The organism is Rhodococcus sp. ARC_M5 (assembly GCF_022810405.1).
GTDB lineage: Bacteria > Actinomycetota > Actinomycetes > Mycobacteriales > Mycobacteriaceae > Rhodococcoides > Rhodococcoides navarretei.
On record NZ_JALGQE010000009.1, the window covers coordinates 1 to 230155 of the forward strand.

Genomic DNA, 230155 nt, shown 5'->3' on the forward strand with positions numbered 1-230155 from the left:
CTCGACGAGGTCGCCGCGCTACTGAACAACCGCCCCAGAAAAACCCTGGGATGGGATACTCCCCTCGAGGAGTACAACAAACGACTGCTCGTTGCGACGACCACGTGAACCCGTCACGAAGTTCCGCGCACATGCGTCAGCTCTTTTTCGGGGGTCAGCTGTTCTCGGGGCTCAGCTGTTTTCAGGGAAGCCGAGGTTGATGCCGCCGTGGCTGGGGTCGAGCCAGCGACTGGTGACTGCTTTGCCACGGGTGAAGAAGTGGACGCCCTCGGTGCCGTGGGCGTGGCTGTCGCCGAAGAGGGAGTTCTTCCACCCACCGAAGCTGTAGTACGCCATGGGAACCGGGATGGGGACGTTGATGCCGACCATGCCGACTTCGACCTCGTTCTGGAAGCGTCGGGCAGCCCCGCCGTCGTTGGTGAAGATGGCGGTGCCGTTGCCGTACGGGTTCTCGTTGATCAGCCGCAGGGCATCGTCATAGGTGTCGACGCGCACGACCGAGAGGACGGGGCCGAAGATCTCGTCGGTGTAGATGCTCATGTCGGGAGTCACGTTGTCGATAAGGGTGGGGCCGAGCCAGAATCCGTCGGTCCCACCGTCGGGCCGGACGGTGCGGCCGTCGACGACGAGGGTGGCCCCGGCCGCTTCGCCTGCGTCGACGTACGAGGCGACCTTGTCACGGTGCGCCTTGGTGACCAGCGGTCCCATGTCTGCCCCGCGGGTTCCGTCGCCGGTGACCAGCGGGGTGGTGCGCTCGGCGATCTTGGCGACGAGTTCGTCGGCGATGTTCCCCACGGCGACGAGGGCCGAGATGGCCATGCACCGTTCGCCTGCGGATCCGAAGCCGGCGTTGACCATGGCGTCGGCGGCGAGGTCGAGATCTGCATCGGGGAGTACGACGGCGTGGTTCTTGGCCCCGCCGAGGGCCTGGACGCGTTTTCCGTTGGCGGTGCCGGTGGAGTAGACGTACTGGGCGATGGGGGTGGAGCCGACAAAGGATATCGACTTGATCTTCTTGTTCTCGAGGAGTTCGTCGACTGCAACCTTGTCGCCCTGCAGGACGTTGAACACGCCGTCGGGCAGGCCCGCCTCGGCCCAGAGCCGGGCGAGCCAGATGCTCGCGCTCGGGTCCTTTTCGGAGGGCTTGAGTACGACGGTGTTGCCGGCGGCGATGGCGATGGGGAAGAACCACATCGGGACCATGGCGGGAAAGTTGAAGGGAGAGATGATGCCGACCGGTCCGAGCGGCTGACGGATGGAGTAGACGTCGACCCCGGTCGACGCATTCTCGGTGTATCCGCCCTTGAGTAGATGTGCCATGCCGCAAGCGAATTCGACGACTTCCTGGCCACGTGAGATCTCACCGAGTGCATCGGAGAGGACCTTCCCGTGTTCGGCGGTGATGATCTCGGCGAGCTCGTTCTTCCTCGCGTTCAACAGCTCTCGGAACGAGAACAGGATGGAGGTTCGCTTGGCGAGGGAGGTATCGCGCCACGCCGGGAATGCGGCCGCGGCGGCGTCGATGACCGCGCGGGCGTCGCCGGTGTCGGCCAACGCGAGTGTGCCGGTGACCTCGCCGGTCGCGGGGTTGGTGACGGGGGAAGTCCGGTCGGAGGTGCCGGAGTAGGTCTTGCCATCGATCCAGTGCGCAATGACGTCGGTCAACGTTCGATCCTTCCATCGGTGTGTCCCGAGTCTCACTGGTACGGATGCACATGTCAAAGGCCAAAACCGCAGATCGCTGTGCAGAAATGCACACCGCAGATAGTCTCGGTGGGTGTTCAACGCAGACCATCTCCGATACTTCCTCGAAGTGTCGAGGACCGGGCGTCTGACCGACGCCTCGCACACTCTCGGCGTGGACCACACCACCGTCGGTCGGCGCATCACGGCGCTCGAGAAATCGGCCGGGCAGCGCCTGTTCGACAGAACCCCGTCGGGTTGGCGACTCACCGAGGCGGGTCGACGCCTCGTCGGATATGCAGAGACCGTCGAATCGACACTCATCGCCGCCTTCGAGGATCAGACCTCCGACACCGGCTCCCTACGAGGGACCGTGCGCATCGCGGCCCCGGACGGTTTCGGAGCGTTCGTTCTGACAGCGAAACTCGGTGTACTCAGAGACAAGCACCCGGATCTCGACATCGAACTGGTCACCGCCACCGAGCACAACTCGTTGGCCACCAGGGAATTCGATATCGCAATCACATTGGAGCGGCCGTCCCCGAGATTCGTGGAGACCCGCAGGCTGGCGACGTACTCACTCGAGCTCTACGCCACCGAAACGTATCTTGCCACTGGGCCGCCGATCCGTACTGTTGACGACCTGCGAGAGCACACGCTGATCTCGTACGTCGATGCGCTGCTCGATGTCGCACCGCTGCGAATTCTGGACTCGATCCTGCCCGAGGGCCGAGCGCAGATACAGACCAACAACATCACCGGGCAATGGATCGCGGCGAGGTCCGGGGTGGGAATTGCTCCTTTGCCCAGCTACATCGGTGAGCCGGATGAGGCCCTCGTGTCCGTGTTGCCCGGCGTCTTCTCGGTCGAGCGGACGTATTGGACGGTGGTGCCGCGAGAGCTGACCGGTCTGGCGCGGGTGAAGGCCGTGGACGAGTTTCTCCGGTCGGTTGTGATCGACGAGCAGCATCTCTTTCCTGTGCCGCAGTAACTACGGGAGAAGCGCACAGCCCGAGAGTGTCGGTGGCCGTTGATATTTGGACGTTCCGATGAGACGCGCGTCTCGTGATGACGGACACACGTGACGCCGACCTCAAAGAGGTGGAAACCACGAACTTAGGGGTAACAATCTGTTACAGACACATCCGCGCAGCGGATCCACACGAGATTCTGGGGGAATCATGACAATGTTCGTAATGGCAGCCGTCGGCTTCGTGGGAATGGCAATTGCACTGCTCAACGACGGAAGCGACATCGACTTTCGCAACCGTCAGTTGGCTGGTGCCTACCGTCACCGTTGGGCCTGACACTCCGGTGTCCTGATCCGGGTGTGCGCTTGACTAGATTCGAGCGATGCGGACACACCCCCGAGCGATAGGTTTGCTCGTCGGCTACGGCCTCGATCGAGTGTTCGCAGATCCACGACGCTGGCACCCGGTTGCAGGATTCGGCACCACGGCATTGCGCGTCGAACACATCCTCTACCGCGACAACCGCGCCGTCGGCGTCGTCCATTCGGTCGCGCTGATCGGCTCGGCGACTGCGCTCGGCGTTGGGTCGAGTCGAGTGGCCGGACGCCTGGGTGGACCTGCTGAGGCCGCACTGATCGCGGTTGCTACCTGGGCCGCCCTGGGTGGCACGTCCCTGTCCAGGGTCGGCCGACGGATGGCGGATCACCTCGACAACGAAGACCTGGACAGTGCGCGCGCACTGCTGCCGTCGCTGTGTGGACGCGATCCGGATCTGCTCGACTCCGACGGCCTGGCACGCGCCGCGCTCGAATCCATCGCGGAGAACACCTCCGACGCGACGGTCGGTGTTTTGGTGTGGGGGGCTCTGGCCGGTGCTCCGGGGATCTTGGCCTACCGCGCAAGCAACACGCTCGACGCCATGATCGGCTACCGGTCTCCGAAGTATCTGCGCTTCGGTTGGGCCGCAGCGCGAATCGACGACGTTCTGAACTTGCTGCCGGCCCGCGTCACCGGCGTCGCGACGGTAGCGGCAGCGCACTCGGTGCATGGTTCGCCCGCCCGAGCCCTGAAGATGTGGCGACGCGACGCGGCGAAGCACCCCAGCCCCAACGCAGGTGTCGCGGAGGCATCGGCTGCCGGTGCCCTGGGGCTGCAGCTCGGCGGCAGAACGCAGTACCGACACGGCGTCGAGAACAGACCGACCCTCGGTGACGGACCGTCGCCGACAGCACCGGATCTTCGTCGGGCGGTCGCACTGTCGACCCGAGTGCAGGAACTGTCGGCGGTCGCGTCAGCGATTCTTGCCGTAGCGATCGGCCAAGCGAGGATCCGACGGCGTCGTCGGGCGTGATGCCGCGCGCGCCCTGGCTCGCTTTTCGCGGCGGGTGGGCAGCGTGAATTCTTCTTCCTCGTCGGGACCGGCATCGTCTTCGGGATCGGCGTCCGGCTCGCCGGACATCGCGTCCGCGAGTTCGGCCCGTGAATTGCGGCGTTCCCGTATCTCCGCCCGAGCGAAGTACGCCAGGCCCAGCGGTGCCATGATGCCGAACGCCAACCACTGCAGACCGTAGGAGAGGTAGGGGCCTGCGTCGGTCTGCGGTAGTTCGATCAAGCCGAGACCGCCTGGCTGAGCGTCGTCGAGCTGGAGATATCCATCGATGGCGTCGACTCCGACCGCCGCGCCGATCTGTTCCGGGTTGATGTTGTAGACCTGCAGCCGACCGTCGTCCTCGACGGGCTCGCGGGAGGTGCCCTCGGCTTGGCGTACCCGTGCGTTCAGAGTCACTTCACCGGCGGGTGCCGCCTCGAACTCGGGCGCTCTGGTTCCCTCCACCGGCAACACGTACCCGCGATTGACGAGCACGGTGGGACCGCCGTCGATCACGAACGGGGTGATGACCTCGTAGGCGGGCTGATCACGGATGCTGCGCAGCCGCACCAGCACGTCGGAATCGGCGACGTAGGACCCTGGGGCGATGACCCGACGCCACTCGTCCTCGGCCGGGAATCCGTCCGCGGTGAGAATGTCGGAGATCGGCACCGGATCCACATCGACGGATCGGGTGATCAGATCGTTGCGCTCGGACGTCGAGGTGTTTTTTCCCAACTGCCACGGAGCGAGCACGCTGAAGCACAGGAACGCGAAGGCCAGCACCACCGCAGCCAGCACCAACCATTTGGGTCGCAGCAAGAACGCTAACTTTCGCACTCCACCACGGTAGCCGGGTCAGCGAGAGAGGCGAGACCGTGCCCAGTCCAGCATGCCGGGAACGGCGCTTTCGATCTGTTGACGCACCTCGGCGAACGCCGAATCGGACGAGTAGTACGGATCGGCCACCGAGGAGTCGTCGGCGTCGGGATCGAACGACCGCAGCAACGCGACACGATCTGCCGGTGCACCGAGCTGCAGCAGGGCGCGCGCGTGGCCGGTATCGAGCGCGACGATCAGATCTGCCGCCAGATGATCCGGCCCGACCTGCGCCGCCGCATGCTCGCTGTCGTATCCGTGGGCATCGAGCTCGGCGACGGTTCGCGGATCTGCGCCGTCGCCCACGTGCCAACCACCGGTCCCGGCGCTCGAAACACGTACCGCCTCGCCCAGACCGGCGTCGCGCAGATGCCCCGCGAAGACCTTCTCTGCCATCGGCGACCGGCAGATGTTGCCGGTGCACACGAATGTCACATGCAGCGGCTCGTTCATTGCACGGCCGCCGTGTTCTGCTCCAGCACGGTGGCCAGTTCGTCCATGCTCGATGCGGTGAACGCGGCGTCGTCGCTCTCGCCGTCGATGCCGTAGCCCCACTCCACGTACACCGTGGGGATGCCGAACCGAGCGGCACCGTGCACGTCGTGGTCGCGATCACCGATCATGATCACCCCGGCGGTGCCGCCGTCCGCGGACTCCACCGGGTCGATGCCGAGGTTGGTCAGCGAGTGCGCGATCACATCGGACTTCGCCCGTCGGGTGCCGTCGTTGCTGGCACCGCCGATGAACTCGAAGTACCGCGACAGGCCGAAGTGGTCCAGAATCCGTACGGCGAATCGCTCCGACTTCGACGTCGCAACGCCGAGGCGCACACCGCGATCCTGCAAACGTGTCAACACCGTCTCGATGCCGTCGAACGCGGTGTTCTCGGCCCAGCCCCGCTCGTCGTAGCGCTGGAAGTACGCCGCCAATGCGCGCTGCGCCGCATCCTCGTCCAGGCCGAGCCCGCGCAACGTGTCGATCAGGGGTGGTCCGACGACCAGCGACAGCTGTTCCTCGGTCGGTTCGGGAGCCTCCACCGACGCCAATGCATGACGAAAACCGGCGTGAATTCCCGGTGCGGAATCGGTCAACGTCCCATCGAGATCGAACAGGACAACGGACGCGGGCACATCGACAGACATGGTCGAATCCTATCGGTGCGAGCTGTTCGCCGAAGGCGCGGCTACGCTCGTCGCGATGTCCGACTCAGCTGCCGATCCCGATGCGCTACTCCGTCACCACGGAGACGTGGAGGTCGATTCCGGATTCGTCGACTTCGCCGTCAACGTGCGGGGCGACGGTCCGCCGGCATGGCTTCGCGAGCGGCTTGCTGTGGCACTGAGTTCGTTGGGTTCGTACCCGAGCGTGGCCGCCGACACGGCCGCACGAGAGCAGGTGGCCGAACACCACGGCCGCGCACCGGACGAGGTGCTGCTGCTCAGCGGTGGGGCCGAGGGCTTCTCGATGCTGCCGCGGCTGGGGCCCCAGCTCGTTGCGACGATTCACCCGTCGTTCACCGAGCCCGACTGGGTACTGGAGCAGGCTCGCGTCCCGGTCCACCGAATGATCCTGCCGCCGCCTTTCGAACTCGATCCGACGCTCGTGCCCGACGCCGCCGACATGGTGATCATCGGAAACCCGACCAACCCCACGTCGGTCCTGCATCCCCGTGAGGCGGTCCTGAGTCTGCGTGAGTCGGGACGCACGCTGGTGGTCGACGAGGCCTTCGCCGACGCCGTTCTCGGGGCGGGGGAGTCCCTGGCGTCACAAAGCCTGGACGACGTGCTGGTTCTGCGCAGCCTGACGAAGACATGGGCGCTCGCGGGGTTGCGATGCGGATACGCATTGGGCCACCCCGACGTCCTCGCGAGGCTGCAGCACGGCCGCGCCCACTGGCCACTGGGGAGTCTGCAGCTCGAAGCGATCCGCGCCTGCACCGAACCGTTCGCCGTCGAACAGGCACGCGCCGAGTCCGAGCGCATCGACCGCGAACGCACCGCGATGATCCCGCGACTCGAAGCTCTTGGTCTCGACATCACCGGCCCGGCCCGCGCGCCGTTTCTGCTGATGCGCGTCGACGGTGCCGATCTCGTTCGAGAACGACTGCGCACGATGGGTATCGCGGTGCGACGGGCAGATACGTTCCCAGGGCTCGACCGTCACCACCTGCGCGTCGCGGTACGGGACTCGAAGCAGGTCGACATACTGGTGGACGCGTTGAACACCGTTCTGTGAGGAGAGCAGCGAACATGGCAGTGACACTGGCGGACGTCATCGAGGTACTCGACGCCGCGTACCCACCCCGTCTGGCGGAGAGTTGGGACTCGGTGGGCCTGGTGTGCGGAGATCCCGAAGCTGTTGTGCAGCAGGTTGTCTACACGGTCGACGTCACCGATGCAGTGGTCGACGAGGCCATTGCCCGGGGTGCCGATCTCATCGTGGCCCACCATCCCTTACTGCTCAAAGGGGTCGACACCGTCGCGGCCGACACCCCGAAGGGCTCGGTGATCCACCGCCTGATCAAGGCCGACTGCGCGCTGTTCACCGCCCACACCAACGCCGACTCCGCCGATCCCGGGGTGTCGGATGCACTCGCGTCCGCGCTCGGGGTGATCGACACCCGGCCACTCGATCCCATTCCTTCCCCCTCGCACGACAAGTGGGTGGTCTTCGTGCCGACCTCCGACTCGGCCGCGGTGCGACAGGCCATGTTCGACGCCGGAGCCGGGCAGATCGGCGATTACAGCGAAGCGAGCTGGCAGAGTGCGGGTCTCGGCCAATTCCGTCCTGGGCCGAACGCGCACCCGACGCTCGGTGTTCTGGGAGAGGTGCACACCGAGGCGGAGGATCGCATCGAAGTTGTTGCCCCCAAAGGGGCACGTGCTCAATTGCTTTCGGCGATGCGTCGGGCACACCCCTACGAGGAGCCCGCGTTCGACATCTTCGAGTCCGTGGCTCTCCCGTCGTGCACCGGCCTGGGGCGCATCGGAAAGTTGCCGAATCCCATGACACTCGCCGAATTCACCGACGTCGTGCGCGACGCGTTGCCCACCACGACGTGGGGAGTACGCGCCGCCGGAAATCCGGAGGCCACGGTCTCTGTGGTTGCGATGTGCGGGGGAGCGGGTGACTCGTTCCTTTCCGCGGTGGCGGGGACCGATGCCGATGTGTACGTCACCTCGGATCTGCGCCACCACCCTGTCGACGAGCATCTGCGCGCGGGTGGGCCTGCGGTGATCGACACCGCGCACTGGGCGTCGGAGTTCCCGTGGTGTGAGCAGGCACGAGGCATCGTCGACGCCGCATTCGGTGACACCGACGGGTGGAGCAGCCGGGTCACTGACGTGCGTACGGACCCTTGGACGCTGTGACCGGTGAACCCGCGACAGGCGGTCGGAGCCGATCCGGCTTTCTCGGTTTCGAGCAGCCGGTAGGGTTATCCATTACCAACTTCCATAGTCGCAGGAGTCATCAAGCGTGAACGTCGATCCCAAAGTCCAGGCCTCGCTGCTCGAATTGGCCGGTGTGGATACCGAACTCTCGCAGATCGCCCACCGCCGTAAGAGCCTCCCCGAGCAGCAGGAGGTGGACAAGCTCGAGACCGAGCGCATTACCCGCAAGGATGCCGCGGTGACGGTGCAGATCTCGATGGACGACCTCGATCGGGACATTCGCAAACTCGAGGGCGAGGTCGACGCCGTTCGCCAGCGCGAGGCCCGCGACAAGAAGATGCTCGAGAGTGGCACCATCGCCCCGAAGCAGATGACCGAACTCCAGCACGAACTCGGCAGCCTCGAACGGCGCCAGGGGATCCTCGAAGAAGAACTGCTCGAGGTCATGGAACAGCGTGAGGCCAGTGAGCGGGACTACGAGCACGCCGGTGCGCAGCTGACGCAGATCGAAGACGAATTGGTCGACGCGGGCCGTCGCCGCGACGACGCCGTCGCGGACCTCGATGTCGCGGAGAAGCGTAGCGCCGAGCGCCGCGAGTCGTTGGCCTCGGGATTGCCCGCGGATCTGCTTGCGCTCTACGAGAAGCAGCGAGCGCTCACCGGCCGTGGTGCGGCGCTGCTGCAGGCTCGCCGCTGTGGAGCGTGCCGAATCGAACTCGATCGCAACGAGATCGCGAGCATCGCCAACAAGCCCGCGGATGCTTTGATTCGTTGCTCCGAGTGCAACGCAATTCTGGTGCGCACCAAGGAATCCGGAATTTGAGCCCGGTATCGAGGGTCGTCGCCGAGGCCGACGGAGGGTCGCGCGGTAACCCCGGCCCGGCCGGGTACGGCGCTGTGGTGTTCAGCGCCGATCGCTCGCAGGTGCTCGCCGAGCGTCGGGCATCGCTCGGCGTGGCCACCAACAACGTCGCCGAGTACAACGGACTGATCGCGGCATTGACTGCGGCTCGTGATGTCGGAGCTCGCGAGGTTGCCGTCCGTATGGACTCCAAGCTCGTCGTCGAACAGATGTGTGGGCGCTGGAAAGTGAAGCACCCGGACATGATTCCGCTTCAGCGCGCAGCTGCCGAACTGGCTCGCCACTTCGACTCCGTCACCTACGAATGGATTCCGCGCTCGCAGAATTCACACGCCGATGCGCTGGCCAACGAGGCGATGGACGCAGCTGCCGAAGGTGTGGACCTGTCGGAATTGCCCGACGCCGAGCCGGTTGCGAAGAAGACCGAGTCGCCCGGGTGGACCGGCGCGATGGGGGAGCCGACTCGCCTGCTGTTGCTGCGTCACGGCCAGACCCCCATGTCGGTCGACCGGCGATACTCCGGTCGCGGAAATCCGGATCTGACCGAGCTGGGTCGACGTCAAGCCGATTCTGCAGCAACGGTTCTCGGTTCACGTACCGATATCGACGCCATCGTTGCCTCGCCGCTCGCGCGCGCTCAGCAGACCGCCGCAGCGACGGCCGACCGCCTGGGATTGCCCGTCACCACCGTCGACGGTCTCATCGAGACCGACTTCGGCGACTGGGAAGGGCTCACGTTCACCGAGGCCATGGAACGCCACCCCGAGGGCCACAAGGCGTGGCGAGGTGATACCTCCGTCGCACCGCCGAACGGGGAGAGCTTCGACGCGGTGCGCGTGCGCATCGAAGCGACCCGCGACCGGTTGCTCACCGAGTACGCCGGAAAAACCCTGCTGGTGGTCACCCACGTCACCCCGATCAAGATGCTGCTGCAACTCGCACTCGACGTCGGCCCGTCGCTGCTGTATCGACTGCACCTCGACCTCGCGTCGCTGAGCATCGCCGAGTTCTACCCCGACGGCGGGGCTTCGGTGCGATTGGTGAACGACACCTCGCACTTGGCGCGACTGGCCTGATTCTTTCGGAGCATCGAAGGAGGACTCGGTTCGCATGTCCGAGAACGGTGCCCGCGAGCCTGCGGCGGCCCGCTGGATTGTCTTGGCGGCGTTCGCATCGGCCGTTGCCGGTCTGGCAGTCGCATTCGGGTGGCGGTACGGGGTGACGCGGACGTGGATCGATGCGGATTCACCACCGCCTGTGGCTTCGGGTGACACCGGGTACTTCCGCGTGTACGACTACATGCAGTACGTGTCGGGTCCGCCGTGGTGGCCGGTTACGTGGGCCGCTCCGGTTGCCGCTCTTGTGGTCGGCACCGTCGTGTCGGTAGCAATCGGATGGTTCCGTCTCGGCCGAAAGACCGGTCGGCTGACGCTTGTGGTGGCCCCACTCGCGGCGGGAAGCATCGTCGGCGCGGGGGCAGCATGGTGGGCACGAAGCCAACCTCCCGAAATCCGCGTCAGGATGGTCGCGGACCCCAATTTCGACGACCTCGGGCCGACCGGCGCTGCGCGTCTGGACATCTACGGCGGTCCGCCCTTGTTCGACACCATGCATGCGGGTCTGCTGTTGCCGGTGATGGGAGCGGTGATCGGTGCCGCGGTGTTCGGTGTGGGGCTGGCGGTCTTTACGTTCCGCGCACGGCGTGAATGAGACCCGCACCGATCGCGTCGGACCGCACCACGGCCATTGTCGGTGGTGCCAGCGGTGACCACGGATAGACTCCACGAGTGACCGCCGCCAGAGCGCATCCCACACTGCTGTCTGTCGAGCAGTGGCGTGCGCTGGGTGAAGACGATTTTCACGCCGAAATGCAGGAGGGCGTGCCTGTCGTTTCACCGCGTCCGTCGAAAGCCCACGCCCGAATTCTGTTCCGTCTGTGTACACAGCTCGACGGACAACTACCAGAAGGGTTGGAAGCGTTACCGGAGGTCGAGGTTGTCGTCGATTCGGTGACGCCAGCGACGGTGCGGGTACCCGACGTGGTGGTGTGCGCAACCGACTCACCCGAGGCGCTGCACGCCGAAGACGTCGTGCTGGTCGTCGAGGTAATTTCGCCTGGGTCTCGTCGTACCGATGTGGTGACCAAACGCAGCGAGTATGCCGACGCGGGGATTCCCCATTACTGGATTGTCGATCCGGATGCTGCCACGCTCACAACGCTGGATCTGAGTCCTCACGGATACGTCGAGCAGGTTCGTCGAGGGCGGTGCGTCATCGAGGCTCCGGTACCACTGACAATCGATCTCGACGCTGCGCTGAGCTGACGCGACGGTCTGGCCACGAGCCGCGTATCGAGGGTCAAATCTGCAGCGCGAGCCACAAGCCCGCCACGGCACCGACGATGGTCAGCGGTGTGGTGATGACGCCCAGCACGGTGAAGGTTCGCAGATCTGCCGGCTCGTCGTTGGCCGATGCGACGCGTCGCCACAGCATGATTGCCAGCGACCCGACGTAGGTGAGGTTGGGGCCGAGGTTCACCCCGATCACCATGGCCAACAACAACGCCGGGGGAGCGTCGGCCCCGAACGCGGCCAGCAGCAGCAATGTCGCGGGCAGGTTGTTGACGATGTTCGACGCGACCGCCGCGATGGCCGCCGCGGCCAAGAGCGACATGAAGGTGGTGTCGGACGGCAGGATTCGCGCGAGCCAGTCACCGATCGGGCCTGTGGTGACGCCGAGCACGACGATGCCGAGCAAGAAGACGAAGCCGCAGAACGGCAGATCGGCACCGCGCAGAATGGCGCGAGGCGTGGTGCGCTGACCTCGCAGTGCCGGGATTGCGAGTGCCACCGACCCCACTGCCGCCACCCAGAACGGTTCGATGTCGAACAGGCCTGCCACTGCGAAGCCGATGAGTGTCGCGGCGAGGATGACCAGAGTGGTCCGCGGTGCGGGTACGTCGTCGGTCCTGTGTCCGATAGAGGCGTCCGGCGGCGTTGCGGTGCGGCTCAGGTCCTTGCGGAAGAAGATCAGGAACACAGCCAACTCGATGACCACCGCGAATATCCAGGGCAGGGCCATCAGCGCGGTGAAGTGCAGGAAGGTCAGTCCGGTCGCTGCGAAGGCGAGCAGGTTGGTCAAGTTCGACACGGGCAGCAGCGTCGACGCCGAATTGGACAGGTGCGCAGTGGCGTAACTGTGGGGGCGAGCAGACATTCCGAGTAATCGAGCAGCGCCGATGATGGCCGGCGTCAGCAGAACCACGGTGGCGTCGAGACTGAGGACTGCCGTGGTCGATGCGGCTGCTGCGAACACCAGGGTCAGCAGTCTGCGTGGGCTGCCCTTCGCGCCTCGTCGTAGCTTCGCCGCGATCCAGGTGAATACGCCGAGCGCGTCCGAGAGATGCGCCAGGATCAGGATGAACGCCAGGAACACGACGGTGGGAGCGAGTTCGAGTACTTGCTCGCGCGCAGCGTCGAGGCTGACGAGCCCGACGAGCAGAACGATCGCCGCGGCGGGCAGTGCGGCGACGATCTCGGGGAGACCGCGGGGGCGAACGATGGCGAAGGCGAGCACAGCAGCGACCAATGCCGCGGCGAGAACGGTCACGCGAGAATCTTCACGAGCGTGCGAACGTTTCGCGTCGTGGTCGTGGCCTTGTACTTCGCTTTGGCCGTGGCTTTCCCGAACGTGCTGTCGGTGGTGTTGCCCTTGCGCACCTCCCAGTAGAGCACGCTGTTCCCCTCGGCGATCCTTTCGAGCTCGGGGTCGAGTTCGTCTGCAAGAGCGGACAATTCGGTCACATGGCTGTCATCGCTACCGAACACGACATAAGGATGCCAGCCATCCCGTTCGGCGTCGAACGGGTAGGACGCCACTATGGCCCGAAGTGTCGGCACGTCCAGCACGACAACCCAGGCCTGGTAGCCGAACGTCTCGGCCAGCGCGCTCTCCACCTGCGCCTTCACCTCGGCGGTGGTCAGCGGGGAGCCGAGCAGGACATTGCCGGTCGCCAGAACGGTGCGGACATTCGTGAAGCCGGCCGATGTGAGTGCGGTACGGAGATCGGCCATCTTGATGTTGATGCCGCCGACGTTGATGCCGCGCAGCAACACGACCCATTCACTCATGGGAGGAACTGTAGTTCGGTTCCAGGCGGTCGCGGCGAGCCGAGTAGAGTACGCAACTGCGAACGAGTTGGCCGGACGGCTGCGGCTCGGAGGACCGGCGACCGAGTGTCGTCGCGCTTCGAGCCGAGGAAAGTCCGGACTCCACAGAGCAGGGCGGTTGTTAACGGCAACCCGAGGTGACTCGCGGGACAGTGCCACAGAAAACAGACCGCCTGCGGGACGGTTCTTCGGAATCGAACTGCAGGTCAGGGTGAAACGGTGCGGTAAGAGCGCACCAGCATCCCAGGTGACTGGGATGGCTAGGTAAACCCCGCCCGGAGCAAGGTCGAAGGCTGCACCCCGAAAGTGGTGCAGCTGCGCAGGTGCTCGAGGGCTGCTCGCCCGAGCCTGCGGGTGGACTGCTCGAGGTACCCGGCAACGGTGTGCCCAGATGGATGGTCGTCCAGCCGAACCTGCGAAAGCAGGAACGGCAGACAGGATCCGGCTTACAGGCCGACTCGTTCGCACCCACTATTTCTCCCGCAGTCCTCCTGCGGCGTCGCTGCATGGGGCACACTGGAAGTCATGACCGACGACGACACCTCCTGGTACTACGACATCAGCACCAAGCAGGTCGTGCAGGGCAAGCAGACCAACGCCCTCGACCGCATGGGCCCGTATCCGGACAAGGCCACCGCTGAACAGGCGCTGAAGATCGCCGCGGCGCGCAACAAGGCTGCCGATTCCGACGACGACTGGAACAACTGACGGTGCTGCTCACCCGGCTGAGGGCCCCGGGCTTCGACTTCGAGGCCATCAGATCCGAGTTCGCACTCACCGAAGCATTCGACGCAGACGCGATGCGCGAGGCGGTCGAAGCCCGAGACCTGCACGCCGACAGCAGAATCGACCGCACCGACATCCCGTTCGTGACCATCGACCCACCCGGCGCGAAGGACCTCGACCAAGCCGTACACATCGAGAAGACGTCCAACGGCTTGGTGGTGCACTATGCGATCGCCGACGTGGGCGCACTGGTGACGCCCGGGGGAGCGCTCGACACCGAGACCCGTCGACGCGGCCAGACGTTCTACCTTCCCGACGGGTCCGTGCCGCTGCATCCGCGAGAGCTGTCGGAGGGTTCGGGCAGTTTGCTGGAGGGGCAGACTCGCTGCGCCGCGCTGTGGACCATCGAACTCGACGACGTCGGCGAGGCGGCCGCGTGGACGGTCTCCCGCGCGCTCGTTCGGTCGACCGCCCGGCTCGACTACGCCGCAGTGCAAGCCGATGTCGACGCGGGGACACCGCATCCGTCCATCGCAGCGCTGGCCGAGTTCGGGGCCCAGCGCGCAGCTGCAGCCAGACGGCGCGGAGCCGTCGACATCACGCTTCCCGAACAGGAAGTGGTTCCCGACGGGCGGGGTTGGCGCACCGTCCTGCAGCCACGCACTGCAGTGGACGGGTGGAACGCCGAGGTGTCGCTGCTGACGGGAATGTGCGCCGCCAGAATCATGCTCGACGCCGGAATCGGCATCGTGCGCACCCTGCCGCCCGCCTCGTCCGAATCGGTGGACGCACTGAAGAATACTGCCGAAACGCTCGGAATCGAGTGGCCTGCAGGCGCATCCGCCGGTGCCGTACTGGCAGGCCTTCCCACCGACGAGCCGTCGACGCTGGCGATGATGACTCGGGCGACGGGATTGCTGCGAGGTGCGGACTATCTCGCGTTCGACCGTACGACCGACCCCGTCGACGGCGATGCGTCGGTGGAACATTCGGGGATCGGCGCGCCCTATGCCCATGTGACGGCACCGCTGCGGAGGCTGTCCGACCGCTTCGCCACCGAGGTGTGCCTGGCCGTGGTCGCCGGCGCATCGGTGCCGGACTGGGCGGCGCAGGCTCTACCGGAGCTGCCCGCGATCATGCGCGGATCGGATTCTGCGGCATCGAAAGTGGACCGCGCCTGCATCGATCTCACCGAAGCACACGTGCTGAAGAATCGAGTGGGCGACAGTTTCTCTGCTGTCGTTCTGCGCGGTGCCGAGGGCAAACGTGACGCCGAGGTGTTGGTGTCGGAACCCATCGTCCTCGGAAAGTGCGACGGCGAACCACCTGCGGGGGAGTCGGTGACGGTCCGGTTGGCCCGGGCCGACACCGACTCACGCACAGTTGCCTTCGATTACGTACCCGTCACGGCCTGAGACGGTCTGTGGCCTCCACGAGGTGATGCACGATGCCCGGTTCGGCGGCAGAGTGCCCTGCGTCGTCGACGATCACGAGATCCGCTGAGGGCCAAGCCTTGTGCAGTGCCCAGGCGCTCGTTGCCGGGCACACGACGTCGTAACGGCCCTGCACGATGACTCCGGGAATGCCGTCGAGCAGGTGGGCGTCGCGGAGCAGTTGGTTCTCTTCGAGAAAGCAGTTGTTGCGGAAGTAGTGGTTCTCGATACCGGCGAATGCCAGGGCGAACCGTGGATCCGAGTTGTCCTGCACTGCATCCGATTTCGGCAGGAGGTAACTCGTCGCCGCCTCCCAGGTGGACCACGCCACCGCAGCGCGAGTTGCGGCCTCGCGGTCCTCGGACATCAACTGCCGGTGATACGCCTCGACGAGATCGCCGTCGCGTTCGTCCTGCGGAATCGGTTCGAGGAATTTCTCCCACAGATCGGGGAAGAGGTGGCCTGCCCCGCCGCCGTAGTACCAGTCGATTTCGGACGGCCGCACCAGAAATATCCCTCGCAGTACCAGCCCTCGCACGCGATCTCGGTGCGACTGCGCGTAGGCCAGCGACAACGTCGATCCCCATGATCCGCCGAACACCAACCACGTGTCGATGTTCAAGTGCTCCCGGATCTTCTCCATGTCCGAGATCAACCGGTCGGTGGTGTTGACCGACAGATCGGCACCGTCGGCGATGTGGGGTGTCGACTGCCCGCAACCACGCTGATCGAACAACACGATTCGATAGGCCTCCGGGTCGAAGTACCGGCGCTGCAACGGATTGGTGGCACCGCCCGGACCGCCGTGCACGAACACCACCGGTGCACCGTCGGGGTTGCCCGAGACTTCCCAGTAGATCTGTTGGCCGTCACCCACATCGAGGTGTCCGGTCTCGAGAGGCGCGATCTCGGGGTAGAGGGTCCGCATACTAGAAGCCCACCAAACCGGATGCGAGGTCCGGAATGTCGAGGGATCGGATGGCCTCGTCCCGCACCTCCGAGCACGTCTCCGTCGTGATCTCGTCGACGATCGCTCGGTTCTGCACCACCTGCAGGTTGATGACACCGCTCTGCGCCGCCCAGGTCTGCACCAGGATGTTCAGCCCGCCGCGGCCCAGGGTGGGCCCCTGGACACGCCAATTGGACAGCTGCGCCTCGAGATCGGTGCACAGCTGTTGCTTCTGCGCATCGGTGATCACTGCGTCCGCAGGCGGTGCCGTGACCGTGGTGGTCGGTGCGACCGTCGTGGTCGATGACGAACCGGTGTTGGTGGTGTCGGTGCTGCATGCAGTCGCTACGACGAGAAGCGCAGCCGCGCCTGCCACTGCGACTGCGCCTCTTCCTGCGATGGACGTCGTACCCCGTCTGAGTTTCATGGCACCGAGTGTGCCACCCGAACATGGACGAGGCGAGGACGATCAGTAGCTGTGTTCGGGCCCGGGGAAGACTCCCGATCGCACCTCGGACAGGTACGTGGTGGCAGCGGTGCGCAGTGAATCGCCGACGTCGGCGAACTTCTTCACGAACTTCGCGGTCTTGCCGTTGGTGTAGCCGGCCATGTCCTGCCACACCAGAACCTGCGCGTCGCATTCGTTGCCCGCGCCGATACCGACCGTCGGAATGGTCAGCTTGCGGGTGACCTGGCCGGCGATGTCGGCGGGAACCATCTCCATGACGACCGCGAACGCACCGGCCTCCTGGACTGCGATGGCGTCGGCGACAAGCTGCTCGGACGCGTCACCGCGTCCTTGGACGCGGAATCCGCCCAAGGTGTTGACGCTCTGCGGGGTGAAGCCGACGTGGGCCATCACGGGGATGCCCGCGGCAGTGATCGCGGCGATCTGAGCGGCCACGCGCTCGCCGCCCTCGAGCTTGACCGCGCCCGCGAGCCCTTCCTTCATGAACCGCACTGCGGTTTCGAGAGCCTGCTGCGGCGAGGCCTCGTAGGTGCCGAAGGGCAGATCTGCGACGACGAGAGCATGCGGTGCGCCGCGGACGACTCCACGGACCAGCGGAAGAAGTTCGTCGACGGTGATCGGCACGGTGGTGTCGTAGCCGTAGACGACGTTTGCCGCCGAGTCGCCGACGAGGAGAACAGGAACTCCGGCCTCTTCGAAGATGCGGGCGCTGGAGTAGTCGTATGCGGTGAGCATTCCCCAGCGCTCGCCGTCCGCCTTCATCTGGAGAAGGTGGTGCGTGCGGGTCTTACGGGTCAGTGCGGTGGAGGGTGCTTCCTGAGCAGATCCGCCGTACACAGCAGTGTCGGACATCTTTGTCCCTTTCTGGTCCTCGAGGCCCGCTCGGCGGGTCCCCGGGATGGGGTGTGATGACGTGCACGAGTCTGCCACTGCACGCGACCTGCCGGAGCGCTACCGGCAGTGCAATTCGTCACACCTCGTCGAGGGCCGCGTAGTCGCGCCAACCGTTGGTGATCGGCATGCGGCGGTCGCGCCCGAACGCGCGAGAGGTGACCTTGGTGCCGATCGGATACTGACGCCGCTTGTACTCGGACGCGTCGACCTTGCGCAGGATGTCCGCGACCACCGCCGCGTCGAAACCGGCCGCCACGATGTCCGCAAAGCCTTGGTCGTGGTCCACGTACCGGAACAGTATGGCGTCGAGTTCGTCGTAGTCGGGCAACGAGTCGGTGTCGAGTTGTCCGGGACGGAGCTCGGCGGACGGTGGTTTGTCGATGCTCGACTCGGGAATCGGTGGGATGTCCCCACGGTCGGCAGCGGACTTGTTCCGCCAGCGCGCCAGATCCCATACGAGCGACTTCGGTACATCCTTGATCGGTGCGAAGCCGCCGACGGCATCACCGTAGATCGTCGAATAGCCAACGGCCAGTTCGGATTTGTTTCCGGTCGCCAGCACCAGATGGCCGGAGGTGTTCGACAGTGCCATCAACACCATGCCCCGGCACCGTGCCTGAATGTTCTCCTCGGCCAGGCCGGTCAGGTGCAGCTGGTCGACGTAGCAGGCGACCATGTCTGCAATCGGCTCGACGCGGAAATGGATGCCGGTGCGCGACGCGAATTCCTCTGCGTCGGTGCGAGAGTGATCCGACGAGTAGGTCGAGGGCATCGACACTGCGTGTACCCCATCGCTACCGAGTGCGTCGACGGCGATGGCCGCGACCACCGCCGAGTCGATGCCGCCGGACAATCCGAGGGCGACCGACCGAAAGCCGTTCTTGTGCACGTAGTCTCGTAGACCGGTGACCAGCGCGCCCCATACCTGTTCCTCGGTGCTCGCGATCTCTGTGAGATACGGTTCGGCTCGCTGCCAGCCGGTGACGGCCGCGTCGGGGAGCGTCACCCGATCGATGGTCCAGCCGGGTACCTCGGCCGCGTCGGGATGTGGTGCAGCCGGGGCGTCGACGTCGACGATCAGGAGATGCTCGACGAATTGGGGGGAGCGGCCCCAGGTGGAACCGTCCGGCCCGACGACGAAGCTCGCCCCGTCGAACACCAGCTCGTCCTGTCCGCCGACGACGTTGACGTAGGCGATCGGCGCTCCGGTCTCTGTTGCTCGGCGCCGGGCGATGGAGCGCCGCACCTCGTCCTTGCCCTGTTCGAAGGGGCTGGCATTGAGGCAGAGCAGCATGTCCACCCCGGCCGCGGCATAGGCAGGCACGGAGCCGCCCGGTTGCCAGATGTCTTCGCAGACAACGACACCCAGTCTCACTCCGTTGACCGCGACGATGCTCAAGCACGATCCGGGAGCGAAGTAGCGGGCCTCGTCGAACACTCGGTAGGTGGGGAGCGAATGCTTGTCGTATCGAGTCGTCACCCGCCCGTCGACGATCACCGCCGCGCTGTTCCGCGAGCCCTCGGCGTCGCGATCGAGGTAGCCGACCACCACGATGCGGTCGCCGCATCCGGCCTTGTCCAGGGCTGTCGCCAACTCGGTGAGGGCACGAACCGATGCGGCGGCGAACGACGGTCGCAGTGCCAGATCCTCGACGGGGTATCCCGTGAGCGCCATTTCGGGAAACACCACCACGTTGGCCCCGTCGTGGGCCGCGCGGACCGTCCACTCGACGATCGCCGCGGAGTTCGCGGCGAGATCACCGACGACGGAATTGATCTGGGCGAGGGCGAGTCGGAGTGCCTGCACGGCGTCCACGCTAGTGCTCCGACGGCGTCCTCGCCGGGCAGCGAGAACGAGGCGCGCTCGCAGGACCTGGCACGATCGTGGCATGAGAACGCGCACCAGGAGCACGGTCGTGGCGCTGTCCGCGGTCGCCGTGGTCCTCGCGGGCTGCTCCGGCCCCGAGCCCACAGCCACACCGGAGAACTCCGAGGCGTCGTCGCCGGCATCCGTCGCCGGTCCCATCCCTGCGGGGCTCGAGAGTTTCTACACCCAGACCCTGCAGTGGGAATCCTGCGACCGGTACAACACCGACGGCAGCGAACTGGGCGGCTCCGTCGAGTGCGCGATGGTGACCGTGCCGCTCGACTACGCCGATCCCACCGGCACGACCATCGAGGTCGCCATCTCGCGGACGAAGGCGACCGGCGAGAAGATCGGCTCGATATTGATGAATCCAGGCGGGCCCGGCTCCTCGGGGCTCTACCTGGCCGAGCAGGCCGCGGGCACCACCGTGACCGATCGCTTCGACCGGATCGGCTTCGACCCACGCGGAATCGGCGCATCCGAGCCGGAAGTGCGGTGCCTGACGTCCGAGGAGGTCGACCAGGAACGTCGCGAACCGGATGTGGACGTCAGCCCCGAAGGCATCGCAGCGACCGAGGCCGAACACCGTGACTACGCCGAGAACTGCGTCGAGCGGACGGGGACGGATGTGCTCGAGCACGTCGGTACCCGGGAAGTGGTGCGCGACATGGACGTCATTCGAGCGGTTCTGGGCGACGAGAAGCTGACCTACATCGGCTACTCCTACGGGACCCGGATCGGGACCGCGTACGCGGAGGAGTTCCCGTCGAACGTGCGCGCGATGGTGCTCGACGGCGCGCTCGATCCCGACCAGTCACCCGTCGACGAGGCCGTCGCCCAGGGTGCGGCGTTCCAGACCGCGTTCGACGAGTTCGCCACGGACTGCGCACAGACCGAGACCTGCCCGCTCGGCACCGACCCGGCGCAGGCAGTCGAGCAGTTCCGATCGCTGGTCGACCCCCTGATCGACCGGCCGGCCGAGACGACCGACCCCCGCGGGCTCAGCTACGACGATGCGATCACCGGTGCTCAGCAGGCGCTGTACTCGCAGCAGCTGTGGCGTCTGCTGCGGGCCGGCTTGAACGAATTGGGCGACGGTCGGGGCGACACCCTGCTCCGACTCGCCGACACCTACTCCGGACGGCTGGAGGACGGCAGCTACACCAACATCGACGACGCGTTCAACGCCGTTCGATGCGTCGACGGCCCGCCGACCACCGATCGCGCAGAGGCCGACGAGGCGGACGCCAGGTTCCGTGCGGCCGCGCCGTATCTCGACGACGGCCGGGCGACGGGCAACGCGCCGCTCGACCTGTGTGCCTTCTGGCCGGTGCCGAACACGAGTGATCCGCATATCGTCGACGTGGAGGGACTGCCGACGCTGGTGGTCGTCTCGACGACCAACGATCCGGCCACGCCCTATCAGGCGGGGGTGGAGTTGGCTGCGCAGCTGCGCGCAGATCTGGTGACCTACGAGGGCACCCAGCACACGGTCGCCTTCTCGGGCGTCGAGTGCGTCGACGATCCGTTGGTGAACTATCTCGTCGATCTGGTTCCGCCGGAGGACGGATTACGGTGCTGACGTGCTACCTCACGCCCTGAAAAGTAGGCAGAGAGTTTCACGAAGTGAGACCGAATTCACGATGTAACACAGATTTAACTCCGTTTGCTTACTCTCGCGTTCATGGATCGTCAAAAGGAATTCGTGCTCCGGACCCTCGAAGAGCGCGACATTCGTTTCGTCCGCCTCTGGTTCACCGACGTTCTCGGGTACCTCAAGTCGGTGGCCATCGCCCCCGCCGAGCTCGAAGGGGCATTCGACGAGGGAATCGGTTTCGACGGTAGCGCCATCGAAGGATTCGCCCGTGTCTCCGAGGCCGACACCGTGGCCAAGCCCGATCCGTCGACGTTCCAGATTCTGCCCTGGTCCACCAGCAAGGGTCACCAGCACTCCGCGCGGATGTTCTGCGACATCGCCATGCCCGACGGCTCGCCGTCCTGGGCCGACTCGCGCCACGTGCTGCGGCGCCAGTTGAGTAAGGCCGCAGACCTCGGGTTCAGCTGCTACGTGCACCCCGAGATCGAATTCTTCCTGCTCAAGGACGTCCCGCAGGACGGCTCACCGCCGACCCCCGCAGACAACGGCGGCTACTTCGATCAGGCCGTGCACGACTCGGCCCCGAACTTCCGCAGGCACGCCATCGACGCGCTGGAGTCGATGGGAATCTCGGTCGAGTTCAGCCACCACGAGGCCGCACCGGGCCAGCAGGAGATCGATCTCCGCTACGCCGATGCACTGTCGATGGCCGACAACATCATGACCTTCCGCTACGTGGTCAAGGAAGTTGCCATCGAGGAGGGTGTGCGCGCGACGTTCATGCCCAAGCCGTTCAGCGACCAGGCCGGCTCGGCGATGCACACCCACATGAGCTTGTTCGAGGGCGACGCCAACGCCTTCCACAACCCGGACGATCCGATGCAGCTGTCCGAGACCGGCAAGTCCTTCATCGCCGGCATCCTCGAGCACGCCAACGAGATCAGCGCCGTGACCAACCAGTGGGTCAACTCCTACAAGCGGCTGGTGCGCGGCGGCGAGGCACCGACCGCCGCGTCGTGGGGACCGGCGAATCGCTCGGCCCTGATCCGCGTGCCGATGTACACCCCGAACAAGGCATCCTCGCGTCGCGTCGAGATCCGGAGCCCCGACTCCGCCTGCAACCCGTACCTGGCGTTCGCGGTGCTGCTCGCGGCCGGCCTTCGCGGAATCGAGAAGGGCTACACCCTTCCGCCCGAGGCCGAGGAAGACGTCTGGGCGTTGACCTCCGCCGAGCGTCGCGCCATGGGCTACAAGGAGCTGCCGGGCAACCTCGATCAGGCACTGAACGCGATGGAAGGCTCCGAACTGGTCGCCGAAGCATTGGGCGAGCACGTCTTCGACTTCTTCCTCCGCAACAAGCGTCGCGAGTGGGAGGAATACCGCAGCCACGTCACGCCGTACGAGCTGAAGGCCTACCTGGGTCTTTAACGGCACGGCGTCGTCATGGGCTACGTTCTAGTCGATCCTTCAATGGTAGTTCCGATGCCGACGCGAGCGCCTTCGCGTCGCTGTGCACTGACGACGAGGTAAACCTGTGGCACCCCGAGGTGGATTCTGATGGTGCGTCCTCCGACCTCCAGATCCGTCGTTCCCGGACCGGGCCGTCTCGGCCTCGTCGAAGAAACTGCGCCGTCCGACCTGCGCACCCTCGGCTGGACGGGGGAAGAAAGCCTCGAGCTGCTGTGGTCGCTCTCGCGCGCGCCGAACGCGGACCTCGCTCTACGCACCCTGGTGCGGATGTACGAGTTGCTCGGTGCCGCGTGGACGGAATTCGATACTGCACTGCGCACCGACAAGGGATTCCGTGGCCGCATCCTCGGTCTCGTCGGCGCTTCGAGTGCGCTCGCCGATCATCTCGTGGCCGACGACAGCACCTGGCGTCTGCTGTTGACCAAGGAAGGTCAGAGCAGCGGGGTGTCGGCGAAGATCGAGCTCCCCACCAAGGCCACCCTGGTCGCGGAACTGCTCGAGGCAGTGGGGGCCGAGCCCGAGACCGGGCCCAATGCCGCACCGGACCTGTACCGCGCGTCGCTCACCGGACCGCCCGCCGTGATCGCGCTGCGCAAGAAGTACCGCGACCAGATCATGGTGTTGGCCGCCTACGACCTCGCCGCGACGGTAGAGAACGAGCCCGTCCTGCCGTACACGGTGGTCGGGTCGCAGCTGTCCGATATGGCCGACGCCGCGCTCACCGCAGCACTGGCAGTCGCCGTGGCCACCGTGTGCCCGGACGCCCCGTGTCCGACGCGTCTGGCCGTTGTCGCGATGGGCAAATGCGGTGCGCGCGAACTCAATTACGTTTCCGACGTCGATGTCGTGTTCGTCGCCGAGCCCGCCGACGCGCAGGCCAGCCGCATCGCCGGTGAGATGATGCGCATCGGATCCTCGGCATTCTTCGAAGTGGACGCGGCACTGCGTCCCGAGGGCAAGCGCGGCGAACTGGTCCGCACCCTGGATTCGCACGTCGCGTACTACAAGCGCTGGGCCAAGACCTGGGAGTTCCAGGCATTGCTCAAGGCCCGTCCCATGACGGGCGACATCGCGCTGGGCGACGACTACGTCGCTGCGGTCAACCCGATGGTGTGGTTGGCCAGCCAGCGCGAGGACTTCGTGCCCGAAGTGCGAGCGATGCGGCGTCGCGTCGAGGAGATGGTGCCGCCCGAACTCCGCGAGCGCGAGATCAAACTCGGACGCGGCAGCCTGCGGGACGTGGAATTCGCCGTTCAGCTCCTGCAATTGGTACACGGTCGAACCGATGAGTCGCTGCGCGTTCTCGGCACCGTCGACGCGTTGTCGGCACTGACCGACGGTGGTTACATCGGCCGCGACGACGCTGCGAATCTGACGGCGTCCTACGAGTTTCTTCGGCTGATCGAGCACCGGCTGCAGATGCAGCGGATGCGTCGCACACACACCCTGCCTCCGCAGGACGACGAGGAAGCGCTGCGGTGGCTGGCTCGTTCGGCGCACATGCGACCGGACGGCAACCGCGATGCGCTCGGTGTGCTGAACGCCGAGATCAAGCGGAACGCGCAACGCATCAGACGGTTGCACGCGAAGCTCTTCTACCGGCCTCTGCTGGATTCGGTGGTCAAGTTCGACTCGGAGACAGTGCGATTGACTCCGGATGCCGCGACGCGTCAGCTCGCCGCACTCGGATACGCGACCCCGCAGAACGCGTTGGGCCACCTTCGTGCGCTCGTCGGCTCGGGCACCCGTCGCGGTCAGATTCAAGCCGTGTTGCTTCCGACGCTGCTGGAATGGCTCGCCGACACACCCGATCCCGACGCCGGGCTGCTCAACTACCGCCGATTGTCGGAATCGGCGGGGGAGCAGACGTGGTTCCTGCGAGTGCTGCGCGACGAAGGAGCTGTGGCCCAGCGACTGATGATCGTGCTCGGCTCCTCGGCCTACGTACCGGACCTGCTGATCAAGGCCCCCGAGGTCATTCGGTTGTTCGCCGACGGCCCCACCGGCCCGCGTCTGCTCGACGTCGAGCCGGAAGAGACCTACCGCGCCATCCTGTCGTCCTCGGCTCGCTACGAGGATCCGGTACGAGCGATCAATGCTGCCAGGGCGCTGCGGCGTCACGAATTGGCACGGGTGGCCTCGGCAGACATTCTGGGCATGCTCGATGTACCTCAGGTGTGCCGTGCGTTGTCCTCGGTATGGGCAGCGGTCATCAACGCCGCGCTTGCGGCTGCTGTCCGCGCCAGCGAGAAGGAGCGCGGTGAACCTGCTCCCGCAACTCTCGCCGTCATCGGCATGGGTCGCCTCGGCGGCGGGGAGCTCGGCTACGGCAGCGACGCGGACGTGCTGTTCGTCTGCGAACCGGTGGACGGCGTCGACGAGACCGTTGCGGTCAAGTGGGCCAACACCATTGCCGACCGCATCCGGAAGTTGCTCGGCGCGCCCAGCACCGACCCACCCCTCGAGGTCGACACCGGCCTTCGGCCCGAAGGCCGCAACGGGCCGGTGGTGCGAACCCTCGCGTCGTACGCCGCGTACTACGCGCAGTGGGCGCAGGCCTGGGAAGTCCAGGCTCTACTGCGGGCACACCAGGTGGCCGGCGATCAGGATCTCGGCATCCGGTTCTTGCTGATGGCCGACAAGGTGCGATACCCCGAAGGCGGAGTGTCTTCCGACGCGGTTCGCGAGATTCGACGCATCAAGGCGCGCATCGATTCCGAACGCCTGCCCAAGGGGGCCGATCCCGCCACCCACACCAAGCTGGGACGCGGGGGACTGGCCGATATCGAGTGGACCGTTCAGCTCATCCAGCTCAGGTACGCACACAAGGTTCTGACGCTGCACAACACCTCGACCCTGCAGTCACTCGACGCCATCGGCGCAGCCGAGCTCATGAGCGAAACCGACGTCGAATTGCTCAGGGAAGCATGGATTCTGGCGACGAAGGCACGCAACGCGCTGGTGCTGGTGCGCGGCAAGCCCACCGATCAGCTGCCGCGGCCGGGAGCTGTGCTCTCCGCAGTCGCGCAGGTGGCGGGCTGGGAGAACGGCGACGCCGGAGCGTTCCTCGACAACTACCTGCGTGTGACCCGTCGGGCAAAGGCAGTGGTGGAGAGGACCTTCGGCGGGAACTAGTCGCTCCCGACGGTGACGAATCCCTGCTGGACCATCCAGTCTCGTGCGACGTCTGCCGGCTCGCGGCCATCGATGTCCACCTGCCGGTTGAGCTCGGTGATCTCGGCGTTGGTCAACGCCGCGGAGATCGGAGCGGTGACCTCGGCGATCTCCGGGTACTGCTCGGCAATGGGCGTGCGCAGCACGACCGTGGCGTTGTAGCGGGGAAAGAAGCTCTTGTCGTCTTCGATCACTACCAGATCGAGACCCTTGATCCGGCCGTCGGTGGTGAACACCTCACCGAATGTGCACTGCGAGCCGTCGGCGGTCGCTTGATAGATGATGCCGCCCTGCAACACCTGCCGCGGAACGACATCGGGGTCGAAGCCGTAGGCAGCGGCCATGCCCGGAAACCCGTCCTGTCGTGAATTGAACTCCGTCTCCACGCAGGTCTGTGCCGCGGCGGGATCGGTCTCGGCGAGCGCGGCGTAATCCGAGAGCGTCTCGATGCCCGTCGCGTCCGCTGTTGCCCGATTCATGGCGAGCGCGTACGTGTTGTCCATAGGTGCAGGGTTGACCCACGTGAGGCCGTTGCCTGCGTCCTGGTCGCGCAAGGCCTCGAACTGCCCGGTGGCATCCGGGATAGCGGTCTCGTTCCCCAAGAAGTTGATCCACGCTGTACCCGTGTATTCGTAGGTGACGTCCACCTGCCCGGAGACCATGGCTTGGCGGGTGCTGTTGGACCCCGAAATGTTGGTGAGGTCTCGGACGTCGGCTCCGGCCGCCACCAGACCGAATTCGAGTATGTAACCCAGGATCACCTGCTCGGTGAATTCCTTCGAGCCGACTATCAATTTTGCGCCGTCGAGCCCCGGCACGGGTTGGATACTGCCGGGTTCGACGGGCAGCGGCACTGCACTACCCGACTGCAGACCGCAACTCGTCAGTACCGTCATCACAACGCTGCACAGGGCTATCGAGCCGCGTGTCGATTGCCGCGTCAGAGGATTCGTCACGGGTCGGTGCACGTAACGGCTAGTCCGCGCCGGCGGTGACGAAACCTTTGTCGACCATCCAATCCCGCGCGACATCGGCCGGTTCACGGCCGTCGACGTCTACCTGCTTGTTCAGCTCGGTTATCTCGGCATTGGTCAGTGCGGCGGAGATCGGAGCGGTGATCTCGGCGATCTGCGGGTACTGCTCGGCGATCGACGAACGAATGACGACGGTGGCGTTGTACCGCGGGAAGAAGCTCTTGTCGTCTTCGAGGACAACAAGATTCAGGCCCTTGATGCGGCCGTCGGTGGTGAACACTTCACCGAACTTGCACTGCGAACCGTCGGCAGTTGCCTGGTAGATGATTCCGGTCTGCAGAATCTGACGGGGTACGGCATCGGGATCGAAACCGTACGTTGCGGCCAGGCCGGGAAATCCGTCCTGTCGGGAGTTGAATTCCGTCTCCACGCACAACGCCGACGCGGCCGGATCACGCGCGACGAGTGCTGCGTAATCCGAGAGTGTTTTCACCCCGGTCTGTTCGGCAGTCGTCTGGTTCATCGCGAGCGCGTACGTGTTGTCCATCGGCGCAGGATTGACCCACGTCAATCCGTTGGCGACGTCCGCGTCGCGTACCGCGTCGAACTGCTCGGCTGCGTCCGTGATGGGACTTTCGTTACCCAGATAGTTGATCCAGCCGGTTCCGGTGTACTCGTAGGTGACGTCGACCTGCCCGGCGACCATGGCTTGGCGGGTGCTGTTCGAACCCGAGATATTCGTCAGGTCGCGAACGTCGGCACCGGCAGCGGAGAGCGCGAACTCGAGGATGTAACCCAACACGATCTGCTCGGTGAAGTCTTTGGATCCGACGGTCAGTTCGGCACCCTCGAGACCCGGCATTACTTCTATGCTCCCAGGTTCGACGGACAGTGGCACGGCACCACCCGACTGCAGACCGCACCCCGTCAATGCGATCGTGGTGATCGCGCAGAGTGCCACGAGTTGTCTTGTCGAGCGCCGCATCAGCGGAGTCCTTTCGGTCCGAGATAGGCCTCGGCGAGTGCTCCGAGCCAGTCGACGAACAACGCGAGAGCGACGGCGAGGACGCCTCCCACGACGAGAATCAGTGGCTGGTAGAGCTTGTAGCCGGTGTCGATCAGAACCCCGAGGCCGCCCGCTCCGACGAGAAAGCTCAGTGTGGCCGTACCGACGGCGAGCACCAGCGACGTGCGCAGACCGGCCAACATGTACGGCACCGCCAGCGGAAACTCGATGCGCCACAGAATGCCGCTGCTGGACATGCCCTGTCCACGTGCAGCATCGATGTAACTCGGATCGACCTGTTGGAAACCGAGCATCGTGTTTCGGAGAACGGGAAGGAGTGAGTAGAACGCGATGGGCAGTACACCGATCCAGAAACCGGTTTTGCCTGTTGCGAGGAAGAGCAACACCAACAGGCCGACCGCCGGGGCAGCTTGACCGATGTTGGCGATACCGATGAATACCGGTGCCAATCTCCGGTAGCCGTTACGGGTCAACAGTATTCCCAGAGGAACAGCGATCGCGAGCACGAGCGCGGTGACGACGATCGTGATGACGACGTGCTCGGACAGCCGCTGGAACAGAGTGCTCGCGTTCAGCGTCTCCTTCTGCGTCGCACTCAAGTCGCGGGTGAACGTGTAGGCAAGAAGAACCACAACGACCAACACGATGATCGCGGGTTGCACCAGCAAGCGAATACGCTCCGCGCGCTTGGCCGCCTGCTGTGCCGTCCGCGCCGTACCGTCGTCCGCTGACGCGTCGACGGCGGAGGTCTCCGCGGCGGAAGTCACGACGCGCTTCCCGTGGCCACGTCGTCGCGAACAACGTTCGAGTCATGACCTTCAACACTGTCGTCGTCATGGTCGTGAGCATGCTGCGAACGAATGGTTTTGATGGTGTCGATCAGTTGCTCGATGGTGATGGTTCCGGCGTACTCGCCACGTTTACCGGTGACCGTGGCGGTCGCGTTACCCTCCGCGAGCAGCGCTTCCAGAGCATCTTGCAGAGTCGACTGAGTGGAGACCATTTCGCCCATCGGCACGCCGACGTCGCGCAAGCTCTTCGCGTCGGTGAGGTGGCGACGATCGGTCCACCTAATCGGTCGCCGACGAGCGTCGAGAATGATTCCCCACGCTTCTGGGTCTCTTCCGAGCGCCGTGTTCATCGACTCGACCGACTCGTCCTCGCCCATGACCGGTACATCGGACAATTCGATGTCTCGTACACGCATCAGCGTCAACTGCTTCAACGCTGCACCTGAGCCGACGAATCCGGCGACGGTCTCGTCGGCCGGATTTGCCAGAACTGCTTCGGGTGTATCGAATTGCAGAATCCGAGATTGGTTGCCCAGCACGGCAATCCGATCACCGAGCTTGACGGCTTCGTCGAAGTCGTGCGTGACGAATACGATCGTCTTGCCCAATTCGGCCTGTAGGCGCATCAATTCGTCCTGGAGCAAACCGCGGGTGATCGGATCGACGGCACCGAAAGGCTCGTCCATGAGCAGTACCGGGGGGTCGGCAGCGAGCGCGCGTGCGACACCGACGCGTTGCTGCTGGCCACCGGACAGCTGGCGCGGATAGCGCTCGCGGTACAACGATGGATCGAGACCGACGAGGTCCAGCATTTCGTCGGTGCGATCCGATATCCTCGGCTTCTTCCAGCCGATCAGACCCGGAACCATGCCGACGTTCTCGGCAATCGTCATGTGTGGGAACAGACCTGCCTGCTGGATCGAGTAGCCGATGGTGCGGCGCAGCTCGTTCGGGTTGATCGACAGTGCATCTTCACCGCCGATGGTGATGCGGCCCGACGTCGGCTCTATCAGCCGGTTGATCATGCGCATGGTTGTCGTTTTGCCGCAGCCCGAAGGCCCGACCAGCACGACGACTTCGCCCGCGGGGATGGTCATGGACACGTTGTCCACGGCGGCGTCCTTTTGGCCCGGGTAGCTCTTGGTCACGTTCTCCAAGACGATTTCTACGCCGGATACGGTGGTTTTCTCACTCACGGATACCCCTCGAGGTGGTCAGTTTGCCGATCACGACGTAGATCCCATCGAGGATCAACGCCAGCAGGACGATGAGGATGGTGCCGGTCAGTGCCTGTGGGACGGCGGTCGGGCTGCCCACTCGGGCCAGCCCGGAGAACAGCAGGTTGCCCAGGCCAGGGCCTTTGGCGTACGCAGCGATGGCCAGGATGCCCATGGCCAACTGCGTGCTGACGCGCATCCCGGTCAGAATCGAGGGCCATGCGAGAGGAATCTCGATGCGCCGCAACACAAGAATGCGGCTCATCCCGATTCCGCGGGCGGCATCGGTGACCGCCGGATTCACGGAATCGAGGCCGACCACCGTGTTTCGGATGATCGGGAGCAGTGAGTACAGGACCAGGGCGGTCACCGTCGGTCGAACGCCCAGTCCCAGTATGGGAATGAGCAGACCCAACAGAGCGAACGACGGAATCGTCAGCACGGTACTCGCCAGGGCTGTCGCGACGGCAGATCCGGCGGGACTGCGGTAGACGAGGATTCCGATGGCGACGCCGATAACGGTCGCGATGATCACGCATTGCACGACGGCCGAGACATGCAGATAAGAGTCGATCGCCAACTGCCTTCGTCGTCCGACGATGAATTCCCACAGTGCGTCCATGAAGTTCGTTGTCCTCTGTTCGCCCTCAGCAGATACAGGTCTTTACCCCACGTACCGACTATCAAACGCCGACCGGGTCGAATTCTGTTGCAATTTGCCGGAATCGGCACGGAACAGAAACAATCCAAAACACGAAAACGCCCGGCCGAAAGAATCGGCCGGGCGTTTTCAGTGTGAAGTCAGGTCGATCACACGTCGTAGTACAGGGAGAACTCGTACGGGTGCGGACGCAGGTTGACGGGAGCGATTTCCTGCTCACGCTTGAGCGAAATCCAGGTCTCGATCAGGTCGGTCGTGAACACGCCACCCTCGGTGAGGTAGTCGTGGTCGGCCTCGAGCCGGTCGATGACCGCGTTCAGCGAGGTCGGTGCCTGAGGAATGTTCTTGGCCTCCTCGGGCGGCAACTCGTAGAGATCCTTGTCGACCGGAGCCATCGGCTCGATCTTGTTCTTGATTCCGTCCAGACCGGCCATCATCTGAGCAGCGAAGTTCAGGTAAGGGTTGCCCGAGGAGTCCGGCGCACGGAACTCGAGGCGCTTTGCCTTCGGGTTGTTGCCGGTGATCGGGATACGGACCGCAGCGGAGCGGTTGCGCTGGCTGTAGACCAGGTTGATGGGGGCTTCGTAGCCCGGCACCAGACGGTGGTACGAGTTGATCGTGGGGTTGGTGAATGCCAACAGCGACGGCGCATGGTGCAGGATGCCGCCGATGTAGTGACGGGCGAGATCCGACAGCCCGGCGTATCCGGCCTCGTCGTGGAAGAGTGGCTTGCCGTCCTTCCACAGCGACTGGTGCACGTGCATGCCCGAGCCGTTGTCTCCGAACAGCGGCTTCGGCATGAATGTCGCCGACTTGCCGTTCTGCCATGCGGTGTTCTTGACGATGTACTTGAACAGCTGCAGATCGTCTGCCGCGCGGAGCAGCGTGTTGAACTTGTAGTTGATCTCCTGCTGTCCACCGGTGCCGACCTCGTGGTGCGCACGCTCGAGCTCGAAGCCTGCGTTCTGCAGGTTCGTCGAGATCTGATCGCGCAGGTCCACGTAGTGGTCGTACGGAGCGACGGGGAAGTAGCCACCCTTGAAGCGAACCTTGTAACCGAGGTTCGGGCTGCCGTCGGCCTCGGTCTCGGCCCCGGTGTTCCACCAACCCGAGGACGAATCGACCTCGTAGAAAGCGCCGTTCGCCTGCGAATCGAAGCGCACGGAATCGAAGATGTAGAACTCGGCCTCGGCACCGAAGTACGCGGTGTCGGCGATGCCGGTGCTGGCCAAGTACTCCTCGGCCTTGCGTGCGACGTTGCGCGGGTCGCGGCTGTAGGCCTCACGCGTGAACGGATCGTGGACGAAGAAGTCGATGTTCAGCGTCTTCGCGTTGCGGAAGGGATCGACCTGAGCGGTGGCGTAGTCCGGAAGCAGAATCATGTCGGACTCGTGGATGGACTGGAATCCGCGGACGGACGAACCGTCGAACGCGAGGCCGTCTTCCAGTGTGTCCGCCGTGAACGCCTTCGCGGCGATAGAGAAGTGCTGCTGTGCGCCCGGCAGATCCGTGAACCGGATGTCGACGTATTCGATTCCTTCATCCGCGATGAACTTGATGACCTCTTGGGCCGTGGAAAACGCCACGCTTTTGCTCCTTTGTTGAGTCCGTCAACCTGACGTTATGGACATGGTGTTGCCCGCCCGTCAAGCTCGTGTTTCGCCCGTGTTACGCGTCCTGGTTCACGAGTGGCACGAACAACAGTACGTCCGTGTGTTTTCCCGTGTACCCGACCGCGCCTATCCTGGAAATCATGGCACGAATGACAGGGTCCTGGTTGTCCGGACCGGCGGCTGCGAACCCGCGAGAACCCCAGAACTTCCGTGGTGAGGAGTTGGGCCTACCGAAGCAGGGGGTCGGCTCTCTGGCCGGTACCGGGCGCCGAGTTCTCGCGCTGGTGCTCGACTGGACGATGGCAACCGGCGTTGCGTCGTTGATTCTCGGTGGCTACACCACGAGCGGACTGATCTCGACGATCGTGTTGGCCGTGTGGTTCGGCGTCGGTCTGGTGACCGTCTCGCTGTTCTCGTTCACCCCGGGGCAGTTCATCGTCGGTATTCAGGTGGGCCGCATCGACGCACACGCACGAGTCGGCTTCGTCCGTGCACTGGTTCGGCAGTTGATCCTGCTGTTCGTCGTTCCGGCCGTGATCACCGACATGGATGGCCGCGGCATGCACGACCGGGCAACGGGAACAGCCCTGCTGCGGACCCGCTGAGGGGTCTTCGCACCAGGGCTGTCGGAGTGGTCGTGAGTGGCTAGCGGCGCTTCATGGTTCGCTGGACGCCCTTCATCTTGGCTCCGCCGGGAACGGGGCCCTTCGGCATGGCCGGGCCACCCTTGGTGCCCAGAGCGGAGAGCCGCGATTCGATGGTGTCCATGCGCTTGCCGTCGATGTTCTTCGGCAACTTCGCAAGATATTTCTGCAGACCCGAGAGCGGGATCTGGTTCTCTTCGTTTCCGACGATGATGTCGTAGATCGGGGTGTCGCCCACCAGGCGGGCGGTCTTCTTCTTCTCCTGGGCCAGCAGTGACTTCACGCGATGAGGTGCACCCTCGGCCACGAGAATGACACCCGGCTTACCGATGACGCGATGCACGGCGTCGAGATGGGTGGTTCCGGCGATCGCATTGGTCACCCGCCACGAGCCCTGCAGATTGTCGAGCGCCCAAGCGGCCGCGCCGGCCTGGCCGTCGGCCTTCTTGTACACAGATTTCTGTACCCGGCGGCCGAAGATGATGAAAGCGACGAGCACACCGAGAAGCAAGCCGATGGGGAGCAGGAACCACTGGAATCCGAACGCGAGACCGATCAGAAATCCGACGAGTCCCAGCCCGACGACCGCCCCGATCATCAGCGGAAGGAGAACCTTGTCGTCCTTGCGCTGCATCTGAAACGCCTGCCAGAGCTGCTTGCGTCGTTCCCTCGATGCCTGCTTGCGCGCCGCCTTGGCAGCTGCTTTTACTTCCTTGCTGGGCTTCGCTGCTTTGCCAGCCTTACTGCCGTTCGCCATGCTTCACAGGATACGTCCTGTGCCGGCGCTCACGTGCACCGCGCCGGGTTGGCCGACGACGATCAGCGAGCCGCCAGACGTGCCATCAGCGAACTGGCCTCCTGAGAAGCTTCGCCACCATCGGTGAGGTGACTCATGCTCTCGGGCAGTTCTCGTCCGTGATGGGCCATCGCCTGTGCGTACAGGCGACCCGCGCGGTACGAGGAGCGGACCAACGGTCCGGCCAGCACACCGGCGAACCCGATCTCGGTGGCGTAATCGGAGTGCTCGACGAACTCCTCCGGCTTGACCCAACGCTCCACCGGGTGGTGGCGCGGTGACGGACGCAGGTACTGGGTGATGGTCAGAATGTCGCACCCGGCCTCGTGCAGGTCGCGAATGGCTTCCTGAACTTCTTCGGGGGTTTCACCCATGCCGAGGATCAGATTGGACTTGGTGACCAGGCCGTCGTCGCGGGCCGCGGTGATGACGTCCATCGACCGCTGGTACCGGAAGGCCGGGCGGATGCGCTTGAAGATCCGCGGCACCGTCTCGACGTTGTGAGCCAGCACCTCGGGGCGCGACGAGAAGACCTCGGCCAATTGATCGGGCTTGGCGTTGAAGTCGGGGATGAGCAGCTCGACGCCGGTGTTCGGATTCAGCTTCTTGATGTACCGAACCGTCTCGGCGTACAGCCACGCGCCGCCGTCCTCCAGATCGTCCCGAGCGACGCCGGTGATCGTGGAGTAGCGCAGACCCATGGCCTGCACGGACTCCGCCACCCGGCGCGGCTCGTCCCGATCGAGATCCTCCGGCTTGCCGGTGTCGATCTGGCAGAAATCGCAACGGCGGGTGCATTGCTCACCGCCGATGAGGAAGGTCGCTTCGCGATCTTCCCAGCATTCGTAGATATTGGGGCAGCCGGCTTCCTCGCACACCGTGTGCAGACCTTCGCGCTTCACAAGACCTTTGAGCTCGGTGTACTCCGGGCCCATCTTGGCTTTGGTCTTGATCCAGTTGGGTTTGCGTTCGATGGGGGTCTCCGCGTTTCGGATCTCGAGGCGGAGCAGCTTGCGTCCTTCTGGGGCCACAGTCACAGGATCGATGCTACGCGCCGAAGCGGACCGTCGTGAACTGCGGGTTGATCGACGCCTCCGTGACCGGCGGATGCTCGATCTCGTGGTCCTGCACGGGCATCGACCCGTCCAAGGCGGCCAGTACGGCGCGGGTGACCGCCGGGGTGACATCGCCGATCGAGACGTCTCGGCCCAGCTCCAGCGACAGCGACGTCACACCGGCATCGGCGATGCCACACGGCACGATGGCGTCGAACCCCGTCATGGCCGCATTGCAGTTCAGAGAGAAACCGTGCAGCGTCACTCCGCGCTGAACACGGACCCCGATCGCAGCGATCTTGCGTTCGGGCAGCCACACGCCGTCTCGCATCTGCGCCGCGAGCCACACCCCGGATCTACCGTCGACGCGCCCGCAGCCGATGCCGTAGGCGGACACGACCGAGATCAGCGCTTCTTCGATACGGCGCACGTACCTGACGACGTCGATGGGGTGCGCGAGTTCGACGATGGGGTAGCCCACCAGTTGGCCCGGACCGTGCCAGGTGATCTTGCCGCCACGATCGACCTCGACGACGGGGGTGCCGTCCCGCGGCATGTCCTCCTCGGAGGTACGCCGCCCCGCGGTGTAGACGGACGGATGCTCGAGCAGCAGCAGCGTGTCGGAGCCGACGCCGTCCGCCCGGGCACCGGCCAGCTCGCGCTGTAGTGCCCAGGCCTCGGTGTACTCGACGGTGCCCAACTCTCGCACCACGACCGGCTCGGAGCTCGCTCGTGCCGACACTGCGACCGACGGAGAGTTCGCATCACTCATGAGTCGGAACGGTACGCCGCGTCATGAGCCGACGGCCACCCGCAGTGCTTCCCCGATCGTGTTGTGCTCGAAGGCGTAGCCCGCGTCTTCGAGAGCCTTCGGAATTGCCCGGGGCCCGGTCAGGATGGCCTCCTCGGCGAACTCGCCGATCACGGCTTTCAATGCGAAGCCGGGCACCACCCACGGCGCAGGTCGATGTACCGCCCGTGACATCGCACTGTTGAACTGCGCATTGGTCACGGGAGTCGGGCCCACCATGTTCACCGGCCCTCGCAGTGAGTCGTTCTCGATGCCGTGCACGATGGCACCGATCTCGTCCTCCAGAGAGATCCACGGGAAGTACTGACGGCCGCTGCCCAACCGTCCGCCGAGTGCGAACAGGTACAGCGGACGGAGCTTGCCCAGCATGCCGCCGCGTTGCGACAGCACCACACCGCTGCGCAGAAGTATCGTTCGGACACCGGCTTCCGACGCCCTCGAGGTGGCGTTCTCCCAGTCTCGACAGACCTCGGCGAGAAATCCCTCACCGACGGGGGCGCTCTCGTCGACCACTCGGTCGCCGGTGTCGCCGTAGAAGTTGACGCCGCTGGCATTGATCAAGGTGGGTACTCCAGCGTCGGCGGCAGCCGCCGCGAGCACCTCGGTCGGCGCGATGCGACTGTCTCGTACCAACTGCTTGTAGGCCCCGGACCATCTCTTGTCGCCGATACCGACGCCGCAGAGGTTGACGATGGCGTCGGCACCGGCGAGCGTGGCGGTGTCGATGCTCCCGCGCGACGGATCCCACTGGGATTCGTCCGGCCCCGCCGGCGCGCGCCGAACGAGACGGGTGACGTCGTGGCTCCGGCCCCGCAGTGCTGCGACCAGAGCTGTGCCGATCAAACCTGATGAACCTGCAATGACTACGCGCATGTGAACGAAAGCCTCCTTGACGCAAACGGGGCATCATTCGCGAACGAATGATGCCCCGGATGCACGGTTCGTGCCCCTCTTTTCGAGACTCCGATGCGAATGTTTCGCGCTCTCACGAGAATACGTGAGAGACGCGATTCGCTGGTTGCCTACAGGCCGAGATCGGCCTCGAACGACGCTACTTCGAGACGCTGCTTGATCGTCGTGAGGAAGCGTCCCGCGTCGGCTCCGTCCACCAGGCGGTGGTCGTAGGTGAGCGGCAGGTAGCACATCGAGCGAACACCGATCGACTCGTTGCCCGAGTCGTCCTTGACGACGACCGGACGCTTGACGATCGCACCCGTGCCCAGCATGGCCGCCTGCGGCGGAACCAGGATCGGGGTGTCGAACAGCGCGCCCTGGCTGCCGATGTTGGTGATCGTGAACGTGCCACCGGACAGCTCGTCGGGCTTGAGTCCGCCCGAGCGTGCACGGGTGGCGATGTCGTTGATCGCCCGAGCGATTCCGGCGAGCGACAGATCGCCTGCATTGTGGATGACGGGGGAGAGCAGACCCTGCTCGGTGTCCACGGCGATACCGAGGTGGACATCGGCGTGGTACGTGATCTCCTTGGCGTCCTCGTTGATGCTCGCGTTGACGTTGGGGTGCGCCTTGAGAGCCTCGACGACGGCCTTCGCGAAGAACGGCAGGTACGTCAAGTTGACGCCCTCGCTCTCGGCGAACTTCGCCTTCGCCTTGGTGCGCAGGCCCGCGATCTTGGTGACGTCGACCTCGAAGGTCTGCGTGAGCTGTGCAGAGGTCTGCAGCGACTCACGCGTCTTCTTCGCGGTGATCTGTCGAATCCGGTTGATCTTCTGCGTGGTTCCGCGAAGGTGCGCGAGCTCCGGGCGAACACCAGCGGTGGCCGGGGCAGCGGGCTTCGATGCGGCGGCAGGCGCAGCATCGGCAGCCGGAGCGGCCGGAGCCTTCTTGGCCTCGGCTGCGGCGAGCACATCCTGCTTGCGGATGCGTCCACCGACGCCGGTGCCCTTCACCGTCGACAGGTCGACGTCGTTGTCCGACGCCAGCTTGCGCACCAGGGGAGTGACGTACGGGCTGGAATCACCCGACGGTGCCGATTCCTTGGCGGGAGCGGCCTTGGGAGCCTCCTGCTTGGGCTCGGGCTTCGGCTCGGCCTTGGGGGCTTCCTGCTTCGGAGCCTCCTTCTTCGGCTCTTCCTTCTTCGGCTCTTCGGCCTTCGGGGCCTCGGGCTCCGGCGTGGCCTCGGGCTCGGGAGCCTTCTCGGCCGGCGATCCCGAGCCGATGACGGCGAGCTGGCCTCCGACGGCGACCGTGTCGTCTTCCTCGGCGGAGATCTCGAGCAGAGTTCCGGCGACCGGAGACGGGATCTCGGTGTCGACCTTGTCGGTGGACACTTCGAGCAGCGGCTCGTCGACAGCGACCTCGTCGCCGACGGCCTTGAGCCACCGGGTCACTGTGCCTTCGGTGACGGACTCACCCAGCTCGGGCATCGTGACCGGCGTGCCGGATCCGGACGAGCTGGACGAGTCGGACGATGCACTCGCTGCGGGTGCCTCCTCCTCGGCCTGCGGCTCGGGCTCGGCCGCGGGAGTGGGCTCCTCGGCAGCCTCCTCGGGTGCCGACTCCTCGGCGGGCGCGGCGTCCTCGGACGGTGCGTCGGACGAGGATTCCTCGCCCGCGTCACCGATCTGGGCGAGCTCACCACCGATCTCGACGGTGTCGTCTTCCTGAGCGACGATCTTGGTGAGAACACCGGCAGCAGGCGACGGGATCTCGGTATCGACCTTGTCCGTGGAGACTTCGAGCAATGGCTCGTCGACTTCGACGGTGTCGCCTTCTTGTTTGAGCCACCTCGTGACAGTTCCCTCGGTGACGCTCTCACCAAGAGCTGGCATCTGGACGGAGAAGGCCATGTCTGTTGACTCCTCGACAGTTGTATGCGGGTGATGTAGTTCTTACGACTTGTGGTCGCAGACCATTGTGCTGGCGGAACAGGGTTCATGGACGAGAGTTGCGTGATTCGATTCGACGGAGGCACCGGTGCACACGGCACCGATCGAGCAGGTTCCGCTCGATACAGCGCCCACGTCGACACTCCCTCTCGGCAATTCACTAACTCACTTCACGAGCCTTGGTTCACTATCAAGAGAGCTGAACCCTCTAATGTCATCCTTCCATTGTTATCGCCTCGCCGTTCCCCTAGGGCGTGCAACACGCCTGGCAAACTGGCGGGTAACAACATTCCGGCACCAGAACCGGTGATCCATCGGCCGTACGAAAAGGATGTTCTCGTGGGATTGTTCGATCGACTCAAGCGAAGCGGCGGGGGCGCGAAACGAGCCCCGGAGGGGTCGGTCGCCCAGTACCTGGCCGATTGGAGCGCCGCGCGAATCGGTGTCGAGGCCTACGTCGAGCCGAAGACGACGGTCACCCCGCTGACCGTCGTGCTGATCGCGAACGACGGCGAATGGACTCGTCGGCCGTTGGATGAAAAATATGCACGAAAGATCGGACCCGACCTGAAGATCCCGGTGTACGACGTCCGCAAGACCGGCTATCCCCAGCGAATGCGCGACCACGACGCTCGCCAGAAGGTCATCAAGAGGCGCGAACAGCAGCAGCGCGACCTGTGACCGAAGTCCGTGCGTGCGGACACCGATCCGCACGCACGGACTTTCGCGATCAGCCGTTCTCTGCGATGTCCTCGAGTACCGCGAACATCGTCCGGACGGGTACTCCGGTGCCACCCTTGCCGGTGTACCCGAACGGTCCACCGGTGTTGTATGCCGGACCAGCCACGTCGATGTGAGCCCATTCGACGCCGTCCGCGACGAATTCCTTCAAGAACAGAGCGGCAGCGAGCATTCCACCGGCCCGGCCGTTGGTGACGTTCGCCAGATCGGCCACCTTGGAGTCGAGTTCGCGCCGAATCTCTTTCGGCAGCGGCATCGCCCAGGCGTTCTCGCCGATGGCCTGAGAGATCTCGGCGACGCGGTCGCGGAAGGCTTCGGTACCCATGACCCCCGGCGTTCGATTGCCGAGCGCAACCACCTGAGCTCCGGTCAGTGTCGCGGTGTCGATGAGGTAATCCGGATCGTCCTCGCAGGCACGCACGATCGCGTCGGCCAACACCAAGCGACCCTCGGCGTCGGTGTTGATGACCTCGACGGTGATGCCGCCGTACTGGGTCAGCACATCGCCCGGACGCTGCGCGGTGCCCGACGGCATGTTCTCGGCCATCGGCACCGTCGCGACGACATCGAGTGGCAGACCGACCTTCGCGGCCAGGATCACCGTCGCGATGACGGCAGCCGCACCGCCCATGTCCGAGGTCATGTTCTCCATGCCCGCAGCGGGTTTGATGGAGATGCCGCCGGTGTCGAACGTGATTCCCTTGCCGACCAGGGCGACCTTCTTCGCGCCCCGCTTACCGCCCGAGTGCGTCAGGCGAACCAGTCGCGGCAACCGCGAAGAACCCTTGCCGACGCCGTGAATGCCGCCGTAGCCGTCCTTCTCCAGGGTCTTGTCGTCGAGGATCTCGACCTTCAACCCGGCCGCGGTACCCAGGGCCTTGGCCTGCGCGGCGAACTCCTCCGGGTACAGGTGGCTCGGTGGGGTGTTGACGAAATCACGCGCCACAGCGACGGATTCGGCAATGGCGACCGATCGAGCCAGCTCGCTCTTGGCCTCCTTGGAGCGAGTGTCGGGAACGAGCAACTCGACGCGGGCGAGGGGAAGACCGTCGGCCTTCGGTGCCGACAGTGCGGACTTGAACTCGGTGAACTGATACGCGCCGAGGAAGAACCCCTCCGCGGCCGCGCCGAGGTCGAGTGCCGACAACGTCGTCGCGGCCGTATCCACGCCCTTCAGTGCGCGAGCCGCAGTTCCGGCCGACTGGCGGATGCGCTCGCTGTCGATGTCGGCTGCGCTGCCGAGGCCGACGGCCAACACGCTGTCCACGGACAGGCCCGACGGTGCGGGAATGCGTACCAGCTCGTCGGCCTTGCCGGTGGCTCCGACGGACTCGAAAGCGTCGAGTAGCGCTGCTGCGATGGCGTCGTCGGAAATGTCGTCGGTGATGGCGAGTTCGAGGCCGTCGTCACTCGTACTCAGCGCGACGACGAGAACGTCGACTTTCTTACCGAGCTTGCCCGCCAGGACCAGGTCGGGTCCGAGAGTGCGGGAAGGCGTCGAAGGGGAAGGCACGTGGCTGCTCCTGTAGGGGTTGACGTGTACGTACCTCGATCCTAGTGACGGACGATCGGCGAACGCAGTCGGTCTGCCGGGCCCGTGACCGCCACGAAGTGAGCTAGCGTGACCGCCATGACGGACACCGCGCTGATCGAGGGACCACTTCACGCCGCGCACACCGAATTGGGCGCGACATTCGCACCTTTCGGCGGCTGGACCATGCCGGTGTCCTATGCCGGGGTCGTTCTCGAGCACGCGGCGGTACGAGAGACCGTGGGACTCTTCGACGTCGGACACCTCGGTAAAGCGTCGGTCACCGGTCCCGGAGCGGCCGCGTTCGTGAACTCCGTATTGACCAACGATCTGAACCGAATCGAACCCGGCAAGGCGCAGTACACCCTGTGCTGCACGGACACCGGCGGTGTCGTCGACGACCTGATCGCGTACTACGTCTCCGACGACGATGTCTTTCTGGTGCCGAACGCAGCCAATACCGCCGCCGTCGTCGCGGCGATGGCCGAGCAGGCACCCGAGGGTGTGTCGGTGGTGAACCAGCACCGCGAGTTCGGAGTGCTGGCGGTGCAGGGGCCGCAATCGGCAGGGGTGCTGCAGGAACTGGGCCTGCCGACCGACATGGACTACATGGCGTTCGAGGACGCCACGTGGAATTCGAGAGCGGTGCGCGTGTGCCGAACCGGATACACCGGCGAACACGGGTACGAGCTCGTTCCCGCGGCAGCAGATGTGGAACCGCTCTTCCGTGCCCTCCTGGCTGCGGTGAGAGCGCGCGGAGGGCAGGTGTGCGGGCTCGGCGCGCGTGACACGCTGCGCACCGAAATGGGGTACCCGCTGCACGGACACGAACTGGCACTGGATATCTCGCCCCTCGAGGCCCGTTGCGGCTGGGCGATCGGGTGGAAGAAGGACGCGTTCTGGGGCAAGGAGGCCCTGACCGCCGAGAAGGCGAGCGGACCGGCGCGAGTGCTGCGCGGACTGAAGGCACTCGATCGTGGTGTCCTTCGTCCCGGCCTCGCCGTCAGGTCTTCGGGACAGCAGATCGGCACGACGACGTCCGGCACCTTCTCGCCGTCGCTCAAGATCGGAATCGCCCTCGCCCTGCTCGACGCGGGAGCCGCTCCGGAGGTGGGCACCGAGGTCGAGGTCGATGTCCGTGGGCGTGCGTTGCGCTGCGAGGTTGTCGCGCCGCCGTTCGTCGCAGCGAAGACCAGGTGACCGCGCGAGAGCGCAACGGCCTTGACGATAGGATCTCCGGCATGACAGGTGTTTCCGAGTTCGCGTACGTGCAGCATCCCTCTCCCGCCACTCCCGTGGAGCGCGACGCTGTACTCGCTGCACCCGGTTTCGGAAAGCACTTCACCGATCACATGGTGTACATCGACTACACCCGTGACGGCGGATGGCACGATGCGACGATCGCGCCCTACGGGCCGATCGAACTCGACCCGGCCGCGATGGTGCTGCACTACGGCCAGGCCATCTTCGAAGGCCTGAAGATCTACCGTCAGCCCAACGGCGACCTCTCGACCTTCCGGGTGCACTCCAATGCCGAGCGTTTCCGCTCCTCGGCCCGCCGTCTGGCGATGCCGGAGTTGCCGGACGAGCTGTTCATCGGATCGATCGAGAAGCTTCTCGAACTCGACCACGACTGGGTCCCCGCAGCAGGCGGCGAAGACGCTCTGTACGTCCGGCCGTACATGTTCTCCACCGAGGCCGGGCTCGGCGTGCGTCCCGCCGACTCGTACCGCTACATGCTGATCGCCTCGCCCGCGGGCGCGTACTTCCCCCGAGGCGTCAAGCCGGTGAGCGTCTGGCTGTCCACCGAATACGTCCGGGCGGCACCGGGCGGCACGGGTGCCGCGAAGTTCGCGGGCAACTACGCTGCATCGCTGCTGGCGCAGGCGCAGGCCAGCGACGAGGGATGCGACCAGGTGGTGTGGCTCGACGCCACCGAGCGCCGCTACGTCGAGGAAATGGGCGGGATGAACCTGTTCTTCGTCTTCGGTTCGGGCTCCGACGCCCGCCTGGTGACGCCGTCGCTGTCCGGATCGCTTCTCCCCGGCATCACCCGCGACTCGCTGCTGGCCCTGGCGACGGATGCAGGCATCCCCGTCGAAGAGCGGCGGATCTCCACCGAGGAATGGCGCAAGGGTGCGGACTCCGGCGAAATCACCGAGGTGTTCGCCTGTGGCACAGCAGCCGTCATCACTCCGGTGGGCAGCGTCAAGTCCACCGAGGGAACGTTCGAGATCGCGGGCGGGGAGCCGGGCGAGATCACGCTCGCACTGCGTGACACGCTCACCGGCATTCAGCGCGGCACGTTCGCCGACACCCACGGTTGGATGACCACGCTCCGCTAACTTCCGAGAAGCAGGCCGATCGCGGCCAGGGCAGTGGTGGTCTCGATTCCTGCTCCGAGCACGTCTCCGGAGAGTCCACCGAAGCGTCGGACACAGTGCCGAGTGACCACTGTTCCGAGCGCCAGGACGGCAATGACCACCAGCGGTCCCTGCCACGGGTGATCGCCGCGTGCGAACACGGAGATCGCCACTGCGACAACCACCCACAGCACCGGAGTCACGTTCGACTGCGTGCCAGCGACGAGCGCACCGAAACCGTTCGGCGACGACGCGTCGGTTCCGCGGCGGCACGCGAGCACCACCGACACTCGGCCGATCACCGGCAGGGCAGCGATGGCCCACCACAGCTGCTGCTCCGCGAGCTGGCCGACACTCGCGGCCTGAATCGCCAGGATCAGGGCGATGGCCGCCACCCCGAAGGGCCCAGCACTGCCGGACTTCATGACTTCTCGCGCTCGTTCGGGTGGGCCGTAACAGCCCAATCCGTCTGCGGTGTCGGCCAAGCCGTCGAGATGCATGCCCCGAGTCAGCAGTGCCGCGGCAGCAACGGTGAGCAGGCCGCCGAGCAATGGCGACAGCCCCGCCGTGACCGACACCCACAGGACTGCCGCCCAGATGCCGCCGAGGGCAAGACCGACGAGCGGAGCCAACGCTATCGCCCGGCCGGCGGAGTGCCTGTCGACCTCGTCCGGGCCGCGCACGGGCAACACCGTCAACCAGGAGAACGCGAGCACCAGTGCGTCGGCTCGCCTGCGCACCGTCAGTGGTCTTCGATACTGCTGTGGGCCTCGCTGTCGCCGGAACTGACACCGGAGTCGGCAAAGGTGGCCATCGAATTCAACGTACCGACGCCCGCACGAACCAGAGGCAGTGCTGCCAGTGCACCCGAACCTTCTCCGAGACGCATCTCCAACTCCACGATCGGTTCCAGACGCAAGTGCCGCAACGCAAGTGAATGCGCAGGCTCGGCCGATCGATGCCCGGCAACCCACCAGTCCCGTGCCCCGGCTGCCGCGTCCTCGGCCACCACCGCGGCCGCTGTCACCACGAGGCCGTCGAGGATCACCGGTGTTCGCCGATGCGCGGCCTGGGCGAGAAAGCCGGCAAGTGCGGCGATGTCGGCACCGCCGGCAACTCGCAGCAGGTCGGTGGAGTTCTTGGCGACCGGCCGTGCTCTACGCATGGCATCCCGGATGGCTGCGGTCTTCCTGATCCACCCGGCATCGTCGATTCCAGTGCCGCGACCGACGGCGGCAACCGGTTCGGTGTCGGTCAGGGTGGCGATCAATACCGTTGCAGGAGTAGTGTTTCCGATGCCCATGTCGCCTGCGATGAGAAGATCCGCGCCGGCGTCCACTTCTTCGTCGGCGATGGCGGCTCCGGCAGCAATCGCGGCCCGAACCTCGTCCTCGGTGAGTGCATCCTCGCGGTCGATGGACCCGCTGGACCGTCGAATCTTGAACGCGGACACCGACGTATCGGTATCGGCGTCGACCGCGACATCGACAACCCTCACCGTGGCATCGGCGATGTGCGCGAGCACGTTGACCGCTGCGCCGCCGGCCCGGATGTTCTCGACCATCTGGGCCGTCACCTCGGGAGGATAGGCCGAGACCCCGTGCGCAGCGACGCCGTGATCGCCCGCGAAGACGACCACCCGCACTCGCTCGAAGGACCGCGGCGGGCAGGCGTCCTGGCAGGACGCGATCCACTCACCGAGCGCCTCGAGGCGGCCGAGGCTTCCGGCCGGTTTGGTCAATTCCCGTTGCCGGTCCGCGGCGGCCGATCGAGCCGAGTGGGACGGAGCGGACACCGGTCGAAACGGCGACGACGCCGATTCTTCTTCCGAAGGAGTTGTCACACTGTGCCTTTCGCGGTGATGAAGTCCGCCGGTGGTTCCTTGAGGGGCAGCGCGAGCCCTGCGACGACCAGCAGAACCCTGTCACACACTGCCGCGAGCCGAGAATTGAGCAGTCCCAGCTCGTCGCGGAAGAGGCGACCGGAACGGGATTCGGGCACCACGGACAGTCCTACTTCTGGGCTGACGAGTACAAGGGCGGAGGTGGACTCGGCGACAGCATCGACCAGAGCGTCGACGGCCGGTGTGATGGTGCCACGGGGTAGCCCCCATGCTGCCGCGTCGTCGAGCATTCCCGTCAGCCACGTTCCGAGATCGTCGACGAGGGTGGTGCCGTTCCACGGCTGCGAGACGACATCCGACAGGGATGCGACGGTTTCGACGGTGGACCACTGTTGCGGTCTCGACGCGCGATGCCGCTCGATACGGCACTGCCAATCCTCGTCGGTGGCGTCGCGCCTGCCGGTGGCGACATAGCGAACCGGCTCGAGCACGGCAAGCGATTCCGCGTGCCCGGACTTGCCGGATCTGGCTCCACCGAGCACGAGGGTTCGAGTCGGTACGTCCACAGACGTCAGACGGCCTCGCCGGTGCTGACTCGCGGCTTGGGAGCGCGCATCTTGCGGATCTGGGACGCGCGAACGAAGGCGTACCACCCGATCTTGAAACCGCCGTCGGTGGTCTCGGGGAACCGCACCCGGATCTTGTTGTTGATCATCTTGCCGAGGTAGATGCCTTCACCGACCATGAAGAGCATCATTACGAACATGCCGAGCGTGACGTACTGCTGCACCTGAGGCTGCAGGAACAACGCGAAGATCAGGATCAACGCGAGCGGCATGAACAGGCCCACGAGATTGCGTCGCGCGTCGACGATGTCGCGCACGTATGCGCGAACCGGACCCTTGTCGCGGGGGAGTAGGTACTTGTCGTCGCCCGCGAGCATGCGTGAGCGTCGCTCGGCTGCGGCGGCGCGTCGCTCGTTGGAGGCGGCCTTGCGCTCTTCCTTGCTGCCCTTGTTCGCCTTGCGACGCTCGCGTGCCTCTTTGCTCGTCAGGGGAGCAGGCGCAACCGGCCCACGACGCCGCGACTCGGCGTCACGGCGCTTGGGGGTCGGCCGGCCCTTCCCGAGAGACACCGAAGGGTTCGCGTCGCTCCCGGCCGTCGTCGACTCGGATTCGTTCGAGTCGTTTCCGTCCGAATTGTCAGAGTTTCCACGGCGTAGCAGCTTCACGCACTCAGAGTATGGGATGGCTCCTCGGTATCGAACACCGGCCAGGTCAGCGGCGAAACAGCGGATGGAAGTCCCGGCGCTGCAGCCCTAGACTTCCGACGATGCGAGTGATGATTGCGCCGGATTCGTTCGGAGACACCCTGACTGCTGCAGGCGCGGCCGAGGCCATCGCCAAGGGATGGGCCTCGGTTCGTGAGACCGACGAACTCGAGCTCGCGCCCCAATCCGACGGCGGCCCGGGCTTCGTCGAGGTCTTGGCCTCGCGTATCGGGACCGTTCGGTTCGCGGACGTGGACGGGCCCCTCGGCAACCCGGTCCGAGCCCGCTGGCTGCTCGACGGTACGGCGGCATACATCGAATCGGCTCAGGCGTGTGGACTGCATTTGCTCGACGGCCCGCCCACCGCGCTCTCTGCGCTGAAGGCGAGCAGCTACGGCGTCGGTCAGCTACTCGACGCCGCCCTGGACGCCGGGGCTCGAACGGTGTTCGTCGGTCTCGGCGGAAGCAGCTGCACCGACGGCGGGCGCGCGATGATCCGTGCGCTGGGCGGTCTCGGATCGGCAGTCGCGAGGTTGTCGGACATCGACCTCGTTGCCGCCTCGGACGTGGAGAACCCGCTGCTGGGCGACGCCGGTGCGGCACGAGTGTTCGGCCCCCAGAAAGGTGCCGACGCAGACACCGTCGCTCGGCTGGAGGAGTTGAACACCGATTGGGCCGCAGTGCTCGCCGCCGCCGGCCACGAGGTGGCAGGACTGTCCGGTGCCGGAGCGGCAGGTGGTCTCGGTGCGGCTCTGTTCGCTCTCGGTGGCAGGCAACTCCCCGGTGCCGTCGTGGTGGCCGAACGAACCGGGCAGCAGGAACTGCTGAACTCCGTCGACCTTGTGCTGACCGGCGAGGGAAAATTCGACTCGCAGTCGCTGCGGGGGAAGCTGGTGACCAGAATTGCTGCCGCGGGAGGGGCAACGGGCATCGAGACGATCGTTCTGGCAGGCCAGGTCACGTTGTCCGCTGACGAGTTGGACTCGGCGGGTATCTCGGCAGCGCACTCCATCACCGAGTTCGCGGGATCGGTGGAGCTGGCGATGTCCGACGCGGCGAACCAGCTCGAACAGCTGGCCGCGCGCGTCGCGGCCGACGTTGCCGAAACTGCGGTCGACCGAGGCGGCGAGCGTGAGGAATAGAGCTACCGGGAGTACGGTTGAGTAATTCACGGGTTGTACGACTGATAGGGAGAACCCATGACCGTTTCGAATGAGACCGCAACGACCGAAACCACGGCGCACAAGGTCACCATGACGGAGACCGCATCGACCAAGGCCAAGGCGTTGCTGGATCAAGAAGGCCGCGACGACCTCGCTCTGCGTATCGCCGTCCAGCCGGGTGGTTGCGCAGGACTGCGCTACCAGCTCTTCTTCGACGACCGAAGCCTCGACGGCGACCTCGCGGTCGACTTCAACGGCGTCACCCTCGCAGTGGACCGGATGAGCGCTCCGTACGTGGAGGGTGCATCCATCGACTTCGTGGACACGATCGAGAAGCAGGGCTTCACGATCGACAACCCGAACGCCACGGGATCGTGCGCGTGCGGCGACTCGTTCAACTGAGCTGACTCGTATTCGACTGTGACCGATACACGCAAGCGTGTATCGGTCACAGTCGTGTCTGCCTGTCACTTCCCCAGCATTTACCAACCGAAAGGCCCTCCTTCGTGACTCTCGCGGTATCCGGCTCGATAGCGACCGACCATTTGATGCGATTCTCCGGACGGTTCGCCGAGCAGATCGTCGCCGATCAGCTCTCGAACATATCGCTGAGCTTTCTGGTGGACGATCTGGTCATCCGCAAGGGCGGCGTCGGCGGAAACATTGCATACGCACTGGGAGTTCTCGGCGGTGCGCCACTGCTCGTCGGAGCTGTGGGACCGGACTTCGCCGAATACCGAACCTGGCTCGAAGAGCACGGAGTGGACTGCAGTGGCGTGAGCGTCTCCGCCACCGCGCACACCGCCCGCTTCGTCTGCACCACGGACGAGGACATGGCGCAGATCGCGTCGTTCTACCCCGGGGCGATGAGCGAGGCCCGTGATATTTCCATCGAGGCATTGGCGGCGGAGAACAAGATGGACCTGGTTCTCATCGGTGCCAACGACCCCGACGCCATGACCGCGCACACGGCACAGTGTCGCGCTGCCGGCATCCCGTTCGCGGCCGACCCGTCACAGCAGCTCGCCCGGCTCGACGCCGCGCAGGCAACCGACTTGATCGACGGTGCCGCGTACCTGTTCACCAACGAGTACGAGTGGGCGCTCCTCAAGCAGAAGACGGGCATGTCCGACGCAGACATCGCCGCCAAGGTGGATCTGCGTGTCACGACGCTGGGTAAGCGCGGCGTCGACATCGTCGCCAAAGGCGGCGAACACACTCACATCGGTGTCGTACCCGAGACGAGCAAGGTCGACCCGACCGGTGTCGGCGACGGCTTCCGGGCCGGTTTTCTCACTGCGCACATGGGCGGAGCCAGCATCGAACGTGCAGCGCAACTCGGTTCGCTGGTGGCCGTGCTGGTGCTCGAGACCACCGGCACTCAGGAATGGGAACTCAACCGCGACGACGCGATCAAGCGTCTGACCGCGGCGTACGGTGCCGAGGCGGGCGAGGAGATCGGCGCACTGCTGCCGGCCTGACGCTGTTCTCGCCGCCCCGACGAAACAGGGGCGGCGAGGCCGCGATCATCGGATCTGCGGCAATCAGATGTTGACCGGGTACTCCGGTTCGGCGATCTGCGGCACGATGCGCTTCTCGACGAAGATGCCGTGCCACACCATGAAGATGAGCAGTGTCCACAGCCGACGGCTGTGATCGGACTTGCCGGCGCGGTGATCGTCGAGCATCGCGACGATGGCGGCCTTGTTCAGCAGATGATCGGTCTGCGATTCGGCGATCTGCTGATGCGCCCAGTCGAAGAGTTCCGGGCCGCGCAGCCAATGGCGCAGCGGCACCGGGAATCCCAACTTGGCGCGGTGCAGCACATGACCGGGAACGATTCCCTCGAGCGCCTGCCGCAGTGCGTACTTGGTGGTGGTCTTGGTGATCTTTTGCTCGAGCGGCAGCTTCTCGGCGACCTTGTAGACCTCGGAATCGAGGAACGGAACTCGGAGCTCGAGCGAGTTCGCCATGGTGATCTTGTCGGCCTTGACCAGAATGTCGCCGCGTAGCCACGTGAACAGATCCAGATGTTGCATGCGAGCCACCGGATCCCAGCCCTGCGATTGCGCGTAGATCGGAGCGGTCACGTCCTGGTGCGTCCACTCGGATCTGAATTCGCGCAACACCGATCGCAACTGCGCATCGTTGAAACTACGAGCGTTGCCGTAGTACCGCTCTTCGAGGGTCATGGAGCCTCGGTTGAGCAGGCTCTTTCCGCGAGTGCCTTCCGGGATCCGCTCGCTCAGCGAGCCCGCTGCGCGTCGCAGGAAGGCAGGAAGCGACTCGAACGGCTTCAACGACAGTGGTTCGCGGTAGATGGTGTAGCCGCCGAACAACTCGTCTGCACCTTCACCGGAGAGCACCACCTTCACATGCTTGCGGGCTTCCTTGGCGACGAAGTACAACGGTACGAGCGCTGGGTCGGCGACCGGGTCGTCGAGGTACCAGACGATTTCGGGAATGGACGCCGCGAACTCCTCCGGTCCGACGACCTTCACGATGTGGCGGGCACCGATGGCGGCCGCCGACTCCGCTGCGACATCGACCTCGGAGTAGCCATCGCGCTCGAATCCTGTGGTGAACGTGATCAGGTCGGGATTGTGGCGGATTGCCAGGGCCGCGATCGCCGTCGAATCGATGCCGCCCGAGAGGAACGAGCCGACGGTGACGTCGGCGCGCATGTGCTTGGCCACCGAGTCCTCCAGGGCCTCGGCGATTTCCTGGTATCGAGCCTTCTCGCTGCCGGGTGCGAAGGGCTGAACCGGAAACTTCGGCGTGAAGTAGCGAGTGACCTTCGGCGGCGTACCGGGGGAGAGGGTGGCGTAGCAGCCCGATTCGAGCCGCCGAACGCCGGCGTGCAGGGTCTCGGGCTCGGGGACGTACTGCAGCACGGTGTAGTGCTCGATGGCGCGCGGATCGAGATCGGTGCCGACGCCGACCGTGTCCAACAGTTCGAGCACGCTCTTCTTCTCGCTGCCGAAGGCCGTGCCTCCCGGCCCGGTGGCGAGAAACAGCGGTTTGATGCCGAACGGATCCCGGGCGATGAACATCTCGCGGGTCTCGGTGTCCCAGATGGCGAACGCGAACATGCCCCTCAGCCGCTGCACTGCGGCGGCACCCCAGTAGTGGAACGCTGCGACGATCGATTCGCTGTCACCCTCGGTGACGAATTCCGCACCGTGGTCGCGGGCCAGTTCGGCCCGCAGTTCCAGGTAGTTGTAGATCTCTCCGTTGAACACGAGTGCGTACCGGTTCGGTGACTCGGGCGGACCCCATCGCATCGGCTGATGGGAGTGCTCGATGTCGATGAAGGACAACCTGTTGAACCCGTAGACGACATCGTCGTCGTGCCAGGTGCCACCGGGCTCGTCCGGCCCGCGGTGTCGCATGCAATGGGTCGCCGAACTCACCAGTTCGACACCGGCGGCGGTCGTTCCGTGAGATGTCAGTACTCCGAGCAGTCCACACACAGCGTCTGCTACCTCTTCTCGCAGTTGGGGACAATGCAGGGATGGGTCTCCGCGAGGTCGTCAGCGGGACCGTGGATCAGGATCCGAGTATGCCGCAGACACGCTGGGTCGTCGGTAACGACCCGAGAGTGGTTCGCCGCCGGCTTTGGTCTACGCTGCGTAGTACTCGGGCATCTCCATGTGGAAGCCCTTATTCTTCAGTGGTGGGCAATCAGGAAGGCGTGAACGTGGCGCAGAGTCGGATCCTTCGTCGAGCGGGGCTGACAGCATTTCTCGGTGTAGCCGCGTTGATGCTGTCGGGCTGTTCCATCAGCAGCGACAACGTACTCAATTTCGGTTTCGCCTCGGGCGTCACCCCTCAGGGGCGACGCATCGGCGATCTGTGGACGTGGTCGGTCATTGCTGCCCTGGTCATGGGCATCATCGTGTGGGTTCTGATCTTCTGGGTGGTGTTGTTCCACCGTAAGAAGAAGAGCTCACCGGAGTTCCCCCGCCAGACGGCATACAACGTTCCACTGGAGCTGTTCTACACAGCGGTCCCGTTCGTGATCATCGCCGTTCTCTTCTACTTCACCGTGGTGGTTCAGAACTACGTGGACGAGAAGCAGGCCGATCCGGACGTTCAGGTCGATGTCACGGCGTACCAGTGGAACTGGAAGTTCGGATACCGGACCATCGACCTCAAGGACGGTGCCGCCAAGTACGAGGGCACCGACGAGGAAGAGCAGGCTGCCGCCGAGGCTGCCGCGACGCCGGGCGAAGGTGCCGAGGGCAGCGAGGACGGCGAGTTCGTTCCAGGGCCGATCAACGGAGCATCCACGCAGGATCTGTCGTACCTGCACTACAACAAGATCGAAACGGTCGGGTCCAGCGACGAGATCCCGGTGCTGGTTCTGCCGACCGGCAAGCGCATCGAATTCGTGCTCGCGTCCTCGGACGTCATTCACGGATTCTGGGTTCCGGAGTTCCTGTTCAAGCGTGACGTTCTCCCGAACCCCGAGGAGAACCACTCCGACAACGTCTTCCAGATCAGCGAGATCGAACGTGAGGGCTCTTTCGTCGGGCGGTGCACCGAAATGTGCGGCACCTTCCACTCGATGATGAACTTCGAGGTTCGCGCTGTCTCTCCGGAGCGGTTCGAGCAGTACATCGAACTGCGCAAGCCCACGTCCGAGGGCGGAGAAGCGCTGACCAACGCACAGGCGCTCGAGGCCATCGGCGAAAGCCCCATCGCAACGAGCACCTCGCCGTTCGAGACCGACCGCACCGTCCGTACCGCCGCCACTGTCGCCGAAGGCAACTGACCAAGGAAGCATGCTGATATGAAAATCGAAGCCAAGATCTTCGAGATCCTCACGGTCTTCTTTCTGCTGGTCGGCATCGTGTACGCGTTGTTCACGGGCCTGAGCCGTACCGGTGTGGAGTGGGCCGGAGTCACCGCGATCTTCCTGTCGGTGGGTCTCACGCTCATCGTCGGTACCTACTTCCGCTTCGTCGCGCGCCGCCTCGATACCCGTCCCGAGGACTTCGACGATGCCGAGGTGAGCGACGGTGCAGGCGATCTGGGCTTCTTCAGCCCCGGGAGCTTCTGGCCGATCGTGCTCGCAGGTGCTGCATCCATCACTGCTCTCGGTTTCGCGTTCTTCCAGCCGTGGTTGATCGCCCTCGGCGTCGTCTGCGTCATCGCGTCTGCTGCAGGCCTGGTCTTCGAGTACCACGTGGGTGCCGAGAAGCACTGACATCACCAGCTTCACCCGAAAAGGGCCCTGGTCGTTCTCACGAACGACCAGGGCCCTTTTCTGATTTTCTTGTATGGGCACGAGGATAGAGCCGAAATACGGCACCCTCAGGGGGATGTGTCAGGAGGCGTCGGCCTCGGTACGCGGGCGGACGGGAGTGCAGGTCGAGTCGGCAAGCGAGTCGAGCGAGACGTTCAACGCACTGCACAGAGCAGCAACGGTGAAGAACGCCGGAGTCGGGATGCGGCCGGTCTCGATCTTCCGCAGGGTCTCCACCGAGATGCCGGCTGCACCGGCTACGTCGGTCATGGTTCGGCCGCCACGGGCCTGACGGAGGGCGGTGCCGAGCCTGGCGCCGCGAGCGAGTTCGCCGGGGCTGAGGGGAATGCGGACCATGCACCGATAGTAATACCGGTGGAGTGAACGCCGGAGCTGCCGGGGACGTGACAGGTCGGTGACGTCCGGGTGCGGGTCCGGGTGCGGGGGAGGGGAGTGGTCCGTTCGTATCGACCGAATGTACGTCCGGTTCGAGCGCGGGTGAGCGTTCTCGGACAAAGCAAAGAGGGCGACACCGTTGCCGGTGCCGCCCTCTTTGCTTTGTCGTGTGTCAGCGCTCGCTGTCGGTGTCCTGTCGACCCGAAGTGATAGCAGTGTCCTCGGCCGAGTGGAGTCCGTGGCCGTTGCCGTTCGAGTGGCCATTGCCGTTCGAGTGACCGTTGCCGTTGGCGTGGCCGTTCGAGTTCCCGTTGCCGTTGCCGTTCGAGTGACCGTTGCCGTGAATGCCCGCCTGGTAGTTGCGGAGCATCGTGAGCTGATCGTGTTCACCCTTGTGCAGGGCGTCTTCGAGAGCCTTGCTCTGGGACACCGGATCCGGAGTGAACAGCGATCCCGATCCTGGCTTTCCTGCCGAACCCAGCTTGTTCATTTTCTTGGGTACGGCTGCGCCCTGGTAATCGAGGGGAATCGGGTGTCCGTGATCGTCGACCGGCCCCAGCGGCTGGTGGATTTCCACGTACTGACCGTGCGGGAGCCTCTTGATGATTCCCGTCTCGATACCGTGCTCGAGCACTGTCCGGTCACTGCGCTGCAGGCCGATGCAGAAGCGGTAGGCAATGAAGTAGGCCAGCGGAGGCATGGTGAGAATTCCGATGCGACCGATCCACGTCATCGCGTTGAGCGAGATATCGAACTTGTATGCGATGAGGTCGTTGATGCACGAGAGCGTGAGGATCACGTAGAACGTGAGGGCCATCGCGCCGATCGCGGTACGCACCGGAACGTCGCGGGGACGCTGCAACAGGTTGTGATGCGCAGTGTCTCCGGTGAGACGCTTCTCGATCCATGGGTAAGCAATCATCACGGAGAAGACGAGACCCATGATCACTGCCACCCAGAACACCGCTGGGATGGTGTATCGGCCCGCGATGTAGATCTCCCACGCAGGCCACAATCTGGCCATGCCGTCGGTCCACATCAAGTAGAAGTCGGGCTGAACGCCTGCGGACACTTGCGATGGGTTGTACGGCCCGAGGTTCCAGATCGGGTTGATCTGAAGCAGACCACCCATTGCTGCCAGCACACCGAACGTCACGGCGAAGAACGCACCGGACTTGACTGCGAAGACCGGAAGGATACGAACACCGACGACGTTCTGCTCGGTGCGGCCGGGTCCGGGGAACTGGGTGTGCTTCTGGTACCACACAAGAGCCAGGTGGGCTGCGATCAGCGCCAGGATGATGGCCGGAAGCAACAGAACGTGGGCGACGTACAGGCGCGGAATGATGATCGTGCCGGGGAAGTCGCCGTCGAAGACGAGCCAGTGCATCCACGTACCGATGATCGGGATGCTCATGGTGATGCCACCGAGCGCGGCGCGAAGGCCGGTGCCGGAGAGCAGATCGTCGGGGAGCGAGTAGCCGAAGAAGCCCTCGAACATCGCGAGGATCAGCAGCAGGCAGCCGATGACCCAGTTGGCCTCACGCGGGCGACGGAACGCGCCGGTGAAGAAGATGCGCATCATGTGCACGATGATCGAGGCGGCGAACATCAGTGCCGCCCAGTGGTGAATCTGCCGCATGAACAGACCACCACGGACCTCGAACGTGATGTCGAGCGCGGTCGCGTATGCCCTGGACATCGTCACACCGTTGAGCGGGGTGTACGCACCTTCGTACACGACCTCGCTGAGCGACGGATCGAAGAACAGGGTGAGGAACACGCCCGAGATCAGCAGAATGACGAAGCTGTAGAGGGCGATCTCACCGAGCAGGAAGGACCAGTGAGTGGGGAATACCTTGTTGATCTGGCGACGCAATCCCGGCGCCAGATGATAACGACTGTCGACGCCGTCGGCCTGCTTGGCGGCGAGGGTTTGCAATGTACTCATGAGTCACGCTCCGGACGACGTTCCCAGAAGGCGGGCCCGAGTGCTTCGGTGAAGTCTCCCGAAGCGACGAGGAATCCCTCTTCGTTGACAGTGATGGGAAGTTGGGGCAGCGCACGCGCAGCCGGTCCGAAGATCGGCTTGCCGTACTCGAGCGCGTTGAACTGCGACTGATGGCAAGGGCACAGAATTCGGTTGGTCTGCTGCTCGTACAACGATGTCGGGCAACCCAGGTGCGTGCAGATCTTGGAGTAGGCGAAGTAATCGCCGTAGTTGAAGCTTTCCTGACCCTTGCGCTTGACGACGGTGCTGGCATCGTCGGGGCGCAGGCGAATGAGCATGACCGAGTTGCGAATTCCGCGCAACGACACGAGCAGGTCGTGTTCGCTCTCGCGGTCCGCTTCGCGGAACGGGAAGACGGTTTCCATGGCACCAGCGTCCAAGTCCTCGGGCCGAACGAGAACGACATCTTCCGGTCGCCCGGTGTCTCGTCGGAGGTAGATGGTCTCTCCATCGTAGCGAGGAGTCCAGCCGGATACCCACAACGGAGAATCTTCGCCCTTGGCCCAGGGATTCTTGATCAGTCCACCGAGGGGCAGCAGCGCCATGACACCGAGCGCACCGCCGCCGAAGAGCAGCGACCTCTTGATCACCTTGCGCCGACCGATGGTGGACGTGTCGAGGGAGTCGCCCAGTTCGGCTACCAGCGTCTTCCGGTCGATCTCCGACGAACCGCCGTCGTGACGGTCCTGGATGGAGACCTCTTCGGGGATGAACTTCTTCGTGAACTGCACCGCGCCGACGCCGACCGCGAGGATCGCCAGGCCCATCGTGGCGCCGATCAGCGGGGTGTACAGCGAATACGCGATGTAGTTCTCGTCGCCGATCCCGGCATACTGCCACGGCCAGAACAGGTAGATGCCGATGAACGCCACTGCGGCCAGGCCGGCGATCGCGAACCAGATCGCGACACTGCGCTCCGCTCGCTTCTCCGCGCGGGTACCTTCCACAGCCCAACGGTTGCGGCGGAAGGCGACATCGACACCGTCGAGGTTGGTGCCCAGTGCGACCAGGTCGTCGCGGCTCATCGCGGCGAGTTCCTCGTCGGTGTACTTCTTGTCCGCGTTCACGCCCTCGGCACCGGGTGCATCCTTGCGTCCGGATTCGTCGTCGTTGTTCGCGTCCTTACGGCCGGAATCGCCGTCGGTCATGATCTAGCTCCGATCCACAAAGTTGCTCCGACGACGGCGATGATGCCGACCGTCCAGATAGCGATCATCTCGGTACCGGGACCGAAACTTCCGATGCTCCAACCGCCTGCGGGAAGCGTTTCCTGAGCCGACTTGACGTACGCGATGATGTCGGACTTCTCCTCGATCGTCAGCTGACGATCGGAGAACTTCGGCATGTTCTGCGGGCCGGTGACCATGGCGGTGTAGATCTCCTGCTCGTTGGCAGGGCCGAGAGACGGTGCGAACTTGCCCGAGGACAACGCGCCGCCCTCACCGGTGAAGTTGTGGCAGGACGCGCAGTTGAGCCGGAACAGCTCGCTGCCGCGTCCGATGTCGTTGCCACGCAGAGACTCCTGGGCGATCTCGCCGTTGTCGTCGAGGATGACCGTCGGTCCTCCGCCGTTCGCCTGAACATAGGCACCGAGGGCGTCGATCTGCTTGTCGTTGAACTTCGGCGGCTTGCGCAACGCCTGTGCTTCGTTGCGAACGGCGGGCATACGTCCACTCGACACCTGGAAGTAGACAGCTGCTTCGCCGACGCCGATGAGGCTCGGTCCACGATCTTGAACGCCCTGCAGATTGACACCGTGGCAGGTGACACAAGACGTGTCATAGAGCTGCTTGCCCTCACGGATGAGCGCTGCCGAATCGGTATCGGCGGTCGCGACCTGCGGGGCGGGTGTGAGGGCCGAAGCGAGGAATCCCGCGCTCAGAAGGCCCATCATCAGAACGAGAGCACCGGTGATGCGTCGACGCGTCTTACGCTGCCGTCTCGTCTTGGAGGCGGCTTTGTCGACGGATGCTGCTGGGGGAGATGTACTCATCTTCTATCCCTTGTCGTGTCGGGACGGACCGAACGTCGGGGGCTGAATCCGTTCGCTCGCTATCTGGGGCCTGCTGAATATCACTAGCGGATGAAGTAGATCGTTGCGAAGAGGGCAATCCAGACGATGTCGACGAAGTGCCAGTAGTACGAAACTACGATGGCGGCAGTGGCTTGAGCGGGCGTGAACTTACTGACCAACGTTCTGGTGATCAGGAAGACGAAGGCGATGAGCCCGCCGATCACGTGCAGTCCGTGGAAGCCGGTCGTGATGTAGAAGACCGAGCCGTACACGCTGCTCGAGAGCGTCGTGCCCTCGTGGATCATGTGGTAGTACTCGTACGCCTGGCCGGCGACGAAGAACGCACCCATCACCAGCGTGATGATGTACCAGCGGCGGAGCCCGAACACGTCACCGCGCTCGGCGGCGAACACACCGAGCTGGCAAGTGAACGACGATGCGATCAGCACCGCGGTCACCGGCACGGCGAGAGCGAGGTTCAGCTCCGTCGGCTCGGGCGGCCAGATTCCATTCGCCTGAGCGCGTGCGACGAAATACATCGCAAACAGCCCGGCGAAGAACATGAGTTCACTCGACAGCCACACGATCGTGCCGACGCTGACCATATTGGGACGGTTCAGCGAGTGCACGCGTTGGGTGATTGCCGATCCTTGAGTCCCTACAGCGCTCGTCACAAAGAGAAGTATGACCCGTCGTAGTACGGAAGGCATATCCGGGTCCACTCTTGGCGCGTCGCGCGTCAACGAATCCAATCGGGTCCTTGTTCCCGTGCAGGTCAAGAACCCTGTACGGGCCGGTAGGGTCCAGTCGTGCAAGGCTGGCCTCATGGCAAAGAGCACCGGTGGTGGATGGCTTCGGAGACTGTTCTCGCGATCGACGGCAGAACGTCTGGACCCCACTCGAGACGATCTGGTGATAGTGGCGAGTTGCTTCGACGACGCACAGGCGTGTTCGGCCGTACTCGACGAAGCGGCGCGAACTCGGCCGGAGTGGACGGACTCGGCGGACGTGGTGCTTCGACATCACTTACTGCTGCCGTCCCATCACGTCGAGGACGCCGCAGCGGTCGCAGCTCAGGACGGCTACGAAGTGGGGCCCAGCGCCGACTTACCGGATACCGCCGGTTATCGCCCACAGGTCGACGACGGTGTCGCTCTGGTTCTGCAACGTGTGCAGGTGCTCGACGCCTTGCACTGCTCGCAGGAACGCTCCCGGATGGCGGGCCTCGCTCAGCGGCGCGGGGGAGTCGTGCTCGGCTGGGACGCGCTGCAGCCCGCGCAGTCCGACGCAGCGACTGGCTAAGCTTCCACGGCACCACGTCCGCCGCCATGGATCGACGAACGGAACAGTCTTGAACGCACCGACCACTGACGACCAGCCGCGAACGTGGCGTCGAATCCTCGGCGCGTTGACGACGCACATCGACCTGTCCAGTGCCGACACCGCCTGGGCTATGGACGAGATCATGGCCGACAACGCCACGGCCGCTCAGATCGCTGCGTTCGGAGTTGCCCTCAGGATGAAGGGGCCCACTCCGGCGGAAGTGAGCGGACTCGCCGAATCGATGCTGGCGCACGCCGTGCTCGTCGATACGGATCCCGATGCCGTCGACGTCGTGGGCACCGGAGGTGACGGGGCCGATACTGTCAACATCTCGACCATGGCCGCGATCGTCGTTGCCGCCAGCGGCACGAGAGTGGTCAAGCACGGCAACCGCGCAGCGTCGTCCAAGAGCGGCACCACCGACGTGCTCGAGGCGCTGGGGGTCCGCGTGACACTGGGAGCCGACGCGGTCGCGTCCAGTGTCGAGCAGGTCGGCATCGGGTTCTGCTTCGCGCCGATACACCACCCGGCACTGCGCTTCGCTGCCGCACCGCGCAAGGAAATCGGAATCCCGACGGTCTTCAATGTTCTTGGGCCACTGACGAATCCGGGGCGTCCGCGGGCCGGCCTGATCGGCTGCGCCTTCGAGAATCTCGCTCCGGTGGTCGCCGACGTGTTCGCCGCCCGTGGCAGCTCGGTGCTCGTCGTACGCGGCGACGACGGACTGGACGAGATCACCCTGTCCACCACCACCACCGTGCACGTGGTGTCCGGTGGCTCGGTCACGGTCGAGTCGATCGATCCGCTCGCCTACGGCATAGCCCGGGCACCGATCGAAGCACTCAGGGGCGGTGACGCAGAATTCAACGCAGCCGTGGCTCGCCGAGTGCTCGCCGGTGAGCGCGGGCCGATCCGCGACGCCGTCCTGCTCAATGCGGCCGCAGCATTGGCGGCGCACCATGGAGTGTCCGGCGACCTCTCCGCCCGCATCGAGGCCGGATTGGCCGCAGCCGCAGCCACTGTCGATTCCGGCGCAGCAGCGCGTCTCCTCGCCGACTGGGCTCGGTGCACCACCGAGCTCGCGGACTGACGTCGATCGGCGACTACTCGCCGATCGAGAACCCCGCATCCACGTCGGCACTCGAATACGACTGGAACGCAATGTGAGTGGTGGTACTGCGCACACCTCGCACGCGATTGATGTGCTTGGTGATGACCTCTGCGATCGAGGCATGATCGCGAACCTTGACGATGGCGATCAAATCGACATCCCCGGCACACGAGTAGACCTCCGACACACCGTCGACATCGGCAACGGCTTGCGCCGCCTCCGGAATCAAGTCGGCCTCGGCGTCGATCAAGACGATGGCATTGATCATCTGCGCTCCTCAAGAATCTCGAGCCCAACACATCGCGAGCTTCGAGCAAACCCTAGTTGCTGACGGTCCTCACCGGTCGTTCCGCAGGCTCCACTCCCGCCTTATGGGTCGTTCCGCGGGCTCCACTCCTGCTTCACGGGTCGTTCCGCGGGCTCCACTCCTGCTTCACCGGTCGTTCCGCAGGCTCCACTCCTGCCTCACAAGTCGTTCCGCAGGCTCCACTCCTGCCTGCCTGGCTGCTTCCTTCGCCGTCCGACACCACGACTCCCACGAACCCGCCGATCTCGCGGGGCTGCAGTAGCCACTGCTCGTCCGCACGATCCGAACCCCGTCGGTGCGCAGCCAGGACGCGATCAGGGCCACTTCCTCCGGCGGTGCGCCTCTCAGGGGCGTCGTATCGGGAATCACCGTCTCGGCCGACGCGGTGATGGCATCGACCACCGGCATCGGGTGCACTCCGCGCGGCGCGACGGCAGCGCCGGCGAGGCGTCCGAATCGCACCACGATCAACTCCCACCCACCGTCGGGAGTGCGGCGCGCCGCAACGAGTTCGGCAATGGCGGCCACAGCTGCCGACCGATGCATCCTGCGTAGTGCGTCCACGGTGATCGCGATGCGGTCGCGCAGCCGAGCAGCCGTCTCGTACAGCTCCTTGTCCGCGAGTTCGTCGACGCGGCGCCGCATGGAATACAGAACGGCGTCGTCCTGACCGCACACGAGCGCGAGAAACTGCGTCGGAGCCTCCGAGTACTCGTCGGCCGTCAGCGGTCCGGACAGCGCCGCAGGGCAGCCGCCCACGTCGGTTGCCGGGCAGTTGTCACCGTGACGGACCGAGCGAGACAGACGGCGAGTGCACGTTCGTAGACGACAGAACTCCGCGACGAGGGCGGCGGCCTCCGCGGCATCACCGCGAACCGAGAACGGTCCGAGACCGTTCGGTGCCGGTGTGCGAACGATCGACAGGCGAGGGAAGGCCTCGTCGGTCAGGGTGATCCACCACCCCTTCTTGGGAAACTTCGAACGACGGTTGTACGGCGGGATGTGCGCCGAGAGCAGACGCAGTTCCCGGACTCCTGCTTCGAGGGCGTGCGCGCACTCGACGTGGTCGACGCGAGTGGCCAGCGCGACCATCTCCTTCATCCGGCCTCTCGTCTCCGAGCCGGTGAAGTAGTTGCGCACGCGCCGCTTGAGGTTGTTCGACGTACCGACGTACAGCACCTCGTCGGACGGACCGCGGAACAGATAGATACCGGGCGTGCCGGGAAGATGGGCGGCCAGCCCGCGTTTGGCTCGCTGGCCGGCCGACACCGCTGGTAGGTAGTCGACCAACTCGGCGTAGCTGTGGACCCCCTGATTGCCCACACGCTCGATGAGGCCGTGCAGAACGTCGACTGTCGCTCGGGCGTCGTCGAGCGCGCGGTGCGTCGGTCGGGTGCCGGATCTGAACAGAGTGGACAGCGCAGACAGCTTCACCGACGGTGCCTCGTCGCGCGTGAGAACTCGACGAGCAAGCTTGACGGTGCAGAGCACCTGGAACCGCGGCCATGCGATGTCGAGGCGACTGGCGGCTGCTTTGAGGAATCCGGTGTCGAACCCGGCGTTGTGAGCAACGAGCACCGAACCCCGCGCGAATTCGAGGAAACCGGGCAGTACTCGCTCGATCCGAGGCGCACCGATGAGCATCGCCGACGTGATGCCGGTCAACTCCACGATGTACGGCGGAATCGATCTGCCAGGGTCGATGAGGGTGGCGAACTCGCCCAGGATCTCGCCCCCGCGAACCTTCACAGCCCCGATTTCGGTGATGGCTTCGGTGTCCGCGCTGCCGCCGGTGGTTTCGAGGTCGACGACGACGAACGTGGTCTCGTGCAGCGGAGTGTCGAGTTCGTCGAACGTCAGCTGGATGGGCAGGCTCACCGGGACGAGATTAGGTCCGACCTCCGACAGGAATGCGCACCGTGTCGTCGAACGCGGTCGTGTCACGAAACCTGTCGGTGGCCGGCGCTATCTTTCGTTCGATCGGCTGATTCGACCGCCGGAAACCGAAAAGAGACAAGGATCACATGATCATCGACTGCAGTGACTGCCTGGTCCGTGACATCGCGTGTGCGGATTGCGTCGTGACGGTCCTTCTCGGGGCACCCGGGATGCCGGCGAGATCGGATGGGCGGTGGGTCGGACCACCCTCTCGTATCACCCTCGAGCAGGAGGAATTGGGCGCTATGGGGGTGCTTGCCGATGTCGGTCTCGTGCCCACGCTCAAGCTCGTGGTGGACGACGACGACACTTCCGAGATTCCGTTGTTATCGACTCGTGACACACCGGGCGACCAACGCGCTGGATAGCCGGTTTCGGGCCGATTTCGCTCGCTTCGGCGAGTTGGGGTCGACACGGAGGTATGCCATTTCGTAACCTTCCTGAGACCTTGCGGAGTCTCGCCAGTCCAAACCGGAGTGGCGTCGCAAGTCACCGCCTAATCGTTCACTCGCGAGAGTGTTCGTACCGGGAACCCGATATCTACTGGGGTGAATCCCGCTGAGCCACTGCACAGTGGCCGGTGGGTAGGGCTGCTCTTCCCAGCCCGAACCCGTCAGCTAACTCGGTCGGCGGACGATAGGAAGAAACGGAGCACCATCTTTCGTGGCGTCACAACTTTCCAACCGATCATTGCGGCGAGTCCTCGTAGCCGGAGCGCTCACGGCAGGCGTGGTCATCCTTCCCGCCGCGCCCGCAATGGCGGCCCCCCTCACCATTCCCGGCGTCGGAACCTTCGAGATTCCTGACATCCCGGGCCTTCCTCCTCTCAACGTTCCGGGTATGCCTGCACCGGGAGCGCCCTTGGCTCCCCAGGTCACTCCGGCAGCGAAGGCCGTTCAGGCCGCAGAGTCCAAGATCGGCGCACCGTACGTGTACGGCGCTTCGGGTCCGGACTCGTTCGACTGCTCCGGCCTCGTCCAGTGGGCGTACAAGCAGGCCGGCGTCAGCCTGCCCCGCACGAGCTACGACCAGGCAGCCGCAGGCACTCCGGTGTCGCGAGACGGCCTGGCCCCCGGCGACGTCGTCTCGTTCTACGACGGCTCGCACTCGGGCATCTACGTCGGCAACGGCAATGTGGTGCACGCATCCACGTCCGGTGTGCCGGTCAAGGTTGCTCCGCTTGCCTCGATGCCGTTCGACGGCGCTCGCCGTTACTGATTCGAGCGAGCGACGTTCGCTGTGAACGACCGACAGGGTCGAACCGACTACCGGTTCGACCCTGTTGTCGTATCCCGGGCGGGACGTCCGCGACACGCCGGTCCGGTGGACAGCGGGACGTCAAGTTCGTAATCTGATCGAGACCTGGTCGACGTTTACTTTGTGACCTGTCACCTGAAACCCCCATCGATTTCGGACCGTGATCGCGTCCGCGCCCGTAAGAGCATGGGTAGGGTTCGTTTTCGGTCTATTTTCCAACCGTTGTCTCGATCGAGACAGCATGTGTGAGGACGGAGAGTCGCTTTCCGTGGCGATATGGAGATCTACCCGAGTGGTGCGGCTGGTCCGTAACTCGGTGATTGCTGTCGCGTTGGCCGCAAGCATCACCGTGGTGCCGACGACAACGGCGATCGCGCAGCCGGGATTCGACTCGGCGTCCGACGCACAGACCGAGCTTGCCGAGCTGTCTCGCGAATCCGAGCAGACCACCGAATCCCTGCACAACGCTCAGATCGATCTCGATGCCAAGAATCAGCAGCAACTCGACGCGCAGGCCGTCGTCGAACAGAGCCGTGCTGCCGTCGACGCAGCGCAGGCACAATTGGCGCAGCTCAAGCCGGCCATGGACAAGGTTGCCAACGTCAACTACCAGGGTGCGCGGACCAATCGACTGTTCGCCGTCATGGTCAGCGACTCGCCACAGCAGTTGCTCGATCAGATGTCGGCACTCGATGTGATCTCGGCGGAGACCGCCGATCAGGTCGCTCGCTTCAAGCAGGCGAGTTCGGACGCCGTGACCGCCGAGCAGGCCGCGAATGCGGCTGCGGATCAGGCACGCGTCGCGGCCGAACAGGCCAAGGTCGTCAGCGACGACCTCCAGGCCAAGCAGAGCGAGTTGCAAGGTCAGATCGGCGAGGTGATGGCCGCCTACAGTGCACTCACGTCCTCCGAGCAGCTGGCTCTGGCCGGATCGGCACTGCCCGACGGCTTCGATCCCACGACGATTCTGCAGGGCCTGACGCCCGGATCCGGTGCGAGCGCGCTGCAGGCGGGGCTGACACAGATCGGCAAGCCCTACGTCTGGGGCGGAACCGGCCCGGATGGCTTCGACTGTTCCGGGTTGGTCGTATGGGCATACAAGCAGGTGGGTAAGACGCTGCCGCGGTCGAGTCAAGCGCAGGCAGCAGGCGGAACCCCGGTGGATCAGAAAGATCTGCAGCCGGGAGATGTGGTGCTGTTCTATCCGGACATCTCACACGTGGGTATCTACGCCGGAAACGGCAACGTGCTCCATGCCTCCACCTTCGGTGTTCCCGTGAAGGTGCAGTCGATGGCATCGTTCCCGTACTACGGGGCGCGTCGATACTGACAGTGTGCCTCGACGATCGCCGAACGCCTGCATGAGTGGCTCCAGCGGGCACTCCGGAGTGCATGCTCTCGTGCGATCGGCACGGTTGCGCTGGTTGGCGGTCGTCCTCGTTGCGGCGGTGGCGGTCTCGGCCTTCCTGATTCATCGAGCCGGCACCTCCGACGGCATATCCGACACATCCTCGACCGTCACCGATCCCCAGGCCTCACCGACCTACGATCAACAGCGCCGCGCCGACGTGACCGTTCTCCTGGATCGGTGGGCTCGCGCGGTTCGTTCCGGCGATGTCGATGCGCTGCGGGAGCTGATGGATCCGCGGGCCGATCCGGGTTTCGTGGAAGCGGAGGTGCGTCGGGCAGCAGTGGTGTCGGCCGTCCCGTTCGCCGATTTCGGCTACGACCTGGGGGATGAGCCGGAGACCCCGGTTCCGCCGTCGATCGCAGAGGCGCTCGATGCCACCGACGTCTGGGCGCCCTCGGTGTATCTGCGATACGCGGTCACCGGTCCGGACGCATCGCCGACGCGTCGGCCGGTCTCACTCGTCGTGGCCGAGCGAGACGGTCGGTGGCGGCTGGTCGACGACGCGGACCTGTCCGAGTATCGACGCCAGACCTGGCGCGGGCCATGGGATTTCGGACCACTGACCGTGCGTTCGGTGCCCACTGCAGCCGGGACCTCGGTGGTCGTGGGGCATCCGGATCGCGAGCAGTTCGTCGACAGCCTTGCCACCGAACTCCCATCGGCGACGGCGGCGGTCACCGATTTCTGGGGAGACGACTGGGCGCGCGACGGGCTGGTTTTCGTTGCCTCCTCCCCGGAGGAGTTCGCCGAGCTGACGGGGTCCGATCCGTCCACCGATGTGGCCGCGGTGACGGTGTCCGACGCGGTGGCGGGCGACGGCTCGCGTCCGACGGGTCAGCGGGTGGTGTTCGGCCCTGATGCCGCGTCGCGGTTGACGCCGTTCACCCTTCGCTCGGTTCTGCGACACGAATTGACCCATGTGGCGGCGCGGGCGCAGACGTCGGACGGTACGCCGCTGTGGGTGTCCGAGGGGTTCGCCGACTATTCCGGGTCTCGCAATTCCGGTGCCGACTTCGCTCAATTGGCTCCCACTCTGGCTGCCATCGTGGCGGCTGGGGGGCCGCCGACGGTCTTGCCGAAGAACGAGGATTTCGGTGCCGGTGGCACCCGGTCGAGCGTGGCATACGAGTCGGCGTGGTCGGTGTTCGCGTTCGTGGCCGATCGGTTCGGCGAGTCCACGTTGCGCAGACTGTACGAGGAGCTGGCGTCCGAACCCACGAATGAGGGCCGTGCCGATGCTCCTTTCGAGTCGGTACTGGGGTTGGACCGTGCCCAGTTCGTTGCTTCCTGGGGCGACTGGGTGGCTGCTCGGTCACGCTGAGTCGGGGCGCTACGGTTGTCGCCATGCGTCGAACTCTGCTCGTGACGAACGACTTTCCACCTCGCCCCGGTGGTATCCAGTCCTATCTGCACAGCTTTGCCACGCAGCTGCCTGCGGACGAGCTCGTGGTCTACGCACCTCGGTGGCGCGGCGACTCGCACGAGAAGTTCGATGCCCAGCAGCCGTTCGAGGTGGTCAGACATCCGACGACGCTGATGTTGCCGACTCCTCTCGTCGCCCGGCGCGCGGCTCGAATTCTGAAGTCGCGAAGGTGCGATTCGGTGTGGTTCGGTGCGTCGGCTCCGTTGGCGGTGATGTCGTCGCATCTGCGCAAGGCCGGTGCGGATCGCATCGTGGCGAGTACTCACGGCCACGAGGTCGGCTGGTCGATGGTGCCCGGTGGCCGAGCGACGTTGCGCACGATCGGTGAGAACACCGACGTGGTGACCTATGTCAGCAAGTACACCAGGGGCCGCGTGAGCTCGGCCTTCGGCAGGACCGCCGCGCTCGAGCATCTACCGCCCGGTGTCGATACCGATCGTTTCGTGCCCGACGACGCCGCGCGCGCGGAACTGCGCTCGCGGTACGGCCTCGGAGATCGCCCCACCGTTCTGTGCCTGTCTCGGCTCGTTCCGCGTAAGGGGCAGGATTTCCTGATTCGAGCGCTCCCGGGAATCCGTCGGGCTGTCGACGGAGCGGTTCTGGTGATCGTCGGCGGCGGGCCCTACGAGAAGACGCTGCGCGAGCTCGTGCGATCCACCGGCATGGAGGAACACGTGGTGTTCACCGGTACCGTGCCGTCCGCGGAGCTTGCCGCCCACCACACCATCGCGGACGTGTTCGCGATGCCGAGCCGGACCCGGGGTGCCGGTCTCGATGTCGAAGGACTCGGAATCGTCTATCTCGAGGCGTCCTCCTGTGGCGTCCCCGTCGTCGCCGGCATGTCCGGAGGTGCACCGGAAGCAGTGCAGCACAACAAGACCGGGCTCGTTGTCGACGGTACGTCGGTCTCGGACATCACCGACGCGATCGTGCGAATCCTGTCCGATCGCACGCTCGCCACGCAGATGGGCAACGCCGGCCGCGCATGGGTGGACGAGGAATGGCGCTGGGACGTTCTGACCGAGAAGCTCCGGTCACTGATCTGATACTCGTTGCCGCGAGTCGATGCGGCTACCGCGCGTAGATCGACTCGATGTCGTCGGCGTACGTCGACGTGATGACGTTGCGCTTGAGCTTCATCGTGGGCGTCAACTCGCCGTTCTCCTCCGAGAAGTCATGGGGGAGCAGTCGATACTTCTTGATGGATTCCGCATGCGAGACGGACCTGTTCGCGTCGGCTACGGCAGCGTCTATCTCCGCGATGAGATCGGGGTCGGTCCGTAGATCCGCGGCGGTGGCTTCGGAGTCCTTGCCGTGGGCGGACTTCCAGCGATCGAACGCCTCCGGGTCGAGGGTGATGAGTGCGCCGATGAAGGGCTTCTGATCGCCCACGACGACTGCTTGACTGATCAGTGCACCCGCCCGAAGCTGGTCTTCGAGGCCGGCCGGGGATACGTTCTTACCTCCTGCGGTGACGATCAGTTCCTTCTTGCGACCGGAGATCGTGATGTAGCCGTCGTCGTCGACGGAACCGAGATCGCCGGTGCGGAACCAACCGTCGTCGAGCGACTCTGCGGTCGCGGACTCGTTGCGCCAGTAGCCGTCGAACACCACCGGTCCGCGGAGTTGGATCTCACCGTCCTCGGCAATGCGCACGGTGTTGCCGGGCAGTGGACGTCCGACGCTGCCGACTCGTTGGAATCCGATGGTGTTGACCGCAAAAGCCGCGGTGGTTTCGGTCAGGCCGTAACCCTCGTAGATCGTCACGCCGATACCCCGATAGAAGTGGCCGAGACGGGCACCGAGCGGGGCTCCGCCGGAGATCGCCAGCTCGCACTTGCCACCGAGCGCTGCCCGAAGCTTGCCGTACACCAACTTGTCGAACACGGTGTGCTTGGCGCGCAACACGATTCCCGGTCCACCGGTGTCCTGGGCTTCACTCCATGCCACCGCACATTCGGTGGCGAGGTCGAAGATCTTTCCCTTGCCGTCGGCGTGCGCCTTCTGCTTGGCGGTGTTGAAGACCTTCTCGAACACTCGCGGCACCGAAAGGATGAAGTCCGGTTGGAACGTGCCGAACGTCGCGACGAGGTTCGGAATGTCGTTGGTGTGGCCAAGGGTGACTCCCGCATCGAACGACGCGATGGACACCGCGCGTGCCAGGACGTGTGCGAGGGGTAGGAACATCAGGGTGCTTCGCCCCTGCGTCATCAGCGATTTCAGCGACGTTTCGCGAATGCCGAGTGATTCGGCGAGCAGATTGGCATGGGTCAGTTGAACGCCCTTGGGGCGACCGGTGGTGCCGGAGGTGTAGATCAACGTGGCCGGGTCCGACGAGCGGAGTGCCGAAACCCGCTGGTGCACGACCTCTTCGGAGATCGAGGCACCGCCGTCGGTCAAAGCCTGGACAGCGTCGGCACCGGCGGAGTTCTCGATCACGAACGTCTGTCGTACCGACGGCGCAGCTGCCACAACGGATGTGGTCTCCTGCACGTGTGCGTCGTTCTCGAGTACGAGCAGCACCGGCTCGGCGTCTTCGAGGATCCACTCCACCTGCCCGGCCGAGGACGTCTCGTAGATCGGGACCGTCACGCCGCCCGCCGCCCAGATCGCGTAGTCGATCACCGACCACTCGAATCGCGTCGAGGACATCAGTGCCACTCGGTCGCCTTGCTCGATGCCTGCGGCGATCAGCCCCTGGGCCACTCCGACCACCAGTCGCTCGAACTCGTTGGCAGTGACGTCGACCCACTGCCGATCGACCGAGCGGCGGAACACGACCGCGTCCGGTGCAGTGCGGGCACGATCGAAGACGGTATCGACAGCCGAGTCGGTGTCCGCGATGGCGTACTTTGCGGCGGCGGTGAACTCGCGCACGGAAATTACCTCCGGATAGAACGGGGAGAACGAAAGTCGATAGCTCGGCTTCACAGATACTGTAGACCCGGGTTCGGGGCGCTCGAATACACCTCGACCCTCACAGCGTCGGACCCGATATGTGAAGCTCTGACGATGAGCAGTATTCAAGTTGCGGATCAGACATTCGTGGCCGCCCCAGGGGAGCAGGTGGCGCTGGCATTCGCCTCGCCCGAGCGGTGGCGTCGGTGGTGGCCGGATCTGAACCTGACCGTCACCGAGGACCGCGGTGCGAAAGGAATTCGCTGGGCGGTGCGCGGCGGCGTCGTCGGAACCATGGAGCTGTGGCTCGAGCCCGCACTCGACGGTGTGATCGTGCATTACTTCCTGCATGCCGAGTCGACGGGAGACATCGAGTCGGCGGTGCTGCAGCACCGCCGTCGGGTTGCCGGCCGTGCGATGACGTTCGAGCTCAAGGGAGAGCTGGAGGCCGGCCGGTCTGCAGGTGAGGCCCCCCAACACACAGTGTCGAGTTCAGCTGGCGATTGAACCGCGCGGTACGGTCGGCGGGTTCGCATTGTGCGTCGGCGGATCGATCGTGTGAGATGGATCTGCCGCGAGTTCCAACGGCACCGAAGCGAACGAAGCGGATCGAAATACCCGAGAGGAAGCGGACGAGTAGTCATGGCGGAGAAAACCCAGAGGTCGATCGTCGTCGAAGCCCCACCGAGCCGGGTCATGGACGTCATCGCCGACTTCGACGCGTACCCCACGTGGGTGTCGGCCGCGAAATCCGTCGAGGTCCTCGAAGTGGGCAAGGACGGCCGCGGCAAGCGTGTCAAGTTCGTGCTGGACGCGGGCATGGTGAAGGACACCTACGAACTCGAATACGACTGGGCAGCCGACGGCACTGCGGTCTCGTGGAACCTCGTGTCGGGTGAAATGCAGAAGTCCCAGAACGGCTCGTACACGTTGCGCGAGACCGGCAGCGGCACCGACGTCACGTACGAGCTCACCGTCGACCTGAACATTCCGATGATCGGTCTGTTCAAGCGCAAAGCAGAGAAGGTCATCACCGATACTGCACTCAAGGAATTGAAGAAGCGGGTCGAAGGCTGAGCGACGCTCGCACCGAGCCCCGCACCACGGTGTTGCTGTTTCTCGGCAAAGGTGGTGCGGGCAAGACGACGTTGGCGGCAGCGTCGGGGCTTCGCCTCGCGCAGGCCGGTGAACGGGTGCTGATCGCCTCCATCGATCAGGCGCACTCCCTGGTCGACGTCTTCGCGGGGGACGCGGGTACCGAAGATCCGTCCGGGATTCGTTCGATCGCACCCGGCCTCGACATTGTCGAGATCGACACACTGGCTCTGCTCGAGGCGCGATACCGCGGACTTGGTGCGTTGATGGCCGTGGCGTCCACGGGGCACGAGCACGGGGTGAGTTTCGGGGCGATCGAGCCGGAGGAGCTGCTCGGCCTGGCCGGAGTCGAAGAGTTGTTGGGGATGCACGAGATTCTCCGTCTGGCCGACGAGAATCGCTGGGACACAGTGATAGTCGATCTTCCTGCATCGGCGGATGCCCTACGCACGCTGCACTTGCCCGACACCGTTGCCGCGTACGTCGAGCGAATCTGGCCGCTGCACGCTCGGATGGTCGCGGGCACCGGTTCCGATGTGCGCCTCACTCTCGTGGTGGCGATGATCGAGCGGATCCTCGCTCAGGTCGACTCCGTCCGGTCCCTGATCACCGACTCCGATCGCACCGGGGCGACCGTGGTCGTCACCGCCGAACAGCTCTCGGTCGCCGATGCGGAAAGAACGCTGTCGGCCGCCGCTCTGCTCGGAATCGGAGTCGACCGCGTGCTGATCAACAAAGTGCTGCCGAGGCTCAACTCGACGTCGATCGGTCTGGTGGGCGCGCATCCGGCTGTGTTCTGGTTCGAGCGGTGGCGAGCCGCCCAGCTGGACGCGGTCGCCGAACTGCGCCGACGCATCGGCACGGTGCCCATAGTGGAGGTGGAGCACGCCGCCGGTGAACCGGTAGGGTTGCAGTCCTTGCAGGATGTGGCCGATCGCCTCGAACCGGACTCCCTCGAACGGCACGCGCCGGGCCGGGGTGAGCAGCCTTCGGTGGTGCTCGAGTCGGGTCGTGGACTCGAATCCGTCTATGCGATGAGAATGTTGCTGCCGGTTGCGGATTCGACGACCTTGGGCTTGGGGCGAGTGGAGGACGACTTGATAGTGAGTGCCGACGGGAGGCGACGGCGCATCAAATTGGCGTCGGTGCTGCGTCGGTGCGTCGCGGACTCCGCCGAACTCGACGGACCGTGCCTGGTGGTGCGTTTTCGTCCGAACCCCGACGTGTGGCCGCTGTGACCCGTCCTGCCCTGACAGTCGGGGGGTATCGATGACCTCGGACCATTCCGAGCTGGGGGCGGACCTGCTCGCCCTGGCCGACACCGTACTGACCCGGCTCGAACCCATCCTCAGTCGCGTCGCCGAGACACAGCAGGATCGTGACCAACAGGGATGCAGTTGGTGCCCGGTCTGCGCACTCGCGGCGATGTTGCGTGGGGAGCGCCACGATCTCGTCGAGCTCGTGGCCTCCGAAGGGGCCGTGGTGATTGCGCTCCTGCGTCAACTGCTCGCCGATCACACCACCTCCGGGGCGACGAACTCGGGAGCACACACTCCTCCCACCCCGCCGTCGACGGACCCCGAGCCCGGCGCTCCCGGTACCACCGCCACCGATCCGGCCGAGGTCGCAGACGTGTCGATCGACACGAAATTGCAGGATGACCGCCAGGCCTCGTTCGTTCCGATTACCGTTCGAGTGAACAATTCGCGCTCGGACGAACAGGACCGTCCGTGATCGGCGCGGCGACTCGGGTGCAGGCCGCGTGAGGGACGGCCGAGGAAGGCATGAACGAATGAAGCGGCACCACCAGCGGCTGACGGTCGGTATCGACGTGGGCGGGACGAGCCTGCGCGCGTCTGTCGTCGACGAGGACGGCCAAGTGCTCGACTCGACGGCCGCACCCACGCCGCACACGGCTCGCGCGCTCGAACGCGGTCTCGACCGGGCCGTGCAGGAGCTGGCCGGGCGACACGACATCACGGCCGTCGGGCTCGCCGTCGCAGGGTTCATCGACTCCGACCGCACGACGGTTCTCTTCGCCCCGCATCTGCCCTGGGTGAACACCCCGGTGGCGACCGAGATGAGTATGCGCATCGGTCTACCGGTGTTGCTCGAGCACGACGCCAATTCTGCTGCCTGGGCCGAGTATCGCTTCGGTGCCGCATCCGGTGGCCGCAACGTGGTGATGGTGGCCATCGGCACCGGAATCGGTGCGGCGCTGTTGATCGACGGCAGGATCTATCGGGGTAGCCATGGCGTGGCACCGGAACTCGGTCACATCCAGGTCGTGCCGGACGGCCGGGCATGCCCCTGCGGCAAGCGCGGTTGTTGGGAGCGTTATTGCAGCGGCACCGCGCTGGTGGACACCGCAGTCGAGCTGCTCGCAGCGGACCCGTCGTCCTCGACGACCCTGGCACGTGAGGTGTTCCTCGATCCGGGTTCTCTGACCGGCCGCCGGATTGCCAGTGCAGCGCACGACGGTGACGAGATAGCCCGCCGCACCATGGAGGACTTCGCGCAGTGGCTCGGTGTCGGGCTCTCGATGGTCAGCGACGTGTACGACCCCGATCTGATCGTGTTGGCCGGTGGAGTGGCGACGTCGTCGAGCCAGTTCCTGGCCCGAGCGACCGACAAGTACGCGGAGTTGGTGACCGGTGCGGGGCATCGACCGCTGGCTCGTATTCGCAGCACTCAACTCGGCGAGGCGGCGGGCATGATCGGGGCCGCGGAGTTGGCCCGAGCGCAGTTCGTCACCGGGGTTCGCTGACTGCTCGGACGTGCTACCTGTGACGTCTGTCCCGGAGTCGGCGATGATGTGGCTGGTGTCATAAACCGTGGGTACAGTTCACTACGCGGCACGGTTCGAGGATGCACGGCCGCAGTCGATTCGCTGAGGAGCGAGGCGGCACCAAACGATTTCCCGACCATCATCAGGGAGCATGTCAATGTGGTACTGGCTGGTTAAGTACATTTTCGTCGGCCCCCTTCTCATCGCCCTGGGTCGGCCGACGATCGAGGGCGCGGAGAACATCCCGACGGAGGGTCCGGTCATTCTGGCCAGCAACCACAAGGCCGTTCTCGATTCGTTCTACCTCCCGCTCAAGACGCCTCGCCGCATCACTTTCCTCGCCAAGAGCGAGTACTTCACCGGACCGGGACTCAAGGGTGCGTTCCAGAAATGGTTCTTCACCGCCGTCGGGCAGGTGCCGATCGATCGCACCGGAGCCGACGCTGCGCAGGATGCGCTCAACGCAGGCGTGCGGGTGATCGAAGCGGGCAAGGTTCTCGGTATCTACCCCGAGGGCACGCGATCACCCGATGCGCGGCTGTACAAGGGCAAGACCGGGATGGCGCGTCTGGCACTGCAGACCGGCGTCCAGGTGATTCCGGTAGCGATGATCGGTACCGAGAAGATGAACCCGATCGGTTCGCGAGTCTGGCGTCCGGCAAAGGTCACCATCCGGATCGGGAAGCCCATCGATTTCTCGCGCTTCGAGGGCATGGCCGGAAACCGTTTCGTCGAGCGTGCCGTCACCGACGAGGTGATGTACGACCTGATGTTGCTTTCCGGTCAGGAGTACGTGGACGTGTATGCCGCATCGCTGAAGAAGGCTGTACCCGAAGAGGAGTCCGCTCCGGCCGCGAGGCGTATCCCGGATTCCAAGGCCAGCTAGCCCTACCGGGTAAGCGCGATCAGCGGGTGGCGTTCTCGCCGACGATCGCAGTCGCTCGATCGGACCAGCTGAACGAGGCGAGTGCGACGATCGAGGCCAGGGCCCACCACACGTAGCCCGATGCGGCGAACTGGTCGAGCAGAGGCCAACCGAGCCCGCTCCATCGGCCCTCGCCGAGCTTCCAGTGCGGCGGGTAGAGCATCAACGCCAGCCCGACGGCCACGAGAGTGCCCAGCAGCGCACTGCGGCGGCGGTAGCCGAGGACGGCGAGCACCACGGTGAACGGAATGGCCCACACCCAGTGGTGTGACCAGGAGACCGGCGACACCAGCAGGCCGAACATGGCGTTGATCGTCAGCGCGAGCGCAGTCTCGCCTGCGGCGAACGCCTTGCGCATCGCCACCGCCGCGATGGCGAGCACCACCACCGACAACGCTATCCACAGGATCGAACGGGGCACTTCGTCCAACCCGAGCCGCGCGAGCACTCCGGTGATCGACTGGTTGGGCGGGTAGGCCGGGCCGCCGATCCGGTCGGAATCGACGATCGTCTCGGTCCAGTACTTCACCGAGTCCGACCACGTCAGTGCGAAACCTATCGCGGTGAACACTGCAAAACTCACCACCGACACCACCGCAGCTCGAAAGTCCTTGCGCAGCAGGAAGTACAGCACGAACACCGCGGGCGTGAGCTTGACGGCGGCCACGAGACCGATCAGCACGCCTCGGGGCCACGGCGTCTTCTTCGGCAGGCAGTCGAGTGCGACGAACGCCATCAACACGATGTTGATCTGCCCGTAGTTCAGCGTCGAGGTGACCGGTTCTAGGAGCAGCACGGCCCCGGCGAACACCGCTCCGGCGGACCACCACACGAGCGTGCGGGGACGAACCCCGAGCGAGGTGAGGGTCACCACGACGGTCATCAGCAGCAAGAGCATGGACAGCGTGGTCACCACGATCGAGGCGGCGTACAGCGACACCGACGACAGCGGGCTGAAGATCGCCGCGGAGATCGGGGGATAGGTGAAGGGCAGCGTCGTACCGGTCGCGATCGGTGGCAGTTGACCGTAGAGATCTCCACCCTCGGCGAACACCTGACCGCCGAGTCGATACACGTCCAGATCGAGTCGGTAGTGCTCACCGATCGTGCGCAGCCCCGGAAAGCCGTTGAGATGGAACGCAACGCCGACGGCAGCGGCGATCAGGACGAGGAGCCTGCTCGACGCGACCGCCCAACTCGGCCACCGGCGTCGCGTCGGCCCAGCCGGTTCCGAGGCCTCGGCGACCGGACGGTTGGTGTCGGGCGAAGTCACTGGCTTTCCCTTTCAGGGCTGTTCGGATCGGGGCTACCGGTACGTGGGGGACGTGTCGGGGACGCGCTAGGGTGAGCCGCGTGCGCTACTTCTACGACACAGAGTTCATCGAGGATGGTCGCACAATCGAGTTGGTCTCGATCGGTGTGGTGTCGGAGGACGGTCGCGAGTTCTATGCGGTGTCCTCCGAGTTCGACCCCGAGCGAGCGGGCCGATGGGTTCGACGCAACGTGCTACCCAAGCTGCCACCGTACTCGTCGCCGCTGTGGATGAGCCGGTCCAGAATCCGAGACGAGCTGCTCGAATTCCTCGTTCCGCATTACGGTGCCGAGGTCGAACTGTGGGCGTGGGTGGCGGCGTACGACCACGTGGCGCTCTGCCAGCTGTGGGGCTCGATGACCGAGTTGCCGCGCTCGTTGCCGCGGTTCACCCGTGAGCTGCGCCAGCACTGGGAGGATCGCGGTAGTCCCGAGCTGCCGTCGGTGCCCGACGACGCTCACGACGCCCTGGCCGACGCGCGGCACAATCTGGCGAAGTTCCAGGCGATCGAGGAGTACTCGTACCGCGGGTGAACACCCGTTGTCCTGCGGCTTCGGCGGTACGAATATCCTGTAGCGGTGAACTGGACTGTCGACGTACCCATCGATCGCTTGCCCGACCTGCCGCCGTTGTCACCGACGCTGCGCACTCGATTGGACGATGCGTTGGCCAAGCCGGCTGCGCAGCAACCTCAGTGGGATCCGGAGCACGCTGCCGACATGCGCAAGGTGCTCGAGAGCGTTCCTCCGATAACCGTTGCCGGTGAGGTGGAGGCGTTGTCGGACAAGCTCGCTGCTGTCGCACGCGGCGAAGCGTTCCTGCTCCAGGGCGGCGACTGCGCAGAGACGTTCGTCGACAACACCGAACCGCACATCAAGGGCAACATCCGCACGCTGCTGCAGATGGCCGTGGTGCTCACCTACGGCGCGAGCATGCCGGTGGTCAAGGTCGCCCGTATCGCCGGGCAGTACGCCAAGCCGCGTTCGTCGAACATCGACGCCCTCGGTCTGCAGTCCTACCGCGGCGACATGATCAACTCGCTCGTCGCCGACGAGAGCGTCCGCGGCCACGATCCGTCGCGACTGGTGCGCGCCTACGCCAATGCAAGCGCAGCGATGAATCTGGTCCGTGCACTGACCGGTGCCGGCATGGCGGATCTGCACAAGGTGCACGACTGGAACCGCGAGTTCGTCGCCCAGTCGCCCGCCGGTGCCCGCTACGAGGCGCTCGCGGGGGAGATCGATCGCGGACTGCGCTTCATGGATGCCTGCGGCGTCTCGGACCCCAACCTGCACACCGCGCAGATCTTCGCCAGCCACGAAGCACTCGTTCTCGACTACGAGCGGGCGATGCTGCGCCTGGACAACACCGACGATCACCCCAAGCTGTACGACCTGTCCGCGCACTTCCTGTGGATCGGCGACCGCACCCGCCAGCTCGACGGGGCGCACATCGCGCTGGCCGAGCTGATCTCCAACCCGATCGGCCTCAAGATCGGGCCCACGACCACGCCCGAGATGGCCGTCGAGTACGTCGAGCGGCTCGACCCGACCAACAAGCCGGGACGTCTGACCCTGATCTCACGCATGGGCAACGGCAAGGTGCGCGACATCCTGCCCGCCATCATCGAGAAGGTGCAGGCCACCGGCCACCAGGTCATCTGGCAGTGCGATCCGATGCACGGCAACACCCACGAGGCCTCGACCGGCTACAAGACGCGGCACTTCGACCGCATCGTGGACGAGGTACAGGGCTTCTTCGAGGTGCACAACGGCCTCGGAACGCATCCGGGCGGAATTCACGTCGAACTGACCGGCGACGACGTCACCGAGTGCCTCGGCGGCGCCCAGGACATCTCGGATCTCGACCTCGCCGGTCGCTACGAGACCGCCTGCGACCCGCGTCTGAACACACAGCAGAGCATCGAACTGGCGTTCCTCGTCGCCGAGATGCTCCGCGACTGATCAGGGCAGCGAGACGACCATGACCTCGGAGCCCGGTTCCACCCGAGAACCGGCTCCGGGGCTCTGGGTGATGACAAGAGACCCGTCGGTGTCCACCACCTGACGGACGTCGATGGGCAGACCCAACGCCTCGAGCGTGGTCCGGGCCGAGCCGACCGACCGACCCAGTAGCGAGGGCACGGTGACGGCGTTGGACACCTCGAGCACCGCGGTGGACCCGGATCGCACCGTCTCACCGGCTTCCGGCGTGGTTGCGATCGCCTTGCCGCCATCGGTGTCCTCGTCGAACGTCTCCTGTACCTCGCCGACGGTGATGCCCACCGATTCCAGCGTCGTTCGGGCCTGGTCGACGCTCTGCCCGCGTACGTCGGGCACCTCGACCGGCGGCGCTCCCTTGCTGCGCAACACCGTGACCGCGGTTCCGGTGGACAGCACGGTGCCGGGCGCTGGGTCCAGTGCTGCGACCCCGCCGATCGGAGCGGACGTGCTGAAGGCCTCGCCGCCGTCGACGGGTGTGAACGTTCGGTCTCTCAGTTGCTGTTCCATGTCTGCGACGGATGCGTCCGCGTCGATGGAGGGAACGGTGGGGCGACCCAGAGACACCAGCAGATACACCGTGTCGCCCTTGGCGATTCGTGATCCGCCGGTGGGATCGGTGCCGATGAGAAGGTCGGTGTCCACCGAGTCGGAATAGGTACCGCGCACCGCGGCCTCGAGTCCGGCGGCCTCGACGGCGCTGGTGGCACCGGTGGTGTCGAGCCCGTCGACCAACGGGACGGCGGTGTAACGACCGGACCCCATCCACCATCCGCCCAAGCCGACGAGTACCGCAAGCAGTGCGACGACGAGCAACCAGACGACGATCGCCCGGCGCGAGCGTCGGCGATCCGCGTCGAAGTCGGGGAACTCGTACTGCCGTCTGCCGGTCGGGGGAGGCCCGGCGGGCGGCGCATCGGAGTTGTCCGAGCCGTGGTCGACGTCTCGGGATGTGGGCGAGGTGACGACACGAGTGTGCTGCACCCCGTGTTGTGGGGGCGGCGGGGAATCCTGGGCCACTGGGGTGTGTGCGGTCGGCGGACGGTTGCCTGCGACCGTCGTCGGCGCTCCGGCCGCTGCCGAGCTGAGGTGTTCGGCCGAGCGCTTGGGTGCGGGCACTCGGTACTCGGGTAGCGCGAGCGCCGACGCGGCGGCGCGGACTGCACGGGCCATGTCGTCGGCGTTGCGGTATCGGTGTTCGGGGGCGCGGACGGTGGCGCGCTGGACCACCTCGTCGAACTGTGGGGGAACGCCGGCGATGAGGGTGGAGGGGAGCGGTACGTCGTTGTCGATGCGCTGGTAGGCGATCGACAGCGAGGTGTCGCCGGTGAACGGTGTGCGTCCGGTCAGCAGCTCGAACAACACGACGCCGACGCCGTAGACGTCGCTGCTCGCGGACGCGGAGCCGGTGGTGACCTGCTCGGGAGACAGATACGCGGCGGTGCCCAGAATCACACTGCTCGACGTCACGGTGGAGGCCGCGATGGCTCGGACGAGTCCGAAGTCGGCGATCTTCACGTCGCCGTCGTCGCTGATCAGGATGTTCTCGGGCTTGATGTCGCGGTGCACCAGACCGGCTCGGTGGGCGACTGCGAGCGCGTCGAGAACCGGCCGGATGACGGCCGCTGCAGCGTGCGGCGGCATCGGTCCCCGCTCGCGCAGCAGCTCACGCAGAGTTCCGCCCTCGACGAGTTCCATGACCAGGAAGGCGTGTTCACCGTCGCGGCCGTGATCGTGGACGGCGACGAGGCCGGGGTGGCTGAGCCTGGCCACGGCCCGAGCCTCGAACTCGAAGCGCTGGACGAACTGCGGGTCCTCGGCGAACTTCGGGTCCATGATCTTCACTGCGACGGGGCGGTCGAGCCTGGTGTCGAGTCCGCGGTAGACCGTCGACATACCACCGCGCGCGATCGGTGCGTCTATTCGGTATCGACGATCGAGCATCGAACCCGGTATCACCGAACCTCCCCTCGTCGTCCACTCGTGTTCCGGCTTTCGGTGCCGGATGCCGAAGTCGATCGTATCGGTGCCGGGGATGCCGACCGACGATCGTGGCTCGTGTCCACGGTCCTGCCGAGCCGGACCTGACGTTTTTGAAGTCTGGACGCCGGACCCGTTAACGTTACCTGCGTGAGTGCCATTCCCTACGCCGACGACGTGCTCGATCCGTCGGTGTCTTTGCTGCAGTTCGCCGATGTCGCGAAGATCCTCGACGTTCCCAAGACCCGCGTCGAACAGCTCATCCGCGACCGCCAGTTGCTCGCTCTCAAGCGTTCGCGCGTGCCCGGTGTGCCGGAGCAGTTCCTCGACACGACCAAGGGCACCATCGTCAAGGGTCTGCCCGGTCTGCTGGCCGTGCTGCACGACGGCGGGTACGAGGACGAGGAAATCCTGCGGTGGCTGTTCACCGAGGACGAGAGCCTGCCCGGTGCGCCCGTCGCCGCTCTGCACGGTGACCTGATGCGCGAAGTGATCAGGCGCGCACAGGCGATGGCCTTCTAGCGAACCGTCGCGCGCTTGAAGCCGGTGACGGCGAACTGCGGAAGCGCGACGCGCGCTCGGGTCCACTGCGGCACCGTCGCACGCTGGGAGAGCACGCGGTAGCCCTGCGACTCGACCTCGGTGAGTATGCGGCCGTACAGGATCGACGCGGTGCGCATCGACGGTCGCACGCGCGGATCCAGCATCTCGATACCCGCGTCGGACGTCCGATAGATCGAGCGGGTGACGGCGATCAGGTGCGCGAGCGCTCTGGTGACCCTGGCGTCGACATTCCCGGTGGTGCGGCACCACCGCAGGAGTTCTTCGTCGACGCCGAACGCCGCCAGTTCATCGGTGGGTAGGTAGATGCGGTCGCGATCGAGGTCCTCGCCCATGTCGCGGATGAAGTTGGTCAGCTGGAATGCCTCGCCCAACGCTGCGGCGGGGGGCTCGGCCTCCGCCCGCTCGACGACGGTTCCCAGGATCGGCAACATCTGCAGCCCGATGACCGCAGCGGAGCCGTACATGTATTCGCGCAACTGCTCCATCGTGCGGTAACGCGAGACGAACATCGGACTACCCGGAATGTCCATGCGCATCGAGTGCATGAACGCGAAGAAGTAGTCGTGTGGAATGTCGTAGCGCTTCACGGTGTCGCATAGTGCGCTCAATACCTGATCGGACACGCTGTCGGACAACGGCTTTCCGGCCAAGGCGTCGCGCACCCGGGATTCGATCACGTCGAGTTCGACGATGCGACGGGCATTGAGTTCGTCGGAGCCGACGGCGATGTCGGTGCCCTCGAGGTCGACGATGTCGTCGACCATCCTGGCGAACCCGTAGAGCGCGTGGACACCCGCGCGCTTGTCGGTAGGGAGCAGCCGAGTGGCGAGGAAGTACGTCTTGCCGTGTTGGGCGTTGAGTTCGCGACAGACTCGATACGCCTCGTGCAGCGTCGGATCTATGCCGTCCAGTTCTCTCATCAGCGGGCCCTCATGACGTGGATTCGTCTCCGGTCGGTTCCGTAGCGGGTGTCTTGGGAGCGTTCGGCACGGCTCGGTGTTCCCTGGACCGGTCCGATCGTAAACGCAGCGGATCCACCCGCGTCAGGGCAAGTGCGGCCACGACTGCCGCGAAGACCGCCAGCGCGACGTGTCCGAATGTGTAGAGGCCGATCGAACCGTCGGGTTGAAAGACGAGCATGAGCCACGTCGACAGACCCGTCAGGATCATCAGGGTCGTGCGCGAGAGCGCAAATCCGGCAGCGATCGCGAGCGGCCACGAGTAGTACCAGGGCAGGGCCGCGGGGGAGAGGACGACGGTGGCGACCAGAGCGATGAGGATGCCCTTGACGGCATCGCGTTCGGACCTGCGGCCCAACCACCAGGCCGCGGCGAGAATGACCACCAGCGCGATGGCGCACAGCAGGCGGGTGACATCGAGAACCGGTCCGAGGCGCAGGTCGAGGAACCACGATGTGCTCACGGTCACCAGGTGCGCCAGAATCGTAGGAAGCGAGAGCCAGTTGATGATCTTGGCCGAACCGGAAAGCGCGGTCAGCCAACCGATTCCTACCCCGGCGATGACCGATGCGACAGCGAACACAGCGACGAAGACGGCGGCTCCGATTCCCGCGGTCTTGGTGAACGCCAGGATCGGCGACATCGGTGTTCGGTTCTCCGCCCGCGCCTTCTCGCGCAGATGGAGCATCCAGATCCACACCAGGAAGGGCAGAGCCAGGCCTGCGGTGGCCTTGATCGCAACCGCGATCGCCACCAGTGCGATGCCGCCTACGTGGTGACGTTCGAGGGTCAGCACGATGCCCGCAGTCATCAGACCCACCATGAGCAACTCGTTGTGCACGCCGCCGATCAGGTGAATCAACACCAGGGGGTTGAGGACGGCGAGCCAGACCGCGGTGGTTGCGCGACCGCCGAGGTGCTTCGCGAGCCGTGGGACCGCCCACATCATCAGCGCCAGACCGGGCAGCATGGTCAGGCGCAGCAACATCGTTCCGGCAATGACGTTGTCGTCGGTCAGGCTGGTGATGCCGCGAGCGAGCAACAGGAACAGCGGTCCGTACGGCGCTGTCGTGGTGGTCCACACGTTACTGACGTTGTCGAGCAGAACCCCCGGATTGGCAACGGGCCCAACGGCGTACGGATCGAATCCGTCTCGGAGCAGCGCGCCCTGCGCCAGGTAGGAGTAGGCATCGCGGCTGAACATCGGCACCGACAGCAGCAGCGGCGCGGTCCATGCCGGAACGATCCAGCGCAGTTCTCCGACGGTGGTGCGACCGTGCAGAGTCGCTCGCCCCAACCGGACCCATGCGGTGATCATGAGCAGTACGCCGACCCAGACGATGATGGTCGAGAGCACGAACCCGTGACCGAATCGCAGCCACGACAGGTGCATGTCCTCGAGGAGTGGATCGCGTCGGCGCACGCTGCCCGCACCGAAACCGCCGAACACGATGCAGACGGCCCCGACGACACCGAGGATTGCCGCTTTGCCTTCGGGGCTGCGCAGGAAGTTTCCTGTTGCGGTCAGTCTCGACTGTCTCCGCGGAGGCGAGGATGCACTGCCGCCGTCCGACGATCGATCCTCGGAGGTGGAGTGCGACGAGATCGAAGACATTGCCGCCTGCTCCTCCTCTGCAACGAGTTGTGGTTCGAGATGTACGCGCCGGCCGATGCGTTCTCGCCGGTCACCGAACGATCATGGTCGCAGCAATGAGCGCGACCGGCAAACGGTCGCGCTCAGCTTAGTTGGTCGACGCAGTGAATCGAGCGAACCTACCGCCCGCGGCGTCCCGTAACCCGCTCGGCGGCGAGTTTTCCCGACACCAGAACCGTGGGAACGCCCACACCCGGCGTCGTGCCCGAGCCGGCGAGAACCACGTTGTCGAGCCCGGCGACCATGTTCTTGCGTCGGAACGGCCCGGTCTGCCGAAACACGTGCGCCGACGAGAACGGCGAACCCGAGAGCATGCCCTTCTGCGCCCATGTCTCGGGAGTGTCGATGTGGTCGAGCGTGAAACCGTCGAGGAGGCCCTTGTACCCCCGGCCTTCCATGGTCGTCAGGATCTCGCGGAGGTACGGCTGCGCCAACTCGCCCCATTTCAGCGGCGCGCTGTCGAGGTTGGGGCACGGTGCGAGGATCGACACCGGCTCGCAGCGGACACCGTCGCGCTCCACCTCGAGATTCGGATCGCTCACCGACGGCCGGGTGACGAGCAGGGACGGATCGGCCATCAAGGATCCCTTGCCCGATCGTGCGGTGATCCGACGGAAGGTCTCGGCCCATTCGTCGCCGAAGTCGATGGTGTGGTGCGCGCGGGCGGGCCAGGTGGCCGTCTGCTCGACGGGGACGGTTCCGTGCGCGACGACCGCCGACGGCGATACCACGCCGTACCCGTTCCGTCGGCCCTTCTTCGACACCGAGGCCCGATCCAGGAGCCGATCGACCACGGGCAGGTCGGCGGTGAGGACGAGTGCGTCGCAGGCGATTCGCTTGCCTGCAGCGGTCACCACCGAGTCGGCCCGGCCCCGGTCGACGGTGATGTCGACGATCTCGGTACCGAGTTCGAGCGTTCCGCCCGCGGTGACGAACGCGTCGGCCATGGCCCGTGCGATGGCCGCCATGCCGCCTTCGGGAAAGAACACCCCGAGTGAGGTGTCCATGTGCGCGATGGCCCCGTAGACCGCCAGAGCTTTCTGCGGTGCCATGCCAGCATAGAGCGCCTGGAAAGTGAACACGCGTCGTAGACGGGTGTCCTTCAGAAACTTGTCGACTCGTGGGCCGAGGCGGCCGAAGCCGCCCAGCTTCGTCAGCGTCGCCGTGTCGGAGATCGCGGCTTTCGATCCCACGAGATCGAGCGGCGAATCGAAGTTCGAGTCGATGAACCGGTCGAACTCGGCGTCGAAGATATCGGCGAGCCAACGCCGCAGATCGCGGTACCCCTGCGCCTCGGCGGGCCCGCAGGTGCGTTCGACCTCGGCTGCCATCGCCTCGGGATCGGCGTAGACGTCGATCGACGTGCCGTCGGCGTACCGCGTGTGGTACGACGGCGACAGTGGAGACAGCCGAATCGGCGGAGTCGTCGACTCGAAGTCGGCCCCGACGGCAGCCAAAGCCTCGAGCACCAGATTCGGCATCGTCAACACGCTCGCGCCGTTGTCGATGTCGTACAGGTGCGATCCGTCGCTGTCCGATACCGGGTATACCCCGACGCGGCCGCCCACGGTCTCGTCCCGCTCGACGATGGTGACTTTCTTTCCTGCGCCCAGCAGATGCAGGCCGGCTGCCAGGCCGGCCAATCCGGAGCCCACCACGACGACGATGTCGGTGGGGCCTGAGACCGTGCGAATGGATGACATGGCGCTCTCTTTCAGTACTGCCGCTGGATCGCGGCGGTTGCCATGGCGCGCAGATGCGCGGCCGCTACCGGTTCGATCGAACTGTTGTCGAGGGCCGCGACGGCCCGGGTGCCGAGCTCGTCTATCTGCTTCTCGACCGCCTCCACGGCGCCGAGTTCGACGAGAATCGAACGAATGTCGGCGACTTCGTCCGAGTCGAGTTCGGTACCGAGGCTGGCTCTGATCGTGGCCGCACGGTCGGGCCGAGTCTCGTCGGCCTTCTGCAGCGCCAGCGCGATGAGCACGGTGCGCTTGCCCTCGGTGATGTCGTCGCCGGACGGTTTACCGGTCACCTCGGGATCGCCGAACACCCCGAGCAGGTCGTCGCGTAGCTGGAACGCGATACCGACATCTGCACCGAAGCTGCGGTAGGCAGCGATGAGGTTCTCGTCGGCGTCCGCGAGAGCTGCCCCGAGGTGCAGTGGTCGCTCCACGGTGTACGCGGCCGTCTTGTAGCGGTTGACGCGCATCGCCGCTGCCACACTCTCGTCGGTGCCTGCTTCGGCCTCGATATCGAGAAGCTGGCCGCCGAGCACCTCTGTGCGCATCGCCGACCACACCGGCTGAACTCGCCGAGCCGCGTCCGCGTCGACGCCCGACTCGCGCAGCAGATCGTCGGCCCAGCACAGGGCCAGATCGCCGACCAGTATCGCGGCCGATTCACCGAAGTGGTCCGAGGAGCCGGACCAGCCGGCATCGCGGTGTCGCCGAGCGAAATCGACATGCACGGTCGGGAACCCGCGACGAGTGCTGGACGAGTCGATGATGTCGTCGTGGATCAGGGCGCAGGCCTGGATCAGTTCGAGGGCCGAACATGCCCGCAGTACCGCGTCCGCGCGTGGACCGGTGCTGTCGCCGCCGGCACCGAGCCACGCGGTCCACGCGAATGCAGGCCGCATGCGTTTTCCGCCGCGCAGCACGAACGCCTCGAGATCGGCCACCGCAGCGGGGTAACCACCGCCGACAGCGTCGACGACGGGTCGGCGAGTGGCGAAGAACTCGGCGAGCGTCGCGTCGACGGCCGTGCGCAGTCCTTTCGGATCCGTCGCGGCGGCGGGGGTGTCGACGATGGGCGAGGACAAGTCTCCGGACAGGACGATCCTCCAAGGGTTGCTGTGGGTTACGTCGGTATCGATCCCCACAGTAATGGGCCTCGAAACCCGGCACCGATGTCCGGCGTGAGATCGACGTCGGGGAGGCCCGACGGGGCTCCGGCGGCGGCCACCTATGATCTTCGGGTGAGCGAAGAATCCGTCAGGGGGCGGTCGAGTCGAGGATTCGTGACGAGAACGCCGTCCATCGTCGATCGACTGCGAACGGAACCCGACGCCAGGATCCCGTTCTCGGTGGAGTTCTCGCCGCCGCGCGATGCCGACGCCGAGGCCAGATTGTGGCGAGCGGTTCGCGAGTTCGAACAACTCCAGCCCGCATTCGTGTCGATGACCTATGGCGCAGGTGGTTCCACTCGCGATCGGACGGTGCGAGTCACCGGTCAGATAGCCGAGGAGACCACTCTGCTTCCTGTGGCGCATCTCACCGCGGTGTCGCACAGTATCGACGAGCTGCGGTCGATGGTCGGGTCCTACGCGGACCGTGGCATCACCAACATCCTCGTCCTGCGCGGAGACCCGCCGGGAGACCCGCTCGGCGACTGGGAGAAGCATCCCGACGGAGTCGAGTACGCGGAGGAACTCGTCCGGATGGTGCGCGATCTCGGCGACTTCCACGTCGGGGTCGCGTCGTTCCCCGAAGGACACCACCGCGCCGACGACCTGGAGCAGGACACCCGGTGCCTGGTCGGCAAGCTACGGGCGGGTGCGGAGTACTCCATCACACAGATGTTCTTCGATGTGGACGACTATCTGCGACTGCGCGACCGAGTGTGCGCGTACGACGCCGAGCAGGGTGCCAAGCCGATCATTCCCGAGATCATGCCCATCACCTCGCTTCGGTCGGTTCGCCGGATGCTCGAGCTCTCGGGGACGACGCTGCCGACGTACCTGGACGAGAAGTTCACCCGCGCTGCCGGATCCGGTCCGGAGGAGGACCGTGCCGCCGTTCGTGAGGTGGGTATCGAACTGGCCACGAACATCGGTGAGCGCCTGATCGCCGAGGGTGCGCCCGGACTGCACTTCATCACGCTGAACTTCGCACGCGCGACGCGTGAGGTGTTGAGCAACCTGGGGCTCGCGGCCGCACGAGTCTGAGACGGGTCAGGGTTGCCGTGCGGGCATCGGACGCGACTTCCACGTGAGGGAGCCGCGACGCCTGCGCACGTGGGACTCCGCGACGAGTCCGACGAACGCCAGGATCGAGACCGGATGCACCGCAGCGTCGAGTGCGTCGCGGACCCCGAATCGCGATCCCACCTCGCGACGCCGCGCGGCCATCCGAGACACAGCGCCCGCGAGGTAGCCGGCCGAACCGAGTCGACGCGTCGAACCCGAGGCCGTGATCGCCGCGATCGGCGGCAGCACGTACACGACGGACAGCGCCAGAGCCGCCGCAGTCGAACCCACCGGTCCACCGAACTCGTTCCACAACCACCTGCTGTAGCCGGACCGCAACTCCGCACCCGAGCGATACATCCGACACCGCACGAATTCCGCGCCCGACGCCACGGCCGTCGAGAATCCTCGCCGCCGGAGAGCACGTGCCAGGTCCAGGTCCTCGGTTGCGCTGGCCGCGACGCAACCGTGGCCTCCGATGGAGCGATACGCGGCGGCGTCGAACGCCATGAACTGGCCGCAGGCGACCGCCATCGACGGGGCGAGCGTGGCGTTGCCCAGTAGCACGGGAAGTGTGGACATCCACGACCATGAGAGCAACGGCTGGACGAGTCGCTCGGCCGCACTCTCTGCGAGCTGCTCGGGCCATGGGCACAGCAGGGCAGCACCGCGCCGCCGTAGCAGCCTGGTGGAGGCGGCGACGGCCTCCGGCTCCAGTCGAACATCGGCGTCGACGAACACGATCATCGACGCCAGCGGGTGGTCCTCGGCAGCCAGTCGCGCGAGCTCGGCGCACGCTGCAGCCTTGCCGGTCCAGCCGTTCGGGGGAGCCGCCGTCGAGGTCACGATGCGAACCCGTGGATCACCGTTCGCGGCCGCGCGAGCAGCGGATGCCGTTCCGTCGGTCGAGTCGTCGTCGAGGACGATGATCCGCAGATCGGTGCACGATCGCTGACGCCTGAGGTCGCCTATCAGCGCAGGCAGAGTCTCGACTTCGTTGCGGGCGGGAATGCAGACGACGACGCGTTCGGTGACACGGTGATGCGGAGCGCGCAGACTCGGCATCGACCACGAGTTGAGCAGCGACAGCGCAGCCGACGCCGTGGCGAGCACGGTTGCGGTCGCCGTGGTTCGCGCGAGCAGGCGTTCTTTCACACAGACGTTCTGTCGGTCGAGTTCCCGGATTCGGTGCGCCGCGTTGCGCGGTTGCGGAGCGGCGGGTTGCGAGACACCCACGCCATGGCACCCACGATGGCTGCAACGCCGACGGTGACTCCGCCCACGATACCGGCCCAACCGGCGAAGCTCCGAGTGTTGGGGTCGGGGTAGTTGACCTCGGCACGCAGCGACGTGACCTCACCTGCCGGCAACTTCCACGAGATCGAATTGTCGCTCTCGCGGGTGCCGTTGGTGGTGCCGATTCGAGCAGGAAACGCAATGGTGAACTGCACGTCCGAACCCTGCACCGGCACTGAGGACAGATCGGCGTTGCCTGCCAGGGTGACTGTGTCACCGGAACGCTGCAGCGTCAGCTCGAACGATCCGGCCGCGTTCTGGAATATCGAGCCGAGCGTCTGCACATCGCCGAACGAGAGATCGTCGAACATGGCCTGTGATCCGACATACCCGTCCTGGTTGTACGGCTCGACGCGCACCTTGTCCTCGAGCGAGGAGGGAACCACCAGCTCCGGTCCGGTGTCGGAGTCCGACGTCGGCACGCCGGCCGCCACGATCTGACCTGCCACCCGGTCGTTCGCGGACACACCCATCGTGACCTGCACCCGCAGGCAACCGGCCAGCATCGGCGCGACGAGCAGCGCCAAGGCGACCACCGAGAGAACTCGGCGGCGGTGGGTTCGATGAGAGGTTCGCGATGTCGACTGCACAGCGACATCGTGCCAGGGCATCGAGCCGATGTCAGTCGGCAGGGGTTGTCAGCGAGGCGTGTCGGTACCGGAGCGATCGACGGCTGCGTTCGATCGGGGCGCACGCCATCTGTCACGACGGGCCATCCAGATCAGCGGAATGCCGACGACGCCCATGACGACGAACCCGTACACCGCGGAGAATCGAAGTTCCGGACCGTCCAGGAACACTGCGTGCGCGAGTGCCGACCCCAGCCAGGTCCACAGGAACAGCCCGATGGGCACCGTGTCGTCGGACGACCGAGGGCGGCCGAGGACACGATCGAACAATTCGATGACCGCAGCCATCAACGTGGCCACCACCAGCCAGCCGAGGTAGTTGGTCAGCGGAATCGACGGCACTCCTGGCAGCCCCACGGAACCGGCGGTCCAGGTCCACTGTCCATCGGTGACCATCTGTGGATCGAGGTAGAGGTCCCAGCCGACCATCCCCACGGCCACCGCCACGATCCGTAGCGTCGTGGCGCGCGCGTGCGTCGTGTCGAGACGGCGAACGACGAAGGTCACTGCGCACCAGATCGGGTAGAACCCGGCGGTCCAGGCCAGCGGAACGACGACGGGAACATCGAACAGACTCGGGCCGAGGCGATTCTGCGCGTAGTAGTACTCGCCGAACGGGATCCCGGTAGCCGTGCCGACGAGTTCGGACGCGAATCCCGTTCCTGCGGTCACGACGACGAGCAGGGCGGCCCACAGAGCACCCCGATGAAGTGCGGCGTGCGCGATGGAGGCGAGGGCAAGACACGCGACCACTGCCACGGTCACGGCGTCGCGCGTCGACCCGGACACCAGCGGGTAGACGATCTGAGCTCCGACCGCAACGACTGCGAAGACGACTGGAACTGTCCTCATTCCTGCCTCCTCCCGAAGAATGCACGACGGCGTCCTGCGCGCGCGTCGGCGATCGCGATCCTCGCCGCGGACCGACCGCTGGCCGCTGTGACACCGCCGCCCGGATGAGTCGATGCGCCGGTGAGATACAGCCCGTCGGCACCGGGGACCCGATGACCGGCCAGTTGAGGGTGTGGGCGCCACATCATCATCTGGTCCAGCGACATGTCCAGGTGCATGATGTTGCCTCCGATCAGACCGAGCTCACGCTCGATGTCCGGCGGCGACTGAACATACCGATCCAACACCGATCCGGCGAAACCAGGTGCGTAGCGGTCCATCTCGGCCACGATTCGGTCTGCTTCGTATTCGGCCAACGAACGCTCGCCCGGCACGTCCGATCGCCATCGTCGGCCGTCGGCGAGTGTGTGGGGATGCCATTGCGACCACAGGGAGATCTGGTGCTGGCCTGGCGGCGCGATGGTGGGGTCCAGGGCGCTGAACGACATGCCGAGGACAGCAGGTGTGGGCGGTAGATCACCGGCAAGGGCGTGACCGTGGGCCAGACGCAGTTGTGCGCGGTCGCGGACGAGCAGGGCGAGACCGTGGGTACCGTCCTCGATGCAGTCGGCGCTCGGATACTCCGGCAGCGCGTCCGTGGCCAACCGAACCGCTGTGCCGATCCCCGGACCCACTCGTATCGTGCTGCGCCATCGAGCGATCTGTGCCGAGTCGTGTCCACCTGCTGCGAGCAGGTCGAGGGTGGTCACGATGTGGCAGCCGGCCACGACGATGCGACTGTCGATCTCCCGTCCCGACGCAGTCCTTGTGGTCCAGCCGTGCGGGCGACGCACGAGGGTCGTGACGGCGTCTCCGAGTGTCAGTGCAGCACCGTCGCGCTGCAGGCGAGCGATCATCGCCTCGGTGAGCGCGCCGCTTCCGCCGACGGCGCGGCCGGGCGGAAGGGTGTGCATGAGAGCAGCGAAGCCGACCATCGGTGCAGTACCCGGCTCGGACATCGGCGGACCCGACTGCGCGCCGAACCACGCGAGCGCGGCCTTGAGTCGCTCGCTCGAGAACATCTCGTCCAGCAGGGAATCGCCGGTGGCGAGAAACTCACGCGAGAGCATGCTGCCGCCGTCGGGCGCGCCGAGGCCCCAGAAGGATCGGAGCAGTTTCGGGCCGGTGGGTGGCCCACCGAACGCACGCATGGTGCGTTCGCTGCGGGGACCCCAGACGGAGACGAAGGTGCGGTAGGCGCGCGCGTCTGCTGCGCCGCAGGCAGCGGCGATCGAGTCGCAGGTTCGGTCGAGGTCGCGGTGGAAGACGATGCCGCGTTCGTCGGAGCCCACGGCTCCCGGCGCGAACGCCCAGGGATCGCAGTCGAGGTAGCGCAGTCCGAACTCGGCGAGTCCGAGCTCCTCGACGATGCCGGTGTGACGAATCATGATGTGCGCCGACGAACCGCGGTCGACACGGTGGCCGGGAAAGCGTTCCACCGTCGACACCGCGCCACCCGCGACGGAGTCGCGCTCGAGAACCTCGACCGACATGCCGGCATCGGTCAGGTAACAGGCAGAGGTCAGGGCATTGTGGCCGGAACCCACCACCACAGCATCGATCACATCTTCAGGCTACTGGCCCGTCGAGCGGCAACCGGCGGCCCAGGACTGCGAAGGGGCGTCGGTCCCCGGCGAACGTGAAGTCCCGCAGCACGTCCTGGAAGCCGAGCCGCCGGTACAGCCGCCAGGCCCGGTTGTCCTCCTGCGCGACTTCCGGTGTGGACAACATCACGTTGGCGGCGGAGACGCCGTCGAGCAGTCGAGTGCACAGTCGGCCACCGAGGCCGTGTCCCTGAGCGCTCGGACGCACGTGCAACTCGGTGAGCTCGAAGTAGTCCTCGAGGGTGGCCTCGACGCTGCGGGGAGAGTGCCCCGTGCGCCTCAATCCGTCGCGTACCTGCTGATGCCACCACTGATGCGCCGCGCCGTGGTAGCCGTATGCGAGGGCGACCAGCGAGTCCGGCTGCATCGGGTCGGCGTTCGGAAGCAGTGCACCTACTGCACGCCAACCCGGCCGATGCAGATGTTCGCTCCACATGGGGGCCCTGCTCTGCTCGGTTCCACGTGGATAGCCCATGGCCTCGACGTAGATGGACAGTGCCTCGAACAGCCGCTGGCGGAATTCCGGGGGCGTCAGATCGACCAGGTACGGCGTTGTCTGCGCGTCGGTGGCGACTGTTCTCAACCTTTCTTCGGAAACTTGTCGGTGGGCACAGCTATATTGAATGTGTCGAACGGGTGTTCGACGATCGGGGCCGAGTGCGCCGGTGGCTTCGGCTCGATCGTCGAGTCGGATTCTCCGGAGTTCGACTGTAAGGCTTCGTCACGGTTCCGGCCGCGTCAGGTACGCGTCGGAGATTCGAACTGGAGGTGTTCGAGTATGACGATCACGAAGGCATTCGATGCCGAAGTGCGGTCGCCGGTGTCGCGTCAGGCGCGAGTCCTGCTCGGTCGAGCCGATGCACTGCTGTCCGAGTCCATCGGGGAGAGCGACGCCGGAGATCGGTTTCTGGGGAGCTATGCCGCGGCGCTGAAGGGTGCGGCAGCTGTGCTGGCGTCGCTGCCCAACTCGATCGGAGCGCGTCCGCGCTCGCGCAGCGCATGGGTGCTGATGGCAAAGGCGGCACCGGATCTCGCCGTCTGGGCCGATTATTTCGCGTCCTTCTCTGCCACCCGCGCTGCTGTGGAGGCCGGTGCGTCGAGCACGATCGCCGAGCTCGATGCCGACGATTTCTATCGACATGTCAGTCGTTTTCTGAACTCGGTCGAGGATCGACTCGGCGGGCAGCCGCGATTCGCGTCCGTCGACCCGATGACGGCACCCTTGTCTGCATAGCTGAAGAAGCAGGTCTTCGGTCGACAAATGCCACGTCATACGGTGTTCACGCGAAGTTTTCGGGACGTGCGTCTCGAAAACTTCGTTGTTTCTCAGGAACACATCGACCGACTAGGTGGTAAGCGGCCGATTCAGCTCGTATCATCGACAACAGGTAGCCGCCAAGGTCAGCTTCCCGTCGTTTCGCAACCGAAATGACCTTCAATATCTGTGCAGGGGGAGGTACCGTGCCACTCTCCGAGCACGAGCAGCGCATGCTCGATCAGATCGAGAGCGCTCTCTACGCCGAGGATCCCAAATTCGCCTCTCATGTGAGGGGCGGTCGCGTTCGCGCGGCGTCGAGCAGGAGGCGCTTTCAGGCTGCCGCACTGTTCGCTGTGGGACTCGTGTTGCTCGTCGCCGGTGTTGCATTGTCGACGAACAGTCTGGCTTTTCTCGTCGTCAGCCTCATCGGCTTTTTGTTCATGTTCGGTGCCGGGGCACTGTTCCTGTTCGGCGGCTCCAACAAGGGAGCCGCAGCGTCGCAGGACGATGGCAGCTCGGTCAACGATGCTGCCGAAACGTCCGGGCGTAGTTCCGGGCAGAAGTCGAAGGGTGGCCGCAAAGGCGGCAGCTTCAGCTCTCGGATGGAAGATCGGTTCCGCAAGAGGTTCGAGCAGGACTGAGTCGACCAGGTTCCAGGCAACCGGCCTGTACCGGCTCGTCTGCGCAGCTTCCCGCGCTCACCAAGAACAGCACCTCACCTTCGGGTGAGGTGCTGTTGTCGTTTCTGCCCTCCCATGGACTCCGTGGATCCGGCCCACTGCTGAACCGCCCGCGCTACTCGAAGTCGCGTGGAGCGCTGTTCGGGTAGCTCTGCCCGCCGGTGGCGCGGGCTGCCCTGCCTCCCCATCGCTCCCCACTGTCGGCCACCCTCCCCACTTCTCCCCACCGGTGTGCCCTTTTCTGGTGCTGATTCGTCTTCGCTCACCACTGTCAGTGTTGAATGCCTGGTCGGACCGCCATTGTGCTGAAATTCTGCGCCATCGCTCTCGTGCATCGCTCTCCTCTTCGGCCGGCGCATCACTGTCGCCATCATCGATCTTGTGTACATCGACCTGCGGATTTGCGTGTGTTCCCAAAGTTTTCCGGCGGTGAATGGTTCGAAGTGGGGGAGAGTGGGGTAAAGTGGTCCGCAGCGGAGAGTCGAGGCTGGAGGTGGCGAGTGTTTCTCGGTACCTACACGCCGAAGCTCGACGACAAAGGTCGACTCACGTTGCCGGCCAAGTTTCGGGACGCGCTTGCAGGAGGTGTCATGGTGAGCAAGGGGCAGGATTTCAGCCTTGCTGTCTACACCGCGGCAGACTTCGCCGAGCGCTCACGGAAGTTGACGGCAGCTTCGCGTGCCAACCCCAAAGCCCGTGCCTACGTTCGCCAGTTCTTCTCGGGAACCGACGAACAGCGACCGGACGGACAGGGTCGGATCACCATCAGTGCCGAGCATCGCCGTTACGCGGGGCTCGAACGCAACTGTGTGGTGATCGGTTCGATGGATTTCATCGAGATCTGGAACGACGAAGCGTGGGCCCGCTACTCCGCTGAGAACGAGCAGGATTTCTCCGACGCTTTCGACGAGTCCCTCGGAGGGATCTTGTAGCCCGCCCAGGTCGCCTGCGAGTGCAGCGAGGCCTCTGCCCGATCAGAACCCTGACGTTCTTCCCCAACGCCAGGTTTCGCAGATCAGGACCCTGACGTTCTTCCCCAACGCCAGGTTCCCTATCGGACAGGGACCTCGATGCATTCGCATCGGCTTCCGTGGGCGACCCGCACGGCCCGGACCCGGGCGAGAAGTACGTACGCACGACCGGGAGGAACCATGACGGAGGGCGCCGGACCGGACGAGAGCGAATCGTCCGCAGACCGAACCCACCGTCGATCCGCAGGCCCGGTTCACGTTCCGGTTCGTCTCGAGCGAGCCGACGAACTGCTCGGACCCGCACTCGATTCCGCCGACGGTCGACGCGTCATGATCGATGCCACCCTCGGACTCGGTGGTCATGCCGAGCACTTTCTTCGGACCTATCCGCACCTGCATCTCATCGGACTCGACCGGGATCCCGACGCCCTGACGCTCGCGGGCACCCGGTTGGCTCCCTTCCGCGACCGAATCACGTTGGTGCACACCACCTACGACGGAATCGCAGAAGCGCTCGACGAGGCGGGCCTGCCGCCGGTCGACTCCGTTCACGCCATTCTCTTCGATCTCGGCGTGTCGTCCATGCAGTTGGACGAGTCCGATCGCGGATTCGCGTACTCCGTCGATGCCCCACTGGACATGCGAATGAATCCGACGGTGGGAATCACTGCCGCCGATGTCCTCAACACGTACTCGCACGGTGAGATAGCCCGGGTACTCAGCACCTACGGCGAGGAACGATTCGCAGGCAAGATCGCCTCCGCTGTGCTGCGTCGACGTGAGCACACACCCTTCACCACGAGCGGCCCGCTCGTCGAATTGCTCTATGCCGCAATACCGGCTGCGACGCGGCGTACCGGTGGACACCCTGCCAAGCGCACCTTTCAGGCCCTGCGCATCGAGGTCAACGGTGAACTGGACTCCCTGAAGGCAGCAGTACCTGCCGGGCTCGACGCCTTGGCGGTCGGCGGTCGGGTGGTCTTCATGTCGTATCAATCGCTCGAAGACCGAGTTGTCAAGCAAGAGTTGGCACCTCGGATCAAGTCGCGCAGTCCCGAGGGGCTGCCGGTCGAGCTTCCCGGAATGGGTCCGGAGTTCCGACTCCTGACCAGAGGTGCCGAGCGTGCCTCGGATGCAGAAATCGACGTCAACCCACGTTCGGCTCCGGTGAGATTGCGCGCCGCCGAACGGATTGCAAGGAGAGCGGAATGACGGTTCCAGGCACAACCGTTGGAACACAACGCAATCGGGTTCCGGTGCCGCGGCACGAACGTACCAGCAAGGGCAGTGGACGGTCCGGTGCCGCACTACGCGCGTACGAGCGCAGGCAACAGCGAGTGTCGGTCCACACCTCGGATTCTGCGCGTGGGTCCGGAACCGGTGCGCGGCCGACGCTGAACGGAAGCGCTATTGCTGCGCGAATTCCGTTCGTCGCGTTGATCATCGGTCTGCTCGCCATCGGTCTCGGTCTGACCTTGCTGCTGACCACTCGGTCGGCGGGCGACTCCTATGATCTCAGTGCCGCCAAGGCCGTCAACACCGAACTGGCTCAGCAGCGGGCGTCGCTGCAGAAGGATGTCGAATTGGCGGAATCCGCCCCCGAGTTGGCGCGCAAGGCCGCCGAGCTCGGAATGGTCCCGGCGAAGAACCCCGCGCGTCTGATCGTCGCGCCGGACGGCGGCGTCCAGGTCGTCGGTACCCCGGCTCCGGCCGACGGTACGCCGGTGGCACCGCTGGATCCGGTCTCGTCCGCAGCCTCAGGCGAGGGCACCGTCGCGAATCCGAGCACGCAGTCATCGCAGCAGCAGACGCCGAGAAGCGCATCGCAGCCCAACCGGCCGTCGGGGACGATCGACACCCGCGCCGCCACGCCGAACTCGAGCAATGGAGCTGGAAACACCGCGCTTGCTGAACAATTGGTTCCCATGAGCATCCCCTCGCTCGAAACACCTGCGGTAGAGGCACCCGAGTCCACCGGCGAAGCATCGGGTGACGGGCAGTGACCAGGCCTACGCCTGCTCCACGCCGTCGGCCACCGAGCCGAAAGCGTCTCGACTCGTCCACCTTTCGGTTCCGTCACGGCACCGGCCGCGTTCTGATGTACCTGGCGCTCGCCGTCGCGGCGGCCCAGTTGCTGTGGATTCAGGGATTCGATGCACCGAGGTTGTCGGCCGAGTCGGCGTCCCAACGCACCACCACGCTCGTGGATCCGGCGATGCGTGGATCCATCCTGGACCGGAACGGCAATCCGATCGCCTTCACGATGGAGGCCAAAGCGCTGACGTTCCAACCGGTTCGGGTTCGCAAGGAACTCGACGAGGCCCGGGCGAAGGACCCGACCGAGCCGGAGACGGAGCAGTACCTCGAGGACATCGCCGCACGCATCCACAGCGACCTCGGCGATGTGATCAGCGAGAAGGATCTGCTCGCGAAGCTGAAGAGCAACGACGAATTCACCTACCTCGCCCGCGGGGTGGACGCCACCGTGGCGTCGAAGATCAGCAAGGATTTCAAGCAGGTCGGACTCGAGCGTCAGGACATCCGTGAGTACCCGGGCGGATCGCTGGCCGGGAACATCGTCGGTGCCACCGGATGGGACGGACACGGCCTGCTCGGTCTGGAGGATTCGCTCGACGCGACCCTGGCCGGAACCGACGGTTCGCAGACCTATGACCGAGGATCCGACGGTGCCGTCATTCCCGGAAGCTGGCGAGACAAGCAGCCGGCCGTCAACGGTTCCAACGTCGAACTGACCATCGATGCAGATCTGCAGTACTACGTGCAGCAGCAGGTGCAGTTGGCGAAGGATCTGTCGGGAGCGAAGAACGCCTCGGCGTACGTGCAGGATTCGCACACCGGCGAGGTGCTCGCCATGTCGAACGACAACACCTTCAACCCCGGTATCGGAGTCGGCAACAACGAGCGCACCAAGGAAATGGGCAATCTGCCCGTCACCACGCCGTTCGAGCCCGGCTCGGTGAACAAGATCATCACCGCGGCCGCAGCCATCGAGTACGGACTCACCACACCCGACGAGGTGCTGCAGGTGCCGGGCAGCATCTTCATGTCCGGCGTGTCGGTCAAGGATGCGTGGGACCACGGCGTCGCGCCGTACACGTCGACCGGCGTGTTCGGTAAGTCGTCCAACGTCGGCACCCTCATGCTGGCGCAGCGCGTCGGTGAGGATCGCTACGCCGACATGCTCACCCGATTCGGTCTCGGTCAACGCAGCGACGTCGGTCTGCCCGGCGAGAGCGCGGGAAACGTGCCGAGCCGCGATCAGTGGTCGGGCGGTACGTTCGCCAACCTTCCCATCGGGCAGGGACTGTCCATGACGCTGCTGCAGATGACCGGGATGTACCAGGCCATCGCCAACGACGGGGTCCGCATCCCGCCGCGAATCGTCGAAGCGACGGTGGACGCCAACGGTCAGCGAACCGAGACACAGCAGCCCGACGGGGTGTACGTGGTCAGTCCCGATACCGCGAAGACCGTCCGGAACATGTTCCGATCCGTCACCCAGGACGACACCGGAAACCAGCGCGGTACCGGAGTTGCCGCGGGGGTCGAGGGTTACCAGATCAGTGGCAAGACAGGTACGGCTCAGCAGGTCGACCCCGAGTGCAAGTGCTACTCGAACTCGAACTACTGGATCACGTTCGCCGGTATCGCGCCCGCGGACGACCCCCGCTACGTGATCGGGATCATGCTCGACGCCCCGACTCGCAGCGCCGACGGTTCGGGCGGCCAGTCGGCCGCGCCGCTGTTCCACAACATCGCCAGCTGGATGCTCCAACGGGACAGCGTGCCGATGTCTGCCGACCCCGGACCCAAGCTGGTTCTGCAGGCGGACTGAGATCCCGACCCGCCGGTCGAGAGTCGGGGTGGCGACACCACCATCCCGGACGCCGGTAATCTGACACATCGGCTCGGACGTGTTCGTTCGGCTGTCGCCGCGGCGTGATCGAGCCGCGGCAGGCGCGCGGCCGGCAGTAGAGAGGAAGGGAGCAGGAGTGACTGTGTCATCGGATTCACACCCGGCTCCGGGTTCACGTCCGGCGCATCCACCACACACCGAAGTTCGGGAGGTGGCGTCCGCGGTCGGTGCAACGATCGGCGAGGGCGACCCCGCCGGTGTGAGTGTGACCGGTATCGATCTGAGAGCACAGTCCGTTGTTCCCGGCGATCTCTTCGCAGCACTGCCCGGATCTTCTCGACACGGTGCCGAGTTCGTCGCCGACGCGGTCGACCGTGGTGCGGTGGCGGTGCTCACCGATCCGGCCGGACTGGAGATCGTGCGGGGAGCGCTCGCAGGCACGGATCGACAGGTTCCGGTACTCGTCCACGATCATCCGCGCCAGGTACTGGGGGCGGTCTCCGCGCTGGTGTACGGCAACCCGTCGACGAAGATGACCGTCATCGGTATCACCGGTACGTCGGGAAAGACGACGACGTCCTATCTACTCGAAGCCGGCCTGACCGCGGCCGGTCGTCGGTGCGGTCTGATCGGCACCATCGAGACACGTGTTCTGGGCCGGCATGTACCGAGCGCGCTCACCACGCCCGAGGCTCCGCAACTCCATGCTCTCTTCGCGGTCATGGTCGAGGAGGGTGTCGACACGGTGGTCATGGAAGTGTCCTCGCACGCATTGTCGCTCGGCCGGGTCGACGGCACCCGCTTCGCGATCGGTGCATTCACCAATCTTTCGCAGGATCACCTCGACTTTCACAATTCTCTCGAGGACTACTTCTCGGCCAAGAGCCGATTGTTCGCGGCCGACTCGGCGGTTCGTGCCGACACCGCCGTGGTCTGTGTCGACGACGCGTGGGGCGTTCGGATGGCAGAGATCGCTCGATCGGCCGGGTCGACCGTGGTGACCGCGTCGACCGGTGCCGATTCGCAGTGGACGGTGTCGGACTGGGCCAAGCACGACGACGGCACGCAGTCGTTCACCGTCGCCGATCCGCAGGGTGCGTCGCTGCCGGTCTCGGTCCGGTTGCCGGGGCGCTACAACGTCGCCAACACCGTCCTCGCGTTGGCGACCTGCGCGACGGCCGGGGCCGATGTGCGCAGCGCCCTGGCCGGGGTCGCGACGGTCGACGTACCCGGTCGCGTGCAGCGGATCGATCGTGGGCAGAACTTCCTGGCGGTGGTCGACTACGCGCACAAGCCTGCTGCCGTCGAGGCCGTGCTGGCGACGCTGCGCGAATCCTCGCGCGGACGGATCGCGGTGGTGCTCGGAGCAGGTGGCGACCGCGACACCGCAAAGCGTCCGCTGATGGGTGCAGCCGGAACGCGCGGTGCCGAGCTGCTGGTGGTGACCGACGACAACCCGCGCAGCGAGGACCCGGCCGCCATTCGGCAGGCCGTCGAGGACGGTGCTCTGTCGGTGCCCGAAGAGGCCCGCGGTGAAATAAGGAACGTGGCAGGCCGCGCAGCGGCGATCGAACAGGCCGTGGCGTGGGCACGCGAAGGGGATGTTGTGTTGATCGCAGGTAAAGGGCACGAGACCGGCCAAGAGGTAGCGGGCGTGAAGCATCCGTTCGACGATCGAGTGGTCCTGGCCTCGGCCATCGATGCGCGTCGGGTCGGCACGAGCGCGGGCGTACGGTGATCCCACTCTCGATCGACCGCATCGCCGAGATCGTCGGAGGCACGGTGCACGACGTGCCGGATCCGACGGTCGTTGTGCCTGGGCCGGTGGAGTTCGACTCCCGCAAGGTGACCCCCGGCAGTGTCTTCCTCGCCCTTCCCGGCGCGAAGGTGGACGGTCACGACCACGCCGCCGACGCGGTGGCCGCAGGTGCGGCACTGGTGCTGGCCGCGCGTCCGGTGGGCGTACCGGCCGTGGTCGTCCGTCCGGTTCCGCACGACAGTCGCGCAATGGCGCTCGAGAACGACCCGGACGGCTCCGGTTCGGCGGTGTTGACTGCACTCGGCGCTCTGGCCCGGGCCTCGGTGCTCGAGTTGAGCGCCGAGCACGGCCTGACCGTCGTCGGCGTGACGGGATCCTCGGGGAAGACCTCCACCAAGGATCTGATCTCTGCAGTTCTCGAGCCCCTGGGCTCGGTGGTGGCACCGCCCGGATCGTTCAACAACGAACTGGGACATCCGTGGACGGCGCTGCGGGCCGATGCCGAGACCGATTTCCTGTGTCTGGAGTTGTCCGCCCGCGGAATCGGCCACATCGCCGAACTCGCCACGCTCGCACCGCCCCGGATCGGGGTGGTGCTCAACGTCGGAACCGCGCACCTGGGCGAGTTCGGCTCGCGCGCAGCCATCGCACTGGCGAAAGGCGAACTGGTCGAAGCTCTGCCGAGTGCTGCCGACGGGGGAGTGGCGATTCTCAACATCGATGACCGTCTCGTCGCCGAGATGGCGACGCGCACAACGGCATCCGTCGTCACGGTGGGACGCAACGCAGATGCCGACATCAGAGCGACCGACGTGCAGGTCGACACCGACGCCCGGGCGTCGTTCACGCTCGAGTGCGCAGCGGGCACGGCAGCGATCACCCTGGCCGTGCACGGTGAGCATCAGGTCGGCAACGCTCTCGCAGCAGCGGCCGTCGCACTCGAGTGCGGGGCAACGCTGGCGCAGGTCGCCGAGGCGCTCGGGGCAGCCGCGCCGACGTCGATCAGGCGGATGGATGTGCGCACCCGTGCCGACGGCGTCACTGTCGTCAACGATTCGTACAACGCCAACCCCGATTCGATGCGCGCTGCGCTCAAGGCACTGGTGTCGATGTCGCGTCGCGACGACGGACCGAAACGCCGCAGCTGGGCGGTGCTGGGGGAGATGGGCGAACTGGGTGCCGACTCTGTGGTCGAGCACGACGCGATCGGCCGCCTCGCGGTGCGCCTGGACGTCGACCGTCTGATCATCGTCGACAGCGGTCGTCCCACTCGGGCGCTGCACCAGGGTGCCGTCATGGAGGGTTCGTGGGGCGAGGAGTCGATGCTGGTCCCCGATCGTGAGTCGGCGATAGAGGTACTGCTCGACGAGGTGCGTCCCGGCGACATCGTGCTGGTGAAGGCCTCTCAGTCCGGTGCCATGTGGACCGTCGCAGACGCTTTGTTGGCCGATGCATCGAGCGCCGCTGCGGAGGGTGAGCAGTGAGGCAGATCCTGTTCGCCGGCGGCATCGCGCTCGCGGTCGCGATTCTGCTGACCCCGGTGCTGATCAAGGCGTTCTCGAACCAGGGTTTCGGCCAGGAGATTCGCGTCGAAGGCCCGGCGAGTCACCAGTCCAAGCGCGGCACTCCCACGATGGGCGGCGTCGCGATTCTGGTCGGTATCTGGGCCGGTTACTGGGGCTCGCATCTGATCGGTATCGGGTACGACGCCGACGGTCCGTCGGCCTCGGCCCTGCTGGTTCTCGGCCTGACCACGGTGCTCGGCCTGGTCGGCTTTCTCGACGACTTCATCAAGATCCGCAAGCAGCGCAACCTGGGTCTGAACGCGACCGGGAAGTACGTCGGTCAGATAACGGCTGCCGTGCTGTTCGCAATCCTGGTGTTGCAGTTTCGCAGCGACAGTGGTCTCACCCCGGGCAGCACCCAACTGTCGTACGTTCGCGACATCGCCACCTGGTCGATGTCCGCGGTCGTCTTCGTGTTCTTCGTCTGTCTGCTCGTGATCGCGTGGTCCAACTCGGTCAACCTCACCGACGGACTCGACGGCCTCGCCGCCGGGTCGATGACCCTGGTGCTCGGCGCATACACCGTCATCACCTTCTGGCAGTACCGCCAGGCGTGCGCAGGCCCCTCCGGGCCCGCCCCCGGTTGCTACGACGTTCGAGATCCCCTCGACCTGGCCCTGGTCTGTGCGTCCGCTGCCGGTGCGTGCATCGGCTTCCTGTGGTGGAACGCCGCGCCGGCGAAGATCTTCATGGGTGACACCGGCTCTCTTGCCCTCGGCGGTCTGATCGCCGGTCTGTCGGTGGTGACGAAGACGGAGCTGATCATGGTGGTCATCGGTGCGCTGTTCGTCGCGGAGGCCGCGTCGGTCGTCATCCAGGTGGCGGTGTTCCGATCCAGTCGCCGACGCGTGTTCCGGATGGCCCCGTTCCATCATCACTTCGAGCTGGCCGGTTGGGCCGAGACAACGGTGATCATCCGATTCTGGCTGCTGGCCGCCATTGCGTCGGCCGTCGGACTCGCCCTGTTCTACAGCGAATATCTCGCTGCTGTCGGCGGATAGCGCATGGACGAATCCTCGACCGAGCTGACCTGGTTGCGCGGCAGTTCGGTGCTGGTGACCGGTGCCCGTGTGTCCGGACTCGCCGTCGTCCGACCGTTGCTCGATCTCGGTGCCGTCGTCACGGTTGCCGATTCGAGTCGTGCCGCGCTGGACGATGCGTCGAAACTGGGTGCGGCGGTGGTGCTGCAGGACGACCTGCTCGGCGATCCTGCGGCGCTCGCTGCGTTTTCGCTCGTCGTCACCAGCCCCGGCTTCCGGCCCGATTCGCCGGTGCTGGCGGCCGCAACGAACCGAGGCATTCCGGTGTGGGGCGATGTCGAGTTGTCCTGGCACGTGGACCGGGCGGAGCTGTACGGCCCCAGAACTCGCTGGCTGGTGGTCACCGGAACCAACGGAAAGACGACCACCACCTCGATGCTCGCCTCGATCCTCGACGCCGCCGGTATCGAGTCGGTGGCCTGCGGCAACATCGGACTCCCCATCGCCGACGCGTTGCGCGGTACCCCGCATCCGAGTGTGCTCGCCGTCGAGTTGTCGTCGTTCCAGTTGTTCTGGGCCCCGTCGGTGCGTCCGGCGGCGGGGGTGGTGCTCAACATCGCCGAGGATCATCTGGATTGGCACGGCGGGATGGACGGATACGTCCAGGCCAAGGCTCGTGCGTTGACCGGCGAAGTGGCGGTGGTCGGTCTCGACGACTCTCGGGCGGCGAGTTTGTCGATCGGGTCTCCGGCGTCGACCGTTGTCGGTTTCCGTTTGGGTGAGCCGGCCTCGGGTGAGCTGGGGGTTCGGGCAGGGACGCTCGTGGACGACGCCTTCGGCGAGAACGTCGATCTCCTCCCCGCCGACGAAGTCGAGCCGAGTGGACCGTCCGGCATTCTCGATGCGCTCGCGGCAGGCGCGCTGGCTCGGTCGATCGGCGTGGAGCCCGGCGCTGTTCGGGTGGGATTGCAGACGTATCGGGTCGGGCCGCATCGGGCGGCGGTGGTACGCGAGGTCGGCGGGGTGACGTTCATCGACGATTCGAAGGCGACGAATCCGCATGCTGCTCGCTCGTCGATCGCTGCGCACGATCGTGTCGTGTGGATCGCGGGCGGGTTGCTGAAGGGTGCGGTGATCGACGATCTGGTGGTCGACATCGCCGATCGACTGGTTGCCGCAGTCGTCCTCGGGCGCGATGGGATGCAGATCGCAGAGGCTTTGGCGCGACACGCGCCCGATGTTCCGGTCGTCAGGCTCCCTTCGGGAGACGATGCTGGTGTGACTCATGGTGCTGAAGATGCTGATGCGGTGATGCGGGCCGTCGTGGCCCACGCGGCCGAACTTGCCGCGTCGGGGGACACCGTCCTGCTGGCCCCGGCCGCCGCGTCACTGGACATGTTCGCCGACTACGGTCACCGCGGCCGCAGCTTCGCCGAATCCGTCCAGCTTCTCGACGCCACCGACATCGGATCGCAGCGATCGTGACCGCGGCAGTACAGGCACCGCGCCCACCTCGTCGTACCACCGCTCCACGCACCCGAATCGGCCTGTGGTTCGGCCGGCCGCTCGCGTCCTTCCATCTCGTCGTCACGATCGCCGTCCTGCTCACGGTGTTGGGACTGGTGATGGTGCTGTCGGCGTCGTCCGCCGAGTCCTTCGCAGCCGATGAATCCGGTTACGCGCTCTTCACCCAGCAGCTGATCGGTGTCGCGCTGGGAGTCGTCGCGTTCTACGTCGCTCTCCGGCTGCCGGTTCGGTACCTCAGGAAGCTGTCGTTCCCGCTGTTCCTGGTCTCGATCACCATGCTGATGCTGGTGCTGATTCCGGGCATCGGTGCCGAACGCCAGGGTGCACGCCGCTGGTTCGATTTCGGCGTCGTGTCCTTCCAGCCGTCCGAGCTGGCCAAGGTCGCACTGGTTCTGTGGGGTGCGCACCTGCTGGCTTCGCGTCGCAGCGAACACGGCAACATCAAGTCGCTGCTGGTGCCGCTCTTGCCTGCGGGTCTGCTGATGTGTCTGCTCGTCGTACTGCAGCCGAACCTGAGTACCGCCATCGCCCTCGGCATCATCCTGGTGGCGCTGCTGTGGTTCGCGGGCCTCAATGCCCGGCTGTTCGGTGCGGTGCTGATGACCGGTTTGGCATTGGCAACCGTTCTCGCGTTCACAGCCGGCTATCGATCCAATCGCGTCAAGGCCTGGCTCAACCCGGGTGAGGACACCCAGGGTCTGTCATATCAGTCGACTCAGGCCAAGTATTCGCTCGCCGACGGCGGAATGTTCGGTCGTGGGCTCGGTCAGAGCCGCGCGAAGTGGAGTTACCTACCCAACGCCCACAACGACTTCATCTTCGCCATCATCGGCGAGGAACTCGGAATGATCGGCTGCCTCGCAGTCATCGGACTGTTCGGCCTCTTCGTCTACACCGGGCTGCGGATCGCCATGCGTTCGGTCGATCCGTTCCTGCGCCTACTGACCGCGGGTGCCACGTGCTGGGTGTTCGGTCAGGCCATGATCAACATCGGCTACGTCGTCGGGCTGCTGCCGGTGACCGGTCTGCAGCTGCCGCTGGTGTCCTACGGCGGTACCTCCACCGCGATCACGCTGCTGATGTTCGGAATCATCGCAAGCGCCGCCCGACACGAACCGGAGGCGATCGCAGCCCTGCACGCGGGGCAGGAGGGCCGTATTGCGCGGGCGCTGAAACTGCCGCTGCCCGCCGTGTTCTCGCCCAAGCGAGCCGCGATGGCGCGGTCGAAGTCCACTCGCCCCACGTTGGCGGCGCAGGATCGCAAGCGGCTCGAGTCCCGTAAGGGCCAGGGCAAGGACGGCCGTGCAGCGAGGGCAGCCGAGCCGGGCCGTACTCGCACACGAGCCTCCAGTTCCAGGACGAACACGATGTCTCCGAAATCGACCGGCTATCGGGGCGAGTCGTCCCGCGGGAATCCCCGGCGCAGTGAGCCAGTCCGGCGAGAGCCCGCTGCGGGGTCGCGATCGGCCCAGCGTCCTCGGCCGGAACCACAACCCGGTCGCCCACCCGTTCGCTCGGGTGAGCGAGGATATCGACGGTGAAGCAGACATCTCGACCTATTTCCGTAGTGGTGGCCGGCGGCGGAACGGCCGGGCATATCGAGCCTGCGCTCGCTGTGGCCGACGCGCTGCGTGTCCTCGACCCCACCGTCACCGTCACCGCTCTCGGCAGCAGCCGCGGGTTGGAGACGACGCTCGTCCCGGCTCGCGGGTACGCACTGGAACTCATCCCGCCTGTTCCGCTGCCCCGTAAGCCCACCGTCGACCTGCTCAAGCTGCCGCTGCGCGTCGTGCGATCGGTGCGCCGTACTCGGGAGATCTTCGCGGCCGTGGAGGCCGACGTACTCGTCGGATTCGGCGGCTATGTCGCGTTGCCTGCCTATCTCGCTGCCCGCGGTCGACTGTTCGGCCGTGGCGGCCGAATTCCTGTGGTCATCCACGAGGCCAACGCGCGAGCGGGCATCGCCAACAAGGTCGGTGCCCGGTCCGCCCAGCGGGTGCTCGCAGCCGTCGCCGGGTCGGGTATCGCCGCGCACGGAGCTGCCGATGCGGACGTGATCGGAATTCCCGTGCGTCCCACCATCACCGGACTCGACCGGGCTGCCGTCCGGGCGGAGGCCCGCGCCCACTTCGGCCTGCCGGAGAACGGCCCTGTTCTCCTGGTGTTCGGCGGCTCGCAGGGGGCCCGGTCACTCAACGACGCGGTGTCCGGAGCCTCGGCAGCCCTCGCCGGTGCCGGTATCTCGGTTCTACATGCGCACGGTCCGAAGAACTCGCTCGACGTCGAGCAGAGCAATCCGGACGCGCCGTATGTCGCGTTGCCGTACATCGACCGGATGGATCTCGCGTATGCGGCCGCGGACCTGGCGATATGCCGGTCCGGTGCCATGACCGTCGCCGAGGTCTCCGCGACCGGGCTGCCTGCGATCTACGTACCTCTCCCGCACGGGAACGGCGAACAGGAGCTCAATGCCCGTCCCGTGGTCGACGCCGGAGGTGGCATCCTGGTATCCGATGCGACACTGACCGAGCAGTACGTGCGCGAGACGGTGGTGGCGCTGTTGGCCGATACCGACCGAATTGCCACCATGTCCCGTGCCGCGGCCGGTGCCGGGCACAAGGGCGCAGCAGCTGCCGTCGCGCAGATCGTGCTCGATACCGCGCACGCGGCGCGGCGCTGAGCTGGGCGGCGTCGAGCATGCGAAGAGAACGAGGGAGACGTCCGCGTGACAACTGAGGGTGCGATGTCGGATCTGCCGGCGGAGCTCGAACGAGTACACATGGTGGGCATCGGTGGTGCCGGAATGTCCGGCATCGCGAGGATCCTGCTGGCTCGCGGGGGACAGGTGTCGGGTTCGGATGCCAAGGAATCGCGCGGCGTGCTCGCACTGCGTGCACGCGGTGCGCAGGTCCGCATCGGTCACGACGCCAGCGCCCTGGACATGATCGACGGTGGACCCACCGTGGTGGTGACGACCCACGCCGCGATTCCCAAGACCAATCCCGAACTCGTCGAAGCGCGGGAGCGTGGAATCCCGGTGGTGCTGCGTCCGGCAGTGCTGTCCTCGCTCATGCAGGGGTACCGCACGTTGTTGGTCTCCGGTACGCATGGAAAGACGTCGACCACATCGATGCTGGTCGTCGCCCTCCAGCATTGCGGGTTCGACCCGTCCTTCGCCGTCGGGGGAGAGCTCAACGAAGCAGGAACCAACGCCCATCACGGCAGCGGAGACGTGTTCGTGGCCGAGGCGGACGAGAGTGACGGCTCGCTGCTGCAGTACGCCGCCAACGTCATCATCGTGACCAACATCGAGGCCGATCACCTGGACCACTTCGGCACCACCGAGGCCTACGTGCAGGTGTTCGACGACTTCGCCGCGCTTCTCGGTCCAGGTGGTGTGCTCGTGGCGTGCATGGACGACCCCGGTTCGGCGGCGCTGGCCCGACGCGTGGTGGACAGGAACATGCCAGGAGTGACAGTGCTCGGCTACGGGTCCTCGGACGTCGACGCGGGGCCGGTCGAGATGGCCGTGCGTCTGTTGGCGTGGGAGCCCGAGGACATCGGTGGCGTCGCGCAGTTGCAGATCGCGGGTGAGGATGCGGCGCGCACGGTGCGGCTCGGCGTCCCCGGGCGGCACACTGCCCTCAATGCGTTGGCGGCGTTCGTCGCGGCGCGTCAGGTCGGTGCCGGTATCGAGGAACTGCTGGCCGGGCTCACCGGTTTCGGCGGCGTCCACCGGCGTTTCCAGTTCACCGGACGCGAGCACGGTGTCCGCGTGTTCGACGATTACGCCCATCATCCGACCGAGGTACGCGCGGTGTTGACCGCAGCACGGGCGCTCGTCGACGGTCAGGACCACGGGCGGGTGGTCGTGGTGTTCCAGCCGCACCTGTACTCGCGGACAGCGACGTTCGCCGAGGAATTCGGTGCCGCGTTGTCCTTGGCCGACGAGATCGTCGTGCTCGACGTGTACGGCGCGCGCGAGGAACCACTGCCGGGTGTGACGGGGGCGCTGGTTGCCGCCTCGGTCACCAAGCCGGTCAACTACCAGCCGGATCTGTCGTTGGTGGCCAAGCAGGTGGCCCATCTCAGCGTCCCGGGCGACGTCGTCATCACCATGGGTGCGGGAGACGTGACGATGCTCGGCGGACCGATTCTGGATGCACTTCGCTCGAAGACCGATTTCGGTGCTGCGACCGGCCGCGGTGTACCGAAGGATCGGCCGTCGACGTGACTCGTCGCTCCGACCGAGTTCGTTCGTCGAGGTCGGGAAACGCTGCAGGAGAAGACGATTCACCGCCCGTACTCACCGACAAGCAGGCGCGCGCGCTGGCCAGAGAAGAAGAGCGCGCCCGGGTGAAGCGGTCGAGGCGCAAGGCGCTGCTCATCGCGGCGGCCGTTGTGGCTCTCGTGGTGGGATCGGCTGCGCTGGTGTATTTCACGCCGCTGTTGTCGGTCCGGACCATTTCGGTCGCGGGGCAGTCGTCGGTATCCGAGCAGGAGATTCTCGAGCGGCTCGACGTTCCCGCCGGGCTTCCGCTCGTTCGGGTCGATACTGCAGCGGCGGCGCAGCGGGTGGCGACGATCCCGGCCCTGGCGACCGTGCGTGTGCAACGGAAGTACCCGTCGACCGTGCAGGTGACGGTCGAGGAACGAGTTCCGGTGGCGTTCTTCGATTCTCCCGACGGCACCCATCTGCTCGATTCCACCGGGGTCGATTTCGCGATTGCACCGCCTCCGCCGGGGGTGGTGCGCCTGGTGACCGACAATCCGGTGTTCGGTGATCCGGTGACGAAAGACGCACTGGCGGTGCTCGATACGTTGCCACCGCTGCTGCGCGATCAGGCCGCAGAGCTGCGCGCGAGCACCTTGTCCGACATCTCGATTCTGCTGCTCGACGGTCGCACTGTCGTGTGGGGCAGCAAGGAGGACTCGGAACGCAAGGCTGCGGTGGCGATCGCGCTGCTGTCGCAACCCGGTCAGATCTTCGATGTCTCGAGTCCGGATCTGCCCACCACGAAATAGTTTCGTCCGAGACGGGAATTTCGGCGCGGCGTCGGCGCGCCTAATGGCGATAGTCGTCGGCGATGAATAGCGTTTCGACCAGTTCAGTACTTGACATAACTCTAAGCCTGTGGTTTAGGTTGAGGGTTTCCATTTTTCACGCAACACTCCACGGAAGGCGAGAGCCCATGACGCCCCCGCACAACTACCTCGCCGTAATCAAGGTCGTCGGCATCGGCGGCGGCGGCGTGAACGCGGTCAACCGCATGATCGAACAGGGACTCAAGGGAGTCGAGTTCATCGCGGTCAACACCGACGCTCAGGCCTTGCTGATGAGTGACGCAGACGTCAAGCTCGACGTCGGCCGCGAACTGACCCGAGGACTCGGTGCCGGAGCCGACCCCGAGGTCGGTCGGCGTGCCGCGGACGATCACAAAGACGAGATCGAAGAGGTACTCAAGGGTGCCGACATGGTCTTCGTCACTGCGGGCGAGGGTGGCGGCACCGGTACCGGCGGTGCCCCCGTCGTCGCCAACATCGCGCGCAAGCTCGGTGCGTTGACCGTCGGTGTCGTCACCCGTCCGTTCTCGTTCGAGGGCAAGCGGCGCGGCGGCCAGGCCGACACCGGCATCCAGCAGCTCCGTGAGTCGTGCGACACGCTCATCGTCATTCCCAATGATCGACTGCTCCAGCTCGGCGACGCCGCCGTCAGCCTGATGGACGCATTCCGCAGCGCCGACGAGGTGTTGCTCAACGGCGTCCAGGGCATCACCGACCTGATCACCACCCCGGGTTTGATCAACGTCGACTTCGCCGACGTCAAGGGCGTCATGTCCGGCGCAGGCAGCGCATTGATGGGCATCGGTTCCTCCCGCGGTGAGGGACGCGCGATCAAGGCCGCCGAATCGGCGATCAATTCGCCGCTTCTCGAAGCCTCGATGGAAGGTGCACGCGGTGTGCTGCTGTCCATCGCCGGTGGATCCGACCTCGGTCTGTTCGAGATCAACGAGGCGGCGTCGCTGGTGCAGGAAGCCGCCCACATCGACGCCAACATCATCTTCGGAACCGTCATCGACGACTCGCTCGGCGACGAGGTGCGCGTCACCGTCATCGCCGCAGGCTTCGACGGCGGCACCCCGACGCGTCGCCCGGTCGAAGCGGCCGCCTCGACGCGCAGCCCGATCGGATCGGCTCGCTCGGGCGAGGTGTCGTCGCGGTCGAGCGAGGGGTCCGACGGTGCCGTGTTCCGCGACCCGGTCGGTGCACCGAGCGGCAGCAGCCTGCCGCCGTTGAATTCCTCGAGCTCGTCCAACCGTGAATCGTCCAGTCGTGAATCGGCAGCCGGCCAGGGCCGTGACTCGGGTGGACGCGAGTCGGTCGGATCGGGACGTCGCGTGCCGATCGCCGAGGACGAGGGCGAAGACGATGTCGATGTGCCGTCCTTCATGCGGCGGTGAACGAGGCCGCATCCGCCGGTCCGTTTCGTGTCCGACGCGTCTCGACGACGCGAGCGGGCGGAGTGTCGGCACCGCCGTTCGATACGTTCAACCTCGGTGATCACGTCGGTGACGACCCGGCAGCGGTAGAGGCGAACCGTCGACGCCTCGGCGATCGGTTGGGTATGGGACTCGACCGGCTCGTGTTCATGGAGCAGGTCCACGGACGCACCGTCACGGTGGTCGACGGTCCGGTCGCAGAGCCGGTGCCGATGACCGACGCGTTGGTGACGACGCAGCGCGATCTGGGTCTGGTGGTGTTGACTGCCGACTGTGTGCCGATTCTGCTGTCCGACGAAGAAGCCGGAGTGATAGCCGCTGTGCATGCGGGCCGGGTCGGGGCCCGTATCGGCATCGTTCCGCGAGTGCTGTCTGTCATGGTCGAACTCGGCGCGGTTCCGGAGCGGATCGGTGCGTTTCTCGGTCCGGCCGCGAGTGGTCGCCAGTACGAGGTGCCCGCGCAGATGAGAGCGGACGTCGACAAGCACCTTCCCGGCAGCGCGACGACAACCGTCCGCCACACGCCGGGCCTGGACATTCCCGCCGGTATCCGCGCGCAGCTGCTCACAGCGGGAGTGTCCGGGGTGGCGCAGGATCCGCGATGCACCATCGAGGACAGAACTCTGTTCAGTCATCGCCGCGAAGGGTCGACCGGCCGAATTGCCAGTGTCGTGTGGATGGACAGCACATCCCCGAACGATCGTCCCGAAGCGGCCCATCGGTGAACCGGCAGGGAAGGTTGTCATGAGCGAACCCACCGACGGTGCCTCGGGCACAGAGCGGGCGCGAGAGATCGAGACGGCGTTGACATCGGTGCGGGAGCGGTTGCACCGCGCCTGTGTCGACGCGGGCCGGTCGCCCGCCGAGGTGGCTCTGCTGCCGGTGACCAAGTTCTTTCCCGCCTCCGACGTGCGCATCCTGTATGCCCTCGGTTGCCGCGACTTCGGCGAGTCCCGGGAGCAGGACGCGTCGCCCAAGGTCGCCGAGACGGCCGAGGAGTTCGGCGGCGATCCGCCCCGGTGGCACATGATCGGTCATCTGCAACGAAACAAGGCGAAGTCGGTCGCCGCGTGGGCGCACTCCATTCATTCCGTGGACAGTGCGCGGTTGGTGGCTGCACTGTCCAAGGCGACGACGAAGGCCTTGGACGAGGGACTTCGGTCGGCCGAGCTGGATGTGATCGTTCAGGTCAGTCTCGACGGAGATGTGCACCGCGGCGGCGTCGAACGCGGCGAATTGCACGAGCTTGCGGACGTCGTGTCGAACGCAACCGGTGTGCGTCTCGCAGGGTTGATGGCGGTGCCACCTCTCGAGGCCGATCCGGACGCCGCGTTCGCGGACCTGGAGGGTCTGCACAGCGAGCTTCTGGCGACTCATCCCGGAGCGCTCGAGCTGTCCGCGGGCATGACCGGAGACCTGGAAGCTGCTGTGCGGCACGGATCGACGTGCGTGCGTGTCGGTACCGCAATACTCGGCGCGCGGCCGATAGCCTCGCAATAGCAATCCACGGATCACATCAGTCACAACAGACACTTGCGAACCTGGGGATCGACAGTAGACACACCGCCACGGAAGGCAGAACGATGAGCACCCTGCACAAGTTCAAGGCGTACTTCGGCATGGTTCCGCTCGCCGACTACGAGGACGACTACCTCGACGAGCCGGACGCGCGGCGCAGCTCCCGTGGCGGTCGTGACAGCTACGACGACATCGACGACCGTGACTTCGTCAAGCCGTCGTTCGGTGGATCCAGGCATGCACAGGTCGAGGACGACTACGACGACTACGAGGCACCGCGTCCGGCGGCCACATTGGCCCCGATCGGTGGACGTGGACGCGGAGCCGCCCCGACCACGCGCGGAGCGGCAACCAGAGGAGCGTTGGCGATGGACACTCGCATGGATGTGCGTGCGGAGACCCGGCGCAGCCCGATCGTCGACGACGGCGGTCCCCTGTCGAAGATCACCACGCTGCGCCCGCGGGACTACAGCGAGGCCCGCACGATCGGCGAGCGCTTCCGAGACGGCACTCCGGTCATCATGGATCTGGTCGAGATGAGCAACGCCGACGCCAAGCGCCTGGTCGATTTTGCTGCCGGTCTGGCGTTCGCGCTTCGCGGTTCCTTCGACAAGGTGGCGACGAAGGTCTTCCTGCTGTCGCCCGCCGACGTCGACGTCTCGCCACAGGAGCGCAGGCGTATCGCCGAGACCGGCTTCTACAGTCAGCAGTGAAAGATTCACTGTTCGGGGTGGTAGTTCAGGGCTGTGACCAGGGCGCTTTGCTCAGCCCGCCGAAGTCAGGCAGAGTATAGCCGTGATCGTGTTCACGGTGATCAACATCGTATTGTTTCTTTTTTGGCTCCTTCTCATCGGTCGAATCATCGTCGAGTTCATCAGGACTTTCGCGAGAGATTGGCAACCGACCGGGTTGGTCGTCATCCTGCTCGAGGCGATCTTCACGGTCACCGACCCGCCGGTCAAGTTCCTCCGCAAGATAATTCCGCCGCTCAACCTCGGTGGAGTTCGACTGGACCTGTCCATCATGGTCCTGCTGTTCGTCGTCTTCATCGCGTGGAACATAACCAGTGGTCTCGCGGCCTGAGATCGAAGATAGATGTTAGAACGCGGGACGCGCGCAAGCTGCGTGTCCCGTGTGACAGAATGGACGCCAGTTACAGTTTGATTGTTCTGCACTCGCGCGGAATGGCATATAACTGAATGCTTGCTCTACCGCCCCAAGACGCGTGAAGGGATCCTTCCATGCCGCTGACTCCAGCTGATGTGCACAATGTCGCGTTCAGCAAGCCGCCCATCGGTAAGCGCGGTTACAACGAAGACGAGGTCGACGCTTTTCTCGACCTCGTCGAGCAAGAGTTGTCGCGACTGATCGAAGAGAACGCCGACCTCCGCCAGCGGGTCGGTGAGCTCGATCAGGAGCTCGCGGATGCCAAGAGCGCCGGACGGCAGAGCCCGCAACCGGCTCAGACCGCCGCACCGAAAGCGGAGCCACAGCGCCCCGTGGATCCCCCCAAGCCGCAGCCGGTCGTGCAGCAGCCGGCCCCGGTCGCGCCCGTTGCAGCAGCTCCGCAGCAGTCCGGCGACTCCAACATGCAGGCCGCGAAGATTCTCGGTCTCGCGCAGGAGATGGCCGACCGCCTCACCGGTGATGCCAAGTCGGAGTCCGAGCAGCTGCTCGGCAACGCTCGGACCAACGCCGAGCGTCTGGTGTCGGACGCACGTACGCGTTCGGAATCGATGATGTCCGAGGCTCGGCAGAAGTCCGAGTCGCTGTTGTCCGACGCGCAGACACGGTCCGAGACCCAGCTGCGTCAGGCCAAGGAGAAGGCCGATGCGCTGCAGGCCGACGCCGAGCGCAAGCACACCGAGATCATGGCGACGATCAACCAGCAGCGTTCCGTGCTGGAAGGCCGCATCGAGCAGCTCAAGACGTTCGAGCGCGAGTACCGAGTGCGGCTCAAGTCGTACCTCGAGTCTCAGCTCGAAGAGCTGGAGAACCGTTCCTCGGCTCTCCCGGTGGACAACGGTCAGGACAATTTCAACCAGGACACCCAGTCGTCCGGTTACAGCCAGTCGTACGCCAAGGGCAACTGACGCACTACCGGTCTCCGACGCTGCCGTGTGCGGCAGGGTCGGATCGGTTGTGGCGTCGAGTGGTGAGCGAGGAAACCAGTGTTGGTCCTGACTCTCGGCGCAGCAGCGATCGGCTTCGGCCTTCTTGTCATCGCCTTGATGACAGGGTCCGTCGTCTGGGCGTGGGCCTGCATCGTGGTGTGCATCGTGGGTGCAGGTCTGCTGTTGGTCGGAGCGCTCACGGGCCGACGGCCACCGCCCGAGCTCGACAGGTAGCATGACCATGTTCCATTCGATCGATTTTCACGCGTAGATCCGGCCATCACCGGGGAGCTTTCGGAAGAACGACGTTCGGTGCGACACCCTCGGGTGTTTCGGATCGACGTTCAGTAGAACCGAACGGGTGAGCCCGTCACAGCTCACGTGGAGTGGCTCACCTCGACGACACTGTCGTCGAAGGCAGAGCAAGCGGGGTGGTACCGCGGTATCGGGCGTGAGATTCGCCCGATGATCGTCCCCGTGCCAACTGACGTTGCGTCTCGTACGCGACCGGCACGGAGGAGAGAACCATGACAGAGTCGAGCGCCCGTCCGAACTCGGGGTCGTACCCGCTGGTGGACCGGGCCGAGGGCCGATCGGGCAGCGTTCCGTTTCCCGACCTCGAACGCATCGTTCTGCACGAGTGGGCCGAGGACGGCACTTTCCGTGCCAGCATCGACAATCGAGCCGATGCCGAGGAGTTCGTCTTCTACGACGGCCCACCCTTCGCCAACGGTCTGCCCCATTACGGGCACCTGCTCACCGGGTACGTCAAGGACCTCGTCCCGCGATTCCAGACCATGCGCGGCAAGAAGGTCGAGCGACGCTTCGGGTGGGATTGTCACGGTCTGCCCGCCGAGTTGGAAGCGGAGAAGCAGCTCGGCATCAAGGACAAGTCCGAGATCGACGAGATGGGCCTGGCGAAGTTCAACGCCTACTGCAAGCAGTCGGTGCTGCAGTACACCGACGAGTGGCGTGACTACGTCACTCGGCAGGCGCGGTGGGTCGACTTCGACAACGACTACAAGACGCTCGACGTGGACTTCATGGAGTCGGTCATGTGGGCGTTCAAGACACTGCACGACAAGGGCCTGATCTATCAGGGCTACCGGGTGTTGCCCTACAGCTGGTACGAGCAGACGCCGTTGTCCAATCAGGAAACACGGCTCGACGACGCGTACAAGATGCGTCAGGATCCGGCGGTCACCGTCACGATGCCGTTGACGGCTCCCGGTTCGCCGCTGGACGGGGCGAACGCGCTGATCTGGACCACCACCCCGTGGACCCTGCCGTCGAACCTGGCGATCGCGGTGCACCCCGAGGTGCACTACGTGCAGGTACGCGGAACCGACGGTGAACGGTATGTGCTTGCGGCACTGCGACTCTCGCATTATGCGAAGGAACTGGGAGAGGACCCGGAGGTGCTCTCGGAGCACACCGGTGCCGAGTTGGTCGGACTCTCCTACGCACCGCCCTACGACTTCTTCCTCGGCCACGAGAATGCACACCGTGTATTGCAGGCCGACTACGTCACCACCGATTCGGGTACCGGAATCGTGCACCTCGCACCGGCTTTCGGTGAAGAGGACATGGACGTCGCCACGGCGAACGGAATCGAGGTCGTGCAGCCGCTCGATGCCGGCGGCAAATTCACGTCGCTGGTGCCGCCGTACGAGGGTCTGATGGTGTTCGACGCCAACCCGGTGATCATCAAGGACCTCAAGGCCTCCGGTCGGTTGCTGCGGCACGAGACCATCGAGCACTCGTACCCGCACAGCTGGCGCAGTGGTCAGCCGCTGATCTACATGGCAGTGCCGTCGTGGTTCGTCGCAGTCACCAAGTTCCGCGATCGAATGGTCGAGCTGAACCAGGAGATCACCTGGGTGCCCGAGCACATCAAGGACGGCCAGTTCGGCAAGTGGCTCGAAGGCGCACGCGACTGGAACATCAGCCGAAACCGATACTGGGGCAGCCCGATTCCGGCGTGGACGTCCGACGATCCGGCCTACCCGCGACTGGACGTCTACGGCAGCCTGGACGAGCTCGAGCGTGACTTCGGCGTGCGACCGACCGATCTGCATCGCCCCTACATCGACGATCTGACGCGACCCAACCCGGACGACCCGACCGGCAAGTCGACGATGCGTCGGGTGCCCGAGGTGCTGGACTGCTGGTTCGAGTCCGGCTCGATGCCGTACGCGCAGGTGCATTTCCCGTTCGAGAACGAGGAGTGGTTCCAGACACACAACCCGGGCGACTTCATCGTCGAGTACAACGGGCAGACGCGCGGCTGGTTCTACACCCTGCACGTGCTGGCCACTGCGTTGTTCGATCGACCGGCCTTCAAAACTGTTGCCGCCCATGGCATCGTGCTCGGCGAAGACGGCCTGAAGATGAGCAAGTCCAAGGGTAACTACCCGGATGTCAAGGAGGTCTTCGACCGCGACGGCTCCGATGCCATGCGGTGGTTCCTGATGTCCTCGCCGATCCTGCGCGGCGGCAACCTCATCGTCACCGAGCAGGGCATCCGTGAGGGTGTCCGCCAGGCGTTGTTGCCGATCTGGAACGCGTGGAGCTTCCTGCAGCTCTACGCGTCGACGCCGGGGCAGTGGCGTACCGACTCGCCGCACGTACTCGATCGCTATGTGCTGGCCAAGCTGTCGGCCACCCGGGACGCCATCACCGATGCGCTCGAGGGAAACGACATCGCCGGAGCGTGCGACGAGCTACGCACGTTCTGTGACGCACTCACCAATTGGTATGTCCGACGGTCTCGTTCGCGGTTCTGGAGCGAGGACGCCGACGCGATCGACACCCTGCACACCGTGCTGGAGGTGCTCACTCGCATCGCCGCTCCGCTGTTGCCGCTGATCAGTGAAGTGGTGTGGCGCGGATTGACCGGTGGCCGTTCGGTGCACCTGACCGACTGGCCCGAGGCAGGCGAACTGCCCTCGGATCCGGAACTGGTCGAGAGCATGGACGAGGTGCGCACCGTGTGCTCGACGGTTCTCGGTCTGCGGAAGGCGCAGAATCTGCGAGTGCGGCTGCCGCTGCCCGAGGTGACGGTCGCGGCCGCCGATGCGGAGCGGCTGCGTCCGTTCGTCGACATCATCTCCGACGAGGTCAACGTCAAGAAGGTCGATCTGACCGACGACGTTGCGGCGCACGGAAAGTTCGAGCTCGTCGTCAATGCCCGGGCTGCGGGTCCTCGGATCGGTAAGGACGTCCAGACGGTCATCAAGGCCGTCAAGGCAGGGGATTGGTCCGAGGATGCCGACGGAGTCGTGAGCGCCGCCGGTATCGCGTTGCTGCCGGAGGAATTCACCAGCAGACTCGTTGCAGCCGAGCCCGAGTCGACGGCACCGCTGCCCGGAAACGCCGGCCTGGTGGTGCTCGATTCGGCCGTCACCGAGGAACTGGAGGCCGAGGGTTGGGCCAAGGACCGCATCCGCGAGTTGCAGGATGCCCGTCGCAGTCACGGATTCGACGTCTCGGACCGAATCGATATCGTCATGGAGGTCCCCGAGCACAGGCAGGGCTGGCTCGACACCCATCGTGATCTGATCGCCGGCGAGGTGCTCGCACTCTCGCTGGTCGACGGCCGCGTCGGCGACGACGGCAGCGATCTCGGTGAGGGAGTGCGGGCAGCGATCACCAAGTCGTCATGATCGGCGGCGACGTATCGGTGGACGCCGTCCGTGAGCTTCTCGCCGACGCTCACGGCGGTGTCGTGCCGATCGTCGCCCCGTACGCCGGGCAGCTCGACGCCGAGACGTTCGGCGAGTTGATCGAGGTGATGCGCGCGACGATGCACGACGCGCCCGGTGTCGGTCTGGCTGCGCCGCAGATCGGCATCCCGCTCCGGATCGCGGTGATCGAGGATCGCTGCGACGTAGGAGCGGATGTCGCCCGAGTCCGCGAGCGGACGCGGCTTCCGTTCCGCGTGTTGGTCAATCCCCGGTACACCCCGGTCGGGTCGCGGACGGCCGGATTCTACGAGGGGTGCCTCAGTGTCCCCGGCTATCAGGCCGTCGTCACGCGCGCGGCCGAGGTCCGACTCCAGTGCGCCGATGAGACCGGCCGCGCTGTCGACGAGGTGGTTCTGGGTTGGCCGGCCAGGATCGTGGCGCACGAGACCGACCATCTCGATGGCACCCTGTACATCGACACCGCGCACACCAGATCGCTGACGACGAGTGGGATGTACGGCGAAATGTGGTCGGACCCGACCCCCGAACGCGCCGCGCAGGCGCTCGGATTCGCTACCGACGACCATCGTTGACGACCGTGCCCGACATCGTCGACAACACCCTGCGCAGTCGTCGGTGGGTGCTGCACCTGGACATGGACGCGTTCTTCGCCTCCGCCGAACAACTCACCAGACCCACGTTGCGGGGCCGCCCGGTTCTCGTGGGCGGGGCAGGCGGGCGGGGAGTGGTGGCCGGTTGCAGCTACCAGGCCCGCGCGTTCGGAGCGCGTTCGGCCATGCCGATGCACCAGGCCCGGCGACTCGTCGGCGCAGGTGCCGTGGTGTTGCCGCCGCGGTTCGTTCTGTACTCGGAACTCAGCCGTCGGGCCTTCGAGGCACTACGCGGCCCCATGCCGGTCCTCGAACAACTGTCGATCGACGAGGCGTTCGGCGAGCCGCTCGAACTCGCCGGAGCGACGGTACGTGAGGTCGAGCTGTTCTGCGCGGACCTGCGCGCGCTCATACTCGCCGAGACCGGTCTGGTCGCCTCGATCGGTGCCGGATCGGGAAAACAGATCGCCAAGATCGCGTCGGGACTGGCCAAGCCCGACGGCATCACCGTCGTGGCTCCGGGCGTTCAGGCCGAGTTGATGGCGACACTGCCGGTGCGAAAACTGTGGGGGATCGGACCCGTGGCGGGGGAGCGGTTGCGGCGCTTGGGAATCGACACCATCGGCAAGTTCGTGGCCACCCCCGAGTCCGAGGTGGCGTCGATCCTCGGGGCCACGATGGGGCCGAGTCTGCATCAGCTGGCACGCGGAATCGACAATCGAGTGGTGGCCGAGCGGGCCGAGGCCAAGCAGGTCAGCGCCGAGACGACGTTCGCCCAGGATCTGATTTCCCTCGCTCAGCTGCGGCCGGCCATCGAGTCCATCGTCGAGTCGACGCACCGCAGACTGCTGAAGGACGGTCGGGGTGCGAGGACGGTGGTGCTGAAACTCCGCAAGTCCGACATGAGCATCATCACCAGGTCGGCAACGCTGCAGTATGCGACGGTGGACAAGCAGACCATCGTGGCCACGGCGCAGCGCCTTGCCGTCGATCCGGTCGACGTCGGTCCGATCCGTCTGGTCGGGGTCGGATTGGCCGGCCTGTCGGCGGTCAGACAGGGATCGCTCTTCCCCGAACTGGAACACGAACCGGTCCCGGGTGCGACAGATGCGACGGAGGAGTCGGCAGACCCGGTAGAAGCGGCCTCCGACCCTGTCCCGGACGGCCCGCGGTGGCAGCCGGGCATGGACGTTCGGCATCCCGACTACGGTCACGGTTGGGTGCAGGGTGCCGGACATGCGGTGGTGACCGTAAGGTTCGAGACCCGGACCACCGGGCCGGGAATCGCGCGTACCTTCGCCGAATCGGACGAGAACCTGGTAGTCGCCGATGTTCTCGACAGCCTGAAGTGAGTTGTGGCAGAGCTGAGGAAACTCTGTGAGGTTTCACAGGGAGGGCTTGCGGGTTGTGACTCGACCGATCCGAGCTGACATAGTGGACCCCGGTCCGAGACGACCCATCCCCGCAACGACCGACGAGTCACAGAACGATCGAGACGTGACTCAGAGTGAAAAGGACAAGCACTTGAAGCTTCGCAACACCCGACGGGCAATGGTTGCCGGCATCGCCATCTCCGCAGCGCTCACCATGACCGCCTGCAGCTCCGGCGGCGAGGAAGAGCCCACCACGACGACGACGGCTGTCACCACCTCTGCGGTTGCCGATCCCTCCGCCGGTGCGTACCCGCCGGCACCCACGGTCGAGGAGCTCAACACGCAGCTCATGCGTGGACTCGACCCCAACGTTCCGGTCGAGGAGAAGGCGGCTCTGATCCAGGGCGCGTCCGAGGACCCGGATCTGATCAACCAGGTCGCTGCCGCTGCCGTGGCAAACAACGCTCAGATCGAGATCACCAGCATCGACGACCTCGGCACCGGGGTTCTCAATGCCGGCATCACGATCACGCTCAACGGCCAGGCCAACCCCGGCACGTTCCAGTTCGTCCCCGAGGACGGTGTGTGGAAGCTCTCCAAGGAGAACGCCTGCGGCATCGTCTCGCTCGCGCAGCTGACCAGCCCGGCGTGCCCCGCACCCTGAGTCCTGCCGATCGTCTCTGACCCATCCGGAACTGCCGGTGACATCTCCCCTCGGGGATATGTCACCGGCAGTTCTTCGTCGGTGGATCGGTTCTGTTCAGGCGCTCGGTGCGGCCGTTCCGATGCGGTCCGCGGCGGCCTCGGCGACGGCGGTCACGGTGTCGGGTTCGAGTCCGCTCTGATCCGAGACGACGATCTGCACGACAGTCGAATCGACCACCGCCACCACCACGTCGGAGATCAACTTGAAGCCTTCGCTGCTGGTGGTCAGACGCATCGAGGCGGAGGCGTCACCGATCTGCGATTGCTCGCGGCCCGTCAGCGCGTACTGCACGCCCACGCCGTCCGCGTCCGTGCCGCTGAATTCGGTGCACCCGGCCCAGGCCTGCTGCACCGAAGAGAACGCCTCCGCGGCCCCGCTGTCCGCGTAGCTTGCCGCGTCCTCGTCGATCGACGAGAAGTTCGGCCCCGAGAAGCGAGCCACCGCGGACGCCGCCGCGCCGCCGCGTTGATCCGAGATCGGTGCGAGAACCGCCGCACACGCCGCCGGGTCGGTACCGGACTTGTCGGGTGAGTCGTATTCGGGAGCCGGGTCGAGCCCCAGATCCTGGACCGGGTCGGGGATCGAGGAGAACCCGTCAGGCAGGTCGTCCAGCCCCAACATCGACGCACTCAGAACGCCGGAGTCGGTGATGGGGGTTCCGAGGAGGGGATCGGGAGCGGCGACGACGGTGGGTGCGGGTGCCGGGGTGCCGGCCGGTTCGTCCGCGCTGCATCCGGCCGCGGCGACGCCGACGAGTGACAGTGCGGCCAGCACCCGCGTCGTGGAGCGCGCGGTCATCGGGAACTCCAGGTGATCGAATCTCCGACGGTCTGGCGTAACACGGTCGTGCTGTCCGGGTCGGTGTACATCTGCTCGCCTCCTGCGGTGATCGATCCGCCGACGGGAAGCGGCTGTGTCAGATCGATCTCGAGGGTGCCCGCGCCGGTGAAGGTGTACGTCGCGATGTTCAGCGTGCCGGCATCGTCGGGCAGATTCCATGTCGTGGATTCGGGTGTCTGCGCGAGCGCGACGTCCAGGGTTGCCCGGTCGCCGTCGAGTGCCCGGAGTGTGACCGTGGCGCGTTGATTCAGCGTGATTCCGCTGAGCACCTGCTGATCGACGGTCCAGACGGCTCCCACTCCCACTTCGGCCTCGGGTAGGTCGATGGATCGGTACACCGCGGCGTTCAACGAGCGTTCGATCGCCGCGCGAGCGGTATCGAGCGCGGCCTCGGCGGGCGTGATGTGCAGTGCGGTGATCGCTCCCGAGTCGGTGGTCGCCAGCCGCGCCGCGGAGCCCTCGGAGGCCGAGAGCGCGTCGGTCAGTCCTTCGTCGGGTGATGTCGCTGCTCCGATGGTCAACTCGACCGAGCGAGTGGCACCGGTCGCGGCGTCGTCGTCCGTGACGGTGTCGGAGGTCGATGCGGACAGAGGCACCGTCAGTTCGGGACTGGAGAAATCCTGCGACGCATCGTTGTTGATCTGCTGCGAGACGGTGGAGGTGGTGGTGAGGTCGACGTTCTGCTCGTCCGAATCGGCGGTGTCGAAGGTCAGGATGCGGCGCGGCTCCGTGCCGGCGTCGACGACGGTCGTGGTCGTCGGCGTCACGGGGATCGTCACCTCGTTCGAGGACGTGGCCTGTTCGGGCGCGGGATCGGTGTCGGTGTCGGCGCTCGAACATCCCGCGACGAGAGCCACTGCAGAGCAGGCAGCGAGAAAACCGGAGCGGACGGTGCGGGAGCGGACGGTGCGGGAGCGATCGGTCGACTTCACGGGCACCAGGCTACTGACACCGCCCGCAGTGATCGGTCGGTGCGCGGCACGGATGCGGACCCGCCGCCGTCCATACGCCATGATGGACGGGTGAGTGAAGACCGCGCCGATGATCCGCCAGCCGAGACGAGTAGCGTTCCGGCACCGAACGAGACCGCGGACTCGCAGGTGACCGATAACGACAACGCCGAGAGTCGACTGCCGAAGCCGCTCAAGACCCGGCTGCTGATCGTGATCGCGGCCGTGATTCTGGTGTTCGATCTCGTGACCAAGATCGTGGTCGTGCATTACGTCAAGCCCGGCAACCCCATCGAGGTGTTCGGGGACGTCGTGACGTTGCGGCTGGTACGCAACCCCGGCGCGGCGTTCTCGATGGCCACCGGGATGACGTGGCTGCTCACCGTCGTCGCCGTGGCCGTGGTCATCGGAGTGATCAAGATCGGTCGGACGCTGCGCTCGCCGTGGTGGGCGCTGGGGTTGGGCCTGGTACTCGGCGGAGCCCTCGGCAACCTGATCGACCGCTTCTTCCGTGCGCCGGGGCCGTTCCAGGGACACGTTGTCGACTTCGTATCGGTGGGCTGGTGGCCGGTGTTCAACGTGGCCGACTCGTCCATCGTCTGTGGTGCGATTCTGCTCGTGGTCCTGAGCCTGTTCGGGTTCGAGCCGAACGGTGAACGAGTGACCAAGTCGAGTTCCGACGCCGCCGGCGAGGCCGACAAGTGAGGGAATCGCGCTCGATGCCGGTGCCCGACGGTCTGGACGGGATGCGGGTCGACGCCGGTCTCGCTCGGCTGCTCGGACTCTCGCGTACCGTCGCCGCGACTCTGGCCGAGGAAGGCTCGGTTCTGGTCGATCACGGTGCCGTCGGCAAGTCGGATCGGCTGGCCGCAGGGTCATGGCTCGAAGTGACGCTGCCCGAGCCCGCCCGCGAGTTGACGATCGAGGCGGAGCCGGTCGAGGGGATGGAGATCCTCTACGCCGACGACGACATCGTGGCCGTGGACAAGCCCGTCGGTGTCGCCGCGCACGCCAGTGTGGGCTGGACCGGCCCGACGGTCATCGGCGGCCTCGCGGCCGCCGGATTCCGCATCTCCACCTCCGGCGCGCACGAGCGTCAGGGCATCGTGCACCGACTCGACGTCGGCACGTCCGGGGTCATGGTGGTCGCGACGTCGGAGCGGGCGTACACCGTGCTCAAGCGAGCGTTCAAGGCGCGGACCATCGACAAGCGATACCACGCACTGGTTCAGGGCCACCCGGATCCGAGCAGTGGAACCATCGATGCTCCCATCGGTCGACACGGCAGCAACGACTGGAAGTTCGCCGTCCGTGCCGACGGTAAGCCCAGCGTGACCCACTACGACACGGTCGAGGCGTTCCAGGCCGCGAGTCTGCTGGACGTGCACTTGGAAACCGGTCGCACGCACCAGATCCGGGTGCACTTCTCGGCCCTGCGGCATCCGTGCTGCGGTGATCTGACCTACGGCGCCGATCCGCGGCTGGCCGAACGGCTCGGCCTGGAGCGACAGTGGCTCCATGCACGGTCACTCGGTTTCGCGCATCCGTCCGACGGCCGTTGGGTGGAGATCGAGAGCAAGTATCCGGCCGACCTCGAGCACGCACTCGAGGTGCTTCGGAAGGCGTGATGCGCACCAGCGGAGTCTCCGGTGTGCTCGTCGGCGTCGTTGCCGCCGCCCTCGTTGTCGGGGCGCTCGCCGTGATCGGGCACCTGAATCCGGTACGACAGCTGGGTGTGGGCACCGACCGGCTCGGCCCGGACAGCGGCGAGCAGGTGATCGACTACCTGGCCCGTGCCGAGGCGAGTCTGCGCGCCGACGATGCCGCACCTCGATGGGCCTCGGTGTCGTTCGACCGTGCACTCACCGCCGAGCAGGCCCATGCCATCGCCGGCGGGGTCCGAATCTCCCAGGTGCTGCTCCGTGTTCCGCTCGACCGCGTGCAGACTCCGATACTCACCGTCGGCGTGCCGGGCAGTGAACGTTCGGTACTGAATTCGACTGCGCGCGCAGCGAGCCTGGCGGGGGAATCGTTCGCGGCGGGGGACCGGCAGGCGCAGATCGCCGCGGTGTCGCAGCGACGTCTGCTCGACGGATGCGCGTGTGTGGTGACGCTGGTGGTGCGCGGAACCCTGCCGGAGTTGACCGCGCTGGCCGGTCGTCCCGATGTGCGCGCGGTACAGGCGCTTCCGCCGGACGCCGTGTCCGGAAAGTTCGCCGTCGAGCCGTTGCTGCCGGAGTACGTCGACGTCGTCGGGCCGCTGCCGGACGACGGGCCGGTCCCTACCGAATGAGGCAACTTCAGTCTCGTTCGTCACACCCGTCACGTCCTCCCAGGACACACCGTCGGCCTGAAAAATCTGTCGGTTTCACCGCCTAGAGTGAGTACATTCGCGGCTCGTATTTCGATAGCGCACGACCTTCAGGAGAACCTTCGTGGCCGATTCGTTCGTTCATCTGCACAACCACACCGAATATTCGATGCTCGACGGTGCCGCCAAGATCGGGGCCATGTTCGCCGAGGCGGCGCGGTTGGAGATGACGGCAGTCGGGATGACCGACCACGGCAACATGTACGGGGCCAGCGAGTTCTACAACGAGGCCAAGAAGGCCGGCATCAAGCCGATCATCGGCATCGAGGCCTACATCGCGCCCGAGTCCCGGTTCAACAAGAAGCGTGTGCTGTGGGGCGATCGGAGCCAGAAGTCCGACGACGTCTCCGGTAGCGGTGCGTACACGCACATGACGATGGTCGCCGAGAATGCCACCGGCGTCCGGAACCTGTTCAAGTTGTCGTCGCTGGCGTCGATCGAGGGCCAGCTCGGCAAGTGGGCCCGCATGGACGAGGAGATCATCGCCTCGCACGCGGAAGGCATCATCGCCACCACCGGCTGCCCGTCCGGAGAGGTACAGACTCGCCTGCGACTCGGCCAGGATCGTGAGGCACTGGAGGCGGCCGCGAAGTGGCGCGAGATCTGGGGGCCGGACAACTTCTTCCTCGAGTTGATGGACCACGGCCTGTCCATCGAACGTCGCGTCCGAGAGGGCCTGCTGGACATCGGCAAGAAGCTGTCGATCCCGCCGCTGGCGACCAACGACTGCCACTACGTCACCAAGGACGCTGCCGAGAACCACGAGGCGCTGCTGTGCATTCAGACCGGTAAGACGCTCAGCGATCCCACCCGCTTCAAGTTCGACGGCGACGGCTACTACCTCAAGTCCGCCGCCGAGATGCGCGAGCTCTGGGACGATCAGGTGCCCGGTGCCTGCGACAGCACGCTACTCATCGCCGAGCGAGTGCAGCCCTACGACGAGGTGTGGGCGCACCGTGACCGGATGCCGATCTTCCCCGTGCCCGAGGGCCACACCCAGGGCACGTGGTTGCGCCACGAGGTCATGACCGGGCTCGAGCGGCGGTTCCCCGACGGCCCGGCCGAGGACTACCTCGCTCGGGCCGAGTACGAGATCAAGGTCATCCTCGAGATGGGCTTTCCGGCCTACTTCCTCGTCGTCGGCGATCTGATCAACCACGCCAAGGCCGTCGGCATCCGTGTCGGCCCCGGCCGAGGATCCGCCGCCGGATCGTTGGTCGCCTACGCCATGGGCATCACCAACATCGACCCGTTGCCGCACGGTCTGCTGTTCGAGCGATTCCTCAACCCCGAGCGTGTGTCGATGCCCGATATCGATATCGACTTCGACGATCGCCGCCGCGGTGAGATGGTTCGCTACGCCACCGAGAAGTGGGGCAGCGACCGTGTGGCCCAGGTGATCACGTTCGGCACGATCAAGACCAAGGCCGCCATCAAGGACTCGGCCCGTGTGCAGTTCGGCCAGCCCGGCTTCGGCATCGCCGATCAGATCACCAAGGCTCTGCCGCCGCCCATCATGGCCAAGGACATCTCCGTGGCCGGCATCACCGATCCCGCCCACGAGCGATACAAGGAAGCCGTCGAGGTCAGAGCGCTGATCGACTCCAACCCCGACGTCGCGACCATCTACAAGACGGCCAAGGGACTCGAAGGCCTGATCCGCAACGCTGGCGTACACGCCTGCGCGGTCATCATGTCCTCGGAGCCGCTCACCGACGCCATCCCGGTGTGGAAGCGCGCGCAGGACGGTGCCATCATCACCGGCTGGGACTACCCGTCGTGCGAGGCCATCGGTCTGCTCAAGATGGACTTCCTCGGTCTGCGCAACCTCACCGTCATCGGTGACGCCATCGACAACATCAAGGCGAACCGCGGCATCGACATCGACCTCGACGCGTTGCCGCTCGACGACCCCGCGACGTTCGAACTGCTCTCTCGCGGTGACACTCTCGGCGTTTTCCAGCTCGACGGCAGTGCCATGCGCGATCTGCTCCGCCGCATGCAGCCCACCGGTTTCGAGGACATCGTCGCCGTCCTGGCCCTCTACCGGCCCGGTCCGATGGGAATGAACTCGCACAACGACTACGCCGACCGCAAGAACGGTAGGCAAGAGGTCAAGCCGATTCACCCCGAGCTCGAAGAGCCGCTCAAGGTGATCCTCGGTGAGACGTACGGCCTGGTGGTCTACCAGGAGCAGATCATGCAGCTCGCGCAGAAGGTCGCCGGGTACACCCTCGGCCAGGCCGACCTGCTGCGTCGCGCCATGGGTAAGAAGAAGCTCTCCGAGCTGGAGAAGGCGTATGCCGGATTCCGCCAGGGCATGTTGGACAACAGCTTCTCCGAGGCGGCCATCAAGGCGCTGTGGGACACCGTGCTGCCCTTCGCGGGTTACGCGTTCAACAAGTCCCACTCGGCGGGCTACGGCCTGGTGTCGTACTGGACGGCGTACCTCAAGGCCAACTACCCGGCCGAGTACATGGCCGGACTGCTCACCAGTGTCGGTGACGACAAGGACAAGGCCGCGATCTACCTCGCCGACTGTCGCAAGCTCGGCATCACCGTGCTGCCTCCGGACGTCAACGAATCCGAACTGAACTTCGCGTCGGTCGGCAAGGACATCCGGTTCGGCCTCGGCGCCGTTCGCAACGTCGGAACCAACGTGGTCGCCTCGATCATCAGGGCGCGATCCGAGAAGTCCAAGTACACCGACTTCTCGGACTACCTCGGCAAGATCGACGCGATCGCGTGCAGCAAGAAGGTCACCGAATCCCTCATCAAGGCAGGGGCTTTCGACTCGCTCGATCATCCGCGCAAAGGGCTGATGCTCATTCACGCCGATGCGATCGACGCGGTGATGGGTACCAAGAAGGCCGAGGCGATCGGTCAGTTCGACCTCTTCGGCGGTGAGGATGCCGATGAGTCCATCTCCGCGGTGTTCAACGTCCGGGTGCCGGACGAGGAGTGGGAATCCAAGCATCGGCTCGCTCTCGAGCGCGAGATGCTCGGCCTGTACGTCTCCGGCCACCCGCTCCTGGGCGTCGAGCACATGTTGGCCGCGAAGTCCGACTGCAATATCCCGACGATCCTCGAAGGGGATATCAAGGACGGTACCCAGGTCACGGTCGGCGGAATTCTGGCCTCGGTGAACCGGAGGATCAACAAGAACGGCCTGACGTGGGCGTCGGCTCAGCTCGAGGATCTCGCCGGCGGCATCGAAGTGCTGTTCTTCCCGCAGGCCTACTCGGTGTTCGGTGCCGACGTCACCGAGGACTCGGTGGTCCTGGTCAAGGGGCGGGTCTCGGTGCGCGACGACCGGGTGTCGTTGATAGCGAACGACCTTGCGGTGCCTGATCTCTCGGCGATCGGCATCGACAAGCCGCTCGCGGTCAGTCTGCCGACGCGCCTGTGCACCGCCGACAAGGTCGGCGCGCTCAAGCGGGTGCTGATCAGCCACCCGGGAACCTCGGATGTCCATCTGCGTTTGGTCAGTGGCGACAAGATCACCACGATGAAGCTCGACGACAGCCTCCGCGTCACGCCGACTTCGGCGTTGATGGGAGACCTGAAGGCGCTACTGGGGCCCGGCTGTCTGACGGGCTGATGCGGCCCCGGTGGCACCGAGCTCGGTCAGGCGGAGTGTCCACCAGGTCGCCACGGTGGCCGCTGCGCCGGCGAGCACTGCTGCGTGCAGGGACCCGGCGAAGGCGAGGGTGCCGACGAACACCAGAACTCCCAGTGCGAGGGCTTCGAGTTTGTAGACGGGCCACGCGATGCCGGCCACGTCCGCCGTGCGAAGGGCAGGAGCATGTCGACGGCTCACCTGGGCGTTCGTGTAGGTCATTGTGTCCTCCTCCGGTGCCGCTCAGCAGGTTCGGCTGTCCGCTGCAAGAAGTTCAGACTATACCCAGTAAAAGATTCGGTCCACCGAACTTGGGGTTCGGGCCTGGCAATGTTGCCCATCTCGTGGCGTCGCAACGCCGGGAGGTGTTGACTGAAAGTCATGCCATTGACAGGAGAATACGAACCGAGTTCATCCGACTGGGCCCGCAAGCAGGCCGAGCTGTACGAGAACTCCGGCGGAACCGAAGGCACGATGATGAACGGGATGCCGGTCGTACTGCTGACCACGAAGGGCAACAAGAGCGGAAAGCTGCGCAAGTCGCCGTTGATGAGGGTGGAACACGACGGCGAGTACGCCATCGTCGCCTCGTTGGGCGGGGCGCCCAAGCATCCCGTCTGGTATCACAACGTCAAGGCCGAGCCGCTGGTAGAGCTACAGGACGGTCCTGACAAGCACGACTACATCGCCCGCGAAGTGAGCGGTGACGAGAAGGCCGTGTGGTGGGAACGTTCGGTTGCCGCGTACCCCGATTACGCCGATTATCAGAAGAAAACCGATCGCGAGATACCAGTTCTGGTGCTCTCGCGCGCCTGAATCACCCGTTGTCCAGCCGTGGGAGCGGGGCCTGCGGACCGATCCGGTGTTCGGTCGTAACGGTCCCGGATGGGGACCCGTTCCGCGCTGGTGGCAGCATGTGCTGGTGTCTTCATCCCCGGAACTCGCTTCCCAGCACCCATCGTCGCTGAGCGTCACCGCTGCCGACATCGATGCCGCTGCGGTGCGAATTTCCGCCGTGGTGGCGGCCACGCCCCTGCAGCTGTGTGAACGACTGTCTGCGGAGACGGGTGCGAAGGTGTACCTCAAACGCGAGGACCTGCAGATCGTACGGTCGTACAAGATTCGCGGCGCGTACAACCTGATGGATCAACTGACGGACGCCGAGCGCGCCGTGGGTGTCGTGACCGCGAGCGCAGGAAACCACGCGCAGGGTGTCGCCTTCGCGTGCCGCACGATGCACGTGCGGGGGCGGATCTACGTGCCGGCGAACACGCCCAAGCAGAAGCGTGACCGCATCCGAGTGCACGGCGGTGAGTTCGTCGATCTCATCGTCATCGGCGATACGTTCGACGCGGCGGCTGCCGCAGCCGCCGAGGATGTCGCTCGTACCGGTGCCACCATGGTGCCGCCGTTCGACGATCCGCGCACCGTGGCGGGTCAGGGCACCATCGCCGCCGAGATAGTCGACCAACTCGGCGGCGCGCCCGACGTGGTCGTGATGCCCGTCGGCGGTGGCGGATGTATTGCCGGTATCTCGAGCTACCTACGCGAGCGCGCCCCGCAGACCTCGCTGGTGGGTGCGGAACCGACCGGAGCGGCATCGATGACCGCTGCGCTGATCGCCGGTGGTCCGGTGACGCTCTCCGACATCGACCCATTCGTCGATGGAGCCGCCGTCCGCCGCATCGGTGACGTTCCGTACGCCGCGCTGCAATCGCTCGGGGCGAGTGTCGTCTCTCACGCGTCGTTGCCGTTGCTCACTGCGCCGGTGTTCGACAGTTCCGGTCCCGGGGAGTTCCTCATCACGCAGATCGACGAAGGTGCGATCTGCACGGCGATGTTGGCGCTCTACCAGAACGAGGGTGTCATCGCGGAGCCCGCGGGCGCACTGGCGGTCGCCGCCCTCGAGCATCTCGACGTCGAACCCGGCAGCACCGTGGTGTGCCTGATCTCGGGTGGCAACAACGATGTTTCTCGCTACGGCGAGATCGTCGAGCGTTCGTTGGTTCACCTGGGGCTCAAGCACTACTTCCTGGTCGACTTTCCGCAGGAACCCGGAGCGTTGCGCCGATTCCTCGACGAGGTGCTCGGCCCCGAGGACGACATCACGTTGTTCGAGTACGTCAAGCGCAACAACCGCGAGACCGGTGCTGCCCTGGTCGGTGTCGAACTCGGGTCGGCGAGCGGGCTCGATCCCTTGCTCGAACGGATGCGTGATTCGCACCTGCACGTCGAGCAGCTCGAACCCGACTCTCCCGTGTACCGCTACCTGACCTGAGTCACCGGCGCGAACCTACCTGCCGAGCAAACGGTCGACGACTCGTTTGTGCAGCTCGGGGTCGACGGCGGGCAGGTCGAGGACGGCTCCGAGGTAGATCCCGTCGCCGACGAGTCGGACGATCTCGGCCTGGACCGGATCGTCGATCTCCGTCCGCAAGCCTTCGTCCCACTGCTGCATCATGTCGACTACGGCGTCCTGCACCTCACCGGAGTTGCCGTCCACGCTGCGCAGTGCCGCCAGCGTGGAGCGGTACAGCGCGAGCTCCTTCTCCGAGATGGAGTCGGGCGGCTGCAGATACCACTCGGCAACCGACGTGCCGCCCTCGGCAGCATCGGCGCGCTGCTGATCGGCCTGAACGGCGAGCCGTCGCACCATGGCGGCGACCAGGGCGTCCTTGGTCTTGAAGTGATAGAGGAGTCCGCCCTTGGAGACTCCTGCGGCGGTGGCGACGCTGTCGAGGGTCACCTTGGTCATGCCGTGATCGAGCAGCATCGTTTCGAGTGCGTCCAGTATTCGGTCGCGGGTATCCGATGACATGAAAGTCACTTTACCGGCTGGACGGTTCGCGGTACTCTCGTTTACTGTACCGGCTGGACGGTCGGTACCAGGAGGTGTTCGGATCGGCCTTCGGGCAACCGAGCACGGGAACGTAGGAGATTTCAGTGAGTGACGTGCGCACCGGTTCGGTGCACGAGGTCGACGGTGCTCACGAGCATCGGGCCACCCCACGAGACTGGCTCGGGCTGGTGGTGCTGGCGTTCGCCGTGCTGTTGATCGCTGTCGACGGCACGGTACTCGACCTGGCCCTGCCGTTCATCAGCTCGGATCTGGCACCGACCAGTAACCAGCTGCTGTGGATCATCGATGTCTACTCGTTCGTCCTGGCCGGCTTGCTCATCACCATGGGCACGCTCGGCGACCGGATCGGACGCCGCCGCCTGCTGCTGATCGGAGCTGCAGGCTTCGGGATCGCCTCGCTCGTCGCTGCCGTCTCGTCCAGCGCCGAGATGCTGATCGCGGCCAGGGTGCTCCAGGGCATCTCCGGCGCAACGCTGATGCCCGCGACCTTGGGCCTCATTCGCACCATCTTCCTGAACCCACGCCAGCGCGTCGCCGCAATCGGCGTGTGGGGCGCAATGGCCGGTGGCGGTGCCGCGGCAGGGCCGCTCGTGGGCGGCTGGCTGCTCGAACACTTCTGGTGGGGGTCGGTGTTCCTCATCAACATCCCCGTGATGATCGCTCTGATCGCACTCGGTCCGCTGGTGATCCCCGAGTCCAAGGATCCGAACCCCGGCCGCTTCGACCTGACGAGCTCAGCGCTGTCGATGCTCGCCATCGTGCCGATGGTGTTCGCGGTGAAGGAGACCGCGGCACACGGATTCGACGTGGTCTACCTGCTGTCCGCCGTGATCGGCGTCATCGCCGGGTTCGTGTTCGTCCGGCGTCAGAGGACTCTGGCGGCCCCGATGATCGACCTGAGTCTGTTCGCCAACCGGGCGTTCTCCACGGGCGTGGCCACCAACTTCCTGTCGGTCTTCGCTCTCGCCGGGGTGTTGTTCTTCGGTTCGCAGTACTTACAGCTCGTGCTCGGTTACAGTCCGCTCGAGGCGGGACTGTTGCTACTGCCCGGCACGGCCGCCAGTATCGTCACCGCACTGCTCGTTGCGGTCCTGGTCCGGTACTTCAGCGCAGGAACGGTTCTCGGTACTGCGATGTTCGTCGCCGCCGCGGGCGCAGGGCTGCTGGTCGGATTGGCCACGGACAGTGGACCGGCCTTGTTCATCGCTGGATTCGTCCTCGTGGGAGCAGGCGTCGGTGTGGCGCTCACGCTGACCTCCGAGTTGGTCGTCAGCGCTGTCGAACCCGAACGGGCGGGAGCGGCCTCGGCCGTGTCGGAAACCGCCTACGAGCTGGGTATCGCGCTGGGTGTTGCCATCCTCGGCACCGTGGTCATGGCCATCTTCCGTCGCGGTATCGACGTCACGCAGCTGACCCCCGAGCTGGGAGCCAGGGCAGGCGAGACACTCGGCGGTGCGGATGCGGTGGCTCGAGAGGTGCCCGACTCGGTGGCGACGGTTCTGTTGGATTCCGCGCATGCCGCGTTCGTGTCGGGCATGCATGTCGCGGCCGTCGCCACCGCGGTGGTGTTGGCTATCACCGCCGTGTTCGTCCTGGTCAATCTACGCAGGCGTCAGGACTCCAGCACCACTACGGAGTGACCGGGAACCGTGGTGGCAGAGCCGGTTTCGTTCGAGGTCGTCGGCTCCCACTCGAGCAGTGCGGAGCCGCCGACCGGTACCGTCACCGCGGATTCGGACAGGTTGCACACCACGCTGATGCGGCCTCGGCGAACGACGATCCACTTCGCGTCCTCGTCGTACTCCACCTTCACGTGGTCGAGCCACGGATCGGTCAGTTCGGTCCGGTCGCGGCGCAGCCGCAACAGATCGCGGTAGACCGCCAACAGTCGCGCATGATCGCCGTCGCCCAGCTCCGACCAGTTCAGCTTCGACCGCGTGAACGTCTCGGGATCCTGCGGATCCGGGATATCGCTCTTGTCCCAACCGTGCTCGGCGAACTCCGCTTTGCGTCCCTCTGCGGTGGCCTTGCCCAGCTCGGGCTCGGGGTGCGAGGTGAAGAACTGGAACGGCGTCGACGCTCCCCATTCTTCGCCCATGAACAGCATCGGAGTGTAGGGCGAGGTCAGCACCAGCGCGGCCTTGATCGCGAGCTGGCCGGGGGAGAGATAGAAGCCCGGACGGTCGCCGATCGCGCGGTTTCCCACCTGGTCGTGCGTGGTCGTGTAGGTCACCAGAGAACTGGCCGGGATGCGCCTGGTGTCCAGTGGGCGACCGTGGATGCGACCGCGGAAACTCGAGTACGTTCCAGCGTGGAAGAACCCCTGCCTCAGCGTGTTCGCCAGCCCCCGCAGCGAACCGAAATCGCCGTAGTATCCCTGCCGCTCACCGGAGACCGCAGCATGAATCGCGTGGTGGATGTCGTCGTCCCACTGGGCGTCGAGTCCGTAGCCGCCGCCCGACCGAGCGGTGATCAGCATCGGATCGTTGAGGTCGCTCTCGGCGATCAGGGTCAGCGGCCGACCCAGATGAGCCGAGAGGCTTCGGGTTTCGATCGACAGCTGTTCGAGCAGATGCACCGCGGTGTGGTCGACGATCGCGTGCACCGCGTCGAGTCGTAACGCGTCGATGTGGAACTCGGAGAACCAGCGCAACGCGTTGTCGAGGGCGTAGCGCCGCACCTCGCCCGAGTCGGCCTCGGCGTAGTTGATCGCTTGGCCCCAGCTGTTGGCGCCCTCGGTCATGTACGGGCCGAAGCGGTCGAGATAGTTGCCGGAGGGGCCGAGGTGGTTGTAGACCACGTCCAGAACGACGCCGATGCCGCGGCCGTGGCACGCATCGACCAAGCGCTGCAACCCTTCCGGGCCACCGTACGTCTCCTGCACGGTGTACCAGAGAACGCCGTCGTAGCCCCAGTTGTGCACGCCGTTGAAACCGTTGACCGGCATGATCTCGATGAACGTCACACCCAGATCGACTAGATGATCGAGCTTGGCGATTGCCGCGTCGAACGTGCCCTCGTCGGTGAACGTGCCGATGTGAAGCTCGTAGATCGACGAGCCCGGCAATTGTCGGCCGGTCCACGCTGCGTCGGTCCACAGCGTGGAATCGACGTCGTGGACCTGGGACAGCTCGTGGACGCCGTCGGGCTGCCGCGGCGACCGTGGGTCGGGAAGCGCCTTGTCTGCGTCGTCGAGCAGGAAGCCGTATCGACTGGTCGGGGTGCAGTCCACGTCGGCATGCCACCAGCCGCTGGAGGAGCGCTGCATCGGATGCACCGTGTCGTCGAGCTGGAGGCGGACCGTCTCCGGGGTCGGTGCCCAGACTTCGAACCGACGAGTCGCCGCCGGTGTTGTCGCTGCTGTCGATGTCACTGTGTCACCGCTTCTTCGTTGTCGCGCACCAGAAGTGCGACCGGTAGTGAGGCGAACATCTCGGCCACGGACACGGTGCCGGTGTGTTCGACGTCGGTGATCCGATCGCGCCATCGGCCGTCGGGCAGGGTCACGGTTGTCTCGCCCCAGCCCTGTTCGGACACCGCGAGCGAAAACCTGGTGGCCAGCGCGATGACGTCGGAGTTGCCCGGCAGCGGGCCACGTGCGAATCCGACGAGGTGCTCGGCTGCGGATCCGTCCGCGACGATGGGGGTGTAGCTTCCGCCGACGAAACTTTCGGGTCGCTCGCGTCGCACGTGCAGTGCGGAGCGAACGACGGCGAGCTTGGCAGCACCCGTATCGACCGAGAGCGCAGCGGAGTTCGACGCGGCGAGCATCGATCGACGGACCGAGTAGTCGACGGGCCTTCTGTTGTCGGGGTCGACGAGCGAGTCCTCCCACAACTCGGTGCCCTGGTAGACATCGGGGATGCCGGGTCCGGCCAAATTCAACAGTTTCTGACCCAGTGCGTCGGAATGGCCGTGCGGAGCGAGCTTCTCGACCAGCATCGACATCGACCGCGCGACGGCGCCGTCGAAGATCGCGTCGAGCCAGCCGTGCACCGCGGACTCGAATTCCTCGTCCGGGTCGGTCCACGTCGTGCGAAGCGCTGCCTCGCGGATCGCCTTCTCCGCGTAGGCGTGGACGCGTTCACGCAACGAGGAGGTGACCACTCCGTCCGTCGGCCAGACTCCGAACAGGTTCTGCCACAGGAACATTCCAGTGGTGCCGTCGGGACTCGGGGCAATCTCTTCCCAGTCCGTGATGCAGCGGGCCCACAGTTCGGGAGTTTGCGACAGCACGCCGATGCGCGCCCGCACGTCCTCGCCGCGCTTGGTGTCGTGAGTCGACAGCGTCGTCATCGCCGCCGGCCAACGCTTGGCGCGGTCCGCATTGGTGAGATGGAAGAACGCTGTGCTGCAACCGAATCGGCTCGGATCGCCGCCCACCTCTTGCAGCGAGATGAGCCGGTTGGCGCGGTAGAACAAGCAGTCCTCGACGCCCTTGGCGGTGACGGCACCGCACACCTGATCGAATCGCACCGGTGATTCGGCACCGCCGATGAGAGCTGTCGTCAGCGCACCGAGGCCGGCTGCCAGTTCGGGCTGCTCCTCGCCGATCTCCGCAACCACGCCGGGCAGGACGCGGGCGAGCGGCGCGTAGTCGGTCCTGTACACGGGAACGGCCGCGACGACGGCGACGATCGCGTCGATGACGGACTCGAGATCGACGCTCGTGCCGGACTCGCGCACGACGGCACGCGCGAGGCGTCGTACCTCGGGGGACAGATCCCCGCGGGCGACACCGGTCTTGAGGTCGAGTTCCGTCTCGTGGAGTGTCTCGCTGTCGTAGGCGATGCCCGAGCGCACCTGGGACAACGCGGTGAGCGCGTGCACGCCCTCGGGGTCGACGAACACTCCGCCCACTGCGGCCAAGGCGTCGTATCCGGTCGTTCCGTCGACGGGGAGCGACTCGTCCAGCGGTTCGCCGTCGGCCAGGATCTTCTCGATGACCAGCCATCGGTCGGGGCCGAGCAGTCCGCGCAGTTCGGTGAGATAGCCGGCGGGGTCGGCCAGGCCGTCGGGATGGTCGACGCGAAGTCCGTCGATCAAGCCGTCCTCGATCCAACCGGCCACCTGGCGGTGGGAGTCGGTGAAGACGTCCAGGTCTTCCTGCCGAATTCCTGCCAGGCCGTTCACGGAGAAGAACCGTCGGTATCCGATCAGTCCGTCGGACCAGCTCACCAATCGGTAGGACTGACGGTCGTGCACGGCCTGCGCATCGTCACCATCGGTGCCGTCTGCGATGGGGAAGCGGTGCTCGTAGAACGCGAGCAGAGGCTGCTCCTCGGAGCGGTCGACGGTCAGCTCACCGACGTCGCTCGCGCTGCCGAGTACGGGGATCGCGATCTTGCCGTCGACGCCGTTGTCGGCTCCGAAGTCGATGTCGAAGTACGTCGCGTACTCGGAGTCACGACCGCGGCGTAGTACGTCCCACCACCACGCGTTCTGCCGCGGGTCCTCCACTCCGACGTGGTTGGGGACGATGTCGACGATGATCCCCATGCCCAGCTCTGCGGCACGAGAATGTAACTGCGTCAATGCTTCTCGGCCCCCCAGTGCGGCCGAGACCGTCGAGGTGTCGGTGACGTCGTACCCGTGCGTCGAGCCGTCCGTTGCCGTCAGGATGGGCGAGAGATACAGGTGCGTGACCCCGAGGTCGTGGAGGTAATCGACCACGTCGGTGGCGTCGGCCAGGGTGAAGGCATCGCCCCGCAGTTGTAACCGGTATGTGCTGGTGGGCAGCGGCATGTGTCAGGCAGTCTTTCGTAGAACGAGTAGGGAACGAGCGGTGACTTCGACCGGTGTACCCGCTTCGATCGTTTTCTCACTTGTCCCGGTTCGCGACGCGGTGTTCAGCGCCACCGTCCACTCCTTGGCGTAGCCCCCGTCCGGGGTCACGAACTCGAGGGTCTCGTGATGTGCGTTGAAGCACAGCAGGAACGAGTCGTCCACCACGCGCTCGCCGCGCTGATTCGGTTCCGGGATGCCGTCACCGTTGAGGAACACCGTGAGCGACTTACCGAATCCGCTGTCCCAGTCCTCGGGAGTCATTTCCTCGCCCGCGGGGGTGAGCCACGCGATGTCTCGTGCTTGCTCGCCGGTGCGGATGGGGCGGCCCTCGAAGAACCGTCGACGCCGGAAGACCGGATGTTCGGCGCGCAGCGCGATGGTGTTGCGAGTGAACTCGATCAGTTCCGCGTTGGTCTCGGCCAACGACCAGTCCATCCACGCCAGTTCGGAGTCCTGGCAGTAGACGTTGTTGTTGCCCTGCTGTGTTCGTGCCATCTCGTCGCCGTGGGCGATCATCGGCGTGCCCTGGCTGAGGAGCAGCGTTGCCATGATGTTGCGGATCTGGCGGGCACGCAGATCGAGGATCTCCGGATCGTCGGTGGGTCCCTCGACGCCGCAGTTCCAGGATCGGTTGTGACTCTCGCCGTCGTTGTTGCCTTCACCGTTGGCCTCGTTGTGCTTGTCGTTGTACGACACGAGATCGTTGAGGGTGAATCCGTCGTGGGCAATGACGAAGTTGATGCTGGCTCCGGGGCGACGACCGTTCGACTCGTACAGATCCGAGGATCCGGTCAACCGCGACGCGAACTCGCCCAGCGTCGCGGGCTCACCACGCCAGTAGTCACGCACGGTGTCGCGGTACTTGCCGTTCCATTCCGTCCACAGCCCGGGGAAGTTGCCGACCTGGTAGCCGCCCTCACCGATGTCCCAGGGCTCGGCGATCAGCTTCACCTGGCTGACGACCGGATCCTGTTGAACCAGATCGAAGAATGCGCTGAGGCGATCGACATCGTGCAGTTCGCGAGCCAACGTGGATGCGAGGTCGAATCGGAACCCGTCGACGTGCATCTCGGTCACCCAGTAGCGCAACGAGTCCATGATCAGCTGCAGCGTGTGCGGATGTCGCGCGTTGAGGCTGTTGCCGGTACCGGTGTAGTCCATGTAGTGCTCGAGGTCGCCGTCGACGAGCCGGTAGTACGCCGCGTTGTCGATGCCGCGGAAGCTGATGGTCGGGCCCATGTGATTGCCCTCGGCGGTGTGGTTGTAGACCACGTCGAGTATCACCTCGATTCCCGCTGCGTGGAAAGCGCGAACCATGGCCTTGAACTCCGTGACCGCCGCGCCGGGGGACTGCAGTGAGGAGTATTCCGCGTGCGGGGCCAGGAAGCCGAACGTGTTGTAGCCCCAGTAGTTTCGCAGTCCCTTGTCCAGCAGGACCTGATCCTGCATGAACTGGTGCACCGGCATCAACTCGATGGCCGTGACCCCGAGGTGGTTGAGGTGGTCGATGATCACCGGATGTGCCAGGCCCGCGTAGGTGCCGCGCTCGGCCTCGGGGATCTCTGGATGGTTGATCGTCATCCCCTTGACGTGGGCCTCGTAGATCACCGTCTCGTGATACGGGCGCTTGGGGGCGCGATCGGCCTGCCAGTCGAAGAACGGATTGATCACGACGGTGGTCATCGTGTGACCGAGCGAATCATGCTGAGGGAAATCGTTGTTCGGCACGTCGTCGTGCGCGATGGGAGCTTCCTCGATGATCTCGTCGTCGGGATCGGCGAGATCGGTGGCGTCCTCGAACGGGGCATCGGTCTCGAGCGAGTCCGCCGGTTCCTCGTCGGTGGGGACCTCTGGCTCGGCCTCTGCCTCGGGAGCCGGCGCGTCCATGTTGTAGGAGAACAGCGATCGGTCGCCGTCGAAAGATCCCTCGAACGCCTTGCCGTACGGGTCCACGAGCAGCTTGCTCGGGTCGCAGCGATGCCCGGCTGCCGGATCCCAGGGGCCGTGAACGCGGTAGCCGTAGCGCTGACCCGGTACCACCGTGGGCAGATATGCGTGCCAGACGTAGCCGTCGGACTCTTCGAAACGAATGCGTGTCTCGGTGCCGTCCTCTGCGATCAGGCAGAGATCCACGGCCTCCGCGACCTCGGAAAACAGTGCGAAGTTGGTTCCTGCTCCGTCGTAGGTCGCGCCGAGCGGATAAGCGGATCCCGGCCATACTGCGATGGCAGGCGTGTCGTCGGAGGCTTCGTGCAGCATGGATCAACCCTACTGTGGCGGGTGGGCCCGGGCTTACCGAGCGCGAGCCGCTCGGCTCACGGTCCGGCCCACCAGCCGGTGGCCGTTCCGAGCTGCCGTCCCAGCTCGGAGGTCAGAGTTCGCACGTAGGTCGCGGTGAGATGATGCTCGTCACGGTAGATGAGCACGTTGCCTTGCTCGACGCGGCACACGGTGGTGTCGCAGACCGCATCGGACAGGTCGAGAGCGGAGAATCCGGGAAGCTGGAACGAGGCCGCGAGCGCCGGATTGACAGGGTCGAGTGCCTCGTCCCTCCATATGCCGCACGAGGTGGCATCGCCACCGTCGGCCAGGCAATCGATCGCCCGGTACGCCAGCCACGGAGTGTCCCGAACGCCCAGTATTCCGACACCGTCCGCAGCGAGTTGTCGCCAAACCTCGGTGTAGAAGGCGGGGGTGTAGTCGCCCGGGAACCCCTCCCGAGGTCGGGTGGCCGTGGTGAATACGTAGGCGGGTTTCATCGCCGCAACCTCGGCCAGCACGGTCTGCGTCCAGTCGAGGCAATCCGGGTATTCGTTGGCACCGAGCATCGGCATCGTGTCCACACTCAATGGACAACCCATTTTGAAGAACGTGACGACTTTGAACCCGTGCCTGCTCCCGAGCGGGTCGAGGGCCGACAACCAGTGTTCGGCGTGTGAGCCCCCCGCCAGCACAATGGTGCGGTTCGCGTCGAGGTCGCCGTACGTACACGAGATCGCATCGCGAGTTTCGAAATCGGCGATGCACCCTTCGAGAGTGCTGGCGGGGAGATCCTCGGGAGCCGAGTACAGCGGGGGACTGAGGGCGGTCGGCTCGGCGCGAATGCCGTCGGTCAGTTCGAGTGCCCCCGGGTGGGTCATCTCGTCGACCGATCCATCGGCCTGTACCTCGGTGATCGACCGGCTGATGAAGGCGTTCCATCCGATCGAACTCGCCGTGACGGCGATCGCGGCGAACACGGCGCAGGCGGTCACCGCGATACGTCCCGGGGTGAACGTCGTCGACTGCGTGGGTCTTTCGACCAGCCGGACAGTGAGGAACGCGAGTGCGATCGAGGCAACGACGATGCCGACGCCACCCGAGAGGTCGACCTGGGACCGACCGGTGGCCGAGAGGTAGAAGATCAGCAGCGGCCAATGCCACAGGTACAGCGGAAACGCGATCGATCCGAGCCAGGCGAAGAACCGATTGGAGAGCGTGGTCGCGACGGCGGTCTGTGAGCCGGCGACGATCAACGCGAGGGTGGCCAGCACCGGAATCAGGGCCAGGGGACCGGGAAAGGCAGCCACCCCGTCCACGAGAAATCCGCACGCCACGATGACCGCCATCCCGACACCGGCAAGGGCCCCGCGTGCCGTCGACCACGCTCGGGAGTCACGGGCCGACGGCTCGCCCGCCGGGTTGTTGCTCCGTGCGGCGAAGACGGCGGCAACGGCGGCTCCGAGCATGATCTCCCACAGTCGCGCCCCGGTGTCGTAGTAGTTCCACGCCTGGTGGCGTTGCACACCGTCCGCTGCGTACACGAAGGACAGCACAGCTATGAGCGCGAAGATCACCGCGAAGGTACGCGGCCGAAGACTTCGCGGTCCCTCCGGACGCGCGATGCGTCGGACCCAGGCGAGACCGAACACGACGGCAATGGCAAGCAGATAGAACTGGAACTGCACGGCCACCGACCACAGGTGCTGAACGGGACTCACCGAGGGGTCGGCCGCCAGGTAGTCGTTCGCTGTCGTCGCCAGCTGCCAGTTCACGTAGTAGAAGACACCGGACACCAACTGATCGCCCAGATCGGCCCATCGGGTGCGTGGGAGCAGGAATACCGATGCGACGCCCACTGCCAGCAGGGTGATCAGCAGGGGCGGCCCGAGTCTGCGCAGCACCCGGGTGATGCGAGTGATCGGGTTCAGGCTCGCGCCGGACTCGGCCGATCGCAGCAGGGATGCGGTGAAGAAGAAGCCGGACAGGGTGAGGAACACATCGACGCCGCCCGACACCCGACCCATCCAGATGTGGAAGACGACAACGAGGGCGATGGCGACGCCGCGCAGGCCGTTGAGATCGTGTCGCTGGGGTGGTCGGCTACGCCCGTCCGGCGGCGCAGCGGTGTACCCCTGAACCGATCCCGGCGCCGACGTACCGGCGACCGACTCGGTGTCGGTGCTGCTCTGGGGTGCGTGCATGAAAGAGAGTTGACTTCCCGGCTGTGTATCGACCACTCGGTCGGGGGTCGTGGACGGTGGTACCCGATTCCGGTGAGAACGGGATTCAGGGGGAAACAATACGTGTACGCGGGGTGAAGTACCCCTCGGAGTCTGCTTTGCAGTGATATGCCCAGTTCGGAGACGGTTTCGAGCGCCCGGCCGCAGCTACACCCGGCCCATCCGGGCCGGATCCGGCATCACCGTGCCGGCCGTGCTTGTTCTGTCGTTCGCGGCCGGTGTGCTGCGTCGCCTCGAACCGGGTTCGGTGTCGGGGGTAGGCCGGGTGAGCGCTGCGACCAGTGCTGCGGGATCGTCCACGTGCAGGCAGAAGGTGTGGGCGTTGCCGTCCAGCCGCCATCGCTGCAGTGGTGCCGGAACGGTAACCGTTGTAGCGCAGGATAATTGGACGTCGACGGTGGTACCGTCCTGATTCGGCAGCACGAGTCGGCCGCCGTCGAGAGTCGGTGAGACGACGCCGTACCGGCGGTGAATTCGGGCGGAGGTGATGGCCGATCGGTCCACCGTTGCGACGACCTTCCCCGAGGTTCGCAGCGTGAGCGTCGTCGGCGAGAGGACGTGCGGATGGACGTGGGCCAGCGCGACCGACGATGTGAGCGCCACCAGTGACGCCACCGACAGGGCCGCAACCACTGCGCTGATCCATGGCACCGGAATCAGCAGATGCAGCACGACCATCTCGATGACGGTGACGACGCCGAACATCACGGGCATCGCGCGAGTCCCGCGGACCGCTGTGAACATCACCGAGTCTGCGCCGATCGGCGCGTGTCGTCCCCGCGCCCACAGCAGCAGAGCGTGGCATCTCCCGACCTGGACCGGGGTGTCGACCGTCATCGAGTATCACCCGATCGGCTCGATTCGGTGGTCCGTAGCCGTGCGGTGGCACGGATGATCACTGCGCGCTGAGCGGGATCGGGCACGATGTCGTCGATACCGAACGGGCCGGAGCTCTCGGCATTCTGTCCTGCTGTGCCGAGGGACTCGACATCGAGCAACGACGTCAATTCTGCTGCGAGCGAGTCGATGTCACGTTCGGCAACGCCCGGGTCTCGACCTTCGAGCGCGCTGAATCTGCGCAGGATGCCCAGGTAGTTCTGCCGGCTGCCGGGATCGGCCAGCGTCGCTGTCATCGTCTCGAAGAACGACGTGGGGACGGTGCCCGAGATCGCCATCACCTCGAGCAGGTCACGCTCGCGGAGCAGTGTTTCTCGGTCGGTGTCGTCGGCGGCGTCGATCACAGCGGCCAGCGTGTCCGCCGCACCGCGCGGTAGGGCCGTCAGTGCACGATGCTCGACGGCGTCGTCGAGCAGGGCCGACAGTCGGGCATGCTTGTGCGCCAACGCTTTCTGCTCCGACTCGATTCCGGCCAGCAGTGCTCGCAGATCGGCGACCACGTCGCTGTCGTCCGTCGGGGACCGGTCGAGGGCGGCCGCTATCGCGCCGAGCGGCATTCCGGAGTCGGCGAGCCACCGGATTCTCATCAGTCGAATCACGTCGTCGATCGTGTACTCGCGATAGCCGTTGGACAATCGGCGTGGCTCATCCAGCAGGCCGATCCGGTGGTAGTGACGCACGGTTCGACGTGTCGTTCCGGCGGCGTCGGCCAGAGATCCGATTCTCATGCGTTCAGTGTGAACCGTGACGCTGCGTCAAGGTCAAGACCGGCTGCCCGTGCTCGGCCGCACTCCGGTGCAAGGCGCCGCGTATTCTCGGTGGTGCGTGCGAGCCGACGTGGCTCGTACTGTTCGAGGAAGAGACCTGGCTGAAGATGGTCGACACCGATCGTTGGTATCGGGAGATGTTCGAGGCCAGCACAGTCGGATTGGCGCTTGCCGACGAGAATGGACTGTTGGTTCTCGCGAACGAGGCGTACGCAGCCGTTGTCGGTTGTCCACGTCATCTGTTGCCCGGCCGGTCCTCCCGTGAATTCACCCACCCCGACGATCTGGCGCAGCACGCCGCCATGGAACAGATCATGAACGACGCCAGGGCGCGTGGGGAAGCAGTCCACCTCGAGAAGCGTTACCTGCATCCGGACGGCACGGTCCGGTGGGGCTGGATCTCGGCCAGCGAGGTTCCCGGCCCCGGCGGCATTCGGTGGACGATGGCCGTCGTGCACGACGTCACCGACCGGCGGCGGGTCGAGGACGATCTCCGGCAGGCCGCGCAGACCGATGCTCTCACCGGGTTGCTCAACCGACGTGGATGGCGAGATCGGTTGCATCAGTTGACGACACCGCGAGGTGCCGATGTCGCGTTGGCTCTGGCGATGGTCGACTTCGATCGGTTCAAGTCGTACAACGACCAGTACGGACACGGACGCGGGGATCGGCTGTTGGTTCAGTTCTCTGCTGCTGCCGTGGGCCTGCTCGGCGGGCGCGCGTCCATCGCGCGGTGGGGCGGCGAGGAGTTCGCCCTCGTGATGCCCGGTGTGGGTTCGACGACCATGTCGGCCGTGCTGGCCGAGTTGTCGGCGGTCGTGCCCGACGGCCAGACCTTCTCCGCGGGCTACACGACACTGCGTGCGGGGGAGTCCGTCGACGACTGCTTCGACCGCGCGGACATGTTGCTCTACCGAGCCAAACGCGACGGTGGTGCACGTTCCTACGGCGACGTGGACGCGATCCCGAGGTCGTGACCTCAGCTCTGCAGACGACCGAATCCGACGACCCCGGAGTCGGAAGCGTAGTGCAGCGTGTGCACTCTGATCTTGCCTGCTTCGTTGCCGCCGACGGTGACGGCCTCGTCGCCGTCGACCGCCACGATCACGTTGGTGTGTTGGCCGGCCCAGCTGGTGTTGTCGTAGAGCACCACATCGCCCACCGACGGCGTGTAGTCGCCGACGGTCTCGAATCGTCCCTGCTCCTGGTAGTACTCCTGCAGGGTGTAGACGCCCGGTATGCGCCACGAACCCGAATGGGGGTTCGACAGCGGCATGTCCGCCTCCTTCATGATCCAACTGACGAAGTCGGCGCACCACGCTTCGTCGACGCCCTCGGCGTAGAACGTTCCCGGGCGTTGCTGCTCGTGTTCGGTGCGCAACAGTTCCACCACCCGTGCCTGACCGGCGGTCAGTCCACCGGTGTTCACCTCGGGAAAGGCCTCGGTGTCCCAGGGGAGGTATCGGCTGGGTGCCAGCCACAGAACACCGACGGCTACGACGATGACAACGGCCGTGCACGCCGCTACCCGCAGCGGCCACCGCCGACGCGTGCGCGAGGTGGTCTCGATGCTCATGCGACCCACGGTAGCGCGAGGTGGGACACCGCTCGGCACAATGGCCGGGTGACCACTTCCGAGAATCCGTCGCCCGTTGTCGTTCCGAAGCCCGTCGTGGACTCCGCGCGAGAGGCATCGCGGATAACCGTACTCACCGGCGCAGGCATGTCTGCCGAGTCGGGGATCGCGACGTTCAGGGACGCGCAGAGCGGGTTGTGGAAGGACTTCGACCCCAAGGATCTCGCCAGCCCCGAGGGGTGGCTGGCCGACAGCGATCTGGTCTGGGGCTGGTATCAGTGGCGAGCGGAATTGGTCCGACGCTCCGAGCCCAACGCCGGACACGTCGCACTTGCGCGGTGGCAGCAACAGGCTCACGTCGATATCGCTACCCAGAATGTCGACGACCTCCACGAGAGAGCCGGAGCCGAGGTTCTCGCGCACGTGCACGGCAGTCTGTTCGAGCCGTATTGCAGCGACTGTGGGACGCGCACCCACCTCGATACCTCCGGCTGCACCGAGACCGACTCAGAGCAGCGAATACCGCCGCCGGAGTGTTCGCTGTGCGGTGGGCTCGTTCGGCCGGGGGCGGTGTGGTTCGGCGAATCGCTTCCCGAGGACGCCTGGGCGGCGGCCGAGGCGTCCGTCCGCGAGGCCGACCTCGTTCTCGTCGTCGGCACGTCGGGAGTCGTCTATCCGTTCGCAGGACTGCCCGCGATCGCTCGCAGCGCCGGAGCCACCGTCGTCGAGATCAACCCGGTCGAGACCGAGATCTCCGACATGGCCGATCACCGGTGGCGCACCACGGCCGCAGTGGGATTGCCTGCGTTGGTTGCGCAACTGTGATCCTGGTGGCTACCCGTCGCTTCGCAGGGTGACGGACCTGCCATCACGGCCGCAGTCTCGTGACCAGGAGGAGTGACAGTCCGCCGAAGAGGCCGGCGATCGCCAACGACAGACCGGTCTCGATCGCCTGGAATCGCCAGAACAATCGATCCTCGTGGTACTTCGTCTCGAAGGCCTCGGCACCCTGTCCGCGGACGCATTCGAGGATCATTCGAGCGTCCTCCGCGAAACGGCGGTCGGAGTACTCCTCGAACTCTGCGATCGTCTCGAATTCGCTCATGTCCCGGTAGTTGTCGTACCGCGTGCACTGCTGCAGTTCGATGGCTACGGCATCACCGTGTCGATCGACGTAGTCCGACGAGACGTTCCACCGCGGATAGATCCTGATCGAATCCGCCGGTAGATAGAAGTCCGGGGTTCCGCCGAACATGGAGCCCACTTTCTGCTCCACCGTTGCCGCTCGACCTCGGGGCTCGCGTAATGCTCACGGATCTGCGTCGGCAGCAGCGCCAGGAACGCAGTGGACACGACGACGGTCGTGATCATTGCGGCGATCGTGTTCCTCATGGCCAACGCGCACGCTGCGCCGAGCATCAGTCCCACGGCCGTGTACGCGCCCGCTACGAACCCTGTTGCGCCGAAGGTGGGGAAGTCCAAGCGCGATTCGCCAGTACTCATGAAAGCGAACGACCCCGGAGAAGTCCGGTACTTCGCCCAGTACAGCGCACATCCGAGTAGGGCCACGGCGAGCATCGTCGGAACGAACACGACGAGCACGCGCACTCCGTACCACCGTCGTCGGCTCACCGACTGGGTCAGACCCAGCACATGGGAACGGCGTTCGAGGTCGCGAGAGAACACGGTGACCCCGACGAAGGCCCCGAGCACGACCGGTAGCGCGATCGTGAGAAGAACGGCCATGGTCTGCGCGGTCTCCGCCGTGCAGTAGTTGTCTCCGATCCCGAGGCACCCCTGGAGCACCGGAATCGGTGCCACACCACCGTCGAGCAGAGTGATGGCAATCGTGATGGCCGCCACCAGCAGTGGGGTCAGCACCCCGAACAGAATCGTTGTGCGGAACTGTCTCCACGTCACCCAGATCATGCCGCCACCGCCGCGTCGAGGTGGGCGAGCACGACGTCGTCCAGGGTGGCGGCTTCGGCGGTCCAGCCCGGTCGCGTTGTCTTCGGTCGGGTGCCATGGACAACGAATACCGCTGCGCTGGAGCCCGATACGTCGGAAACGATGGTTCCCTCGTCGACGGTGGGTTCGGCGTCGGTGCTACCGATGAGGAGGTAGTGCTCGGCCGTGATGGTGTCGAGTTCGCCGTCGAGTCGAATTCTGCCGTCGCGCAACAGGAGTAGTCGATCGGCGACGTCGACGAGTTCGGACAGCACATGCGAGGAGAGCACGATGGTGGTGCCGTTCTCTGCTGCGTCGCGCATCAGTGTTCGCCACGGCGCGTCGAGCGACCGGATCGAGGTCGGCGAGAGGCTCGTCGAGTAGAAGTACTTCCGGGCGTCGTCCCAATGCGAGTGCGAGGGCGACGCGGGTGCGGTGACCGGGAGAGAGCGATTTCACTTGGTCGGAGACAGAGATTCCGGCCGCATCGACGAGTTCCGCCGCATAGGAGTCGTCCCAGTGTGCGTTGGCGTTTCGACCGAATCGCAGCATGTCGGAGACGGTGAAGTGTGGGTACAGGGGCTTGTGCTGGGCGAGGTAGGACAGGCCGGAAGCAATCCCGCCTCGGCCCACGACTTCGCCGAGCACTCGGACGGTTCCGGCGTCCGGTGCAAGCAGTCCGACGGCCAACGACATCAGGGTCGACTTGCCTGCACCGTTGGACCCGACCAGCGCTGTGACGCTTCCTCTTTCGACGGCGAACGAGCATCGATCGAGTACGGTCCTGCGCCGGAACGACTTGACCACCTCGTCCATGGTGAGAACCGCGTCGGTCATGATTCGTCTCTTTCGGGTCGGTCGAATTGTGCGTCGAGAGTTGCGGTGACGATGGCCTCGAGGTCCGGTCTGTCCAGTCCTGCTGCGAGGCAATGGCGAATCCAGCGGTCGAGTTCGGCCTCGAGTGCCGATCGTTCGGCCATGCCGGGTTTCGCGAGCGAGGCGACCACGAAGGTTCCCGATCCGGTCCGTGGTTCCACCAGTCCTTCTCGTTCGAGTTCGCGGTAGGCCTCGAGCACGGTGTTCGGGTTGATGGCGAGTGCCGTGACCACGTCCTTCGCCGTCGGGAGCTTGTCGCCGACAGTGAGTGATCCGAGGCGTAATGCCTGTTTGGTCTGCAGTATCAGTTGGACATAGGTGGGAATGCCGGACTGACGATCGATGCGGTACGCGATCATCAAGACCCTTTCACTAGTTGATTAGTGGAAGACGGTGATGCGGACTCCTCGGTTTGTCCAGACTCCGCGGTCGGTCGGTGGTCTCGGAGCTGCAGGGTGGGCACGTGTCGAGCGACTGGGGCGCGTTGTCCTCGACACCGTCCGAATTCGTCTCGATGTCCGACACAGCCCTGACGGGATTGGGTCCTACCGTTGTCGATATGACACCTGACACCGAATCGATCGACAGCTTCTTCGCTCGCTACACGGGGTATTTGACCTCGAGTGATCTGGACGGCCTCGCCGAGATCTACAACTATCCGGCTCTGGCGGTCACGGCGCGGGGTTGTGCGGCGATTGCCGAGCCGCAGCAGACCCGAGAGTTCTTTCGGCAGGGGCAGACCTACTACAGGTCGCGCGGAATCCACGGTGTTCGGGCCCGCGACATCGTCACCGAGGTAGAGGTGCCGGGTATCTGGGTCGGGCATCTACTTCTGGAGAACCTCGACTCCGACGGTTCGCCGGTGGGAACCGAGCGCAATGCCTGTCAGGTGGTGACAGCCGAGGACGGCACTCGTCGGATCGCGGTGACGACGCCCCTCGACGCCTAGGCCTGGGCGGAGCCGCACTCGGTACTGTGGGACGGAACGGTTCTTCTTTCTCAGGTAGGGATAACAGATGGCTTTGGGCTCCGACCGATTCTGGCGTGTACTCGGCCGCTCTGCGCAGAAGGCGCAGAGCACCTCGCGTCAGCGCGTCGACCGAGCCCAGGAGCATGCGGAGTGGGCAGCTGCTCTGACCGAGAGCGAATTGGTGACCGAGGCGACCGCGCTGCGCGTCGAGAATGCTGCGCGCCTCGACGTTCCGCGGTATCTGGCGCTGACGCGCGAGGCGAGCGAGCGTGCCCTGAAGCTCCGGCCCTTCGATGTGCAGCTGCACGGTGCCGTGCGCTTGCTCGCGGGCGACGTGGTGGAAATGGCGACCGGCGAGGGCAAGACGTTGGCCGGTGCCATCGCTGCCGTCGGATACGTGTTGTCCGGGCGTGCGGTGCATGTCATCTCGGTCAACGACTTTCTCGCGCAACGTGACGCGACATGGATGCAGCCGCTGTTCGAGTCCCTCGGCATCACCGTCGGTTCCATCGGCGAGTCGTCGACAGCACAGGAGCGTCGCGCCGCCTATGGCTGCGACATCACCTATGCCTCGGTCAACGAGATCGGTTTCGACGTTCTGCGTGATCATCTGGTGAACGACCGAGACGATCTGGTCGCTCCCGTGCCGGACGTTGCCCTGATCGACGAGGCCGATTCCGTGCTGGTCGACGAGGCGCTCGTTCCGCTGGTGTTGGCCGGTTCGGTCTCCGGCGACGTCTCGACGTCGACGGTCATGGACGCAGTCCGGTTGTTGGACAGGGGTGCTCATTTCGACACCGATGCCGAAGGGCGCAACGTGTTCCTCACCGACGAGGGAGCGCTGCGGATCGAGAAGGAGCTCGGCGGCATCGACCTGTACGCCGAGCATCACGTCGGAACGACGTTGGTGGCGGTCAACGTGGCGCTGCACGCCCAGGTGTTGGTGCAGCGCGACGTCGATTACATCGTCCGTGACGGACGGGTGCAGCTGATCAACGCCTCGCGTGGCCGCGTGGCCGAACTACAGCGCTGGCCGGACGGGTTGCAGGCCGCGGTCGAGATCAAGGAAGGCCTCGCCCCCACCGAGACCGGGGAAATTCTCGACACGATCACCGTGCAGGCATTGATCAATCGGTACGCCACGGTGTGCGGTATGACCGGTACGGCCATGGCGGCGGGGGAGCAGCTTCGCACGTTCTACGGTCTCGGGGTCTCGGTCATCGCGCCCAATGTGCCGACGGTGCGCGTCGATGAGCCGGACCGCGTGTACGACACGACCGAGCACAAGAATGCAGCAATTGCCCTGCAGGTAAAAGAGATTCACGAGACCGGTCAGCCTGTTCTCATCGGGACCCACGATGTCGCCGAGTCCGAAGCGCTCGCCGAGACGCTCGTCGCGTCGGGCGTGGAGGTGGTGGTGCTCAACGCCAAGAACGACGCCGAGGAAGCGGCGGTCATCGCCGCGGCGGGTGTACACGGCGCGGTGACGGTATCGACGCAGATCGCCGGTCGCGGAACCGACATCAAGCTCGGCGGTCCCGACGGTGCCGATCGCGAACGAATCGCCGAGCTCGGTGGACTGTACGTTCTCGGCACCGGTCGCCACACCACCGAGCGACTCGACAACCAGCTTCGAGGACGAGCGGGTCGGCAGGGAGATCCCGGGCGCTCGCTGTTCTTCGGCAGCTGGGAGGACGACGTCGTCAAGAACAACATCGGCGACAAGGATGCCCCGAAGGGCATCGACGAGAGCGGAATGTTCACCTCGTCTGCTGCGGCCGACCGCGTCGACCATGCGCAACGCATCGCCGAGGGGCAGATGCTCGAAATACACTCGCGCACGTGGCGTTACAACCAGCTGACGGCTCAGCATCGTGAGATCCTGGATCGCCGCAGGGCCACCCTGCTCGACTCCGACGAGGCGTTGACGTTGCTCGAGCAGCACGCACCGACGCGCTCGAAGGAATTGCGCGAGACCGTATCCGAGGAGACTCTGGTCGAGGTCGCCCGCCAGATCGTCCTTTACCACCTCGATCGGTCGTGGTCGGACTACCTGGCGCACCTCGCCGATGTGCGCGAGAGCATTCACCTGCGCGCGCTGGGTCGCGAAAATCCGCTGGACGAGTATCACCGGATCGCGGTCGAGGCATTCAAGACGGTCGCCTCCAAGGCGATGGATCTCTCGCACGCTACGTTCGAGTCGGCCGAGATCACCTCGGACGGAATCGATCTGGACGAAGCCGGCTTGCGTCGACCGACGTCGACCTGGACGTACATGGTGCACGACAACCCGTTCGCGTCCCGCGGAAATGCCGGTGCGGCCGGTCTGGGGCCGATCTTCGGTGGCTGACGCGCGGCGCGCTCTGGTCGCTCTCGCATTCGGTGCGAGCGCGGTGGCGTCGGCGTGTGCCGACTCGTACGGCGAGTTCCCGGCCGACAAGACCTACTCGTCGATCGACGCACCAGACTCCTACACGCCGGTCGCCGGAACGACCGTCAAGCTCGAATTCGTCGACGACCGAATCTCGGCCGAGGCCGGGTGCAACAGATTGTTCGGCACCGTGGACACCTCGCAGGGCCGGATCACCATCGATTCTCTCGGGTCGACGCGGATGGCCTGCCCGGAGGCGCTGATGGGGCAGGACCGGTGGCTGTCGGCGTTCCTGACCTCCACACCACAGTGGTCTCGGGACGACGGCACCATGACCCTGGACAACGGGAGCGAGCGCATCGTCTTCGAGGAATTCTGATCGACTAGTGGCGGATGCGGTCCGCGGCGGTGTGGCGTACTCCGTCGAGAAAGAGTTGCAGTCCGAATTCGAATCTGCTCGTCGGGTCGGGGCTCTCGAACAGCGGAGACGCGTCGGGGGTGAGGGCTCCCACGGAGTCCATCTGGAGCCGCGCCTGCTCGTCCACGGTCTGGCCGAGTATGTAATACAGCAACGTGTCGGCGGTGAGTTCCGCATCGCGACGCGGGAGTCCCGCTCGAATGCACACGGCAGCGATTCGTTCGCGAATGTGGTTGGTGGTCAGCCTCGACGCGTAGGTTGCGGCGACCAGTTCGGCACCGTCGCGTCGGGACAGTAGGGCGTCGCGCAGTCGGTGGGCGATCTGCCCGATCTGGGTGTCCCACGAGTCCTCGGTGGGCGGTGCATCGGCCCCGGAGAGTATGTGGTCGGCGATGGCACCGAGCAGCGTCTGCTTGTTGGGAAAGTGCCAGTACAGCGCGCCCGGCTGCACGTGCAGGGATGTTGCCAGACGCCGCATCGTCAGGTCTGCCAGGCCGTACTCGTCGAGAATGGCGATCGCGCCGTCCAGGACGTCCTGCCTGTTCAGTTGCACTGCATCCCTCCTTCGTTCGACGCCTCGTCGCTTTGACAGTAGCCGAGCGTGGTGCCTAACGTGAACACCGTTCAACTTGAACGGTGTTCAATGACGATGCCGTTCGACTACGAGGGGACCGGAATGGACATTTTGCGCACGGCGCGTACACAGGTGCTCGACGACGGCATCGCGCTCGATCGATCTCAGGTTCTCGAGGTTCTCGAACTCGGCGACGACCGTCTCGAAGAGACGATGTTGTTGGCCCACGAGGTGCGGATGAAGTGGTGCGGGCCCGAGGTCGAGGTCGAGGGAATCGTCAGCCTCAAAACCGGCGGATGCCCCGAGGACTGCCACTTCTGTTCGCAGTCAGGGCTTTTCGCTTCCCCGGTTCGTGCTGCGTGGCTCGATATCCCGTCGCTGGTCGAGGCAGCGAAGCAGACCGCGAAGACCGGAGCGACGGAATTCTGCATCGTGGCGGCGGTGCGCGGACCCGACGCCCGGCTGCTCGCGCAGGTTGCCGCCGGAATCGACGCCATCCGGAACGAGGTGGAGATCGATATCGCCTGCTCGCTGGGCATGCTCGATCAGGATCAGGTCGGTCAGCTCGCGGCGATGGGCGTGCATCGCTACAACCACAACCTCGAGACCTCCCGCTCGTATTTTCCGAACGTGGTGACCACCCATACGTGGGAGGAACGGTGGAACACGCTGCGGATGGTGCGCGAGGCAGGAATGGAGGTGTGCTGCGGCGGAATCCTCGGCATGGGGGAGACACTCGAACAACGGGCCGAGTTCGCAGCCGACCTCACCGCACTCGAGCCCGACGAGGTGCCCCTCAACTTTCTCAATCCCAGACCGGGAACCCCGTTCGGAGACCTCGATGTGCTGCCCGCATCCGATGCTCTGCGAGCCGTCGCCGCGTTTCGTCTCGCTCTGCCACGCACGATTCTGAGGTTCGCCGGCGGCCGCGAGATCACTCTCGGTGATCTCGGTGCCGAGAAGGGAATTCTCGGCGGTATCAACGCGGTCATCGTCGGCAACTACCTGACGACGCTCGGTCGTCCGGCAGAACAGGATCTCGATCTTCTCGGGGAGCTTCGGATGCCGATCAAAGCGCTCGGCTCGACTATCTGATGGGCGTATTAGGGTGGGTCGAATGACGAGCGAGATCCACTACGACCCGTACACCGGTCGGCCTGTCGACGCCCGAGCCGAGGTGGGTGCGGATTCGTTGTCGGTAGCCGTCCGCCTCGGGTTGGAGCCGCCGCGGTTCTGCGCCGAGTGCGGTCGCCGCATGGTGGTGCAGATCGTTCCCGACGGGTGGACGTCGGTGTGCTCTCGTCACGGCCTAGTCGATTCGGCCGCGACGGGTAGGCGCTAGGGCGTTATGTCGGAAGTTGTGGAAGACCCACCGCGGAGCAGCACTGTCCGCGTGCTGTCGATGGTTGTCGGAATGTCGGTGGCAGCGTCGGCTCTGGGCGGGATGCTGTGGGGGTTCCTGGCACCGGCGCAGCACTTGCTCGTGGTGGCGCAGGACCGCGGGTCGGCCCTGACCGGGGAAAGTCTGCACCGCTTCGACGGCCTCGCGTTGTTCTCGTTCGTGTCCTTGGCCCTGGGAATCCTTCTCCCGATCGGGTGGTGGCTGTGGCGGTCGGAGCGAGGGCCGCGGCTGTTCGGTGCCGTCTTCGTCGGCGCTCTCGTCGGCTCGGTCGCGGCGATCCTGGTGGGGAACGGGATTGCCGCACTTCGATTTCCGAAGGCCACCGACCCTGCAGTCGGGTCCATCGTCACCGTTGCGCCCAGTATCGAGACTCCGCTGGTGTTGATCGTTCAGGCGCTGACGGCATCGCTGGTGATCCTGCTGCTGGCGGCGATGAACCCCAACGACAATCTGCAACACGCCGATCCCGACCCGGACGATCCGGAGGTCGAGTTCTTCCCACCGCCACCGTCGTTCGACTCGAATCGAGCCGACTGACAGCAGTCGTTCACGCCTGTGGCGGGCGTAATGCGGCGAACTCGTCGGTGACTCGAATGCTGTTGTCGGCGAAGCGGAACAGAGCCGGCGGCCTGCCACCGGCCTTGCCCGACGGCGCTCGTCGTCCGGTGGGTTCGATGACGCCGCGTCGGCTCAACACGCGCTGCAGGTTGGTGGCATCCACCTGATAACCCAGTGCAGCACCATAGATTTCGCGCAGCGAGGAGATCGAGAACTCGACCGGCGCGAGTGCGAAGCCGATATTGGTGTACGAGAGTTTCGCGACCAATCGGTGTCTCGCGTGAGCGACGACTGTTCCGTGATCGAACGACATGGGGGGCAGGGCCGAGACAGGGTGCCACGTGGTGTCCCCGGGTAGTGTCGGCTCTGTCGAGATCGGTACCAGGCCGAGGAAGGTCGACGCGATGCGCCGGTCCCCGGGAACCCGGTCGGGTTCGCTGAATATCGACAGTTGTTCGAGATGCGCCACCGAGCGCACGTCGACCTTCTCGGCGAGTTGGCGACGTGCGGATGTCGCGAGGTTCTCGTCGTCGCGCAGAGTGCCGCCGGGTAGCGACCACGTTCCGGCCTCGGGATCGAGTGCACGCTGCCACAGCAGCACCGCAAGTTCCGGGGAGTCGGGGTCGGAAAAGGCTCGAACTTGGAACACCGCAATGAGCACTTCGTGGACGGTGCTACGATGAATCATGTTTTCGATCATAGGTCGAAAACTCCCTCGGAGGAAATTCGGTCACCGACGACCGGATGATCGGTGAAGGAGAACCGTCATGACCAGCAGCGCTACCCGGGTGAACATCCTGGACTCGGCATTCGCCGGAGTTCGCGACATCGTCGACGGAGCCGGTGGCTACGGGGGAGTCGAGCCGACACCGGAATGGGCCGCCGAGGTTCGACGGCTCGCCGATCTGCGCGGTGCGACGCTGCTCGCGCACAACTACCAACTACCTGCGATCCAGGACGTCGCCGATCATGTCGGTGACTCTCTCGCGCTCTCTCGCATCGCCGCCGAGGTGTCCGAGGACACCATCGTGTTCTGCGGCGTCCACTTCATGGCCGAGACGGCGAAGATCCTGAGCCCGCAGAAGACGGTGTTGATCCCGGATCAGCGCGCCGGCTGCTCGCTCGCAGATTCCATCACCGCGGATCAACTCCTCGAATGGAAGGCCGACTTCCCGGAGGCCGTCGTCGTCTCCTACGTCAACACCACCGCCGAGATCAAAGCGCTGACCGACATCTGCTGCACCTCGTCGAACGCCGTCGAGGTCGTCGAGTCGATCGATCCGGGCCGCGACATCCTGTTCCTGCCCGATCAGTTCCTCGGCGCGCACGTCAAGCGCGTCACCGGGCGCGAGAACCTGCACATCTGGGCCGGAGAATGCCACGTGCACGCCGGAATCAACGGCGACGAGTTGGCCGAGAAGTCTCGCACCCACCCCGATGCAGAGCTGTACGTTCATCCCGAATGCGGTTGCGCCACATCGGCTCTGTATCTCGCAGGCGAAGGATTCGTACCCGCCGACAAGGTCAAGATTCTCTCCACCGGCGGCATGCTCGACGCCGCCCGCACCACCGCGTCCAAGCAGGTCCTGGTCGCGACCGAGATCGGCATGCTGCACCAGCTGCGGATGGCGGCACCAGACGTCGACTTCCTCGCCGTCAACGACCGCGCATCGTGCGGCTACATGAAGATGATCACCCCTGCGGCCCTGCTGCGCTGCCTCGTCGAAGGGCGGGACGAAGTACACGTCGACCCCGAGACCGCGAACATCGCGAGCAAGTCGGTGCAGCGGATGATCGAGATCGGTACCCCCGGCGGCGGCGAGTGACCCCAACGGTCGCGTGGGAGACCGCGGCTGATCTCGTCGTAATCGGTGGCGGAATCGCCGGACTCACCGCGGCCCGCACCGCGACGGCCCGCGGCCTGCGGGTGCTGACCGTGAGCAAGGGACGTTCCGCCGATACGGCGACTCAGTACGCCCAGGGCGGGATCGCGGTCGTCGGTCCCGAACTCGAGGATTCGATCGAATCTCATGTGGCCGACACCTGCGTTGCCGGTGCCGGCTTGTGCGACGAGGACGCGGTTCGCTCGATCGTCTCCGGCGGCCGCGCGGCGATCACTTCGCTCGAAGCTGCGGGCGCACAGTTCGACCTGGCGGCGGACGGCGCGGTTGCGCGGACCCGCGAGGGCGGTCACAGCGTTCGACGCATCATTCACGCCGGCGGAGACGCCACCGGGGCCGAGGTACAGCGCACGTTGGACGCCTCCGTGCCCACGGTGCAGTTCGACACGACCGCGCTGCGGGTACTGACCACCGACGGCGAGGTCGTCGGTCTCCTCGTGCGCGGACCTCGCGGCATCGGCGTCGTTCATTGCCCGACGGTGCTGCTCGCCACCGGTGGACTGGGACAACTCTTCTCGTGCAGTACCAACCCGTCGGGCGCGACGGCCGACGGCATTGCGCTCGCACTCGACGCCGGTGCCCGGATCGCGGATCTGGAATTCGTGCAGTTCCATCCGACCGTGTTGTTCGCCGCCGGGTCCACGGGCCGCCGTCCGTTGATCAGCGAGGCAGTGCGGGGCGAAGGAGCCCGCCTGGTCGATCGCACCGGTCGTGCGTTCATGGAGGGCGTGCATCCGCTCGGTGATCTTGCGCCACGTGACGTGGTGTCCCGCGCCATCGCCGAATTGCTGCATGCCAGCGGTGACGACCATGTACTGCTGGACGCCCGCCGCGTCGAGCATGTGCGCGAGCGGTTTCCGACCGTGACGGCATCGTGCCTCGAGGCCGGAATCGACCCCGCGACGGACCTGATTCCGGTGGCACCCGCAGCGCATTACTCGTGCGGGGGCGTGGCGACGGATACATCCGGGCGCACGTCGGTTCCCGGTTTGCTCGCCGCAGGCGAAGTGGCGCGCACCGGCTTGCACGGTGCCAACAGGTTGGCATCGAACAGTCTGCTCGAGGGTCTCGTCGTCGGTGAGCGTGCGGCGCACGTGGCAGCCGAACGGGTCGGCCGAACCAGCAACATTTCGGATGTCGCATTGCCCACGTATCGCCATATCGACCGCGCGGTGCTGCAGCGCACCATGACCGCCGAGGTCGGCGTCGTGCGAGATGCAACGGGTCTTGATGCAGCGCAACGTATTCTGTCGCACGGAGTGGTATCGGAACCGCCCGTGGATGCGTCTGCAGTCGAGGACGCCGCGTTGACCGCTGCGGCGGAAGTGATCGTGCTGGCCGCGTCGGAGCGCCGTGAGAGCAGAGGGTGCCATACCCGACGCGATGTCCCGGGTAGCGTACCGGCGCAACGCCGAAGCCTGTTCATCGAACGAGATCTCGACGGACGGTTGGCGATCGTGAACGACGATGTGATGACGGGAGCACGCTGACATGACCGATACCCCGAACGAGGTGAACCCGGGCGTCGATCGCGCCGAGGTACTCGCTCTGATCCGGACCGCGCTCGACGAGGACCTGCGGTACGGACCCGACATCACCACGCTGGCAACGGTTCCCGAGTCTGCTGTTGCCACGGCCTCGGTGGTCTCGCGCCAGTTCGGCACGATCGCCGGGATCGATATCGGACTCCTGGTTCTCGACGAGGTGATCGGAACCGACGGGTACTCCGTCGTGCATCGCCTCCAAGACGGATCCGATGTCGAGCCGGGACACGCTGTTCTGACGGTCGAGGCTCCGACTCGGGGTTTGCTCACCGCCGAACGCACCATGCTCAACATCGTCTGCCATCTCTCGGGGATCGCCACCGCAACCGCAGGCTGGGTCGCCGAGGTCGCCGACACCGAGTGCAAGATCCGGGACAGTCGAAAGACATTGCCGGGGATGCGTTCTCTGCAGAAGTACGCAGTGCGCGCAGGTGGCGGTGTCAATCATCGGATGGGTCTCGGCGATGCCGCGCTGATCAAGGACAATCACGTCGCTGCGGCGGGTTCGGTCGTTGCTGCCCTGAACGCGGTGCGCGCTGCTGCCCCCGACATCGCCTGCGAGGTCGAGGTCGACAGCCTCGAGCAACTCGACCAGGTGCTGGCGGAGAACGTCGAACTGGTTCTGCTGGACAACTTCGCGCTGTGGCAGACGCAGATGGCCGTGCAACGTCGCGATACGGCCGCACCGCAGACGAAGTTGGAATCCTCGGGCGGGCTGACCGTCGATGTGGCACGGGACTACGCGCGCACGGGGGTCGACTTCCTCGCGGTGGGCGGTCTGACACACTCGGTGACAGTGCTCGATCTCGGCCTGGACATGTAGTCGAGCCTCGCAATGTGAGGAAATTCGTTCGAAAATGGAAGTTCAGAGTGTCCGTCTCGACAGTTGGATCTGGGCGGTCCGGTTGTTCAAGACGCGGTCTGCCGCTGCTGCTGCCTGCCGCGGCGGGCACGTCCGCGTCAACGGCACCCCTGCCAAGCCCGGCCATCGCATCGGTCCGGACGACGAAATCCGGCTTCGGGTCGAGGGTGTGGAGAAGATCGTCGTGGTGGTGCGAGCGATCACCAAGCGCGTCGGCGCATCCGTCGTGCCCGAGTGTATGATCGATCGCAGTCCACCGCCGCCACCGAAAGAAGTTCTGGCCTCCGTACCGAGGCGTGATCGAGGGGCAGGGAGACCGACCAAGCGCGATCGTCGTGAGATCGACAGACTGCGGGGCCTGGGCCTCTAGTGCGCCCGGCTCCTTTCAGTTACCTTCGGTAACGACAAGCAGTTCGTACGCGCAAGGGAGGTGGGAATGGACTCCGTCCTGTGGACTCCACGTTTCGCAGCAGTGTATTTCCTGGCTGCAGCGTTGCTGCTCATTCTGTTCTTGGCCATCGACGCTTCCCTTGCCATCGCCGCACCGCTCCTGTTGATGTCGGTGGGACTCGGAGTAGCTGTTCTGATTCACAATCGACAGCGTCACTCGGTTCGCTGAAGCATTCCGACGCGGGTGTAGGCAGGGCTGTGCCATGACACTGGTGTGGGTCGTCAGGCGGGTTGTCGTGGTTCTTCGTCCCCGGGGTCGTCGTGGTGGTCGGGTGGGTACAGGACTTCCTCGGGGTGGTGTGCGTGGTTGATCAGCCCGCGCCTGCGCGGGTCCATTCCGGTGGGTGGGTGCCAGAGGGTGCGGCCTGGATAGCGATGTGTTGCTGTGGTTTTGGTGGTGGCCCATGTGTTCGGTCCGGTGCCGACGAGTGCGTGGTGCATGTCGCAGCCGAAGGTCAATCCGTCGATGTCGGTGAAACCGCCGTCGACCCAGTCGGTCACATGATGGGCTTGGCACCAGGTTGCGGGGCGGGTGCAGGAGGGGAAGCTGCAGCCGCGGTCGCGGGCGATGAGCACGATGCGTTGGTCGGCGGAGGCGATGCGTTTCGATCGGCCGAGGTAGAGGGCTCTGCCGTGGTCGTCGAAGATGGTCAGGTAGTGGTGGGCGTGGGAAGCCATGCGGATGGCGTCGCGGATCGATACGCGTGATCCGGTGGCGGTCTTCGCGTACCCGCAGCCGGCTTCGAGGTCTTTCAGGGTCATGGTGACGATGGCGGTGACGGGTAGGCCTCGGTGGGTGCCGAGGGTGCCGGAGGCGAGGGTGTGTCGGAGCGCCAGTTTCAGGGCGTCGTGACAGCGTTCGTTCTGGGTGCGGACATCACGTGCGGCGGCGGCATCCCGCGCTGCAGTATCCGGCACCGCAGTATCCGGCACCGCAGTATCCGGTTCGTCGCTACCGGGGGCAGTGCGGTCCGGTGCATCGTCGGTGTCGGTGTCGGTGTCGGTGTCGGTTGCGGCGGTGTCGTCGGAACGATCTGGCTCTGTGCCGCAACCACAGTCGCGACAGTTGCCTTCATCACCACAGTTGCCCTCATCGCAGCAGTTGTCGTCGCAGTCGCACTCACTGTCGCCGCAGTCGCCGTCGCTGCCACAGTTGTTGCTGTGCCACAGGCCGGCATCACTGGAACTGGCATCGCTGGGCTCGGGCTTAGGCGCTGTGCCGCTACCGTTCCCGCGACTCCTGCTTCCGCCCTTCTCGTCGCTGCCGCTGCTGGTCTCATCGCTGCTGGTCTCGTCGTGGACGACCGATGTCGGGTCGGCCGGGTTGTTCACCCCCGGCTTAGCGGCTTTGGAGAACAGGGCTTCTAGGTAGGCGCGGAGTTCGGGGTCGACGCAGAATTTGCCTTCCGACATGCCGTCTGTACCTTGTTCGCCGAGGTAGAAGAAGGCATCGCGTCGCTTGCGTGGCTTGGGCTTACCGTCCTCGTCCTCGTCCTCGTCGTGATCGCCGTCGGGGTTGAGAATCGAGTCCAGGTTCGCCACCAACGGCGCGAAGTCGTCGGGCCGCCTGGTCGACGCGAAGCCCACCAATTGCTGTTCGGCGAGATCGCGGGTCTGCGGATCCACACTGGCAGGCAAGTGCTTGAAGAATTCGCGGATCATCTGCACGTGCTGGGCGTCGAGCAACCCGGCCCGTAATGCGTCGGCGGTGTGCGGCAGCAACGGCGGCAGAACCTCGCCCGAGAGTGCGGTGCGGTCACCCAATTCGGCAGCCAGTCGCACTCGTGCTCCTGCTGTTCGTGGGGTGATGCGCAGCATCCATGCCACCGAGCACGGCACCGACCCCGGATACACATCGAGGCCGTGTTGAGCGATCAGCTCGTTGAGCCAGGTGTGCGAGTACGCGGTCACCGATCGGGTGAGCGTTTCCATCCGCTGGATCACCGCACGCCGGTCGGCGTTGGTCCACGACACCGACGCCTGTTCCGCCAGCTCCGCGACCGCGGACTCCACGGCGTCGACCAACACCGACAGCTCGGGATCGGACACCTCAGGGGCGGGCGGCACCGTCTCGATGCCGTCCACCCCTGATCCGCCGTCCCCCGAAAGCATGAACAGAATCTATCGCGACCCACCGACAAACTTTCGAACACACGTTCTCATGGATTGGGGCCGCGCGAGATGCAGACGTCAGCGACGTTTCCCGCTGCGTCGGGTATTGGTCTTCGTCTTGGCAACCGGGCGAGCAGGTTTCGAGGGGTGCGCTTTCTTCTTCTTGACCGGTGCCTCGTCCGAGGGTCCGCGTGAGCTGCGGGTCGAGCGGCCGCGGACGATGCCGATGAAGTCCTCGATACGGTCGTCCTCGCGTTCGGCTACCCAGGCCAGTGCAATCTGTGACTGCTCGACGTCGGTCACCGGGCGGTAGACGAGGTCCTTACGGGCGTTGAACCGGGCGACCGAGTGGGGCACGATCGCCACTCCCAGCCCGGCGGCCACGTACTCGAACGTCTCCGCGACGGAATTCATCGGCGGAAGTTCCGGGCGATTGCCGACCACGAGTTCCGTTGCGACCGCTGCCCATTCGGGCACCGTCGCGGGATCGGCCAGCAGATGTTCGTCGGCGAGATCGGCTGCGGTGACCGAATCGAACGCAGCGACCGCGTGGTCCTTCGGAACCACCACGACCTGCACTTCCTGATAGAGACCGATGGCGTTGAGGCCCTCGCGATCGATCGGCGGACGAACGAAACTGACGTCGACCGTGCCGTCGTGCAGCGCAGACACCTGTGTCTGGGGCGTCGTCGCGACCACGGACAGCGCGGCGTCGGGGAACCGCTCCGCCCAGATCCGCGTCCACTTCGTCGTCGTCACTCCCTCGGCGTATCCGATGGTGAACGTCGTCGGCTCCGCTGCGGCAACCTGTGCGAGCTCCGACAGTCGATCGTCCTCGGCAATCTCCACCAGCGCCCGCTCGAGCAGGTCGCGGCCGTCCGCGGTGAGCTCGGTGGGGGATGCCCCCGGTACGAACAGGTCGACGCCGAGCTGTTCTTCGAGTTCCACGACCGTCTTGCTCAGGCGGATCCGCGAGATTCCGAGCGACTGAGCGGCGCGCGCGAAATGCAGTTGCTGCGCCACCGCCGCGTACCAGCGCAGTGTCTGCACATCGATGTTCACGGTGTCGAGCCTATGGGACGACGTGGGCCGCGAGCGACCGTGGCGTCGAGAGCTCCCATGGCCGGATAAGCTGTTCCGGTGAGCCCGGAGAACAAGCAGCAGACCATGAAGCCATTGACCGCGGCGAACAAGCTCGGCATCTACCTTCCCGCAGCGCCCGAAGAGTTTCAGAACTCGATGGTCAGCAGGTCCGACTTGGACGCACTGCGCAGCGATCCGCCGCAGTGGCTCACCGAACTGCAGACCAACGGCCCCTTCCCGCGCGACGTCATCGCGAAGAAGCTCGGCGTGTCCATCGCAGGACTGGCCCGCGGAGGCGTCACCGAAGCGCTGACCACCGAAGCCATCGACGAGCTCATCGCGAGCCCGCCGCAGTGGCTCGTTCGCGAGCGTCGCACGCAGACCCAGGTGCGCAAGGACGCCGAGCGGATCAAGGAGAAGCAGGAAGCGCGTCGCACGGCGAGCAACCGGCCGACCAAGCTGCGCAACCTCTAGGCCGAGACGATCCCGTCGAGGTAGAGCCACCGGCCGTCCACTCGGACGAAGCGGCTCACCTCACTCATCGAGCCGGCCCCGTCGGGATGCTTGTATCGAGCTCGGAACTCGACGGTTCCCGCGTCGTCGAACAATCCACCGGCGTCGGTTGCGAGAATGTCGAGTCGATACCACCGCTGATCGGAGTCCAACTCCAGCTCGGCCGGCGCGGTGTCGGGATGCCACGACGCGCGGAGATAGTCCACATCTGCGACAGCGAACGCGGTGAACCGAGATCGCATCAGCTTCTCCGCCGTCGGCGCGCTCGCATCCCCGCGCAGATACGGCTCACAGCATGCGTCGAACGTGTCGCCACTCGAACACGGGCACCGTCCACTCACTCCGCCGCTTCCACTTCCACCGTGTAGGTACCGAGTTCATGTTCATCCCGCTTGCCGACATCCTGGATCCAGGTGTTGGCCTCGAGCAGAGTGTCGAACAATCCCAGCGGAATCGGGTCGCCGCCGAGGGCATTCTTCATGATCACGCGGTACTTCCTCACGGCGTCACGCGCCGAACGGTCGCGAGAAACGTTGCCGCAGCGAAAAACATCCCGGCGAACGTGCGATTCATCGTCTTCTGTTGACGCTGCGATTTCATCAGCCGCAGAACCCGCGATGCCAGCGAGGTGTATCCGGTCATCACCAGCATGTCGACCGCGACCATCGTGGCCGCGATCACGAGGTACTGAGTGAGCAGCGGTCGCGCTGGATCGAGGAACTGGGGAAGGACGGCGACCATGAACACGACGGCCTTCGGGTTGCTGGCGTTGACCAGGAATCCTCGGGCCAGCATCGTCGTTCCGCGATCGGCCACTGCCGGGGCGTCGGCGACATCGGTCGGGGCTGCACGCCACTGCCGGATGCCCAGGTAGACCAGGTACGCAACACCGAACCACTTGATGGCAGTGAATGCGAGGGCCGAGCTGGCCAGGACTGCACCCAGTCCGACGGCGACGATGCCGATCTGCAGGAGCAAACCGATCTGCAGACCGAAGATGTTCCAGTATCCGCGACGCAGGCCGTAGCGGAGCCCGGTGGACATCGACGCGATGGCACCGGCACCGGGGGAGAGGCTGATGACGATGCTCGCACCGAGAAAGGCGAGCCACACTGACCAGGACATGCGTTCATTGAACTACGGCCGTCAACTCCGATTCGGTCCGGCCGTAGGTGTCGAACGTGCCGCGGCAGGGTAGGCCACCGAGATGGCAGACATCAGAAGTATCGACACCGGCCCTCAGCAGGTCACCCGCCAGACCGAAGTGCGGGCACCGGCGTCCGAACTGTTCGACATCGTGGCCGATCCCACCAGGCACGGCGAGCTCGACGGCTCAGGGACGGTCAAGGACACCGTCCGCGGTCCCGCTCGACTCAGCACCGGTGCGAAATTCTCTGTCGGCATGAAGCAATACGGCGTGCCCTACAAAATCACCAGCACCGTCACCGAGTTCGTCGACGCCGACAAGCACAAGGTCGTCGAGTGGCAGCACCCGATGGGACACAGCTGGCGTTGGGAGTTCGAGGAGAAGCAGCCGGGGCTGACCACGGTCACCGAGAGCTTCAAGTACGGCACCGCCAAGGTCCCGAAGGTGCTCGAGCTGTTCAAGATGCCGCAGAAGAACGCGCAGGGAATCAAGAGCACTCTGCACAACTTGGCCGCCCGCTACGCCTGACGGCCGTAGCGACAGCACTCGCTGTCCACAATTCGCGTTCGGACGCCGAATCGGATGTCTCCGACGCGAATTGTGGACACTCAGGTGAGTTGCCCTGATCTATTCTGACCGGCATGCCCATCGATCCCGACACCAAGAACTGGACCTGGGTACTCGAGCGAGCGTGCCCGGACTGCGGGTTCGACTCGAGTGCCGTCGATTACGACGACATCCCGGACCTGATCCGCGCCGACATCGAGCGATGGCATGCCGTTCTGCGGCGGGACGACGTTGCAGTCCGCCCCGACGACTCGACGTGGTCTGCGCTCAAATATGCCGCGCACGTACGTGACGCGCACCTCATCTTCCGCACCCGGCTGGCACTGGTGTTGACCGAGGACGATCCCGAGTTCGCGAACTGGGATCAGGATGCCACCGCGCTGGCCGAGAACTACAACGCACAGAATCCCGCGACAGTCGCATCGGAACTCGGTGACGCCGCACGCGCCCTCGCCGACGATTTCGCTGCCGTTCCGCCGGGGAATCGGCAGCGGACCGGTCGACGAAGCGACGGGTCGAACTTCTCGGTCGAATCACTCGCCGCCTACTACATTCACGACCCTGTCCATCATCTGTGGGACGTGCGGGGCTGAGCCGAATTCGGTGGAACTATCCTGGGTGTTCGGACAACACTGATTCGACCGAACCCCGGCACCGAACCGACTCCACGAAGGGGCCCATTATGCCTGCCCGCATCGAGCTCGCCCGCGTCGATCTACGCGGACGAACTCCATCCACCGCCGAACTACGCGGCGCACTTCCCCGAGGCGGAGTGGATGTCGATTCGGTGCTGCATCAGGTTCGACCCGTCGTCGAGGCCGTCAAGGAACGTGGCACCGACGCTGCGCTCGAGTTCAGTGAGAAGTTCGACGGCGTCCGGCCGGACCGCATTCGCGTCCCGCAGGAAGCGCTGGTCAAGGCCCTCGCCGAGCTCGACTCCGACGTCAGAGCCGCCCTCGAGGCCGCGATCGAACGAACCCGCCTCGTGCACTCGGACCAGCGCCGAACCGACCACACCACCCAGGTGGTACCCGGCGGCACCGTCACCGAACGCTGGATCCCGGTCGATCGCGTCGGTCTGTACGTGCCCGGCGGCAACGCCGTGTACCCATCGTCGGTGGTGATGAACGTCGTGCCCGCACAGATTGCAGGCGTCGGCTCCCTGGTGGTGGCCTCGCCGCCGCAGAAGAACTTCGGCGGACTGCCTCACCCCACCATCCTTGCTGCGGCGCAGCTGCTCGGCGTCGACGAGGTCTGGGCGGTCGGCGGCGGCCAGGGTGTGGCTCTCCTCACCTACGGCGGCGTCGACACCGACGGCGGCGAGCTGGCTCCGGTCGACCTGATCACCGGTCCCGGCAACATCTACGTCACGGCCGCGAAGCGTCTGTGTCGCTCGCTCGTCGGAATCGACTCCGAAGCGGGCCCCACCGAGATCGCGATTCTCGCCGACGCCACCGCGGACCCGATTCACGTGGCAGCGGACCTCATCAGCCAGGCCGAACACGACGTGATGGCGGCCAGCGTGTTGGTCACCGACAGCATCGAACTCGCCGATGCCGTGGATCAGGCCGTCAACGCACAGATGGCATCGACGCGACATGCAAAGCGTGTGGCGACCGCGCTGAACGGGAGCCAGTCCGGCATCGTGCTGGTCGACGACGTCACGCAAGGCTTGGCTGTGGTCAACGCCTACGCCGCCGAGCACCTCGAGATCCAGACGAAGGACGCCTCCGACGACGCAGCTCGGGTACGCAGTGCCGGTGCCGTGTTCGTCGGTGCGTGGTCACCGGTGAGCCTCGGTGACTACTGCGCCGGTTCCAACCACGTGCTCCCGACGGCCGGATGCGCACGGCACTCGTCCGGCCTGAGCGTGCAGACGTTCCTGCGCGGCATCCACGTGGTGGACTACAGCGAGTCCGCTCTGAAAGACGTTGCAGCGCATGTCATCGCGCTGGCCAACGCAGAGGATCTGCCGGCCCACGGCGAAGCGGTGCGGCTCCGGTTCGAGGGGCTGCGTACCGGTGATCCATCATGACCGATGCTCTGGGGCAGTCGATCTCGCTCGACGACCTCCCGCTGCGCGAGGCGCTGATCGGCAAGTCGCCGTACGGAGCCCCGCAGCTCACCGTGCCGGTCCAGCTGAACACCAACGAGAATCCGCACCCGCCGACCCAGGCGTTGATCGACGATGTGGCCGACTCCGTTCGCGTCGCGGCCGGTCAGCTGCACCGCTACCCGGATCGCGATGCGGACGAGTTGCGAGCAGACCTCGCGCGCTATCTGACCGAGCAGACAGGTTTCTCGGTCGACACTGCCAACGTGTGGGCGGCCAACGGCTCCAACGAGATTCTGCAGCAGTTGCTGCAGGCGTTCGGGGGACCGGATCGCACCGCACTGGGCTTCGTGCCGTCGTACTCGATGCACCCGATCATTTCTTCGGGGACGCAGACCGAATGGATCCCGGCGAAGCGTCGGGCAGATTTCTCGCTCGACGTCGAGTACGCGGTGCAGGCGATCGAGGAGCGTAAGCCCGACGTCGTGTTCGTCACCAGCCCCAACAATCCGACGGGCCACAGCATCGACGAGGCGGATCTGCGCCGAATCCTCGACGCCGCGCCGGGAATCGTGGTGGTCGACGAGGCCTACGCGGAATTCTCCTCGGCGGCAAGCGCGATCGGTTTGATCGAGAGTTACCCCAGCAAGATCGTGGTCAGCCGAACCATGAGCAAGGCGTTCGCGTTCGCCGGCGGTCGGCTGGGATATCTGGTGGCCGCCCCGGCCGTCGTCGACGCAATGCTGTTGGTGCGCTTGCCCTATCACCTGTCGGTCGTCACGCAGGCCGCTGCGCGAGCAGCGTTGCGGCATGCCTCGGACACTCTCGGGAGCGTGGCCGAACTCTCCGCCGAACGAGATCGGGTGGCAGCGTCTCTCGGCCGCCAGGGCTACGACGTGGTGCCGTCCGACGCCAACTTCCTGCTTTTCGGCCGGTTCTCCGATGCGGCCGCCACCTGGCGGCGGTACCTGGACGACGGCGTGCTCATCCGGGACGTCGGAATTCCCGGATATCTACGCGTCACCATCGGACTGGCGCACGAGAACGACCGATTCCTCACCGTCAGCGCACAACTTGCATCGACCGAAACAGCAGAGGCACCGAAGTGACCACACCCGCTCCCCGTATTGCCAAGATCGAGCGCACCACCAAGGAATCCGACATCTCGGTCGAGTTGAACCTCGACGGCACCGGAATCGTCGACATCTCCACCGGCGTTCCGTTCTACGACCACATGCTCACCGCGCTCGGTACCCACGCTCGTTTCGACCTGACGGTGCGCGCGAAGGGCGACATCGAGATCGAGGCGCACCACACCGTCGAGGACACTGCGATCGTGCTCGGCCAGGCGCTCGGTCAGGCCCTCGGCGACAAGGCCGGCATCACCCGGTTCGGCGACTCGTTCATTCCGATGGACGAAACGCTCGTGCACGCCGCCGTCGACGTGTCCGGCCGTCCGTACTGCGTACACACCGGTGAGCCCGACTACATGGTGCACTCCGTCATCGGCGGCTACCCGGGCGTTCCGTACTCCACGGTGATCAACAAGCACGTGTTCGAGACGCTGGCGTCGAACGCTCGGATCGCACTGCACGTCCGGGTGATCTACGGCCGCGATCAGCATCACATCACCGAAGCCGAGTTCAAGGCAGTCGCTCGGGCACTGCGTCAGGCCACCGAGTACGACCCTCGCGTCAACGGTGTGCTGTCCACCAAGGGAAGTCTGTGATCGGTCGATCGGCGCTCGTGCTTTGAGTGGCCTGAGCTCCATCCGTGGTCTGCCGGCCGCGATGGCCATGGGCGCGGCCTCGTTCGGCGGCTGGGGTTTGCTGCTTCCGGTGGTTCCCCTCGCCGTGTCCCAGTCCGGGGCGTCCGACGCAGTGGCGGCTGCCAGCACCGCGATCTTCATGACCACCACGGTGATCACGCAGCTGTTCGTGCCACGAATGCTGATGCGAGTCGGCCACCGCGCAGTTCTCGGAGCGGGCTGCCTGCTTCTCGGAATGCCTGCGCTGTTGTTCATCGTCTCGGTCGAAGCCGTACCGGCGTTGGCCGTGTCCGCCTTGCGGGGTACAGGTTTCGGAATGTTGACCGTCGCCGGCGCCGCGATCGTCGCCGAGCTCGCTCCGACAGCGTTGCTCGGCCGGGCGACGGGGGCGCAGGGTATCGCCGTCGCCTTGGCTCAGATGGTCACTCTGCCACTGGGCCTGGTGATCTTCGCGGCGAGTCCGACGGCCGTATTCGTACTCGGTGCACTGGTGCCCGCAGCAGGCCTGATCGGCGTCGCGCTGTTGCCACCCACACGGCCCGCGCCGCAGCCGCCCAAGCTCGAGCGGGTTCGCCTCGACAAACGCCAATTTCTGGTGCCTTGTCTCGTCGTGGCCTCGGTGTCCGCTGCGTACGGCGGAATCACCAGTTTGCTGCCGATCGCCGAGTCGAACCGAGCCGCGATGATCGGCCTCGCACTGGCCGTCGTCAGCGCAGCGATGCTCGTCGGGCGTTACGCCGCGGGGTCGGTGGCGGATCGAGTAGGAATCGGGCGTTCTGTGGTTCCGGCACTGGTGTCGGCGGCCATCGGCATCGCTCTGTTCGCGCTCGCTGCGCTCGGCAACATGCCGGCGGCGCTGTTCTTCGTCGCAGCCGTCCTGTTCGGAGTCGGGTACGGAGCATGCCAGAACGACAGTCTCGTGATGGCGTTCGACGCAGCCGGACCCTCCCGCTACAGCAGCGCAAGCGCCGTCTGGAACATCAGTTTCGACGCCGGTACGGGGGCGGGCGCGCTTGCCCTCGGCGTCCTGGCGACCAGTGTGGGGTACACCGCGGGATTCACCGCAGCCGCAGCCACGGTTGTCGCCGTCGCGGCGGTGGCGCTCGTCGCGAGACCACGCCCCGATAGACTTCCCGCATGACTTCTGTGGTGTTGCTCGATTACGGCTCGGGCAATCTGCACTCGGCGAAGAGGGCACTCGCCCGGGTCGGTGCCGACGTGACCGTGACCTCGGACTTCGACGAGGCCCTGAATGCAGAAGCACTGGTCGTTCCCGGTGTCGGAGCGTTCGCCGCCTGCATGGAAGGTCTGCTGGCGGTGAAGGGCGACCGCATCATCGGTCGACGTCTGGCCGGCGGACGACCCGTGCTGGGCATCTGTGTCGGGATGCAGATCCTGTTCGATCGCGGGGTCGAGTTCGGTGTCGAGGCGAACGGGTGTGGGGAGTGGCCGGGAACGGTCGAGCGGCTGCAGGCCGAGGTGCTGCCGCACATGGGGTGGAACACCGTCGAGGCCCCGGAGAAGAGCGTGCTGTTCGACGGCATCGATCCCGAGACCCGGTTCTACTTCGTCCACTCCTACGCCGCACAACAGTGGGAACTCGAACCCAGCGACACCATCGCCGCCCCATTGCTCACCTGGGCCGACCACGGCGGACGGTTCCTCGCCGCGGTCGAGAACGGTGCACTCTCGGCCACTCAGTTCCACCCGGAGAAGTCCGGTGACGCAGGTGCCGCACTTCTGGAGAACTGGGTTCGATCGGTGTGAGCGACCGCGAGTTCTCGCTCGGCCGGTTGGCTTTCAAGGCGTTGGGCGCGGCCGTGGTCGTGCTGGCCCTCGCCACGGCTGCAATAGCACTTCTGCGCCCGAGCGCCGGGGTGGCCCTGATCATCGCGTTGGCCGGTGTGATCGGAGCGATCGCGGCAATGGGAGTTGTGTCCACTCGCATCACGCGCCGGGAACTCGGCCCGGAGGATTGACCCGCCGTTCCTGCAGGCTCCACTCCCAGATCGATGGGTCGTTCCCGCAGGCTCCACTCCCGGCGACCCGTTTTGAGTTCACGCCCGCTCGGCCCGTAGCATAACCGCACGTGAGCCTGGTCTTATTGCCTGCTGTCGATGTCGCAGGCGGCGAAGCTGTCCGTCTCGTTCAAGGAGAAGCAGGAAGCGAAACGAAGTACGGGTCGCCTCGCGATGCCGCCCTCGCGTGGCAGAACGACGGAGCCGAGTGGGTGCATCTCGTGGACCTCGATGCTGCGTTCGGACGCGGATCCAACCGCGAGCTTCTGGCGTCGGTCGTCGGCGAGCTCGATGTCAAGGTGGAGCTCTCGGGCGGAATTCGTGACGACGAGTCGCTGCGCGCTGCACTCGCGACCGGGTGCGCGCGAGTCAATCTCGGCACCGCAGCCCTCGAGGATCCGCAGTGGTGCTCCCGCGCGATCGGCGAGTTCGGTGATCGCGTCGCCGTCGGTCTGGACGTGTTGATCGTGGACGGAGCACCGCGTTTGCGCGGGCGCGGCTGGGTCAGTGACGGCGGCGACCTGTGGGAGGTTCTCGAGCGGCTCGAGCGCGACGGGTGTTCGCGCTACGTGGTCACCGATGTCACCAAGGACGGCACGTTGACCGGGCCCAACCTGGAACTGCTCGCCGACGTCTGTGCCAAGACGGACAAGCCGGTCATCGCGTCGGGCGGCGTGTCCACGATTGCGGATCTGGAAGCGATCGCCGGACTGGTCGACCGCGGTGTCGAAGGTTCCATTGTCGGAAAGGCCCTGTACGCGGGACGTTTCACGCTTCCAGACGCCCTCGCTGCGGTGTCTCGGTAACCCAGGAATGACCCTTCCCGAGGAACCGACTCGTCTACTGGAGATCGCCGGTGGTCTGCTCGACGGCATCCACGATCGGTTCGTCGCGGGCGTCGGCGCACCGAGCGCAGTGCAGAAGGGCCCCGATGATTTTGCCACCGCTGTGGACCTCGAACTCGAGCGTCGGCTCGGTGCGGAATTGCACGAGGCCACCGGAATCGCCGTTCACGGTGAGGAGTTCGGAGGACCGGACCTGAACTCCGGACTCGTCTGGGTGCTCGACCCGATCGACGGCACCTTCAACTACTCGTCGGGATTGCCCTCGGCCGGAACGTTGTTGGCGCTGCTCGACGACGGTGAGCCGGTCCTCGGACTCACCTGGCTGCCCCTGGTGGATCAGCGTTTCGCCGCTGTGGCAGGCGGTCCGCTGTTGCTCAACGGCGTCGCGCTTCCGGCGCTGCAGCCGAAGATGTTGCGTGAATCCATGATCGGGTTCGGTGCGTTCAACGTCGCCAGTCGCGGTTCGCTGCCGGGTCGGTTCCGATTCCGTATTCTCGAAGAGTTGTCGATGCACTCCTCACGACTGCGGATGCACGGTGCAACCGGAGTCGATCTGGCCTACACGGCCAGCGGAGTTCTCGGCGGCGCGGTGGTGTTCGGTCACCGTGCCTGGGACAACGCGGCAGGCGCACTGCTGGTGCGCGCGGCGGGCGGAATCGTCACCGATCTGACGGGCGAACCGTGGACCGTCGATTCGCCGTCCGTGCTGGCAGCCGGGCCGGGAGTGCACGACGAGTTGCTGAAGGTGATCACCGAACTCGGTGATCCCGTCGACTACCTGGAAGGACCTGGGCGATGAGCGTCGCGGTCAGAGTGATTCCGTGCCTCGACGTCGACGCCGGGCGCGTCGTCAAGGGAGTGAACTTCGAAAACCTCCGCGACGCAGGCGATCCGGTGGAGCTTGCGGCCGCCTACGACGCGCAGGGTGCCGACGAACTGACCTTCCTCGACGTCACCGCGTCGACGTCGGACCGAGGCACGATGCTCGACGTCGTCAGCCGCACCGCCGAGCAGGTGTTCATCCCGCTCACCGTCGGCGGGGGAGTGCGCACCGTCGCCGATGTGGATCGACTGTTGCGAGCCGGTGCGGACAAGGTCAGTGTCAACACCGCTGCGATCGCCCGGCCGGAGTTGCTGCGCGAGCTCAGCGAACGGTTCGGCTCACAGTGCATCGTGCTCTCGGTCGACGCCAGAACAGTTCCCGACGGACAGCAGGACACCCCGTCGGGATGGGAGGTCACCACTCACGGTGGCAAACGTGGCACCGGCATCGACGCGGTCGAATGGGCGGTTCGTGGTGCAGAGCTGGGTGTCGGGGAGATCCTGCTCAACTCGATGGATGCCGACGGAACGAAAGCCGGATTCGATCTACCGATGATCGCTGCCGTGCGGTCTGCGGTGCACGTGCCGGTGATTGCCAGCGGTGGAGCAGGCGTCGTGGAGCATTTTCCGCCTGCTGTTCAGGCGGGTGCCGACGCCGTCCTCGCCGCGAGTGTCTTCCATTTCGGAGATCTCACCATCGGCCAGGTCAAAGATGCGATGCGCGCCGAACGCATCGTCGTCCGATAGCGAAAAGGATCAGCGATGACACTCGACCCGACGCTGTCCGCGCGTCTCAAGCGCAACGAGGCCGGACTGTTCAGCGCCGTCGTGCAGGAACGGTCGACCGGTCAGGTGCTCATGGTCGCCTGGATGGACGATGAGGCGCTCTCCCGAACTCTCGAAACCCGCAAGGGCACATACTATTCCAGGTCCAGGCAGCAGTACTGGGTCAAGGGCGAGACGTCGGGTCACACGCAGTACGTGCACGAGGTTCGGCTCGACTGCGACGGTGACACCGTGCTCTTGGTCGTCGACCAGGTCGGCGCGGCCTGCCACACCGGCGCTCACACCTGCTTCGATACCGACGTCCTGTTGAGCCCCGACGCTCAGGCGTGACCGGTTCCGGCCGCGATTCCCTTGTCCAACTGGGCCAGTAGAGTCGAACTCAGGGTCCCGAGCTGCTCGACCTCCGCGTCGGACAGACCCTCGAACACCAGCGACTGCACCGTGCCGACGTGACCGGGTGCCGCTTCCACGACCTTGGCCATGCCTGCGTCGGTCAGCACAGCGTAGGAACCGCGGCTACCCGGGATCGACTCGCGCTCGACCCACCCGGCCTTCTCGAGCTTGGTCACCACGTGTGACAGGCGCGAGAGCGAGGCATTGGCGTACTCGGCCAGATCGCGGAGCTGGATCCGTCGCTGTGGATTCTCGCTGACCGTCGCGAGGACGAAGTAGTCGAAGTGGGTCAGCTGCGCATCGCGCTGCAGCTGAGCGTCCAACGCTGCCGGAAGTCGAGTGACCAGAGCGACGAGCGATCGCCAGGCCTCCTGCTGACTCTCGGTGAGCCAACGGGGATCCACCGTGTGTTGCGGTGTCGCCGACGTATCCATCGCGGGGAACCTCTCGATCAAGTTAGTTGTTGCCTGCACATGATGCCTCGAGGTTCCCCCCACCCGAGGCATCGCGTCGGACAGTGCTCTAGGTGCGATGTGCCCGCAGGTACTCCAGAGCCTTGTCCGCATGGGCTTCGAACCGTACTTCGCTGGAGAAGGTCTCGAGGACCTTCCGGTCGGTGCCGATGACGAACGTCGCGCGCTTGACCGGGGACAGCTTGGCCAGCAGCCCGCGCTTGACGCCGAACGCGGTGGCGACGGTGCCGTCCTCGTCGGAGAGCAGCGGGTAGTCGAAGGACTTGGAGGCGGCGAACTCGGCCTGCTTGGCGACGGCATCGGCGCTGATGCCTACTCGGGTGGCTCCGACCTCGGCGAACTCCGAGGCGAGGTCCCGAAAATGGCACGCTTCGGCGGTGCAACCGGGGGTGAAGGCGGCGGGGTAGAAGAACAGCACTATCGGACCGTTCGACAGCAAGTCGGTCAGAGTTCGGGTCTCACCGGTCTGGTCCGGCAGGGAAAAATCGGGAACGAGCTCGCCTGGTTTCATGCTCGGCAGGTTACCGCGAGCGACGACCCTGCTGCCGGAGCGGAGCCTGCGGAGTGACCCGTTGTGCCGAACCTGGGAGGATGGAGCAATGCACGGCGAGACGACCACGGATCCCAGCCCCACTCCCGACACCGAGAACTCGGACTCGACCACCTCGCGTGAGGTGTTCCGGCATCTCGCCGCAGAGCACCGCGTGGTGCCGGTGACGCGAAAGGTGCTCGCCGACTCCGAGACTCCGCTGTCGGCGTACCGCAAGCTCGGTGCCGACCGACCCGGAACCTTCCTGCTCGAGTCCGCGCAGAACGGCAGTTCGTGGTCCAGGTGGTCGTTCATCGGTGCAGGCGCCCCGGCGTCGCTCACGGTCATCGACGGTGAGGCCGCATGGCGCGGCAACGTCCCCGCGGGGGTGCCGAGCGGGGGCGATCCTCTCGAAGTGCTGGCGCGGACATTGGAGCTGCTGCACTCGGAGCGGCTGCCCGGTCTGCCCCCGTTGACCGGCGGCATGGTGGGCTATCTGGGATACGACTCGGTGCGGCGCATCGAGAAGCTGCCCGAGCACGCGCAGGACGACCTCGGTGTGCCCGAGATGGTCATGCTGCTCGCGACCGATCTCGCGGCCGTCGACCACCACGAGGGCGCGATCACCCTGATCGCGAACGCGGTGAACTGGAACGGCACCGACGAGCACGTCGACGAGGCGTACGACGACGCGGTGCGTCGTCTGGATCGGATGTGTGCGGACCTTTCGAAGCCCGCCGACTCCACCGTTTCCACCGTGTCCAAGCCTGCGCCGCAGTTCCGCAGACAGCGTACGTCCGAGGGCTTCGGTGCCGACGTCGCTCGCCTGGTGGAGGAGATCGAAGCAGGTGAGGCGTTCCAGGTGGTGCTCTCACAGCGCTTCGAGATGGACACCGATGCATCACCCCTCGACGTCTACCGAATGCTGCGAGCGTCCAATCCCAGCCCGTACATGTATCTGATGCACGTACCGGGGGAGAACGACGAGACGGCTTTCTCCATCGTCGGATCGAGCCCCGAGGCACTGGTGACGGTGGTCGACGGTCTCGCAACCACACATCCGATCGCGGGAACCCGCTGGCGCGGCACGTCCGAGGAAGAGGACGTGCTGCTCGAGAAGGACCTGCTGGCCGACGAGAAGGAGAACGCCGAGCACCTGATGCTCGTCGATCTGGGCCGAAACGATCTCGGACGCGTCTGTGCTCCCGGCACGGTGCGAGTGAGCGACTACCGCCACATCGAGCGCTACAGCCACGTCATGCATCTGGTGTCGACGGTCACCGGACGGTTGGCCGAGGGCAAGCGCGCCCTCGACGCGGTCAAGGCCTGTTTCCCGGCAGGCACCCTGTCCGGGGCACCGAAGGTGCGCGCGATGGAACTGATCGACGAGCTGGAGCCGACGCGACGCGGCATCTACGGCGGCATCGTCGGCTATCTCGATTTCGCGGGGGACGCCGACACTGCCATCTCGATTCGCACCGCTCTGATCAAGGACGGCACCGCATACGTTCAGGCCGGGGCAGGCGTCGTGGCCGACTCCGTTGCGGAATACGAGGACGACGAGGCACGGAACAAGGCAATGGCGGTGCTGGGAGCCGTCGCCGCTGCGGAGTCGCTCCGTGAGGTGGGTGGCCGATGACCGAGCGATCCGGTCGCCGCGGGTCTGCCGCGCTACCCGTCGCCCTCCTGGTCGTTGCTGCGGCGTGCCTGTGGGGCGCGTCGAGAATGACATGGGTTCGGGTGACATCCTTCGACGGTCTCGGAGAGAGCCGAACCGACGAGCTTCTCGGCAGCACCTGGGCTGCTGCCACGACGCCACTGGCACTGGTGTTGGTAGCGGCGATCGCAGCGTCCTTCGCGGTGCGGGGGTGGGCTTCTCGGGTGCTCGCCCTGCTGATCGCCGTGGTGGCCGTGGCGGCGGCAATTCCGGCCGTTCGACTGCTCACTGCCGGGGCATCCGACGCGGAGTCCGCGGCGCTCGCAGAGCTTCCTGCACGCGCGCAGGTCTCGATGACGGACGTCTCGGTCCTGCCGGCGATCGTCACCCTCGTCGGTGCGGTCTGCGCCCTCGCTGCGGCAGTGGTGTCGATTCGGAAAACATTTGCCCCGCAGGTACTCTCGTCCAAGTACGACGCCCCGGCGGTGCGTCGCGACGAGGTCGCTCGGCGTGCGCGCACCACGGCATCCGGTGCCGGCGCGCAGGACGAGGGGGAGGACCTCACCGAGCGCATGATGTGGGACGCGCTCGACGCCGGTGAAGACCCTACCGACGAGTCCGGTACCCGGCGTTCGTCGGATTGAAACGGACCTCTACGCTAGATCCGACCCCGATGAGATTCCTCACATCGGACGTCGACGCTCAGAAAGGACTGGGGGCACCATGACTGTTCTCGACTCGATTCTCGACGGTGTACGAGCCGACGTGGCCGCGCGTGAATCGGTGGTCGATTTCGCCGCCGTGAAAGCAGCAGCGAAGGCAGCCCCGGCCCCTCTCGATGCGGCGGCTGCGCTGCGCGAGGACGGCATCGGCGTCATCGCCGAAGTGAAGCGGGCCAGCCCGTCCAAGGGTGCGTTGGCCGACATCGGCGATCCGGCCGTTCTTGCCCGCGCGTACGAGCAGGGCGGCGCTCGCATCATCAGCGTTCTCACCGAGGAGCGTCGGTTCCGCGGGTCTCTCGCAGACCTCGACGCCGTCCGGGCCGCCGTCTCGATTCCCGTGCTGCGCAAGGACTTCATCGTCGGTCCGTACCAGATTCACGAGGCTCGGGCGCACGGTGCCGATGTCATCCTGCTGATCGTCGCGGCGCTCGAGCAGGACGCGTTGACGTCGTTGCTCGACCGCACCGAGTCGCTGGGTATGACGGCGCTGGTCGAGGTGCACACCGAGGCCGAGGCGGATCGCGCCCTCGAGGCCGGTGCCAGCGTCATCGGCATCAACGCCCGCAATCTCAAGACACTCGAGATCGATCGTGACAGCTTCGGCCGTATCGCGCCCGGGTTGCCCAGCGAGATCATTCGCATCGCGGAGTCCGGAGTGCGGGGCACAGCAGATCTGCTCGCTTACGCCGGTGCCGGTGCCGACGCGGTACTCGTCGGCGAGGGCTTGGTCACTGCAGGCGATCCGCGCACGGCCGTCTCGGACCTGGTGACGGCGGGAACGCATCCTTCGTGCCCCAAGCCCGCGCGCTGACCCAGCACCAGACCCGAGCGCGGCGACGGTCCGCCGTTGGGGCACACTGGACCGGTGAGCACCAGCAATTCTTCTTCCATCACGGACGCCCCAGCGGCAGTCCGTTTCAAGGGCGCTGATCTGCCGCAGAGCAGCATCGGCCTCACCGATCGCAGCGCGCACGAGCCCGATGTCGGCGGCCATTTCGGTGTCTACGGCGGCAGATTCGTGCCCGAGGCATTGATGGGTGTGATCGAGGAAGTCACCGCCGAGTACGAGAAGGTGCGCAGCGACAACGAGTTCCTCGGCGAACTCGACCGACTGCAGCGTGATTACACCGGGCGCCCCTCGCCGGTCTTCGAGGCGACGCGGTTGTCCGAGCATGCCGGTGGCGCTCGGATCCTGCTCAAGCGAGAAGACCTGAATCACACCGGTTCTCACAAGATCAACAACGTGCTCGGGCAAGTTCTGCTCGCGAAGCGAATGGGCAAGACTCGTGTCATCGCGGAGACCGGTGCCGGTCAGCACGGCGTCGCGACCGCCACGGCCTGTGCTCTGATGGGTCTCGATTGCGTCGTCTACATGGGTGAGGTCGACACCGAGCGTCAGGCCCTCAACGTCGCCCGGATGCGTTTGCTCGGGTCGGAAGTCGTCGCAGTGAAGTCCGGTTCACGCACGCTCAAGGACGCCATCAACGAGGCGCTGCGCGACTGGGTCACCAACGCGGACAACACGTACTACTGCTTCGGCACCGTCGCCGGGCCCCACCCGTTCCCGGTCATGGTGCGCGATTTCCAGCGCATCATCGGCCTCGAAGCGCGGCAGCAGGTGCTGGCGTCCGCGGGCAGGTTGCCCGACGCCATCGCTGCCTGCGTCGGTGGTGGCTCCAACGCAATCGGCATCTTCCATGCCTTCATCGACGACGCCGACGTGCGACTGATCGGTTTCGAGGCGGCAGGCGACGGCGTCGAGACCGGTCGCCATGCGGCGACCATCAGCGGTGGAACCCCGGGAGCGCTGCACGGCGCGTACTCCTACCTGCTGCAGGACGAGGACGGTCAGACCGTCGACTCCCACTCCATCTCAGCAGGATTGGACTACCCGGGCGTGGGTCCGGAGCACTCGTACCTGCACGACATCGGGCGGGCCGAGTATCGCGGAATCACCGATACCGAAGCGATGAACGCCTTCAAGCTGCTGTGCCGTACCGAGGGCATCATCCCGGCCATCGAGTCCTCGCATGCCATCGCCGGCGCTTTGACCCTCGGGAAGGAATTGGGTGAAGGCGCGATCATTCTGGTCAACCTGTCCGGCCGTGGCGACAAGGATGTCGATACCGCAGCCGAATGGTTCGGTCTGATCGACGGAGCCGGCGAAGCGAACGTGGACGACGAAGCAGGTATCAAGCCATGAGCAACAACGATTCCCGCCTCTCGGGTACCTTCGCGCAGTGCCGTGCCGACGGCCGCGCGGCACTCGTCGGATACCTCCCCGCCGGCTTTCCGACGGTGCCGCGATCGGTCGAGGTGTTCAAGACGATGGTCGACGCCGGATGCGACATCGTCGAGGTGGGCATTCCGTATTCCGATCCGGTGATGGACGGTCCCACGATTCAGGCCGCAGCCGATGTGGCGCTGCGGGCCGGGGCCCGAGTCAAAGACGTCTTCGCCGTCACCGAGCAGGTCGCTGCAGCGGGCGGAAAAGCGGTCGTCATGACGTACTGGAACCTGGTGCTCAAGTACGGCATCGAAAACTTCGCTCGCGACCTCGCCAACGCGGGTGGGCTCGGAATCATCACCCCGGATCTCATTCCCGACGAGGCGAAGGAGTGGATCGAGGTTTCCAACCGCTACGAACTCGACCGAATCTTCCTCGTCGCCCCGTCGTCCACCGAGGAGCGGCTCGTCAGCACCGTCGAGGCCAGTAGCGGTTTCGTCTACGCGGCCTCGACCATGGGCGTCACCGGTGCCCGCGACGCGGTGTCCTCGATGGCACCCGCGTTGTCGGCGCGTATCCGCGAACACTCCGACATTCCGATCGGCGTGGGGCTCGGCGTTCGGTCGGGAGCCCAAGCTGCCGAGATCGCGAAGTATGCCGATGCGGTCATCGTCGGTTCGGCCCTGGTGACGGCCGTCGACAAGGGACTCGATGCCGTGCGCGACCTGACGACGGAACTCGCCGAGGGTGTCCGTTCCGCTAACGTAGCGTCGTGACTTCGACCGCGATCCTGGCCTACATTCCCAGCCCGCCGCAGGGGGTGTGGCACGTCGGACCGCTGGCTCTGCGGGCCTATGCCCTGTTCATCATCATCGGCATCGTCGTGGCGGTGGTGTGGGGTGACCGACGCTGGGTGGCCCGAGGTGGAACCAAGGGCACAGTGCTCGACGTCGCAGTCTGGGCCGTCCCGTTCGGCCTGTTGGGCGGGCGTCTTTACCACGTGGCAACCGACTGGAAGACGTACTTCGGTCCCGGCGGAAACCCGATCGAGGCGTTGTACGTCTGGAACGGCGGATTGGGGATCTGGGGGGCGGTGTTCCTCGGCGGCGTCGGTGCCTGGATCGCCTGCCGGCGACGCGGAATCCCGTTGCCTGCCTTTGGTGACGCCGTCGGCCCACCGATTCTGTTGGCCCAGGCGATCGGTCGTATCGGAAATTACTTCAACCAGGAACTGTACGGACGCGCCACCACGCAGCCGTGGGGTCTGGAGATCTACGAGCGGGTCGACGCCGACGGACGGCTCGATCCACTCAACGGTGTCTCGACCGGGTTCGTGGAACGTGTCGTGCATCCGACCTTCCTGTACGAGCTGTTGTGGAGTGTCGCGATCGTCGTCCTGCTGGTTCTCGTGGACCGCAAGTACAGGATCGGCCACGGTCGACTGTTCGCGCTGTACGTCGCCGGATACTGCGCCGGACGGTTCTGGGTGGAACTCATGCGCGACGATTTCGCCACCGAGATCGCCGGGATACGTATCAACAGCTTCACCTCCGCCATCATCTTCGTGCTGGCGCTGGCCTACGTCGTGGTCGCAACCAAGGGCCGCGAAGAGCCTGCGACATTGAGGTCCAACGACGACGAGGATCGCACGAGCGAGGCGGCAGCCGAGGGCACGTCTGCGGATGGCTCACCCCGTACATCGGTCCACGACACCACAGACGCAGACGCCGTCGATGCGAAGCCCGTTCAGGCGTCCGACAAGAAAGCCGAGGAAGAAGGCAGTACGCGTGGTTGATTTCGACAAGACCCCTCATCCGGAGCCGGAACCGAGTTCCAGCTCTGCCGATTCGAGCGACAGCGAGACCGCGCCGACCGCATCGTTCGGCACACCGTTCGATTACGACGCCACCGCCGAAGCATCGCTGTCGGAATCGCCCGGCACCTCGGAGTCCGCACCGTCACACGGCCCCACCGGCCCCACCGGCCCTGGCTGGGACACGTACTCCGGCGTCGGAAACGGACCCGGTTGGTCCAGCACGCCGAGCTACCCGGCCCCGAGACCGGACGGCAGTACCGACAATCCGCTCGGCGGTTTTCCGGCACCCCCCGGTTACCCACAGCAGGGGTACAGCCAGCCGGGGTACGGCCAGCAGAGCTACGGCCAGCAGGGTTACGGCCAGCAGGGTTACGGCCAGCAGGGTTACGGTCAGCAGGGTTACGGTCAGCAAGGATACGGTCAGCAGGGTTATTCGCAGCCGAACTACGGGCAGCAGGGTTACGGCCAGTATGACTACGGCGTACCCCCTGGCTACCAGGGTGGATACGCGTACGGTGTAGGTCCCGATGCACCGTACGGGCGTGATCCGGTGACCGGCGAGCCGCTGTCGGACAAGTCCAAGATCGTCGGCGGCCTGTTGCAGATATTTCTCGGTTGGTTGGGTGTCGGTCGTTTCTACCTCGGCAGTATCGGCATCGGCGTCGCACAACTGCTGGTGTTCTTCTTCGGGGTGCTACTCACCGCAGCGTTCGGCCTCGGACTCATAGTGTTGTTCGGGCTGTTCGTCTGGCATCTCGTCGACGGCGTGCTGATACTGGTGGGCAATGTGACGGACCCTCAGGGGCGAAAGCTGAGAGACTGATCCCCCTGCTGGTACTGCATCGAAGGTAAGGGAGCTCGACGTGAGTGACTCCGGTACATCGTCTTCGGACGGATCGTCGAGCGACGGAACCCCTCCGTCGGAGCCGACCATCTCGTTCGACAAAGGCTCCGCCTCAGGACCGGGTCCCGTGTACGGCGCACCCGACCCGAACTACACCACCCCGAATTACGGCAACGACCAGGGTGGGCAGTTCGGATCCACTCCCGGTGCCGGTTACCCACCGCCCGCCGATTCGAGCCAGTACGGCGCGCCACCGCCACCGCCATATGCGGGCGGGCAGTACGCAGGTCCCCAGTACGGCGGTCCCCAGTACGGCGGTCCGCAGTACCCAGGTCCCCAGTACGCAGGTGGGCCCGGATACATGGACCCGATGGCTCCGTACGGTCGGCACCCGGTCACCGGGGAGCCGTTCTCGGACAAGCAGAAGCTGACGGCAGGTCTGCTCGGCATCCTCTTGGGCGCGTTCGGAGCCGGCCGCTTCTATCTCGACCAGCCGGGCATCGCGGTGGCGCAGATCGCGGTCACGTGGCTCACCTGCGGTATCGGCGGAATCTGGCCGTTGATCGACGGCATCATGATGCTCACCGGCAGCGTGCGTGATCAGCACGGTCGACCGTTGCGCGACTGACGATCGCATTCGTCACAGCCGACATTCGTGATTGCATCGATGCAGTTGCCAGCTGCTACGATTTCGCCATCCGGGAGCGTTCCCGGATTCTTTCGCGGGCCAGAGCTGTCCCGGTGAATTCCCGATAGGCCGTTCGATTCGGCTCGTCCGACCGCTCCGGTCGACTCGAGCCGACCCGCCGGCGGGGTTGCCGAGACTCTCGGTGCAGGGTCGACGACACTGCGCCGCCTTCACGCACCCCACCGGCCTATGTGGAGGTGATCGTGGTGCTGTTTTCTCGGATGCCTGCGGAGCAAGGTCTCTACGACCCGAGCTCGGAGAAGGACTCCTGTGGCGTGGCGATGATCGCCGACATCGCGGGTCGCCGCTCCCACGCGATCGTCGCCGACGGAGTTCTGGCATTGGAGAACCTGGAGCATCGTGGAGCGGCCGGTGCCGAGCCCAACAGTGGTGACGGGGCGGGAATTCTGATTCAGCTGCCCGTCGAACTCCTCGACTCCCTCGCACCGTTCGATCTGCCCGCGGCCGGTGCCGACGGTGACAACACGTTCGCAGCCGGAGTCTGTTTTCTCCCGCAGGCCATCCGTGAGCGAGCGATCGCGATCGAGCGCGTCGAATCGATTGCGGCGGAGGAGGGTCTGGACGTCCTGGGCTGGGTTCCCGTCGAGGTCGATCCAGATCGCGCGGACGTCGGCCTCACCGCCCTCGGCTGCATGCCGTACATGAGCTACCTCTACGTCACCGCCCCCGAGGTCGACGGCACGCGTCCGGCCGGTCTCGCCCTCGACCGTCTCGTGTACGGACTGCGCAAGCGTTCCGAGCGGGTCACCCCTGAGATCGAGGCCGAGGGGTCGGGGCTGTTCTTCCCGTCGTTGTCCTCGCGCACCATCGTCTACAAGGGCATGCTCACCACGATGCAGCTGCCGCTGTACTTCCCGGAACTGCGTAACCCATTGTGCAAGAGCGCCATTGCCATCGTGCACAGTCGCTTCTCGACCAACACGTTCCCGTCGTGGCCGCTGGCGCATCCGCATCGCTACGTTGCGCACAACGGCGAGATCAACACCGTCAAGGGCAACCGAAACCGGATGCGGGCTCGCGAAGCGCTGCTGTCGAGCGACCTGATCCCCGGGGACCTGGAACGTTTGTTCCCCATCTGCAACCCCGATGCCTCGGACTCGGTGTCCTTGGACGAGGTGCTCGAACTGCTGCACCTCGGTGGGCGCAGCGTGCCGCACGTGGTGATGATGATGGTGCCCGAGCCGTGGGAGAACCACCGCACGGTGGATCCACGGGTACGGGCGTTCTACCAGTTCCATTCGTCGATGATGGAGGCCTGGGACGGTCCGGCCTGCGTGACGTTCACCGACGGCAGCTATGTCGGAGCTGTGCTGGACCGCAACGGCCTTCGGCCCGGCCGCTGGTGGCAGACGGCGGACGGCCGCGTGATCCTCGCGAGTGAGGCAGGCGTGCTCGACGTGCCCCAATCCGAGGTCGTCGCCAAGGGTCGCCTCGAGCCCGGAAAGATGTTTCTGATCGACACCGTCGCCGGGCGTCTGGTGCCCGACGAGGAGATCAAACTCCAACTGGCAACCGAACACCCGTACCAGGAGTGGCTGCACGCCGGCCTGCTCGAGATCAAGAGCCTTCCCGAGCGTGCTCACATCCAGTACAACCACGACTCGGTGGTGCGCAGGCAGGTAGCCTTCGGATACACAGAAGAAGACCTACGCGTCGTACTGACGCCGATGGCCGCGTCCGGCGGCGAACCTCTGGGTTCGATGGGTACCGATACCCCTGCCGCGGTGATGTCGCAGCGGTCGCGTCAGCTCTACGACTACTTCATCGAACTGTTCGCCCAGGTCACCAACCCACCACTGGATTCGATCCGCGAGGAAATCGTGACCTCGCTCGCGCGGGTGATGGGTCCGGAGCAGAACCTGCTCGACCCCACTGCGGCGTCGTGCAGGCAGATCGTGTTGCCGTGGCCGGTGCTCGACAACGACGAGCTCAACAAGATCATTCATATCAACGACGATGGAGACCATCCCGGACTGTCGGCGACAGTGCTGCGCGGCCTGTACGAGGTCGAGCGCGGCGGCGAAGGTCTCGCCGAGGCCATCGAGGAGTTGCGCGCCCGGGCTTCGGAGGCGATCGCTGCGGGTTACACGACGCTCATCATCTCCGATCGCGATTCGGATCACACCCGGGCCCCGATCCCGTCGCTGCTGGCCACCTCGGCCGTCCATCACCACCTGGTTCGCACCAAGGAACGCACCAAGATCGCGCTCGTCGTCGAATCCGGTGACGCGCGCGAGGTACACCACCTGGCGCTGCTGATCGGTTTCGGTGCCGCAGCCGTCAACCCGTATCTGGCGATGGAATCGATCGAGGATCTGGTCGGCGAGGGCGAACTGACCGGAGTCGAACCGACGATCGCCGTACGGAATTACCTGTACGGACTCGGTAAGGGCGTACTGAAGGTGATGTCGAAGATGGGCATCTCGACCGTCGGGTCCTACACCGGCGCACAGGTTTTCGAGGCCGTCGGTCTCGATCGCGAGGTCGTGCGCGAGTACTTCAAGGGCACGGTCAGCAAGCTCGGCGGCGTCGGTCTCGACGTGCTCGCCGAGGAGGTCAAACTGCGACACCGCAGGGCGTACCCCGAGAATCCGACCGACCGCGTCCATCGTCGGTTGGAGATCGGCGGCGAGTACCAGTTCCGCCGCGAAGGCGAGCTGCACCTGTTCACCCCCGAGACGGTGTTCCTGTTGCAGCATGCAACGCGTACCGGCCGATACGACGTGTTCCAGAAGTACACCGACGAGGTGGACCGGCTCGCTCGCGAAGGCGGTGCACTGCGCGGTCTGTTCGAGTTCAAGGACGGGGTGCGGCCGCCGGTTCCACTCGACGAGGTGGAATCGGTGGAGTCGATCGTCACGCGGTTCAACACCGGCGCGATGAGCTATGGATCCATCTCCGCCGAGGCGCACGAGACGATGGCCGTCGCGATGAACACCCTCGGCGGACGGTCCAACTCCGGCGAGGGCGGCGAGGATGTCGACCGGCTCTACGATCCGAGGCGGCGCAGTGCCGTCAAGCAGGTCGCCAGTGGTCGGTTCGGCGTCACCAGTGACTACCTGGTCAACGCCACGGACATCCAGATCAAGATGGCGCAGGGTGCCAAGCCCGGCGAGGGCGGTCAGCTGCCCGGATACAAGGTGTATCCGTGGGTGGCCAAGACCCGACATTCGACGCCGGGGGTCGGCCTGATCTCGCCGCCACCACACCACGACATCTACTCGATCGAGGATCTCGCCCAGCTGATCCACGATCTCAAGAATGCCAACGAGAACGCACGCGTCCACGTCAAACTCGTCAGCTCCGTCGGCGTCGGCACGGTGGCGACGGGCGTCAGCAAGGCGCACGCCGACGTCGTCCTCATCTCGGGCTACGACGGCGGAACCGGTGCGGCACCGTTGACCTCGCTCAAGCATGCAGGAGCTCCGTGGGAGATCGGCCTGGCCGACGCGCAGCAGACGTTGGTACTCAACGGTCTTCGTGATCGCATCACCGTGCAGTGCGACGGCGGCATGCGCACCGGACGCGACGTCATCGTCGCGGCGCTGCTCGGCGCGGAGGAATTCGGATTCTCGACGGCCCCGCTGATCGTGGCGGGGTGCATCATGATGCGCGTCTGTCATCTCGACACCTGCCCGGTCGGTGTCGCGACCCAGAATCCTGAGCTGCGTAAGCGGTTCACCGGCAAGCCCGAGTTCCTCGAGGACTTCTTCAAGTTCATCGCCGAGGACGTGCGACAGTATCTCGCGCAGCTCGGCTTCCGGAGTATCGACGAGGCGGTCGGTCGCGCGGACGTGCTCGAGACCGCAGCCGGTGTGGCGCACTGGAAGAGCAAGGGCCTCGATCTCGCTCCCATCTTCGCGATGCCTGTCGACCGGCACGGTGCCCCGATGACACAGCGTCGTCGCCTCCGCGCGCAGGATCACGGTCTCGATCTCGCGCTGGATCGGACGCTGATCCAGCTGGCCGAGGGGGCGCTGGAGGATGCCCACCCGGTCACGTTGGAGCTACCGGTACGCAACGTCAACCGCACCGTTGGAACGCTTTTGGGTTCGGAGGTCACCCGCCGCTACGGCGCGGGCGGATTGCCGGACGACACCATTCGCATCGCGTTCACCGGGTCGGCAGGCCAGTCGCTCGGGGCCTTCCTGCCGCCGGGAATCACCATCGACCTGGTGGGTGACGCCAACGACTACGTGGGCAAGGGATTGTCGGGTGGCCGAATCGTCGTGCGCCCCGCCGATGATGCACCGTTCGTCGCCGAGGACAACGTGATCGCAGGCAACACGATTCTGTACGGTGCGACCTCGGGCGAGGTGTACCTGCGCGGTAAGGCGGGGGAGCGGTTCGCGGTCCGCAACTCGGGCGCGATCGCGGTCAACGAGGGCGTGGGCGATCACGCGTTCGAGTACATGACCGGCGGTCGTGTCGTGGTGCTCGGGCCCACCGGTCGCAACATGGCGGCGGGTATGTCCGGCGGCATCGCGTTCGTACTCGGTCTCGATCCGGCGGACGTGAACATGGCGATGGTCGAACTTCAGGTGCCCGACCCGGACGATCTGGTGTGGCTGCGCGAGACCGTCGAGAATCATCAGCGCTGGACCGGGTCCACCGTGGCTGCCTCGCTGCTGGCCGACTGGCCCCGCCGGTCTGCGCTGTTCACCAAAGTCATGCCCGTCGACTACCAGCGGGTGCTGGAGGCGACTCGAATGGCGCGTGCCGAAGGGCGCGACGTCGATGCTGCGATCATGGAGGCTGCACGTGGCTGATCCACAGGGATTTCTGAAAGTCGTCAAGCGTGAGGCCGCCAAGCGTCCGATCGGCGAGCGCGTCAAGGACTGGAACGAGGTGTATTCGCACCAGCCCACGAGCGAACGGGCCGCCGAGGTCTCCGATCAGGCACGACGCTGTATGGACTGCGGAATTCCGTTCTGTCACTCGGGAACTGCGGGCTGCCCGCTGGGAAATCTGATCCCCGAGTGGAACGACCTGGTGCGCCGCGACCGCTGGGATGCGGCCAGCGACCGACTGCATGCCACCAACAATTTTCCGGAGTTCACCGGGCGGGTGTGCCCGGCACCGTGCGAATCGGCCTGTGTCCTCTCGATTTCCGAGGCGGCCACCGGTGGCAGCGTCACGATCAAGCGCGTCGAGCAGACGATCGCGGATCTGGCCTGGGAGGGCGGCAGCGTCGTTCCGCAGCCACCGACGATCACCACCGGCAAGCGCGTCGCCGTCGTCGGATCGGGTCCTGCGGGATTGGCTGCAGCGCAACAGCTCACGCGCGCCGGGCACGACGTCACCGTGTACGAGCGAGACGATCGGCTCGGCGGATTGCTCCGCTACGGCATCCCCGAGTTCAAGCTGGAGAAGTCGGTGCTCGATCAGCGCCTCATGCAGATGCGGGCCGAGGGAACGCATTTCGTCACCGATTGCGAGGTCGGGATCGACTTCACCGTCGAGCAGCTACGCGAATCGTTCGACGCGGTCGTCTTGGCGGTCGGAGCTCTACGGGCCCGCGACAATGCCGAGGTCATCGGTCGCGAACTCGACGGCATCCACCTGGCCATGGAGCATCTGGTGCCGTCGAACAAAGAATGCGAGGGCGACGGCCCCACCTCCATCTCCGCTGCGGACAAGCACGTGGTCATCATCGGTGGCGGTGACACCGGAGCAGACTGCCTGGGAACGGCCCACCGACAGGGTGCTGCATCGGTCACGCAACTCGACTACAACCCCGCGCTGCCCGGGGCTCGCGACGACGGTCTCTCACCGTGGCCGTCGTGGCCGCTGGTGCTGCGCACCTCACCCGCGCACGCCGAGGGTGGCGTCGTGCGTCATCAGGTCGCGGTCCAGCGATTCCTCGGTGACGAGCGCGGGCACGTTCGGGCCATGGTGCTCGCCGAGGTCGAGGTCCAGCGCGACGCGGACGGTCGACGCATCGTCACGCCCATCGGGGAGGAGGTCGAATTGCCCTGTGATCTGGCATTGTTCGCCATCGGCTTCGAAGGCGTGGAGCTCGGTCCGTTGCTCGACGAGTACGGCCTGACACCGACCAAGCGGGGCGCGCTCTCGTGTGGTCCCGACTGGCAGACCACGGCACCCGGAGTATTCGTGTGCGGGGATGCGCACCGCGGTGCGTCGTTGGTCGTGTGGGCGATTGCGGAGGGTCGATCGGCGGCCCACGGAGTCGACGCTTTTCTGACCGGACACTCGGAATTGCCGTCGCCGGTACACCCGACCGCACTGCCCCTGGCGGTCGTGTGACCCTCGTCTCTGAACCGGTACAGACCCTCTCAGCAGCAAGGTAGCGTGGCTACCGATCGGTAGTATTTCGGTGGAGGCGTCTGCGATAGAGAACGCGGCGTCCAGCGGCTAGGCTCGCTTTCGTGAGCCGACGTACGAAGATTGTCTGCACCCTTGGACCCGCAACCGCAACCACAGAGCGCATCCGTGAACTCGTCGAGAGTGGCATGGATGTCGCACGACTGAACTTCAGCCATGGTGATCACCCCGATCATCAGGCCAACTACGAGAGGGTTCGCGCAGCATCGGACGCCACCGGCAAAGCCGTGGGCATTCTGGCCGACCTGCAGGGACCGAAAATTCGTCTCGGGCGTTTCGCCGAGGGCTCGACCACCTGGGCGGCCGGCGAGCTGATCCGCATCACTGTCGAGGAGTGCGAGGGCACTCACGACCGGGTGTCGACCACGTACAAGGAGCTGGCCCAGGACGCCAGGGAAGGCGACCGCCTGCTCGTCGACGACGGCAAGGTCGGCCTCGTGGTCACCGGTGTCGAAGGAAACGACGTGTTGTGCCGTGTCACCGAAGGTGGACCGGTCAGCAACAACAAGGGCGTGTCCCTCCCGGGCATGGACGTCTCCGTTCCTGCCATGAGCGAGAAGGACATCGCGGACCTCGAATTCGCCCTCGCTCTGGGATGCGACTTCATTGCGCTGTCGTTCGTTCGCTCGCCCGCGGACGTCGAACTCGTGCACGCCGTCATGGATCGTGTCGGCCGCCGAGTTCCCGTCATCGCCAAGCTCGAGAAGCCCGAAGCCGTCGACAATCTCGAAGCCATCGTGCTCGCGTTCGACGCGATCATGGTGGCCCGCGGTGACCTCGGCGTCGAGTTGCCCCTCGAGCAGGTTCCGCTGGTGCAGAAGCGCGCCATCCAGATCGCCCGCGCCAACGCCAAGCCCGTCATCGTCGCGACCCAGATGCTCGAGTCGATGATCGAGAACTCCCGCCCGACGCGCGCCGAGGCGTCCGACGTCGCCAATGCCGTGCTCGACGGTACCGACGCGGTCATGCTGTCCGGTGAGACTTCGGTGGGCAAGTACGTGATGGAAACAGTGCGGACCATGGCCCGCATCGTCGAGACGGTCGAGACCGAGGGTGACAGCGTTCCTCCGCTGACCCACGTGCCGCGCACCAAGCGTGGAGTCATCTCCTACGCCGCCCGTGACATCGGCGAGCGTCTGGACGCGAAGGCTCTCGTTGCCTTCACGCAGTCGGGAGACACCGTTCGACGGTTGGCTCGCCTGCACACCAAGCTTCCTCTGCTCGCCTTCACGTCCATCTCCGAGGTTCGCAGTCAGCTGTCGCTGAGCTGGGGCACCGAGACGTTCCTGGTCCCCGATGTGGGCTCGACGGACGCGATGGTCAAAGAGGTCGACAAGGCGCTGCTCGAACTCGGTCGGTACAACAAGGGCGATCAGGTCGTGATCGTGGCCGGTGCCCCTCCCGGCACAGTAGGCTCGACCAACTTGATCCATGTGCACCGAATCGGAGAAGAGGACCGGTAAGTGGTCGAAGCGGGGGGAACCGGCGTCAGCGAAAGCGCGTCGAGCAGTACAGCTGTACGAAGGACCGATCTCGAGAAGCTCCTCGATCTCCTTGTACTCGAGGAGATCGAGGAGGACGTGTTCGTCGGTGTTCATCCCGAACAGGTGGGGAGCCGAACGTTCGGGGGGCAACTGGTTGCACAGGGGCTGATCGCGGCCGGACGCACCGTCTCTGGCACCTCTCGCGACGTGCACGCGATCAACGCCCACTTCATCCGTGGCGGTGATGTCAAGAAGCCCATCGAGTACCGGGTCTCCAGGCAACGCGACGGACGAGCCTTCGCCAACCGCCAGGTCACCGCCGTGCAGGACGGTAACGAGCTGTTCGTCATGCTTGCTGCCTTCCAGGATTTCGGCAAGGGGCTCGAGCACAGCGTCGAGGTGCCCGAGGTGCCGTACCCCGACGCACTGCCTCCGCTCGGCGATCACTTCGTCGGTTACGAGGACCGGCTGCAGATGTTCGTCGACGCCCTCAAGCCGATCGACATGCGCTACGCGAACGACCCGGCGTGGATCATGCAGGGCACCGGCGAGAAGCTCAACCACAATCGGGTCTGGATGAAGGCCGACGGCGATCTGCCGGACGAGTCGATCTTTCATGCCGCGACCATGGGGTACGCGTCGGACACGACGGTGCTCGATTCGATCATCACCACCCACGGTCTCTCGTGGGGACTCGATCGCATCGTGGCGGCGACGGTCAATCACTCCATCTGGTTCCACCGCCCGTTCCGATTCGACGAGTGGGCTCTCTACGCCACCGAATCACCGGTCGCAGCCGGGTCCCGTGGACTGGCCACCGGACGGTTCTTCTCGATGGACGGTCTGTTGCTGGCCACCGTCGTGCAGGAAGGTCTCATTCGACACTTCCCGAAGCGGGTCCGGGCCTGAGTGCATCCGACCACGCGCGCGTCTTTGCATCCAGGTTCAGTGAGGCGTGCGCCGGACTGGTCGACGGTAGTCGAGTGAACGTCACGTGGGGCGTCACCGCCGTCGCGTGGCGACGGTAGCTCTCGTCGGCCTTGGCACCGTTGAAGAACACCCTGTCGATGCCGGGATTCTCGGCGAACAGTGTCTCGAAATCGTTTGCCACGATGGAGGATTCGACGATCGCCGAGTCCAGGCTTCCTTTGCGCGTGCACAGCTTCAGTACATCCCACACCGCGACGCCATGACTGCGCAGACGCTCGGTGCGTTCGTCGTAGAGAAGTTCGGGGCCCGCATCGAACAGCGCTCCCATGATCGGCCAGAACGCATTTCGCGGATGCGCGTAGTACTGCTGGGCGGCCAGCGATGCGACGCCGGGCATCGATCCCAGAATCAGGGTGGTTGCGCCTCGGCCGAGAATCGGCTCGAAGCTGTGCACGACGTTCATGAGAGCGATTACAGCAAATCCACCGCGCACGGCGGTGACGTGGGACCACAATGGAGTCATGTTGGATCCACGCGTACTCGACAACAACGAACTCGAAGCCGAACTCGCCGCACTGCGCCGGGGACGTGGCGCCGCGATGGACGAAGGCGCGCGGGACGTCTCGACCGCGGACACCGACCACCTGATAGCGCGGTTCGAGGAAGAAATCCGTAAGCGACACCAGGATTCGGTGTCCGATCAGCCCAGCGTCGATCTGCCCTGACCGACAATCAGGGCCACGCAGGCCGCGGTTGCGGCAATCGTTCTGACGTTGTTCCACACGGTCCATTTGTCGGCGAAGTTCCGCCACACCTGGTCTCCTGCGGGGCTGCCCGGGTCGACTCCGGCCAACGCGTCGTTGAGCGGAACGTTGAGGGCCATCGTGATCGCGACGCAGCCGACCACGTAGAGAACGGCACCGCTCACGACGAGCAGGGGTGAACCCCGACCGGTCGACACGGCGAGAATCGCTGCGAGAGTGCAGGATACGGCCGTTCCGAAGAACAGGCCGAGAAACATCGGGTTGAGAATCGCCGTATTGAATCTCTGCATGGCGGCGATGGCGTCGGGTACCGGCAGTGTTGCCAGGCCGGGGAGCACGCTGATGGAGAAGGCGAGCAGCACTCCTGCGACCAGCCCGCATCCGATCGCGGACACGAGGGTGGCGACCGAGGACGCCCGCTCCATCACGACGGGTCTGTTCGGTTGATGTTCACGGTCGGTGATCCTTTCGACGAGGATTTGTCCTGTCGTCCACTGTCGCTCGGAACTGCAGGATGATCAATGCTCGAAACGCCGGATTCGATGTCCGATCGTCCAAGTGATGCAACAATTTATCGATGCGTGGACTCGACCCCTGGAAGTCGCCCGATCCGCTCGGTGAGGCCCTGCACTTTCTGCGGTTGACCGGATCGTTCTACGTACGATCCGAGATGAGCGGTTCGTGGGGTCTCGACCTGCCCGCCATGGAGGACGCGCTGTGGTTTCACACGGTGGTGGACGGTCGGTGCCTGCTGTCGGTTCCCGATGAGCCGACGCGTGAGCTGGTGCCCGGCGATTTCGCATTGGTCCCGCATGGACGAGGTCACGTTCTCGCCGCCGACGAGGATGCGGCGACACGAGCGGCGAGTGTGTACGACCTCCCGCACGAGTACGTCAGCGACCGATACGCGGTGATCACTCACGGTGAGGGAGCAGGACCGGCCGCCACCCTGGTGTGCGGAGCGGTGCGGCTGGATCACCCTGCGGCGCAACAGCTCGTCCGTCTGCTGCCTGCTGTGGTGTTCGTCGATGCAGAGCCCGGACCGAAACAAGCGAGAATGCAGAACGTCCTGGCGATGGTGGCGGACGAAGCCCGAGTCCTCGAGCCCGGGGGAGAGGCGGTCATCACCCGGCTGTCCGACATTCTGGTGATCCTCGCACTGCGGTCGTGGATCGCCGGCAGTCCGCGAGCGCAGTCCGGGTGGCTCGGAGCGTTGCAGGACGACCGAATCGGAGCTGCTTTGGCTCTGATTCATCGACATCCCCACGAGCGGTGGACCGTTGCGGCTCTGGCGTCGAGCGCCAACATGTCGCGTTCGGCGTTCTCGGCGCGTTTCACCGAACTGGTCGGCGAATCGGTGATGAGCTACCTGGCGACGTGGCGAATGCAGGTCGCGTATCAGACCTTGCGTTCCGAGGACGTCGTGCTGGCCGAATTGGCCCGACGCAGTGGGTATCTCTCGGAGGCGGCATTCGGTAAGGCCTTCAAACGGGCGATGGGGGTTTCCCCGGGAAGTGTGCGTCGCCGTCGTGAGGTGTCGATGGCGGACGGTCAGTCGAGCAGGTGACGGAGATAGCTGTTCGGGTCGTCGAGGTAGCGACGCCAGTGCTGTACCAATTCGAGTTCGTCCCAGGTACTTCGGCGTAGACCGTGTTCGCCGACTTCGACGATGTCCGCACCGGGGGTCGACGCCAGAATCGGTGAGTGGGTGGCGCAGACGATCTGCGCGCCCTCGTTGCCCAACTGGGACATCAGTGCAACGAGCTGCAGGCACGCGGTGAACGACAGGGCCGATTCCGGCTCGTCCAGAACGTAGAAACCGGGTTCGGCCAACATGGCACCGAACATGGCCAGAAACCCCTCACCATGACTCATCTCGGCGGTGTTCTCGTCCCAGAACCCCGGCATACCGCCGAGGTTCTCGGCCATGTCGAACGCGGTCTCGGCGCGGAGAAAGAACCCGCGCTTGTTCAGTCGTGGGCCACGAAGCATTCGAGAACCCCGCGGCGTGGTCTCGAGTTCGAGTACCTCGCCGAGGGCGCTGGTCACCTCGTCGAGTCGACGTGATTGCTGTGCCGCTCGACCGCCACGGGCATCGATACCGAAACCCTCGGCGATCGCTTCGACGAGGGTCGATTTACCGGAACCGTTGTCGCCGACCAGAATTGTGACCGGCGCCAGGAACTCGAGTCCCTCGCGAGCGAGGTCGGCGACAGCGGGCACGGTGAAGGGCCAGTCCGATCCGACATCGTCGGCGTCGACGTAGGCGCGTTCTACGAACATGATTCAGGCAGTCACCAAGCGATCGACGTAACCGGTCTCGTGGGCGGTGTCGGCGCTGCAGGTGTAGTAGACCCACTCCGCCGACCGATCCGCCGAATCTCCGAACCGATGGTCGACCTTCGCTGCGCACAAACTGCCCGCACTGGTGTCATGGCAACGAAGACTGCTGGGTATGTACATCGCTCCACTGTAGGCGTGATCGGCGCAGACCATTACCGACGTCGCGAACGGGAATGCATTCACGTGGTGCCCTCGGTGAGACTCGAACTCACACTGGACGGGTTTTGAATCCGTTTCCTCTGCCAATTGGGATACGAGGGCTGGCGTCTTTCAAGCAACGATTGACGAGTTTAGAAGATGCGCTTTCGGCCTCGCGCACCGGTACCCTTCAGATGCTCGACGGCCCTGATGGGCGATGACTGTCAAAGGAGACCGATACAGATGAATGCTCCTGGTGCGCACGGTACTGGCAAGCCCCCGCTTCGCGTGGTGGTGGCAGAGGACGAATCCCTGATCCGACTCGACCTCGTGGAGATGCTCCGGGAGGAGGGCTACGACGTGGTCGGTGAAGCGGCCGACGGTCAGCAGGCGGTGGAGCTGGCCGTCGAACTGCGTCCCGATCTGGTCATCATGGACGTCAAGATGCCGCGTCGGGACGGAATCGATGCGGCCTCGGAGATCGCCGAGAAGCGCATCGCGCCCGTGGTCATTCTCACCGCGTTCAGTCAGCGCGAACTGGTGGAGAAGGCGCGTGATGCCGGGGCCATGGCCTACCTCGTCAAGCCGTTCACCAAAGCCGATCTGATGCCCGCGGTGGAGCTGGCGGCCAGTCGCTTCGGCGAGATTTCCGCCCTCGAATCCGAGATCGCCGATCTGCAGGATCGGCTGGAGACACGCAAGCTGATCGAGAAGGCCAAGGGGATCCTGATGACCTCGCAGTCGCTCACAGAACCACAGGCGTTCAAGTGGATTCAACGCGCCGCGATGGACCGCAGGACCACGATGAAAGCCGTCGCCGAAGTAGTGATCGAGACACTCGGTACTCCTGCGAACAAGCCTGCGGCAGAGGGATGATCGGCCCGCGAAAGCTACGGACACGTAAAACTTCGACTCCCTAGGTCACAGTCAGGTCACGAGCCTCGTTCTAGGCCTTGCGAATCAGCTCCGAGCATTAGCGTCTGACCCACACGTGAGCCACATGTAACTCAGGTGCGCTTCATCGACGAGCAATTTCAAGGAGAACCTAGATGGCAATTCGGACCTATGTCCGCACGGCTGCGGTGCTGAGCGTCACCTCGCTCGCACTGTTCGGCTGTTCGTCGAGCGACGACTCGGGCTCGACCGACTCCACCAGTGCCAGCGGCGGCACTGCAGCCGCGGAAACGACCGTCTCCACCGACTGCACGCCCGAGCAGGCCACTGCCGGGGCAACCCCCGACACGGCACCGCTGGTGGTGGGAACCCTCCTCCCCGAGACCGGAACCCTGGCTTTCCTCGGCCCGCCCGAAGTTGCCGGCGTGCAGTTGGCCATCAACGACGTCAACGAAGCCGGTGGCGTCCTCGAGCAGCCCGTCACGCTCATCCCCGGTGACTCGGGTGACACGACGACCGATACCGCCAACACCACGGTGGACCGTTTGCTCGCCGGCGGCTCCGACGTCATCGTCGGTGCAGCGTCGTCCTCGGTCTCGCTCAAGGTCATCGACAAGATCGCCAGCGCAGGCGTCGTGCAGTTCTCGCCGGCGAACACGTCCGATCAGTTCGTCTGCTACCCGGACAAGGGCCAGTACTTCCGTACCGCACCCACCGACGTGCTGCAGGCACAGGCCTTGTCCCAGCTGATCGCCCAGGACGGCGCGCAGCGCGTGTCCATCCTCGCGCTCAATGACCCGTACGGCACGGGCCTGGCCGCGAACACCGCGGACAACCTCGAAGAGGCGGGCATCGCGGCGGACCAGATCCAGACCACGATCTACGACCCGAACGCACAGTCGTTCAACGCCGAGGTCGACGGCGTGAAGAACTTCAACCCGGACGCCGTGGCCATCATCGGCTTCGAGGAGTCCGCGAAGATCATCACCCGTATGCACGAGATCGGCATCGGACCGTCCGACGGCACGCTGGTCTACGGCGTCGACGGCAACATGGGTAACGCCCTCGGTGAGTCGGTTGCACCGGGTCTGCTGGACACGATGCGCGGCACCACCCCGTTGACCGATGTCGGTACCGGATTCCAGGACCGTCTCAAGGTCGTCGATCCGGCCCTGGTGGACTTCAACTACGCGGGCGAGTCCTACGACGCAGTGATCATCTCGGCGCTCGCTGCCGAGCAGGCCAAGTCGACGGCAGGCACCGACATCGCTGCCAACATCAACAGCGTCACCAAGGACGGCACCAAGTGCACCAGCTACGCCGAGTGCCTTCCGCTCGTCAAGGCCGGAACCGATATCGACTACGACGGAATCACCGGCGCGCTGAACTTCAGTGACGCAGGAGAGCCCGCCACCGGTTCCTACGGCAACCTGGTCTTCGGACCGGACAACACCCTGACGACGGAAGATTACATCGTCGTCGGTGAGTGATCTGTAACTGTCACACAGCCTCTGGGCCCGAGTCCTCGATCAGGATTCGGGCCCAGCGGTTTTCGTACGCGTCGCACGTTCGACGGCAGCGAAAAGGCCCCGGTTCGATGTCGATCGAACCGGGGCCTTCGTCGTTGCCGAGCAGCTACTTCTTCTCTTTGCTTCCTGCCAGTGTGCCGAGATACAGCTCGATCACCTTCGGGTCGTTCATCAATGCCGGACCGGTGTCGGTGTAGGCGTTGCGGCCCTGATCGAGAACATAGCCACGGTCGCAGATCTGGAGGCAGCGACGGGCGTTTTGCTCGACCATGATGATCGACACGCCCGCAGCGTTGATCTTCTTGCAGCGGATGAACACCTCGTCCTGGAACATCGGTGACAATCCGGCCGACGGTTCGTCGAGCAGAAGTACCGACGGCTCCATCATCAGTGCGCGTCCCATGGCGACCATCTGTCGCTCGCCGCCGGACAGCGCGCCAGCCTTGACCTTCTTGCGCTCACCGAGCAGCGGGAACAGCTCGCTGACGAACTCGAAACGCTCGCCGAACTTCTTGGGACGCAGATAGATTCCCATTTCGAGGTTCTCTTCGATGGTGAGCGACGGGAACACATTCTGCGTCTGCGGGACGTAGCCGACTCCCTTGGTGACCAATACGTGCGCCTCTGCGGAGGTGATGTTGTCACCTCGCAGTTTGACGCTGCCCTCACGGACGGCGACCAACCCGAACAGGGTCTTGAGGAGGGTCGACTTTCCGGCACCGTTGGGCCCGATGATGCCGACGATCTCCCCGTCGTTGAGGAAGAAGTTGCATTCGCTGAGGATGTTGACACCGGGGATGTACCCGGCCACCAACCCGTCGGCGCGCAGCAGTGCACCTTCGGCGAGTCGCGCGTGCTCCTCGGGTGTTGCGGCGAATTCCGCAGGCGTCAATGTCTGTTCGCTCATCAGTTGTCCTCCTTGGCCCGGTGTGAGCCGCCCTCGGCGACGTCGGGCGTCACTGGGCTGACGAACTCCGGTTCCGAAAGATCGCCTCCCGCTTCGAGTTCCTCTTTCTCGGCCTGCTTCAGTGCCTCGGCCAGTTCGGCGGTGGCTCCGACCGGATTGCCGTCGGCGTCGAATTCCAGAGCCTGATCGTGATGGCTACCGAGATACGCATCGACGACGGCTCCGTTGTTGGAGAGCTCCTCCGGGGTCGACTCGGCAATGATGCTGCCCTGCGCCATCACCACCACCCAGTCACTGATGTCGCGGATGACGTCCATGTCGTGCTCGACGAACACCACCGTCATACCGTCGTCGCGAAGCGACTTGATGTGCCCCAGAAGTGACTGCGTCAGAGCCGGATTGACCCCGGCCATCGGCTCGTCGAGCATGACCACCGACGGATCGGTCATCAGCGCTCGCGCCATCTCCAGCAGCTTGCGCTGGCCGCCGGACAACGAGCCGGCCAGGTCGTCGGCCTTGGCGTCGAGCTTGAAGCGGCCCAGTAGCTCGTAGGCACGTTCGGTGATCTGACGTTCCTGGGCCTTCCACGTCCACGGCATGAACGTGTTGATCATGCGTTCACCGCGCTGACCGGTTGCGCCAAGCCGGACATTGTCCAGCACGGTCAGTTTCGACAGCGCCTTGGTCAACTGGAACGTGCGCACCACACCTTTGCGTGCCACCTGGTGCGGATGCATCCGACCCAGTTCCTGACCGTCCATAGACCACGTGCCGGTGTCGGGGCGATCGAATCCCGTGAGCAGGTTGAACAGTGTGGTCTTGCCTGCGCCGTTGGGCCCGATGAGTCCGGTGATGCAGCCACGCTGGATTTCCAGATGCGCCACGTCGACGGCTTTCAGGCCACCGAAGGTACGCGAAACGCCGTCGACCACCATGGTGGCGTCTGGTTTCGGTGCGCCGGGTTCGTTGGGAACACCGGCGAACAGGGCGGCGCGTTGATCGCTCGACAACGCCTGGGCAGCGCGTGATTCGAGGGTGCTGGCTTTCTTGCTCGGTGCGGCCGTTGCAGCAGCATCCTTGCTCGGGTCAGGCATTGAGTTGAACCTCTCGCTTGTTGCCGAGAATGCCCTGAGGTCTGAACACCATCAAGACGGCGATCAGGATTCCCAGGAGCACGAATCGCGTGGCACCGACCTGGGCACCGGTGAGGTTGAGCACCGGGTCGTCGCCGGAGATCAATTGCCGCAGAATCGCATCGGGAATGGACAGCAGGAACCAGAAGAGCATCGCGCCGAGGACGGGGCCGAACACCGTGGCGGCACCACCGAGAATCAGCGCGCCGAAGGCGAAGAACGTCTGCGCCGTCGAGTAGAAGTCGGGGTTGATGGACTGGGTCTGCAGTGCGTTGAACACACCGCCCATGCCGCCGATCACGCCACCGAGAACCAACGCCTGCATCTTGTAGACGAAGACGTTCTTGCCCAGTGACCGGGCAGCGTCCTCGTCTTCACGAACGGCCTTGAGGACGCGTCCCCACGGGCTGTGCGTCAGGAGATAGATCACTCCGCACAACAACAGGACCAGTGTCCAGCCGACGAGCATGGCCCACAGGTCGTTGCCCAGGAAGCGCACGCCGAGGAAGCTGTACGACTTGCCGCCCTCGAACGGACTCATGCTGGTGAACGGGCCGGCGAAGCCGGTGATGCCGTTGGTCGACTTTGTCACCGAATCCGTTGCGGTCGAACGGAACACCAGTCGCAGAATTTCCGAGGCGGCGATGGTGACGATGGCCAGATAGTCGGCTCGCAGTCGCAGGGTCGGAATGCCGAGTACCAGGGCGAGGAGCCCGGCCGCGGCGAGTCCCACCAGAATGCCGAGCCAGAGCGGCTGTTCGTAGGTGATCGTGGTGATGCCGACGCCGTAACCGCCGAGCAGTGCGAAGCCGATCTGGCCGAAGTTGAGCAGTCCGGCATAGCCGAAGTGCAGGTTCAGGCCGATGGCGAGCAGAGCGTAGAAGATGGCGGACGGGCCGACCAGCTGAGCGAGTGAGATCTGAAGTGCGCCGATGATATCCATGTGAAGGTCACCCGATCCTTTGTCGCGAGCCGAGAATGCCCTGTGGACGGACGACGAGGATGAGAATCAAGACGAGCAACCCTCCGATGTATTTGAGATCGGGATTGATGACCAGCGTCGACCACTGCACGAGCAGACCGACGATGACGCAACCGAGGAATGCGCCGTAGGCCGTTCCCAGGCCACCGAGTGTGATGCCGGCGAACATGAGCAACAGGAGTTTGAAGCCCATCTCCCACTGGACGCGACCGCCGAGTTCGGAGAGCCCGAACAACACGCCGCCGAGGGCAGCCAGGCCGCCGCCGAGGCACCAGACGAAGGTGACCACGCGCTCGACGTTGATGCCGGAGGACGCGGCGAGGTCCCGGTTGTCGGCCACCGCACGCATGGCCTTGCCGATCTTGGTGCGCTGCAGCATCAGTGCGACGCCGACGAGGACGACGATGCTGATGACGATGCAGGCGAGGTTGACGTTGGTGATCGACAGCGGACCCCAGTCGTTCTCGGTCTGAGCCTGGTAGTCGTCGAAGGGTTCGGAGCGGTCCGAGAAGAAAATCAGGATGAGGTAGCGCAGTGCGATCGCGAGGCCGATCGTCACCACGAGCTGTGCGATGAGGCCGGTTCGTCGCTTGCGCAACGGCCGCCATATCAGGGCATTGTTGAGCCAGCCGATCGCGACTCCGACGACAATCGCCAGCAGCGTGGCCGGGATCAGTTGTATCCCGACACTGACGTTGAAGAACCACGCCGCGACGGCACCGAGCGTGACCATTTCTCCGTGCGCGAAGTTCGTCAGACCGGTGGTGCCGAAGATCAGGCTCAGTCCGACCGCGGCTAGCGCGATGACGAGGCCGAATCGAAAGCCGTCGACCGTGGTGCGGATGAACTTCTCGTAGAACGGAATGCTGGTGGCGGTTCTGGCCTCACCGAACGAGAAGATGACGGTGTTGGAACGCCCGGCCTCCACATCGCGCTGGACCTCGCCCTGGACGCTGACGCCGTCGGGGAGCGTTTCCTGAACTACCTGGAATGTGTATGTGCCGGGAGACAATTCGAGGGTCCAGCGGCCGCCGGTTTCACTGGTGGTGCGGGCGACTTCGGCACCGGACGCGTCCAGTGCCGCGACGTCGACGCCGATGAGTCGTTCGCCACCGTTGTTCAGGGATCCGGCGACGCTGACGGCGTCCGCCGGCGGTGCCTGTTCGGCGCTGGTCCCCGGTGCTGTCGGGGGAGTGGGGGTAGGTTCCTGGGCCAATGCCGGCGCACTGAACAGCAGCGCGGCAATGGAACTCAGAACGGCGAGTAGGAGTGTTCGCTGGAAGAGCCGAACGGCAGATCTTGCGCGCAACCTCGGCGGTTGCACCTTTCTGGTCCATCGAACATTTGGAGCCACGCACGTCCTCCGGACGGTTGTCGTTGTGCCACGGGTATGTGGGTTTCCTGCAATTGTCGGACTCTATCCGCTGAAACGACGCAAAATCGGCGACTGAGATTTCCGGAAAGTATCGGTTGTGTTTCGCGGTGCGCGACGGCCGCCGTGAGTGCGATCGCGTCGTGGCTCGTGCATCCGGCTACGAGTTGTCGGACCGGCTCCCTAGACTGGTCAACCGTGAGCCCAGTAACGGAGAAAAGTGCAGCGCCCGCAGCCGAGACCGATGCGAAAGCGGGCGGGGAGCGGCCCACGTTGCTGCTCATCGACGGCCACTCGATGGCGTTCCGGGCCTTCTTCGCGTTGCCCGCGGACAACTTCAAGACCACCAGCGGTCAGTCCACCAACGCCGTGTACGGGTTCACCTCGATGTTGATCAATCTGTTGCGGGACGAAAAACCGACGCACATCGCGGCCGCGTTCGACGTCTCGCGGCAGACCTTCCGCGCCGAGCGGTTCCCCGAGTACAAGGCCAACCGCAGCAAGACGCCGGACGAGTTCGCCGGCCAGGTCGACATCACCAAGGACGTACTCGGTGCCATGGGTATCCCGGTGATGGCTGAGGCGGGCTTCGAGGCGGACGACATCATCGCCACTCTGGTGACCCAGGCAGAAGCGCTCGGGTACCGCGTCCTCGTGGTCACCGGTGACCGGGATGCGCTGCAGCTGGTCACCGACAACGTCACGGTGCTGTATCCGCGTAAGGGCGTCTCGGACCTGACTCGGTTCACCCCCGACGAGGTCGCCACCAAGTACGGATTGACGCCGTCGCAGTATCCGGATTTCGCGGCCCTGCGCGGCGACCCGAGCGACAATCTTCCCGGCATTCCTGGGGTCGGCGAGAAGACGGCGACCAAGTGGATCATCGAATACGGCTCCCTCACAGCTCTCGTGGACAATGTGGACAAGGTCAAGGGCAAGGTGGGGGAAGCGCTACGCGCCAACCTGTCGAGTGTGGTGCTCAACCGGGAGCTGACCGAGATGGTGCGCGACGTGCCGTTGCCCTTTACTCCCGATCAGCTCGAACTTGCTCCGTGGGATCGCGAGAAGATTCACGCCTTGTTCGACGATCTGGAGTTCCGCATTCTGCGGGACCGGTTGTTCGAGACTCTCGCGTCGGTCGAACCCGAGGCGGAGGAAGGTTTCGATGTCCGCGGCGGCATCGTCGCGCCGGGCGAACTCGCCGCATGGTTGGCAGAACACGCATCCGACGGCCGACGCAGCGGGCTGTCGATCCTCGGCCCGCGCCGGCCTTTCGACAGCGACGCGACCTCGGTGGCGATCGCTGCGGCCGACGGTGAGGGGGCGTTCGTCACGACGACCGCTCTGGACGAATCCGACGAGCAGGCACTCGCCGCCTGGCTCGCCGATCCTGCGCAACCCAAGGCGCTGCACGAGGCCAAGTGGGCTCTGCACGCCGTGCGCGGGCGGGGCTGGACCCTCGGTGGGTTGACCACCGACACCGCCCTGGCGGCGTACCTGGTTCGGCCCGGCCAGCGATCGTTCAATCTCGACGACCTGTCGTTGCGCTACCTCAAACGCGAACTCCGGGTGGAGGATACGGGTGAAGGTCAGATGTCGTTGCTCGATGCCGAGGACACCGCCGATGCGGCGTTCGCAGAGGGCGAGATCCTCAAGGCGCGGGCCGTCATCGACCTGGCCGATGCGCTGGACTCCGAGCTCGCCGCCATCGAGTCGACCACCCTGCTCTCCGAGATGGAGCTGCCTCTGCTGACAGTGTTGGCCGATGTCGAGGCAACGGGTATCGCCGTGAACGGTGATCACCTCCGCGCACTGCAGTCCGGATTCGCGGCACAGGTCGACGAGGCCGCGAACGCCGCCTACGGCGTGATCGACAAGCAGATCAACCTCGGGTCACCGAAGCAGCTGCAGGTGGTGCTGTTCGAGGAACTCGACATGCCCAAGACGAAGAAGACCAAGACCGGGTACACCACCGATGCCGATGCGCTGCAAGGGTTGTTCGAGAAGACCGAGCACCCGTTCCTGAAATTCCTGCTCGATCACCGCGACGCGACGCGGATGAAGGTCACTGTCGACGGCCTGCTGAAATCCGTTGCCGACGACGGACGCATTCACACCACGTTCAATCAGACGGTCGCGGCCACCGGACGGCTGTCGTCCACCGAGCCGAACCTGCAGAACATTCCGGTGCGCAACGAGGCGGGACGTCACATCCGTGACGGCTTCGTCGTCGGGGCCGGGTACGACACCCTGCTCACCGCCGACTACAGCCAGATCGAAATGCGCATCATGGCGCACGTCTCCGGCGACGAAGGGCTGATCGAGGCGTTCAACACCGGCGAGGACCTGCACAGTTTCGTCGGTGCCCGGGCGTTCGGCGTGCCGATCGAGGAGGTCACCCCCGAATTGCGTCGTCGGGTCAAGGCGATGTCGTACGGATTGGCCTACGGACTGAGCGCATTCGGTCTCGCCGCACAGCTCAAGATCTCCACCGACGAGGCGAAACAGCAGATGGAGGCGTACTTCGCGCGGTTCGGTGGCGTTCGTGACTACCTGCGCAACGCCGTCGAGGAAGCGCGCAAGGTGGGGTACACCTCGACGCTGTACGGCAGGCGTCGCTACTTGCCCGATCTCAACAGTGACAATCGTCAGCGCCGCGAGGTCGCCGAGCGGGCCGCACTCAACGCCCCGATCCAGGGCACCGCCGCAGACATCATCAAGGTCGCGATGATCGACGTGCACCGATCGCTGGCGGAGTCGACGCTGAAGTCGCGAATGCTGTTGCAGGTGCACGACGAACTGGTACTCGAGGTCGTCGAATCCGAGCGTGAGGAAGTCGAGGCGCTGGTACGCGACAAGATGTCCTCGGCCATCGAACTGTCGGTGCCGCTGGAAGTCTCGGTCGGCACCGGCCGCAGCTGGGACGCCGCTGCGCACTGACTCGAGGCGGCGCAGGAAAGAACGACGAAGGGCCGCTCACCGAATTCGGTGAGCGGCCCTTCGTACGTGTACGGCGACCAGAAACTACTCGGCCTCGGGAGCCTGCTCGGCGATCTGCTGGCGAACGACGTCCATGTCGAGTGCCTTGATCTGACCGACGAGGTCCTCGAGCGCCGGTGCAGGCAGTGCGCCTGGCTGTGCGTACACGAGAATGCCTTCGCGGAACGCCATGATCGTCGGAATCGACTGGATCTGCGCTGCGGCTGCCAGGCCCTGCTCGGCCTCGGTGTCCACCTTGGCGTGCACGACGTCGGGGTGTGCGTCGGACGACTTCTCGAAGGTGGGAGCGAACTGGCGGCACGGTCCGCACCAGGACGCCCAGAAATCGACCAACACCACGTCGTTGCTCGTCACGATCTCGTCGAAATTCTGCTGGGTCAAAGTCTGAGTGGCCACGCGGTCCCTTTCGTTTGATTGCGCTTCTGGTGTGTCTCAACGCGGGTACTCGCCGGAATCATCCCGGCTGCGTCGAAGCGCCGTGTGTCAGGCGGGCAAGGGTGCGGCGCGGAACGTCCGGCGGTACGAGTTCGGGGTGGTGCACCGCAACCGCACGAAGTGCTGCCGCAGAGCGGCGGCATTTCCGAAGCCGACCACTTCGGCGATCGAATCCATCGGCAGATCCGAGTTCTCCAGCAGCTGCTGCGCTGCCAGTACTCGTTGGTCGTTGAGCCAGCGTGCGGGTGTCGTTCCGGTCTCGGCGGCGAACTTGCGAGCGAATGTGCGCGCCGACATGTTCACTCGCGCGGCCAGTCGGCCGATGGTCAGTTCGGAGTCCAGATTCTGGGTCATCCAGTCCAGCAGCGGTGCCAATGTCTCGGTGTGCGTGGCGGGCAGGGGACTGGTGACGAATTGAGCCTGTCCGCCGTCACGATGAGGCGGAACCACCATCCTGCGGGCGATCCCGTTCGCCACGACGCTGCCCTGGTACTTGCGCACGATGTGCAGGCACAGGTCGATACCGGCTGCCGTGCCTGCGCTAGTCAGCACGTTTCCGTCGTCGACGTAGAGGACGTTCGGATCGACCTGCGCGAGTGGGTATTTCGCGGCCAGCACAGCGGAATGCCGCCAATGTGTCGTACAGGGGCGGCCGTCGAGCAGCCCGGCCTTGCCCAGAACGAAGGCACCGTTGCACAGGCTGGCGACCATGGCACCCCGGTCGACGGCTGCGCGAAGTTTGGCCAGTAGTGGCTCGATCGACGAGTCGTATCCGACCCCGCAGACGTAGGTGCCGTCTTCGGCGGCTTCGGTGCCACCGGCCGGAATGATGATCAGATCGGCGCTGTCGAGACTGTCGAGATCGTGTGGCACGTCGATGGCGTACCCGAAACGGGTGCGGATCGGTTGGGGGACACCTGCGATCAAGGAGAAGTCGTAGGTGGGTAGGCCCTCGTCCGAGCGATCGAATCCGAACACCTCGCAGGCGACGCCCAGCTCGAACTGTTCGGTCAACGGCATCAGCGCGACGACCACTCGTTTCAGCATGCACAGAAGTATGGCAGAAATTCGTCGAAGTGTGGCGTTACTGCCACTCGTGCACTGTCTTCGCAGGTTGGAAGCTAACGGAATGACAATTGTATTGGTGGTTGTGCTGATGTTCCTGGCCCTCGACGCCGTCGTGCTCGCTGGCTTCGCTCCCGATACTCATGCGGAGGTGACTCAATTCGGTGATTTCCGGTTCTAGGGTGCCGGCGGTCAGCCGATTCGCCACTCGCGTTTGCCCTCGCCGTCCCATCGGCGCAGCGCAACCGCAGATCCGACCAGATCGTCGACGTCGGCCGAGAGCAGGCGCACCGCTGCTCCTGCCTCCTCGGGCGTCAATCGCCGGGCCAGCGTCACGTGGGGTGTCCATCGGCCGGGTTCGAGGTGCTCCAGCGAACGATCGACCACGGCCTCGAACAGCCGGGCGTGCAGATCGAGCAACTCGCTCGACGGAACGACCAGTCGCGCCAACGTGATCGTTCGACCACCGAACACGACGAGCCCGCCGAGACGCACATCGAACGGATCGAAGCGGACAGCATCACCGTCGTCCACCGCGGCCGGCATCGACGACGCCACCGCGACGGTGACGTGCGGACGGTTCGATTCACCGCGGTGCCGGTTCTGACTCGGGAGGCCTGCTTCGGACAGTGCCGACCACTCGCGGCGAACCGCTGCGTCGAGGCCGGAGTCGAGGAGAAGTTCTGCGGACTGCACCATGGAGGCCATGATGTCGCAGACGGACGGTCGGAACGCAACGGCGCTACGGATCGGGGCCATGACCGGCGACGGGATCGGCCACGAGATCGTGCCGGCCACGATTCGGGTGGTCGACGCGGCCCTCGTGGCCGCCGATGGACCGGCAGTCGACTGGGTGCACCTGCCGCTCGGGCTCGGTGCCATCGACGAGCACGGGACGCCCATGCCCGATTCCACGCTCGCGACGCTGGGCGAGCTCGAAAGCTGGATTCTCGGACCGCACGACAGCGCGTCCTATCCGGACCCCTTCCGGTCACAGCTGACTCCGGGCGGACGGATTCGCAAGGAGTTCGACCTGTTCGCCAACATCCGGCCCGCGAGGGCGCTACCGGGTGTGCGGTCCGTGTCCCCGCGGATGGATCTGGTGGTCGTGCGGGAGAACACCGAGGGGTTCTACGCCGATCGCAACATGTTCGTCGGCAGCGGAGAGTTCATGCCCACCCCCGATGTCGCACTGGCGGTCGGAGTGTTCACGCGCGCGGCCTGCGAACGCATTGCCCGCGAGGCCTTCTCTCTGGCGGAGCGACGCAGCCGCAAGCTCACGATCGTGCACAAGACCAACGTGCTGGCCATGACCACGGGGCTGTTTCGCGATGCGTGCCGCGCAGTGGGCGAACAATTTCCGCACGTCGAGGTCGCCGAGGAACACGTCGACGCGCTCGCGGCGCACCTGGTTCGACGGGGCGAGGATTACGACGTCATCGTGGCCGAGAACATGTTCGGCGACATTCTGTCGGATCTGACGGGCGAGCTGTCCGGGTCGCTCGGCACCGCGCCGTCGCTCAATTCCTCGGAAACTCAGGCCATGGCGCAGGCCTCCCACGGTTCGGCTCCGGACATCGCGGGCAAGAACCGTGCCAACCCGACTGCCCTCTTCCTGTCCGCCGCGATGCTGCTCGAGTGGCTCGCCCCGCGGCATCGGGACGAGCGGCTCGCCGCAGCCGCACGCCGCATCCGACATGCCGTCGAGGCCACGGTCGAATCCGGGGTAGCGACCGCGGACCTCGGCGGACAGGCGTCGACCAGTGCCTTCACCGAAGCCGTCGAAGCCCGGGTGCACCGGCGCTGATCGAGGCGCTCTCGGTCAGTTCGGTTTGCGGCTGCTGAAGATCGCGGTGCCCGGGAAGAGCTGGCCGCGCAGTGGGCTCCACTGACCCCACTCGCGGTCGAGCCACTCCGGCCAGTCCGGCTCGACGATGTCGCGAACCTCCAGCCCTGCGGCGACCAGCTCGCGCACGCGGTCACCGATCGTGCGGTGATGCTCCACGTAGTTGGGGGTCCCGTCGGCGTCGTACTCGACGTACGGGGTTCGGTCGAAATACGGAATCGTCGCGGTCAAACCGCCCACCCCGGGATCGTCGGGGAAGATCCAGCGCATCGGATGATTGACCGCGAACACCCAGATCCCGCCCGGCCGCAGTACCCGCGCGACTTCCTTCATCACATTGGCGGAGTCCGCGACGAACGGCACCGCACCGAAGGCCGAGCAGACGATGTCGAATCGCTCGTCGGCGAACGGCAAGGACTCCGCACTGGCCTGTACCAGAGGAACCGTCGATCCGCCGGTGGTCATGGCGTCGACGCCGCGCTGCAGCATGGCCATCGAGATGTCGAGACCGATCGCGCGCGCTCCCTGAGACCCGAGCCAGCGTGCGCACGGTGCACTGCCGCAGCCCACCTCAAGGACGTCCTTGTCCGCGACGTCGCCCAGCAGATGCACGTCACCCTCGTGCAGCCCCTCCGGGCACCAGACGAACTCTCCGGATTCGGTCGCCACTCCCAGAAACGCGCCATGGGTCCGGTGGTAGTTCTCGGCGTCGGAATCCCACCAGAGGCGACTCGCACGGTCGCTCGCGACCGAGTCGATTCGGCCGCGGCCGGGCGTGGACGCTGTGGAAAGATCGGTCACCCGCCGACTCTAACCGGGTTTGTGCTGGTACTGCGGCATCGCGTACCCTGTTCAACGCGAGTGTGTTCATGCTGCGCTCGAGTCGGGTTCGCCCGTCGTCGACGCATGCGGACCCGGCAACGGATCGCCGAAGACGCTCGTGCTGCACACGTTTCACCTGGTCCGACCGAACATCCATCAACCGATACCCAACCCGTCCGGAGCAACTCAACACATGCCCTCAACCACAACCTCACCGCAGGTAGCCGTCAACGATATCGGCTCCGCAGAGGATTTTCTCGCCGCCATCGACGCCACGATCAAGTACTTCAACGATGGTGACATCGTCGAGGGCACCATCGTCAAGGTCGATCGTGACGAGGTTCTACTCGACATCGGTTACAAGACCGAAGGCGTCATCCCTTCCCGCGAGCTCTCCATCAAGCACGATGTCGACCCCAACGAGGTCGTCTCCGTGGGAGATGAGATCGAAGCACTCGTCCTCACCAAGGAGGACAAGGAAGGCCGTCTGATCCTGTCCAAGAAGCGAGCTCAGTACGAGCGCGCTTGGGGCACGATCGAGGAGCTCAAGGAGAAGGACGAGGCCGTCAAGGGCACCGTCATCGAGGTCGTCAAGGGTGGACTCATCCTCGACATCGGTCTTCGTGGCTTCCTTCCCGCCTCGCTCGTCGAGATGCGTCGCGTTCGCGACCTCCAGCCGTACGTCGGCAAGGAGATCGAGGCCAAGATCATCGAGCTCGACAAGAACCGCAACAACGTGGTCCTGTCGCGCCGCGCATGGCTCGAGCAGACCCAGTCCGAGGTCCGCAGCGAGTTCCTGCACCAGCTCCAGAAGGGCCAGGTCCGCAAGGGCGTCGTGTCCTCCATCGTCAACTTCGGTGCCTTCGTGGACCTGGGTGGCGTCGACGGCCTGGTGCACGTCTCCGAGCTGTCCTGGAAGCACATCGATCACCCCTCCGAGGTTGTCGAGGTCGGCACCGAGGTCACCGTCGAGGTTCTCGACGTCGACCTGGACCGTGAGCGTGTTTCCCTCTCGCTCAAGGCAACTCAGGAAGATCCGTGGCGCCAGTTCGCTCGCACCCACGCGATCGGCCAGATCGTGCCCGGCAAGGTCACCAAGCTGGTTCCCTTCGGTGCATTCGTGCGCGTCGAAGAGGGCATCGAGGGCCTCGTGCACATCTCCGAGCTGGCCGAGCGCCACGTGGAGGTTCCGGACCAGGTCGTGGGTGTCGGCGACGACGCACTCGTCAAGGTCATCGACATCGATCTCGAGCGTCGCCGGATTTCGTTGAGCCTCAAGCAGGCCAACGAGGACTACGCAGAAGAGTTCGATCCGTCCAAGTACGGCATGGCCGACTCGTACGACGAGGGTGGCAACTACATCTTCCCCGAGGGCTTCGACTCCGAGACCAACGAATGGCTCGAAGGCTACGAGAAGCAGCGTGAAGAGTGGGAAGGTCGCTACGCCGAGGCAGAGCGTCGCCACAAGATGCACACCGCTCAGATGGAGAAGACGGCCAAGGACGAAGCTGCCGAAGCCGCCAACACCAACTACTCCTCCGAGTCGGGTCAGGCCCCCGCCGATGCAGAAGGCGACGCTCCCGCAGCGTCGGCTCCGGCCTCGACCGGTGGATCGCTGGCCAGCGATGCGCAGCTCGCTGCACTTCGCGAGAAGCTGTCGGGCAACGCCTGATAGAAGTGGTCCACCCGTGAGGGTGTGACACCGAGCCCCGGTTCTCCCTGTGAGAACCGGGGCTTTCTCGTTCGAATCAGGTGAGCAGAGTGCTTGCGGACATGACAATGGACCCGGTTCGGATGAACCGGGCCCATGTATGAGGGGGAGTGCGAACTACGCGGCGGTGGCTGGACTCCACTGGCCGACGGTCGCCGTGCGCTTGCGCATGGTGGCGAAGCTGTGGCGGGCGGGGGTCAGAAGGTTGGTGAACCAGTTACGCCGATGGTCGGCCAACGCCGAGGCTACTTCAGGAATGAGAATGCAATGAACGCCTGCATCCATGCCAAGGCGGTGCCGACCCGGTTGGATCTGATTGCTTCGCATGGGTGTCCTTTTCAATAGCAGTGGGTCGGCACATCGAGGTCGCGCTCGTCGAAGATAACCGACCGACTCCCCAAACCGGTGCATTTGAGGCTGGTGTGCTTCGGCGTGTTCGAGTGTCAGACTGGGTGCATGCTGAGATTGGGACTGACCGGTGGAATAGGTGCCGGAAAATCGACCGTTGCCAAGGTGCTGACCGAACTCGGGGGAGTGCTCGTCGACTCCGATGTACTTGCCCGTGAAGTCGTGGAGCCGGGAACACCTGGGCTGCAACGACTGACGGATACCTTCGGAGCCGACATTCTCGCACCCGACGGCTCGCTCGACCGGCCGGCATTGGCGGCCAAGGCATTCGGCGACGAGGAATCCCGCAAGAAACTCAACGCCATCGTTCATCCGTTGGTCGGCGAACGCACCGCCGAGATCATCGACGGAGCAGCGCCGGATGCGGTAGTGGTGCAGGACATTCCGCTTCTCGTCGAAGGATCGATGGGGCCGTTCTTTCACCTCGTGGTCATCGTGTGGGTCGACGCCGAGGAACGGGTACGTCGTCTCACGGGACAGCGAGGCATGCCCGAGGCCGACGCTCGCGCGCGGATCGCAGCGCAGGCAACCGATGATGCGCGCCGAGCCGCGGCAGACGTGTGGATCGACAACACCGGCGCGCCGGGCAGCGTCGACGACGAAGTCCGAGCGTTGTGGAACGACCGTCTGATTCCCTTCGAGCGCAACATCAGGGAGGGGATCATCGCGCGTGTTCATCCGGAACAGGTGACAGCCGACCCCACGTGGGAATTGCAGGCGCGACGCATCATCTCGCGCCTGGCCCTTGCCTGCGCCGACAAGGCAGTCCGAATCGACCACATCGGCTCCACCGCAGTGCCCGGCCTCGACGCTAAGGATGTCATCGACATTCAGATCACGGTTCGCAGCCTCGACGACGCCGATTCGGTAGCCGAGCAGTTGCGCGCGTCAGGCTTCCCTCGGCGGGAGGCGAGCAACTTCGATCACCCGAAGCCTGCATATGGAATCGGCGGCGAAGCCGATCCGGCCTTGTGGTCCAAGCGTTTTCACGGCAGTGCGGATCCAGGCCGGCCGGCGAACGTACACATCCGGGTGGACGGCTGGCCCAATCAGACGTTCGCACTGTTGTTTCGTGACTGGTTGCGGGCGGACGACAGCATCACCACCGAGTATTCCGGCATCAAGCGACGCGCCTCCGAGGCAGCTGCCGGAATCACGGACTTTCGATCGGCGATCGAGGCCTACGAGAACGCGAAAGCCCCATGGTTCGACGTGGCATACCGTCGGGCATGGCAGTGGGCGGAGGAGACGAACTGGACTGCGTGAACCGAGGGCGGTGAATCAGGACGGTTTGCCGTTCCACTCGGTCGGCATGCCGACGGAAGCGAGCCACGCGTTCAGGTCGTAGTCGTGGCGCGTCAGTCCTTCGATGGCCGTGATCGATCTGGTCAGCGCGAGTTCGGCTGTGGCGGTGTCGAGGTGTTGCGCCACCCGTGCGTCGAACAACTCGTCGACGTCCAGCAGGTCGTAATCGCGGCCGGTACGGACGCTGAGGTCGAGATAGTGGTCGACGGAAGTCCATCGGGTGGTGCCTGCGGTGTACTCGCCGATGTCGACGTAGTAGTCCTGATCGCGGGCGTGCGCCGGCAGGTAGTGGAACACCGAGGCCCGGAGCCCGAGAGCGGGCAGCAACCACGACTCCAGATAGTCGAAATGGGCGTGATCCGACGGGCGCGCCATGTACAGCCCCCACGGCTCGACGCGGTATTCGTCGACGACACGGACGAACCCCTTGGGATCCACGTTCGTCTTGGCGACGAGGTCGAACGTCTCGTGCTTGGGGGCATGAACGACGGTGTGCGCACCGGCTGACGTGTGAGCGACCATGACTGTAGAAGCTACCGGGAACCGACCTTCGGAGTCTGCCCGACGGAACTTGTCGGTGGTCGCGTCTAGGCTTGTGAAATGGCGTTTGCATCCGAACATCCCGTTGTCGCGCACTCCGAACACCGACCGGTGGGCGCAATCGAGCGCACCGGTCCGGCATTCGAGGTCGTCAGCGAACACACGCCGGCCGGTGATCAGCCGACCGCCATCGCCGAGCTCGAACGGCGGATCAAGGCAGACGAGAAAGACGTCGTACTGCTCGGTGCCACCGGTACCGGCAAATCGGCCACCACTGCCTGGCTCATCGAGAAGCTGCAGCGCCCCACTCTGGTGATGGCACCGAACAAGACGTTGGCGGCGCAGTTGGCGAACGAGCTGCGAGACATGTTGCCCAACAACGCAGTCGAGTACTTCGTCTCGTACTACGACTACTACCAGCCCGAGGCGTACATCGCCCAGACCGATACCTACATCGAGAAGGACTCGTCCATCAACGACGATGTCGAGCGTCTGCGGCACTCGGCGACGGCATCTCTGCTCTCGCGACGTGACGTGGTCGTGGTGGCGTCGGTGTCCTGCATCTACGGTCTCGGTACCCCGCAGTCGTACGTCGATCGGTCGATCGAGCTCGAGGTCAACGTCGAAGTGCAGCGTGACGCACTGCTCAGGCTGCTGGTGGACGTGCAGTACACCCGCAACGACATGGCCTTCACCCGCGGATCGTTCCGGGTTCGCGGTGACACCGTCGAGATCATTCCGTCCTACGAGGAACTGGCGATTCGCATCGAGTTCTTCGGCGACGAGATCGAGGCGCTGTACTACCTCCATCCGCTCACCGGCGACATCGTTCGGCAGGTGGATTCGGTGCGCATCTTCCCGGCCACGCACTACGTTGCCGGTCCGGAGCGCATGGAACGAGCCGTCAAGGACATCGAAGCCGAACTCGAAGGTCGGCTCTCCGAGCTGGAGGGCAAAGGCAAGCTGCTAGAGGCGCAGCGGCTACGGATGCGGACGCAATACGACCTGGAAATGATCAAGCAGGTCGGGTTCTGCTCGGGTATCGAGAACTACTCGCGGCATATCGACGGCCGCGGTGCAGGTACTGCGCCCGCCACGTTGATCGACTACTTTCCCGAGGACTTTCTGCTCGTCATCGACGAGTCTCATGTGACGGTGCCGCAGATCGGGGCCATGTACGAGGGCGACATGTCGCGTAAGCGCAACCTCGTCGACTTCGGCTTTCGTCTGCCGTCCGCGACCGACAACCGACCGTTGACGTGGGAGGAATTCACCCAGCGAATCGGTCAGACGGTCTACCTCTCGGCAACACCGGGAAAGTACGAGCTGGGCCAGACCGGGGGTGAGTTCGTCGAGCAGGTGATCCGTCCGACCGGGCTCGTCGATCCCCAGGTCGTCATCAAACCGACCAAGGGCCAGATCGACGACCTGGTCCATCAGATCCGAGAACGCGCGGAGAAGGACGAGCGTGTGCTGGTAACCACGCTGACGAAGAAGATGTCGGAGGATCTGACCGACTATCTGCTCGAACTGGGTATTCGTGTCCGCTACCTGCACTCCGACATCGACACGCTGCGCCGCGTCGAACTGCTTCGGCAACTTCGGCTGGGGGAGTACGACGTGCTGGTGGGCATCAACCTGCTCCGTGAGGGTCTCGACCTGCCCGAGGTCTCGTTGGTGGCGATTCTCGACGCCGACAAGGAAGGCTTCCTCCGTAGCGGTACCAGCCTCATCCAGACCATCGGCCGTGCCGCGCGAAACGTGTCCGGCGAGGTGCACATGTACGCCGACAAGATGACCGACTCCATGACCTATGCGATCGAGGAAACCGAGCGTCGGCGTGAGAAGCAGATCGCGTACAACAAGGAGAGAGGCGTCGATCCTCAGCCGCTGCGCAAGAAGATCGCCGACATCCTCGACCAGGTGTACCAGGAAGCCGAGGACACCGAGTCCGTCGTCGAGATCGGTGGGTCCGGTCGAAACGCGAGCCGTGGGCGGCGAGCGCAAGGCGAGGCGGGCAGATCCGTCAGCACCGGGGTGTACGAGGGGCAGGACGTGTCGTCGATGCCGCGCGCCGAGCTGGCCGATCTGATCAAGAACATGACCGACCAGATGATGAACGCGGCACGCGAGTTGAAGTTCGAGCTCGCGGGCCGACTGCGCGACGAGATCCAGGATCTGAAGAAGGAACTGCGCGGAATGGACGCGGCCGGCCTCAAATAGGGCAGGCTGGAGGCGCGCGAGTGAAGCCTGCGGAATGAGCCGGAGACGCGAGTGGAGCCTGCGGAATGAGCCGAAATGGTTCGGATACGGTTCAACGATGGACGCAACCACCGCCGGCCGCACCTCTCGCGCTCTCGAACTGATTCACTCGATGACCTATTTCCTTCCGGAGACGCAGGACGCTCTGGTCGCGGCTGGGTTGCCGCCGCGGGCCTGCTATTTCGCGGGCCGGGCGGCACCTCTGGGGCGGGTCGGCGCAGGTGTCGTCACAGCCACGTTCTACAACTTCAACCGGGAATTGGTGGCGCCGCTCGTCCCCGCCGCCTGGGACATCGCCTCGCCCGACGAGATCATGGCCATCCGATACGCCACTCTCGATGTCGCCTTCGGTCGACTGCTCGGCCCCGACGTTCTGACGTCCGCGGATATGGCCGAGGCCGCAGACCTGGCGTCGATCGCGGCCCGTGGAATTCCCGGTGACGACGGTAGACCGCTGTACGCCGCGTATGCCGAGCTCGACTGGCCCACAGCTCCGCACCTCGTGCTGTGGCACGCCCTGACGCTGATTCGCGAGTACCGGGGCGACGGTCACATTGCGGCGCTGCAAACGGCGGGCTTGAACGGTCTCGAGGCCCTCATCACCCATACTGCCACCGGCTACGGCTTCGAGAAGGAGTTCGCGCGCAAGCGTCGTGGATGGTCGACGGAGCAATGGGACGCAGCGGTCGGATCTCTGGCCGACCGCGAGCTGCTCTCGTCCGACGAAGCGTTGACTCGAGACGGCAAGGATCTGCGCACGTTGGTGGAGGACATCACCAACGACCTTGCCGTTGCGCCGTGGGCCGCCCTCGGCGAGGACGGTGCCGCTCGGCTGGTCTCGCTCGCGACGCCGTGGCGCGAAACGATCGTCGGCCAGGGCACCATTCCCGAGGGCGTCTTCGGACCAGCGATCAAAAAGAAGTAGTCCGTCTCAGCTGGTGATGTCCTTGGTGCCGAAACGTCGCCACGCGATCAGCCCGAACAGAGCCGCGTATGCGATGGCCGAGAACGAGCCGACCACCATGTCGTTCCAGTCGATGCTCGTGCCGAATGCGTCGATCCACGAATTGGCGTAGTGCCCGGGTAGGTAGTTGCGCAGTGATCCGAGTGCGGTGATCTGATCGAGAATCTGCATCAGAATCGACGTCATCACCGCGCCGCCGACGGCCCCGAGAGGGGCGTCGGTGAGCACCGACAGCAGCATCGCCAGGCCGGCCACCCAGAGCAGGTTGATGCCGATGTACGCGACCGCGATCAGTAGCCGCACCAGCGAGGTTCCGTACGACAGTCCCTCACCCAGCGGGGTGATGAGCGACTCCGCGCCGTACATCACGGTGCCGATCAACAGCGACACCCCGACGAGCACCACGATCGCAGCACTGGACAGGGTGGCCGACACCAAGGCCTTCTGCGTCAGCAGTCGACTCCGGGGCACGGGAATGGCCAGCAGGTATCGCAGGCTCGACCACGAAGCTTCGCTTGCCACCGAGTCGCCGAAGAACAGGGCCACCACCACGATCAGCAGAAATCCCACGGACATGAACAGAGCGAAGACGGTGAAGTTCATGCCTCCGCGAGTGCCGAGCTCGATGAGCCCATCGGCATCGGAGTCCGCACTCGAGCTACCGACGGTGAAGGCGATGGCCAGGATCACCGGAAGTAGGGCCAGGAAGCCGATGGCCAGCTGAGTGCGGCGACGTCCCAGTTGCCTGCGCAACTCGGTACGGAACGGCAAGGTGCTGCCGCCGGTGTACCCGGCAGCGCGCCCGTCTGCGTGTGTGGTGCTCATGAGCGATCCTTGCTGGTGTCGGACCCTGGGTTGTCCCGGTGGACGAGGTCGAGGAACACGTCTTCGAGGCGCGTCGATTGCGAGAATCCGCGCACCGAAATCCCTGCGGTGACCAGCTCTCTGATCACGACGGCGGAGTCGGCGTCGGTCAGGTCGACGGTCACCGTGCCGTCGTCGACGATCACTGCACCGTCGTGGCCGGAGGCACCGAGCACGGACTGCGCGCGCGTGGCGTCGTCGACCCTGATCTCCGTCTGTCCGCCGGCCGCGGTCAGTTCGCGGACCGTGCCGGAACTGATCACCGATCCGCGATTCATGACGACCACATGGGTGCAGGTCTGCTCCACTTCGGCGAGCAGATGGCTCGACACCAACACGGTTCGTCCGGTCTTCGCGTAGTTGATCAGCACGTCACGCATCGTCCTGATCTGCGGTGGGTCGAGTCCGTTGGTCGGTTCGTCGAGGACCATCAGATCCGGCAGCCCCAGCATGGCCTGGGCGATCGCCAGCCGCTGCCGCATCCCCTGGCTGTACGACTTGACCTTGCGTTCGATCGCGGTGCCGAGGTCGGCGATCTCGAGGGCTTCCTCGAGGTGGGCGTCCTCGATCGGACGACCGGTCGCTTCCCAGTACAGCCGCAGGTTCTGCGTTCCGGTCAGGTGCGGCAGGAAGCCGGATCCTTCGACGAACGAGCCCAACCTGGACAGCACCGGGGCGCCGGGCGTCACCTTGTGGCCGAAGACTCGAATGTCGCCGCCGGTGGGAGTGATCAGGCCCATCAACATCCGCAGGGTGGTGGTCTTTCCTGCGCCGTTGGGACCGAGGAGACCCAGAACCTGGCCCTGCTTCACCTCGAAGCTCACGCCGTCGACGGCGCGGAAGCCGTTCGAGTACGTCTTGGCCAGATCGGTGATCACCAGCGGAGTGTCGACGAGGTCCTCGTCCACTTCGGCGACTGCGCGACGTCTGGTTCGCACCACTCCGGCCACGATCGCACCCGCGACCGCGAGCAGGACGACTCCGATGCCGATCAGCGGTGCCACCGGGACCGTGCTGTTCGCACTCGCCACGGCGGCGACGGTCGGCAATGCGATGGTGTTGTCGGTCATGGCGACGCTGAACTGTGCGGGTTCGAGCGGAACGGCGTAGGCCTGATCGGTGGTGGAGATACTCAGCTCGAGGCGATGACCCTGCTGGACGGTGTAGCTGATGCCAGGCAGCGCAACGGTGACGTCGACGGGGTCGATGCCCTCGGTGGCCGGCAGGCGGATCGCCGAGACCGCACCACCCGGAAGTGTTCTCGTGCCGTTCGGCGCGACGTCGTAGAGTTTCGCGAACAGAACGGCTTGATCGGGTGCGGCCAGAGACGCCACGCGCAGGTTCACTCGCGGGGCACCGGTGATCGTCACGGACGTATCGACGGGGTCGCTGGTGAACGTTGCCGACTGGCCCGGCAGGTCCGCAGTCAGGGCTGCTCCGGCCCCGGTCGATCCGAGAGTCGAGAGCACCGAGCCCAAACCGGGTACCGACGAGATCGCCGACGGTGACGCTCCGGGTGGACGAATGATCGACTGGTTCTCCGCTGTGGGTGCGAACGTCACCGACCTGGTTTCCGTGGTGTCGGATGCAGGGGTCAGTCCTGGGTAGGCGGGAGCTGTCATTCGGCGGTCGCGGTCTCCGCCGCGCTCGTCGGCTGCCCGCTGAGTGGAGTACACGAACGGCTCGGTACCGGTGTCGGTCTCTGCGTCCGTGTCACGCAACGTCGTGTCGAAGAAGTCTGCGATGGCTCGATCGCTCGTGTCGTCGGTTCCGCCTGCGTCGTGGCCGCCGTCGAACCACCGCACGGTGACGTTCCCACCGGCCGCCGCGATCTGACGCGCCGTCGCGTCGGCCTGATCCAGGCCGAAGAGAGTGTCCTGAGAGCCCTGGACCAGAAGAGTCGGTGCAGTGATGTTCGACGCCACCGCGACCGGCGAGTGGGCAGTCAGCAGATCGAGCAGCTGTTGGCTGGGGATTCCGGTCACGGCGGATTGGGCGTAGGCGTCGCAGAACTCGGGTGCGAACCTTCCGCACGCCGACGTGCCGACGTCGGCGCTGGACTCGCCGTCGCCGTCGCCCTCGCCGCCGGGCACTGCACTCGATGCGCCGACGCCGAAGAACACTCCGGCCCAGCCGCGCTTGAGTACGCCGGGGCCGCCGTACTCGGCGGCTGCAGGAGAAGCGATGTCGCCGAGGGCTTCTCGGCCCTCGGCGGAGGTGACCCCGAAGTTGGGGAACAGCGCCTGACCCAGGTCGTTCCAGGTGATCGCTGCGGCTATCGAATCGATCCTGGGATCGGTACCACCGGCGCTCAATGCCAGTGCGCCGCCGTACGATCCGCCGGCGACGCCGATGTGGGGGTCGCCGGGAGCGTCGAGTTCCACCTCCGGTTGTTCGGCGAGCCAGTCGATGAGTCCGCGCGCGTCGGCGACCTCGCGATCGGGGTCGTTGATCGAGATCGAACCCGTGCTGTCGCCGAACCCGCGTGCGCTGTACGCGAGGACGGTGTATCCGCGTGCCGCGAGGTCGCGTGCCTCACCGTCGACCGAGTCCTTGCTGCCGCCGAAGCCGTGGGCGAGCAGCACAGTCGGCGCTGGTGTGACAGCAGGTGTGTAGAGCCGTGCGTCGATGTCGACGGTGCCCGTCGACCCGGGGCTGTCCGGTAGCGTGATGCGCGCATCACGCGTGGAAGTGTCGGCGCTCGAATCCTGGGGGAGGACTACGAATGCGAGAGCGGCTACCGCCAGAACTGCGATCACGGCGGCACCGACGGTCATGGCCCGTCTCGACAGTGGCGGGCGGGGAATCGGCATGGAAACCAATGTATGTGAGTGGCGCGGATCGTGTTGTTCCCCAAGTTCACGTGCCGATCGGCCGGTTCCGGCTAATGTCAGCGCATCAGTCCCCGGACCACGTCTTTCGGTCCTGTGACTTGCACCAATCGAGTTCGACCAGAAGTGTCACATCTGTGTGTGACCGACAAATGGAGGAATGAATGAGCGCCTACCGCACCGTCGTCGTCGGGACCGATGGCTCCGAATCGTCACTGCGGGCAGTGGAGAAGGCCGCGGCTCTGGCGGGAGACGCCGAAGCCACCCTGGTGATCGCTTGCGCGTACTACCCGGCCGATCCGAAGGACACGTCCGCTGCCGCCGACGCATTGCGTGAGGACGCCTACCAGATCACCGGATCGGCCCCGACGCGTGAGATTCTGCGCACTGCGCGTGAACACGCCACCAAGGCCGGTGCGAAGAACATCGAGGAGAAGGCGATCGTCGGTGCCCCCGTCGAGTCGCTGCTGGCACTCGTGGACGAGGTGAAGGGCGATCTGCTCGTCGTCGGCAACCGCGGTCTGAACTCGTTGACCGGTCGCCTGTTGGGTTCGGTTCCGTCGGACGCCGCTCGCAAGTCCACCTGCGATGTTCTGATCGTGCACACCGTCCGCTGATCCAACCCCCACTCGGCAACGGCCCGCTCCATGGGATCGACGGAGCGGGCCGTTGGCATGTGCGGTTCTCTAGACCTCCGGCTCGAACGGCTGCAGCGCCGAGAGTTCCCCCGGTAGTGCGTCGACGTGCACCACACCGAGGCGTTGCGTGGCTCGGGTGAGTGCCACGTACAGATCGTTCATGCCCTTGATGGACTCGGCCACGATTGCGGCCGGTTCGACGATCAGGACCGAGTCGAATTCGAGTCCCTTGGCATCCTTGACCGTCGATACGGTGACCGATTCCGTTGCCAGATGGCGGAATCGGTCGACGTGGCCCGCGGGAACCAGCACGGCGCTCAGGCCTGGGCGCGGGTGATCGGCAACTCGCTTCTCCACCGCGGTGACCAGATCCGCTGCTGCCACTCGTTGGGCCCACGGTCGTGTTCCGGTGCTGCGAATGGATCGTGGCTCGGACTGCTCGGGATCGATGGCAGCCAACACGTCGTGTGCAACGACCATGATCTCGGACGGTGTTCGGTAGTTCACCGTCAGTTCGGTTCGCTTCCACCGCTTGGCCACGTACGGTTCGAGAACCGAACCCCACGACGATGTTCCGGCGGGATCACCCGTCTGGGCAGTATCGCCCACCAGCGTCATCCACCGATTCGGTATGCGCCGCATCACCATTCGCCACGCCATCGCAGAGAGTTCCTGCGCCTCGTCGACGATCACGTGCCCGTAGGTCCACGTTCGGTCACCGGCGGCTCGTTCGGCCGTGGTGAGTCGTTGACCCGAATTCTGTCGTCGCGCAAGCTGATCGGCATCGATGAGGTCGTATGCCATCAGGATCTCCGGATCGAGTTCGTCCTCGAGGTCCTGTGGTGCCGAACCGGTCAGGATGTCCAGTGCGCCCTGGGCATCGGCGATCTGACCTCGCCATTGGCGTTGCGCTTGTTCACGTTCGGCCGCGTCGTCGACGCCGAGCAGCTCGGCGAGTTCATCGAGCAGGGGAGCGTCGGCCGACGAGAAGCCGTGGCCCCGACGAACGAGAGCCTCCCGCTCCGCCTCGTTCAGTGCAGGCGCGGCCGCGGCGATCTTCTCGGGCGATGCGAAGAGGTCGCGGAGTACCTGCTGAGGAGACAGATCGGGCCACAGCTCGTCGACGGCGGCCATGACGTCCTGGTCCTCGCGCATCTCGTCGCGCATGTCCGCGATGTCGTCGGCGCTGAGCAGGCTGGACCCGTCGACGAGGTTCTGCCCGAGTTTCGCCGCCAATTGGTTCGCCAACTGGTCGATGACCGAGGACACGAACAGCGGCCGAGCCAGGTTGTGCGGTCGCCGGGACGAGCGGGCGCGTCCGCGAGCCCGAGTGACGATCTTGCGGTCGAGCGTGATGTCGTAGGTGTCGAACTTCAGACGACGGGGTTGGGCGGGAACTTCCTGACGGTCGCGTACCGCCTGAGTCAGTACCTCGACCATCGACAGTCTGCCCTTGACCTCGGTCGCCAGAGCCGTGTCCTCGCGTTGCGCACGGACTCCCGGGTAGAGGTCGCCGATCGTGGACAGCAGCACACCCGTCTCGCCGAGTGACGGCAGTACCTGCCCGATGTAATCGAGGAACGTGGCGTTGGGTCCGATGATCAGCACACCGCTCTTGCCGAGCTGCTGGCGGTAGGTGTACAGCAGGTACGCGGCGCGGTGCAGTGCGACGGCTGTCTTGCCGGTACCCGGTCCGCCCTGAACCACCAGCACACTGCGGTGCTGCGATCGGATGATCGCGTCCTGTTCGCTCTGGATCGTCTCGACGATGTCGTTCATCTGACCGGTACGTGCGGCATCGAGTGCCGAGAGCAGCGCACCTTCGCTCGCCACTCCGCCTGCCACGGCGGCATCGCTCGACGATCGAGCGGACTTCAGGTCGAGGAATTCGTCGGCGATCGATGTCACTCGGCGGCCACGCGTGCGAATGTGCCTGCGCCGCAACACGTTCTCCGGGGCAGCCGGAGTCGCAAGGTAGAACGGTCGGGCCATCGGGGCGCGCCAGTCCAGCAGCAGCGTTTCGTAATCGTTCTTGTCGTCGAGAATTCCGACGCGGCCGATGTAGCGCTCGGGCCGGTCGTCGACCTTGGGGTCGAGGGACTCGGGGTCGAGGTCGATGCGCCCGAAACACAGTCCGTTCTCGGCGGCGTCGTACTTGGCGATGTCCTCGGTGTACATCTGGTTGAACGATTCGCGTTCACTGCGAGCCTGCGGGGTACCGCCGGTCTCCAACAGCACCGCGCGCAATCGGTTCGCGGCGTACTCGCGGAGTGCGTCCAGCTGGGTGTACAGCCGCGTCAGGTGCGCCTGCTCGATGTCTTCTTCGATCGGCACATCGGAGTTTCTCGATGTGTGGCCGTCGTCCGGCAAAGGGTCTCCTCGGGAGTTCGGCCGAGGCGAAGATATCGCCTCGAAATCAGCCAGAGCAGTCTACGTCGCACAACGGCCCTGCCGCAGAACCGCTGGTTCCGGGGCAGGGCCGCGTCTGTTGCTGTGTTCTCGGCGAGAACTACTTCGCGTACTGCTGCAGCTTCTTGTCCAAGTTCTTCTGAGCCTTGGCAACTCGCTTCTCGAGCTTGGCGCGAGCCTGCTCGGTCACCTTCTCGAGTTCCTTGCTCTGCTTCTCCGCACGCTTGCGGGCCCGCTTGCTCAGCGTCTCCACGCGATCGGACGCCAGATCGGCCCAGGTGACTCCGCGCTTCTGCGCTTCGTCGGCCAGGACCGAACCCCTCTCGGCAGCCAGATCGGCGAGCTTGGAGGCGCGCTTCTGGGCTACATCGGTCAATTCGTGGCGACGATCAGCGGCAACGTCGACGAGCTTGGATCCGCGCTTCTGCGCGATCTCTGCCAGGTCGGTTCCGCGGTGCGCAGCCTTGTCGGCAAGCTTGGAGCCGCGCTTCTGCGCCTCGTCGGCCAAGTCGCTACCGCGGTCGGCGGCGAGTTCGGCGAGCTTGGAGCCACGCTTCTGTGCTTCGTCGGCGAGGACGGAACCCTTGTCGGCGGCCACGTGAGTCCAGCGGTTCAGTGCCGGCTGAGCGACCTCGGCCAGCTCCGAGCCCTTTTCTGTGGCGATGTCGGCGAGCTTGGCCAACTTGGGCTGGGCGGCGTCGGCGAACTTGGCCAGCTTCGGCTGTGCGGCCTCGGCGAGATCGGCGCTGCGGCTCGCGGCGACGGCTGCGATTTCCTTGACCCGCTCACCGGTCTCGTGGGTGGAGTGACCCGGCAGTGCCGAGACGACGGTCTCCTGCGCGCGGCGTGCTGCGCGCTTGCTACGCCATGCGACGGACGGCTTGCCCTCGGTGTCGACGGCTGCGATGAGCAGTCCACCGAGCAGGCTCAGGTTCTTGAAGAAGTGGATACGCTGGGCAGCCTTTGCCTCCGGGTCCGTCTCGTTCCAGAAGGCGTGCCCGGCGAGTGTCGTCGGTACGAGACTTCCGGCGAGAGCGATCGAGGCGATGCGCGGTGCCTTGCCGGTGGCCAACAGAATTCCTCCCGCGACCTGAATTCCGCCGTTGATACGAACGAGAGTCTCCGGGTCGCTCGGCACGTTCGCGGTGACGTCGTTGGGAAGGGCGTCCTTGCCCTGCTCGATCAGCGGAGTGGCGACCTGCGCCTTGCCGGTGGGATTACGGAGTGCGTCGACGCCCCCTGCGATGAAAATCGTAGACATCAGCGGACGGGCGATACGGCGGACCAGCATTGACAGCCTCCTGCGTAGTTTCTCGTGTCATCGGCGGTGGAACCAGGACAGCACTGCGGTCGGAAAACCTACCGCTGCGCGTCCTTTTGTCACACTATTCATACCCCGGGATTCACGGTCTCAAGCGCGCCGACCGTCACCAACCCCGTTCGCGCCATTCGGCCAGGTGAGGGCGCTCGGCACCGAGTGTGGTGTCCTTTCCGTGGCCCGGGTAGACGACGGTGTCGTCTCCGTACCGGTCGAACAGTTTCTCTGTCACGTCGTCGAGCAGGCGGGCGAAATCCTCGGGGCTTCCCGTTTTGCCGACGCCACCGGGAAAGAGCGAATCCCCGGTGAAGAGGTGGGTGCGCGTGCCGTCGGTATCGGTCAGAGCGAGTGCGATGGAGCCGGGAGTGTGTCCGGTCAGGTGCACCACGTCGAACGTGAGCGCGCCCACCGATACTGTGTCCCGATCGGCGAGCAGGCGGTCGGGAGTCACCGGGAGGGGCTCGGCGTCGAGTTCGTGGGCCGCGGTCGGAGAGTCCGTACCGCCGGCGATGTCGGCCAGGGCCTGCCAGTGGTCGGCGTGCTGGTGAGTCGTCACGATGAGTGACAGGGTCGGCGCGTTCTCGTCGATGAGCAACGAGATGCGGTCGGCCTCGTTGGCGGCGTCGATCAGCACCGAGTGACCTGTTGCGGAACAGACGACAAGGTAGGTGTTGTTGTCCATGGGGCCGACCGACATCTTTGTGATCGTCGCTCCGGGAATCGTCCGCCGTTGCGGTTGCGAACCCTGGGCGACGACGCCGGTGTAATTGTCGTCGATGGCCATGAGGTGCTCGTCCATTTCGAGGACGCTACCGTCGTCGGCGGCACGAGGGGCGGTGGGGTCGCGCACGTGGAAAAGTGTGTCGGTGCCTGGATCTACCATTGCTACTGCGTGAGGTTCGTCCCTCACCACAACAGGTTTTCGACGTGGGGTCCACGGTTACACGACGTGTGACCGGTGCGTCGGCATTACACGTCATCACGCGACTCGAACGTCGTGCACTGCTGCGTCGTGCAGCAACTCGACTGGACGTGCTCGTTCGGAAAGAAGGGAACACAGTGGCGGATCGCCTGATAGTGCGAGGTGCACGGGAGCACAATCTGCGGGGAGTCGACATCGACCTGCCTCGGGACGCGCTGATCGTGTTCACGGGTCTGTCCGGCTCGGGCAAGTCGTCCCTCGCCTTCGACACGATCTTCGCCGAAGGTCAGCGTCGCTATGTGGAGTCGCTGTCCGCGTACGCGCGTCAGTTCCTCGGCCAGATGGACAAGCCGGACGTCGATTTCATCGAGGGCCTCTCGCCTGCGGTCTCCATCGATCAGAAGTCGACCAACCGCAATCCGCGATCGACGGTGGGCACCATCACCGAGGTCTACGACTACCTCCGCCTGCTGTACGCGCGTGCAGGAACGGCTCATTGCCCGGTGTGCGGAGAACAGATCGCGAAGCAGACTCCGCAGCAGATCGTCGATCAGGTGCTGGACATGGAGGAGGGCCTGAAGTTCCAGGTACTCGCCCCGGTGGTGCGCACTCGCAAGGGCGAGTTCGTCGACCTGTTCGACTCTCTCAACACTCAGGGCTACTCGCGTGTTCGGGTCGACGGCGTCGTCCATCAGCTCACGAGCCCGCCGGTGCTCAAGAAGCAGGAAAAGCACGACATCGAGGTCGTCGTAGACCGTCTGACCGTCAAGTCGAGCTCGAAGCAGCGTCTGACCGACTCGGTCGAAACCGCACTTCGACTGGCCGACGGCATCGTCGTGCTCGATTTCGTCGACCGGGACGAGAATGCATCGGACCGTGAGCGCCGGTTCTCCGAGAAGCTCGCGTGCCCCAACGGCCACCCCTTGTCCATCGACGATCTCGAACCGCGGTCGTTCTCCTTCAACTCGCCGTACGGTGCGTGCCCGGATTGCGTCGGGCTCGGCGTGCGCAAGGAGGTCGACCCGGAGCTGGTCGTTCCCGACGGCGATCTCAGCCTCGCGGACGGCGCCATCGCACCGTGGTCGATGGGCCAGACGTCGGAGTATTTCGGTCGACTGTTGTCCGGGCTCGCCGACGCCATGGGGTTCGACCTGAACGCGCCGTGGAACAAGTTGCCCGCCAAGGTCAAGCGTGCGGTCCTCGAGGGCAGCGATCACCAGGTACACGTGAAGTACAAGAACCGCTACGGCCGCACGCGGTCGTACTACGCCGAGTTCGAGGGTGTGATGCCGTTCCTGCATCGTCGACTCGAGCAGACCGAGTCCGAGCAGATGAAGGAACGCTACGACGGCTACATGCGCGACGTGCCGTGTCCCACCTGCAACGGTGCCAGGCTGCGGCCCGAGATCCTGTCGGTGACGATCGCAGCGGGCGATTTCGGGCCGAAGTCGATCGCCGAGGTGTGCGAGTTGTCGATTGCCGACACCGCAAACTTCTTGAACAGTCTCACCCTCGGTCGCCGCGAGGAAGCGATCGCTGGGCAGGTCCTCAAGGAGGTTCAGGCTCGACTCGGCTTCCTCCTGGACGTCGGTCTGGAATACCTGTCACTGGCCAGGACCGCCGGCTCGCTGTCCGGCGGGGAGGCCCAGCGCATCCGGCTCGCCACCCAGATCGGGTCGGGACTCGTCGGCGTTCTCTACGTCCTCGACGAGCCGTCCATCGGACTGCACCAACGAGACAACCGCCGTCTGATCGACACGTTGACGCGGTTGCGCGATCTCGGAAACACGCTGATCGTCGTCGAGCACGACGAGGACACCATCCGCACGTCCGATTGGATCGTCGACATCGGTCCGTTGGCGGGTGAGCACGGCGGACGCGTCGTGCACAGCGGTTCGTACGAGGACCTGCTGACCAACCAGGAATCGCTGACCGGTGCGTATCTGTCCGGGCGGATGGAGATTCCGCTTCCCGACACCCGTCGTGTCGTGGACAAGAAGCGTCAGGTCACCGTGGTCGGTGCCCGCGAGCACAATCTTCGCGGCATCGACGTCAGCTTCCCGCTCGGCGTGCTGACCTCGGTCACCGGAGTGTCGGGTTCGGGTAAGTCCACGCTCGTCAACGACATCCTCGCGACGGTGATGGCCAACAAGCTCAACGGTGCCCGTCAGGTTCCCGGTCGGCACACGCGAATCAACGGACTCGATCAGCTCGACAAGCTCGTACGGGTGGATCAGTCGCCCATCGGCCGCACCCCACGCTCGAACGCTGCCACCTACACCGGGGTATTCGACAAGATCCGCACGCTGTTCGCGGCGACCACCGAGGCCAAGGTGCGCGGCTACCAGCCTGGTCGATTCTCGTTCAACGTCAAGGGCGGCCGGTGTGAGGCCTGCTCAGGAGACGGCACACTCAAGATCGAGATGAACTTCCTGCCGGACGTCTACGTTCCGTGCGAGGTCTGTGAGGGCGCCCGGTACAACCGCGAGACACTCGAAGTCCACTACAAGGGCAAGACCATCGCCGAGGTTCTGGACATGCCGATCGAGGAGGCTGCCGACTTCTTCGAGGCCATCACCTCGATCCACCGCTACCTGAAGACGCTCGTCGAGGTCGGTCTCGGGTACGTGCGGCTCGGCCAACCGGCAACGACGTTGTCCGGCGGCGAGGCGCAACGCGTCAAGCTGGCAGCGGAACTGCAGAAGCGGTCCACCGGCCGCACGGTCTACATCCTCGACGAACCGACCACCGGCCTGCACTTCGAGGACATTCGCAAGCTGCTCGGCGTCGTGAACGGCCTCGTGGACAAGGGCAACACGGTGATCGTGATCGAGCACAATCTCGACGTCATCAAGGTTTCGGACTGGGTCATCGACATGGGACCCGAAGGTGGTTCCGGCGGTGGAACGCTTGTGGCACAAGGTAATCCGGAAGCCGTAGCAGCGGTACCCGAAAGCTACACCGGAAAATTCCTGCAGGAGGCGCTCTCCCGCGAGTCCGTCGTGGCCCCGCCGGTGAAAGCGGCTCCGAAGAAGCGCAGGCCACGCAAGGTCGCTGCTGTCTGACTCATGTCCCGGTAACCACGAAGCCGCACTCGGTATCGACCGGGTGCGGCTTCATGGGTATGCAGCTGTCGTCGTCGAAGGTCCTGCTCAGTGCACCGGACCGGTGTACTTCTCGCCTGGACCCTTTCCTGGCTCGTCCGGGTGGGCAGATGCTTCCCGAAATGCGCGCTGCAGTGCCTGCAACCCGTCGCGAATGGGTCCGGCATGGGGACCGAGGTATTCCACCGACGCGGTGACCAGGCCTGCCAGCGCGGTGATGACGCGTCGTGCCTCGTCGAGGTCGAGGTAGGGGCTCTCGGCGGGATCCGGCTCGGACAGTCCCAGCTTCTCGGCTGCGGAACTCATCAGCATGACCGCAGCGCGGCTGATGACCTCGACCGCGGGGACCTCGGCGAGTTCACGGACTTCGGGCTCGGCACCCAGGGGGTCGGCACCTGCGGCATCGTCGTGATTGGGGGAGCTGGTCATGCCTACGAGAATCCCACGCCGCCTACTGTCGGGAGAATCGGGTGCCGACGAGTTCGGGTGCGATCGGGCTCGATTGTCGGTTTCTCGAATCTGCTGGTAGTGTGACTCGACGACCGTCTTCGGCGTGCGCTTCTCGATGGAGTGCACCGCACGGAGGCAGCAAGTGGAGCCCGACTCCCACCGGCACGTAGGCATCGACACGCTACTTCCGGTCCGGTCGCACGATGGTTCACCCTCTCGGGTAGCCAGCGTGCTTCCTCTCAGTGAGGAGACTGTACGACGATCATGTCGTGCGGGTCGACCGGTCGACATCGGGCCCTGCTATCGGTTCACACCGGGAGCAGGGTTTTTTCGTTGCAGCGATTCGCATCGCTGCGGGGAATGTCGAGGATCGACGGCGACGGGCTGTGCCAGTGGCAGGCGGTCGGGTTACACACCACACCGCACTACCTAGGAGGCCCCATCAGCACTGAGACCCGCATCAACGATCGCATCCGAGTTCCCGAGGTCCGGCTTGTCGGACCGGGCGGTGAACAGGTGGGGATCGTGCGTGTTGAAGATGCACTCCGCTTGGCTCTCGAAGCCGACCTCGATCTTGTCGAAGTAGCTCCCGACGCACGTCCGCCGGTCTGCAAGATCATGGACTACGGGAAGTTCAAGTACGAGGCTGCGCAGAAGGCGCGCGAATCGCGCAAGAACCAGACGCTCACCGTCATCAAGGAGCAGAAGCTCCGCCCCAAGATCGACGCGCACGACTACGAGACCAAGAAGCGCAACGTCGTTCGCTTCCTCGAAGCGGGCTCGAAGGTCAAGGTCACCATCATGTTCCGCGGTCGCGAGCAGTCGCGACCCGAACTCGGTTTCCGTCTGCTGCAGCGCCTGGGCGCGGACGTCGCGGAGCTCGGCTTCGTGGAGACCTCGGCCAAGCAGGACGGCCGCAACATGACGATGGTGTTGGCACCGCACAAGGGTGCCAAGACTCGCGTCAAGGCACAGGAGAGCGCAGCGGCACCGCCCGCGCAACGCGCACCGGCTCCCGCGCCGGCACAGCCCGCCGATGCAGCCCCGGCTGCCGAGGCACCGGCCGCAGCAGCTCCGGCTACTCCGGCGCAGACCAACTGAGCCTCGTGCTCTACCAGTAAGACAGCCCTACACCCGCTTCGGTACACAGTTTTTCCGTTGCGTCGTACGGCTGTGCCATGCAACACCGAAGAGCGATTACAGAAGAAGAGGATTTCATGCCCAAGCAGAAGACCCACAGTGGTGCCAAGAAGCGATTCAAGGTGTCCGGCAGCGGCAAGATCCTGCGCCAGAAGGCCGGCCGTCGCCACCTGCTCGAGCACAAGCCCACCAAGGTGACTCGTCGCCTCGATGGTGTTGCCGTCGTCAAGAAGCCCGACGTACCGCGGATCAAGCGCCTGCTCGGCATCTGATCTGGACCGGCCGCCGACTGATACCGGTCGGCTTCATCCCATTACCATTCGGGGTTTCACAAGCCCCCAGATCGACAGGATTTACCAGTGGCACGCGTAAAAAGGGCCGTCAACGCCCAGAAGAAGCGCCGTTCGATTCTCGAAGCGTCCAAGGGATACCGCGGACAGCGCTCACGTCTGTACACCAAGGCCAAGGAGCAGCAGCTCCACTCGCTGACCTACGCGTACCGGGACCGCCGCGCACGCAAGGGTGACTTCCGCAAGCTGTGGATCACGCGTATCAACGCTGCAGCTCGGGCCAACGACATCACGTACAACCGCTTCGTCCAGGGCCTCAAGGCCGCGGGCGTCGAGGTCGACCGCAAGATCCTTGCGGAGCTCGCGGTGTCGGATGCTGCGGCATTCGCAAGCCTGGTCGCCATCGCCAAGGCTGCACTGCCTGCCGATGTCAACGCTCCGGCCGGAGAAGCAGCCTGAGCGAGTCGACGTACGACGACTCAACACCGAAACGGCCCGTGGATTCGCTGACCGAGCGAACTCCGCGGGTCGTTTCGGCCGTCAAGCTCGCGCGAGCCGCGGAACGCAAGAAGTCCGGGCTCTTCCTCGCCGAAGGCTTCAACGCGGTGTCCGAGGCGGCGCAGTCCCGGTTGGTTCGTGAGCTGTTCTTCACCCCGGATGCTCTCGAGCGCCACCACGACCTCATTGCGTCCGTCGAGGCCGGTGGCGCACGAGTTTTTCCGATCACAGACCGCGCTGCGAAGGCATTGTCCGACACCGTGACGCCGCAGGGTCTCATCGCAGTCACCGAGTTGATCGACGTCCCGCTCGACCGTGCGTTGGCCGGAACACCACGGCTGGTCGCCGTACCGGTGGAAACGGCCGAGCCGGGCAATGCCGGGACGGTCATTCGCGTCGCCGACGCGGCTGGAGCGGATTCGATTGTCTTGCTGGGTGACTCGGTGGATCCCCACAACGGAAAGTGCGTCCGCGCCTCGGCGGGCAGCGTGTTCCACCTGCCCATCGCTCGGGAGCGATCGATCGAGTCCGGAATCGATGCGTTGCGCAAGGCGGGTCTGACCATCGTCGCCACGGCCGCCGACGGCGAAGTGGACTTGGACGACGCCGACGAGTTGCTCACGCAACCGACCGCGTGGTTGTTCGGCAACGAGGCGCACGGGCTCCCCGAGTCGGTGACGCGCGATGCCGATCACCGCATTCGAATCCCGATCCACGGTCGCGCCGAGAGCCTCAACCTCGCGACTGCAGCGGCGATCTGCCTGTACGCGAGTGCTCGGGCACAGCGACGCTCCGGAACTTCGTGAGCGCGGTCGCCTAGGATCGATACCTGTCTGCTCCGCGCAGGAGTGAAGCCTGCGCAACGACCCTTGTTGCGCAGGAGTGAAGCCTGCGCAACGACCCTTCGTGGCAGACACCGACTATTACTCGAGGAGTGCAGCTGTCGTGGCGAAGAAAGATGTCGCAACCGAGCCGGTGGATCCGAGCGTTCTCGAGGAGTCTGCGCTCGGAACCGCAGTGGACTCGGCCGAGCAGGCGTTCGCCGACGCGTCGGACCTCGATGCTCTGACCAAGGTCAAGATAGATCACGTGGGCGGCAAGGCTCCGTTGGCGCTGGCGCAGCGCGCCCTCGGTGCGATCCCGGGGGATCAGAAGGCGGACGCGGGCAAACGCGTCAAGGCAGCGCGCGATCGAGTGCAGAAGGCCTTCGACGAACGACGCGCCGTGCTGTCGGCCGAGCGTGACGCCGCCATCCTGGTCGCCGAGACCATCGATGTGACACTGCCGACCGACCGAGCTCCCGCCGGCGCCCGGCACCCCATCACGATCATTTCCGAACAGGTCGCCGACGTGTTCGTCGCAATGGGCTGGGAAGTCGAAGAAGGCCCCGAGGTCGAGACCGAGCACTTCAACTTCGACGCGCTCAACTTCTTACCCGACCACCCTGCGCGCACGATGCAGGACACTTTTCACATCGCGCCCGAGGGTTCGCGGCAGGTGCTGCGCACGCACACTTCGCCGGTTCAGGTCCGGTCGATGCTCTCGCGTGAGGTTCCGATCTACGTTGTCTGCCCAGGCCGGACGTTTCGCACGGACGAACTCGACACGACGCACACTCCGGTCTTCCATCAGGTCGAGGGTCTTGCCATCGACAAGGGCCTGACCATGGCGCACCTGCGCGGCACGCTGGATGCGTTCGCGAAGGCACTGTTCGGCAACGACACCCGTACTCGCATGCGCCCCAACTACTTCCCGTTCACCGAGCCGTCGGCCGAGGTCGACGTGTGGTTCCCGAAGAAGAAGGGCGGCGCCGGTTGGGTCGAGTGGGGTGGTTGCGGAATGGTCAACCCGAAGGTGTTGCAGGCCAGCGGCATCGATCCCGAGGTCTACACCGGATTCGCGTTCGGAATGGGTCTCGAGCGGACGCTCCAGTTCCGCAACGATATCCCGGACATGCGCGACATCGTCGAGGGCGACATCAGGTTCACGTTGCCCTTCGGTGTT

General features: G+C 65.3%; 216 protein-coding genes, 1 tRNA gene, 1 other RNA gene, 2 pseudogenes and 1 riboswitch (1 of these 221 cut by a window edge). Of the genes and pseudogenes, 128 read left to right on the top strand and 92 right to left on the bottom strand.

What is annotated here, in order from left to right; translation table 11 throughout:
• Positions 1-171 precede the first annotated feature (171 nt).
• A complete protein-coding gene (locus tag MTX34_RS15190) occupies positions 172-1665 on the bottom strand; it encodes a CoA-acylating methylmalonate-semialdehyde dehydrogenase (protein ID WP_243609914.1) in 1494 nt (497 codons plus the stop codon).
• 112 nt (positions 1666-1777) lie between these two features.
• Between MTX34_RS15190 and MTX34_RS15195 the strand changes: the two genes are divergently transcribed.
• From MTX34_RS15195 to MTX34_RS15200, 3 genes are all read left to right on the top strand, one after another.
• On the top strand, positions 1778-2674 hold the full coding sequence (locus MTX34_RS15195) for a LysR family transcriptional regulator (RefSeq protein ID WP_243609915.1): 897 nt from the start codon (positions 1778-1780) through the stop codon (positions 2672-2674).
• 190 nt (positions 2675-2864) lie between these two features.
• On the top strand, positions 2865-2990 hold the full coding sequence (locus tag MTX34_RS25765; RefSeq protein WP_256978899.1) for a hypothetical protein: 126 nt from the start codon (positions 2865-2867) through the stop codon (positions 2988-2990).
• Between the two features lie 46 nt (positions 2991-3036).
• Positions 3037-4005: a cobalamin biosynthesis protein gene (locus MTX34_RS15200; protein ID WP_243609916.1), complete on the top strand. Its 969-nt coding sequence runs from the start codon at positions 3037-3039 to the stop codon at positions 4003-4005.
• On the opposite strand, the gene MTX34_RS15205 is transcribed toward MTX34_RS15200, so the two are convergent.
• Genes MTX34_RS15205 through MTX34_RS15215 form a run of 3 tightly spaced genes read right to left on the bottom strand, consistent with a single transcriptional unit; the run spans position 3946 to position 6044 of the window.
• Positions 3946-4863: an SURF1 family protein gene (locus MTX34_RS15205; protein WP_243609917.1), complete on the bottom strand. Its 918-nt coding sequence runs from the start codon at positions 4861-4863 to the stop codon at positions 3946-3948. The two genes, MTX34_RS15200 and MTX34_RS15205, sit on opposite strands and share 60 nt — an antisense overlap.
• Positions 4864-4881: 18 nt before the next feature.
• Positions 4882-5355, bottom strand: coding sequence for a low molecular weight protein-tyrosine-phosphatase (locus MTX34_RS15210; protein WP_243595069.1), 474 nt, complete (start codon positions 5353-5355; stop codon positions 4882-4884).
• Positions 5352-6044, bottom strand: a complete 693-nt coding sequence (locus MTX34_RS15215; protein ID WP_243609918.1) for an HAD-IA family hydrolase — start codon at positions 6042-6044, stop codon at positions 5352-5354. The genes MTX34_RS15210 and MTX34_RS15215 overlap by 4 nt, the downstream gene beginning before the upstream one ends.
• 55 nt (positions 6045-6099) lie before the next feature.
• On the opposite strand from MTX34_RS15215, the gene cobC reads away from it, so the two are divergent.
• From cobC to MTX34_RS15245, 6 genes are all read left to right on the top strand, one after another.
• Positions 6100-7137 carry an Rv2231c family pyridoxal phosphate-dependent protein CobC gene (gene cobC / locus MTX34_RS15220; RefSeq protein WP_243609919.1) on the top strand — a complete coding sequence of 346 codons (1038 nt, stop codon included), beginning with the start codon at positions 6100-6102 and terminating at the stop codon, positions 7135-7137.
• A 14-nt stretch (positions 7138-7151) separates the two neighbouring features.
• Positions 7152-8273 carry a Nif3-like dinuclear metal center hexameric protein gene (locus MTX34_RS15225; RefSeq protein ID WP_243609920.1) on the top strand — a complete coding sequence of 374 codons (1122 nt, stop codon included), beginning with the start codon at positions 7152-7154 and terminating at the stop codon, positions 8271-8273.
• A 106-nt stretch (positions 8274-8379) separates the two neighbouring features.
• Positions 8380-9117: a zinc ribbon domain-containing protein gene (locus tag MTX34_RS15230; protein ID WP_243609921.1), complete on the top strand. Its 738-nt coding sequence runs from the start codon at positions 8380-8382 to the stop codon at positions 9115-9117.
• Entirely contained in the window at positions 9114-10232 is a 1119-nt protein-coding gene (locus MTX34_RS15235) for a bifunctional RNase H/acid phosphatase (protein ID WP_243609922.1), read from the top strand. The genes MTX34_RS15230 and MTX34_RS15235 overlap by 4 nt, the downstream gene beginning before the upstream one ends.
• Before the next feature lie 34 nt (positions 10233-10266).
• The gene (locus MTX34_RS15240) at positions 10267-10866 is read left to right on the top strand and encodes a hypothetical protein (protein WP_243609923.1); all 600 of its coding nucleotides are present in this window, start codon (positions 10267-10269) and stop codon (positions 10864-10866) included.
• Positions 10867-10943: 77 nt separating this feature from the next.
• Positions 10944-11480, top strand: coding sequence for a Uma2 family endonuclease (locus tag MTX34_RS15245; RefSeq protein ID WP_243609924.1), 537 nt, complete (start codon positions 10944-10946; stop codon positions 11478-11480).
• A 34-nt stretch (positions 11481-11514) separates the two neighbouring features.
• Here MTX34_RS15245 and MTX34_RS15250 read toward each other — a convergent pair whose 3' ends face one another.
• Both MTX34_RS15250 and MTX34_RS15255 read right to left on the bottom strand, forming a co-directional pair.
• A complete protein-coding gene (locus MTX34_RS15250) occupies positions 11515-12765 on the bottom strand; it encodes an SLC13 family permease (protein ID WP_243609925.1) in 1251 nt (416 codons plus the stop codon).
• Positions 12762-13286 carry a DUF1697 domain-containing protein gene (locus tag MTX34_RS15255; protein ID WP_243609926.1) on the bottom strand — a complete coding sequence of 175 codons (525 nt, stop codon included), beginning with the start codon at positions 13284-13286 and terminating at the stop codon, positions 12762-12764. The genes MTX34_RS15250 and MTX34_RS15255 overlap by 4 nt, the downstream gene beginning before the upstream one ends.
• A gap of 63 nt (positions 13287-13349) precedes the next feature.
• On the opposite strand from MTX34_RS15255, the gene rnpB reads away from it, so the two are divergent.
• The 3 genes from rnpB (at position 13350) to MTX34_RS15270 (ending at position 15466) form a co-directional block, all read left to right on the top strand.
• Positions 13350-13790: RNase P RNA component class A (rnpB, locus tag MTX34_RS15260), an RNA gene on the top strand.
• Positions 13791-13850: 60 nt separating this feature from the next.
• Positions 13851-14033 carry a hypothetical protein gene (locus MTX34_RS15265; protein WP_045194843.1) on the top strand — a complete coding sequence of 61 codons (183 nt, stop codon included), beginning with the start codon at positions 13851-13853 and terminating at the stop codon, positions 14031-14033.
• Between the two features lie 2 nt (positions 14034-14035).
• Positions 14036-15466: an RNB domain-containing ribonuclease gene (locus MTX34_RS15270; protein ID WP_243609927.1), complete on the top strand. Its 1431-nt coding sequence runs from the start codon at positions 14036-14038 to the stop codon at positions 15464-15466.
• Here MTX34_RS15270 and pip read toward each other — a convergent pair.
• From pip to MTX34_RS15290, 4 genes are all read right to left on the bottom strand, one after another.
• On the bottom strand, positions 15456-16412 hold the full coding sequence (pip, locus tag MTX34_RS15275) for a prolyl aminopeptidase (protein ID WP_243609928.1): 957 nt from the start codon (positions 16410-16412) through the stop codon (positions 15456-15458). The genes MTX34_RS15270 and pip overlap by 11 nt on opposite strands.
• Position 16413: 1 nt before the next feature.
• On the bottom strand, positions 16414-16860 hold the full coding sequence (locus tag MTX34_RS15280; RefSeq protein WP_243595056.1) for a hypothetical protein: 447 nt from the start codon (positions 16858-16860) through the stop codon (positions 16414-16416).
• 42 nt (positions 16861-16902) lie between these two features.
• Entirely contained in the window at positions 16903-17754 is an 852-nt protein-coding gene (gene panB / locus MTX34_RS15285; RefSeq protein ID WP_243595055.1) for a 3-methyl-2-oxobutanoate hydroxymethyltransferase, read from the bottom strand.
• 118 nt (positions 17755-17872) lie between these two features.
• The gene (locus tag MTX34_RS15290) at positions 17873-19603 is read right to left on the bottom strand and encodes an NAD+ synthase (protein WP_243609929.1); all 1731 of its coding nucleotides are present in this window, start codon (positions 19601-19603) and stop codon (positions 17873-17875) included.
• A gap of 82 nt (positions 19604-19685) precedes the next feature.
• Here MTX34_RS15290 and MTX34_RS15295 point away from each other — a divergent pair, with 82 nt between their 5' ends.
• From MTX34_RS15295 to MTX34_RS15305, 3 genes are all read left to right on the top strand, one after another.
• Complete coding sequence (locus MTX34_RS15295) at positions 19686-21245, top strand: alpha/beta hydrolase (protein ID WP_243609930.1); 1560 nt, start codon at positions 19686-19688, stop codon at positions 21243-21245.
• A gap of 102 nt (positions 21246-21347) precedes the next feature.
• Entirely contained in the window at positions 21348-22688 is a 1341-nt protein-coding gene (gene glnA / locus MTX34_RS15300; RefSeq protein WP_243595052.1) for a type I glutamate--ammonia ligase, read from the top strand.
• 129 nt (positions 22689-22817) lie between these two features.
• Entirely contained in the window at positions 22818-25865 is a 3048-nt protein-coding gene (locus MTX34_RS15305; protein WP_243609931.1) for a bifunctional [glutamine synthetase] adenylyltransferase/[glutamine synthetase]-adenylyl-L-tyrosine phosphorylase, read from the top strand.
• Here the strand turns inward: MTX34_RS15305 and MTX34_RS15310 are convergent.
• The 6 genes from MTX34_RS15310 to glnA (MTX34_RS15335) all read right to left on the bottom strand — a co-directional run bounded on the left by MTX34_RS15310 (position 25862) and on the right by glnA (MTX34_RS15335) (position 32160).
• Positions 25862-26800 carry a glycine betaine ABC transporter substrate-binding protein gene (locus tag MTX34_RS15310; protein WP_243609932.1) on the bottom strand — a complete coding sequence of 313 codons (939 nt, stop codon included), beginning with the start codon at positions 26798-26800 and terminating at the stop codon, positions 25862-25864. The two genes, MTX34_RS15305 and MTX34_RS15310, sit on opposite strands and share 4 nt — an antisense overlap.
• Before the next feature lie 79 nt (positions 26801-26879).
• On the bottom strand, positions 26880-27863 hold the full coding sequence (locus MTX34_RS15315; protein WP_243609933.1) for a glycine betaine ABC transporter substrate-binding protein: 984 nt from the start codon (positions 27861-27863) through the stop codon (positions 26880-26882).
• Positions 27863-28672 (bottom strand): ABC transporter permease, encoded by an 810-nt coding sequence (locus MTX34_RS15320; protein ID WP_374639733.1) that lies wholly within the window; start codon positions 28670-28672, stop codon positions 27863-27865. The genes MTX34_RS15315 and MTX34_RS15320 overlap by 1 nt, the downstream gene beginning before the upstream one ends.
• A complete protein-coding gene (locus MTX34_RS15325) occupies positions 28669-29892 on the bottom strand; it encodes an ABC transporter ATP-binding protein (RefSeq protein ID WP_243609934.1) in 1224 nt (407 codons plus the stop codon). Before MTX34_RS15325 ends, MTX34_RS15320 begins: the two co-directional genes overlap by 4 nt.
• The gene (locus MTX34_RS15330; RefSeq protein WP_243609935.1) at positions 29885-30535 is read right to left on the bottom strand and encodes an ABC transporter permease; all 651 of its coding nucleotides are present in this window, start codon (positions 30533-30535) and stop codon (positions 29885-29887) included. Before MTX34_RS15330 ends, MTX34_RS15325 begins: the two co-directional genes overlap by 8 nt.
• Before the next feature lie 188 nt (positions 30536-30723).
• On the bottom strand, positions 30724-32160 hold the full coding sequence (gene glnA / locus MTX34_RS15335; RefSeq protein ID WP_032368128.1) for a type I glutamate--ammonia ligase: 1437 nt from the start codon (positions 32158-32160) through the stop codon (positions 30724-30726).
• Positions 32161-32327: 167 nt separating this feature from the next.
• On the opposite strand from glnA (MTX34_RS15335), the gene MTX34_RS15340 reads away from it, so the two are divergent.
• A complete protein-coding gene (locus MTX34_RS15340) occupies positions 32328-32792 on the top strand; it encodes an RDD family protein (RefSeq protein ID WP_243595046.1) in 465 nt (154 codons plus the stop codon).
• Positions 32793-32832: 40 nt separating this feature from the next.
• Here MTX34_RS15340 and MTX34_RS15345 read toward each other — a convergent pair whose 3' ends face one another.
• The 5 genes from MTX34_RS15345 to sucB form a co-directional block, all read right to left on the bottom strand.
• On the bottom strand, positions 32833-33588 hold the full coding sequence (locus MTX34_RS15345) for a DUF4191 domain-containing protein (RefSeq protein WP_243595045.1): 756 nt from the start codon (positions 33586-33588) through the stop codon (positions 32833-32835).
• A 62-nt stretch (positions 33589-33650) separates the two neighbouring features.
• Entirely contained in the window at positions 33651-34664 is a 1014-nt protein-coding gene (gene lipA, locus MTX34_RS15350) for a lipoyl synthase (RefSeq protein WP_176459221.1), read from the bottom strand.
• A gap of 10 nt (positions 34665-34674) precedes the next feature.
• Positions 34675-35454, bottom strand: coding sequence for a lipoyl(octanoyl) transferase LipB (gene lipB, locus MTX34_RS15355; protein WP_243595044.1), 780 nt, complete (start codon positions 35452-35454; stop codon positions 34675-34677).
• A gap of 21 nt (positions 35455-35475) precedes the next feature.
• Positions 35476-36366, bottom strand: coding sequence for a TIGR01777 family oxidoreductase (locus MTX34_RS15360; protein ID WP_243609936.1), 891 nt, complete (start codon positions 36364-36366; stop codon positions 35476-35478).
• 149 nt (positions 36367-36515) lie between these two features.
• Positions 36516-38300, bottom strand: coding sequence for a 2-oxoglutarate dehydrogenase, E2 component, dihydrolipoamide succinyltransferase (gene sucB, locus MTX34_RS15365; protein WP_243609937.1), 1785 nt, complete (start codon positions 38298-38300; stop codon positions 36516-36518).
• A gap of 378 nt (positions 38301-38678) precedes the next feature.
• Here sucB and MTX34_RS15370 point away from each other — a divergent pair, with 378 nt between their 5' ends.
• Positions 38679-39020, top strand: coding sequence for an oxidoreductase (locus MTX34_RS15370; protein ID WP_243609938.1), 342 nt, complete (start codon positions 38679-38681; stop codon positions 39018-39020).
• A gap of 49 nt (positions 39021-39069) precedes the next feature.
• Here the strand turns inward: MTX34_RS15370 and MTX34_RS15375 are convergent, their stop codons facing one another.
• Positions 39070-40593 carry a leucyl aminopeptidase gene (locus tag MTX34_RS15375; protein WP_243609939.1) on the bottom strand — a complete coding sequence of 508 codons (1524 nt, stop codon included), beginning with the start codon at positions 40591-40593 and terminating at the stop codon, positions 39070-39072.
• A 117-nt stretch (positions 40594-40710) separates the two neighbouring features.
• On the opposite strand from MTX34_RS15375, the gene gcvT reads away from it, so the two are divergent.
• A complete protein-coding gene (gcvT, locus tag MTX34_RS15380) occupies positions 40711-41811 on the top strand; it encodes a glycine cleavage system aminomethyltransferase GcvT (RefSeq protein WP_243609940.1) in 1101 nt (366 codons plus the stop codon).
• Positions 41812-41852: 41 nt separating this feature from the next.
• The gene (locus MTX34_RS15385) at positions 41853-42956 is read left to right on the top strand and encodes a branched-chain amino acid aminotransferase (RefSeq protein ID WP_243609941.1); all 1104 of its coding nucleotides are present in this window, start codon (positions 41853-41855) and stop codon (positions 42954-42956) included.
• On the opposite strand, the gene MTX34_RS15390 is transcribed toward MTX34_RS15385, so the two are convergent.
• The 4 genes from MTX34_RS15390 to MTX34_RS15405 are packed head-to-tail and all read right to left on the bottom strand — an operon-like array spanning position 42953 to position 46048.
• The gene (locus tag MTX34_RS15390) at positions 42953-43714 is read right to left on the bottom strand and encodes an adenosylcobinamide-GDP ribazoletransferase (protein ID WP_243609942.1); all 762 of its coding nucleotides are present in this window, start codon (positions 43712-43714) and stop codon (positions 42953-42955) included. The genes MTX34_RS15385 and MTX34_RS15390 overlap by 4 nt on opposite strands.
• A gap of 2 nt (positions 43715-43716) precedes the next feature.
• A complete protein-coding gene (cobT, locus tag MTX34_RS15395; protein WP_374639741.1) occupies positions 43717-44817 on the bottom strand; it encodes a nicotinate-nucleotide--dimethylbenzimidazole phosphoribosyltransferase in 1101 nt (366 codons plus the stop codon).
• Complete coding sequence (gene cobU, locus MTX34_RS15400; protein WP_243609943.1) at positions 44814-45383, bottom strand: bifunctional adenosylcobinamide kinase/adenosylcobinamide-phosphate guanylyltransferase; 570 nt, start codon at positions 45381-45383, stop codon at positions 44814-44816. Before cobU ends, cobT begins: the two co-directional genes overlap by 4 nt.
• A gap of 5 nt (positions 45384-45388) precedes the next feature.
• A complete protein-coding gene (locus MTX34_RS15405) occupies positions 45389-46048 on the bottom strand; it encodes a DUF3043 domain-containing protein (protein WP_243609944.1) in 660 nt (219 codons plus the stop codon).
• Positions 46049-46149: 101 nt separating this feature from the next.
• Here MTX34_RS15405 and MTX34_RS15410 point away from each other — a divergent pair, with 101 nt between their 5' ends.
• From MTX34_RS15410 to MTX34_RS15420, 3 genes are all read left to right on the top strand, one after another.
• On the top strand, positions 46150-47229 hold the full coding sequence (locus tag MTX34_RS15410) for a glycerate kinase (protein ID WP_243609945.1): 1080 nt from the start codon (positions 46150-46152) through the stop codon (positions 47227-47229).
• A 57-nt stretch (positions 47230-47286) separates the two neighbouring features.
• The gene (locus MTX34_RS15415) at positions 47287-47652 is read left to right on the top strand and encodes an iron-sulfur cluster assembly accessory protein (protein ID WP_068052114.1); all 366 of its coding nucleotides are present in this window, start codon (positions 47287-47289) and stop codon (positions 47650-47652) included.
• A gap of 104 nt (positions 47653-47756) precedes the next feature.
• A complete protein-coding gene (locus MTX34_RS15420; protein WP_243609946.1) occupies positions 47757-48731 on the top strand; it encodes a carbohydrate kinase family protein in 975 nt (324 codons plus the stop codon).
• Between the two features lie 63 nt (positions 48732-48794).
• Here MTX34_RS15420 and asnB read toward each other — a convergent pair whose 3' ends face one another.
• Complete coding sequence (gene asnB / locus MTX34_RS15425) at positions 48795-50723, bottom strand: asparagine synthase (glutamine-hydrolyzing) (protein WP_243609947.1); 1929 nt, start codon at positions 50721-50723, stop codon at positions 48795-48797.
• Between the two features lie 221 nt (positions 50724-50944).
• Between asnB and MTX34_RS15430 the strand changes: the two genes are divergently transcribed.
• Positions 50945-52027: a cytochrome c oxidase subunit II gene (locus MTX34_RS15430; protein WP_243595109.1), complete on the top strand. Its 1083-nt coding sequence runs from the start codon at positions 50945-50947 to the stop codon at positions 52025-52027.
• 18 nt (positions 52028-52045) lie between these two features.
• Positions 52046-52462, top strand: coding sequence for a cytochrome c oxidase subunit 4 (locus MTX34_RS15435; RefSeq protein ID WP_243595031.1), 417 nt, complete (start codon positions 52046-52048; stop codon positions 52460-52462).
• A gap of 120 nt (positions 52463-52582) precedes the next feature.
• Here the strand turns inward: MTX34_RS15435 and MTX34_RS15440 are convergent, their stop codons facing one another.
• The 5 genes from MTX34_RS15440 to MTX34_RS15460 all read right to left on the bottom strand — a co-directional run bounded on the left by MTX34_RS15440 (position 52583) and on the right by MTX34_RS15460 (position 57596).
• The gene (locus MTX34_RS15440; protein WP_243609948.1) at positions 52583-52858 is read right to left on the bottom strand and encodes a helix-turn-helix domain-containing protein; all 276 of its coding nucleotides are present in this window, start codon (positions 52856-52858) and stop codon (positions 52583-52585) included.
• A 211-nt stretch (positions 52859-53069) separates the two neighbouring features.
• Positions 53070-54848, bottom strand: coding sequence for a cytochrome bc complex cytochrome b subunit (locus tag MTX34_RS15445; RefSeq protein WP_243609949.1), 1779 nt, complete (start codon positions 54846-54848; stop codon positions 53070-53072).
• Entirely contained in the window at positions 54845-56056 is a 1212-nt protein-coding gene (locus MTX34_RS15450; RefSeq protein WP_279393344.1) for a ubiquinol-cytochrome c reductase iron-sulfur subunit, read from the bottom strand. The genes MTX34_RS15445 and MTX34_RS15450 overlap by 4 nt, the downstream gene beginning before the upstream one ends.
• A complete protein-coding gene (locus tag MTX34_RS15455; protein ID WP_243595028.1) occupies positions 56053-56901 on the bottom strand; it encodes a c-type cytochrome in 849 nt (282 codons plus the stop codon). The genes MTX34_RS15450 and MTX34_RS15455 overlap by 4 nt, the downstream gene beginning before the upstream one ends.
• A gap of 83 nt (positions 56902-56984) precedes the next feature.
• Positions 56985-57596 carry a heme-copper oxidase subunit III gene (locus MTX34_RS15460; protein ID WP_243595027.1) on the bottom strand — a complete coding sequence of 204 codons (612 nt, stop codon included), beginning with the start codon at positions 57594-57596 and terminating at the stop codon, positions 56985-56987.
• Between the two features lie 151 nt (positions 57597-57747).
• On the opposite strand from MTX34_RS15460, the gene MTX34_RS15465 reads away from it, so the two are divergent.
• Positions 57748-58224, top strand: a complete 477-nt coding sequence (locus tag MTX34_RS15465; protein WP_243609950.1) for a hypothetical protein — start codon at positions 57748-57750, stop codon at positions 58222-58224.
• Positions 58225-58273: 49 nt separating this feature from the next.
• Positions 58274-59335 (top strand): anthranilate phosphoribosyltransferase, encoded by a 1062-nt coding sequence (gene trpD / locus MTX34_RS15470; RefSeq protein WP_243609951.1) that lies wholly within the window; start codon positions 58274-58276, stop codon positions 59333-59335.
• Between the two features lie 13 nt (positions 59336-59348).
• On the opposite strand, the gene MTX34_RS15475 is transcribed toward trpD, so the two are convergent.
• Together MTX34_RS15475 and MTX34_RS15480 are read right to left on the bottom strand one after the other, a co-directional pair.
• Positions 59349-59624, bottom strand: a complete 276-nt coding sequence (locus MTX34_RS15475) for an Lrp/AsnC family transcriptional regulator (protein ID WP_027497377.1) — start codon at positions 59622-59624, stop codon at positions 59349-59351.
• Positions 59625-59789: 165 nt separating this feature from the next.
• Positions 59790-61541 (bottom strand): DEDD exonuclease domain-containing protein, encoded by a 1752-nt coding sequence (locus MTX34_RS15480; protein WP_243609952.1) that lies wholly within the window; start codon positions 61539-61541, stop codon positions 59790-59792.
• 203 nt (positions 61542-61744) lie between these two features.
• On the opposite strand from MTX34_RS15480, the gene MTX34_RS15485 reads away from it, so the two are divergent.
• The 5 genes from MTX34_RS15485 (at position 61745) to MTX34_RS15505 (ending at position 66738) form a co-directional block, all read left to right on the top strand.
• Positions 61745-61969 (top strand): hypothetical protein, encoded by a 225-nt coding sequence (locus MTX34_RS15485; protein ID WP_374639748.1) that lies wholly within the window; start codon positions 61745-61747, stop codon positions 61967-61969.
• A gap of 115 nt (positions 61970-62084) precedes the next feature.
• Positions 62085-62246: riboswitch (cyclic di-AMP (ydaO/yuaA leader) on the top strand.
• Positions 62247-62264: 18 nt separating this feature from the next.
• Positions 62265-62819: a C40 family peptidase gene (locus tag MTX34_RS15490; protein ID WP_243609954.1), complete on the top strand. Its 555-nt coding sequence runs from the start codon at positions 62265-62267 to the stop codon at positions 62817-62819.
• A gap of 280 nt (positions 62820-63099) precedes the next feature.
• On the top strand, positions 63100-64188 hold the full coding sequence (locus MTX34_RS15495; protein ID WP_374639750.1) for an NlpC/P60 family protein: 1089 nt from the start codon (positions 63100-63102) through the stop codon (positions 64186-64188).
• Positions 64189-64219: 31 nt separating this feature from the next.
• Positions 64220-65590: a hypothetical protein gene (locus MTX34_RS15500; RefSeq protein ID WP_243609955.1), complete on the top strand. Its 1371-nt coding sequence runs from the start codon at positions 64220-64222 to the stop codon at positions 65588-65590.
• A gap of 23 nt (positions 65591-65613) precedes the next feature.
• Positions 65614-66738: a glycosyltransferase family 4 protein gene (locus MTX34_RS15505; protein WP_243609956.1), complete on the top strand. Its 1125-nt coding sequence runs from the start codon at positions 65614-65616 to the stop codon at positions 66736-66738.
• Positions 66739-66763: 25 nt separating this feature from the next.
• On the opposite strand, the gene MTX34_RS15510 is transcribed toward MTX34_RS15505, so the two are convergent.
• Positions 66764-68569 carry a long-chain fatty acid--CoA ligase gene (locus tag MTX34_RS15510; RefSeq protein WP_243595019.1) on the bottom strand — a complete coding sequence of 602 codons (1806 nt, stop codon included), beginning with the start codon at positions 68567-68569 and terminating at the stop codon, positions 66764-66766.
• Between the two features lie 135 nt (positions 68570-68704).
• Here MTX34_RS15510 and MTX34_RS15515 point away from each other — a divergent pair, with 135 nt between their 5' ends.
• From MTX34_RS15515 to MTX34_RS15540, 6 genes are all read left to right on the top strand, one after another.
• Positions 68705-69097, top strand: coding sequence for a polyketide cyclase / dehydrase and lipid transport (locus tag MTX34_RS15515; protein WP_243595018.1), 393 nt, complete (start codon positions 68705-68707; stop codon positions 69095-69097).
• 135 nt (positions 69098-69232) lie between these two features.
• Positions 69233-69667 carry an SRPBCC family protein gene (locus MTX34_RS15520; protein WP_243595017.1) on the top strand — a complete coding sequence of 145 codons (435 nt, stop codon included), beginning with the start codon at positions 69233-69235 and terminating at the stop codon, positions 69665-69667.
• A 29-nt stretch (positions 69668-69696) separates the two neighbouring features.
• A complete protein-coding gene (locus MTX34_RS15525; protein WP_243595016.1) occupies positions 69697-70923 on the top strand; it encodes an ArsA family ATPase in 1227 nt (408 codons plus the stop codon).
• A 31-nt stretch (positions 70924-70954) separates the two neighbouring features.
• On the top strand, positions 70955-71419 hold the full coding sequence (locus MTX34_RS15530) for a hypothetical protein (protein ID WP_243609957.1): 465 nt from the start codon (positions 70955-70957) through the stop codon (positions 71417-71419).
• 58 nt (positions 71420-71477) lie between these two features.
• The gene (locus MTX34_RS15535) at positions 71478-72452 is read left to right on the top strand and encodes an ROK family protein (protein WP_243595014.1); all 975 of its coding nucleotides are present in this window, start codon (positions 71478-71480) and stop codon (positions 72450-72452) included.
• 178 nt (positions 72453-72630) lie between these two features.
• Positions 72631-73359 carry a 1-acyl-sn-glycerol-3-phosphate acyltransferase gene (locus MTX34_RS15540; RefSeq protein ID WP_243595013.1) on the top strand — a complete coding sequence of 243 codons (729 nt, stop codon included), beginning with the start codon at positions 72631-72633 and terminating at the stop codon, positions 73357-73359.
• A gap of 19 nt (positions 73360-73378) precedes the next feature.
• On the opposite strand, the gene MTX34_RS15545 is transcribed toward MTX34_RS15540, so the two are convergent.
• A complete protein-coding gene (locus MTX34_RS15545) occupies positions 73379-74671 on the bottom strand; it encodes a glycosyltransferase 87 family protein (RefSeq protein ID WP_374639754.1) in 1293 nt (430 codons plus the stop codon).
• 80 nt (positions 74672-74751) lie between these two features.
• Between MTX34_RS15545 and MTX34_RS15550 the strand changes: the two genes are divergently transcribed.
• Entirely contained in the window at positions 74752-75243 is a 492-nt protein-coding gene (locus MTX34_RS15550; protein ID WP_027497365.1) for a polyadenylate-specific 3'-exoribonuclease AS, read from the top strand.
• Positions 75244-75288: 45 nt separating this feature from the next.
• On the top strand, positions 75289-76674 hold the full coding sequence (locus tag MTX34_RS15555; protein WP_094679112.1) for a class II 3-deoxy-7-phosphoheptulonate synthase: 1386 nt from the start codon (positions 75289-75291) through the stop codon (positions 76672-76674).
• On the opposite strand, the gene pknB is transcribed toward MTX34_RS15555, so the two are convergent.
• On the bottom strand, positions 76675-78654 hold the full coding sequence (gene pknB / locus MTX34_RS15560) for a Stk1 family PASTA domain-containing Ser/Thr kinase (RefSeq protein ID WP_243610040.1): 1980 nt from the start codon (positions 78652-78654) through the stop codon (positions 76675-76677).
• A gap of 186 nt (positions 78655-78840) precedes the next feature.
• On the opposite strand from pknB, the gene MTX34_RS15565 reads away from it, so the two are divergent.
• The gene (locus tag MTX34_RS15565) at positions 78841-79212 is read left to right on the top strand and encodes an Rv2175c family DNA-binding protein (protein ID WP_243595012.1); all 372 of its coding nucleotides are present in this window, start codon (positions 78841-78843) and stop codon (positions 79210-79212) included.
• Here MTX34_RS15565 and MTX34_RS15570 read toward each other — a convergent pair.
• The 4 genes from MTX34_RS15570 to MTX34_RS15585 form a co-directional block, all read right to left on the bottom strand.
• Complete coding sequence (locus tag MTX34_RS15570) at positions 79209-80174, bottom strand: phytoene/squalene synthase family protein (protein ID WP_243595011.1); 966 nt, start codon at positions 80172-80174, stop codon at positions 79209-79211. The two genes, MTX34_RS15565 and MTX34_RS15570, sit on opposite strands and share 4 nt — an antisense overlap.
• Before the next feature lie 10 nt (positions 80175-80184).
• Positions 80185-81828 (bottom strand): alpha-(1->6)-mannopyranosyltransferase A, encoded by a 1644-nt coding sequence (locus MTX34_RS15575; protein ID WP_243595010.1) that lies wholly within the window; start codon positions 81826-81828, stop codon positions 80185-80187.
• A 158-nt stretch (positions 81829-81986) separates the two neighbouring features.
• Positions 81987-83570, bottom strand: a complete 1584-nt coding sequence (gene crtI, locus MTX34_RS15580) for a phytoene desaturase family protein (protein WP_243609958.1) — start codon at positions 83568-83570, stop codon at positions 81987-81989.
• A gap of 11 nt (positions 83571-83581) precedes the next feature.
• Positions 83582-84691, bottom strand: coding sequence for a polyprenyl synthetase family protein (locus tag MTX34_RS15585; RefSeq protein ID WP_374639758.1), 1110 nt, complete (start codon positions 84689-84691; stop codon positions 83582-83584).
• Between the two features lie 198 nt (positions 84692-84889).
• Between MTX34_RS15585 and metF the strand changes: the two genes are divergently transcribed.
• Positions 84890-85816: a methylenetetrahydrofolate reductase [NAD(P)H] gene (metF, locus tag MTX34_RS15590; protein ID WP_243595103.1), complete on the top strand. Its 927-nt coding sequence runs from the start codon at positions 84890-84892 to the stop codon at positions 85814-85816.
• Positions 85817-85822: 6 nt separating this feature from the next.
• Here the strand turns inward: metF and MTX34_RS15595 are convergent, their stop codons facing one another.
• Genes MTX34_RS15595 through MTX34_RS15615 form a run of 5 tightly spaced genes read right to left on the bottom strand, consistent with a single transcriptional unit; the run spans position 85823 to position 90840 of the window.
• Positions 85823-86992 (bottom strand): glycosyltransferase family 2 protein, encoded by a 1170-nt coding sequence (locus tag MTX34_RS15595; RefSeq protein ID WP_243609959.1) that lies wholly within the window; start codon positions 86990-86992, stop codon positions 85823-85825.
• A complete protein-coding gene (locus tag MTX34_RS15600) occupies positions 86989-87744 on the bottom strand; it encodes a DUF3153 domain-containing protein (protein WP_243595007.1) in 756 nt (251 codons plus the stop codon). Before MTX34_RS15600 ends, MTX34_RS15595 begins: the two co-directional genes overlap by 4 nt.
• Positions 87745-87771: 27 nt before the next feature.
• Positions 87772-88614 carry a carotenoid biosynthesis protein gene (locus MTX34_RS15605; RefSeq protein WP_243595006.1) on the bottom strand — a complete coding sequence of 281 codons (843 nt, stop codon included), beginning with the start codon at positions 88612-88614 and terminating at the stop codon, positions 87772-87774.
• Positions 88611-90218, bottom strand: a complete 1608-nt coding sequence (locus MTX34_RS15610; protein WP_243609960.1) for an NAD(P)/FAD-dependent oxidoreductase — start codon at positions 90216-90218, stop codon at positions 88611-88613. Before MTX34_RS15610 ends, MTX34_RS15605 begins: the two co-directional genes overlap by 4 nt.
• 4 nt (positions 90219-90222) lie before the next feature.
• The gene (locus MTX34_RS15615) at positions 90223-90840 is read right to left on the bottom strand and encodes an N-acetyltransferase (RefSeq protein ID WP_243609961.1); all 618 of its coding nucleotides are present in this window, start codon (positions 90838-90840) and stop codon (positions 90223-90225) included.
• A 195-nt stretch (positions 90841-91035) separates the two neighbouring features.
• Here MTX34_RS15615 and MTX34_RS15620 point away from each other — a divergent pair, with 195 nt between their 5' ends.
• The 25 genes from MTX34_RS15620 to MTX34_RS15740 all read left to right on the top strand — a co-directional run bounded on the left by MTX34_RS15620 (position 91036) and on the right by MTX34_RS15740 (position 119340).
• Entirely contained in the window at positions 91036-91491 is a 456-nt protein-coding gene (locus MTX34_RS15620; RefSeq protein ID WP_243595003.1) for an SAV_6107 family HEPN domain-containing protein, read from the top strand.
• Positions 91492-91718: 227 nt separating this feature from the next.
• Positions 91719-92156: a DUF3040 domain-containing protein gene (locus tag MTX34_RS15625; RefSeq protein ID WP_243595002.1), complete on the top strand. Its 438-nt coding sequence runs from the start codon at positions 91719-91721 to the stop codon at positions 92154-92156.
• Between the two features lie 539 nt (positions 92157-92695).
• Positions 92696-93127 carry a division/cell wall cluster transcriptional repressor MraZ gene (mraZ, locus tag MTX34_RS15630; protein ID WP_094679124.1) on the top strand — a complete coding sequence of 144 codons (432 nt, stop codon included), beginning with the start codon at positions 92696-92698 and terminating at the stop codon, positions 93125-93127.
• Positions 93128-93346: 219 nt separating this feature from the next.
• A complete protein-coding gene (rsmH, locus tag MTX34_RS15635; RefSeq protein WP_243595001.1) occupies positions 93347-94378 on the top strand; it encodes a 16S rRNA (cytosine(1402)-N(4))-methyltransferase RsmH in 1032 nt (343 codons plus the stop codon).
• Positions 94375-95169: a hypothetical protein gene (locus MTX34_RS15640; protein WP_243609962.1), complete on the top strand. Its 795-nt coding sequence runs from the start codon at positions 94375-94377 to the stop codon at positions 95167-95169. The genes rsmH and MTX34_RS15640 overlap by 4 nt, the downstream gene beginning before the upstream one ends.
• Entirely contained in the window at positions 95166-97022 is a 1857-nt protein-coding gene (locus MTX34_RS15645) for a penicillin-binding protein 2 (RefSeq protein ID WP_243609963.1), read from the top strand. The genes MTX34_RS15640 and MTX34_RS15645 overlap by 4 nt, the downstream gene beginning before the upstream one ends.
• A 157-nt stretch (positions 97023-97179) precedes the next feature.
• Complete coding sequence (locus MTX34_RS15650; protein WP_243609964.1) at positions 97180-98781, top strand: UDP-N-acetylmuramoyl-L-alanyl-D-glutamate--2,6-diaminopimelate ligase; 1602 nt, start codon at positions 97180-97182, stop codon at positions 98779-98781.
• Positions 98778-100286 (top strand): UDP-N-acetylmuramoyl-tripeptide--D-alanyl-D-alanine ligase, encoded by a 1509-nt coding sequence (gene murF, locus MTX34_RS15655; RefSeq protein ID WP_243609965.1) that lies wholly within the window; start codon positions 98778-98780, stop codon positions 100284-100286. Before MTX34_RS15650 ends, murF begins: the two co-directional genes overlap by 4 nt.
• Positions 100283-101368 carry a phospho-N-acetylmuramoyl-pentapeptide-transferase gene (gene mraY, locus MTX34_RS15660; RefSeq protein WP_243609966.1) on the top strand — a complete coding sequence of 362 codons (1086 nt, stop codon included), beginning with the start codon at positions 100283-100285 and terminating at the stop codon, positions 101366-101368. Before murF ends, mraY begins: the two co-directional genes overlap by 4 nt.
• A 3-nt stretch (positions 101369-101371) precedes the next feature.
• Entirely contained in the window at positions 101372-102832 is a 1461-nt protein-coding gene (gene murD, locus MTX34_RS15665; protein WP_243609967.1) for a UDP-N-acetylmuramoyl-L-alanine--D-glutamate ligase, read from the top strand.
• Positions 102829-104415 (top strand): putative lipid II flippase FtsW, encoded by a 1587-nt coding sequence (gene ftsW, locus MTX34_RS15670; RefSeq protein WP_243594995.1) that lies wholly within the window; start codon positions 102829-102831, stop codon positions 104413-104415. Before murD ends, ftsW begins: the two co-directional genes overlap by 4 nt.
• Complete coding sequence (gene murG, locus MTX34_RS15675; RefSeq protein ID WP_243594994.1) at positions 104412-105554, top strand: undecaprenyldiphospho-muramoylpentapeptide beta-N-acetylglucosaminyltransferase; 1143 nt, start codon at positions 104412-104414, stop codon at positions 105552-105554. Before ftsW ends, murG begins: the two co-directional genes overlap by 4 nt.
• Positions 105555-105617: 63 nt before the next feature.
• Positions 105618-107108, top strand: a complete 1491-nt coding sequence (gene murC, locus MTX34_RS15680) for a UDP-N-acetylmuramate--L-alanine ligase (protein WP_243610042.1) — start codon at positions 105618-105620, stop codon at positions 107106-107108.
• Entirely contained in the window at positions 107105-107899 is a 795-nt protein-coding gene (locus MTX34_RS15685) for an FtsQ-type POTRA domain-containing protein (protein ID WP_243609968.1), read from the top strand. Before murC ends, MTX34_RS15685 begins: the two co-directional genes overlap by 4 nt.
• 167 nt (positions 107900-108066) lie before the next feature.
• Positions 108067-109335, top strand: coding sequence for a cell division protein FtsZ (ftsZ, locus tag MTX34_RS15690; protein ID WP_243609969.1), 1269 nt, complete (start codon positions 108067-108069; stop codon positions 109333-109335).
• Positions 109332-110099: a peptidoglycan editing factor PgeF gene (gene pgeF, locus MTX34_RS15695; RefSeq protein WP_243609970.1), complete on the top strand. Its 768-nt coding sequence runs from the start codon at positions 109332-109334 to the stop codon at positions 110097-110099. The genes ftsZ and pgeF overlap by 4 nt, the downstream gene beginning before the upstream one ends.
• Before the next feature lie 19 nt (positions 110100-110118).
• Complete coding sequence (locus MTX34_RS15700) at positions 110119-110874, top strand: YggS family pyridoxal phosphate-dependent enzyme (protein WP_243609971.1); 756 nt, start codon at positions 110119-110121, stop codon at positions 110872-110874.
• Between the two features lie 83 nt (positions 110875-110957).
• Positions 110958-111605, top strand: coding sequence for a cell division protein SepF (locus MTX34_RS15705; protein ID WP_243609972.1), 648 nt, complete (start codon positions 110958-110960; stop codon positions 111603-111605).
• Positions 111606-111687: 82 nt separating this feature from the next.
• Positions 111688-111975, top strand: coding sequence for a YggT family protein (locus MTX34_RS15710; RefSeq protein WP_243594988.1), 288 nt, complete (start codon positions 111688-111690; stop codon positions 111973-111975).
• Positions 111976-112133: 158 nt separating this feature from the next.
• Positions 112134-112985, top strand: a complete 852-nt coding sequence (locus MTX34_RS15715) for a DivIVA domain-containing protein (protein WP_243594987.1) — start codon at positions 112134-112136, stop codon at positions 112983-112985.
• Positions 112986-113063: 78 nt separating this feature from the next.
• Positions 113064-113240, top strand: coding sequence for a hypothetical protein (locus MTX34_RS15720; RefSeq protein ID WP_243609973.1), 177 nt, complete (start codon positions 113064-113066; stop codon positions 113238-113240).
• A gap of 293 nt (positions 113241-113533) precedes the next feature.
• The gene (gene ileS / locus MTX34_RS15725) at positions 113534-116671 is read left to right on the top strand and encodes an isoleucine--tRNA ligase (RefSeq protein WP_243609974.1); all 3138 of its coding nucleotides are present in this window, start codon (positions 113534-113536) and stop codon (positions 116669-116671) included.
• Positions 116668-117285: a peptide deformylase gene (locus MTX34_RS15730; RefSeq protein ID WP_243609975.1), complete on the top strand. Its 618-nt coding sequence runs from the start codon at positions 116668-116670 to the stop codon at positions 117283-117285. Before ileS ends, MTX34_RS15730 begins: the two co-directional genes overlap by 4 nt.
• A gap of 47 nt (positions 117286-117332) precedes the next feature.
• Positions 117333-118655: a DNA polymerase IV gene (locus tag MTX34_RS15735; protein ID WP_243610043.1), complete on the top strand. Its 1323-nt coding sequence runs from the start codon at positions 117333-117335 to the stop codon at positions 118653-118655.
• Between the two features lie 199 nt (positions 118656-118854).
• Positions 118855-119340, top strand: a complete 486-nt coding sequence (locus MTX34_RS15740; protein WP_279393382.1) for a hypothetical protein — start codon at positions 118855-118857, stop codon at positions 119338-119340.
• Between the two features lie 96 nt (positions 119341-119436).
• Here the strand turns inward: MTX34_RS15740 and MTX34_RS15745 are convergent, their stop codons facing one another.
• Together MTX34_RS15745 and MTX34_RS15750 are read right to left on the bottom strand one after the other, a co-directional pair.
• Positions 119437-120180: a hypothetical protein gene (locus MTX34_RS15745; RefSeq protein WP_243609977.1), complete on the bottom strand. Its 744-nt coding sequence runs from the start codon at positions 120178-120180 to the stop codon at positions 119437-119439.
• Entirely contained in the window at positions 120177-121154 is a 978-nt protein-coding gene (locus tag MTX34_RS15750) for a hypothetical protein (protein ID WP_243609978.1), read from the bottom strand. The genes MTX34_RS15745 and MTX34_RS15750 overlap by 4 nt, the downstream gene beginning before the upstream one ends.
• A gap of 72 nt (positions 121155-121226) precedes the next feature.
• Between MTX34_RS15750 and lspA the strand changes: the two genes are divergently transcribed.
• The 4 genes from lspA (at position 121227) to dnaE (ending at position 127144) form a co-directional block, all read left to right on the top strand.
• The gene (gene lspA / locus MTX34_RS15755) at positions 121227-121877 is read left to right on the top strand and encodes a signal peptidase II (protein ID WP_374639814.1); all 651 of its coding nucleotides are present in this window, start codon (positions 121227-121229) and stop codon (positions 121875-121877) included.
• Positions 121874-122800, top strand: a complete 927-nt coding sequence (locus MTX34_RS15760) for an RluA family pseudouridine synthase (protein ID WP_032394372.1) — start codon at positions 121874-121876, stop codon at positions 122798-122800. The genes lspA and MTX34_RS15760 overlap by 4 nt, the downstream gene beginning before the upstream one ends.
• Positions 122800-123465 carry a hypothetical protein gene (locus tag MTX34_RS15765; RefSeq protein ID WP_243610044.1) on the top strand — a complete coding sequence of 222 codons (666 nt, stop codon included), beginning with the start codon at positions 122800-122802 and terminating at the stop codon, positions 123463-123465. Before MTX34_RS15760 ends, MTX34_RS15765 begins: the two co-directional genes overlap by 1 nt.
• A gap of 142 nt (positions 123466-123607) precedes the next feature.
• Entirely contained in the window at positions 123608-127144 is a 3537-nt protein-coding gene (gene dnaE, locus MTX34_RS15770) for a DNA polymerase III subunit alpha (protein ID WP_243609979.1), read from the top strand.
• Here the strand turns inward: dnaE and MTX34_RS15775 are convergent.
• Positions 127115-127384 carry a hypothetical protein gene (locus MTX34_RS15775; RefSeq protein ID WP_243609980.1) on the bottom strand — a complete coding sequence of 90 codons (270 nt, stop codon included), beginning with the start codon at positions 127382-127384 and terminating at the stop codon, positions 127115-127117. The genes dnaE and MTX34_RS15775 overlap by 30 nt on opposite strands.
• Positions 127385-127543: 159 nt before the next feature.
• Here MTX34_RS15775 and MTX34_RS15780 point away from each other — a divergent pair, with 159 nt between their 5' ends.
• Together MTX34_RS15780 and ilvA are read left to right on the top strand one after the other, a co-directional pair.
• On the top strand, positions 127544-127978 hold the full coding sequence (locus MTX34_RS15780) for a nitroreductase family deazaflavin-dependent oxidoreductase (protein WP_243594977.1): 435 nt from the start codon (positions 127544-127546) through the stop codon (positions 127976-127978).
• Positions 127979-128084: 106 nt separating this feature from the next.
• Positions 128085-129440 (top strand): threonine ammonia-lyase IlvA, encoded by a 1356-nt coding sequence (ilvA, locus tag MTX34_RS15785; RefSeq protein ID WP_243609981.1) that lies wholly within the window; start codon positions 128085-128087, stop codon positions 129438-129440.
• 15 nt (positions 129441-129455) lie between these two features.
• Here the strand turns inward: ilvA and MTX34_RS15790 are convergent, their stop codons facing one another.
• On the bottom strand, positions 129456-129980 hold the full coding sequence (locus tag MTX34_RS15790) for a TetR/AcrR family transcriptional regulator (protein ID WP_243609982.1): 525 nt from the start codon (positions 129978-129980) through the stop codon (positions 129456-129458).
• A gap of 119 nt (positions 129981-130099) precedes the next feature.
• Between MTX34_RS15790 and MTX34_RS15795 the strand changes: the two genes are divergently transcribed.
• Complete coding sequence (locus MTX34_RS15795) at positions 130100-131662, top strand: MFS transporter (RefSeq protein ID WP_243610045.1); 1563 nt, start codon at positions 130100-130102, stop codon at positions 131660-131662.
• Here MTX34_RS15795 and treZ read toward each other — a convergent pair.
• From treZ to MTX34_RS15825, 6 genes are all read right to left on the bottom strand, one after another.
• Entirely contained in the window at positions 131635-133395 is a 1761-nt protein-coding gene (gene treZ / locus MTX34_RS15800; protein ID WP_243609983.1) for a malto-oligosyltrehalose trehalohydrolase, read from the bottom strand. The two genes, MTX34_RS15795 and treZ, sit on opposite strands and share 28 nt — an antisense overlap.
• A complete protein-coding gene (gene treY, locus MTX34_RS15805) occupies positions 133392-135767 on the bottom strand; it encodes a malto-oligosyltrehalose synthase (protein WP_243609984.1) in 2376 nt (791 codons plus the stop codon). The genes treZ and treY overlap by 4 nt, the downstream gene beginning before the upstream one ends.
• Positions 135768-135770: 3 nt before the next feature.
• Positions 135771-138068, bottom strand: coding sequence for a glycogen debranching protein GlgX (gene glgX, locus MTX34_RS15810; RefSeq protein WP_243609985.1), 2298 nt, complete (start codon positions 138066-138068; stop codon positions 135771-135773).
• A 56-nt stretch (positions 138069-138124) separates the two neighbouring features.
• Positions 138125-140272 carry an acyltransferase family protein gene (locus MTX34_RS15815; protein WP_243609986.1) on the bottom strand — a complete coding sequence of 716 codons (2148 nt, stop codon included), beginning with the start codon at positions 140270-140272 and terminating at the stop codon, positions 138125-138127.
• A 186-nt stretch (positions 140273-140458) separates the two neighbouring features.
• The gene (locus MTX34_RS15820; protein ID WP_243609987.1) at positions 140459-141148 is read right to left on the bottom strand and encodes a hypothetical protein; all 690 of its coding nucleotides are present in this window, start codon (positions 141146-141148) and stop codon (positions 140459-140461) included.
• Positions 141145-141936 (bottom strand): MerR family transcriptional regulator, encoded by a 792-nt coding sequence (locus tag MTX34_RS15825; protein WP_243609988.1) that lies wholly within the window; start codon positions 141934-141936, stop codon positions 141145-141147. Before MTX34_RS15825 ends, MTX34_RS15820 begins: the two co-directional genes overlap by 4 nt.
• A 146-nt stretch (positions 141937-142082) precedes the next feature.
• Between MTX34_RS15825 and MTX34_RS15830 the strand changes: the two genes are divergently transcribed.
• Positions 142083-142952 carry a sensor domain-containing diguanylate cyclase gene (locus MTX34_RS15830; RefSeq protein WP_243609989.1) on the top strand — a complete coding sequence of 290 codons (870 nt, stop codon included), beginning with the start codon at positions 142083-142085 and terminating at the stop codon, positions 142950-142952.
• 2 nt (positions 142953-142954) lie between these two features.
• Here MTX34_RS15830 and MTX34_RS15835 read toward each other — a convergent pair whose 3' ends face one another.
• Positions 142955-143551: a CHAP domain-containing protein gene (locus MTX34_RS15835; protein WP_243609990.1), complete on the bottom strand. Its 597-nt coding sequence runs from the start codon at positions 143549-143551 to the stop codon at positions 142955-142957.
• 48 nt (positions 143552-143599) lie between these two features.
• On the opposite strand from MTX34_RS15835, the gene MTX34_RS15840 reads away from it, so the two are divergent.
• On the top strand, positions 143600-144376 hold the full coding sequence (locus MTX34_RS15840) for an NAD-dependent deacylase (protein WP_308198538.1): 777 nt from the start codon (positions 143600-143602) through the stop codon (positions 144374-144376).
• Between the two features lie 43 nt (positions 144377-144419).
• On the opposite strand, the gene MTX34_RS15845 is transcribed toward MTX34_RS15840, so the two are convergent.
• The 5 genes and pseudogenes from MTX34_RS15845 to MTX34_RS15865 all read right to left on the bottom strand — a co-directional run bounded on the left by MTX34_RS15845 (position 144420) and on the right by MTX34_RS15865 (position 146733).
• Positions 144420-144806 carry a hypothetical protein gene (locus MTX34_RS15845; RefSeq protein WP_243609991.1) on the bottom strand — a complete coding sequence of 129 codons (387 nt, stop codon included), beginning with the start codon at positions 144804-144806 and terminating at the stop codon, positions 144420-144422.
• Positions 144701-145480: a hypothetical protein gene (locus MTX34_RS15850; RefSeq protein ID WP_243609992.1), complete on the bottom strand. Its 780-nt coding sequence runs from the start codon at positions 145478-145480 to the stop codon at positions 144701-144703. Before MTX34_RS15850 ends, MTX34_RS15845 begins: the two co-directional genes overlap by 106 nt.
• The gene (locus tag MTX34_RS15855; protein ID WP_243610057.1) at positions 145477-145821 is read right to left on the bottom strand and encodes a hypothetical protein; all 345 of its coding nucleotides are present in this window, start codon (positions 145819-145821) and stop codon (positions 145477-145479) included. Before MTX34_RS15855 ends, MTX34_RS15850 begins: the two co-directional genes overlap by 4 nt.
• A 100-nt stretch (positions 145822-145921) precedes the next feature.
• A pseudogene (locus MTX34_RS15860) lies at positions 145922-146335 on the bottom strand (ATP-binding cassette domain-containing protein); the annotation flags it as partial.
• Positions 146332-146733: a GntR family transcriptional regulator gene (locus MTX34_RS15865; RefSeq protein WP_243610047.1), complete on the bottom strand. Its 402-nt coding sequence runs from the start codon at positions 146731-146733 to the stop codon at positions 146332-146334. The pseudogene MTX34_RS15860 and the gene MTX34_RS15865, both read right to left, overlap by 4 nt.
• 200 nt (positions 146734-146933) lie before the next feature.
• On the opposite strand from MTX34_RS15865, the gene MTX34_RS15870 reads away from it, so the two are divergent.
• The 3 genes from MTX34_RS15870 (at position 146934) to MTX34_RS15880 (ending at position 150094) form a co-directional block, all read left to right on the top strand.
• Positions 146934-147323 (top strand): hypothetical protein, encoded by a 390-nt coding sequence (locus MTX34_RS15870; RefSeq protein WP_243609993.1) that lies wholly within the window; start codon positions 146934-146936, stop codon positions 147321-147323.
• Positions 147324-147390: 67 nt separating this feature from the next.
• A complete protein-coding gene (gene secA2, locus MTX34_RS15875; RefSeq protein WP_243609994.1) occupies positions 147391-149694 on the top strand; it encodes an accessory Sec system translocase SecA2 in 2304 nt (767 codons plus the stop codon).
• The gene (locus MTX34_RS15880) at positions 149687-150094 is read left to right on the top strand and encodes an META domain-containing protein (RefSeq protein WP_243609995.1); all 408 of its coding nucleotides are present in this window, start codon (positions 149687-149689) and stop codon (positions 150092-150094) included. Before secA2 ends, MTX34_RS15880 begins: the two co-directional genes overlap by 8 nt.
• 4 nt (positions 150095-150098) lie before the next feature.
• On the opposite strand, the gene MTX34_RS15885 is transcribed toward MTX34_RS15880, so the two are convergent.
• Complete coding sequence (locus tag MTX34_RS15885; protein ID WP_243609996.1) at positions 150099-150686, bottom strand: TetR/AcrR family transcriptional regulator C-terminal domain-containing protein; 588 nt, start codon at positions 150684-150686, stop codon at positions 150099-150101.
• Positions 150687-150782: 96 nt separating this feature from the next.
• Between MTX34_RS15885 and bioB the strand changes: the two genes are divergently transcribed.
• Genes bioB through MTX34_RS15900 form a run of 3 tightly spaced genes read left to right on the top strand, consistent with a single transcriptional unit; the run spans position 150783 to position 152646 of the window.
• Positions 150783-151802, top strand: a complete 1020-nt coding sequence (gene bioB / locus MTX34_RS15890; RefSeq protein ID WP_243610048.1) for a biotin synthase BioB — start codon at positions 150783-150785, stop codon at positions 151800-151802.
• Between the two features lie 22 nt (positions 151803-151824).
• Positions 151825-152049 (top strand): hypothetical protein, encoded by a 225-nt coding sequence (locus MTX34_RS15895; RefSeq protein WP_243609997.1) that lies wholly within the window; start codon positions 151825-151827, stop codon positions 152047-152049.
• Between the two features lie 60 nt (positions 152050-152109).
• On the top strand, positions 152110-152646 hold the full coding sequence (locus tag MTX34_RS15900) for a DUF2567 domain-containing protein (RefSeq protein ID WP_243610049.1): 537 nt from the start codon (positions 152110-152112) through the stop codon (positions 152644-152646).
• Between the two features lie 10 nt (positions 152647-152656).
• Here the strand turns inward: MTX34_RS15900 and MTX34_RS15905 are convergent, their stop codons facing one another.
• Positions 152657-153355: an NUDIX domain-containing protein gene (locus MTX34_RS15905; RefSeq protein ID WP_279393350.1), complete on the bottom strand. Its 699-nt coding sequence runs from the start codon at positions 153353-153355 to the stop codon at positions 152657-152659.
• A 79-nt stretch (positions 153356-153434) separates the two neighbouring features.
• On the opposite strand from MTX34_RS15905, the gene nadA reads away from it, so the two are divergent.
• The 5 genes from nadA to MTX34_RS15930 all read left to right on the top strand — a co-directional run bounded on the left by nadA (position 153435) and on the right by MTX34_RS15930 (position 157593).
• The gene (gene nadA / locus MTX34_RS15910; RefSeq protein WP_243609998.1) at positions 153435-154493 is read left to right on the top strand and encodes a quinolinate synthase NadA; all 1059 of its coding nucleotides are present in this window, start codon (positions 153435-153437) and stop codon (positions 154491-154493) included.
• A complete protein-coding gene (locus MTX34_RS15915) occupies positions 154490-156058 on the top strand; it encodes an L-aspartate oxidase (protein ID WP_243609999.1) in 1569 nt (522 codons plus the stop codon). The genes nadA and MTX34_RS15915 overlap by 4 nt, the downstream gene beginning before the upstream one ends.
• Before the next feature lies 1 nt (position 156059).
• Positions 156060-156935 (top strand): carboxylating nicotinate-nucleotide diphosphorylase, encoded by an 876-nt coding sequence (gene nadC, locus MTX34_RS15920; protein WP_243594957.1) that lies wholly within the window; start codon positions 156060-156062, stop codon positions 156933-156935.
• A 34-nt stretch (positions 156936-156969) separates the two neighbouring features.
• Entirely contained in the window at positions 156970-157344 is a 375-nt protein-coding gene (locus tag MTX34_RS15925) for an RNA-binding S4 domain-containing protein (RefSeq protein ID WP_243594956.1), read from the top strand.
• 66 nt (positions 157345-157410) lie between these two features.
• Positions 157411-157593 carry a hypothetical protein gene (locus MTX34_RS15930; RefSeq protein ID WP_243594955.1) on the top strand — a complete coding sequence of 61 codons (183 nt, stop codon included), beginning with the start codon at positions 157411-157413 and terminating at the stop codon, positions 157591-157593.
• 53 nt (positions 157594-157646) lie between these two features.
• Here MTX34_RS15930 and MTX34_RS15935 read toward each other — a convergent pair whose 3' ends face one another.
• Both MTX34_RS15935 and MTX34_RS15940 read right to left on the bottom strand, forming a co-directional pair.
• Positions 157647-159536: an HNH endonuclease signature motif containing protein gene (locus MTX34_RS15935; protein WP_243610000.1), complete on the bottom strand. Its 1890-nt coding sequence runs from the start codon at positions 159534-159536 to the stop codon at positions 157647-157649.
• Between the two features lie 78 nt (positions 159537-159614).
• Positions 159615-160598 (bottom strand): LysR family transcriptional regulator, encoded by a 984-nt coding sequence (locus tag MTX34_RS15940; protein ID WP_243610001.1) that lies wholly within the window; start codon positions 160596-160598, stop codon positions 159615-159617.
• A 78-nt stretch (positions 160599-160676) separates the two neighbouring features.
• Between MTX34_RS15940 and MTX34_RS15945 the strand changes: the two genes are divergently transcribed.
• Positions 160677-161093: a DUF5997 family protein gene (locus tag MTX34_RS15945; RefSeq protein WP_374639782.1), complete on the top strand. Its 417-nt coding sequence runs from the start codon at positions 160677-160679 to the stop codon at positions 161091-161093.
• On the opposite strand, the gene MTX34_RS15950 is transcribed toward MTX34_RS15945, so the two are convergent.
• From MTX34_RS15950 to rhtB, 3 genes are read right to left on the bottom strand one after another with little or no spacing between them, the layout of a single operon-like run.
• Positions 161090-161473 carry a YchJ family protein gene (locus tag MTX34_RS15950; protein ID WP_243594952.1) on the bottom strand — a complete coding sequence of 128 codons (384 nt, stop codon included), beginning with the start codon at positions 161471-161473 and terminating at the stop codon, positions 161090-161092. The two genes, MTX34_RS15945 and MTX34_RS15950, sit on opposite strands and share 4 nt — an antisense overlap.
• The gene (locus MTX34_RS15955; protein ID WP_155289322.1) at positions 161470-161619 is read right to left on the bottom strand and encodes a hypothetical protein; all 150 of its coding nucleotides are present in this window, start codon (positions 161617-161619) and stop codon (positions 161470-161472) included. The genes MTX34_RS15950 and MTX34_RS15955 overlap by 4 nt, the downstream gene beginning before the upstream one ends.
• A gap of 11 nt (positions 161620-161630) precedes the next feature.
• Complete coding sequence (rhtB, locus tag MTX34_RS15960) at positions 161631-162257, bottom strand: homoserine/homoserine lactone efflux protein (RefSeq protein WP_243594951.1); 627 nt, start codon at positions 162255-162257, stop codon at positions 161631-161633.
• Between the two features lie 82 nt (positions 162258-162339).
• Between rhtB and MTX34_RS15965 the strand changes: the two genes are divergently transcribed.
• The 12 genes from MTX34_RS15965 to hisI all read left to right on the top strand — a co-directional run bounded on the left by MTX34_RS15965 (position 162340) and on the right by hisI (position 171468).
• Positions 162340-162807: an SRPBCC family protein gene (locus MTX34_RS15965; protein ID WP_243594950.1), complete on the top strand. Its 468-nt coding sequence runs from the start codon at positions 162340-162342 to the stop codon at positions 162805-162807.
• A 113-nt stretch (positions 162808-162920) separates the two neighbouring features.
• A complete protein-coding gene (locus tag MTX34_RS15970) occupies positions 162921-163439 on the top strand; it encodes a DinB family protein (protein WP_243610002.1) in 519 nt (172 codons plus the stop codon).
• 89 nt (positions 163440-163528) lie between these two features.
• Entirely contained in the window at positions 163529-164881 is a 1353-nt protein-coding gene (gene hisD / locus MTX34_RS15975) for a histidinol dehydrogenase (protein ID WP_243610003.1), read from the top strand.
• Complete coding sequence (locus MTX34_RS15980; protein ID WP_243610004.1) at positions 164878-166008, top strand: histidinol-phosphate transaminase; 1131 nt, start codon at positions 164878-164880, stop codon at positions 166006-166008. Before hisD ends, MTX34_RS15980 begins: the two co-directional genes overlap by 4 nt.
• Positions 166005-166628 carry an imidazoleglycerol-phosphate dehydratase HisB gene (hisB, locus tag MTX34_RS15985; protein ID WP_243594946.1) on the top strand — a complete coding sequence of 208 codons (624 nt, stop codon included), beginning with the start codon at positions 166005-166007 and terminating at the stop codon, positions 166626-166628. Before MTX34_RS15980 ends, hisB begins: the two co-directional genes overlap by 4 nt.
• 61 nt (positions 166629-166689) lie before the next feature.
• Positions 166690-167808: an MFS transporter gene (locus MTX34_RS15990; protein WP_243595092.1), complete on the top strand. Its 1119-nt coding sequence runs from the start codon at positions 166690-166692 to the stop codon at positions 167806-167808.
• Entirely contained in the window at positions 167805-168434 is a 630-nt protein-coding gene (gene hisH / locus MTX34_RS15995; protein WP_037192708.1) for an imidazole glycerol phosphate synthase subunit HisH, read from the top strand. Before MTX34_RS15990 ends, hisH begins: the two co-directional genes overlap by 4 nt.
• The gene (locus MTX34_RS16000) at positions 168431-168646 is read left to right on the top strand and encodes a hypothetical protein (protein ID WP_243594945.1); all 216 of its coding nucleotides are present in this window, start codon (positions 168431-168433) and stop codon (positions 168644-168646) included. The genes hisH and MTX34_RS16000 overlap by 4 nt, the downstream gene beginning before the upstream one ends.
• A 110-nt stretch (positions 168647-168756) precedes the next feature.
• Positions 168757-169491, top strand: a complete 735-nt coding sequence (priA, locus tag MTX34_RS16005) for a bifunctional 1-(5-phosphoribosyl)-5-((5-phosphoribosylamino)methylideneamino)imidazole-4-carboxamide isomerase/phosphoribosylanthranilate isomerase PriA (RefSeq protein ID WP_008715867.1) — start codon at positions 168757-168759, stop codon at positions 169489-169491.
• 7 nt (positions 169492-169498) lie between these two features.
• The gene (locus MTX34_RS16010) at positions 169499-170329 is read left to right on the top strand and encodes an inositol monophosphatase family protein (RefSeq protein ID WP_243594943.1); all 831 of its coding nucleotides are present in this window, start codon (positions 169499-169501) and stop codon (positions 170327-170329) included.
• Positions 170326-171099: an imidazole glycerol phosphate synthase subunit HisF gene (gene hisF / locus MTX34_RS16015; RefSeq protein ID WP_243594942.1), complete on the top strand. Its 774-nt coding sequence runs from the start codon at positions 170326-170328 to the stop codon at positions 171097-171099. The genes MTX34_RS16010 and hisF overlap by 4 nt, the downstream gene beginning before the upstream one ends.
• A 15-nt stretch (positions 171100-171114) precedes the next feature.
• On the top strand, positions 171115-171468 hold the full coding sequence (gene hisI, locus MTX34_RS16020; protein ID WP_243594941.1) for a phosphoribosyl-AMP cyclohydrolase: 354 nt from the start codon (positions 171115-171117) through the stop codon (positions 171466-171468).
• Here hisI and MTX34_RS16025 read toward each other — a convergent pair.
• Together MTX34_RS16025 and MTX34_RS16030 are read right to left on the bottom strand one after the other, a co-directional pair.
• A complete protein-coding gene (locus MTX34_RS16025) occupies positions 171459-171965 on the bottom strand; it encodes a MarR family winged helix-turn-helix transcriptional regulator (protein ID WP_243610005.1) in 507 nt (168 codons plus the stop codon). The two genes, hisI and MTX34_RS16025, sit on opposite strands and share 10 nt — an antisense overlap.
• A gap of 88 nt (positions 171966-172053) precedes the next feature.
• Entirely contained in the window at positions 172054-172515 is a 462-nt protein-coding gene (locus MTX34_RS16030; RefSeq protein WP_243610006.1) for a peroxiredoxin, read from the bottom strand.
• A gap of 88 nt (positions 172516-172603) precedes the next feature.
• Between MTX34_RS16030 and MTX34_RS16035 the strand changes: the two genes are divergently transcribed.
• From MTX34_RS16035 to MTX34_RS16090, 12 genes and pseudogenes are all read left to right on the top strand, one after another.
• Positions 172604-174172 (top strand): anthranilate synthase component I, encoded by a 1569-nt coding sequence (locus MTX34_RS16035; protein ID WP_243610007.1) that lies wholly within the window; start codon positions 172604-172606, stop codon positions 174170-174172.
• Complete coding sequence (locus MTX34_RS16040) at positions 174169-174834, top strand: TIGR02234 family membrane protein (protein ID WP_243610008.1); 666 nt, start codon at positions 174169-174171, stop codon at positions 174832-174834. Before MTX34_RS16035 ends, MTX34_RS16040 begins: the two co-directional genes overlap by 4 nt.
• A 79-nt stretch (positions 174835-174913) precedes the next feature.
• Entirely contained in the window at positions 174914-175723 is an 810-nt protein-coding gene (trpC, locus tag MTX34_RS16045; RefSeq protein WP_243594936.1) for an indole-3-glycerol phosphate synthase TrpC, read from the top strand.
• Positions 175724-175843: 120 nt separating this feature from the next.
• Complete coding sequence (gene trpB, locus MTX34_RS16050; protein ID WP_279393392.1) at positions 175844-177115, top strand: tryptophan synthase subunit beta; 1272 nt, start codon at positions 175844-175846, stop codon at positions 177113-177115.
• Complete coding sequence (gene trpA, locus MTX34_RS16055; protein ID WP_243594934.1) at positions 177112-177915, top strand: tryptophan synthase subunit alpha; 804 nt, start codon at positions 177112-177114, stop codon at positions 177913-177915. The genes trpB and trpA overlap by 4 nt, the downstream gene beginning before the upstream one ends.
• On the top strand, positions 177912-178934 hold the full coding sequence (gene lgt, locus MTX34_RS16060) for a prolipoprotein diacylglyceryl transferase (RefSeq protein WP_243610010.1): 1023 nt from the start codon (positions 177912-177914) through the stop codon (positions 178932-178934). The genes trpA and lgt overlap by 4 nt, the downstream gene beginning before the upstream one ends.
• Complete coding sequence (locus tag MTX34_RS16065) at positions 178927-179778, top strand: TM2 domain-containing protein (RefSeq protein ID WP_243610011.1); 852 nt, start codon at positions 178927-178929, stop codon at positions 179776-179778. The genes lgt and MTX34_RS16065 overlap by 8 nt, the downstream gene beginning before the upstream one ends.
• Positions 179779-179821: 43 nt before the next feature.
• A pseudogene (locus tag MTX34_RS26145) lies at positions 179822-180427 on the top strand (TM2 domain-containing protein); the annotation flags it as partial.
• A gap of 266 nt (positions 180428-180693) precedes the next feature.
• The gene (gltB, locus tag MTX34_RS16075; RefSeq protein WP_243610051.1) at positions 180694-185277 is read left to right on the top strand and encodes a glutamate synthase large subunit; all 4584 of its coding nucleotides are present in this window, start codon (positions 180694-180696) and stop codon (positions 185275-185277) included.
• Positions 185270-186775, top strand: coding sequence for a glutamate synthase subunit beta (locus tag MTX34_RS16080; RefSeq protein ID WP_243610012.1), 1506 nt, complete (start codon positions 185270-185272; stop codon positions 186773-186775). The genes gltB and MTX34_RS16080 overlap by 8 nt, the downstream gene beginning before the upstream one ends.
• A gap of 122 nt (positions 186776-186897) precedes the next feature.
• The gene (gene pyk / locus MTX34_RS16085) at positions 186898-188316 is read left to right on the top strand and encodes a pyruvate kinase (RefSeq protein ID WP_243594930.1); all 1419 of its coding nucleotides are present in this window, start codon (positions 186898-186900) and stop codon (positions 188314-188316) included.
• A gap of 105 nt (positions 188317-188421) precedes the next feature.
• The gene (locus MTX34_RS16090) at positions 188422-189246 is read left to right on the top strand and encodes an acyl-CoA thioesterase II (RefSeq protein ID WP_243595090.1); all 825 of its coding nucleotides are present in this window, start codon (positions 188422-188424) and stop codon (positions 189244-189246) included.
• Here the strand turns inward: MTX34_RS16090 and MTX34_RS16095 are convergent.
• Entirely contained in the window at positions 189212-189730 is a 519-nt protein-coding gene (locus MTX34_RS16095) for a DNA-deoxyinosine glycosylase (RefSeq protein WP_243610052.1), read from the bottom strand. The two genes, MTX34_RS16090 and MTX34_RS16095, sit on opposite strands and share 35 nt — an antisense overlap.
• A 58-nt stretch (positions 189731-189788) precedes the next feature.
• Here MTX34_RS16095 and MTX34_RS16100 point away from each other — a divergent pair, with 58 nt between their 5' ends.
• Positions 189789-189992, top strand: a complete 204-nt coding sequence (locus MTX34_RS16100) for a hypothetical protein (protein WP_243610013.1) — start codon at positions 189789-189791, stop codon at positions 189990-189992.
• On the opposite strand, the gene MTX34_RS16105 is transcribed toward MTX34_RS16100, so the two are convergent.
• Positions 189968-190456: a DUF1772 domain-containing protein gene (locus MTX34_RS16105; protein ID WP_243610053.1), complete on the bottom strand. Its 489-nt coding sequence runs from the start codon at positions 190454-190456 to the stop codon at positions 189968-189970. The two genes, MTX34_RS16100 and MTX34_RS16105, sit on opposite strands and share 25 nt — an antisense overlap.
• 152 nt (positions 190457-190608) lie before the next feature.
• Here MTX34_RS16105 and MTX34_RS16110 point away from each other — a divergent pair, with 152 nt between their 5' ends.
• Positions 190609-191598, top strand: a complete 990-nt coding sequence (locus MTX34_RS16110; protein ID WP_243610014.1) for an AraC family transcriptional regulator — start codon at positions 190609-190611, stop codon at positions 191596-191598.
• Here the strand turns inward: MTX34_RS16110 and MTX34_RS16115 are convergent.
• From MTX34_RS16115 to MTX34_RS16125, 3 genes are all read right to left on the bottom strand, one after another.
• On the bottom strand, positions 191583-192314 hold the full coding sequence (locus MTX34_RS16115) for an AAA family ATPase (RefSeq protein WP_243610015.1): 732 nt from the start codon (positions 192312-192314) through the stop codon (positions 191583-191585). The two genes, MTX34_RS16110 and MTX34_RS16115, sit on opposite strands and share 16 nt — an antisense overlap.
• A 3-nt stretch (positions 192315-192317) precedes the next feature.
• Entirely contained in the window at positions 192318-192494 is a 177-nt protein-coding gene (locus MTX34_RS16120) for a hypothetical protein (protein ID WP_170945993.1), read from the bottom strand.
• A 64-nt stretch (positions 192495-192558) separates the two neighbouring features.
• A tRNA-Leu gene (locus MTX34_RS16125) sits at positions 192559-192635 on the bottom strand.
• 120 nt (positions 192636-192755) lie between these two features.
• Between MTX34_RS16125 and MTX34_RS16130 the strand changes: the two genes are divergently transcribed.
• A complete protein-coding gene (locus MTX34_RS16130; protein WP_243610016.1) occupies positions 192756-193388 on the top strand; it encodes an ANTAR domain-containing response regulator in 633 nt (210 codons plus the stop codon).
• 173 nt (positions 193389-193561) lie between these two features.
• On the top strand, positions 193562-194896 hold the full coding sequence (locus tag MTX34_RS16135; RefSeq protein WP_037192660.1) for an ABC transporter substrate-binding protein: 1335 nt from the start codon (positions 193562-193564) through the stop codon (positions 194894-194896).
• 145 nt (positions 194897-195041) lie between these two features.
• Here the strand turns inward: MTX34_RS16135 and MTX34_RS16140 are convergent, their stop codons facing one another.
• Genes MTX34_RS16140 through MTX34_RS16155 form a run of 4 tightly spaced genes read right to left on the bottom strand, consistent with a single transcriptional unit; the run spans position 195042 to position 199266 of the window.
• Positions 195042-195842 (bottom strand): ABC transporter ATP-binding protein, encoded by an 801-nt coding sequence (locus MTX34_RS16140; protein ID WP_032394315.1) that lies wholly within the window; start codon positions 195840-195842, stop codon positions 195042-195044.
• A complete protein-coding gene (locus MTX34_RS16145; RefSeq protein ID WP_230594646.1) occupies positions 195842-196936 on the bottom strand; it encodes an ABC transporter ATP-binding protein in 1095 nt (364 codons plus the stop codon). The genes MTX34_RS16140 and MTX34_RS16145 overlap by 1 nt, the downstream gene beginning before the upstream one ends.
• The gene (locus MTX34_RS16150) at positions 196929-197918 is read right to left on the bottom strand and encodes a branched-chain amino acid ABC transporter permease (RefSeq protein WP_032404006.1); all 990 of its coding nucleotides are present in this window, start codon (positions 197916-197918) and stop codon (positions 196929-196931) included. Before MTX34_RS16150 ends, MTX34_RS16145 begins: the two co-directional genes overlap by 8 nt.
• Positions 197919-197925: 7 nt before the next feature.
• Positions 197926-199266 carry a branched-chain amino acid ABC transporter permease gene (locus tag MTX34_RS16155; protein WP_243610017.1) on the bottom strand — a complete coding sequence of 447 codons (1341 nt, stop codon included), beginning with the start codon at positions 199264-199266 and terminating at the stop codon, positions 197926-197928.
• A gap of 261 nt (positions 199267-199527) precedes the next feature.
• On the opposite strand from MTX34_RS16155, the gene polA reads away from it, so the two are divergent.
• Positions 199528-202269 carry a DNA polymerase I gene (gene polA / locus MTX34_RS16160; RefSeq protein WP_243594922.1) on the top strand — a complete coding sequence of 914 codons (2742 nt, stop codon included), beginning with the start codon at positions 199528-199530 and terminating at the stop codon, positions 202267-202269.
• A gap of 84 nt (positions 202270-202353) precedes the next feature.
• Here the strand turns inward: polA and trxA are convergent, their stop codons facing one another.
• The 3 genes from trxA to MTX34_RS16175 all read right to left on the bottom strand — a co-directional run bounded on the left by trxA (position 202354) and on the right by MTX34_RS16175 (position 204528).
• The gene (trxA, locus tag MTX34_RS16165; protein WP_243594921.1) at positions 202354-202725 is read right to left on the bottom strand and encodes a thioredoxin; all 372 of its coding nucleotides are present in this window, start codon (positions 202723-202725) and stop codon (positions 202354-202356) included.
• Positions 202726-202812: 87 nt separating this feature from the next.
• The gene (locus MTX34_RS16170) at positions 202813-203811 is read right to left on the bottom strand and encodes a helix-turn-helix domain-containing protein (protein WP_243610018.1); all 999 of its coding nucleotides are present in this window, start codon (positions 203809-203811) and stop codon (positions 202813-202815) included.
• 210 nt (positions 203812-204021) lie between these two features.
• Entirely contained in the window at positions 204022-204528 is a 507-nt protein-coding gene (locus MTX34_RS16175) for a 2'-5' RNA ligase family protein (RefSeq protein WP_243610019.1), read from the bottom strand.
• 10 nt (positions 204529-204538) lie between these two features.
• On the opposite strand from MTX34_RS16175, the gene MTX34_RS16180 reads away from it, so the two are divergent.
• Positions 204539-205636 (top strand): isocitrate/isopropylmalate dehydrogenase family protein, encoded by a 1098-nt coding sequence (locus tag MTX34_RS16180; protein WP_243610054.1) that lies wholly within the window; start codon positions 204539-204541, stop codon positions 205634-205636.
• 15 nt (positions 205637-205651) lie between these two features.
• Here the strand turns inward: MTX34_RS16180 and MTX34_RS16185 are convergent, their stop codons facing one another.
• The gene (locus tag MTX34_RS16185) at positions 205652-206476 is read right to left on the bottom strand and encodes a class I SAM-dependent methyltransferase (protein WP_243594918.1); all 825 of its coding nucleotides are present in this window, start codon (positions 206474-206476) and stop codon (positions 205652-205654) included.
• Positions 206477-206690: 214 nt separating this feature from the next.
• Between MTX34_RS16185 and rpsA the strand changes: the two genes are divergently transcribed.
• Positions 206691-208169 carry a 30S ribosomal protein S1 gene (gene rpsA, locus MTX34_RS16190; protein WP_027497255.1) on the top strand — a complete coding sequence of 493 codons (1479 nt, stop codon included), beginning with the start codon at positions 206691-206693 and terminating at the stop codon, positions 208167-208169.
• 156 nt (positions 208170-208325) lie between these two features.
• Here the strand turns inward: rpsA and MTX34_RS16195 are convergent, their stop codons facing one another.
• A complete protein-coding gene (locus MTX34_RS16195; RefSeq protein ID WP_243594917.1) occupies positions 208326-208535 on the bottom strand; it encodes a hypothetical protein in 210 nt (69 codons plus the stop codon).
• 129 nt (positions 208536-208664) lie between these two features.
• On the opposite strand from MTX34_RS16195, the gene coaE reads away from it, so the two are divergent.
• A complete protein-coding gene (gene coaE, locus MTX34_RS16200) occupies positions 208665-209882 on the top strand; it encodes a dephospho-CoA kinase (RefSeq protein WP_243594916.1) in 1218 nt (405 codons plus the stop codon).
• A 15-nt stretch (positions 209883-209897) separates the two neighbouring features.
• Here the strand turns inward: coaE and MTX34_RS16205 are convergent, their stop codons facing one another.
• Positions 209898-210443, bottom strand: coding sequence for a DUF402 domain-containing protein (locus MTX34_RS16205; RefSeq protein ID WP_243610020.1), 546 nt, complete (start codon positions 210441-210443; stop codon positions 209898-209900).
• A 78-nt stretch (positions 210444-210521) separates the two neighbouring features.
• Here MTX34_RS16205 and uvrB point away from each other — a divergent pair, with 78 nt between their 5' ends.
• Both uvrB and MTX34_RS16215 read left to right on the top strand, forming a co-directional pair.
• Positions 210522-212684 carry an excinuclease ABC subunit UvrB gene (uvrB, locus tag MTX34_RS16210; protein WP_243610021.1) on the top strand — a complete coding sequence of 721 codons (2163 nt, stop codon included), beginning with the start codon at positions 210522-210524 and terminating at the stop codon, positions 212682-212684.
• 97 nt (positions 212685-212781) lie between these two features.
• Positions 212782-213648, top strand: a complete 867-nt coding sequence (locus tag MTX34_RS16215; RefSeq protein WP_243610022.1) for a hypothetical protein — start codon at positions 212782-212784, stop codon at positions 213646-213648.
• Between the two features lie 6 nt (positions 213649-213654).
• Here the strand turns inward: MTX34_RS16215 and MTX34_RS16220 are convergent, their stop codons facing one another.
• Together MTX34_RS16220 and MTX34_RS16225 are read right to left on the bottom strand one after the other, a co-directional pair.
• Entirely contained in the window at positions 213655-214512 is an 858-nt protein-coding gene (locus tag MTX34_RS16220; protein WP_243594912.1) for an ABC transporter permease, read from the bottom strand.
• A complete protein-coding gene (locus MTX34_RS16225) occupies positions 214509-217364 on the bottom strand; it encodes an alpha/beta fold hydrolase (protein ID WP_243610023.1) in 2856 nt (951 codons plus the stop codon). The genes MTX34_RS16220 and MTX34_RS16225 overlap by 4 nt, the downstream gene beginning before the upstream one ends.
• Before the next feature lie 182 nt (positions 217365-217546).
• Here MTX34_RS16225 and MTX34_RS16230 point away from each other — a divergent pair, with 182 nt between their 5' ends.
• Positions 217547-217999: a universal stress protein gene (locus MTX34_RS16230; RefSeq protein ID WP_243594910.1), complete on the top strand. Its 453-nt coding sequence runs from the start codon at positions 217547-217549 to the stop codon at positions 217997-217999.
• A gap of 69 nt (positions 218000-218068) precedes the next feature.
• Here MTX34_RS16230 and MTX34_RS16235 read toward each other — a convergent pair whose 3' ends face one another.
• From MTX34_RS16235 to MTX34_RS16245, 3 genes are all read right to left on the bottom strand, one after another.
• Positions 218069-220390: an ATP-binding domain-containing protein gene (locus tag MTX34_RS16235; protein ID WP_243594909.1), complete on the bottom strand. Its 2322-nt coding sequence runs from the start codon at positions 220388-220390 to the stop codon at positions 218069-218071.
• Positions 220391-220529: 139 nt separating this feature from the next.
• The gene (locus MTX34_RS16240) at positions 220530-221720 is read right to left on the bottom strand and encodes a DoxX family protein (RefSeq protein WP_279393353.1); all 1191 of its coding nucleotides are present in this window, start codon (positions 221718-221720) and stop codon (positions 220530-220532) included.
• Between the two features lie 136 nt (positions 221721-221856).
• A complete protein-coding gene (locus tag MTX34_RS16245; protein ID WP_243595086.1) occupies positions 221857-222546 on the bottom strand; it encodes an MBL fold metallo-hydrolase in 690 nt (229 codons plus the stop codon).
• Positions 222547-222806: 260 nt separating this feature from the next.
• Here MTX34_RS16245 and uvrA point away from each other — a divergent pair, with 260 nt between their 5' ends.
• Positions 222807-225734, top strand: coding sequence for an excinuclease ABC subunit UvrA (uvrA, locus tag MTX34_RS16250; protein ID WP_243595085.1), 2928 nt, complete (start codon positions 222807-222809; stop codon positions 225732-225734).
• An 87-nt stretch (positions 225735-225821) separates the two neighbouring features.
• On the opposite strand, the gene MTX34_RS16255 is transcribed toward uvrA, so the two are convergent.
• On the bottom strand, positions 225822-226202 hold the full coding sequence (locus MTX34_RS16255) for a DUF1844 domain-containing protein (RefSeq protein ID WP_243594907.1): 381 nt from the start codon (positions 226200-226202) through the stop codon (positions 225822-225824).
• 381 nt (positions 226203-226583) lie between these two features.
• Here MTX34_RS16255 and infC point away from each other — a divergent pair, with 381 nt between their 5' ends.
• The 5 genes from infC to pheS all read left to right on the top strand — a co-directional run.
• A complete protein-coding gene (infC, locus tag MTX34_RS16260) occupies positions 226584-227324 on the top strand; it encodes a translation initiation factor IF-3 (protein WP_279393398.1) in 741 nt (246 codons plus the stop codon).
• A gap of 116 nt (positions 227325-227440) precedes the next feature.
• Entirely contained in the window at positions 227441-227635 is a 195-nt protein-coding gene (rpmI, locus tag MTX34_RS16265; protein ID WP_032394297.1) for a 50S ribosomal protein L35, read from the top strand.
• Positions 227636-227722: 87 nt separating this feature from the next.
• Positions 227723-228112, top strand: a complete 390-nt coding sequence (gene rplT, locus MTX34_RS16270) for a 50S ribosomal protein L20 (protein ID WP_032378959.1) — start codon at positions 227723-227725, stop codon at positions 228110-228112.
• Between the two features lie 38 nt (positions 228113-228150).
• The gene (locus MTX34_RS16275) at positions 228151-228957 is read left to right on the top strand and encodes an RNA methyltransferase (protein ID WP_243610025.1); all 807 of its coding nucleotides are present in this window, start codon (positions 228151-228153) and stop codon (positions 228955-228957) included.
• Positions 228958-229096: 139 nt separating this feature from the next.
• On the top strand, positions 229097-230155 hold the 5' portion of the coding sequence (gene pheS, locus MTX34_RS16280; protein ID WP_243594905.1) for a phenylalanine--tRNA ligase subunit alpha. Its footprint extends 9 nt past the window's final position; 1059 of the gene's 1068 nt are visible here — the first part of the coding sequence; it begins with the start codon at positions 229097-229099; its stop codon lies off the right edge, out of view.

Bases quoted from the DNA above. Each gene is read 5' to 3' on its own strand.
- MTX34_RS16240 (WP_279393353.1), bottom strand. From the start codon at position 221,720: ATGCTGGTCCGCCGTATCGCCCGTCCGCTGATGTCTACGATTTTCATC.
- glgX (WP_243609985.1), bottom strand. From the start codon at position 138,068: ATGCTGCACGAAGCCTCCGACGACACGCCTGCCATCGCAGTATGGCCG.
- MTX34_RS15815 (WP_243609986.1), bottom strand. From the start codon at position 140,272: ATGCACGCACCCCAGAGCAGCACCGACACCGAGTCGGTCGCCGGTACG.
- MTX34_RS15705 (WP_243609972.1), top strand. From the start codon at position 110,958: ATGAGCACCCTGCACAAGTTCAAGGCGTACTTCGGCATGGTTCCGCTC.
- MTX34_RS15980 (WP_243610004.1), top strand. From the start codon at position 164,878: ATGACCGATGCTCTGGGGCAGTCGATCTCGCTCGACGACCTCCCGCTG.
- MTX34_RS15310 (WP_243609932.1), bottom strand. From the start codon at position 26,800: ATGACGGTACTGACGAGTTGCGGTCTGCAGTCGGGTAGTGCAGTGCCG.
- MTX34_RS15465 (WP_243609950.1), top strand. From the start codon at position 57,748: ATGGCAAAGAGCACCGGTGGTGGATGGCTTCGGAGACTGTTCTCGCGA.
- pknB (WP_243610040.1), bottom strand. From the start codon at position 78,654: ATGCTCGATCGTCGATACCGAATAGACGCACCGATCGCGCGCGGTGGT.
- MTX34_RS15820 (WP_243609987.1), bottom strand. From the start codon at position 141,148: ATGACGGTCGACACCCCGGTCCAGGTCGGGAGATGCCACGCTCTGCTG.
- MTX34_RS16025 (WP_243610005.1), bottom strand. From the start codon at position 171,965: ATGGATACGTCGGCGACACCGCAACACACGGTGGATCCCCGTTGGCTC.
- MTX34_RS15535 (WP_243595014.1), top strand. From the start codon at position 71,478: ATGAAGCGGCACCACCAGCGGCTGACGGTCGGTATCGACGTGGGCGGG.
- MTX34_RS15530 (WP_243609957.1), top strand. From the start codon at position 70,955: ATGACCTCGGACCATTCCGAGCTGGGGGCGGACCTGCTCGCCCTGGCC.
- MTX34_RS15340 (WP_243595046.1), top strand. From the start codon at position 32,328: ATGGCACGAATGACAGGGTCCTGGTTGTCCGGACCGGCGGCTGCGAAC.
- MTX34_RS15265 (WP_045194843.1), top strand. From the start codon at position 13,851: ATGACCGACGACGACACCTCCTGGTACTACGACATCAGCACCAAGCAG.
- MTX34_RS15255 (WP_243609926.1), bottom strand. From the start codon at position 13,286: ATGAGTGAATGGGTCGTGTTGCTGCGCGGCATCAACGTCGGCGGCATC.
- MTX34_RS15825 (WP_243609988.1), bottom strand. From the start codon at position 141,936: ATGAGAATCGGATCTCTGGCCGACGCCGCCGGAACGACACGTCGAACC.
- MTX34_RS15830 (WP_243609989.1), top strand. From the start codon at position 142,083: ATGGTCGACACCGATCGTTGGTATCGGGAGATGTTCGAGGCCAGCACA.
- MTX34_RS15445 (WP_243609949.1), bottom strand. From the start codon at position 54,848: ATGAGTACATTGCAAACCCTCGCCGCCAAGCAGGCCGACGGCGTCGAC.
- MTX34_RS16150 (WP_032404006.1), bottom strand. From the start codon at position 197,918: ATGGATATCATCGGCGCACTTCAGATCTCACTCGCTCAGCTGGTCGGC.
- MTX34_RS15905 (WP_279393350.1), bottom strand. From the start codon at position 153,355: ATGATTCATCGTAGCACCGTCCACGAAGTGCTCATTGCGGTGTTCCAA.
- MTX34_RS15780 (WP_243594977.1), top strand. From the start codon at position 127,544: ATGCCATTGACAGGAGAATACGAACCGAGTTCATCCGACTGGGCCCGC.
- cobC (WP_243609919.1), top strand. From the start codon at position 6,100: ATGTCCGACTCAGCTGCCGATCCCGATGCGCTACTCCGTCACCACGGA.
- MTX34_RS15895 (WP_243609997.1), top strand. From the start codon at position 151,825: ATGACGAGCGAGATCCACTACGACCCGTACACCGGTCGGCCTGTCGAC.
- MTX34_RS15500 (WP_243609955.1), top strand. From the start codon at position 64,220: ATGAGTGGCTCCAGCGGGCACTCCGGAGTGCATGCTCTCGTGCGATCG.
- MTX34_RS16010 (WP_243594943.1), top strand. From the start codon at position 169,499: ATGACCCTTCCCGAGGAACCGACTCGTCTACTGGAGATCGCCGGTGGT.
- glnA (WP_243595052.1), top strand. From the start codon at position 21,348: ATGGATCGTCAAAAGGAATTCGTGCTCCGGACCCTCGAAGAGCGCGAC.
- MTX34_RS16105 (WP_243610053.1), bottom strand. From the start codon at position 190,456: ATGGAGCGGGCGTCCTCGGTCGCCACCCTCGTGTCCGCGATCGGATGC.
- MTX34_RS15640 (WP_243609962.1), top strand. From the start codon at position 94,375: ATGACGGTTCCAGGCACAACCGTTGGAACACAACGCAATCGGGTTCCG.
- trpC (WP_243594936.1), top strand. From the start codon at position 174,914: ATGACTGTTCTCGACTCGATTCTCGACGGTGTACGAGCCGACGTGGCC.
- MTX34_RS16110 (WP_243610014.1), top strand. From the start codon at position 190,609: ATGCGTGGACTCGACCCCTGGAAGTCGCCCGATCCGCTCGGTGAGGCC.
- MTX34_RS15745 (WP_243609977.1), bottom strand. From the start codon at position 120,180: ATGACCGCGCGCTCCACGACGCGGGTGCTGGCCGCACTGTCACTCGTC.
- MTX34_RS15620 (WP_243595003.1), top strand. From the start codon at position 91,036: ATGACGATCACGAAGGCATTCGATGCCGAAGTGCGGTCGCCGGTGTCG.
- MTX34_RS15360 (WP_243609936.1), bottom strand. From the start codon at position 36,366: ATGCGCGTAGTCATTGCAGGTTCATCAGGTTTGATCGGCACAGCTCTG.
- nadA (WP_243609998.1), top strand. From the start codon at position 153,435: ATGACCAGCAGCGCTACCCGGGTGAACATCCTGGACTCGGCATTCGCC.
- infC (WP_279393398.1), top strand. From the start codon at position 226,584: ATGTCGAGGATCGACGGCGACGGGCTGTGCCAGTGGCAGGCGGTCGGG.
- MTX34_RS15715 (WP_243594987.1), top strand. From the start codon at position 112,134: ATGCCGCTGACTCCAGCTGATGTGCACAATGTCGCGTTCAGCAAGCCG.
- MTX34_RS15200 (WP_243609916.1), top strand. From the start codon at position 3,037: ATGCGGACACACCCCCGAGCGATAGGTTTGCTCGTCGGCTACGGCCTC.
- trpA (WP_243594934.1), top strand. From the start codon at position 177,112: ATGAGCAACAACGATTCCCGCCTCTCGGGTACCTTCGCGCAGTGCCGT.
- hisF (WP_243594942.1), top strand. From the start codon at position 170,326: ATGAGCGTCGCGGTCAGAGTGATTCCGTGCCTCGACGTCGACGCCGGG.
- nadC (WP_243594957.1), top strand. From the start codon at position 156,060: ATGACCGATACCCCGAACGAGGTGAACCCGGGCGTCGATCGCGCCGAG.
- MTX34_RS15415 (WP_068052114.1), top strand. From the start codon at position 47,287: ATGACCGTTTCGAATGAGACCGCAACGACCGAAACCACGGCGCACAAG.
- panB (WP_243595055.1), bottom strand. From the start codon at position 17,754: ATGTCCGACACTGCTGTGTACGGCGGATCTGCTCAGGAAGCACCCTCC.
- rsmH (WP_243595001.1), top strand. From the start codon at position 93,347: ATGACGGAGGGCGCCGGACCGGACGAGAGCGAATCGTCCGCAGACCGA.
- MTX34_RS16100 (WP_243610013.1), top strand. From the start codon at position 189,789: ATGTTGGATCCACGCGTACTCGACAACAACGAACTCGAAGCCGAACTC.
- MTX34_RS15240 (WP_243609923.1), top strand. From the start codon at position 10,267: ATGTCCGAGAACGGTGCCCGCGAGCCTGCGGCGGCCCGCTGGATTGTC.
- MTX34_RS15965 (WP_243594950.1), top strand. From the start codon at position 162,340: ATGGCAGACATCAGAAGTATCGACACCGGCCCTCAGCAGGTCACCCGC.
- ileS (WP_243609974.1), top strand. From the start codon at position 113,534: ATGACAGAGTCGAGCGCCCGTCCGAACTCGGGGTCGTACCCGCTGGTG.
- MTX34_RS15315 (WP_243609933.1), bottom strand. From the start codon at position 27,863: ATGCGGCGCTCGACAAGACAACTCGTGGCACTCTGCGCGATCACCACG.
- MTX34_RS16040 (WP_243610008.1), top strand. From the start codon at position 174,169: ATGACCGAGCGATCCGGTCGCCGCGGGTCTGCCGCGCTACCCGTCGCC.
- MTX34_RS15790 (WP_243609982.1), bottom strand. From the start codon at position 129,980: ATGTCATCGGATACCCGCGACCGAATACTGGACGCACTCGAAACGATG.
- MTX34_RS15345 (WP_243595045.1), bottom strand. From the start codon at position 33,588: ATGGCGAACGGCAGTAAGGCTGGCAAAGCAGCGAAGCCCAGCAAGGAA.
- MTX34_RS16135 (WP_037192660.1), top strand. From the start codon at position 193,562: ATGGCAATTCGGACCTATGTCCGCACGGCTGCGGTGCTGAGCGTCACC.
- coaE (WP_243594916.1), top strand. From the start codon at position 208,665: ATGCTGAGATTGGGACTGACCGGTGGAATAGGTGCCGGAAAATCGACC.
- gcvT (WP_243609940.1), top strand. From the start codon at position 40,711: ATGACGGACACCGCGCTGATCGAGGGACCACTTCACGCCGCGCACACC.
- MTX34_RS15700 (WP_243609971.1), top strand. From the start codon at position 110,119: ATGAGCGAACCCACCGACGGTGCCTCGGGCACAGAGCGGGCGCGAGAG.
- pip (WP_243609928.1), bottom strand. From the start codon at position 16,412: ATGCGGACCCTCTACCCCGAGATCGCGCCTCTCGAGACCGGACACCTC.
- MTX34_RS15210 (WP_243595069.1), bottom strand. From the start codon at position 5,355: ATGAACGAGCCGCTGCATGTGACATTCGTGTGCACCGGCAACATCTGC.
- hisI (WP_243594941.1), top strand. From the start codon at position 171,115: ATGACACTCGACCCGACGCTGTCCGCGCGTCTCAAGCGCAACGAGGCC.
- MTX34_RS15870 (WP_243609993.1), top strand. From the start codon at position 146,934: ATGACACCTGACACCGAATCGATCGACAGCTTCTTCGCTCGCTACACG.
- MTX34_RS16255 (WP_243594907.1), bottom strand. From the start codon at position 226,202: ATGACCAGCTCCCCCAATCACGACGATGCCGCAGGTGCCGACCCCCTG.
- rpmI (WP_032394297.1), top strand. From the start codon at position 227,441: ATGCCCAAGCAGAAGACCCACAGTGGTGCCAAGAAGCGATTCAAGGTG.
- MTX34_RS15215 (WP_243609918.1), bottom strand. From the start codon at position 6,044: ATGTCTGTCGATGTGCCCGCGTCCGTTGTCCTGTTCGATCTCGATGGG.
- murD (WP_243609967.1), top strand. From the start codon at position 101,372: ATGGACGAATCCTCGACCGAGCTGACCTGGTTGCGCGGCAGTTCGGTG.
- MTX34_RS15435 (WP_243595031.1), top strand. From the start codon at position 52,046: ATGAAAATCGAAGCCAAGATCTTCGAGATCCTCACGGTCTTCTTTCTG.
- MTX34_RS15930 (WP_243594955.1), top strand. From the start codon at position 157,411: ATGGACTCCGTCCTGTGGACTCCACGTTTCGCAGCAGTGTATTTCCTG.
- MTX34_RS16230 (WP_243594910.1), top strand. From the start codon at position 217,547: ATGAGCGCCTACCGCACCGTCGTCGTCGGGACCGATGGCTCCGAATCG.
- MTX34_RS15515 (WP_243595018.1), top strand. From the start codon at position 68,705: ATGAGCAGTATTCAAGTTGCGGATCAGACATTCGTGGCCGCCCCAGGG.
- hisD (WP_243610003.1), top strand. From the start codon at position 163,529: ATGCCTGCCCGCATCGAGCTCGCCCGCGTCGATCTACGCGGACGAACT.
- MTX34_RS15605 (WP_243595006.1), bottom strand. From the start codon at position 88,614: ATGAGGACAGTTCCAGTCGTCTTCGCAGTCGTTGCGGTCGGAGCTCAG.
- MTX34_RS16115 (WP_243610015.1), bottom strand. From the start codon at position 192,314: ATGTTCGTAGAACGCGCCTACGTCGACGCCGACGATGTCGGATCGGAC.
- MTX34_RS16170 (WP_243610018.1), bottom strand. From the start codon at position 203,811: ATGCTGAAACGAGTGGTCGTCGCGCTGATGCCGTTGACCGAACAGTTC.
- MTX34_RS15450 (WP_279393344.1), bottom strand. From the start codon at position 56,056: ATGACCGACGGCGATTCCGGCCGTAAGGACGCGAACAACGACGACGAA.
- MTX34_RS15730 (WP_243609975.1), top strand. From the start codon at position 116,668: ATGATCGGCGGCGACGTATCGGTGGACGCCGTCCGTGAGCTTCTCGCC.
- MTX34_RS15970 (WP_243610002.1), top strand. From the start codon at position 162,921: ATGCCCATCGATCCCGACACCAAGAACTGGACCTGGGTACTCGAGCGA.
- MTX34_RS15835 (WP_243609990.1), bottom strand. From the start codon at position 143,551: ATGAGCATCGAGACCACCTCGCGCACGCGTCGGCGGTGGCCGCTGCGG.
- hisH (WP_037192708.1), top strand. From the start codon at position 167,805: ATGACTTCTGTGGTGTTGCTCGATTACGGCTCGGGCAATCTGCACTCG.
- MTX34_RS15575 (WP_243595010.1), bottom strand. From the start codon at position 81,828: ATGTCTTCGATCTCGTCGCACTCCACCTCCGAGGATCGATCGTCGGAC.
- MTX34_RS16195 (WP_243594917.1), bottom strand. From the start codon at position 208,535: ATGCGAAGCAATCAGATCCAACCGGGTCGGCACCGCCTTGGCATGGAT.
- MTX34_RS15505 (WP_243609956.1), top strand. From the start codon at position 65,614: ATGCGTCGAACTCTGCTCGTGACGAACGACTTTCCACCTCGCCCCGGT.
- rhtB (WP_243594951.1), bottom strand. From the start codon at position 162,257: ATGTCCTGGTCAGTGTGGCTCGCCTTTCTCGGTGCGAGCATCGTCATC.
- MTX34_RS15540 (WP_243595013.1), top strand. From the start codon at position 72,631: ATGTGGTACTGGCTGGTTAAGTACATTTTCGTCGGCCCCCTTCTCATC.
- rpsA (WP_027497255.1), top strand. From the start codon at position 206,691: ATGCCCTCAACCACAACCTCACCGCAGGTAGCCGTCAACGATATCGGC.
- MTX34_RS15330 (WP_243609935.1), bottom strand. From the start codon at position 30,535: ATGGACGCACTGTGGGAATTCATCGTCGGACGACGAAGGCAGTTGGCG.
- MTX34_RS16140 (WP_032394315.1), bottom strand. From the start codon at position 195,842: ATGAGCGAACAGACATTGACGCCTGCGGAATTCGCCGCAACACCCGAG.
- MTX34_RS15520 (WP_243595017.1), top strand. From the start codon at position 69,233: ATGGCGGAGAAAACCCAGAGGTCGATCGTCGTCGAAGCCCCACCGAGC.
- lipB (WP_243595044.1), bottom strand. From the start codon at position 35,454: ATGAGTGATGCGAACTCTCCGTCGGTCGCAGTGTCGGCACGAGCGAGC.
- MTX34_RS15990 (WP_243595092.1), top strand. From the start codon at position 166,690: ATGGCCATGGGCGCGGCCTCGTTCGGCGGCTGGGGTTTGCTGCTTCCG.
- MTX34_RS15385 (WP_243609941.1), top strand. From the start codon at position 41,853: ATGACAGGTGTTTCCGAGTTCGCGTACGTGCAGCATCCCTCTCCCGCC.
- MTX34_RS16130 (WP_243610016.1), top strand. From the start codon at position 192,756: ATGAATGCTCCTGGTGCGCACGGTACTGGCAAGCCCCCGCTTCGCGTG.
- sucB (WP_243609937.1), bottom strand. From the start codon at position 38,300: ATGGCCTTCTCCGTCCAGATGCCAGCTCTTGGTGAGAGCGTCACCGAG.
- MTX34_RS16030 (WP_243610006.1), bottom strand. From the start codon at position 172,515: ATGAAACCAGGCGAGCTCGTTCCCGATTTTTCCCTGCCGGACCAGACC.
- MTX34_RS15295 (WP_243609930.1), top strand. From the start codon at position 19,686: ATGAGAACGCGCACCAGGAGCACGGTCGTGGCGCTGTCCGCGGTCGCC.
- MTX34_RS15410 (WP_243609945.1), top strand. From the start codon at position 46,150: ATGCGAGTGATGATTGCGCCGGATTCGTTCGGAGACACCCTGACTGCT.
- MTX34_RS15775 (WP_243609980.1), bottom strand. From the start codon at position 127,384: ATGACCTACACGAACGCCCAGGTGAGCCGTCGACATGCTCCTGCCCTT.
- MTX34_RS15850 (WP_243609992.1), bottom strand. From the start codon at position 145,480: ATGATCTGGGTGACGTGGAGACAGTTCCGCACAACGATTCTGTTCGGG.
- MTX34_RS15855 (WP_243610057.1), bottom strand. From the start codon at position 145,821: ATGCGCGACGCAGCAGAGAACGGCACCACCATCGTGCTCTCCTCGCAT.
- MTX34_RS25765 (WP_256978899.1), top strand. From the start codon at position 2,865: ATGACAATGTTCGTAATGGCAGCCGTCGGCTTCGTGGGAATGGCAATT.
- MTX34_RS15765 (WP_243610044.1), top strand. From the start codon at position 122,800: ATGCGCACCAGCGGAGTCTCCGGTGTGCTCGTCGGCGTCGTTGCCGCC.
- MTX34_RS15600 (WP_243595007.1), bottom strand. From the start codon at position 87,744: ATGCCCTGGCACGATGTCGCTGTGCAGTCGACATCGCGAACCTCTCAT.
- ftsZ (WP_243609969.1), top strand. From the start codon at position 108,067: ATGACGCCCCCGCACAACTACCTCGCCGTAATCAAGGTCGTCGGCATC.
- MTX34_RS15740 (WP_279393382.1), top strand. From the start codon at position 118,855: ATGGTTGCCGGCATCGCCATCTCCGCAGCGCTCACCATGACCGCCTGC.
- MTX34_RS16220 (WP_243594912.1), bottom strand. From the start codon at position 214,512: ATGAGCACCACACACGCAGACGGGCGCGCTGCCGGGTACACCGGCGGC.
- uvrB (WP_243610021.1), top strand. From the start codon at position 210,522: ATGGCGTTTGCATCCGAACATCCCGTTGTCGCGCACTCCGAACACCGA.
- MTX34_RS15925 (WP_243594956.1), top strand. From the start codon at position 156,970: ATGGAAGTTCAGAGTGTCCGTCTCGACAGTTGGATCTGGGCGGTCCGG.
- crtI (WP_243609958.1), bottom strand. From the start codon at position 83,570: ATGTCATCCATTCGCACGGTCTCAGGCCCCACCGACATCGTCGTCGTG.
- MTX34_RS16035 (WP_243610007.1), top strand. From the start codon at position 172,604: ATGCACGGCGAGACGACCACGGATCCCAGCCCCACTCCCGACACCGAG.
- MTX34_RS16215 (WP_243610022.1), top strand. From the start codon at position 212,782: ATGGACGCAACCACCGCCGGCCGCACCTCTCGCGCTCTCGAACTGATT.
- MTX34_RS15280 (WP_243595056.1), bottom strand. From the start codon at position 16,860: ATGAAACTCAGACGGGGTACGACGTCCATCGCAGGAAGAGGCGCAGTC.
- MTX34_RS16180 (WP_243610054.1), top strand. From the start codon at position 204,539: ATGTCGCAGACGGACGGTCGGAACGCAACGGCGCTACGGATCGGGGCC.
- MTX34_RS15225 (WP_243609920.1), top strand. From the start codon at position 7,152: ATGGCAGTGACACTGGCGGACGTCATCGAGGTACTCGACGCCGCGTAC.
- MTX34_RS15475 (WP_027497377.1), bottom strand. From the start codon at position 59,624: ATGATCAATGCCATCGTCTTGATCGACGCCGAGGCCGACTTGATTCCG.
- MTX34_RS15865 (WP_243610047.1), bottom strand. From the start codon at position 146,733: ATGATCGCGTACCGCATCGATCGTCAGTCCGGCATTCCCACCTATGTC.
- MTX34_RS15440 (WP_243609948.1), bottom strand. From the start codon at position 52,858: ATGGTCCGCATTCCCCTCAGCCCCGGCGAACTCGCTCGCGGCGCCAGG.
- MTX34_RS16205 (WP_243610020.1), bottom strand. From the start codon at position 210,443: ATGGTCGCTCACACGTCAGCCGGTGCGCACACCGTCGTTCATGCCCCC.
- treY (WP_243609984.1), bottom strand. From the start codon at position 135,767: ATGCCGCTGCCCACCAGCACATACCGGTTACAACTGCGGGGCGATGCC.
- secA2 (WP_243609994.1), top strand. From the start codon at position 147,391: ATGGCTTTGGGCTCCGACCGATTCTGGCGTGTACTCGGCCGCTCTGCG.
- bioB (WP_243610048.1), top strand. From the start codon at position 150,783: ATGCCGTTCGACTACGAGGGGACCGGAATGGACATTTTGCGCACGGCG.
- MTX34_RS16145 (WP_230594646.1), bottom strand. From the start codon at position 196,936: ATGCCTGACCCGAGCAAGGATGCTGCTGCAACGGCCGCACCGAGCAAG.
- MTX34_RS15305 (WP_243609931.1), top strand. From the start codon at position 22,818: ATGGTGCGTCCTCCGACCTCCAGATCCGTCGTTCCCGGACCGGGCCGT.
- MTX34_RS16225 (WP_243610023.1), bottom strand. From the start codon at position 217,364: ATGCCGATTCCCCGCCCGCCACTGTCGAGACGGGCCATGACCGTCGGT.
- MTX34_RS16120 (WP_170945993.1), bottom strand. From the start codon at position 192,494: ATGTACATACCCAGCAGTCTTCGTTGCCATGACACCAGTGCGGGCAGT.
- MTX34_RS16095 (WP_243610052.1), bottom strand. From the start codon at position 189,730: ATGAACGTCGTGCACAGCTTCGAGCCGATTCTCGGCCGAGGCGCAACC.
- MTX34_RS15935 (WP_243610000.1), bottom strand. From the start codon at position 159,536: ATGCTTTCGGGGGACGGCGGATCAGGGGTGGACGGCATCGAGACGGTG.
- murC (WP_243610042.1), top strand. From the start codon at position 105,618: ATGTCGGATCTGCCGGCGGAGCTCGAACGAGTACACATGGTGGGCATC.
- MTX34_RS15570 (WP_243595011.1), bottom strand. From the start codon at position 80,174: ATGAGAGAACTGGACGGCATAGATCCGACGCTGCACGAGGCGTATCGA.
- MTX34_RS15495 (WP_374639750.1), top strand. From the start codon at position 63,100: ATGTGTGAGGACGGAGAGTCGCTTTCCGTGGCGATATGGAGATCTACC.
- MTX34_RS15455 (WP_243595028.1), bottom strand. From the start codon at position 56,901: ATGAGTACATCTCCCCCAGCAGCATCCGTCGACAAAGCCGCCTCCAAG.
- MTX34_RS16245 (WP_243595086.1), bottom strand. From the start codon at position 222,546: ATGGACGAGCACCTCATGGCCATCGACGACAATTACACCGGCGTCGTC.
- MTX34_RS15845 (WP_243609991.1), bottom strand. From the start codon at position 144,806: ATGTTCGGCGGAACCCCGGACTTCTATCTACCGGCGGATTCGATCAGG.
- MTX34_RS15900 (WP_243610049.1), top strand. From the start codon at position 152,110: ATGGTTGTCGGAATGTCGGTGGCAGCGTCGGCTCTGGGCGGGATGCTG.
- MTX34_RS16175 (WP_243610019.1), bottom strand. From the start codon at position 204,528: ATGGTGCAGTCCGCAGAACTTCTCCTCGACTCCGGCCTCGACGCAGCG.